At 66.0% G+C, this 224165-nt stretch carries 221 protein-coding genes, 1 tRNA gene, 1 other RNA gene and 2 pseudogenes (2 of these 225 cut by a window edge); 102 read left to right on the forward strand and 123 right to left on the reverse strand.

From position 1 onward, the window contains the following. The 3 genes from AC07NY_RS21725 to AC07NY_RS21735 all read left to right on the forward strand — a co-directional run. On the forward strand, positions 1-82 hold the final stretch of the coding sequence (locus tag AC07NY_RS21725) for a YHS domain-containing (seleno)protein (protein ID WP_494585541.1). The gene continues 431 nt to the left of window position 1, outside the view; only the last 82 of its 513 coding nucleotides appear in the window; its start codon lies off the left edge, out of view; the stop codon is at positions 80-82. Positions 83-206: 124 nt separating this feature from the next. Next, complete coding sequence (locus AC07NY_RS21730; protein WP_494585542.1) at positions 207-608, forward strand: c-type cytochrome; 402 nt, start codon at positions 207-209, stop codon at positions 606-608. A 48-nt stretch (positions 609-656) separates the two neighbouring features. Next, the gene (locus AC07NY_RS21735) at positions 657-1409 is read left to right on the forward strand and encodes a YiiX/YebB-like N1pC/P60 family cysteine hydrolase (protein ID WP_494585543.1); all 753 of its coding nucleotides are present in this window, start codon (positions 657-659) and stop codon (positions 1407-1409) included. Positions 1410-1513: 104 nt separating this feature from the next. On the opposite strand, the gene AC07NY_RS21740 is transcribed toward AC07NY_RS21735, so the two are convergent. The 5 genes from AC07NY_RS21740 to AC07NY_RS21760 are packed head-to-tail and all read right to left on the reverse strand — an operon-like array spanning position 1514 to position 4573. Further along, entirely contained in the window at positions 1514-2011 is a 498-nt protein-coding gene (locus AC07NY_RS21740) for a DUF302 domain-containing protein (RefSeq protein WP_494585544.1), read from the reverse strand. A 26-nt stretch (positions 2012-2037) separates the two neighbouring features. Then, positions 2038-2571: a DoxX family protein gene (locus AC07NY_RS21745; protein ID WP_494585545.1), complete on the reverse strand. Its 534-nt coding sequence runs from the start codon at positions 2569-2571 to the stop codon at positions 2038-2040. After that, positions 2540-3334, reverse strand: a complete 795-nt coding sequence (locus AC07NY_RS21750; protein WP_494585546.1) for an HvfC/BufC N-terminal domain-containing protein — start codon at positions 3332-3334, stop codon at positions 2540-2542. Before AC07NY_RS21750 ends, AC07NY_RS21745 begins: the two co-directional genes overlap by 32 nt. Positions 3335-3336: 2 nt before the next feature. Further along, positions 3337-4236 carry an MNIO family bufferin maturase gene (bufB, locus tag AC07NY_RS21755; RefSeq protein WP_494585547.1) on the reverse strand — a complete coding sequence of 300 codons (900 nt, stop codon included), beginning with the start codon at positions 4234-4236 and terminating at the stop codon, positions 3337-3339. A 40-nt stretch (positions 4237-4276) separates the two neighbouring features. Beyond that, positions 4277-4573 (reverse strand): BufA1 family periplasmic bufferin-type metallophore, encoded by a 297-nt coding sequence (locus AC07NY_RS21760; protein ID WP_494585548.1) that lies wholly within the window; start codon positions 4571-4573, stop codon positions 4277-4279. A gap of 206 nt (positions 4574-4779) precedes the next feature. On the opposite strand from AC07NY_RS21760, the gene AC07NY_RS21765 reads away from it, so the two are divergent. From AC07NY_RS21765 to AC07NY_RS21795, 7 genes are all read left to right on the forward strand, one after another. Further along, positions 4780-5307: a sigma-70 family RNA polymerase sigma factor gene (locus tag AC07NY_RS21765; protein ID WP_494585549.1), complete on the forward strand. Its 528-nt coding sequence runs from the start codon at positions 4780-4782 to the stop codon at positions 5305-5307. Further along, on the forward strand, positions 5304-5942 hold the full coding sequence (locus AC07NY_RS21770; RefSeq protein WP_494585550.1) for an NrsF family protein: 639 nt from the start codon (positions 5304-5306) through the stop codon (positions 5940-5942). The genes AC07NY_RS21765 and AC07NY_RS21770 overlap by 4 nt, the downstream gene beginning before the upstream one ends. A 152-nt stretch (positions 5943-6094) precedes the next feature. Beyond that, positions 6095-7138 carry a YeeE/YedE family protein gene (locus AC07NY_RS21775; protein ID WP_494585551.1) on the forward strand — a complete coding sequence of 348 codons (1044 nt, stop codon included), beginning with the start codon at positions 6095-6097 and terminating at the stop codon, positions 7136-7138. Positions 7139-7204: 66 nt separating this feature from the next. Beyond that, positions 7205-7639, forward strand: a complete 435-nt coding sequence (locus tag AC07NY_RS21780; RefSeq protein WP_494585552.1) for a DUF6789 family protein — start codon at positions 7205-7207, stop codon at positions 7637-7639. A 388-nt stretch (positions 7640-8027) separates the two neighbouring features. Further along, positions 8028-9680 carry a thiamine pyrophosphate-binding protein gene (locus AC07NY_RS21785; RefSeq protein WP_494585553.1) on the forward strand — a complete coding sequence of 551 codons (1653 nt, stop codon included), beginning with the start codon at positions 8028-8030 and terminating at the stop codon, positions 9678-9680. Continuing rightward, on the forward strand, positions 9680-10882 hold the full coding sequence (locus tag AC07NY_RS21790) for an OpgC family protein (RefSeq protein ID WP_494585554.1): 1203 nt from the start codon (positions 9680-9682) through the stop codon (positions 10880-10882). Before AC07NY_RS21785 ends, AC07NY_RS21790 begins: the two co-directional genes overlap by 1 nt. A 57-nt stretch (positions 10883-10939) precedes the next feature. Then, a complete protein-coding gene (locus AC07NY_RS21795; RefSeq protein ID WP_494585555.1) occupies positions 10940-12325 on the forward strand; it encodes a tetratricopeptide repeat protein in 1386 nt (461 codons plus the stop codon). Positions 12326-12452: 127 nt separating this feature from the next. On the opposite strand, the pseudogene AC07NY_RS21800 reads toward AC07NY_RS21795, so the two are convergent. From AC07NY_RS21800 to AC07NY_RS21830, 7 genes and pseudogenes are all read right to left on the reverse strand, one after another. Next, positions 12453-12566, reverse strand: a pseudogene (locus AC07NY_RS21800) (transposase domain-containing protein); the annotation flags it as partial. 130 nt (positions 12567-12696) lie between these two features. After that, complete coding sequence (locus tag AC07NY_RS21805; protein WP_494585556.1) at positions 12697-13068, reverse strand: antitoxin Xre/MbcA/ParS toxin-binding domain-containing protein; 372 nt, start codon at positions 13066-13068, stop codon at positions 12697-12699. A gap of 76 nt (positions 13069-13144) precedes the next feature. After that, positions 13145-13498, reverse strand: coding sequence for a DUF6634 family protein (locus AC07NY_RS21810; protein WP_494585557.1), 354 nt, complete (start codon positions 13496-13498; stop codon positions 13145-13147). Between the two features lie 91 nt (positions 13499-13589). Then, entirely contained in the window at positions 13590-14396 is an 807-nt protein-coding gene (locus AC07NY_RS21815; protein ID WP_494585558.1) for a metallophosphoesterase, read from the reverse strand. 56 nt (positions 14397-14452) lie between these two features. Further along, positions 14453-14671, reverse strand: coding sequence for a hypothetical protein (locus AC07NY_RS21820; protein ID WP_494585559.1), 219 nt, complete (start codon positions 14669-14671; stop codon positions 14453-14455). Beyond that, the gene (locus AC07NY_RS21825; RefSeq protein WP_494585560.1) at positions 14668-16791 is read right to left on the reverse strand and encodes an AAA family ATPase; all 2124 of its coding nucleotides are present in this window, start codon (positions 16789-16791) and stop codon (positions 14668-14670) included. Before AC07NY_RS21825 ends, AC07NY_RS21820 begins: the two co-directional genes overlap by 4 nt. A gap of 573 nt (positions 16792-17364) precedes the next feature. Beyond that, positions 17365-17817, reverse strand: a complete 453-nt coding sequence (locus AC07NY_RS21830) for a helix-turn-helix domain-containing protein (protein ID WP_494585561.1) — start codon at positions 17815-17817, stop codon at positions 17365-17367. Between the two features lie 628 nt (positions 17818-18445). Here AC07NY_RS21830 and AC07NY_RS21835 point away from each other — a divergent pair. The 4 genes from AC07NY_RS21835 to AC07NY_RS21850 are packed head-to-tail and all read left to right on the forward strand — an operon-like array spanning position 18446 to position 25345. Further along, positions 18446-19213 carry a TnsA endonuclease N-terminal domain-containing protein gene (locus tag AC07NY_RS21835; protein ID WP_494585562.1) on the forward strand — a complete coding sequence of 256 codons (768 nt, stop codon included), beginning with the start codon at positions 18446-18448 and terminating at the stop codon, positions 19211-19213. Between the two features lie 12 nt (positions 19214-19225). Then, positions 19226-21388: a Mu transposase C-terminal domain-containing protein gene (locus AC07NY_RS21840; protein ID WP_494585563.1), complete on the forward strand. Its 2163-nt coding sequence runs from the start codon at positions 19226-19228 to the stop codon at positions 21386-21388. Positions 21389-21410: 22 nt separating this feature from the next. Beyond that, complete coding sequence (locus tag AC07NY_RS21845; RefSeq protein ID WP_494585564.1) at positions 21411-22385, forward strand: TniB family NTP-binding protein; 975 nt, start codon at positions 21411-21413, stop codon at positions 22383-22385. A 2-nt stretch (positions 22386-22387) separates the two neighbouring features. Further along, positions 22388-25345 (forward strand): TniQ family protein, encoded by a 2958-nt coding sequence (locus AC07NY_RS21850; protein ID WP_494585565.1) that lies wholly within the window; start codon positions 22388-22390, stop codon positions 25343-25345. Between the two features lie 110 nt (positions 25346-25455). On the opposite strand, the gene AC07NY_RS21855 is transcribed toward AC07NY_RS21850, so the two are convergent. From AC07NY_RS21855 to AC07NY_RS21870, 4 genes are all read right to left on the reverse strand, one after another. Then, on the reverse strand, positions 25456-25860 hold the full coding sequence (locus tag AC07NY_RS21855; RefSeq protein WP_494585566.1) for a hypothetical protein: 405 nt from the start codon (positions 25858-25860) through the stop codon (positions 25456-25458). Then, positions 25860-26123, reverse strand: a complete 264-nt coding sequence (locus AC07NY_RS21860; protein WP_494585567.1) for a prevent-host-death protein — start codon at positions 26121-26123, stop codon at positions 25860-25862. The genes AC07NY_RS21855 and AC07NY_RS21860 overlap by 1 nt, the downstream gene beginning before the upstream one ends. 718 nt (positions 26124-26841) lie before the next feature. Next, positions 26842-28023, reverse strand: a complete 1182-nt coding sequence (locus AC07NY_RS21865; protein ID WP_494585568.1) for a nickel/cobalt efflux transporter — start codon at positions 28021-28023, stop codon at positions 26842-26844. Between the two features lie 5 nt (positions 28024-28028). Next, positions 28029-28307, reverse strand: a complete 279-nt coding sequence (locus AC07NY_RS21870) for a metal/formaldehyde-sensitive transcriptional repressor (RefSeq protein ID WP_441514033.1) — start codon at positions 28305-28307, stop codon at positions 28029-28031. Positions 28308-28461: 154 nt separating this feature from the next. On the opposite strand from AC07NY_RS21870, the gene AC07NY_RS21875 reads away from it, so the two are divergent. The 11 genes from AC07NY_RS21875 to AC07NY_RS21925 all read left to right on the forward strand — a co-directional run bounded on the left by AC07NY_RS21875 (position 28462) and on the right by AC07NY_RS21925 (position 40442). Next, a complete protein-coding gene (locus tag AC07NY_RS21875) occupies positions 28462-29004 on the forward strand; it encodes a Chromate resistance protein ChrB (protein WP_494585569.1) in 543 nt (180 codons plus the stop codon). Between the two features lies 1 nt (position 29005). Next, positions 29006-30247: an MFS transporter gene (locus AC07NY_RS21880; protein ID WP_494585570.1), complete on the forward strand. Its 1242-nt coding sequence runs from the start codon at positions 29006-29008 to the stop codon at positions 30245-30247. Positions 30248-30298: 51 nt separating this feature from the next. After that, the gene (locus tag AC07NY_RS21885; protein WP_494585571.1) at positions 30299-30853 is read left to right on the forward strand and encodes a phosphatase PAP2 family protein; all 555 of its coding nucleotides are present in this window, start codon (positions 30299-30301) and stop codon (positions 30851-30853) included. A 512-nt stretch (positions 30854-31365) separates the two neighbouring features. Beyond that, positions 31366-32193 carry a C1 family peptidase gene (locus AC07NY_RS21890; protein ID WP_494585572.1) on the forward strand — a complete coding sequence of 276 codons (828 nt, stop codon included), beginning with the start codon at positions 31366-31368 and terminating at the stop codon, positions 32191-32193. 20 nt (positions 32194-32213) lie between these two features. Further along, positions 32214-32504, forward strand: coding sequence for a protease inhibitor I42 family protein (locus AC07NY_RS21895; protein WP_494585750.1), 291 nt, complete (start codon positions 32214-32216; stop codon positions 32502-32504). A 32-nt stretch (positions 32505-32536) separates the two neighbouring features. Further along, entirely contained in the window at positions 32537-32872 is a 336-nt protein-coding gene (locus AC07NY_RS21900) for a hypothetical protein (RefSeq protein ID WP_494585573.1), read from the forward strand. Continuing rightward, positions 32869-33876: an AAA family ATPase gene (locus AC07NY_RS21905; protein ID WP_494585574.1), complete on the forward strand. Its 1008-nt coding sequence runs from the start codon at positions 32869-32871 to the stop codon at positions 33874-33876. The genes AC07NY_RS21900 and AC07NY_RS21905 overlap by 4 nt, the downstream gene beginning before the upstream one ends. A gap of 37 nt (positions 33877-33913) precedes the next feature. After that, a complete protein-coding gene (locus tag AC07NY_RS21910; protein ID WP_494585575.1) occupies positions 33914-36352 on the forward strand; it encodes a S8 family peptidase in 2439 nt (812 codons plus the stop codon). 70 nt (positions 36353-36422) lie between these two features. Further along, positions 36423-37790 carry an FRG domain-containing protein gene (locus AC07NY_RS21915; RefSeq protein WP_494585576.1) on the forward strand — a complete coding sequence of 456 codons (1368 nt, stop codon included), beginning with the start codon at positions 36423-36425 and terminating at the stop codon, positions 37788-37790. Between the two features lie 322 nt (positions 37791-38112). Next, positions 38113-38586 carry a Cys-tRNA(Pro) deacylase gene (gene ybaK, locus AC07NY_RS21920; RefSeq protein ID WP_494585577.1) on the forward strand — a complete coding sequence of 158 codons (474 nt, stop codon included), beginning with the start codon at positions 38113-38115 and terminating at the stop codon, positions 38584-38586. Between the two features lie 233 nt (positions 38587-38819). Further along, entirely contained in the window at positions 38820-40442 is a 1623-nt protein-coding gene (locus AC07NY_RS21925; protein ID WP_494585578.1) for an ABC-F family ATP-binding cassette domain-containing protein, read from the forward strand. Positions 40443-40558: 116 nt separating this feature from the next. Here the strand turns inward: AC07NY_RS21925 and AC07NY_RS21930 are convergent, their stop codons facing one another. Beyond that, on the reverse strand, positions 40559-41488 hold the full coding sequence (locus AC07NY_RS21930; RefSeq protein ID WP_494585579.1) for a glutaminase: 930 nt from the start codon (positions 41486-41488) through the stop codon (positions 40559-40561). Between the two features lie 138 nt (positions 41489-41626). Between AC07NY_RS21930 and AC07NY_RS21935 the strand changes: the two genes are divergently transcribed. Next, positions 41627-42142, forward strand: coding sequence for a hypothetical protein (locus AC07NY_RS21935; RefSeq protein WP_494585580.1), 516 nt, complete (start codon positions 41627-41629; stop codon positions 42140-42142). A gap of 3 nt (positions 42143-42145) precedes the next feature. On the opposite strand, the gene AC07NY_RS21940 is transcribed toward AC07NY_RS21935, so the two are convergent. The 3 genes from AC07NY_RS21940 to AC07NY_RS21950 all read right to left on the reverse strand — a co-directional run bounded on the left by AC07NY_RS21940 (position 42146) and on the right by AC07NY_RS21950 (position 45156). After that, complete coding sequence (locus AC07NY_RS21940) at positions 42146-43339, reverse strand: GGDEF domain-containing protein (RefSeq protein WP_494585581.1); 1194 nt, start codon at positions 43337-43339, stop codon at positions 42146-42148. A gap of 144 nt (positions 43340-43483) precedes the next feature. Next, a complete protein-coding gene (locus AC07NY_RS21945) occupies positions 43484-44278 on the reverse strand; it encodes a class I SAM-dependent methyltransferase (RefSeq protein WP_494585582.1) in 795 nt (264 codons plus the stop codon). A gap of 122 nt (positions 44279-44400) precedes the next feature. After that, the gene (locus tag AC07NY_RS21950; RefSeq protein ID WP_494585583.1) at positions 44401-45156 is read right to left on the reverse strand and encodes a Crp/Fnr family transcriptional regulator; all 756 of its coding nucleotides are present in this window, start codon (positions 45154-45156) and stop codon (positions 44401-44403) included. Positions 45157-45339: 183 nt separating this feature from the next. Between AC07NY_RS21950 and AC07NY_RS21955 the strand changes: the two genes are divergently transcribed. Further along, positions 45340-45627, forward strand: a complete 288-nt coding sequence (locus tag AC07NY_RS21955; RefSeq protein WP_257733232.1) for a hypothetical protein — start codon at positions 45340-45342, stop codon at positions 45625-45627. 72 nt (positions 45628-45699) lie between these two features. On the opposite strand, the gene AC07NY_RS21960 is transcribed toward AC07NY_RS21955, so the two are convergent. Genes AC07NY_RS21960 through AC07NY_RS21970 form a run of 3 tightly spaced genes read right to left on the reverse strand, consistent with a single transcriptional unit; the run spans position 45700 to position 48153 of the window. After that, on the reverse strand, positions 45700-47298 hold the full coding sequence (locus tag AC07NY_RS21960; protein ID WP_494585584.1) for a histidine kinase dimerization/phosphoacceptor domain -containing protein: 1599 nt from the start codon (positions 47296-47298) through the stop codon (positions 45700-45702). A 53-nt stretch (positions 47299-47351) separates the two neighbouring features. Next, positions 47352-47966, reverse strand: coding sequence for a sigma-70 family RNA polymerase sigma factor (locus tag AC07NY_RS21965; protein ID WP_494585585.1), 615 nt, complete (start codon positions 47964-47966; stop codon positions 47352-47354). Next, positions 47953-48153 carry a NepR family anti-sigma factor gene (locus AC07NY_RS21970; protein ID WP_494585586.1) on the reverse strand — a complete coding sequence of 67 codons (201 nt, stop codon included), beginning with the start codon at positions 48151-48153 and terminating at the stop codon, positions 47953-47955. The genes AC07NY_RS21965 and AC07NY_RS21970 overlap by 14 nt, the downstream gene beginning before the upstream one ends. 258 nt (positions 48154-48411) lie before the next feature. Between AC07NY_RS21970 and AC07NY_RS21975 the strand changes: the two genes are divergently transcribed. From AC07NY_RS21975 to AC07NY_RS21985, 3 genes are all read left to right on the forward strand, one after another. Beyond that, positions 48412-49206, forward strand: a complete 795-nt coding sequence (locus AC07NY_RS21975; RefSeq protein WP_494585587.1) for a response regulator — start codon at positions 48412-48414, stop codon at positions 49204-49206. A gap of 140 nt (positions 49207-49346) precedes the next feature. Beyond that, positions 49347-49511, forward strand: coding sequence for a hypothetical protein (locus tag AC07NY_RS21980; RefSeq protein WP_257733228.1), 165 nt, complete (start codon positions 49347-49349; stop codon positions 49509-49511). Positions 49512-49711: 200 nt separating this feature from the next. Continuing rightward, entirely contained in the window at positions 49712-50374 is a 663-nt protein-coding gene (locus AC07NY_RS21985; protein WP_494585751.1) for an extensin-like domain-containing protein, read from the forward strand. Positions 50375-50464: 90 nt separating this feature from the next. On the opposite strand, the gene AC07NY_RS21990 is transcribed toward AC07NY_RS21985, so the two are convergent. Then, complete coding sequence (locus tag AC07NY_RS21990) at positions 50465-50731, reverse strand: hypothetical protein (RefSeq protein WP_494585588.1); 267 nt, start codon at positions 50729-50731, stop codon at positions 50465-50467. A gap of 145 nt (positions 50732-50876) precedes the next feature. On the opposite strand from AC07NY_RS21990, the gene AC07NY_RS21995 reads away from it, so the two are divergent. Together AC07NY_RS21995 and AC07NY_RS22000 are read left to right on the forward strand one after the other, a co-directional pair. After that, complete coding sequence (locus tag AC07NY_RS21995; RefSeq protein WP_494585589.1) at positions 50877-51311, forward strand: DUF992 domain-containing protein; 435 nt, start codon at positions 50877-50879, stop codon at positions 51309-51311. Positions 51312-51477: 166 nt separating this feature from the next. Beyond that, positions 51478-51858 (forward strand): response regulator, encoded by a 381-nt coding sequence (locus tag AC07NY_RS22000; RefSeq protein ID WP_492286937.1) that lies wholly within the window; start codon positions 51478-51480, stop codon positions 51856-51858. A gap of 10 nt (positions 51859-51868) precedes the next feature. Here AC07NY_RS22000 and AC07NY_RS22005 read toward each other — a convergent pair whose 3' ends face one another. The 5 genes from AC07NY_RS22005 to polA all read right to left on the reverse strand — a co-directional run bounded on the left by AC07NY_RS22005 (position 51869) and on the right by polA (position 58521). After that, positions 51869-53260, reverse strand: a complete 1392-nt coding sequence (locus tag AC07NY_RS22005; RefSeq protein ID WP_494585590.1) for a sensor histidine kinase — start codon at positions 53258-53260, stop codon at positions 51869-51871. Between the two features lie 80 nt (positions 53261-53340). Continuing rightward, on the reverse strand, positions 53341-53766 hold the full coding sequence (locus tag AC07NY_RS22010) for a hypothetical protein (protein ID WP_492286939.1): 426 nt from the start codon (positions 53764-53766) through the stop codon (positions 53341-53343). A gap of 2 nt (positions 53767-53768) precedes the next feature. Further along, entirely contained in the window at positions 53769-54128 is a 360-nt protein-coding gene (locus AC07NY_RS22015; protein WP_492286940.1) for a glycine zipper domain-containing protein, read from the reverse strand. A 118-nt stretch (positions 54129-54246) separates the two neighbouring features. After that, positions 54247-55323 carry an AI-2E family transporter gene (locus AC07NY_RS22020; protein ID WP_494585591.1) on the reverse strand — a complete coding sequence of 359 codons (1077 nt, stop codon included), beginning with the start codon at positions 55321-55323 and terminating at the stop codon, positions 54247-54249. 153 nt (positions 55324-55476) lie between these two features. Then, the gene (gene polA / locus AC07NY_RS22025) at positions 55477-58521 is read right to left on the reverse strand and encodes a DNA polymerase I (protein WP_494585592.1); all 3045 of its coding nucleotides are present in this window, start codon (positions 58519-58521) and stop codon (positions 55477-55479) included. Between the two features lie 95 nt (positions 58522-58616). On the opposite strand from polA, the gene AC07NY_RS22030 reads away from it, so the two are divergent. Continuing rightward, positions 58617-59282, forward strand: coding sequence for a nitroreductase family protein (locus AC07NY_RS22030; protein WP_494585593.1), 666 nt, complete (start codon positions 58617-58619; stop codon positions 59280-59282). A 9-nt stretch (positions 59283-59291) separates the two neighbouring features. Here AC07NY_RS22030 and AC07NY_RS22035 read toward each other — a convergent pair whose 3' ends face one another. The 4 genes from AC07NY_RS22035 to AC07NY_RS22050 form a co-directional block, all read right to left on the reverse strand. Continuing rightward, positions 59292-60230 carry an aldo/keto reductase gene (locus AC07NY_RS22035; RefSeq protein WP_494585594.1) on the reverse strand — a complete coding sequence of 313 codons (939 nt, stop codon included), beginning with the start codon at positions 60228-60230 and terminating at the stop codon, positions 59292-59294. Between the two features lie 169 nt (positions 60231-60399). Next, positions 60400-60960 carry an AAA family ATPase gene (locus AC07NY_RS22040; protein WP_494585595.1) on the reverse strand — a complete coding sequence of 187 codons (561 nt, stop codon included), beginning with the start codon at positions 60958-60960 and terminating at the stop codon, positions 60400-60402. Positions 60961-60965: 5 nt separating this feature from the next. Continuing rightward, positions 60966-62789, reverse strand: coding sequence for a translational GTPase TypA (gene typA / locus AC07NY_RS22045; protein WP_492286945.1), 1824 nt, complete (start codon positions 62787-62789; stop codon positions 60966-60968). 154 nt (positions 62790-62943) lie between these two features. Then, positions 62944-64290: a TAXI family TRAP transporter solute-binding subunit gene (locus tag AC07NY_RS22050; RefSeq protein ID WP_494585596.1), complete on the reverse strand. Its 1347-nt coding sequence runs from the start codon at positions 64288-64290 to the stop codon at positions 62944-62946. 53 nt (positions 64291-64343) lie between these two features. On the opposite strand from AC07NY_RS22050, the gene AC07NY_RS22055 reads away from it, so the two are divergent. The 3 genes from AC07NY_RS22055 (at position 64344) to AC07NY_RS22065 (ending at position 68282) form a co-directional block, all read left to right on the forward strand. Then, on the forward strand, positions 64344-65027 hold the full coding sequence (locus AC07NY_RS22055; RefSeq protein WP_494585597.1) for a phosphoribosylanthranilate isomerase: 684 nt from the start codon (positions 64344-64346) through the stop codon (positions 65025-65027). After that, the gene (gene trpB, locus AC07NY_RS22060; protein ID WP_494585598.1) at positions 65024-66241 is read left to right on the forward strand and encodes a tryptophan synthase subunit beta; all 1218 of its coding nucleotides are present in this window, start codon (positions 65024-65026) and stop codon (positions 66239-66241) included. The genes AC07NY_RS22055 and trpB overlap by 4 nt, the downstream gene beginning before the upstream one ends. Positions 66242-66365: 124 nt before the next feature. Then, positions 66366-68282: a glycosyltransferase family 2 protein gene (locus AC07NY_RS22065; protein ID WP_494585599.1), complete on the forward strand. Its 1917-nt coding sequence runs from the start codon at positions 66366-66368 to the stop codon at positions 68280-68282. Here AC07NY_RS22065 and AC07NY_RS22070 read toward each other — a convergent pair. From AC07NY_RS22070 to AC07NY_RS22100, 7 genes are all read right to left on the reverse strand, one after another. Continuing rightward, positions 68227-68826 (reverse strand): SCO family protein, encoded by a 600-nt coding sequence (locus tag AC07NY_RS22070; RefSeq protein ID WP_494585600.1) that lies wholly within the window; start codon positions 68824-68826, stop codon positions 68227-68229. The genes AC07NY_RS22065 and AC07NY_RS22070 overlap by 56 nt on opposite strands. Positions 68827-68921: 95 nt before the next feature. Next, positions 68922-69098 carry a hypothetical protein gene (locus AC07NY_RS22075; protein WP_156367053.1) on the reverse strand — a complete coding sequence of 59 codons (177 nt, stop codon included), beginning with the start codon at positions 69096-69098 and terminating at the stop codon, positions 68922-68924. A gap of 119 nt (positions 69099-69217) precedes the next feature. Next, positions 69218-70651 carry an amidohydrolase family protein gene (locus AC07NY_RS22080; RefSeq protein WP_494585601.1) on the reverse strand — a complete coding sequence of 478 codons (1434 nt, stop codon included), beginning with the start codon at positions 70649-70651 and terminating at the stop codon, positions 69218-69220. Between the two features lie 160 nt (positions 70652-70811). Next, complete coding sequence (locus AC07NY_RS22085) at positions 70812-72401, reverse strand: ABC transporter substrate-binding protein (RefSeq protein WP_492286952.1); 1590 nt, start codon at positions 72399-72401, stop codon at positions 70812-70814. 42 nt (positions 72402-72443) lie between these two features. After that, entirely contained in the window at positions 72444-73355 is a 912-nt protein-coding gene (locus AC07NY_RS22090; RefSeq protein WP_494585602.1) for an ABC transporter permease, read from the reverse strand. 11 nt (positions 73356-73366) lie between these two features. Then, the gene (locus tag AC07NY_RS22095) at positions 73367-74308 is read right to left on the reverse strand and encodes an ABC transporter permease (protein WP_492286954.1); all 942 of its coding nucleotides are present in this window, start codon (positions 74306-74308) and stop codon (positions 73367-73369) included. A 15-nt stretch (positions 74309-74323) separates the two neighbouring features. Continuing rightward, positions 74324-75970, reverse strand: a complete 1647-nt coding sequence (locus tag AC07NY_RS22100; RefSeq protein WP_494585603.1) for an amidohydrolase — start codon at positions 75968-75970, stop codon at positions 74324-74326. A gap of 324 nt (positions 75971-76294) precedes the next feature. Between AC07NY_RS22100 and AC07NY_RS22105 the strand changes: the two genes are divergently transcribed. From AC07NY_RS22105 to AC07NY_RS22130, 6 genes are all read left to right on the forward strand, one after another. Further along, on the forward strand, positions 76295-76873 hold the full coding sequence (locus tag AC07NY_RS22105; RefSeq protein ID WP_257733203.1) for a cupin domain-containing protein: 579 nt from the start codon (positions 76295-76297) through the stop codon (positions 76871-76873). Between the two features lie 111 nt (positions 76874-76984). Then, positions 76985-77848: a helix-turn-helix transcriptional regulator gene (locus AC07NY_RS22110; protein WP_494585604.1), complete on the forward strand. Its 864-nt coding sequence runs from the start codon at positions 76985-76987 to the stop codon at positions 77846-77848. A 164-nt stretch (positions 77849-78012) separates the two neighbouring features. After that, positions 78013-80205, forward strand: coding sequence for a TonB-dependent siderophore receptor (locus AC07NY_RS22115; protein ID WP_494585605.1), 2193 nt, complete (start codon positions 78013-78015; stop codon positions 80203-80205). Between the two features lie 8 nt (positions 80206-80213). Further along, positions 80214-81053, forward strand: coding sequence for an alpha/beta hydrolase (locus tag AC07NY_RS22120; RefSeq protein ID WP_494585606.1), 840 nt, complete (start codon positions 80214-80216; stop codon positions 81051-81053). Then, positions 81050-82162 (forward strand): ABC transporter substrate-binding protein, encoded by a 1113-nt coding sequence (locus tag AC07NY_RS22125; RefSeq protein WP_494585607.1) that lies wholly within the window; start codon positions 81050-81052, stop codon positions 82160-82162. Before AC07NY_RS22120 ends, AC07NY_RS22125 begins: the two co-directional genes overlap by 4 nt. A gap of 11 nt (positions 82163-82173) precedes the next feature. Next, complete coding sequence (locus tag AC07NY_RS22130; RefSeq protein ID WP_494585608.1) at positions 82174-83280, forward strand: DUF2218 domain-containing protein; 1107 nt, start codon at positions 82174-82176, stop codon at positions 83278-83280. Here AC07NY_RS22130 and tam read toward each other — a convergent pair whose 3' ends face one another. The 8 genes from tam to AC07NY_RS22170 all read right to left on the reverse strand — a co-directional run bounded on the left by tam (position 83281) and on the right by AC07NY_RS22170 (position 91035). Beyond that, entirely contained in the window at positions 83281-84066 is a 786-nt protein-coding gene (gene tam, locus AC07NY_RS22135) for a trans-aconitate 2-methyltransferase (RefSeq protein ID WP_494585609.1), read from the reverse strand. Then, positions 84063-84842 (reverse strand): class I SAM-dependent methyltransferase, encoded by a 780-nt coding sequence (locus AC07NY_RS22140; RefSeq protein ID WP_494585610.1) that lies wholly within the window; start codon positions 84840-84842, stop codon positions 84063-84065. The genes tam and AC07NY_RS22140 overlap by 4 nt, the downstream gene beginning before the upstream one ends. A gap of 3 nt (positions 84843-84845) precedes the next feature. Beyond that, a complete protein-coding gene (locus AC07NY_RS22145; RefSeq protein ID WP_494585611.1) occupies positions 84846-85628 on the reverse strand; it encodes an ABC transporter ATP-binding protein in 783 nt (260 codons plus the stop codon). A 3-nt stretch (positions 85629-85631) separates the two neighbouring features. Beyond that, positions 85632-86693 (reverse strand): FecCD family ABC transporter permease, encoded by a 1062-nt coding sequence (locus AC07NY_RS22150; protein ID WP_494585612.1) that lies wholly within the window; start codon positions 86691-86693, stop codon positions 85632-85634. Positions 86694-86710: 17 nt separating this feature from the next. Then, positions 86711-87847 (reverse strand): ABC transporter substrate-binding protein, encoded by a 1137-nt coding sequence (locus AC07NY_RS22155; RefSeq protein ID WP_494585613.1) that lies wholly within the window; start codon positions 87845-87847, stop codon positions 86711-86713. A gap of 173 nt (positions 87848-88020) precedes the next feature. Further along, positions 88021-89058: a phosphotransferase family protein gene (locus AC07NY_RS22160; RefSeq protein ID WP_494585614.1), complete on the reverse strand. Its 1038-nt coding sequence runs from the start codon at positions 89056-89058 to the stop codon at positions 88021-88023. A 4-nt stretch (positions 89059-89062) separates the two neighbouring features. Further along, positions 89063-90280 (reverse strand): acyl-CoA dehydrogenase family protein, encoded by a 1218-nt coding sequence (locus AC07NY_RS22165; protein ID WP_494585615.1) that lies wholly within the window; start codon positions 90278-90280, stop codon positions 89063-89065. An 8-nt stretch (positions 90281-90288) separates the two neighbouring features. Beyond that, complete coding sequence (locus AC07NY_RS22170) at positions 90289-91035, reverse strand: SDR family NAD(P)-dependent oxidoreductase (protein ID WP_494585616.1); 747 nt, start codon at positions 91033-91035, stop codon at positions 90289-90291. Positions 91036-91150: 115 nt separating this feature from the next. Here AC07NY_RS22170 and AC07NY_RS22175 point away from each other — a divergent pair, with 115 nt between their 5' ends. Beyond that, positions 91151-91858, forward strand: a complete 708-nt coding sequence (locus AC07NY_RS22175; protein ID WP_494585617.1) for a TetR/AcrR family transcriptional regulator — start codon at positions 91151-91153, stop codon at positions 91856-91858. 75 nt (positions 91859-91933) lie between these two features. After that, complete coding sequence (locus AC07NY_RS22180) at positions 91934-92269, forward strand: GIY-YIG nuclease family protein (RefSeq protein WP_494585618.1); 336 nt, start codon at positions 91934-91936, stop codon at positions 92267-92269. A gap of 21 nt (positions 92270-92290) precedes the next feature. On the opposite strand, the gene lepA is transcribed toward AC07NY_RS22180, so the two are convergent. Continuing rightward, entirely contained in the window at positions 92291-94096 is a 1806-nt protein-coding gene (gene lepA, locus AC07NY_RS22185) for a translation elongation factor 4 (protein WP_494585619.1), read from the reverse strand. Positions 94097-94159: 63 nt separating this feature from the next. Beyond that, on the reverse strand, positions 94160-94924 hold the full coding sequence (locus AC07NY_RS22190) for a YiiX/YebB-like N1pC/P60 family cysteine hydrolase (protein ID WP_494585620.1): 765 nt from the start codon (positions 94922-94924) through the stop codon (positions 94160-94162). Between the two features lie 234 nt (positions 94925-95158). On the opposite strand from AC07NY_RS22190, the gene AC07NY_RS22195 reads away from it, so the two are divergent. Next, on the forward strand, positions 95159-95758 hold the full coding sequence (locus AC07NY_RS22195; RefSeq protein WP_494585621.1) for a helix-turn-helix domain-containing protein: 600 nt from the start codon (positions 95159-95161) through the stop codon (positions 95756-95758). Then, entirely contained in the window at positions 95755-96291 is a 537-nt protein-coding gene (locus AC07NY_RS22200; protein ID WP_494585622.1) for a GNAT family N-acetyltransferase, read from the forward strand. Before AC07NY_RS22195 ends, AC07NY_RS22200 begins: the two co-directional genes overlap by 4 nt. A gap of 146 nt (positions 96292-96437) precedes the next feature. On the opposite strand, the gene AC07NY_RS22205 is transcribed toward AC07NY_RS22200, so the two are convergent. Together AC07NY_RS22205 and hrcA are read right to left on the reverse strand one after the other, a co-directional pair. Continuing rightward, complete coding sequence (locus tag AC07NY_RS22205) at positions 96438-96686, reverse strand: DUF3297 family protein (RefSeq protein ID WP_492286976.1); 249 nt, start codon at positions 96684-96686, stop codon at positions 96438-96440. Between the two features lie 88 nt (positions 96687-96774). Then, positions 96775-97860 carry a heat-inducible transcriptional repressor HrcA gene (gene hrcA / locus AC07NY_RS22210; protein ID WP_494585623.1) on the reverse strand — a complete coding sequence of 362 codons (1086 nt, stop codon included), beginning with the start codon at positions 97858-97860 and terminating at the stop codon, positions 96775-96777. A 144-nt stretch (positions 97861-98004) separates the two neighbouring features. Here hrcA and rph point away from each other — a divergent pair, with 144 nt between their 5' ends. The 3 genes from rph to hemW all read left to right on the forward strand — a co-directional run bounded on the left by rph (position 98005) and on the right by hemW (position 100699). After that, complete coding sequence (gene rph, locus AC07NY_RS22215; RefSeq protein ID WP_494585624.1) at positions 98005-98721, forward strand: ribonuclease PH; 717 nt, start codon at positions 98005-98007, stop codon at positions 98719-98721. A gap of 134 nt (positions 98722-98855) precedes the next feature. Continuing rightward, positions 98856-99503 (forward strand): RdgB/HAM1 family non-canonical purine NTP pyrophosphatase, encoded by a 648-nt coding sequence (gene rdgB / locus AC07NY_RS22220; RefSeq protein ID WP_494585625.1) that lies wholly within the window; start codon positions 98856-98858, stop codon positions 99501-99503. Next, a complete protein-coding gene (hemW, locus tag AC07NY_RS22225) occupies positions 99500-100699 on the forward strand; it encodes a radical SAM family heme chaperone HemW (RefSeq protein WP_494585626.1) in 1200 nt (399 codons plus the stop codon). The genes rdgB and hemW overlap by 4 nt, the downstream gene beginning before the upstream one ends. Before the next feature lie 125 nt (positions 100700-100824). On the opposite strand, the gene AC07NY_RS22230 is transcribed toward hemW, so the two are convergent. The 6 genes from AC07NY_RS22230 to ugpB all read right to left on the reverse strand — a co-directional run bounded on the left by AC07NY_RS22230 (position 100825) and on the right by ugpB (position 106328). Then, positions 100825-101904 (reverse strand): sn-glycerol-3-phosphate import ATP-binding protein UgpC, encoded by a 1080-nt coding sequence (locus AC07NY_RS22230; RefSeq protein ID WP_494585627.1) that lies wholly within the window; start codon positions 101902-101904, stop codon positions 100825-100827. 7 nt (positions 101905-101911) lie between these two features. Continuing rightward, complete coding sequence (ugpE, locus tag AC07NY_RS22235; RefSeq protein ID WP_494585628.1) at positions 101912-102760, reverse strand: sn-glycerol-3-phosphate ABC transporter permease UgpE; 849 nt, start codon at positions 102758-102760, stop codon at positions 101912-101914. After that, positions 102760-103518 (reverse strand): creatininase family protein, encoded by a 759-nt coding sequence (locus tag AC07NY_RS22240; protein ID WP_494585629.1) that lies wholly within the window; start codon positions 103516-103518, stop codon positions 102760-102762. The genes ugpE and AC07NY_RS22240 overlap by 1 nt, the downstream gene beginning before the upstream one ends. Continuing rightward, the gene (locus tag AC07NY_RS22245; protein ID WP_494585630.1) at positions 103515-104045 is read right to left on the reverse strand and encodes a hypothetical protein; all 531 of its coding nucleotides are present in this window, start codon (positions 104043-104045) and stop codon (positions 103515-103517) included. The genes AC07NY_RS22240 and AC07NY_RS22245 overlap by 4 nt, the downstream gene beginning before the upstream one ends. Next, complete coding sequence (ugpA, locus tag AC07NY_RS22250) at positions 104045-104926, reverse strand: sn-glycerol-3-phosphate ABC transporter permease UgpA (protein WP_492286985.1); 882 nt, start codon at positions 104924-104926, stop codon at positions 104045-104047. The genes AC07NY_RS22245 and ugpA overlap by 1 nt, the downstream gene beginning before the upstream one ends. Positions 104927-105002: 76 nt before the next feature. Further along, on the reverse strand, positions 105003-106328 hold the full coding sequence (gene ugpB / locus AC07NY_RS22255) for a sn-glycerol-3-phosphate ABC transporter substrate-binding protein UgpB (RefSeq protein ID WP_492286986.1): 1326 nt from the start codon (positions 106326-106328) through the stop codon (positions 105003-105005). Positions 106329-106555: 227 nt separating this feature from the next. Between ugpB and AC07NY_RS22260 the strand changes: the two genes are divergently transcribed. Continuing rightward, positions 106556-107734, forward strand: a complete 1179-nt coding sequence (locus AC07NY_RS22260; protein ID WP_494585631.1) for a fumarylacetoacetate hydrolase family protein — start codon at positions 106556-106558, stop codon at positions 107732-107734. A gap of 139 nt (positions 107735-107873) precedes the next feature. Further along, the gene (locus tag AC07NY_RS22265) at positions 107874-109589 is read left to right on the forward strand and encodes a hypothetical protein (protein WP_494585632.1); all 1716 of its coding nucleotides are present in this window, start codon (positions 107874-107876) and stop codon (positions 109587-109589) included. A gap of 133 nt (positions 109590-109722) precedes the next feature. Here the strand turns inward: AC07NY_RS22265 and AC07NY_RS22270 are convergent, their stop codons facing one another. Next, entirely contained in the window at positions 109723-110619 is an 897-nt protein-coding gene (locus AC07NY_RS22270; protein WP_494585752.1) for a methylated-DNA--[protein]-cysteine S-methyltransferase, read from the reverse strand. A 197-nt stretch (positions 110620-110816) separates the two neighbouring features. On the opposite strand from AC07NY_RS22270, the gene AC07NY_RS22275 reads away from it, so the two are divergent. Continuing rightward, positions 110817-111437 (forward strand): methyltransferase domain-containing protein, encoded by a 621-nt coding sequence (locus AC07NY_RS22275; RefSeq protein ID WP_494585633.1) that lies wholly within the window; start codon positions 110817-110819, stop codon positions 111435-111437. Here the strand turns inward: AC07NY_RS22275 and AC07NY_RS22280 are convergent. Beyond that, positions 111422-111949, reverse strand: coding sequence for a DUF2244 domain-containing protein (locus tag AC07NY_RS22280; protein ID WP_494585634.1), 528 nt, complete (start codon positions 111947-111949; stop codon positions 111422-111424). The genes AC07NY_RS22275 and AC07NY_RS22280 overlap by 16 nt on opposite strands. A gap of 20 nt (positions 111950-111969) precedes the next feature. On the opposite strand from AC07NY_RS22280, the gene nth reads away from it, so the two are divergent. The 4 genes from nth (at position 111970) to AC07NY_RS22300 (ending at position 115986) form a co-directional block, all read left to right on the forward strand. Beyond that, a complete protein-coding gene (gene nth, locus AC07NY_RS22285; RefSeq protein ID WP_494585635.1) occupies positions 111970-112671 on the forward strand; it encodes an endonuclease III in 702 nt (233 codons plus the stop codon). A 143-nt stretch (positions 112672-112814) separates the two neighbouring features. Next, the gene (xylF, locus tag AC07NY_RS22290) at positions 112815-113861 is read left to right on the forward strand and encodes a D-xylose ABC transporter substrate-binding protein (protein ID WP_494585636.1); all 1047 of its coding nucleotides are present in this window, start codon (positions 112815-112817) and stop codon (positions 113859-113861) included. Then, positions 113854-115158 (forward strand): sugar ABC transporter permease, encoded by a 1305-nt coding sequence (locus AC07NY_RS22295; protein ID WP_494585637.1) that lies wholly within the window; start codon positions 113854-113856, stop codon positions 115156-115158. Before xylF ends, AC07NY_RS22295 begins: the two co-directional genes overlap by 8 nt. A 9-nt stretch (positions 115159-115167) precedes the next feature. Further along, entirely contained in the window at positions 115168-115986 is an 819-nt protein-coding gene (locus tag AC07NY_RS22300) for an ATP-binding cassette domain-containing protein (protein WP_494585638.1), read from the forward strand. A 16-nt stretch (positions 115987-116002) separates the two neighbouring features. On the opposite strand, the gene AC07NY_RS22305 is transcribed toward AC07NY_RS22300, so the two are convergent. The 10 genes from AC07NY_RS22305 to AC07NY_RS22350 all read right to left on the reverse strand — a co-directional run bounded on the left by AC07NY_RS22305 (position 116003) and on the right by AC07NY_RS22350 (position 126376). Further along, positions 116003-117364 (reverse strand): esterase-like activity of phytase family protein, encoded by a 1362-nt coding sequence (locus AC07NY_RS22305; protein WP_494585639.1) that lies wholly within the window; start codon positions 117362-117364, stop codon positions 116003-116005. A 99-nt stretch (positions 117365-117463) separates the two neighbouring features. Continuing rightward, a complete protein-coding gene (locus tag AC07NY_RS22310; RefSeq protein WP_494585640.1) occupies positions 117464-118408 on the reverse strand; it encodes a 2-hydroxyacid dehydrogenase in 945 nt (314 codons plus the stop codon). Beyond that, the gene (deoA, locus tag AC07NY_RS22315; protein WP_494585641.1) at positions 118405-119730 is read right to left on the reverse strand and encodes a thymidine phosphorylase; all 1326 of its coding nucleotides are present in this window, start codon (positions 119728-119730) and stop codon (positions 118405-118407) included. Before deoA ends, AC07NY_RS22310 begins: the two co-directional genes overlap by 4 nt. Next, the gene (gene deoC / locus AC07NY_RS22320; protein ID WP_494585642.1) at positions 119730-120491 is read right to left on the reverse strand and encodes a deoxyribose-phosphate aldolase; all 762 of its coding nucleotides are present in this window, start codon (positions 120489-120491) and stop codon (positions 119730-119732) included. Before deoC ends, deoA begins: the two co-directional genes overlap by 1 nt. A gap of 2 nt (positions 120492-120493) precedes the next feature. Continuing rightward, positions 120494-121303 carry a purine-nucleoside phosphorylase gene (locus AC07NY_RS22325; protein ID WP_492286999.1) on the reverse strand — a complete coding sequence of 270 codons (810 nt, stop codon included), beginning with the start codon at positions 121301-121303 and terminating at the stop codon, positions 120494-120496. Positions 121304-121339: 36 nt separating this feature from the next. Then, a complete protein-coding gene (locus AC07NY_RS22330; protein ID WP_492287000.1) occupies positions 121340-121750 on the reverse strand; it encodes a cytidine deaminase in 411 nt (136 codons plus the stop codon). A gap of 1 nt (position 121751) precedes the next feature. Beyond that, a complete protein-coding gene (locus AC07NY_RS22335; protein WP_494585643.1) occupies positions 121752-122726 on the reverse strand; it encodes an ABC transporter permease in 975 nt (324 codons plus the stop codon). Next, positions 122726-123829, reverse strand: a complete 1104-nt coding sequence (locus tag AC07NY_RS22340) for an ABC transporter permease (RefSeq protein WP_494585644.1) — start codon at positions 123827-123829, stop codon at positions 122726-122728. Before AC07NY_RS22340 ends, AC07NY_RS22335 begins: the two co-directional genes overlap by 1 nt. Next, positions 123826-125355, reverse strand: coding sequence for an ABC transporter ATP-binding protein (locus AC07NY_RS22345; protein ID WP_494585645.1), 1530 nt, complete (start codon positions 125353-125355; stop codon positions 123826-123828). The genes AC07NY_RS22340 and AC07NY_RS22345 overlap by 4 nt, the downstream gene beginning before the upstream one ends. 16 nt (positions 125356-125371) lie before the next feature. Further along, positions 125372-126376 carry a BMP family lipoprotein gene (locus AC07NY_RS22350; protein WP_494585646.1) on the reverse strand — a complete coding sequence of 335 codons (1005 nt, stop codon included), beginning with the start codon at positions 126374-126376 and terminating at the stop codon, positions 125372-125374. 171 nt (positions 126377-126547) lie between these two features. Here AC07NY_RS22350 and AC07NY_RS22355 point away from each other — a divergent pair, with 171 nt between their 5' ends. Next, positions 126548-127339 (forward strand): HesA/MoeB/ThiF family protein, encoded by a 792-nt coding sequence (locus AC07NY_RS22355; RefSeq protein ID WP_494585647.1) that lies wholly within the window; start codon positions 126548-126550, stop codon positions 127337-127339. Positions 127340-127388: 49 nt separating this feature from the next. Beyond that, positions 127389-129104, forward strand: coding sequence for a hypothetical protein (locus tag AC07NY_RS22360; protein WP_494585648.1), 1716 nt, complete (start codon positions 127389-127391; stop codon positions 129102-129104). A gap of 60 nt (positions 129105-129164) precedes the next feature. Here the strand turns inward: AC07NY_RS22360 and gshB are convergent, their stop codons facing one another. The 3 genes from gshB to rsmI form a co-directional block, all read right to left on the reverse strand. After that, positions 129165-130109 carry a glutathione synthase gene (gene gshB, locus AC07NY_RS22365; RefSeq protein ID WP_492287007.1) on the reverse strand — a complete coding sequence of 315 codons (945 nt, stop codon included), beginning with the start codon at positions 130107-130109 and terminating at the stop codon, positions 129165-129167. Positions 130110-130179: 70 nt separating this feature from the next. Then, positions 130180-130575, reverse strand: coding sequence for a YraN family protein (locus AC07NY_RS22370; protein ID WP_494585649.1), 396 nt, complete (start codon positions 130573-130575; stop codon positions 130180-130182). After that, complete coding sequence (gene rsmI / locus AC07NY_RS22375) at positions 130572-131480, reverse strand: 16S rRNA (cytidine(1402)-2'-O)-methyltransferase (RefSeq protein WP_494585650.1); 909 nt, start codon at positions 131478-131480, stop codon at positions 130572-130574. The genes AC07NY_RS22370 and rsmI overlap by 4 nt, the downstream gene beginning before the upstream one ends. A 185-nt stretch (positions 131481-131665) precedes the next feature. On the opposite strand from rsmI, the gene AC07NY_RS22380 reads away from it, so the two are divergent. After that, positions 131666-132874 carry a penicillin-binding protein activator gene (locus AC07NY_RS22380; protein ID WP_494585651.1) on the forward strand — a complete coding sequence of 403 codons (1209 nt, stop codon included), beginning with the start codon at positions 131666-131668 and terminating at the stop codon, positions 132872-132874. A 143-nt stretch (positions 132875-133017) separates the two neighbouring features. Here AC07NY_RS22380 and AC07NY_RS22385 read toward each other — a convergent pair whose 3' ends face one another. From AC07NY_RS22385 to AC07NY_RS22405, 5 genes are all read right to left on the reverse strand, one after another. After that, positions 133018-133653: a thioredoxin family protein gene (locus tag AC07NY_RS22385; protein WP_494585652.1), complete on the reverse strand. Its 636-nt coding sequence runs from the start codon at positions 133651-133653 to the stop codon at positions 133018-133020. 29 nt (positions 133654-133682) lie between these two features. Further along, positions 133683-135848: a protein-disulfide reductase DsbD family protein gene (locus AC07NY_RS22390; RefSeq protein ID WP_494585653.1), complete on the reverse strand. Its 2166-nt coding sequence runs from the start codon at positions 135846-135848 to the stop codon at positions 133683-133685. Positions 135849-136131: 283 nt separating this feature from the next. After that, the gene (locus tag AC07NY_RS22395; RefSeq protein WP_494585654.1) at positions 136132-136908 is read right to left on the reverse strand and encodes an ABC transporter ATP-binding protein; all 777 of its coding nucleotides are present in this window, start codon (positions 136906-136908) and stop codon (positions 136132-136134) included. Further along, positions 136884-137567: an ABC transporter permease gene (locus AC07NY_RS22400; RefSeq protein WP_494585753.1), complete on the reverse strand. Its 684-nt coding sequence runs from the start codon at positions 137565-137567 to the stop codon at positions 136884-136886. Before AC07NY_RS22400 ends, AC07NY_RS22395 begins: the two co-directional genes overlap by 25 nt. A gap of 73 nt (positions 137568-137640) precedes the next feature. Next, positions 137641-138666, reverse strand: coding sequence for an ABC transporter substrate-binding protein (locus AC07NY_RS22405; RefSeq protein ID WP_494585655.1), 1026 nt, complete (start codon positions 138664-138666; stop codon positions 137641-137643). 159 nt (positions 138667-138825) lie between these two features. On the opposite strand from AC07NY_RS22405, the gene AC07NY_RS22410 reads away from it, so the two are divergent. The 6 genes from AC07NY_RS22410 (at position 138826) to AC07NY_RS22435 (ending at position 143090) form a co-directional block, all read left to right on the forward strand. Then, the gene (locus tag AC07NY_RS22410) at positions 138826-139293 is read left to right on the forward strand and encodes an Lrp/AsnC family transcriptional regulator (RefSeq protein ID WP_052232492.1); all 468 of its coding nucleotides are present in this window, start codon (positions 138826-138828) and stop codon (positions 139291-139293) included. 92 nt (positions 139294-139385) lie between these two features. Continuing rightward, positions 139386-140660, forward strand: coding sequence for a phosphopantothenoylcysteine decarboxylase domain-containing protein (locus tag AC07NY_RS22415; RefSeq protein ID WP_494585656.1), 1275 nt, complete (start codon positions 139386-139388; stop codon positions 140658-140660). A gap of 2 nt (positions 140661-140662) precedes the next feature. After that, entirely contained in the window at positions 140663-141133 is a 471-nt protein-coding gene (dut, locus tag AC07NY_RS22420) for a dUTP diphosphatase (protein WP_494585657.1), read from the forward strand. Then, positions 141130-141582, forward strand: a complete 453-nt coding sequence (locus tag AC07NY_RS22425) for an RrF2 family transcriptional regulator (protein WP_494585658.1) — start codon at positions 141130-141132, stop codon at positions 141580-141582. Before dut ends, AC07NY_RS22425 begins: the two co-directional genes overlap by 4 nt. Positions 141583-141669: 87 nt before the next feature. Next, entirely contained in the window at positions 141670-142641 is a 972-nt protein-coding gene (gene cysK, locus AC07NY_RS22430; RefSeq protein WP_494585659.1) for a cysteine synthase A, read from the forward strand. Beyond that, positions 142638-143090: a GNAT family N-acetyltransferase gene (locus AC07NY_RS22435; RefSeq protein ID WP_494585660.1), complete on the forward strand. Its 453-nt coding sequence runs from the start codon at positions 142638-142640 to the stop codon at positions 143088-143090. Before cysK ends, AC07NY_RS22435 begins: the two co-directional genes overlap by 4 nt. Positions 143091-143097: 7 nt before the next feature. Here AC07NY_RS22435 and AC07NY_RS22440 read toward each other — a convergent pair whose 3' ends face one another. From AC07NY_RS22440 to AC07NY_RS22450, 3 genes are all read right to left on the reverse strand, one after another. After that, on the reverse strand, positions 143098-143967 hold the full coding sequence (locus tag AC07NY_RS22440; protein ID WP_494585661.1) for a VOC family protein: 870 nt from the start codon (positions 143965-143967) through the stop codon (positions 143098-143100). A gap of 117 nt (positions 143968-144084) precedes the next feature. Beyond that, complete coding sequence (locus AC07NY_RS22445; protein ID WP_494585662.1) at positions 144085-145320, reverse strand: NAD(P)/FAD-dependent oxidoreductase; 1236 nt, start codon at positions 145318-145320, stop codon at positions 144085-144087. After that, positions 145320-146369: a YihY/virulence factor BrkB family protein gene (locus AC07NY_RS22450; RefSeq protein WP_494585663.1), complete on the reverse strand. Its 1050-nt coding sequence runs from the start codon at positions 146367-146369 to the stop codon at positions 145320-145322. The genes AC07NY_RS22445 and AC07NY_RS22450 overlap by 1 nt, the downstream gene beginning before the upstream one ends. 184 nt (positions 146370-146553) lie before the next feature. Between AC07NY_RS22450 and AC07NY_RS22455 the strand changes: the two genes are divergently transcribed. Then, positions 146554-147258 carry an outer membrane protein gene (locus AC07NY_RS22455; protein ID WP_494585664.1) on the forward strand — a complete coding sequence of 235 codons (705 nt, stop codon included), beginning with the start codon at positions 146554-146556 and terminating at the stop codon, positions 147256-147258. A 128-nt stretch (positions 147259-147386) separates the two neighbouring features. On the opposite strand, the gene recR is transcribed toward AC07NY_RS22455, so the two are convergent. The 4 genes from recR to ffs all read right to left on the reverse strand — a co-directional run bounded on the left by recR (position 147387) and on the right by ffs (position 150503). Continuing rightward, positions 147387-147992 (reverse strand): recombination mediator RecR, encoded by a 606-nt coding sequence (gene recR / locus AC07NY_RS22460; RefSeq protein ID WP_494585665.1) that lies wholly within the window; start codon positions 147990-147992, stop codon positions 147387-147389. Positions 147993-148102: 110 nt separating this feature from the next. After that, positions 148103-148423, reverse strand: a complete 321-nt coding sequence (locus tag AC07NY_RS22465; RefSeq protein ID WP_047572605.1) for a YbaB/EbfC family nucleoid-associated protein — start codon at positions 148421-148423, stop codon at positions 148103-148105. A 21-nt stretch (positions 148424-148444) separates the two neighbouring features. Beyond that, positions 148445-150319 (reverse strand): DNA polymerase III subunit gamma/tau, encoded by a 1875-nt coding sequence (locus tag AC07NY_RS22470; RefSeq protein ID WP_494585666.1) that lies wholly within the window; start codon positions 150317-150319, stop codon positions 148445-148447. An 87-nt stretch (positions 150320-150406) separates the two neighbouring features. Continuing rightward, positions 150407-150503, reverse strand: an RNA gene (gene ffs / locus AC07NY_RS22475) — signal recognition particle sRNA small type. 242 nt (positions 150504-150745) lie between these two features. Here ffs and rpmH point away from each other — a divergent pair. From rpmH to hisA, 13 genes are all read left to right on the forward strand, one after another. Further along, a complete protein-coding gene (gene rpmH, locus AC07NY_RS22480) occupies positions 150746-150880 on the forward strand; it encodes a 50S ribosomal protein L34 (protein WP_038364779.1) in 135 nt (44 codons plus the stop codon). Positions 150881-150934: 54 nt separating this feature from the next. Further along, positions 150935-151351: a ribonuclease P protein component gene (gene rnpA / locus AC07NY_RS22485; protein WP_492287025.1), complete on the forward strand. Its 417-nt coding sequence runs from the start codon at positions 150935-150937 to the stop codon at positions 151349-151351. 47 nt (positions 151352-151398) lie between these two features. Beyond that, entirely contained in the window at positions 151399-153258 is a 1860-nt protein-coding gene (yidC, locus tag AC07NY_RS22490; protein ID WP_494585754.1) for a membrane protein insertase YidC, read from the forward strand. A 48-nt stretch (positions 153259-153306) separates the two neighbouring features. Beyond that, a complete protein-coding gene (locus AC07NY_RS22495; protein WP_494585755.1) occupies positions 153307-153948 on the forward strand; it encodes a CatB-related O-acetyltransferase in 642 nt (213 codons plus the stop codon). Positions 153949-153958: 10 nt separating this feature from the next. Continuing rightward, a complete protein-coding gene (locus tag AC07NY_RS22500) occupies positions 153959-154693 on the forward strand; it encodes a GTP-binding protein (protein ID WP_494585667.1) in 735 nt (244 codons plus the stop codon). 6 nt (positions 154694-154699) lie between these two features. Further along, positions 154700-155068, forward strand: coding sequence for a DUF423 domain-containing protein (locus tag AC07NY_RS22505; protein ID WP_492287027.1), 369 nt, complete (start codon positions 154700-154702; stop codon positions 155066-155068). 86 nt (positions 155069-155154) lie between these two features. Further along, positions 155155-156051 (forward strand): acetylglutamate kinase, encoded by an 897-nt coding sequence (gene argB / locus AC07NY_RS22510; protein WP_494585668.1) that lies wholly within the window; start codon positions 155155-155157, stop codon positions 156049-156051. A gap of 177 nt (positions 156052-156228) precedes the next feature. Further along, positions 156229-156969, forward strand: coding sequence for a pyrimidine 5'-nucleotidase (locus AC07NY_RS22515; protein WP_494585669.1), 741 nt, complete (start codon positions 156229-156231; stop codon positions 156967-156969). 117 nt (positions 156970-157086) lie between these two features. Next, positions 157087-158283 (forward strand): O-succinylhomoserine sulfhydrylase, encoded by a 1197-nt coding sequence (gene metZ / locus AC07NY_RS22520; RefSeq protein ID WP_494585670.1) that lies wholly within the window; start codon positions 157087-157089, stop codon positions 158281-158283. Positions 158284-158482: 199 nt separating this feature from the next. Beyond that, positions 158483-159070 carry an imidazoleglycerol-phosphate dehydratase HisB gene (gene hisB, locus AC07NY_RS22525; RefSeq protein WP_336813923.1) on the forward strand — a complete coding sequence of 196 codons (588 nt, stop codon included), beginning with the start codon at positions 158483-158485 and terminating at the stop codon, positions 159068-159070. A 9-nt stretch (positions 159071-159079) separates the two neighbouring features. Continuing rightward, complete coding sequence (locus AC07NY_RS22530; RefSeq protein ID WP_494585671.1) at positions 159080-159565, forward strand: DUF2628 domain-containing protein; 486 nt, start codon at positions 159080-159082, stop codon at positions 159563-159565. After that, a complete protein-coding gene (hisH, locus tag AC07NY_RS22535) occupies positions 159562-160218 on the forward strand; it encodes an imidazole glycerol phosphate synthase subunit HisH (protein ID WP_494585672.1) in 657 nt (218 codons plus the stop codon). The genes AC07NY_RS22530 and hisH overlap by 4 nt, the downstream gene beginning before the upstream one ends. Beyond that, complete coding sequence (hisA, locus tag AC07NY_RS22540) at positions 160206-160940, forward strand: 1-(5-phosphoribosyl)-5-[(5-phosphoribosylamino)methylideneamino]imidazole-4-carboxamide isomerase (RefSeq protein ID WP_494585756.1); 735 nt, start codon at positions 160206-160208, stop codon at positions 160938-160940. The genes hisH and hisA overlap by 13 nt, the downstream gene beginning before the upstream one ends. Before the next feature lie 116 nt (positions 160941-161056). On the opposite strand, the gene AC07NY_RS22545 is transcribed toward hisA, so the two are convergent. Next, the gene (locus AC07NY_RS22545; protein ID WP_492287032.1) at positions 161057-161845 is read right to left on the reverse strand and encodes a transporter substrate-binding domain-containing protein; all 789 of its coding nucleotides are present in this window, start codon (positions 161843-161845) and stop codon (positions 161057-161059) included. 99 nt (positions 161846-161944) lie between these two features. Between AC07NY_RS22545 and hisF the strand changes: the two genes are divergently transcribed. From hisF to AC07NY_RS22580, 7 genes are all read left to right on the forward strand, one after another. Next, positions 161945-162709: an imidazole glycerol phosphate synthase subunit HisF gene (gene hisF, locus AC07NY_RS22550; RefSeq protein WP_494585673.1), complete on the forward strand. Its 765-nt coding sequence runs from the start codon at positions 161945-161947 to the stop codon at positions 162707-162709. A 1-nt stretch (position 162710) separates the two neighbouring features. Then, positions 162711-163031 carry a phosphoribosyl-ATP diphosphatase gene (locus AC07NY_RS22555; protein WP_492287034.1) on the forward strand — a complete coding sequence of 107 codons (321 nt, stop codon included), beginning with the start codon at positions 162711-162713 and terminating at the stop codon, positions 163029-163031. A gap of 72 nt (positions 163032-163103) precedes the next feature. After that, on the forward strand, positions 163104-164078 hold the full coding sequence (gene coaA, locus AC07NY_RS22560; protein ID WP_494585757.1) for a type I pantothenate kinase: 975 nt from the start codon (positions 163104-163106) through the stop codon (positions 164076-164078). 14 nt (positions 164079-164092) lie between these two features. Beyond that, positions 164093-164620 carry a DUF1697 domain-containing protein gene (locus tag AC07NY_RS22565; protein ID WP_494585674.1) on the forward strand — a complete coding sequence of 176 codons (528 nt, stop codon included), beginning with the start codon at positions 164093-164095 and terminating at the stop codon, positions 164618-164620. Then, positions 164620-165066: a YqaA family protein gene (locus AC07NY_RS22570; protein ID WP_494585675.1), complete on the forward strand. Its 447-nt coding sequence runs from the start codon at positions 164620-164622 to the stop codon at positions 165064-165066. Before AC07NY_RS22565 ends, AC07NY_RS22570 begins: the two co-directional genes overlap by 1 nt. Positions 165067-165183: 117 nt before the next feature. After that, positions 165184-165534, forward strand: coding sequence for a RidA family protein (locus tag AC07NY_RS22575; protein ID WP_454654278.1), 351 nt, complete (start codon positions 165184-165186; stop codon positions 165532-165534). 159 nt (positions 165535-165693) lie between these two features. Then, the gene (locus AC07NY_RS22580; RefSeq protein ID WP_494585676.1) at positions 165694-167001 is read left to right on the forward strand and encodes a hypothetical protein; all 1308 of its coding nucleotides are present in this window, start codon (positions 165694-165696) and stop codon (positions 166999-167001) included. 18 nt (positions 167002-167019) lie between these two features. Here the strand turns inward: AC07NY_RS22580 and AC07NY_RS22585 are convergent, their stop codons facing one another. After that, the gene (locus AC07NY_RS22585; RefSeq protein ID WP_494585677.1) at positions 167020-168168 is read right to left on the reverse strand and encodes an aminotransferase; all 1149 of its coding nucleotides are present in this window, start codon (positions 168166-168168) and stop codon (positions 167020-167022) included. A gap of 348 nt (positions 168169-168516) precedes the next feature. On the opposite strand from AC07NY_RS22585, the gene AC07NY_RS22590 reads away from it, so the two are divergent. From AC07NY_RS22590 to AC07NY_RS22600, 3 genes are all read left to right on the forward strand, one after another. Beyond that, complete coding sequence (locus tag AC07NY_RS22590) at positions 168517-170001, forward strand: cobyric acid synthase (RefSeq protein ID WP_494585678.1); 1485 nt, start codon at positions 168517-168519, stop codon at positions 169999-170001. 174 nt (positions 170002-170175) lie between these two features. Further along, complete coding sequence (locus AC07NY_RS22595) at positions 170176-170772, forward strand: TetR/AcrR family transcriptional regulator (RefSeq protein WP_494585679.1); 597 nt, start codon at positions 170176-170178, stop codon at positions 170770-170772. A gap of 115 nt (positions 170773-170887) precedes the next feature. Beyond that, positions 170888-172843 carry an SDR family NAD(P)-dependent oxidoreductase gene (locus tag AC07NY_RS22600; RefSeq protein WP_494585758.1) on the forward strand — a complete coding sequence of 652 codons (1956 nt, stop codon included), beginning with the start codon at positions 170888-170890 and terminating at the stop codon, positions 172841-172843. On the opposite strand, the gene AC07NY_RS22605 is transcribed toward AC07NY_RS22600, so the two are convergent. The 4 genes from AC07NY_RS22605 to AC07NY_RS22620 form a co-directional block, all read right to left on the reverse strand. Continuing rightward, positions 172767-173696 (reverse strand): NAD-dependent epimerase/dehydratase family protein, encoded by a 930-nt coding sequence (locus tag AC07NY_RS22605; RefSeq protein ID WP_494585680.1) that lies wholly within the window; start codon positions 173694-173696, stop codon positions 172767-172769. The genes AC07NY_RS22600 and AC07NY_RS22605 overlap by 77 nt on opposite strands. Beyond that, the gene (locus AC07NY_RS22610; RefSeq protein ID WP_494585759.1) at positions 173689-174687 is read right to left on the reverse strand and encodes an MraY family glycosyltransferase; all 999 of its coding nucleotides are present in this window, start codon (positions 174685-174687) and stop codon (positions 173689-173691) included. Before AC07NY_RS22610 ends, AC07NY_RS22605 begins: the two co-directional genes overlap by 8 nt. A gap of 201 nt (positions 174688-174888) precedes the next feature. Further along, the gene (locus AC07NY_RS22615; RefSeq protein ID WP_492287042.1) at positions 174889-175338 is read right to left on the reverse strand and encodes a hypothetical protein; all 450 of its coding nucleotides are present in this window, start codon (positions 175336-175338) and stop codon (positions 174889-174891) included. Positions 175339-175468: 130 nt separating this feature from the next. After that, on the reverse strand, positions 175469-176731 hold the full coding sequence (locus tag AC07NY_RS22620; protein ID WP_494585681.1) for a GGDEF domain-containing protein: 1263 nt from the start codon (positions 176729-176731) through the stop codon (positions 175469-175471). A gap of 428 nt (positions 176732-177159) precedes the next feature. Between AC07NY_RS22620 and AC07NY_RS22625 the strand changes: the two genes are divergently transcribed. The 3 genes from AC07NY_RS22625 to AC07NY_RS22635 all read left to right on the forward strand — a co-directional run bounded on the left by AC07NY_RS22625 (position 177160) and on the right by AC07NY_RS22635 (position 179402). After that, complete coding sequence (locus AC07NY_RS22625; protein ID WP_494585682.1) at positions 177160-178296, forward strand: PAS domain-containing protein; 1137 nt, start codon at positions 177160-177162, stop codon at positions 178294-178296. Positions 178297-178300: 4 nt separating this feature from the next. Then, positions 178301-178975 (forward strand): methyl-accepting chemotaxis protein, encoded by a 675-nt coding sequence (locus tag AC07NY_RS22630; RefSeq protein WP_494585683.1) that lies wholly within the window; start codon positions 178301-178303, stop codon positions 178973-178975. A 94-nt stretch (positions 178976-179069) separates the two neighbouring features. Continuing rightward, entirely contained in the window at positions 179070-179402 is a 333-nt protein-coding gene (locus tag AC07NY_RS22635; protein WP_494585684.1) for a hypothetical protein, read from the forward strand. Between the two features lie 15 nt (positions 179403-179417). Here the strand turns inward: AC07NY_RS22635 and AC07NY_RS22640 are convergent. Beyond that, positions 179418-179492: transfer RNA gene (locus tag AC07NY_RS22640), tRNA-Gly, on the reverse strand. 114 nt (positions 179493-179606) lie between these two features. Further along, on the reverse strand, positions 179607-180695 hold the full coding sequence (locus tag AC07NY_RS22645) for a 2'-deoxycytidine 5'-triphosphate deaminase (RefSeq protein WP_492287046.1): 1089 nt from the start codon (positions 180693-180695) through the stop codon (positions 179607-179609). 195 nt (positions 180696-180890) lie between these two features. Here AC07NY_RS22645 and apaG point away from each other — a divergent pair, with 195 nt between their 5' ends. Both apaG and argE read left to right on the forward strand, forming a co-directional pair. Then, positions 180891-181283 carry a Co2+/Mg2+ efflux facilitator ApaG/CorD gene (gene apaG / locus AC07NY_RS22650; RefSeq protein ID WP_257733099.1) on the forward strand — a complete coding sequence of 131 codons (393 nt, stop codon included), beginning with the start codon at positions 180891-180893 and terminating at the stop codon, positions 181281-181283. Beyond that, positions 181280-182458, forward strand: a complete 1179-nt coding sequence (argE, locus tag AC07NY_RS22655; protein ID WP_494585685.1) for an acetylornithine deacetylase — start codon at positions 181280-181282, stop codon at positions 182456-182458. The genes apaG and argE overlap by 4 nt, the downstream gene beginning before the upstream one ends. A gap of 114 nt (positions 182459-182572) precedes the next feature. Here argE and AC07NY_RS22660 read toward each other — a convergent pair whose 3' ends face one another. From AC07NY_RS22660 to AC07NY_RS22670, 3 genes are read right to left on the reverse strand one after another with little or no spacing between them, the layout of a single operon-like run. Next, positions 182573-183580 (reverse strand): Hsp33 family molecular chaperone, encoded by a 1008-nt coding sequence (locus tag AC07NY_RS22660; RefSeq protein ID WP_494585686.1) that lies wholly within the window; start codon positions 183578-183580, stop codon positions 182573-182575. After that, complete coding sequence (gene argF / locus AC07NY_RS22665) at positions 183580-184503, reverse strand: ornithine carbamoyltransferase (RefSeq protein ID WP_492287049.1); 924 nt, start codon at positions 184501-184503, stop codon at positions 183580-183582. The genes AC07NY_RS22660 and argF overlap by 1 nt, the downstream gene beginning before the upstream one ends. 41 nt (positions 184504-184544) lie before the next feature. Next, positions 184545-185765, reverse strand: coding sequence for an aspartate aminotransferase family protein (locus AC07NY_RS22670; RefSeq protein WP_494585687.1), 1221 nt, complete (start codon positions 185763-185765; stop codon positions 184545-184547). Between the two features lie 545 nt (positions 185766-186310). Here AC07NY_RS22670 and AC07NY_RS22675 point away from each other — a divergent pair. After that, entirely contained in the window at positions 186311-186859 is a 549-nt protein-coding gene (locus AC07NY_RS22675) for a GcrA family cell cycle regulator (protein WP_494585688.1), read from the forward strand. A 7-nt stretch (positions 186860-186866) separates the two neighbouring features. Here the strand turns inward: AC07NY_RS22675 and AC07NY_RS22680 are convergent, their stop codons facing one another. From AC07NY_RS22680 to AC07NY_RS22710, 7 genes are all read right to left on the reverse strand, one after another. Next, positions 186867-187157: a type II toxin-antitoxin system RelE/ParE family toxin gene (locus AC07NY_RS22680; RefSeq protein WP_494585689.1), complete on the reverse strand. Its 291-nt coding sequence runs from the start codon at positions 187155-187157 to the stop codon at positions 186867-186869. Then, positions 187145-187423 carry a CopG family ribbon-helix-helix protein gene (locus AC07NY_RS22685; protein ID WP_494585690.1) on the reverse strand — a complete coding sequence of 93 codons (279 nt, stop codon included), beginning with the start codon at positions 187421-187423 and terminating at the stop codon, positions 187145-187147. Before AC07NY_RS22685 ends, AC07NY_RS22680 begins: the two co-directional genes overlap by 13 nt. A 68-nt stretch (positions 187424-187491) precedes the next feature. Further along, entirely contained in the window at positions 187492-188535 is a 1044-nt protein-coding gene (locus AC07NY_RS22690) for an amino acid ABC transporter permease (RefSeq protein ID WP_494585691.1), read from the reverse strand. Further along, the gene (locus tag AC07NY_RS22695) at positions 188532-189695 is read right to left on the reverse strand and encodes an amino acid ABC transporter permease (RefSeq protein WP_494585692.1); all 1164 of its coding nucleotides are present in this window, start codon (positions 189693-189695) and stop codon (positions 188532-188534) included. Before AC07NY_RS22695 ends, AC07NY_RS22690 begins: the two co-directional genes overlap by 4 nt. A 120-nt stretch (positions 189696-189815) precedes the next feature. Beyond that, positions 189816-190847, reverse strand: coding sequence for an amino acid ABC transporter substrate-binding protein (locus tag AC07NY_RS22700; RefSeq protein ID WP_494585693.1), 1032 nt, complete (start codon positions 190845-190847; stop codon positions 189816-189818). 154 nt (positions 190848-191001) lie between these two features. Then, positions 191002-192045, reverse strand: coding sequence for a GMP reductase (locus AC07NY_RS22705; protein WP_494585694.1), 1044 nt, complete (start codon positions 192043-192045; stop codon positions 191002-191004). A gap of 113 nt (positions 192046-192158) precedes the next feature. Further along, positions 192159-193235 carry a DMT family transporter gene (locus AC07NY_RS22710; protein ID WP_494585695.1) on the reverse strand — a complete coding sequence of 359 codons (1077 nt, stop codon included), beginning with the start codon at positions 193233-193235 and terminating at the stop codon, positions 192159-192161. A 301-nt stretch (positions 193236-193536) separates the two neighbouring features. Here AC07NY_RS22710 and AC07NY_RS22715 point away from each other — a divergent pair, with 301 nt between their 5' ends. After that, complete coding sequence (locus tag AC07NY_RS22715) at positions 193537-194646, forward strand: AbrB family transcriptional regulator (RefSeq protein ID WP_492287057.1); 1110 nt, start codon at positions 193537-193539, stop codon at positions 194644-194646. 3 nt (positions 194647-194649) lie between these two features. Here the strand turns inward: AC07NY_RS22715 and AC07NY_RS22720 are convergent, their stop codons facing one another. Continuing rightward, positions 194650-195819, reverse strand: coding sequence for a glycosyltransferase (locus AC07NY_RS22720; protein WP_494585696.1), 1170 nt, complete (start codon positions 195817-195819; stop codon positions 194650-194652). Between the two features lie 166 nt (positions 195820-195985). On the opposite strand from AC07NY_RS22720, the gene AC07NY_RS22725 reads away from it, so the two are divergent. Next, positions 195986-197035 (forward strand): glycosyltransferase family 2 protein, encoded by a 1050-nt coding sequence (locus AC07NY_RS22725; protein WP_494585697.1) that lies wholly within the window; start codon positions 195986-195988, stop codon positions 197033-197035. 10 nt (positions 197036-197045) lie between these two features. On the opposite strand, the gene AC07NY_RS22730 is transcribed toward AC07NY_RS22725, so the two are convergent. Continuing rightward, entirely contained in the window at positions 197046-199493 is a 2448-nt protein-coding gene (locus tag AC07NY_RS22730; protein ID WP_494585698.1) for an exopolysaccharide transport family protein, read from the reverse strand. Between the two features lie 24 nt (positions 199494-199517). Beyond that, complete coding sequence (locus AC07NY_RS22735) at positions 199518-200612, reverse strand: endo-1,4-beta-xylanase (protein WP_494585699.1); 1095 nt, start codon at positions 200610-200612, stop codon at positions 199518-199520. Positions 200613-200723: 111 nt separating this feature from the next. On the opposite strand from AC07NY_RS22735, the gene AC07NY_RS22740 reads away from it, so the two are divergent. After that, a complete protein-coding gene (locus AC07NY_RS22740) occupies positions 200724-201956 on the forward strand; it encodes a lipopolysaccharide biosynthesis protein (protein ID WP_494585700.1) in 1233 nt (410 codons plus the stop codon). On the opposite strand, the gene AC07NY_RS22745 is transcribed toward AC07NY_RS22740, so the two are convergent. Together AC07NY_RS22745 and AC07NY_RS22750 are read right to left on the reverse strand one after the other, a co-directional pair. Further along, the gene (locus tag AC07NY_RS22745) at positions 201948-202850 is read right to left on the reverse strand and encodes a DUF6492 family protein (RefSeq protein WP_494585701.1); all 903 of its coding nucleotides are present in this window, start codon (positions 202848-202850) and stop codon (positions 201948-201950) included. The genes AC07NY_RS22740 and AC07NY_RS22745 overlap by 9 nt on opposite strands. Positions 202851-202860: 10 nt before the next feature. Further along, a complete protein-coding gene (locus AC07NY_RS22750) occupies positions 202861-203712 on the reverse strand; it encodes a WecB/TagA/CpsF family glycosyltransferase (RefSeq protein WP_494585702.1) in 852 nt (283 codons plus the stop codon). Positions 203713-204076: 364 nt separating this feature from the next. Between AC07NY_RS22750 and AC07NY_RS22755 the strand changes: the two genes are divergently transcribed. From AC07NY_RS22755 to hemA, 3 genes are all read left to right on the forward strand, one after another. Beyond that, positions 204077-204823: an SDR family NAD(P)-dependent oxidoreductase gene (locus AC07NY_RS22755; protein ID WP_494585703.1), complete on the forward strand. Its 747-nt coding sequence runs from the start codon at positions 204077-204079 to the stop codon at positions 204821-204823. A gap of 263 nt (positions 204824-205086) precedes the next feature. Then, the gene (locus AC07NY_RS22760; RefSeq protein WP_494585704.1) at positions 205087-206346 is read left to right on the forward strand and encodes an allantoate amidohydrolase; all 1260 of its coding nucleotides are present in this window, start codon (positions 205087-205089) and stop codon (positions 206344-206346) included. An 80-nt stretch (positions 206347-206426) separates the two neighbouring features. Then, positions 206427-207638, forward strand: coding sequence for a 5-aminolevulinate synthase (hemA, locus tag AC07NY_RS22765; RefSeq protein WP_494585705.1), 1212 nt, complete (start codon positions 206427-206429; stop codon positions 207636-207638). 118 nt (positions 207639-207756) lie between these two features. Here the strand turns inward: hemA and truB are convergent, their stop codons facing one another. From truB to rimP, 7 genes and pseudogenes are all read right to left on the reverse strand, one after another. Continuing rightward, positions 207757-208704: a tRNA pseudouridine(55) synthase TruB gene (gene truB / locus AC07NY_RS22770; protein WP_494585760.1), complete on the reverse strand. Its 948-nt coding sequence runs from the start codon at positions 208702-208704 to the stop codon at positions 207757-207759. Then, positions 208694-209152: a 30S ribosome-binding factor RbfA gene (gene rbfA / locus AC07NY_RS22775; protein ID WP_492287068.1), complete on the reverse strand. Its 459-nt coding sequence runs from the start codon at positions 209150-209152 to the stop codon at positions 208694-208696. The genes truB and rbfA overlap by 11 nt, the downstream gene beginning before the upstream one ends. A 3-nt stretch (positions 209153-209155) precedes the next feature. Then, the gene (locus tag AC07NY_RS22780) at positions 209156-209590 is read right to left on the reverse strand and encodes a hypothetical protein (protein WP_494585706.1); all 435 of its coding nucleotides are present in this window, start codon (positions 209588-209590) and stop codon (positions 209156-209158) included. Positions 209591-209727: 137 nt separating this feature from the next. Beyond that, entirely contained in the window at positions 209728-212553 is a 2826-nt protein-coding gene (infB, locus tag AC07NY_RS22785; protein WP_494585707.1) for a translation initiation factor IF-2, read from the reverse strand. Further along, positions 212550-213239, reverse strand: coding sequence for an RNA-binding protein (locus AC07NY_RS22790; protein WP_494585708.1), 690 nt, complete (start codon positions 213237-213239; stop codon positions 212550-212552). The genes infB and AC07NY_RS22790 overlap by 4 nt, the downstream gene beginning before the upstream one ends. 14 nt (positions 213240-213253) lie before the next feature. Further along, the gene (nusA, locus tag AC07NY_RS22795) at positions 213254-214846 is read right to left on the reverse strand and encodes a transcription termination factor NusA (protein WP_492287072.1); all 1593 of its coding nucleotides are present in this window, start codon (positions 214844-214846) and stop codon (positions 213254-213256) included. Beyond that, positions 214794-215547 (reverse strand): annotated as a pseudogene (gene rimP, locus AC07NY_RS22800) (ribosome maturation factor RimP); the annotation flags it as partial. The pseudogene rimP and the gene nusA, both read right to left, overlap by 53 nt. A gap of 220 nt (positions 215548-215767) precedes the next feature. Between rimP and AC07NY_RS22805 the strand changes: the two are divergent. Then, positions 215768-216856 carry a DUF2336 domain-containing protein gene (locus AC07NY_RS22805; protein ID WP_494585709.1) on the forward strand — a complete coding sequence of 363 codons (1089 nt, stop codon included), beginning with the start codon at positions 215768-215770 and terminating at the stop codon, positions 216854-216856. Here AC07NY_RS22805 and trmB read toward each other — a convergent pair. The 8 genes from trmB to miaB form a co-directional block, all read right to left on the reverse strand. Continuing rightward, entirely contained in the window at positions 216831-217520 is a 690-nt protein-coding gene (gene trmB, locus AC07NY_RS22810; RefSeq protein ID WP_494585710.1) for a tRNA (guanine(46)-N(7))-methyltransferase TrmB, read from the reverse strand. The genes AC07NY_RS22805 and trmB overlap by 26 nt on opposite strands. A 109-nt stretch (positions 217521-217629) precedes the next feature. Further along, on the reverse strand, positions 217630-218835 hold the full coding sequence (metK, locus tag AC07NY_RS22815; protein WP_492287076.1) for a methionine adenosyltransferase: 1206 nt from the start codon (positions 218833-218835) through the stop codon (positions 217630-217632). A 152-nt stretch (positions 218836-218987) separates the two neighbouring features. Next, the gene (locus tag AC07NY_RS22820; RefSeq protein ID WP_293801976.1) at positions 218988-219401 is read right to left on the reverse strand and encodes a helix-turn-helix domain-containing protein; all 414 of its coding nucleotides are present in this window, start codon (positions 219399-219401) and stop codon (positions 218988-218990) included. A 125-nt stretch (positions 219402-219526) separates the two neighbouring features. Next, the gene (lnt, locus tag AC07NY_RS22825) at positions 219527-221122 is read right to left on the reverse strand and encodes an apolipoprotein N-acyltransferase (RefSeq protein WP_494585711.1); all 1596 of its coding nucleotides are present in this window, start codon (positions 221120-221122) and stop codon (positions 219527-219529) included. Further along, complete coding sequence (locus tag AC07NY_RS22830; RefSeq protein ID WP_494585712.1) at positions 221122-222111, reverse strand: hemolysin family protein; 990 nt, start codon at positions 222109-222111, stop codon at positions 221122-221124. Before AC07NY_RS22830 ends, lnt begins: the two co-directional genes overlap by 1 nt. A gap of 12 nt (positions 222112-222123) precedes the next feature. Further along, entirely contained in the window at positions 222124-222696 is a 573-nt protein-coding gene (gene ybeY / locus AC07NY_RS22835; RefSeq protein WP_494585713.1) for an rRNA maturation RNase YbeY, read from the reverse strand. After that, positions 222693-223799 (reverse strand): PhoH family protein, encoded by a 1107-nt coding sequence (locus tag AC07NY_RS22840; protein WP_492287111.1) that lies wholly within the window; start codon positions 223797-223799, stop codon positions 222693-222695. Before AC07NY_RS22840 ends, ybeY begins: the two co-directional genes overlap by 4 nt. Before the next feature lie 249 nt (positions 223800-224048). Continuing rightward, positions 224049-224165, reverse strand: the 3' portion of a protein-coding gene (gene miaB, locus AC07NY_RS22845) for a tRNA (N6-isopentenyl adenosine(37)-C2)-methylthiotransferase MiaB (protein WP_494585714.1). The gene runs 1254 nt beyond the window's last position; 117 of the gene's 1371 nt are visible here — the last part of the coding sequence; the start codon falls outside the window, past its right edge; the stop codon is at positions 224049-224051.

The raw sequence follows: 224165 nt of genomic DNA on the forward strand, positions 1-224165 counted from the left end.
GCTCGAGGATGTGCCCGGCAACATCAAGAAGGCCGAGTCCAACTGGCCCAAGATCAAGGATAAGGCGCCCAAGGATCTCTGAAGGCGTCGGCTCGCGAGACTGCTTCGTCCGGTCCGAGATGGAAGGCTGGCCGGAGCAGTCTCCTGGCTGGCTTCGCTGTTTAGGGGGAATCATGAAACACGCTTTCAATCCGGCTTTGCTCGTCATGACCGTGCTGGCCGGCGTCACGGTCGCGCTGGCGCAGGACATCAAACCCAATCAGGTCATTCGGCCCTCCGGCGTTTCGCCCGCGCTACTCCCCACTACCGAGGCCTTGCGGCGAGGCGAGGCCCTTTTCTCGGACAAACGGCTCAGTACCAACGACATGTCGTGCATCACCTGTCACGCGGACCTTCAATCCTTCAACGACAGCTTCGGGCGCCCCTATCCGCACAAGGTCCAGATGGCACAGGACATGGCCGGCCTCGACGAGGTGAACGCCGAGACCATGGTGCAGTTCTGCATGCTCGTTCCGATGGCGGCTCAGCCGTTCGCCTGGAGTTCGCCGGATCTGGCTGCGCTCACCGCTTATGTCACGAAGCTGCAGGTCGACTTCACGCGAAAATGAGTTCGATTCTGCCGTCGCCGTAGCGACCGTTCAGCGGTGGATTTAGGGATGAGGAGGTTGTCGATCGCTCTCGGCCAAAAGCTCGCAGCGTTCCTTTCAACGCGGCGATCCATTAGCGGCCAGTCGCCCCCGACGCCGACGGAACGCTTGAGGGAATGTCTTTTGCCCGGCGACGTCCTTCTCGTGGAAGGCGATACGCGGGTCAGCGTCGCGATTAAATATCTGACCCAGTCGACCTGGTCCCATGCCGCACTCTTTGTCGGAGATAACGGGGAGGGCCGGCTGCAGTCGGGCGATCATTGTTTCGTGGAGGCGGACCTAGTCGACGGCGTGCGCAGCGTCGGGTTCGAGGCCTTCGAGGACGTCCACACTAGGATTTGTCGTCCGGTCTCCCTGACGGAACAGGACAGAAAACAACTGACGGACTTCGCCATCGGCCGCATCGGCCACCAATACGATCTGAGGAACGTGGTCGACCTAGCCCGCTACCTGCTGCCGACACCGCCCATCCCGACGCGCTGGCGGCGGCGGATGATAGCACTCGGGAGCGGCGATCCCACACGGGCGATCTGCTCCACGCTGATCGCCCAAGCCTTCCAATCAATCGGCTATCCAATCCTCCCGATCATCGAGTCAAAGGCCATGACCAGGGATGATTGCTCGGATTGTTTCGAAGAGATCTTCCACATCCGGCATCATAGCCTGTTTGCGCCCCGTGACTTCGACGTGTCGCCCTATTTCCAGATCATCAAGCCGACCATCGAAAGCGGCTTCGATCATCGATCAATCCGATGGGGCTGATGGCCCGAACGGAGAACGCTCGCGCCGCCCGCTGATCGGGCGAGGCGATACCTGAAACGAGGGAGCCCAGATCGAGGAAGTCGGGCCGAGCGGCCCAATGGTCCTCACCTGCCGGCAGCGTCCGCAGCGATGCGGCCGAAAATGGCATCGAGCTCGGTCGCCAGCGATTTCAGGTCGGATGTCGCCCGGTTGAAATAGGGCGCGAAGACCGAGCTGGGTTTTCGATATGACAATGTGGCCGTGCTGTCGGTGTTTTCGGTCAGGTAGAAGCGGATCGGCGCCTCGATTCCAGCCGGCACGCTGGCGGCAAGCATTCGCCTGGCAAAATCGTTTCGAAAGACGCCTACGACCCGGTTGCCCGGGATCGTGAAGCCGTGGGCCTTCGCGCCCTCCGATGCGCTGGCCATTGTGACGACCGCCATCTTGTTCGCCTTGACCGCATCATCGAGACGCGCGACCAGGATGGGAAAGCTGTGCGCCGTCGGCAGCACCTCCCAGCCTTCGGCCGCCTCCAGCAGAGCGGCCGTGCCTTGTCCAAGCGCTGGGACTGCCATACTTCCAAGCACGATGGGCAGCAAGAATGCGGTCCGACGATCGATCATGGCTGCGGTGCTCCTCTCTGCCGGCTTCAAGGCGACAATCGCTTCGTGACGAGATGGTCGAGGGAGAACACGCCTCCACCCCTGGCCATCAGATAAAGTAAGACTGTGGCCCATAGGCCGTGGGTCGGGTAGGCGCCTGGGTAAACGAAGATCTGGATGACGAGCGTCATCCCAAGCAGCGCGGAGGCCGATAACCGGGTAGCCAGTCCCAGGAGTAGGAGGATGGGGAAAGTGTGCTCGGCCACTGTTGCCATCAGCGCGGCAAGCTCCGGGGGAATGAAGGGTAACCTGTACTCCTCCTTGAAAAGATCGATGGTGCTGTCCGCAAAGTGCGGAATACCAAGCTCGAACCTGCCTTCGAGAATGTCGATGGCGAAGCCTTGCACCTTCGTCTGTCCCGACTTCCAGAAGACCGCCGCAATCGAAAACCGTCCGAGGAAGGCGATCAGGGAATGGGGGATGCGCGATAGGACGGCCGCGACCATGTCGTCGGCCTGCGACAGGGCGGGTTCGCCGGCCCCCGAGGGCTCAGCTTGTTGGTTTCGGTCGATGCTCGCCATGGCATGCTCCTGGATGGCTCAGTGACGTTGCGGCGCCGGACGCGATCAGCGTTTCCAACGCGCTCGTGATGTCGAACTCTGCCGTGCAGTCGAGCGCGTGGACGATGGCGTCCATGATCGTTGCGCCAGCTGCGAGGGCGCCGAGAAAGGTCGCGACGCCCGGGGCCAGCCGCAGGACCTCGACATCGAGATCCGGGCGAAGCACGAGAACGTCCTCGGCTCGATACGGATCGACGGTCTCGATCTGCCCTCCTTCCTGATGGGCGGCCCAGATTGAGCCGACGGCGAAGCGCGACCTCAGAATGGTCACGCTCGCATGCAGGTGCATGGTGAGCAGCCCCCGGTCGTTCGGCGCGATCCCGGCATAGGCGCTTTGGGTGAGCGAGGGTTCGTCGGCAGCGTGGTAGGCCTGCCGACGCGCCAGCTCCAGGCGTGCAACATCGGCGAGATAGCGCACCCCGGTCGCGGGCTCGAAGGCCTCGATGAATTCCGGAAATGTCTCAGCAAAGCCCAGCAGAATGGCGCTGCGTGGAGGATTGCCCCGGACATAGACGCGGGCCATCTCGCGAAAGAAGGCCTCGCCGACAAGCTGCCTGACGACCGGATAGGTTGCGCCGAGCGCCTCGATCAGCGAAACGGTGACATTGTTGCGATAGATTGCGAAACGCTGCCGCGGATCCGAGCCGTTCCAGGTCAAGAGCCCAGCTGGTGGCGGAGCGTCTGGATTAAGCAGGGCCGCCGCGAACCTTCGTTGGCTCGACATAGCTAGCGGGCCGCGCTGTTGCGCCGCCGCGCCTCGGCATCAAGCACAGCATCGGCCTTGGCAGCCTCCTGCAGCAAAGTCGCCAGCGGAGGCACGTCGTTGTCCCATTCGATCAGGGTGGGCATCGGGCCTGTCCGCTGCAGGGCGTGGCGGAAGAGCGTCCAAACATCGTCGGCGACCGGGGTGCCGTGGGCGTCGATCAGCAGAGGAGCCCCGAGGGAATCGGCATCGACTGCGTATCCAGCGAGGTGAATCTCCCCGACGGCCTCAACCGGAAGCGCATCGAGATAGGCGATCGGGTCGCTCGCGTGATTAGTGCAGGTGACCTGCACGTTATTGACGTCGAGAAGCAGCCCACAGCCGGTTCGACGGACGACTTCCTTAAGAAAATCGGCCTCGCTCCAGGTGCTGGCGGTGAATCCGACATAGGTCGATGGGTTTTCTAGCAGCATCGCGCATCCCAGACGCTCCTGAACCTCGTCAATGTGATCCGCCACACGCTGCAAGGTTTGATCCGTGTAGGCGATGGGCAGCAGATCGTTCAGATAGGCGTCGTCATGGCTCGACCATGCCAGATGCTCCGAGAAGCTCTGCGGTTCATAACGAGCGATGAGGCCCGCGAGTCGGTCGAGATGGCGGGAGTCGAGAGGCCCCTCGGCGCCGATCGACAGACCGACGCCGTGAAGCGAGAGCGGGTATCGTTCGCGCAAAATTGCGAGTAACGCGTGCGGCGCGCCGCCGGCACCCATGTAGTTCTCAGCATGAACCTCGAGGAAGCCGATAGGCGCATCCTGGCTGAGGAGGTCGCGCATGTGCTCAGGCTTCAGGCCGATACCGGCCTTGTTCGGGAGCGTCTCGAAATCCGGGAACTTGACCGGTGAGGCCAATCGGCAAGCACGCATTATCGCCTCCTTCTTCACGCGGAGTTGGGCCGCGGGACCATCAGGCCCGCTTTTCTTTAAATTCCTTCAGTTGCCCGAAGCCGGTGGGGGACTTCAACGAGGCGGTTTTTTCGCAAGTCCCTTTCGGAACTAGCTTCCAGGCATTGCCTTGGAAGTCGACCTTCGATGTACCGGCGCAGGTCGTTCCGGGCCCGGCGGCGCAATCATTCTGCCCCTTGAGGGAAACGCCGAAGCATTTTTCTTTTGCGCCTTCTTGGGCGGCCGCAGGCAGCGTGCTCGCCGCGAGCGCGGAAGCAAACGAGGCTGCGAAAGCGAGGGTAAGGGTACGACGATCCATCGGTCTTGCTCCTAATGCAAAGGGAGAACATCACCCCTTCGACCAACATACGGAGGTAGGAAGGCCGCCGTTACAGGAACAATTCTTTGTGATCCGTGACCGCCTTTATGATGCTATTGAGCCTGGGTCGATCGGCCTGTAACGGACTGCGTCCGAGCGTCGAATAAGGGGATGTCAGCGTGACGGCTGGGCCGAGACAGGATCCGTTGGCAGAGAAGATGCGCTTGGCATTGGCCGGTGACGATTCCGCCTATCGGGAGGTCCTCGAACAACTCGCCATGACGCTGCGGCGGCTCGTGTCAGCCCGCCTGAGTAAGGCAGGCAAGGGGAACTCGGAGGTCGAAGACATCGTGCAGGACGTCCTGCTCGCCATTCACCTGAAGCGGCATACATGGGACCAGTCGCTACCGTTTCTGCCCTGGGCCCATGCAGTGGCTCGGCACAAGCTGATCGATTCCCTGCGAAAACAGGGAAGTCGACATTTTTTGCCTCTGGATGACTTTTCGGAATTGCTCCAAGCCCCGGCCGATAGCCAACAGGACCTGGGTGATGCCGAGAAGCTGATCGCGATGCTGAGCCCCCACCAGCAACGCATCGTGCGCGGGGTCGCTATTGACGGGCGTTCCCACGCCGAAATGGGACGGGAATTGAATATGCAGGAAGGAGCGGTGAGGGTCGCCCTCCATAGGGCGTTGAAGGAGCTGGCACGGCTCTATCAAGGACTGAACAAATGAAGACGGACCATCTGATTGCAGCGTTGGTGGCTGACTCCTCAGTGAAGGAGCGCCCCCTCTTTAAGGCGACGATGACATCGCTCGCCGCAGCCTTGGTCTTGGTTTCGATCGGCTTCGTGATTTGGCTTCCCATCAGGTCGGATCTTGGGACGCCATGGGCAACGCTCGCCATCGCGGTGAAATTCATGGCATCCATGATTCTGGCGGTCTGCGGCACTCGGCTGGCCATGGCCTTGTCAGAGCCGGGTCGCAAGATTCGGCCCGAATGCCTGGCCATCCTCGCCGCGCCCGGTCTTGTCCTTCTCGCCCTCAGCATCGAGCTGATGGTGGAAGGTTTCGGGGATTGGCAACACCGACTTGTTGGCATGAAACAGATCGCGTGTCTTATCCTAGTGCCGGCCTTGTCACTGATGCCTCTGACCGCACTACTGCTGGCTATGCGGACCGGCGCAACCACCCGCCCTATCGTCACCGGGACGGTCTGCGGTCTAGCTGCGGCCGGTATGGGCGCGATGTTCTATTCGCTGGTCTGCACTGACGACAGCATGCTTTTCGTTATGACTTGGTATGGGCTGGCAGCAATCATCGTGGCGGCAATAGGCGCTATCGGTGGCAAGATGCTCCTGAAATGGTGAACGGCGGAGCCGCGCTCTTCGCTGGCTCCGCCTGCGGGCCAGCGTCAGGCCTCTCGGGCCGAAGGCAGTGCATTGTCGCTGTCGCGGCTGCAACCGCAGTGTGTATCCTCGCGTACCTGTCGTCCCGACATTCATCGTCCTGGCGCCTGCCAATGCAGGCACTGGTGGGGGGCGGATTGGGTTTTGTCCTCTTTCAGTCGAATTTCGGCTTCGCTGGGAGCTTTCGCACGGCGATCGAGCTGCGTCAGTTCGATGGCTTCCGGGCACAGGCGCTGTCACTTGCGCTGACCAGCATCGTCTTTTTTCCGCTGCTGGCCCACGGTCAACTGTTCGGGCAACAGTTGACCGGCTTTGTTACGCCTATCGGTGTTTCCTTCGTCCTAGGCGCGTTGCTGTTTGGGATCGGCATGCAGATCGGCGGCGGTTGTGCTTCAGGCACTCTATTCGCGCTGGGCGGCGGCAATCTGAGGCTCCTGATCACGCTCACCTTCTTCGTAGCCGGCTCCGCGATTGGTGCGGCGCATATCGGCTTCTGGAGAAGCTTGCCTGTGCTTCAAACCGGCACGTCCCAAAGTCTCTTTGGATGGCCGGCCGCGCTGGCCGTCCATCTCGCGATCTTTACGGCCGCTATCCGGCTCCTTCCTGGTTCGACAGTCAGCGGGAAGTCGGCGTCGCAAACCTACGAGCGCGCCTGGACGCTGACCCAGGGCGCTTTTGGACTGGCTGCTCTCAATATCGCGACGCTGCTACTTTCCGGGCAGCCTTGGGGTGAAACTGCTGGGTTCACGCTGTGGGGTTCAAAGTTCGCGCAGATGATAGGCTTCGAGCCGCGGACATGGCCATATTGGCTGGGCAACGAAGTGCCCCTCGACGAGAGCGTCTTCTCAGATGCGACCTCTGTGATGGATCTTGCGATCGTCGCAGGCGCGACCTTGGCTGCCGGCCGCCGGAGTCGCTTTGTGCTTCGCTTAGAGGGGCGTTGGACTGCCTGGACAGGAGCGGCCATCGGCGGCCTGCTGATGGGCTACGGAGCCAGGCTTTCTGACGGTTGCAACATCGGCGCGTATTTCTCCGCTGTGGCGTCCGGAAGCCTATCGGGCTGGATATGGATCGTCGGTGCGCTCGCGGGTAGTGCAATAGGGCTGCGGCTGCGGCGAACTCTAGATCCTATTCTGATCGGTCACAAGGCACTGTAACGACCCCAGCACCGAACGCGAATACTCTCTGAGAGCCCAGACTGCTTTCGTTCTTGGAGAGAAATTATGAACGCAATCGCAAAAGGCATTCTTGCAGGCTTAACCGCGACAGCCGTCTTATCTGTGCTGATGATCATCAAGTCTATGATGGGAATCATGCCGGAGCTCGACATCATGCAGATGCTAAGCAGCATGATGGGAGCGTCGAGCTCGATCCCGGGCTGGATGGCGCATTTCGCCATCGGCGCACTCGGCTATGGCGTCGCCTTTGTCCTCCTGTTCGACAAGCTCCCGGGAGCCTCCTTGATCGTGCGCGGTATCGCGCTCGGCGTCGCTGGTTGGTTGCTAATGATGGTGGCGGTCATGCCGATGGCTGGCGCAGGCCTGTTCGGTCTCCGACTGGGTATGCCTGCGCCCGTGCTGACACTGGTACTGCACGTCATTTTCGGTGCGGCACTTGGCGCGACCTACGCGAAATTGGTCCAGCCGAGCCTTGCTTGATCAGGACCTTGAGTGCTCGCTATGCCCCCGCCGGCGGGATTCGACCGCCGGCCCGGCGGCGAATTAGGCACCCAGGAAAGGTTTGGGTCTGAACTCAATTGCCCGGGCGGGAGGCACAGCGGCGATGCTGATATCTGCCATGCATCCCTCGCTCGGACTTGTCCGAATGTGTCGCGATCACTCGGGCGCTCTCGAAACCTCGGAGGCGCACGACAACGCAAGCAAGCCTCTGGATCCACGCGGCAACGCCTTACAACTACCGTTATCCACGCTCGCTTGTATGCACGGCGACCTGCGATACGCGATTGTCCACGGCGTGAATCCGTAACGTTCGCCCCCTCCGAAACGTCTATTTGACGAGCCCTCAGGGCATTGGAGATTGGACGGAATGAACAAGCGTACGGAGATCCCGCAAGCTGCATCGCCCCTGGAAAGAAGCATGGCGGCCACTGGGGCTGGGGTGGTTGCACGCTGCTTGAAGGAGGCGCATGTGAGTCACGCCTTCGGCATTCCGGGAGGAGAGGTGCTGGCGCTCCTCGATGCGCTGCATCAACATGACATCCGCTTCGTCCTCGCCCGACATGAGAACGCTGCCGGCTTCATGGCAGAAGGCCTCTGGCACGCAACGGGCGCGCCGCCGGTTCTCGTGACGACCCTTGGTCCCGGCGTCACCAACGCGGTCACCGCTATCGCACATGCGCAGCAGGATCGGGTGCCTCTTATCGTGCTGACCGGCTGCGTCGACCAGGCCCTGGCCGAAAGCTACACGCATCAGATTCTCGATCATCAGGCGTTGCTGCGGCCGCTCGTCAAAGCGAGCTTCCGCGTCGCGCCAGGCACGGAGGCACTGGTTGTCGCCAAAGCCATCGCAATCGCCCTGGACGGGCGTCCCGGCCCTGTTCACATCGATCTGCCAATCAGCGTGGCCGAAACCGAGAGCCCCGCGCCGGCGGCAGTTCCTGCGGCCGGCAGGCCGCGTGCCGCGATACCCGCCGATCTGACGGCGGCGCGCAGCTTGGTGGCCGCAGCATGCAGGCCGCTGGTCATCGCTGGCCTCGATCTTGTCAATGAAGGAGCAGCCAACTCCCTCGCCCGATTTCTGACGGCAACCGGCGCTCCGCTCCTGACCACCTACAAGGGCAAGGGTTTGCTTCCGGAGGATGATCCGCGCGTCATCAGCAGCGTCGGTCTTTCGCCCAAGGCCGACGCGCTCGTTCGTCCGCTTGTCGATGCCGCCGACCTGATCGTCCTCGCAGGTTACGATCCGATCGAAATGCGCCAGGGCTGGCGGAATCCTTGGCCCGCCGAAAAGCCGGTTATCGATATCGTTGCGCAAGCGCTACCGCACGGCATGCATCACTCAACGTTGGTGCTCGAAGGCCATGTCGGCATGACATTGGATCGTCTCGTCGACGACCTCGTTCCGCGGGCCGCCTGGCCGCACGGTGAGGTCTCTCGCATACGCTCGTCCCTTCGATCAGCCTTTGTCGCTCCGCGCCCTTGGGGACCGCATGCGGTGTTCGACGCCATACGATCGGCTGCTCCCACAGGCACGGTCGCGACCGCTGACTCCGGGGCTCACCGCATCCTGCTCAGTCAGCTCTGGCGTTGCGACGAACCCCGCGGTCTCCTTCAATCAACGGGACTGTGCACCATGGGCTGCGCACTGCCCTTGGCAACGGGCGCGGCGCTAGGCTCAGGGCGCCACACACTCTGTTTCGTTGGCGATGCCGGGCTGGACATGGTGCTCGGTGAGTTGGGGACACTGCGGGATCTCACTTTGCCGGTGGTCGTCGTCGTTCTCGTCGATGCCGCTCTTGGACTCATCGCCCTGAAACAGAAGCAGATGGGTCTCGCACGTTTCGGCGTGGATTTCTGCGCGAGCGATTTCGCCGCTGTCGCGCGCGCCCTCGGAGGCCATGGTGTCATGGTCTCCGATCGGACAGCCCTTGCGCATGAAGCCGTGGAAGCCTTCGCGAGGCCCGGGTTCAGCCTCATCGCCTGCCGGATCGATGCGGCCGACTACGAAGGGGCGTTCTGATGGTTATGCTAGCTCCCGGAGCGAAACGGCTGCGCGACGAGCGGCTCGACCTGTTTCGTGGTATTGCGATGCTGATCATCTTCATCGCGCATGTTCCGGGCAATAGCTGGAACGACTGGATCCCGGCGCGCTTTGGCTTCTCTTCAGCCGCGGAGCTTTTTGTTTTCTGCTCCGGTTTTGCTAGCGCCCTCGCATTCGGCTCAGTCTTTATCAGGCGCGGCTGGCAGATCGGCACTGCGCGCATCCTGTATCGCGTCTGGCAGATCTACTGGGCGCAGATCGGGCTGGTGGTTGCTTTGATCACGCTCCCCGCAGCCCTCGATTTTGCCTTTGGCCGTGCAGATCTGGCTGCGCAGTTCGGGCCTCTCCTCGCAGACCCGACACGTGCAATCCTCGGATTGGCGACACTGACATGGCAGCCAGACTATCTCGACATCCTGCCCATGTATCTCGTCATCCTGGCTCTCGTGCCGGTCGTGATGGGGCTGAGGACCTTGCATCCATGCCTGCCATTCGCCGCGGTGGGGCTGCTCTACGTGCTCACCCGGGTCGAAGGCTTCAATCTACCCGGCAGTCCCTGGGCGGATACAGGTTGGTTTCTGAATCCCTTCGCCTGGCAGGCGATCTTCTTCATCGGCTTCTTCGTTGCGATGAAGTGGCTACCGGTGCCCAGACTGCGCAAGCCCTGGCTGGTGCGGGCCTGCGTGGCTTTCCTTGTCCTTTCAGTCCCGCTGTCCTTCTGGGGAATTCTCGATCACTGGCCGTCCGCGCAGGCGTTGCGCGATTTTCTTCTCTCCCCGGGAAGCGAGAAGACAAATCTGCACCCGTTGCGGATCCTGCATCTCCTGGCGCTCGCATACGTGGCGCTTAGCCTGATCGAACCAATCAGGGCGAGGCTCGACGTCGGTCCCGGCCATCTGATTATTGTGATCGGCCGACAATCGCTTGCCTGCTTTCTGGCCAGTCTGGTGTTGGGCCGTCTCGCTGCAACCCTGATCGACATGACGGGAGCCAACGAACTGGTTGTGGCCGCTGCAAACATCACAGGTTTCGCTGCGCTTCTGGCAACCGCGCAGATCGTCGGATGGTTTAAGTCGGCCCCTTGGCAAGGCGGGCGCGAGGCACCGCCGACGGTGCCGCACCGCCTGGAATCCGTGACGGCATCGATCAGCTATTCGGCACGGTTGCGCGAAGCAGACTGACTGCCTGTTCGATCGGGCGGCTGGTCCACCCGTAACGCCAATATGGAGCTAGATTTCATGTTCTACGATCTTTCCGGCGATCGCATTACCGTCGCCAACGAGGCTACCGTGCTTGCCTGGAACGATCTGCTTGAAGCCGTGATGGCACACGCCGCTTTAGCCCCGAACCATCTCGCCAGAGCGCTGTCAGCCGATCCGGACTTCGCGCTGGCCCATGCAACCCAAGGTCTGATGCTCCTGTCGCTGGCGAAAGCAGAGTTGGTGGCGCCAGCGCAGACGTGCCTCGATGCGGCAGGAGCTGCCATCTTGCGAAGAGCCGTTACGCGACGGGAAGTGGGCTACGTTGACGCCCTCGCGCTTTGGCTCGCGCATGAGCCGCGCCGCGCCGCACAGAGGCTGGAGCAGATATTGGCGGATCATCCGCGTGACGCTCTAGCACTCAAGCTCTCGCATGGCTTGCGTTTCATGCTCGGAGATCAGAGGGAAATGCTGGTGACGCTTGAAGGGGCCACGCCCCATTTCGAGGAAGGTCACCCGCTCGCCGGGTATGTTGCGGGCTGCCACGCATTCGCCCTCGAGGAACTCGGCTTCTATTCCCGGGCCGAACACAGCGGGCGGCGTGCTGTCGCGCTGGCGCCGCGCGACGCCTGGGGACGGCACGCCGTCGCCCATGTGCTGGAGATGACGGGCCGTGTCGACGAGGGCATCGCTTGGCTAGGCGAGAGCCGCAACTGGTTACACGCTAACAACTTCCGCTTCCATATGCTGTGGCATCTCGCACTGTTCCGGCTTGAACGCGGCGAAGTGCGCGAGGTGCTTGCACTCTACGACACTGGAATTCGCGCCGAGCGCACAGACGATTTCCGCGACATCGCCAATGGCGCGGCCTTGCTCGCGCGCCTGAGTTACGCCGGTGCCGATGTCGGCGCGCGCTGGGAGGAACTCGCCGAGCTCGCCGGCAGGCGCATCGCGGATAGGCAACTCGTCTTCGCCGATTTACATTATACGATGGCCCTGCTGGGCGCTGGCCGCGCTAAAGACGCCGTCACGATCGCTGGCAATCTCGCGAAAGACAGCTACACGCACCCGAGCTCGGAACGACGCGATGCGGCTCGCATCGGAATGCTGGCAGCGTCGGGGCTCATTGCCTTTCAAGAGGGGGACTATCCCGAGGCAGCCAAGCTGCTGGGAGCCGCCCGCGACAGCCTGGCGACGATCGGCGGCAGCAACGCTCAGCGCGACGTGTTTGAACAGGCCTATATCGAAAGCCTGATCAGGTCGGACTCCCATGATCGCGCTTCACGCGTCTTAAGAGAGAGGCTCGCTCAGCGCGGCGGGAACAACCTGTTCGCCGCCCGCCGGTTGGCGCGACTCGCGTCAACTGAGGTTGGACGTATCGCAGCCTTGGCCGTTTCTGCGAACACCATGGCCAGCACACACTAGCGTCGCCTGACCAACTTGGCCGATTCCACTTGTTGATAGATCGACGGCGCCCACTTGTCGTGTGGCTGCATCATCGGAACCTGGCCCGCAAGCTCGCTAAAGGAAGCCAGCAGGGTAAGCGTCGTCGTCAGGCCACGCCCCTGAGAGCGGCCTGAGCCGGATAGGCCCATGGTAGCAGTTCATCGATGCGACTGTTTGGATGTCCGCTGACGATCCTAGCGATGACGTCGGCGAGATAGGCGTCGTAGATGCCGTCCCATTGATAAATGCTCCGATACCGGCGCCGCTCAAGGGATGCCGCCAGCGCTTCCTCATTTCGGACGAACGCCGGAAGCGAGGGTTCTCGATGACGAGCGCTGCCGCGGGGCGATTTACCAAGGCGAAAAGTCGGCGCTCAGATACGCCAGAAGCCGCTCAATCGAGATCAGCTCGCCGTCGGCGATCACCGCAAGTGGGCGCAGTCCTGAAAATGTGTCATTCGGCCGGTTCATCCATCCCGCTGCACGCCCTGCGTTGGTAAAGCGCATCCTGAGCGCCGCATGGATCTGCAAAAGCAAGGTTAGCCGATAAACCCGCTCCGGGGAGACGTCGCTGACGTTGTTCAGCCTCCATTCGGCATATGTGGCCACCGGCAAGTTCAGGACTGCTCGCGCTTCGTCGTCGCTGGCAGACCAGTTTTTGAGCAAGGAGAATACTGTGCGAACGAGCACGAGCTTCTCGGACCTGGTTAACGCTTCAGCCATCGATCCGCGCCGTTTAGCTAGGTTGTTTCGACGATTATGCGGTCGCGGATCTGCAAAGCGCCGAGGGCTTGGCAGGTCAGCCACGAGGCGGTCCTAGGTCTTCTAGGTCCGAGCGATCTGCGGAAGGCTCGCGCACTGTCACCGGTGCAGTTGGTTTCCCAAGGCTATACCAACGGCTCAGTGTTCGAGCGATTGTACGATCCTCGCTGATCCATAACACGGGGCTTGTTGTGATCAGCCGGGTCCCAAGGATCGGGTGGTTTACCGACTGTCCCCAGAGAACGTGCTGATTGGTTTGGCTTTCGATCCCCTCCAGCCAATCATTCAGCACGACTGCATTCGCGAGATCGTCTTTTGAAGGGTACCAGCCCCCCTCAAGCCGCCGAAGGTCGGCAGCAGCCGATCTGATTTTCTCGGCGAGTTCTTTCATGGCGTGACTCCGCAAGAGGCGAGCTAGTTGATGCCAGCGCAAAGGCAATCTGCGACATCGAGGGTCGGCCAGGAGGAATTAGGCCTTGAGGTCAGTCGCTCGTTTGGTGAGCGTGCACCTCGATGATCAGTCGAGGATCGAAGCATTTGTTCTCACGGTTTCCACCTCGACGCGGATAGCCGGCTTGGTTCGTCAGTACGCGCGTCTTGCCGACGAGATAGTCGTGCGACCCATGGTCGTGACCATGGATCCAAAGTTCGGGTTGAAAGCGTTCAATCAGTCCGGAAAGGTTCGAGGAAAACGCGGGAGCCAACGGGTCGTTGCGGAATATCGGCTGCACCGAATTTGGATGAGGACTGTGGTGGGTTACGATGATGGTCGGGCCCGCAAACGGCGTCGCGAGTTGCCTCGTGATCTCACTCAAGTCGTGTCGATGTAGCGCAACGGCGTGATCGGGGGTGAATAGACGCCGGTCTCCACCGTCGGCAATCGAGATCAGCTTGTGGTCATTCATAGCGCGGCTAGCGACATTCATCGCGCCGCGCGGATTTCCAAAGAGGCAGTAGTCCGTCCACAAAGTTGCGCCTATGAAGCGCATACCGGACAGGACAACAGATCCTGGCGCCAGCATGTGGATCCCATAGCGTTGAGCTAGCGCGGCGCCGCTTTCGAGGGCGCTGCGCAATTCATCGCCATAGAACTCATGGTTCCCCGGGACGAAGATGGCTGGCCGATCCTTCAGAGGACCGTGCCGCTGTGCCGCTATCCATTCCAACGACGCTGCTATCGGTCGCCCGATGTCGCCCGCGAAAACGGCCGCATCAAAGTCGGCCAAATCGTCGGTGAGCGAGAACGAAGCGAACTCCAAATGGAGATCTGACATGACGAGCAGGCGCATTGAACGCTCCTCGTGCTAAGGAATCGGGATGCGGGGACTGTCCAGGGGCGTGAGATTCAGCGGCGGGTTCGGTTCGCAGCCATCTCGGGTGCGATTTTCAGACTTTCGAAGTCGGCGCGCCTGCGAATGACGATCGCCAGGGCCTTGAGCACCCTCAGAGGCTCCACGCCAAGCGCTCTGGCCAATTCATGGGTCGCCTTGAGGAGAAGTGCCTCCGTCTCCGCCAAGGACTGGGGTTGCTCCTTCACATGAGGAATTTCGTCGAGGCGAATCATGCTGACCTCGCAAGGTGTGCGGGGAGTGAGAGGTCTGCGTCTTCCAGCGCCACCTGGTTTTGGCCGATGATTCCTTCGATTTCGGCACCTGACAGATAGCCCTGACGGTCGAGCGCCGTCGCCAGGGCCAACAGTGTGGTCTGTCTTGGCTCAAGGACTTCCGCGGCCTTCGTTTCCGCATCTTTGATCTGCGCATTGACCGCGAGGTGCAGGGCTGGGGCTTGCACGAGTTCCTTGACCTCCCCCAGATAGGCGCCTCCGGAGGTGCCCATCCCACACTGCGTCTCGATCAACAACGCGAATGCTGTCGCGCGCCCCAGATCGGAGGCAGGGAGCATCCCCGCCCCAGCACTCACGTCGCCCAGGATCAGTCGCTCTGCCGCCCGGCCGGCCAGGAGAACGGTCATTTCCCGCTGAAGGCGATGGAACGTGGCTGAGCCTGAGAGATTGCTTTCGAATTCGAAGAATCCGCCACGCGTATGAATCGAGATCCCGCAGACGGTGCCGGTCTCTAGCGCGTAGGCGGCCAACGCATGGCCACTCTCATGTACGGCAATACGCCACCGCGCTTGTAGCGGAAGAGATGGCGCATCGGCCGCTATAGCCGACATTAGATCTTCAAGAGTCAATGCGCGTCGAGCACGTCTGGCGGTACCTTTCGCGCGCCTGACGATTGCCTCAACGTCCGCTCCGGTGGCCCCTCGCGACGCCAGCGCCAGAGGAAGAAGATCGATCCTGGGCAGAAGCTCCGCACCGATGTGGAAGCGGAAGATTTCAGCGAGCGTCGGCGTGTCCGGCTTCTCGATTTCGATCTCCCGATCGAGTCTGCCCGCGCGTTTGACCGCAGCGTCGATTCGATCGGAGTGGTTTGTGGCAGCGACGACCACAACGCCCGGGCGCTCCTCGATGCCAGCAAGCTGTTCGAGAAGCAGGTTCACGATCTGGGTCCAATACTCGATATAGTCACCACGAAGCTTCGAACGATCCGAGATGCCGTCCATCTCGTCGATAAATAAGATGCAGGGCGCCTGACGCCGGGCTTGAGAGAATGCGTCCCGAATAGCTTGGAGCGTGCCGGAGAGGTAAGAGGCCGCATTCCACTGGGCGACAGAGGTCGAAACCAATGGGACGCGAGCAGTTTTAGCCAGTGCGCGCGCGAACTGGGTTTTCCCGGTCCCAGGAGCCCCCGAGACGAGCAAACCCTTATGGTCGACGTCAGCCCAGCTAAGCCGGCCCGCCTTGTACTCCGCCAAGTCATCCGCCAACTGCAGACCCCACTCCTTGGCTGCGCCATAGCCGGGCAGCTGTTCCAGCGAGGGCCCGCTGATCAGGTAGTCTCCCTTTTTTTGCACCACCCCTTCGATGGCGCTAATGCAATCGTTGCCTGAGCGGCCAGATCGAAATGCCAGCGGAAGATCGTCGATATCGATCAATCGGATCAAATCCGGATCGATATCACGCGTCGGTGAAACACCGGTTACGGCTTCGATGACCAAGGCAATCGCGCTCTGGTCGAACGACGGAAGCGTGAGCTTATACTCCGCGGTCCGCATCATCGCCTGGGGCAGATGGCGAACAGGATCCGGCGCGATTCCCATCAGGGGAATTCGACGCTGAAGTGCAGCCGTAACCTCGCGATTGCCTCTTTCGGGACGATCGTCTTTCGCGGTACCATCGCGGGCTACAAGCACCGCTTTCGTATGCGGCCCCACATTAACGCCGCCGACCTCTAGAACCCGCGAATTGACTGGGAAGACGCAAGTCTGAGCGACCTCCTTCGCCATGTCGACGAAGTTCGGGCTATGAGTGGTCAACACTACGATTGGAGCTTCGCGGCGCATTCGGCGCGCGAGGCCAGGTTCCGCTTCGATTGCGCGAGCCATCAAGATCGCGACAGCTGCTAGGTCTGGGCGGAGTGGAGTGATGTCCGGATCGCCCGGGTCGCCGTCGAGGTCGTCGATCAGGCGCTCCAATGCATCATCGGAATACTCACCACGAAGCATAGGTTTGATTCTCGCGCCTGCCTCCTTTGCCAGTATTTCGAGGTAGGCACGCGCAAGGAGATCAGTGCGGACCGAGTGATGATCCTTTGCAGCCGAATTGGATTTGCCGCGATGCATATGGCCTCCTTGTTGCGTCGACGCACTGGGAGTTCTGAATCGGGGGATATGATTTCGGGATGCCGGAACTTGAGCGCGCCGTGAATCCTTCAGCGTTGGTTGGCGAGTTGTAGGAGGATTCTCGGCTCGCAGGGGAGATCGTCGAAGTCTTCGTCCAGCAGGACGTCCAGTTCCTGGCCGCTCCCGTCCCAATTGGCGATTGGCGTCCTCGAGGCTGAGCGCTGGATTTTTTTCCTACCGGAGATGCTGTCAAGGCGTCGAATGGCCGTGGATGCCCGAGATCGCGGGTAGGCCAGCTTGAAGCGCCGTTGTGCTCTCATTGGGGACTCCATTGCTGCGGCCGAGGGAGGGGCGGCTAGCCGCGCTTCAGTGAGAAGCGTGGTCTGTCGGATCCGGATCGTCACAGATGTCGAGAAGCAGGCCGGTATAATGGGAGGCGGCTAGGCGGCGGCGCTGCCGGTGAGATCGATCGACGTCAAGACGGTTCAGCGCACCGTTCGGATTATAATATACCAGTGATACAAAAATTTCGTTAGAATTTTAAGTAAACATGGTTAACGACGACCGCGACCATCAAACGCGCAGCTTGCCTGACCGCGACCTTTGAACTGCAGCAGTCGAAGACGAATAGACGACGACGCCTACCACCTGATCACCCGAGACAAACTGAGCGCCCGCCTCTTCGAGCGCCTGTCGAATACGGGCAACTAAGGCCGGTTTGGGCTGAGAAAACCCGTTCTCAAAGTCATTGATCGTTTTCCGGGAAACCCTCGCACGCTGCCAAAGCCAAGCTTGCGAGACGTTCAATAAGCTCCTTGCGGCTTGGCAAAGGTAGCCCGCGATCAAAGCCTCGCGGCGCATCGGAAGGAGCGGGATTCCCGTTAAAGGGACCGGCTGCGAATTTTCTAAGTGAAAAATTTTCATAGCACTGCTATAATGCCATGGCTCAACCAAGCCTTGCTGAGCTTCAAGGCTCGCTTTCGCATTCTCCTGTGTCGCCGCGCTATTCAAGCTGATAGCCTTCATTCGAGCATCATGATTGGCCGTTGCAGGAGATCGACATAGCGGCGCTAGGTTCGCCTATCGTCAAGGCCGTGTCCTTCTGATCAGGGTCCGCTTCAGCCCCACCCGTCGAACAATCCTTCATCAGCTGAAGATCGCAAAGCTGGATTCTTCCGTCGAGAGCTCTTGAGTCTGAGTTGAGGCGACTCCTCGGCCCGCTGCGCGCCGGGCTCAGCGTCTGGACACGAGATAGCGCTTTCTCTGGAAGCATGGACTCGGAGTGAAATCCTTGAGGGGAATGCCCACGCATAAGGATTGCGAAACGATACCCGCGCTTCTCGTCAGGCGAGCGGCCCTCAGGGCGGCGACGTTAACATTCTGGGCAGAATCGAGATGCTAGCTCCTCAATAAATAATCGCGCAGGAACGCAAAATCATGCTTGCAGTTAAATGCCGTTCGCGCGCTGGTCGCTGCGCGATTTTACGAACTGATTGTGCTTCCAAGATTTAGGCACGCATCCCTCTAAGCAAAAATCATATCCTATAGGCAATACTATTCACTCTCTGGGCAATAATTCTAAATTCGCCTGAAAAATCAACTTCGACTGTCAAGCCAACGGAGAGCGCGCAAGGCGCTGCCGAAGAGGATTCCCATGTTTATGAATGACAGGGATGCCAAACAGCGCCTCGACGATCTGCTTTCACAGGCAGACGCGATCATCGAACAGCGGGATGACGGTTCTCCGGTTCGCAAGATCTTCAATGGCCGACGTCACATGCCAGTCGGGTTGGTCCCGAGCGTCAAATCCAGGCGGATGATTGCCTGGGAATCGCGCCTTGAGCGGAAGGCAATCCGATGGTTCGAAGTCGACGACACCGTCGTGAGCTATAGAGAGCAGCCGCACACACTGTCCTTCAAGCTCGCTGGCCGAAAGGTTCGGTACACTCCCGACTTCGAGGTCGAGCAGGAGGACGGCGTAACGCGTATCGTCGAATGCAAATACCGGGACGATATGCGTAAGCTCGACCCTGCCTACCGTGCGAAGCTCCACCAGGCGCGGCACCTTTATCGATCCGTTGGGATCAACTTCCAGATCGTTTCCGACATGCGCTTTCGTATGTTTCCGGTCTGGCACAACAATGCGCGGTTGGTCGAGCAGGCCCGGCGCCTTTGCCCGGCACCGTTCGAGCTCGCAGCGCTCATCTACCATCTCGAGGCTCGTTCAGAGTCCACGATGCGCGAATGCGGGCTGGTGCTCGCCGGCCTGGATCAGGCGGAAGCTCGCGTCCTCGCTCTCATCGCCCGCAGGATCATCTCGGTGGATCTGTCCGGGCCCTTGAACGGCCAGACGAGAGTTCAGCTCAAGGCCGGCTACCAGACCCGGCTGAGCTCAGTGCCATCAGTCCAAGAAGCGGCTTGAGGGAGACAAACCTTGAACGCGAACCTGCGGCTCAAAGTCGACACGACCGTGATGATCGACCAGCGGGCATTTCAATTCGCCCGGCTGCTCCAAGATGGCCGAATGGCCTTCGACGACGAAGAAAATGGACGCCGCCGTGTGCTGGACGAGGACGGCTTCATCGAGCTCTATCTCGCCGATCGCATCGCGGTGCCTTCTTGGTCGCGCTTGCCCGAAAAATATCAGGTCGCGGCGGAACGCGCCCTCGACGCTCTCCCCGCAAAGTTTCCCCAGGAAGCACTCTGGCGTCACAGCTATTGCGTCGCATTTGATCAAGCCGACCCGCGGCCGCGGAAAAATGAGGAGGATCTGTCCGCACTCATCGATGCGGTCGCCGCCCGAGAAGGCCACACCCGCAAGCCCGACTGGAGGACTCTCTGCCGTTGGCTGAGGACCCGAGGGGTTTCTGGTCGGCGCAACCTGCGGGCGATGCGCTCTTTCCATGACAAGAAGGGGCGCAAAAAAGGGATCGATGCTGACGTCGAACTGATTATCAGCGAAAGCATCGCATCTGTGTATCAGAACCGAGGCAATCTCCCGCCGAGCGCAGTCTACGAACACGTCATTGGCCAGATTGCCAAACGGAACGCCGGCCTTCTTGAAGATGGCAGCGGCGAGCCCGCGCCTGCCGGGCAGGAATTGCCGGAGCCCAGCCAGGCCACGGTTTTTCGGCGCGTCCGTGACAGCGACTACTATCGGACGATGCGGCTACGGCTCGGACGCGAAGCCGATCGGCTTTTGCGCCCGCTGAAAGCTGCCCCGCAGCATGATGCCCCGCTGGAAGCGATCATCATCGATCACACCAAGATCGACAGTTGGCTCTTTTTCGACGATGCGACCGGCTTGCCCTGTGGTGGCCGCCCGTGGCTGACCATGGCTCTGGATGCCTATTCGCGCTATCCGCTCGGCTATTACATCGGCTTTGAGCCGCCGAGCGTCTACTCGGTGATGATGTGCCTGCGCCAGGCGATCGCGCCCAAGCTCGACCTTGCTCGCAGGAAGGCCGGCGTTGCCGATGATTGGCTCGCCATGGGCGTGCCGTTCAAGCTGATCGCCGACAATGGGAAGGAAATGGTCGGCTATTCCTTGCCGAACGCCTGTGCGGAGCTCGGCATCGAGCTCGAAACATCGCCCGTCCGAACGCCTCACTATAAGGGCATCATCGAGCGCTTCTTCGGCACGATGAATACGCGTTTCATCCATCGGCTGCCGGGAACCACCTTTGGCAATCCACGGAAGCTGAAGACCCTCGAACTGGACCCAAAAGCGGAGATGCAGATCTCGTTCCACACCTTCGAACGCATGTTTTTGCGTTGGCTGGTGAAGGACTACGCTCGTTCTCGCAATCGCTCCATGGGAACCACGCCGGAAAAGCGCTGGATCGAGGGAACGCAGCGCCATCGTGTGGAACTGCCGTCGCGGATGGGAGACCTCGCCCATTCGCTATCGCGATATGCCCGCCGCTCCATTTCCCGTGAAGGCATCAGGTTTAAGGGCCTGACCTATCGAAACGACAACGTTGTTCGAACGATCCTTGCCTCTGTTCGCGCCCCTCGCGTTGATGTCGACTTCCGCTTCGACCCCACCGATCTCGGGTGCATCTACGTACGCGAACCGCAGAGTGGGCAGTATCTGGGTCCGATGCGTTGCGATGAATTCGATTATGCCAAGGGGCTGTCGCTCTGGCAGCATCAGCTTATTCGTGACGAGAATCGCCGCAGAGAGCGGGATTCCAGGGATTTCCGCGATCTGATGATCACCAGAGCGGAATTGATCGAGGAGACGGCACAAGCCATCCGCGAAGGCCGCGGAAAGGCAGTTGATGCCCGCTTCCAAGGTATTGGATCGCAGAAGCCCACGACCATCGCCGTGGTTCAAAGCGAAAACGGCTCGACGACGCGACAGGTCTCGGTGGGCAACATGGCGATGCAGGCCATTTCGCCTCAGAGACCTGACAATGAATCGCGTGAAGGAGATCCCTCGGCGCAGGGCGTAGGAACTGCGACACCACTGACTGAAGTGGTGTCGATGACCAATGAATCGACCTCACCGGCGCACTCTTCAGAAGTCGGCACCGAGGACGACACCGACGCCCTGTTGGCGAAGTACTCATTCAATACCACACACAAGGCGTAAGCGTATGTTGCAGACGGTTCTCATGAGCTCCGACCATATGGAGCTATCAGATCGCCACGCATCTCGAATCAACGCGGTAAAAGGCATCCGGATAGAGAACGATCGTACAGTTGATCTGGTAAAGAAGATCCAGTTGTTTAAGGACACGGCCCTTGGCGGAGGGGAGTCGGCTTCGGCATCGCTGACCGCGCCAACCCGCGGCGGAAAGACGACGATCATCGACACTTTCATGTCGAAGCATCCACCCGTCCGAGAGGGTGCGGCCGATCGCGTCCCCGTGGTCTATGTCGAGGTTCCTTCAGGTGCCACGACCAAAACGCTGGGGCGCGCTGCCCTGACGGCCCTGAATCATCTGAACCCCGAAAAGGGGGATGGCGACTTCAAGCGGGTCGAGCTCGTCGCGACTCTCCGTCGGCGCGGCACCACCCTCATTATTTTCGACGAGCTTCAGCGTCTGGTCGAGAAGGACCGAGGGAAAGTGTCCAAGAACGTTTCGGACTGGATACAGAATCTGATCAACAATTGTCGCGGGATGTGCGCTGTCCTCCTGGTCGGCACGACGCGTGCTCGCTCGGTCTTCGCGAAGAACGGTCACCTGATCGGCCGCAACGACTTCCATTGGGAGGTCGAGCCCTATCAACGAAACCCGCAGCAGAAAGAGGATTGGGAGCGTTACAGGGCGTATCTCGCCAATTTTGACCACCAGTTCGTGACGGTCGCGGATTTCTCACGAAGCAACTTCGCCAATTCGGATATTGCGGCTCGCATTCACTCGGCTTCGCTGGGCTACCCCGGCGCCACCGCAAAGCTCCTGCAGATTGCCGCGACCGATGCGATCATGCAGGGCAGCAATGTCATCGACAGCGCGATCCTGGCCTCCGCGTTCGATCGCCTGTGGAAGTTCTCAAACGCCGTGGCGCTGAATCCCTTCACCTCGGACAGGCCGCTCCTGCCGCAGCAGGTCTGGAAGGGCCCTTGGGAAGAAATGCTGGATTGAACATGTCGGACGATCAGCCGGATTTCTGCTTCGAGATCAGCGGCGCGACCGCGCCGGACCGTGTGGCCCCTCATCCAAGTGAAAGCTTACGGGGACTTCTGGCACGCTTCGCTGCCACCAATGGGGCCACTGAACATGTGGTCCTGAAGGCCACCGGCGCAACAAAACTACTGGCTCCCGGGGCCAAAGACCAAGACGACGCGATAACCTCGCTTGCCGACCTGTGTGGACTTCCGCGCGCGGAAATCGCGAGACGCGCATACACGAGCTTGCCCGGTGACGGAGAGCACGAGTTTTGCAACTTCAGAGGTCTCCCGTTTCGCACGAGGATGCTGACATCGCACGTTCGAGCTGTTGCGCCCGCTGCGTTGCGGATATCGCCGATCCATCGTGCCGAGTGGGATATCGTCGCGGTCAACGCCTCGGCCGAGACGGGAGAGGTTCTCCTCACCGAATGCCCGAACTGCCAATCGGCGCTCGGTTGGAATTATCCGTCGATCGTCCATTGCGCCGAATGCCAGATCGACCTGCGTGATGCCAAAGCATCCGCCGTCATCCGCGACGGGACCGTTCTCTCCGACGTGAGACTGGCGGCCTCGCTTGTCGATGCGGATCCCTCGGTACGTGAGCGGGCGATCCAGCGTTTCGCGCCGGATCTAGCAAACTTCGGTGCAGGAGAAATCATCAGCCTCGGGGCGCTCTTTGGCGCGGTGTCCATGGAGTCTGCCGGGACCGACTCTTTGCGCCGGGAACTATCGCACCGCAAACGAGAATCGTGGACCCCGGAGTTTCTGTCTTCGGGAATGAGCACGCTCTTGGATTGGCCAAACGGCTTCTTTCAGCTTGTCGAGGAAATGCGAGCTCGGCCCGTCACGTCGACATATTCGGACAAGACGCGGGAGATGCTAGGACCGCTCGCCGACCTGATCGAACCTTGGCGCGTCGGGGAAACTCGCGCTGCTTATTTCCAGTCGCTGCTGCGGAGGCATCTCGATGCCGTCCCGAACGAGGAGGTCGCAAGATACCCACTCGCCGTCATCCAGCGTTGGTCTACACGCATCTGTAGTCTCCAGACCGTGCTGAAGCTGCGGAAAACAGCCTATGATCGCTTCAAGAGGATCATCGATCACCCTGGGATTGTCGTGGCCGGTGGCGGTGGAACGGGCGAACTGTCGCTCGTCAACAAGGAGCTCGCCCTTCAGGTCATCGACGAGTCTCGCGACCTGCTGACGCTCACCTCGCTTAAAAGCCAGGAGAGGGTTAGCGATGCCACAATCGACGCGTTGGAGCAGGCCGGTTTCCTCGTTGCAGCCACAGACGTCGCACGCCGGTTGGCCGGCATTGAAGAACTCGCCTGGAGGCAAAGTGCCTGGGATACCACCAAGCGTGACTTGGAGGCGCGTCTTGCCCCGGCCCCCGACCGGAAGTCGATCAGGTTGTGCGATGCTCTTTCTATAGCGGGCCGTCGACGTCTGACATCGCTCGCCGACATATTTTCCGGCATCCAAGCGGGCTCTATTCGGCTGAGAGCCGTAGAGCTTGATGCCGCCAGCATCGGCGCGCGCCTGGTCATCGACTACGAGGACGCGAAGGAGCTCATAAAAAATCTCGCGAGTACCACCCCTAATTCCGAAATCGGCGCGGAGGCCGTCGCTATTGAATTACGGATATCGTTTGAGCATCTGCGCGAGCTGGTCAGGGCAGGCATTATTAATGCACAAAAGCGGCCGGACGATCCGGACGTTAGGTATTCGCGAAAATATATCATCCAACGTGGTGATATCGACCGATTTCACTCCGAGTACGTCTTCGTCAAATTTCTTGCCACCAAGCTGGGTATGGCGACCCGCACGTTGAAGGGATTGCTGACCGACATCGGCGTGGAGCTCATCGAGATCGGCTACGCCCCGCTGTTCGCTAAAAGACAGGAGCTGAATGAGAAGCTCGGGCCCCGAGGCCTGATAATCGACGGCGAGCGGGATCCCGGCATTGCTTTGCTAAACCGCCCCTTCGCCAAGTCCGATCGAGAGGAGATTCTGCGAATTCTGAACGCCAAGGTCGTTCGGCTTGGCCCTGCAGCGGATGCCGAGCCGCTGCGCAAGCACGCAGCCTCCAGCCGACAAGCCCGCGAGAGACGGCGCCTTCTAGCTGTCGCCGACCTCATCGAGGGCGTGCCGATCGACGAAGCCGCGAACAAGCATGGCGTTGCGGCAGGTAGTCTGTACATCTTTTCCCTCCGCTATCGGCGAGGCGGCTTGGCTGCGCTGGTCGCTGCAAAGCGTCCCCCGAGAGAGAGCGCCGTCATCACCGATGAGCAGCGAGCCGCGATCGTACGACGCGCTCATGAGATGGTCGAGGACGTCTCATCCAAAAAGGAGGGGTGGCGGGTTGATGATCTTCAGGTGTTCGCGAAAAGCGTCTGCGGCCACAGAGTCGGTCAGCCAAAGTTAAGGGTCATTCTCTCCGAGGCGGGACTTAAATGGAAGTCAGCAAGCGGAACGATCATCAGAGATTCCTATAACAAAGAGTTTCCTCGCATACGCACTGACATTTCTCCCGAGACGCTGTCAAAATACAAAACGGCCCGCTCTCTGGAACGTAAGCGCTTCGATATCGCAGCGAAGTTGATTCAGGGCATTCCGCTAGACGATGTTTTGGCTAAAATGAAAACGACCCGCAAAGCGGTAAAATTACTGATTCATGACTTCAATCAAGATGGGATCGAAGGACTCAGATTATATACCAGCAAGGCGGGCTTGAACCCAAGGCAACGCCAATCTGTTCGCGATTTCGCTCAGACATTGATTACGGCGAACGCAAGCGGGTCCGGGACTTTCAATCAAACGGACGTGGTCAATTATATTTCCGAGAAATTCGGCGCCAACTACAGCGTTCACTCGATCGGAACGATGCTAAAGGGTTTAGGCCTCAAATGGGTCGAGGGCGCCAATCGGAAATAGTGGACGCCAAAGCGTTGATGGGTTGGGCGCCCCACCGCGTAGCAAGCCCAGGCCTTCGCCCAGGCGAGGCGCAATCCATGATGCTGAGAAATTCTCAGCCTGTCGTCGGATCAAGGCCGGGTGAGGCCGAGGATGGGGCGCTTATCCCGTACCGCCGCTTGGAACATAAGGCCGATGTGCTCCATGAACCGAAGACTCAGGGTACCTGTGGGCGTCAGGCTCTCGAAGTCGTAAAGGCGATCCGAGCGCACGCGGTTATAGTCGTCGAGAACCAGGAAGCTCCGCTTCTCAAGGCTTAACTGGACACGACGCTTCTCAATCTCGGGAACCTCGACGTAGAGGCGATCACGCCCGTTTTCAGGCTGAGGTTCCAGGCTCGTGATGGGAAACAGATACAAATACTCCCCGATCTGCATTGCCAAGCAGACACGCCGGACTTTCCGGCTGCCTGTCCGCCCCTTCTGGGCCTCATGGCCCCAAAGATAGTTGAAGCGATAAATCTCGCCGGGGACCATCAGCGGCCCTCTCGATCCGCCTGATCGATGATCTCCTGAAAGCCAGCCATGAGGTTCTCGATATCCTCATCCGGAGCCGTATCGAGCGTAAAGGCGGCCTGCTCATTCGGCCGGGCCGCATCCCTCATCCGCTCGTACTGCTCCTGCGGCAGCATTATGATCTTCGCCTTGCCCCTCTTCATCAACTTCACCGGCTCCGCCAGGGCCGCGTCCAAAACGTCGCCGGAACGACGGTTGAGGTCCGAAAACGAGAATTCCTTCATGGAAGCCTCCCACTGCATAATATACGTATATAACGTAAGATCTGCAGCTAGCAACCCGCCCTATTCAAATCGAGGCTGCGGCGGGCGGCTCCCGAGGACGGCACGGCCGCAGCGAAGGGCTGACGACGGGGCCTCTTATTGCGACGTCGTTCTTCCTCACGACCTCCGATGCGCGCTGCAGCTCCTCGTTGGTCATCTCTCAGGAAAGCGGGACCGTGCCGGCGGCGTGGCCTTCAGATTACAAGATCCGCAGAATTATTACCTCGTCCGGGCCAATGCCCTCAAAGATGCTGTCCGCCTCTATCGCGTGAGGAACGGCAGGCGTGAGGAGTTGGCGGGGTCTAATGTCAAAGTCCCGACGGGGTGCATGGCTGTCCTCTGCGAGATCAACGTCAGCTCGGTCTTCACCATTCCGGATGAGGCGCCGGCAGCCATTGCGGAACTTGTCGCCGCGCGATTGGAGGCCGCCACCGGTGAGCGAGCCGGGTGGCGTGACGGGGAACGACGCTATTGGTCATGCGTGGATAGAGATTTCATTTGGCATCGCCGTCGCCGTAACCACCGTGCGCTGGTATGCGGAATATTGCACGGCCGAAAGCAGATCGATTGTCGCAGATCGTAGAACTGAGCACGAGGCGATATCGGCAGGCCGGTCGCGCGTGGGGCAGAGATCAGACATGACGACCAACTATCGACCTGGCTGCGCCGGCAGCGAAGTCTAAGCGGAAAGCCCCATCCAGCCGTGGATTCCGACATAGAGTCCGACGCCGATCAGCAGTATCCCGGAGAAATAGGGAGCGCGGCGAGCGAAGGTCGAGAACCAGGACCAACGCTGCGTCGCGTGGCGGACACTCAGCGCTGCGGCCGCGCCGACCGAGACGAGCGTGATCGCAAGGCCGATCGAGAAGCACAGCACCAGCGTGAAGCCGAGCGTGAACTGCTTGAGCTGAAGGCACAGCAGCAAGACGGTGATCGCCGCAGGGCAAGGGATAAGGCCGCCGGTCAGGCCGAACAGGACGATCTGCCAGGTCGTGACGTTGCGGTCGGCGAAGCGGCGCCGGATATCGTTGGCATGCGCCAATTCATGTGCGTCTTGGTAGCCATCCGTCGCGACATCGAGCCCACGCAGTTCCTCATGCATGTGGTCATGGCCATGGCCATGATCCTCGACGAAGGACAGGTCGTAGTCATGGCTGTGGCCGCCATGGCCGAGGCTGACGCGGACCATGAACTCGTGTGGCTCGGGAATCTCCTGCACCGATTCCAGGAAGCCGGACTTCTTCTCGAAGGTGAAGGTCTGGCGTATCCCATCCGGGCGTTCGGTTTCGATCCGGACGTCCTTTGCCGCCCAGTCATGGCCACGCTCGTTGCGGATGCGCCAGTGCGGCGGCGTGCCCTGTTCGAAGATTTCGATCGAGATCACGCCATGGCCGGTGTCGATCCGGCGCGCATCGTCGGCGTGCTCGTCCCCATGGTGTCCGTGCCCTCCGTGACCTCCATGGCTGTGACCTCCATGGCCACCATGGCTATGGCCGGAAGCCAGCTTGGCGCGCTGCTGGTCCTCCCGGGTGCGCCAGAGCATCCAGAGTGCCATCCCGACAATGACCACGGCGGAGACGATCTGGAGATAGGGTTCGAAGGTCTCCGGGGCGGTGCCCTGCCAGAGGTACATGCCCCCGATTGCGATGCCCCAGACCACGATCGTATGGGACACCGTAGCCGCCAGACCAAGGAGCACGGCCTGCGTTACGGTTCCGCGCACCGCAATGATGAACGCAGCCATCATGGTCTTGGAGTGCCCGGGTTCGAGCCCGTGAAGTGCCCCCAGCAAGATCGCGCTCGGGATGAACAGCCAGGCGTGAGCGGAGCTCTGCTGGAGCAGATCGGCAAAGGAGGGCATGAGGGTCACTTCATGTAGGTACGGACGAGATCGAGCAATTGCTCGGCCGCGTCTTGATTGAGAGCGCCGGGGTGCTTCTCGGGATCCACGAGATGATGCCAGACGTGGTCTTCGACCACCTCGGACATCAGCCCGGCCGTGGCGCCTCGAACGGACGCGATGAGCTGCATGACTCGGTCGCAGCCCGCCTCAGTCTCAAGAGCTCGCTCGATGGCTTCAACCTGGCCTTTGATGCGCCGCACCCGGCCAAGCAGTTTCTGCTTGTGATGAATGGTATGTGTCATACCTCCATATAGGATAGGGGGCTATATCATACAACCGGGGCGATGGCCGACACCCAGGCACCGGGCCGCTGCTCCGAGGCGAGGTCCAATTCCTCGGCATACTACGAAGAACATCTCATTTGATTTGTAACCATCGTTTCATTAAACGGGGTTTATGGTTGCTCCATCGTGGCTTCTGCTGACCTATAAGGTGCCGCCCGAACCGGCCACGAAACGGGTCGCCTTGTGGCGGCGGCTCAAGGGCATGGGCGCCATCTATTTGCAGAACGGCGTCTGCCTGCTGCCGAAGGCTGACGATCACGCCCGGCGGTTGAAGATGATCGAGAACGACATCGCGGAGATGGGCGGCGAGGCCGTGCTGCTGGAGACCGTCGCGCTCGACCGCGCCCAGGAGGAGAAGGTCGTCGCCCGCTTCCGGGCCGACCGCGACGAGCAGTATCGCGAATTCCTCGGGCGCTGCGCCGATTTCGAGAACGAGATCGCCAAGGAAATCGCGATCAACAAATTCACCTATGCCGAGCTTGAGGAGGAAGACACCGACCTCAAGAAGCTCCAGGGCTGGCTCGAACGGATCAGGAAGCTCGACTTCTATGGGGCGACGCTCGCGGAAGAGGCGGCCGCTCGCCTCCAAGCCTGCGAGGCGCTGCTCGACAGCTACGCACAGCGCGTCTTCGACGCCAATGACGAGAACCACTGAGATGAGCGATCGAGCCAAGCGCCCGCCCGCCGCGGAAGCCGCACCGTCATCGGCCGCCCGGCAGGGCATCCCCCTCGGAATTTGGGCGCTCGGCTTCGTCTCGATGCTGATGGACATCTCCTCCGAGATGATCCACGCCCTGCTGCCGGTCTACATGGTGACGGTGCTCGGCACCTCGACGCTGGCCGTGGGCCTCATCGAAGGCATCGCCGAGGCGACCGCCTCGATCACCAAGGTGTTTTCCGGCGCGCTCAGCGACTGGCTCGGAAAGCGCAAGTTCCTCGCAGCCTTGGGCTATGGCCTCGCGGCTTGCACGAAGCCGATCTTTCCGCTGGCGCCCTCGCTCGACTGGCTCGTCGCGGCCCGGTTCGTCGACCGTATCGGCAAGGGCATACGCGGTGCGCCGCGCGACGCTCTCGTCGCCGATATCGCGCCGCCCGAATTGCGCGGGGCGAGCTTCGGCCTGCGCCAGTCGCTCGATACGATCGGCGCCTTCATCGGCCCGCTCCTGGCCATCGGCCTGATGTGGCTGACGATGAACCACTTCCAGACGGTGTTCTGGATCGCCGTCATCCCGGCCTTCCTGTCCGTCGGCGTGCTCCTTTTCGCTGTGAAGGAGCCTGAACGATCGGGGGAGATCCGGCGCGTCCGGATGCCGCTCAGACGAGAGGAGCTCGGCCGTCTCGGCGCGAATTACTGGTGGGTGGTGGCGATCGCGACGATGTTCACGCTCGCCCGGTTCAGCGAGGCCTTCCTGATCCTGCGCGCGCAGTCGATCGGCCTGCCGCTGGCGCTGACGCCGATCGTGCTGGTGATCATGAGCCTCGTCTATTCGCTGTCCGCCTATCCGATCGGGATTCTCTCCGACCGGATGGACCGGGTGACGATCCTGATCCTCGGCCTGCTTCTGCTCATCCTCGCCGATCTCGCACTGGCCTTCGCTTCCGGCATCACGAGTGTCGGCATCGGCGTAGCTCTCTGGGGCCTCCATATGGGCTTCACCCAGGGGCTGCTCTCGACCCTGATCGCGGAAACCGCGCCGGCCGAGCTGCGCGGCACCGCCTTCGGCATGTTCAACCTGGTGACCGGAGTGGCCCTGCTCGCGGCCAGCGTGATTGCCGGGGCGCTCTGGGACGCGAGCGGACCGCAGGCGACCTTCCTCGTCGGTGCAGGCTTCGCTCTGGTGACCGCAGTCGCCTTGGTGCCGGTTCGTGAGCGGTTCAGGAAACAGCGCCGAGCTTAACACCGTGACTGCCGATCCCGATGGGATCAGAACTGAATCGAGGGTTCTCACATGCAGCTATATGGCCTCGACGCCGCAATAACCCACGTCATCAACGGTCTGTCCGGTTCAGCCGCCGGCGATTTCCTGATGATCTGGATCTCGGCCATCGGCGTCCCCTTGCTGGTGCTTGCCGTGGCCGGGCAATGGTGGCGCGGAGGCGGCAGGCCGCACGAGCGGCATGTACTCGTCGCCGTGGGACTCTCCTTCCTGCTCGGCCTCGTCATCAACCAGATCGTCCTGCTGTTCGTTCATCGGGTCCGACCTTATGATGGCGGCGTAACCCATCTGCTGATCGAGCGCAGCTCCGACCCGTCCTTCCCCTCCGATCACGCGACCGCGACCTTTGCCATCGCCGCAGCGTTCCTGGTCCACGGGATGCGCCGAACGGGGCTGTGGTTCCTCGCCGCGGCGGCTCTGGTGTCGCTCTCGCGGGTCTATGTCGGAACACATTATGTCGGCGACGTTCTCGGGGGAGCCGTGACCGGCATCGTCGCTGCTGCTCTGGTCAGGGTATTCTACCGCGAAGGGACGCGACTGGACCGGTTCGTCACCGCGATCCTGTAGGAGGCCAGTCGTGGTGGCGTCCCTTTTTGCGGCAGTCACCGATCTCGTCGCGGCTCACCCTTATCTAGCCTATGGGGTGGTGCTACTGCTGGCGCTGTCGGAATCCCTTCCGGTGATCGGGGCCTTCATCCCGGGAACGGGGCGATCCTGGCGGTGAGCGCCCTGGTTCCGAGTGGGATCGTCAAATTATGGCCGCTGCTGGGCGCGGCGACCATTGGCGCTATCCTCGGCGACGGCTTCTCGCGGCAAGGCCCCTGTAGTGAGCCACCAGAAGCGCCAACGCGCATCGGCCTCGCCGGACCGCTCGCGGGTATTCACTTCGACACTTAATTTTGGGCTCGTTTTCCGCCTACCACTCATGTCAAGAGGAATTCGGAGAGGTAGCGGCTGCCAGGTCTGCCTACGTCTCCGGTCCCAGCGGACGCTGACCGTGACGACTGCCGATCAGCTCCATCCTAGGCATTTTGGACCGACAGAAGTTCTAAGCCCACCCTCTCCAATCGGAGATACAGATGATTGACCTGAAATCCGTCGAGCAAAGCATCCAATCGCGTAAGGTTGCCTGGCAGGCGGAAGAAAATGAGCTGTCGCAGCTGCCCGATTCCGTGTTCGCAGCGATGCTCGGCAGCACGCCCAGCAGCGGAAATATGGCCGAGATTGCCGCCGCCAGCACACGGGCATGGGGATTGCCCGCGCCGAACCTTCCCACCTCTCACGATTGGCGAAGCGTTGATGGCACCTGCTGGCCCACGGAGGTCCGCAACCAAGGACCTTGCGGGAGCTGCGTGTCCTTTGCCGTGCTCGGCGCCATGGAGGCCGCGGCCCGGATCACGGAAGACCGCAGGGAAGATATTGATCTTTCAGAAGCCGACCTATTCTTCGGCAGCGCCGCGACCTGTCAATCGGGCATGCTGATTGAAGACGCCCTACGCCGAGCTCAGACCAATGGTGTCGGTTGGGAGAAAGACCTTCCGTACGATCCGCGGATGACCTCGCATAGGGCGGTTCCGCCCGCTTATCGCGTCCAGAGCTGGCATCATTTGGTTTCTCAATCTCAGCGAAAGCAAGCGATCTACGAGGACGGGCCGATCGTCGCTCAGATGCAGGTCTTTGAGGATCTCCGCGTCTACAAGTCAGGGGTCTACGAACATGTTCAGGGGCAATTGGTCGGCCACCATGCAGTCTGCGTCGTCGGCTACGACGATGCTGAGGGATGCTGGATCGTTAAAAACAGCTGGGGCGCGAAGTGGGGAGAAATGGGCTATCTTCGTATCAGGTATGGACAGTGCTGCATTGACGACGCCTTTCCGTCATACGGGCTGCATGTCGAAGCACTCTGATGAGTGAAGCCTCGCCCGCTATGTTTCGGCCGGGAGATAGCGTCAGCGCCGCCGTGGGAGAGGAGTTCTTGATTTCTCTCCAAGAGCCGGGCGCCTCGGGGTACTTGTTCGAACCAGTGCTCCCGACGGGGTTGGTTTCTCTGGTCTGCGCCACGCGGCAGGGCTCTACGACACCAGGCGCCAGCGGCACCGTGCTCTTTCGGTTCAGGGCAGAGAAAGCCGGCGAGGGAGAGCTGGCGTTCGAATTGCGTGCTCCTTGGGAGGATGACGCTGCCTCGCGCATTTCGCTTCCCATTTCTGTTCGGCCCTAGACAGAATCCATAAAATCCATACAACCGTCATCATGCTCGATGACGGCTTTCTAATCGTTGCCTTGAAGGGACACATGTCTCAGGCGCGCCTGACGCAGTCGCGGCTCGCGCGCGAGTTGAGAATGGACCAGGGCCACCTAAGCAAGATTCTAAGCAAAGAAGTGCACCTTGCCCCCAAAAGCCGCCAAAAAATCCATGATTACATGGTTCAGGTCAGCCCGACTCGCGCTGGCCAGCTGGGCACAATCGAGCCTGCGGCAGAACTGCTGCGACAAGGCAAAATCATTATGGAAAATATGCAAAAATGGTTGACGAATATGGAACTTCTCTGCAATAAACTCGATGAGGATATCGGACGCAGCAAATGACCGGATCGGCGGGAAAAAATGGGCCGGTAGGCAATGCGCAGCAGATCTTGTCTCTGCTGCGGAGCCATAATGCGCGCGACGAGCGGCGATTCCTGTCAGTGGCGACGCAGCTGGCCGAGGAGGCTGTCAAAAAGGGCCATGTCCGCGTCGCCCAGGAAATGCACGATCTTATCGCCGAGGCACGTTCCCATTTTGGAGCGTTGGAGCTTTCCCGCGATCCGGTCCCGCTGGCGAAGCCGAGGGGCGAGCTGGCTGGTATATTGTCGGCGTCTTTCCCGCGCCTGAAACTCAACGACCTGGTGCTGCCGGCGAGGCTGGCTTCCCGTCTCGCCAAGCTCGTCAGGGAGCAGCTCGAACGAGCGCGCCTTGGAGATTTTGGATTGTCTCCGCGCCGAAAGATCCTCCTCTCTGGGCCACCGGGTACGGGGAAGACGATGACGGCGGCGGCCATCGCAGGCGAATTGAACTACCCGTTGTTCACGATCCAGCTGGACGGACTGATCACGAAGTTCATGGGCGAAACCGCAGCGAAGCTGCGCCTGGTTTTCGACGCCATGACATCGACGCGCGGCGTGTACTTCTTTGATGAAGTTGATGCCTTGGCGACGTCACGTGTCGTGGGAAATGACGTCGGCGAAGCCCGTCGCGTTTTGAATTCCCTGCTTCAATTTCTCGACGAAGATAAGAGTTCCAGCTTAATTCTCGCGGCAACCAATCATCCTGAGCTGCTGGATCGGGCTGTTTTCCGCCGGTTTGACACGCAGCTCAAATTTGAACTGCCCGAGCGAGAACTCATTCAGCCGCTGTTCGAAATGCACCTACTGGCTTTTGAACTTGATGGCCTCGACTGGCCCGAGATCCTCCAAGCGGCAGAAGGAATGAGCCCGGCAGATATTGCATCCGCCGCTCAAGACGCGGCCAGAGATGCCGTTCTGGAGCACGGCGGCGTCATGTCCTCAGAATTAATCCTTGGGGCAATTGCGGAACGACGCCACGATCATTGATAAAGTTCACTTCTTCGCTTGGGTGGGGGAGTGATTCTTGGCGCAGCACCTGATCGTTCGCAAGAAGATTGGCCTAGATCGGGCTTTCTCCCCTGTCACTGCACCGCTCGAACCAGTGCCGACGCCGCCTGTGCACAATCGGCCCGCGCATGCTTCAAAGCTGACCGAGAACGTTACAGGCGTCGTCACCGCATACGCAGAACGGCGTGCGGGAATCAGGAATGAGCTGAGAAAAGACGAGCGTGGCGCACTAATGCGATTCGACGCCCGGACGGAGGTCGGCATTGATCTTCAATTCTTTCAAGCCACGCACGGGATAACGCTGCTCAAATCGGTCGGAAAGGGGCTGAATCAAAAGGTTCACGCCTACGCCTCCGAGAGCTCTCTCAAAAAACTTGCGACTGCGGTCGAGCGCTATGGCGATTGGAACGAGGAAGGTAACCGGCCCCGGCACTTTTTCTTTTTTGAGCAGATTAAGTCCGTCGCTCCGACAGGCATCGAGCCGCTCTGGGCCGGACCGCCTGGGATGAGTCTTCGTGCCAAAGCTACCGGTCAGCAGGATTGGGAGATTTGGCTCAGGCCCGAGGCTTTCGAGACTGTCAGCAGGCTCGCTCGTGAATTCTCGCTGCAACAGAATAGCGAGCCAATCAGCTTCCCCAACGCAGTAGTCGTTATCCTCACAGGCACGTTCAACAATCTCAAAGAGCTCCTCGAGGCAACCGCTGCGGCCGTCGAAATTCGCCCTGCTTCGACAATCGGAATTCCGCCAACCTCGTTGACACCCCGAGAACGGGTCGACCTCACGCGTTCGCTGCAAGGGCGCCTGGAGCTTGCCGGGTCAAATGCTCCTCGCACAGCGATCATAGACACTGGCGTCCGCCACAGTCATCCGTTGCTTGCGGGCTCCCTCCCAGAAAGTCGCGCGCACGCGATTGCCACAGGACTTCAAGCCGAAGACGCACACGGTCACGGCACACAAATGGCTGGCGCGGCCCTGTTCGGCGACCTTACGCGCTGGATTAACGGATCAACGGGGCCGATAAAATTGACGACTGCCCTGGAGTCTGTGGCGATATTCAATAGCCACGGCGCTCCCTTCAAAAGCGCCGCAGAGGCACTCATTGCTGCGTTCAGGCTGAACGAGAAGGAGCATTCGAACCGCGTCTACTCGCTCTCATTCAGCCTTCCCGCAGATCCCTGCAACGGATCTCCCGGCGCTCTCTCATCCTTGATCGACAGGCTAAGCTTCGGCCGCGACAACCCGAAGAGACTGTTCTGCATCGCCGCCGGCAATATCGACACTCTTCCCGCCGAGGTAGTAGGCTACACCACGGCAAATGACGAATCCGGCATCCAATCGCCCGGGCAATCGGTCAATGCACTGACGGTGGGAGCGTACACGGCCATCAGCGGACAGAAGCCAACGTTAGGTCACGCGCCCGCTGGGGATCTGTGTCCCACCGCCCGAACGAGCATCAGCTGGGAACACCGCTTGGGTCAGAAGCCCGATATCGTGATGGAGGGCGGCAATCTATTTGCTGACGTTGAAGGTCTGACCCTGGGAAAAGCAGACAGGTTGTCTGTCCTCACAACGCACCACGAGCTGCCCAATCGGCCCTTTGCCGCCGGCACGGACACGAGCATTGCGACGGCAGCGGCCGCCGGTCTCTGCACGCGGGTGATGGCCGCATATCCCGAGTTCTGGCCGGAGACGGTTCGCGGGCTTGTCGTCCACGCCGCGCGTTGGACGCCGGCGATGGAAGCTCGCGCTGGTCGCGTGAGTCGGTCCACCGTGGATAATTTGCTCCACCGCTTCGGCTGGGGCGTGCCCAATGAAAAGCGCGTCTTTGAGAGTGCGAACAATGCGCTCACGATGATTATCCAGGACGAACTTCAGCTCTTGCAAAATAAAAACAAAAAGTGGCAGCACGCCTTTATGCGATATTACCGCCTTCCGTGGCCGATCGATGCGCTTGAGGCGCTCGGGACAGCGGACGTTAGTTTAAGGATCACACTTTCTTATTTTACCGACCCTGCCCCTCTCGCGCTCAATGCTCAAAGGGCCCAAAACTATCATTCTCATCATCTCAAATTCGATATCAAAGATCCCGACGACCACGACGAGCTTGCAATTGCCAGAGTCAACAAGCTGGCCCGAGAGCCAGGCAAGAAGCTTCCGACGAGGCAGCCGGTGGGAACGTGGCTCCTTGGCGACAAGAAGCGCTCCAACGGATCGATCCGGCAGGACATTTGGACAGGCCGCGCAAGCGATCTGAGCCAAATGGGCGCCATCGCCGTTTATCCTCAATATGGGTGGTGGCGGAACAACAGCGGCGCGGGAGACCCGTTGGAAACCGTACGATTTTCCCTAATCGCCTCGATTGAGACCGCGCGGATTGACGTCGACCTCGCCACTGAGACCGAAGCGTCGATTGCTACCCTGAAGACCCGAGTGCCGCTGACGATTGAGACGTGAGGGAACGAGGGCCGTGAGCTGCAACCTTTCCAAATTGTGTTGCGAAAGACGTCACTAGCCGCTTCGAGGAATGATGCTCGAAAACTTCAACTACATCTCGTTTGGCAACCGCTCCTGGCTTGCCGAGGACGATACGTTGATCGAGATGGGCCGGGGCCGCATGTTCGAGCATACCCCGACGGACACAGAACAGCGACTGGTCGGTTTGGACGGGCCGGCGTTGGCCTTCCTGGAAAAGTTGCCGACCTTTCTCTGCAGCGAGATCGACACGGGCCCTGACCAGCCGACGATGCTCGTCCGGTTCGGACACCTGCGGCAAATCCGCGCCGACAAGAAGGTGGTCGCTGCGCAATTCAGCACCGCAGTCAATTTTGGCGAAGTCCAGTTTCCAAGCGTCGAGGCGGCTCGCAAGGCGTTCGGAATCGTCAACTTCCAGCTTTATCGAACGCATTGGGCGGTGCGGCCTGGCAATTACCGGGATGTATTGACGAACCTTGCTGACTTCAGTGCCGGTGGGCGGGAAGCCATCGCGCGCTACGGCGACGGACGAACCGGAGTGGCGGCTGAGCCGCCCGAGCGCCGAAAGAATGAGATTGGCGAGGCCGACAGCGTCGAGAGCTTTCTCAAGGTGCTCTTCGACGTCGAAAAGGACCCGACAGCGGAAAGCTTTTACCGCGGCCATGAGGATGGCACGTTCGAACTAACGCCGTCGCTGCTCAGAAAGTGGCCGAACGGATCGTGGAAATACATGCCGGACGAGGACCGGCTCTGCAAGGAAGTGCTGATCGCTCACTACGACGAATTCCAAGGCGACCAGTACTGCTTCGATCGCTTGGTGAGAATGCAGCATTATGGCCTTCCCACCCGCTTGCTCGATATCTCAGGCAACCCCCTCGTCGCCTTGTTCTTCGCCTGTCACTGCAAGCCGGAGCTCATGGAGACGAAAGGGGAGGTGATTGTCTTTCGCATTGCGCGCGACAAGGTGAAGTACTTCGACTCCGATACGGTCAGCTGCCTAGCGAACCTCTCGAACCTGCCTCATTCCCAGAAGAGCCTGATCGACCTTCGGCTGGACGCAGTGCAGTTCAACGAGACCGATGTCGCTCGTAAGCTGCTCCATCACATCAAGTCGGAAAAGAGCTATTTTGAAGGGCGGATCAAGCCTGACGACCTCGGCTCTGTCGTGTGCGTCAAGGCAAAAAGGACCAATAGCCGGATCAAGTCCCAATCGGGTGCCTTCCTTCTCTTCGGTCATGAGGCAACGTTGCCGGAGTGGGGCAACGACGGGATCGAGGTTTCGCGGGTGACCGTGGATAACAAGGAGCATATTCTGGCACAGCTGGACGCCATCAACATCAACGCGACCACTGTCTATCCAAGCATCGATCAAACCACGGTCCACCTGCGCGATCAGCATTTGCGACCAGCCACAGAGTGAATGCGCAATCGGCCTGGAGCTGACACCAAAATCTTAGCGGGCCCAATTCAAAGCCGAGCATTGGTTAGTGACGTGGTGCTTGGTCCAAATTGCCCGCTCCCCTGTCCGCTCCAAGATAGTAAACAAAGTGTTGCGCCGCTGCTTGCGCTCCGATATTCCTAATCTGAAAGTATGCCAGACTCGCTATTTTGGAGAATGACGGTTTTTACGGCTACTTTTCTGAATTTAGATTCTTAATTTCAGAAATCTGCTCTTAGAAAAATCAACGGGTTAGAGCTAGGCTGGATTCAACTTTATTGAGACGCTACACCAAGACGCGACGATGGCCCAGACGACCCCCGCCACGCTGGCGCTGAAGCAGCTCGGAATCCGTTTCGAGCTACACAGCTATGCCTATGACCCGAATGCCGAGCGCGTCGGGTTGCAGGCGGCGGAGGCGCTGGGCGAGCCGCCCCACCGCGTGCTCAAGACATTGATCGCGCAGGTCGACGGCAAGCCGGTCTGCATCGTGCTTGCCTCCGACCGCGAGGCCAGCATGAAGAAGGTCGCGGCGGCCTTCTGCGGCAAGGCGGCGGCAATGATGCCGGTGCCCGATGCCGAGCGCTTGACCGGCTACAAGGTCGGCGGGGTCAGTCCCTTCGGCCAGAAGCGCAAATTGCCGACGATCGTGGACCAGCCGGCCTCTGCCGAGGCGCTGGTCTATGTCAATGGCGGCCAGCGCGGCCTGCAGATCGCGCTCGCGCCTGCCGATCTCCTGAGCGCGGCCAATGCCCGCAGCGCCGTCATCTCGGCCTGATAGCGGCCAATAGCCTTCCCCTGACCGCCTTCATCGCGTAGAGCGCTCTCCAATCAATTCATCCACCCCCGTCATCCCGGACAAGCCGCGAAGCGGCGCCGATCCGGGATCCATCGTAGAGCTCCGGCGCCCTTCGATGGATCCCGGGTCAAGCCCGGGATGACGGCGCGGTTCCGCCTATCGCCGCCCCACGGCGGCAATTGGCGCCGCTCCTGCCAAGGTTCCCCATTTCCATGATCCGCCTCGAGAACATCAGCAAGCAAAACGGAAAGCAGATCGTCTTCATCGAGGCCTCGGCTGGGCTTCTGAAGGGCGAGAAGGTCGGGCTGGTCGGGCCGAATGGCGCCGGCAAGACCACGCTGTTCCGGATGATCACCGGTGAGGAGGCGCCCGACGAGGGCGTGGTCTCGACCGATCGCGGCATCACCATCGGCTATTTCAGCCAGGATGTCGGCGAGATGGCCGGGCGCAGCGCCGTTGCCGAGGTGATGGACGGGGCCGGCCCTGTCAGCACGGTCGCGGCCGAGCTTGCCGAACTCGAAGCCGCCATGGTCGATCCCGACAGGGCCGACGAGATGGAGGCGATCATCACCCGCTATGGCGAGGTGCAGGGCCGGTTCGAGGAACTCGACGGCTATGCGCTCGACGGCCGCGCGCGGGAGGTGCTCGCAGGCCTCGGCTTCAGCGAGGAGATGATGGAGGGCGATGTCGGCGGCCTCTCCGGCGGCTGGAAGATGCGCGTCGCGCTCGCCCGCATCCTCTTGATGCGCCCGGATGCGATGCTGCTCGACGAGCCGTCGAACCATCTCGACCTCGAAAGCCTGATCTGGCTGGAATCCTTCCTCAAGAACTACGACGGCGCCGTGCTGATGACCTCGCATGATCGCGAGTTCATGAACCGCATCGTCGGCAAGATCATCGAGATCGATGGCGGCGCGCTGACCAGCTATTCCGGCGATTACGAGTTCTACCAGCAGCAGCGCGCGCTGGCCGAGAAGCAGATGCAGGCGCAGTTCGAGCGTCAGCAGGCGATGCTCGCCAAGGAGATCGCCTTCATCGAGCGCTTCAAGGCGCGCGCCTCCCACGCCGCGCAGGTGCAGAGCCGGGTCAAGAAGCTCGACAAGATCGAGCGTGTCGAGCCGCCGCGGCGGCGCCAGAGCGTCGCCTTCGAGTTTCAGCCGGCGCCGCGCTCCGGCGACGACGTCGTCAGCATCAAGAACGTGAACAAGGCCTATGGCAGCCGCAGCATCTATGACGGGCTGAACTTCCAGATCCAGCGCAAGGAGCGCTGGTGCGTGCTCGGCGTCAACGGCGCCGGCAAATCGACGCTGCTGAAGCTCGTCACCGGCACGACCGAGGCCGATAGCGGCACGGTCAATATCGGCGCCAGCGTCAAGCTCGGCTATTTCGCCCAGCACGCCATGGAGGTTCTCGACGGCGAGCGCACCGTGTTCGAGGCGCTGGAAGATCGCTTTCCGCAGGCCGGGCAGGGTTCGCTCCGCTCGCTCGCCGGCTGCTTCGGCTTCTCGGGCGACGATGTCGAGAAGCGTTGCCGCGTGCTGTCAGGCGGCGAGAAGGCGCGGCTCGTCATGGCGATGATGCTCTACGATCCGCCGAATTTCCTGGTGCTGGACGAGCCGACCAACCACTTGGACATCGCCACCAAGGAAATGCTGATCACCGCGCTTTCGAACTACGAGGGCACGATGCTCTTCGTCAGCCACGACCGGCATTTCCTCGCCGCGCTGTCGAACCGCCTGCTGGAGCTGACCCCGGACGGCGTCCACGCCTATGGCGGCGGCTATACCGAATACGTCGCCCGCACCGGGCAGGAAGCGCCGGGTCTGCGCAGCTAAACCTCCCCGTCACTCTCGGGCGAAGCGAAGCGCAGACCCGAGAATCTCCGGCAGGAAAAGGCGCCCTTCTCGGCACGAGATGCTCGGGTCAAGCCCGAGCATGACGAGCCCTCCCTCTACCGCGCGAAAACCGACCAGCCCGTCGCCTCGGTCAGGCGCTCCAGCGCCAGCGTGCCGAGCAGGGAATTGCCGTTGGCGTTGAGGCCGGGCGACCAGACCGCGATCGCGGCCTTGCCCGGCGCGATCGCCAAAATGCCGCCGCCGACGCCGGACTTGCCGGGCAGGCCGACCCTGAAGGCAAAATCGCCCGAGGCGTCGTAATGGCCGCAGGTCAGCATCAGCGCGTTGATGCGCCGCGCCCGCTGACCTGAGACGACGCGCGGCCCGCCGGGCTCGTAATAGCCGCCATGCATCAGGAAGCGCCCGGCCATGGCGAGCTGGCGGCAGGTCATCGCGATGGCGCATTGATGGAAATAGACGCCGAGCGTCAGTTCGGGCGCATGGGTGATGTTGCCGAAGGCCTTCATGTAATTGGCAAGCGCGATGTTGCGGAAGCCGGTCACCTGCTCGGCCCGCGCCACCGCTTCGTCGATGATGATCGTGTCGTCATCAGCAAGATAGCGCATGAAGCGCAGCAACTCACCGATGGCGACGCGCGGCTCGTGGCCGGCGAGATTGATATCGGCGACGACGAGGGCGCCGGCATTGATGAAGGGATTGCGCGGCACGCCCTGCTCGCGCTCGAGCTGGACGATCGAATTGAAGGGCGTGCCCGAAGGCTCGCGCCCGACCCGGCGCCAGAGCGTGTCGCCGACCTTGCCGAGCGCCTGCGTTAGCGCGAAGACCTTGGAGACGCTCTGGATCGAAAACGGCTCCTCGCTGTCGCCCGAGGCATGGACCTCGCCATCGGCCGTGACGACGCAGAGCCCGAACTGCCGGGGATCGATGCGGGCGAGCGGCGGGATATAGGTCGCGACCTCGCCGCGCTCCTGCGCGCCGCGCATCTCGTCGGTGATGTCGCGGACCAGCCGCCCGATATCCGTCACGCTTCCCGCCCCGGCTGTTCCGTCCCGGCGCGACAGCCAAGCCCTAGCGCGCGCCTGCGGTCAAGCGTTGAGCGAAAGCCGTTGCAGGCCAAGCAAAACTGCGGTGACCTTGAGTCTCCGAAGCCCGGAGCCATTACAATGCGCCGCGCCGCCGTCGTTCTCACCCTGATCTTCGCCGCTGCACCGGCCATGGCCCGCCCGCTCGAAAGCGAGCTGCCCCCGAAGCGGGATGCCTGCTGGGAGCGCGCCTATGACGAGGCCCATCTCAAGGCGCATCCGCAGCAGAAGGTCACCAAGATCCGCCTCGTCCACAAGCCCGGAAACTGGCAGGCCGAGCCGCATGCGGCGCTCTATGTCGCTGTTTATTTCAACCTGCGCCAGCGCACGACCACCAGCCGCTTCGACTACCAGCTCAGCGGTTTCTGCAAGCCGCAGGGCAAGGGCCTGCGCTGCGTGCCGGAATGGGATGCCGGAAGCTGGCGGCTGGAAAGCGGGCCGCAAGGCGCGCTCGATATCCGCAATGGCGGGATCACCGCCAATCCCAATCCCTATGATGCCGAGGAGATCGCCGACAACGCGGTGAAGATCCCCGCCAAGCCCGATGACGGGCTCTGGCGGCTGATGCCTGCGACGGAGCCTTGCGAGATCGAGTAGGTCTTACTGCAAGCGCGGATGGCGCCCGGCCGCGGCACGCGCGTCCAGGACGGAGCGCTGCCCGGCGATGACGCAGAGCGACTTGCCGCGCGACTTCGCCTGATAGAGTGCGGCATCGGCTGCGGCCATCAGGCTGGTCATGTCGCGGCCATGCTCCGGTGCCAACGCGATCCCGACGGAGGCGCCGATATTGAGCTGGTGGCCGCCGTCGAGTTCGTAGGGCTCAGAGATCTCGCGGACGATGCGCTCGCCGAAGCGCTGGAGCTGCACCCGCTCGGTCTGCTCGGAGAGCACGACGAACTCGTCACCGCCGATGCGCGCCGCGATATCGGTGCTGCGGACGAGACCGCGCAGGCGTTCGGCGACAAGCTGGAGAAGGGCATCGCCGGCCATATGCCCGTAATTGTCGTTGACCGCCTTGAAGCCGTCGAGATCGAGATAAACCAACGCCACACCGCGCGGCGCGGCCTCGTTCTCGAAGCGCGTTGCGAAGGCCTTGGCCAGGCCGGTCCGGTTCGACAGGCCGGTGAGCATGTCGTGTCGGGCGTGGAAGGCGTTCTCGCGCTCGGCCTGCATGGTCGAGATCAGCATGGCGTTCAGCTTGAAGGCGGCGACCGTCATGCTGAACAGGTAGAGGGGGATCTGCATGAAGGTGATCAGCAGCATCGGCTCGGAGATGAAGGGCGTCGCGAGCACGCAAGGCCCAAGGGTCAGGCCGATCATCACGCCGGCCATGCGCGGCGCGGCGAAGTTGCGGAAGCAGATGCCGCCGACCATCGCGGCAGCCGAGAGGCAGGCCAGCGTCGCGGCCACCCAATCCCCACTCGTCAGGCAGAGGAAGGTGCCGGCGCCGATGCCGGCCGCCCAGGCGACGCCGAGCAGCAGATAGAGATCGGTCGGGGTCGAGGCGCCGCGTGCAGCCCGGCGGCGGGCATGGATCAGCACGACGAGACGGATGCTGCAGCACACAAGCTCGAAGGCGCACCACAGCATGAAAGGCAGGGTCGGGATGCGCCAGGCGATCAGGAAGGAGACCGCGAGCGAATTGATCACGCCGCCGGCGAAAATCGGCAGCGTGCCGTAAAGGCTGCCGATCAGCGCGACCCGGATTTCCGGTGGCACGTCCGGCCCGGCATCCGCCAGCCAACGCGTCAGACGCCAACGCGGCAAACTGTAACGGAGGACTGCGCCACTCATCGGCTGTTTAGGCTCCTCACTGGCAGGCCGGCCAGCAAGCAGCGGGCCGCGCGTGCTGCCTAACAGCGAGGTCTTACGATTCCGTGTGGAAACGGCGACAATTCGCAGGAAACGCCAATGACGCAGCGTCAACCCGGTCAGAAATCAACGAATTTGGCGATAAACCCAAACCCGCGCCGGCGGGATGTTGCGCAGCACCCAGTCGGACACGGAGGCCTTGAGCCCCGAACCCTTGCGCGGAATCGGCGAGATCACCGAATAGGTGAACTGGATGAAGGGTGCGCCGTCCACGAGCAACGGAAACACCTCGCGCGCCAGCGCAGAGCGCGCAGCCGGCGGGCGGTTGAACAATGGCAGGCTGGAGACCAGCGCGATCGCCTTCTCCTGGAGATGGCCGGCGAGCGTCGTCGCCAGGGCATAGGCATCGCCCTGCACCACGGTCGCCCGCGGGAAGCGCTTGCGCAGCAATTCGCAGAATTCGGGGCTGTACTCGACGAGGATCAGGCGGCTTTCGTCGATACCGCGCTCGATCAGCGCCTCGGTGACCGGGCCGGTGCCAGGGCCGATCTCAATGACCGGGCCAGGCTGCTCTGGATCGACATAGGACGCCATCCGCTTGGCCAGCGCCGGGCTCGACGGCGTGACCGAGCCGGTCCGGCGGGGATCGTCGATCCAGGACTTGATGAAGCGCGCCTCGTCGCCGAGCTTCGCCTTGGCTTCGCTGACGCGATTCTTGAGCTTCTCGGCCTTGCTGCGAACCTCGCCCTCGACCTTGTAGCGGACGGCCGCGACCTTCAGCTTCGCCTCGGCCACGCAATCGACGAGATCAGCGGCGGTGACACGCATCTCGCCCTCGATCCGCGTCGCGACACGCGACTGCCCGAGACGGGCGGCCAGCGATGCGGCACGCGGTGGGCGATGGCGGATCGTCGAAGACATGACACCCCTTGAACGCCGCGGAGACGACGCGTCTGACGCAAATCACGTTACCTGCGCGGCATATGGGGTCAAGAGCGGGCTGCCGCCAAGCTTTTATTCCATGTCGAAACCGCCCGGCGCCGTCAGATCAGCGGCCTTGGGGCCATGGTTCGTTCGTAGACTGCCGCCATCCGCGCCGTCAGGTGCGGGTTCAGCAGGGTCAGCCGCCCCTGGGAGAGCGAGAACAGGCCTTCCTTGCGCAGCCGCGACCAGGTCTTGCTGGTGTGGACGAGCGAGAGGCCGAGCGCATCGGCGATCTGCTGCTGCGAAAGCGGAAAGGCGAAGCTGTCATTGGTCACGAGGCCTAGCGCATCGGCCCGGTGATGAAGCGAGATGATCAGGGCGGCGAGGCGCTCGGCCGCGTTGCGCTGCCCGACCGAGGTCAGGTTGTCGTCCACCATGCTTTCCTCGCGCGAGCCGAGCCAGGCGATCTCATAGGACAGCGTCGGCATGCGCTCGAACAAGTCCCACAGGCGCTTGCGCGGGAAGACGCAAAGCTCGACATCGGTCAGCGCCTCGATGCCATGCTCCGCAGCACTGAGCAGCGAGGCCTGCAATCCCACGAGATCGCCCGGCAGCAGGAAGTTGAGGATCTGGCGGCGCCCGTCCGGCAGCGATTTGTAGCGGAAGGCCCAGCCCGCATAGAGCGTGTAGAGTTCCGCGTCCTCCTGACCGGGATGGATGATGTCGAGGCCGGCACGCACGGTCCGGTGATCGACCTTCATCGTCTGGATGAAGCGGATCTCGTCATCGGTCTTGTCCCGGAAGGCCGGTTTCAGCCGCAAGGGACAGGCAAGGCACGGTGTGCCGAGGCGGGCCGGCCGGTTGGCGATGTTCATGGTCGAATGCGATCCCCCGATCACCGGCAGGGAGCCGGTTTCGGGACAACGCAGCGACGCGGCCCAGCGTTCCGCAAGGACATCACAACCGGCATTCTCTGCGTCTCAGGGAACCAAAGCGCCAATTCGGACGTTTTCCCTACCGAAAGCCGGTCAATCGACCGGCCAGCCCTGGAGACATACATGCCGAAGTCCAGCCTCGCGCCGGCCATGCGCGCCATCGTCTTCTTCGGCCTCATGGGGACGGCCGTGACCGGCCTGACGCTGGGTGCCGGGCTCCAGATGCCCGAAGACCAGAGTTCAACGACGGTGGCGTTGGCCAAGGGCGCGAGCGAGCGCGGCTATGCCGATAGCTTGCAGGTCGCCGCCGTGGACCATGCCGACCGCTCGCGCAGCACCGCCAAGCGCGCGATCGCCTCGCCGTCGCAGCAGGCGATGGCCGGTGGGCCGGTCACGCATATCGTGCGCTGACGCGCCAACCAGTTTCCTAGCAAACGCGCTGCCAGACTGGTCTGGCGGCGCGTTTTCGTTTGAGCCAGTGCCTCAGGAGCCGTGGCCGATCCGCCAGCGGCCCAGGCTCCGGCCATGAGGCTCCTGCGTCTGCACCGCCTCGATCTGGGTGAGCAGGCCGGCGAAAAGCCGCGGCGGCGCTCTGTGCTCGATATCGCGATCGACTTCGAGGCCGACCTCGATCGCGGAGGCGTCGACATCCAGCACCTCGACGGCGATCCGGACTCCAGGCGTACCCCGCAAGGCGCGGGACGCGACATCGGCTACGAGAAAGCCGAGCGGGATGATCCGGTCGACGGAGAGGGTCGCCGCGGTCTCGATCCGGCTCGTCACCCACTGGTCGCGGCTGCGGATCAGGTTCGAGATCATCGTGACGACATCGTCCAGGAAGAGATCGATCCGGACCGGCTGCATCTCGCCGTCGGCAAGCGTGAAGCGATAGGCTGCCGACAGCACATGCACGCGGCATTCGGCATCGGCCAGCGCCAGCCGCGCCTCGTCGCGATGATCGCGCTTGCTCAGCCCGATATAGCTCTGCACGACCTGAAGGCTGTTCTTGACCCGGTGATGCAGCTCGCGGACGAGGAAGCGGTTGTCGTCGAGCGCCGTCTGGAGCCGGCGCTGGCGAACCTCCTGCTCCTCGACCATGCCGTTGAAGGCCTCGGCGACGCTGCGGATGTCGCTCGGCATGTCCTCGGCCACAGCGGCCCGAACCCGGTTATTGGTGGTCCGCGACCGGGCCGCGACCTCGATGCCGCGCAGCCAGCGCAGGCAATGTTTCTCGATCGCCCGCATGCAGACGAGGCAGAGCAGGGCGAGCGTCAGGAGCGGCGCGAGCAGCAGCACGACGAATTGCAGCCGCGCCGCCTCGGCCGGGCGGTCATCGAAGCTCGCGACGATGTAGAAATCCGGCTCCGCGACCATCCGGGCAGCATAGACGCTCTCCTCCCCCGCACGGCTCGGGCCGGTCCAGCGGGCATGCTTCTCGGGAATCAGGTCGGTGCGCGGCAGCCAGGACATATCCCGGTTCTCACCCCGGCTGGCGACGAGGCCGGCATCGCGGCCAACCAACGCGACGTTCAGGACCTGGCCGTCCTCGCCGAGGTCGAAGACATTCTCGAGCAGTTCCGGGGAGACCAGCAGGAGCGCTTGCTGCAAGCCGCCGCTCCCGCCCGGAAGATCCGAAGCGAGGATCGCGAGATAGCGCCGCCCGCCGGCCGTGACCTGATCGTAGCGCATCCGGCCGAGATTGGCGCCGTTCCACATCCCGATGGCCGACCGGCCGGCGAGCTTGCCGGCTATGCCGTCCAGCGTTTCAGCAGAAATGTCGGGGTCGAGCGCCCCGGTGCAGAGCCGCCCGTCAGCCTGCCGCAACAGGAAGGCGCGGAACCCTCCGGCACGTTCCATCGCCTTGACGCCGGCATCGCGGCACCCGGGCGCGTCGAGGCCGAACTCCCCCGCCGTGGTGCCGAAGGCAAGCAAGGCGCGCGACATCCCGCGATACCAGACGCGGGTGCGCACCGCGAAATCATCGACGGTACGCGATTGCGCCGCCTCGATCGCGACGATCGCAGCCCGATAGGTGGCGTAGGCCGCGAAGGCCGAGGCGCAGGCGATCGGGATGGCGATCATGACCAGCAAAGCCAGCAGACGTGTCCGGACAGTGCTGAAACGCCGCAAACGCATCAGGAGCCAACAGGCTCGGAACCAACTCTCTGCATCGCCGCCGCGTTGGTGCGGCCCGGCCCGAGATCGTCGACGCTGCCGATGGAAAGCAGTTCGGCGAGTTTCGTGCGGGCGCGATTGACCCGGCTCTTGATCGTGCCGATCGCCACGCCGCAGATCTCGGCCGCTTCCTCATAGGACAGCCCGGTCGCGCCGACCATGATCAGCACCTCGCGCTGCTCCTCCGGAAGCTTCGCCAGCGCCTTGCGGAAATCGGCGAGATCGAGATGGCTCTCCTGGTTACCGTGGGTCGCCATGCGCTCGGCATAGGTGCCTTCGCTGTCCTGCACCTCGCGGCCGCGCTTGCGGTAGAGCGAGTAATAGGTGTTGCGCAGGATGGTGAAGAGCCAGGCGCGCAGGCTGGTGCCGGGTTCGAACTTGTCGGAATTGCCCCAGGCCTTCAGCAGCGTGTCCTGCACGAGGTCGTCGGCCAGCTGCATCGAGCCCGAAAGCGAGGCGGCGAAAGCGCGCAGATTGGGAATCTCGCGGATCAACCCGTCCTTGAAATCTTCGGTCCTGCGTTCCCGCGCCAGATTCTCGACCTGGCTGGCGGACGCGATCTCACTGGGACTCATCGCGCGACGCTCCAGCTGCACGCTGCTCGGTCGCCTCAAGCTGCGCCAGCAGCACGAGAAACTTGTCGGGCACGGGTGCGTTCACGATGTCGTCGTAATGGGCCTTGAGGGAGCGGCCGATGGATTCCTGCACCTTCGGGTCCAGAACCAGATCGAAACCCTCGTCGGGATCCTCCGGTTCAGTCATCGCTGCATCCAACCTGCTCATATCAGCCCTCGCACCACCACCGGGGCAGCTTTTCCAGCCATCCCCGCATCTCTACGTCCCGTCATACCTGGTCTTGCCACTTCCTGCCGGCGACGCCGAAGCGAGGTCGCGATGGCGACACCAATGCGCCTTAATAACCGGCCTCCCACCTTAAGGTTCCATGCTCCCGCGAAAATAAATTCCTTGTTTCCGACGCATCCTAAGCCATTATTCCAGCACGTTAAAAGGGACGCGTTCATGTCGATTGCAAAAGAAATTGCGCCTCATCTTCCGTATCTGCGCCGCTTCGCGCGGGCGCTCTGCGGCAGCCAGCCGAGCGGCGACGCCTATGTCGTCGCCATGCTGGAAGCATTGGTCGCGGACCCCTCCGGGTTCCCGCGCGACATCGATCCGCGCATCGGCCTGTACAAGACCTTCCTGAAGCTGTGGTCCTCGGCCAGCGTCGATGCCGCAGCCCCGATCGTGGAGCTGTCGCGCGCGCCGGCCGAGCGCAATCTCGAGGCGCTGACCCCGCGCCCGCGCCAGGCCTTCCTGCTGCGCACCGTGGAAGGCTTCCCGCTCGACGATGTCGCCAAGGTGATGGACGTCACGACCGCCGAGGCGTCCGCGCTGATCCAGACCGCCGGGCAGGAAATCGCCGAGCAGGTGGCGACCGAGGTGCTGATCATCGAGGACGAGCCGATCATCGCGCTCGACATCGAGACGATGGTCGAGGAGCTCGGCCATACCGTCACCGGCGTCGCCCGCACCCAGCGCGAGGCGCTCGCGCTCGTCGCCAAGCGGCGGCCGGGCCTGGTGCTTGCCGATATCCAGCTCGCCGATGGCAGCTCGGGCCTCGACGCCGTCAACGAGATCCTGTCCTCTATCGACGTGCCGGTGATCTTCATCACCGCCTATCCCGAGCGGCTCCTGACCGGCGACCGGCCGGAGCCCGCTTTCCTGATCACCAAGCCGTTCCAGCCGGAGGCTGTGAAGGCCGCGATCAGCCAGGCTCTGTTCTTCGACCGCCGCGCCGGCCGCAAGGCCGCCTGACGCCTCGACCATCGTCGAAAGCGATCAAGGCCCGCGGCGCTAATCCGCGGGCCTTTTTTCTTGCCGTCCGGAACCAGAGCGGAAATGATGCGTTCCGCGTTGAATGACAGTTTCGTTTGCAGTTGGGGAGGGCGTGGATCATGGCGACGACCTGCTTCTCGGCCGCGATCGCGGCACTATCGATCGGGACTGCCCTCTTCTCAGGATTCATCCAACCGGGAGCCCCGAGCGCGGAGATTCTCTCCCTCGCGCTCGCCGGCCTGACCGGTCTGGCGATCGCCAGCGCCTCGGCCCTGGACAGCTAGTCAGCCACGACAATCAAGCCGCTGGCAGGCGCAAGGCGTCGTGCGACGCAGGCGCGTGGCCTAGCGGCGGCCGAGGGATCGTCGCGCGTATCGCGGCCATTGGAATCGTGCTCCTGCCGATCGGCGCCGTCGCCGCTCCGGCCACCGCGCCACTGTCCCAGCAGCGCCCCCCGCCGCGCCCGCCAGAACTGCGGCCGTCCATGCCGAGCGCCCCGGCGCCGACCGAAGCGCCTGAGGCCGTACCGCCGCCATCCAGCGCAACAAGCCCAGCACCGCCATCCGAACAGCCATCATGCGTTGCCGCACTCGCCGCCATCCCCGGCAACCGCGTCCTGCCGGCCAGCCCCGATCCCAAAAACACCGACCCGGCCTGTCGCGTCAGCGAACCCGTCCGGGTCGAGGCTCTCGCCATCAGGCGGCCGGGCGGCAGCGCCAGCGTATCCTTCGATCCCCCGCCGGTGCTGAGCTGCGCCATGGCGAAGACCCTGGTCGGCTGGCTCGACGGCAGCGTCCAGCCTTTGGCGCGCGGCCATTTCGAGCGCGACCTCGTGGCCCTGCGCGTCGGCGGCGGGCATGAATGCCGGCGGCGCAACCGGGCCTCGGCCGGCCCTGTCAGCGAACACGCGACAGGCCAGGCACTCGATATCTTCGCTTTCAAGCTGGGGAGCGACGACGGCGCGTCACAAGTCGTGGTGGAGAAGCCGGAAGGTCTGGCGCAGAACCGCTTCCTCGATGCTGTCAGGCAATCGGCCTGCGGTGCCTTCATGACCACGCTGGGGCCGGGCTCGGACGCGGCCCATGCCAATCACCTGCACATCGATATCCAGGAGCGACGTTCTCGCGCCTCCCGCTTCTGCCAATAACGAGGCGAGAGCATTTTCGCGCGAAGTGGGCGCAGGTTCACGTGGAGAACCGAAGGTCGGCGCCAGCGAATATGCGATAAACCAGCGGCCCTAGTGCGGAAACTCGGCCGGGCCAAAGCGCAGAAGGAAGCCTTGCTGGTCGTCGCCCGGAGCGATATCGCCAACCAGCCGCGGGCCGCTGCGGCGCGCGACCATCACCGCCAGCGCGGCCTCCTGATCGAGACCCGTGGCGACGAGATCCTCCAGCTCCCAGAAAGGCGGCAGCGCCGTCAGGGTTTCGGGATCGATTATTGTTGGGGTTTCCCCACGTGGACGACTCACGGACATCGACATTCCCATGCCAAGATGAAACGCCAACGCTACAAACTCTTCCCGGTTCCCTAACCCGGAACTGTGGGTTTCTTGGGGCGTTCGTACCGCCAGTTCACCAGGAGCATTCGAGATGAGCCTTGGGCATTGCCGACCCTGTCTAACCGCCCTTGCCCTCGTCGGCCTCATAGGAATGCACGAGCCTGCCGCCGCGCAGCCCGCCGGCCCGCCGACCGGGCGCCTGTCCTGCACCGTCGGCACCAATTTCGCCGCCATCGCCAAGTCCCAGCGCCCGGCGGAATGCCGCTTCAGGCCGCGCCGCGGGCCGATCCAGCACTATAACGGGATCGTCCGCAGCTTCAGCCTGGACCTCGGCTCGGTACGCACTGCGACCATGGTCTGGCGCGTCTACGGCCCCTATGCGCGCGCGCCGCTCGGCGCGCTCAGCGGCTCGTTCAAGAGCGGCAGCGCGACCGCTCCCTCCGCGCCCGGCAATGCACTGGTCGGTGGCAAGGACAACGAGGCGACCTTGCTGCCATTGCCGCTCCAGGGCAATCGCGGCATCAATGTCGCCATCGGCGTCACGGCTCTCGACCTGACGCTGGTCGAGCCCGGGCGCCGACGCTAACGTCAACGAACTGCGGGCAGGCTTACCCTTTACTAACCTTGACTGGTCAAAATCGACTCAAATCCCAAGCTTTCCGCCAGCGCATGGCGTAAAAGCAGGAACATCGCCAATCCTGTCACGTTGAGACGGCGTAACAGGATTGCAGTGTGAGTGAGAGAGCCGGTCAATGGCTGATATCCGCGTACTCATCGTCGAAGACGACCCGTTCATCGCGATGGACATCGAAAGCGCCGTGGCCGAACAGCTCGGCGACGGTGTCGAGCTGATCATCGTCGAATCCGTGGCCGAGGCGCGGCGGATGACGGCGCAGCAACTGGCGTGCGCCCTGCTCGACATCGATGTCGTCGGTGGCAAGACTTTCGACGTGGCGAGCACGCTTCAGGAAAGCGGGACGCCCTTTGCCTTCGTCTCGGGTTCGGCGCCGCATGAGGTGCCGGCGACGCTGCGCGGCGCCCGTTTCCTGCGCAAGCCGTTCTCGACGCGCGAGGTCGCGGCCTTCGTGAAAAGCGCGGTGGGTATGCCTCGCCTCAAGGCGGTGCAAGGCTGACGCCGCACCATCAGGCCTGAGCCTGGAGGCTTTCCCGCTTCGGAAAGACGATCGTCACCTGCGTGCCCGGACGCTCGGCCTGTTCCGGGTGCACCGGCTCCGAGGTCATCGTCGCCCGCATGCTGCGCAGCAGGCTCGCGATCACCGTCTGGCCAAGGCCCTTGCTCGCCGTCTCCGGTGGCATGCCGACGCCGTCATCCTCGATCGACAGCGCAAGCGCCGGCTCCCCGTCATGCTCCGTCGGCGCGAAGCGGATGACGATCCGGCCCGACATGCCCTCGGGAAAGGCATGCTTGATGGCGTTGGTGACGAGCTCGTTGACGATGACGACGAAGGACACCGCGTCGCGGCCCGGCAGGCGGATCGATTCCATGTCGAGATCGATCCGGATCGGCCGGCCTTCCGCCGATTTTCCGATCTCGGCGAGCAGATCTTCCATATAGGGCCGCGCATCGATCTCGTCGGTCTCGATGTCGAGACGCAGGCGCCGCTGCCCGGCCGCGATCGCCTGGATGCGCGACTGCGCCTGTCCCAGCGCGGCCTTGACCGCCGGCTCGCGCGTCTGCCGGCTCTGCACGTTGAGCAGCGCCGAGACCATGGCGAGGTTGTTGCCGACCCGGTGGTTGACGTCGCGCAGCAGCGCCTCGATGCGCAGGCGCTCGCTTTCGAGCTGCCGCGTGCGCTCGCCAACGATGCGCTCCAGCTCGGCGTTGCTGACGGCGAGCGCGGTGCTGCGACGCTGGCGGCTGCGCAATTGCTGCCAGGCGGCGAAGGCGAGCCCGGCGAGCGCGATGACGATGCCCGTGCTGCCCCAGAGGCGGCGGCGCTCCTCCCGGCTGTAGAGCGACCTCAAACGGATGTTCTCGCTCTGCTGGATCTCCTGGACGGTATCGCGCAGCCCTTCCATGGCGGCGGTGCCGGCGTCGCTGCGGACCAGCGCCAGCGCCTCCGTCCGGCGGCCCGCGCGTTCCAGCGAGATTGTCCGGTCGAGCTCCGCGAATTTGACGCCCATGTTCTCGCGCAAGATTCTGACCCGCTCCTTCTGGGCCGGGTCGGCATCGACCAGCGCCGTCAGGATATCGAGTTCGGGTCCCGCGGCGGCCCGGCCCTCGGTGAAGGGTTCGAGATAAGCGGCCTGCCCGGTCAGCAGGAAGCCGCGCTGCCCGGTCTCGGCATCGCGCATCCGGCCGAGGAAGCGCTCGGCCCGCTCACGGATCTCGATCGCATGGGAGACGCGGTCCGCCGTCTGCCGCGCCTGCCAGTTGATCCAGGCGGCCAGCACCACCGCGAGCGCCACCACCGCGATCGCGATGATCGTGGTCGTGGCCGAACGGACGCGCGCGCCGAAGACCGGAAAAACCGGCAGCGGAAAGCGGTTGCGGGGCCTCACCTGAGCAGACATGCAAGTCTTGTTAAGGGACGCATGCCGACATCCCTATGTAAAAAGACATGCTTCGTCCATGCCTGCCGATTCACACGGAATCAGGCTTCCGCATCGTCATCATCGCCGCCCGCGACGATCTGGCGGCCCAGAATCGCACCGAGCACGACGATGCCGCCGGCAAGCGCCATGCGCCAGCTGAGCCGCGAGCCGATCAGCTTGGCGGCGATAGGCGCCGCCGCAAGGGCCGCCGTCGCGGCCGGGCGCGGCGGCCGGCGCCGCCCCTTGACGACAAGCGCGATGCAGATGGCGAAAAGCCCGGCCAGGAACAGGCCGCCGGCGACCCAGAGGCTCGCGGCGATCGCGCCATAGCGCTGCTCCAGCACGGTATGCAGGGCATTCAGCGCATAGCCGCCAGCGCAGAGCATGAGCAGGACGGCAAGGCCGAACAGGCCGTAGACGGTGACATTACGCCTCACCACCCCGGAGACCTCCGAGGCGATGAAGGAACCGATCCCCCCGAACATGGTCAGCGTGCCGACAGGAAGCCGACGAACAGGCCGACCGCCGCCGCGATGCCGAGCGCACGCAGCGGCCGCTCGCGGATCTCGTCCTCGATCAACTGCTGCAACTCGGTCGCCTGTTCCTTGGCGACATCGACCATCTTGTCGGTATCGACGCCGACGGCGCGCAGACGCTCGCTGACGGTGGCGGCGATGTCCTCGGCGCTGCGGGTCAGGGTGTCCTCAAGCGCGCTCGCCTGGCGCTTGGCGCGGGCTCCGGCCTGGCGCGCCTCGGCCGCGACATCCTCGGCGCCGGCCTCGACCTCGGCCTTCGCGCGTTTGGCAGCGGCGGCAGCCTGACGTTTCGCGGATGTCGTGGTGGCCATGGCGGTGTCGTCCTGTCGCTGTTGGAAGTTTCGATGGTGGCGGGGAGATGCGGCTGCCGCAAGGGCTTCCGCCTGTTTTGGCAACGCATAGGCGTGACTTCAGTTCCGGAAGCCGCGATCAGGCGGCCTTCGCCTCACCGGCCTCCTCGGCATCCGCCTTCACCTTGTCGCGGCGATAACGCGCGAACTCCTCCTGCGCGACCATGGCGACGATGACGATCGGCGTCGAGAGCACCGCGCCGACCGGCCCCCAGAGCCAGAGCCAGAAGATGAAGGCGATGAAGACGAGGAAGGGCGAGATCGTCAGGCGGTTGCCGACGAAGACGGGCGTGACTGCATTCCCCTCGATCAGGTGCAGGACGTAATATGCGGTCGCCGGCCAGAGCGCCGCAAGGATCGAGGGCGCATCGAGCAGAGCGCCCGCGAGCAGCAGGATCGCGACGATGATCGGGCCGATGAAAGCGAGATAGTTGAGCAGGAAGGCGAGCGCCCCCCAGAACACCGGGAAAGGCAGCCCGGCAATCCAGGCGATCGCCATGGTGAGGACGCCCATGCCGAGATTGATCGTCGTCACCAGCGCGAAATAGCGGGCGACGCGGGCCTCGATCTCCTCGAAGAACGAGCCGGCCGAGCGGCGTGCGCCGCGGCCGAGACAGAGCCTCAGCACCCGCGCCTTGAGATGGCGGCGGGTCGCCAGCCAGAAATAGATCGTCGCGACGAAGATCAGCATGCCGCCGGCCGCCGTCGAGGAGGACATGGCGATGTCGAAGAGCGGATTGCCCTGGGAGACGCTGAGCTCGGCACCCTTGCCGGTGATCGAGGCGATGCCGCGCTTGAACTCGTCCATGAAGACGAAGACGCCCGCGAGCTTGGTCTTGAGCGCCGCCATCATGGCCGGGGCTTGATCGCTCCAGCCGGCGACCGGCACGGCGAGGATCGCGATGGCGGCGAGCAACAGGCCGATGAAGAGCAGCACGACCAAGGCGGCGGCCGCATGCTGCGGCACACGATGGCGCGCCAGCACATCGACGAGCGGGCCGAGCACGAGCCCGAAGATCACCCCCGCCACGACCGGCATGGCGATGACCTTGGTCAGTGCCAGCGAGGCCGTCGCGAGAATGACGAAGATGCCGACGATGGCGTAGCGCACGATGAGATCATGCTCTGAGGGCGTGACCTCCGCGGTTTCCTCCACCACCGGTTCCGGTTCCGCCATGTACCGCGGAAACGGCCGCCAGGCCGATGAGCTGAGCATGTCTTCGATTCCAACGCGCGACCCGCGCCCCCCTGGCGCGTCGGAGGGATCAACGCCGGAAGGATCGGCCGGGTTCCGGCTGGTCGGAGGCTCTCAGTGCGCCTCGTCCCAGTTGTCGGCGGCGCGGGCCTCGACCGCGAGCGGCACGCGCAATTGCACGGCCGGGTGCGGCGCCTCGATCATGACCTTCTCGATGATCGGCAGGGTCTTCTCGACCTCGGCCTCCGGCACCTCGAAGACGAGTTCGTCATGGACCTGCAGGAGCATGCGGGCATTCAGCCGGTTGGCGGCGAGCGCCGAGTCCATGCGGGTCATCGCGCGGCGGATGATGTCGGCGGCCGAGCCCTGGATCGGGGCGTTGATCGCCTGACGCTCGACGAAGGCGCGCTCGGACGGATTCTTCGAGGCGACCGCCGGGAAATGGCAGACGCGGCCGAAGATCGTGGTGACCTGGCCATGGGCGCGGACATGGGTCTTGGTCTGGTCCATGTAGTCGCGGATGCCGGGGAAACGCTCGAAATACTTGCGGATATAGGCGCTGGCCTCCTCGCGACCGATGCCGAGCTGGTTCGCAAGGCCGAAGGCCGAGATGCCGTAGATGATGCCGAAATTGATCGCCTTGGCGCGGCGGCGCACCTCGCTCGGCATGCCCTGGACCGGCACGCTGAACATCTCGGAGGCCGTCATCGCGTGAATGTCGATACCATCCGCGAAGGCCTGCCGGAGCTGCGGGATCTCCGCGATATGGGCGAGCAGGCGCAATTCGATCTGGCTGTAATCGGCCGAGACCAGCTTGTAGCCCTTTTCGGGCACGAAGGCGGTCCTGATCTTGCGGCCGGCCTCGGTGCGGATCGGGATGTTCTGCAGATTCGGCTCAGAGGAAGAGAGCCGGCCCGTGGTGGTTGCCGCCAGCGCATAGGAGGTGTGGACCCGGTTGGTCTCGGGGTTCACATAGCCCGGCAGCGAATCCGTATAAGTCGACTTGAGCTTGGCGAGCTGGCGCCATTCGAGAATCTTGGAGGGCAGCGCGTGGCCCTGCTCGGCGAGGTCTTCGAGCACGCCGGCACCCGTCGCCCATTGACCGGTCGCGGTCTTCTTGGCGCCTTCCAGCCCCATCTTGCCGAACAGGATGTCGCCGAGCTGCTTCGGGCTGCCGATCGTGAACTTCTCGCCGGCGAGTTCGTAGATCTCGTCCTCAAGCCGCGCCAAGCCCTGCGCGAAATCGCCGGAGAGCCGGGAGAGGATCTGCCGGTCGATCGCAATGCCGCGGCGCTCCATCTTGGCGAGGACCTCGACCATCGGCCGTTCCAGCACCTCGTAGACCGCCGTCTTCTTCTCGGCGACGAGGCGCGGCTTCAGCGCGAGCCAGAGCCGGAGCGTGACGTCGGCATCCTCGGCGGCGTAGTCGGTCGCCTTGTCGAGTGGGACCTTGTCGAAGGTGACCTGATTCTTGCCGGTTCCCGCAACCTGGGAATACGGAATCGTCTCGTGGCCGAGATGCAGCTCCGCGAGACGGTCCATGCCGTGCGTGTTGCTGCCGGCATCGAGCGCATAGGAGATCAGCATCGTGTCCTCGATCGGGGACACACTGAGGCCATGGCGTTCCAGAACCAGCAGGTCGTATTTCAGGTTCTGGCCGATCTTGAGCACGCCGGCATCGGCGAGCAGCGGCTTCAGCGCGGCGACGGCCTGCGCCATCGGGATCTGGCCGGCCAACAGGCCCTCGTCGAAGAGGCCGCCATCGCCGCCACGATGCTGGAGCGGGATGTAGCAGGCCCGGCCCGGCGCGACCGCGAGCGAGATGCCGGCGAGGTCGGCCTGCATCGCGTCGAGCGAGGTGGTCTCGGTGTCGAGCGCGACGTAGCCCACCTCATAGGCCCAGCCGATCCAGCGTTCGAGATCGGCGAGCGTGCGCACGCATTCGTATTTCGAGCGGTCGATCTTGCCGGCGATCGCCTCGTTCTTGCGCGAAGCTGCGAGATCGCCCGGCTTCAGCCAGCCGTCTTCGCCAGCAGGAGTGCCTGAGGTAGCGGCGGCGGGCGCAGGAGTGGCGGCCGGGGTAGCACCGAACGCGCCGTCCTCGGCGGCATCGGCGCCGGCATAGAGCGCCTTGAGCTCGGCGGCGCGCGCGCCGCCCGGAGCCAGAGCCGGATCGGCATCGACGGCGCCGACATCCGCCTCATAGGCCTCGGCGACGCGCTTGGTGATGGTGGTGAACTCCATCGCCTTGAGGAAGGCGATGAGCTTGGCCGGATCGGGCTGCTCCAGCGTCAGGTTCTCCAGCGGCGTCTCGACCTTCACGTCGTCGACGAGGCTGACGAGCTTGTGGGAGATGCGGACCTTCTCGATTACCTCGGGATTGGTCAGCGTCTCCCGGCGCTTCGGCTGCTTGATCTCGCCGGCACGCGCGAGCAGGGTTTCGAGATCGCCGTATTCGCCAATGAGCTGGGCCGCCGTCTTGATGCCGATGCCGGGCGCGCCCGGCACGTTGTCGGTGGCGTCACCCGCCAGCGCCTGCACGTCGGTGACCTTGTCCGGCATGACGCCGAAATACTCGACGACCTCGGGCTCGCCGATGCGACGCTCGGCGCGGAAGCCGGCGCCCTTCTTCTGGTCGCCGGAGGCCGGGTCGTACATGGCGACGCCCGGCTTCACGAGCTGCATCAGGTCCTTGTCGGCGGAGACGATCAGGACATCGGCACCGGCCTCGCGAGCCTGTTTCGCATAGGTCGCGATCAGGTCGTCGGCCTCGTAGACATCCTGCTCCACGGGAATCAGGCCGAAGGCCCGCACCGCCTCGCGCATCAGCGGGAATTGCGGAATGAGATCGGGCGGCGGGTCGGAGCGATTGCCCTTGTAGGCCGGGTAGATCGCCTTGCGGAACGAATTCTCAGACTTGTCGAAGACGATGGCGAGATGGGTCGGCCGCACGCCGAGAACGCCCTCGCGCACGAACTGGAAGAGCTTCGTCGCGAAGAGCCGGACCGCGCCGGAGGGCAGGCCGTCCGAGCGGGCATTGTATTTCCGGTCCTGGTTGATCGACTGGAAATAGGCTCGGAAAATGAAGTTCGAACCGTCGACCAGGAAGAGATGGTCGCCGGGCTTCAGGGCGGGGGCGGTGGTGGCTTTCTCGCTCATGGCGCGGACCATAAGCGGGCCGGCGCAACGGGTCCATTGCATCCGGCCCGCGATTCGCAGCAAGCTGACCAAATTGCGTCAGGAGCGAAGCGCCCGTGAGTCCCTATGTCACCATGCCCCTCGTGTTCGAGGGCGTCCCGGAAGCGGAGATGCAGGGGCGGGCCGACGCCTTCCTCGCCCGCATGCGCAAGCGCCGCACGGTGCGTGACTTCTCGGACAGGTCGGTGCCGCGGGAGCTGATCGAGACGGCGGTGCGCGTCGCCGGAACCGCCCCGTCCGGTGCCAACCAGCAGCCCTGGAGCTTCGTCTGCATTGCCGACCCCCGGCACAAGAAGCTGATCCGCGAGGGCGCGGAAGAGGAGGAGCGCGCCTTTTATGCCGGCCGCGCCGGCGAGGAATGGCTGGATGCGCTCGCCCATCTCGGCACGGACGACCAGAAGCCCTTCCTGGAGACCGCGCCCTGGCTGATCGCGATCTTCGCGCAGCGCTGGGGCCATGATGCCGAGGGCAACAGGATCAAGCACTATTACGTGCCGGAATCGGTCGGCATCGCCACCGGCTTCCTGATCGCGGCGCTACATGATGCGGGGCTTGCGACGCTGACGCATACGCCGGCGCCGATGAACTTCCTCAACGAGCTCTGCGGACGGCCCGACAACGAGAAGGCGCTGATCCTGCTCGTCGTCGGCTATCCCAAGGAGGATTGCCTCGTCCCCGCCATCGGCAAGAAGCCGCTGGAGGAGATCGCGACCTTCCTCTGAAGGCGCTTCTTACGCGGTGATCTTGTCGATCTCGGCGAGGTCTTCCGCGCTCAGCGCCCAGTCGGCCGCCTTGACGTTGGCGGCGACCTGCTCCGGCCGGGTCGCGCCGGCGATCACGCTGGAAACGACCGGCTGGGCTGCCAGCCAGGAGAAGGCCAGTTCGACCAGGCTATGGCCGCGCTGCTCGGCGAAGGCGGTCAGACCCTCGATGCGGCGCCAGTTATCCGCGCTGAAGATTTCGTCGGCGCGCTGCGGCAGCTTGGTCAGGCGCGCGCCTTCCGGCATCGCCGCACCGCGCTTGTATTTGCCGGTCAGCGCGCCGTTGGCGAGCGGAAAATAGGGCAGGAGCCCCATGCCGTAATGGGCAATGGCCGGGATCAGGTCCTTCTCGGCGCCGCGCTTCAGCAGGCTGTACTCGTCCTGCGCCGAGGCGAAGCCGGGAATGCCGAGATCGCGTGCCGTCCACTGGGCATCGGCGACCTGCCAGGCGACGACATTGGAGCAGCCGATATAGCGGACCTTGCCCTGGCGGACGAGATCGTCCATGGCGCGCAGCGTCTCCTCGATCGGGGTCAGCGGATCGGGCCGGTGGAGCTGATAGAGATCGAGCCAATCGGTCTTGAGGCGCCGGAGCGAATCCTCGACGGCGTTCATGATGTAGCGGCGCGAACCGCCCTTCTTCACGCCCTCGGCATCCATATCCATGCCGAACTTGCTGGCGAGCACGATCTGCTTGCGGCGCGCACCCAAGACCTCTCCGAGCGCCGTCTCGGAGCCACCGCGCTCGCCATAGATGTCGGCGGTGTCGAACAGGGTGATGCCATGCTCGATCGCGGCATCGACGACCTTGCGCGTCGCGTCGAGATCGATGCGGCCGCCGAAATTGTTGCAGCCCAGCCCGACGAGCGAGACGCGCAGGCCCGAGCGGCCGAGATTGCGGAATTGCATGGTGGTGATCCTTCCCCTTTCGCATCGGACCGAGAAGTGGGCACCACTTTTCGGAAAAATCCGACGCGACAACACGATGATCGAGAGGGCGGCAGAGGATCAGAGCCGGCGCGGCGAGACAATGGCGCCCGGCGCAAGGCGGACACGCGGCAGCCGAACGGCCGCCGGCTCAGGCGGGTGTCAGCCAACCTGTTCGGGTGAGGACGAGGCGGGCCAATTCAACCGGCGACTGCCCATCCGTGTCGATAACGAGGTAATCTTCGGCGGCTTCGCTCGCCATGCGCCGGGACTGGCGCAGGCTGCGCTCGATCTGTGCGTCGCGGCCGGCACTCTGCTCGCGCCGGTCGAGGCGTGCGAGCAAGGCCTCGTCACCGGCGCGCAAGCGTACGATGGTGATGCGAGCCTCTGGAATGGCTGCGAGAATCCAGCGCCGGTCGAAAGCGGGATGGAGGATGACGCCGGACATCAGCAGGCGCCGGTGCCCGAGTGCGCGATAGGTCGCCCAGAGCGCCGCCAGATTGAGCTGGCTGACATCGCGTGCGCCGGGTGCGAGCGGAGCGAGCTCCTCGGCGCCGGGCTTGGGGAAGACGCGATCGAGCTCGTCGCTTTCGATCGCCGCATGCGGGATGCCGGCCTCGGCCAGCAACCCGCTCGCTTCCCAGCACAAAGTCGACTTGCCGACCCCTGCGGGGCCGGTGATCAGGAGGATCTCGACGTCTGTGCCGGACAAGTCGCTCAGGCCACTTCGGCCTTCTGCTTCTGCGAGCGCTTGCGCTCGTTCGGGTCGAGGATGCCCTTGCGCAGGCGGATCGACTTCGGCGTGACCTCGACGAGCTCGTCATCGTCGATCCAGGCCAGCGAACGCTCCAGCGTCATCCGGATCGGCGGCGTCAGACGAACGGCTTCGTCCTTCGAGGTCGTGCGGATGTTGGTGAGCTTCTTGCCCTTGAGCACGTTCACCTCGAGATCGTTCTCGCGGGTGTGCTCGCCGACGATCATGCCCTGATAGACCTTCCAGCCGGGCTCGATCATCATCGGGCCGCGGTCCTCAAGGTTCCACAGCGCATAGGCGACGGCCTCGCCGGTCTCCATCGCGATCAGCACGCCGTTGCGGCGGCCGCCGATCTCGCCCTTGTAGGGCAGGTAGTCATGGAACAGCCGGTTCATGATCGCGGTGCCGCGCGTGTCGGTCAGCAATTCGCCCTGATAGCCGATCAGGCCGCGGGTCGGGGCGTGGAAGACGAGACGCAGGCGGTTGCCGCCGGAGGGGCGCATCTCCAGCATGTCGGCCTTGCGCTCAGACATCTTCTGCACGACGACGCCGGAATGCTCCTCGTCGACGTCGATCACAACCTCTTCGATCGGCTCCAGCAGCTGGCCGTCCTCGCCGCGCTTCAGCACGACGCGCGGGCGGGAGACGCCAAGCTCGAAGCCCTCGCGGCGCATGGTCTCGATCAGGATCGCGAGCTGCAATTCGCCGCGGCCGGAGACGATGTAGCTGTCCTTGTCGCTAGCCTCTTCGATCTTCAACGCGACATTGCCCTCGGCCTCCTTGAACAGGCGGTCGCGGATGACGCGGGTCGTGACCTTGTCGCCCTCGGTGCCGGCAAGCGGGGAATCGTTGACCATGAAGGTCATCGACACCGTCGGCGGATCGATCGGCTGCGCCTTGATCGGGGTGTCGACCGACGGGTCGCAGAAGGTGTCGGCGACGGAGCCCTTCACCAGGCCCGCGATCGAGACGATATCGCCCGCGACGGCTTCCTCGATCGGCTGGCGCTCAAGGCCACGGAAGGCGAGGATCTTCGAGATGCGGCCGGTCTCGACGGTCGAGCCGTCGCCGGAGAGCACCTTGACGGTCTGGTTCGGCTTGGCCGTGCCCGAGGTGACGCGGCCGGTGATGATGCGGCCGAGATAGGGGTTGGCCTCCAGCAGCGTGCCGATCATGCGGAAGGGGCCTTCCTCGACGGTCGGCTCCGGCACATGCGAGAGGATGAGGTCGTACATCGGCGCGAGGCCGTTATCCTGCGGACCTTCCGGCGAATGGGCCATCCAGCCCTGCTTGCCCGAACCGTAGAGGATCGGGAAGTCGAGCTGCTCGTCGGTGGCATCGAGCGCGGCGAAGAGGTCGAAGACCTCGTTGATGACTTCGGTGGTGCGGGCGTCGGGCTTGTCGACCTTGTTGATCGCCACGATCGGGCGAAGGCCGAGCTTCAGCGCCTTGGAGACCACGAACTTGGTCTGCGGCATCGGGCCCTCGGCGGCATCGACCAGCACGATGGCCGAGTCGACCATGTTCAGGATGCGCTCGACCTCGCCGCCGAAATCGGCGTGGCCGGGGGTGTCGACGATGTTGATGCGCGTGTCCTTCCAGACGACCGAGGTCGCCTTGGCCAGGATGGTGATGCCGCGCTCCTTCTCGAGGTCGTTCGAATCCATCACGCGCTCGATGACGCGCTGGTTGTCGCGGTAGGTGCCGGACTGCTGCAGCAGCTTGTCGACGAGGGTCGTCTTGCCATGGTCGACGTGCGCGATGATGGCGATGTTGCGCATGGACATGCGGGTCTGGGCCTTGCTTTCAAGGCCACGAGCCGGTCTGGAGCGCTGCCCCGCCGGCGTAGCCTGTTTCACGTGAATCTGGAATTCGTTGCGCTGCACATAAACGCTGGCGGGCTTTTCGGCAACCGCCGAGCCTGCCGAAAAGTAAATGCGTTCAGGTCTCCGCCAGTGCGCGCTGCCGTTCGGCCACGGCCCGGCCGACCTGATCGATGGCCAGGCGATAGGCCGCGAGCGCCGCCGTGTCGAGATCGCCCTTGGCGTAGTCGGCGAGCACGCGCGTCAGAATCTGGTCGGCGTCGCGGCCGAGCCGCATCAGTTCGGCTTCGTCCTCGCAGGCGCGGATCAGGGCGAGCAGCCCGAGCAATTCGTCCAGGCCGGCCATGGCACGCCGGCGCCTATTGGCACTCTCGCGGCCGAGCAAGGCTGCACCGCCCGTGCCAACAGCCGAAAGCGCCATGGCGCCGATATAGAACCAGTCGCCATAGCGATCGAAGAAGGTTTCCTGCTCGCCATCGATATAGGCGGCCGCGCCCGAATGGACCGGCAGGGGGGCGTCCTTGTCGGTCGAGGGCGTCTCCAGCGCCTGCACGGCCGGCAGCTCCGACACCAGCGTCAGGCGCAGGCCGAGGATATCCTTGGTCAATTCGCCGACGAGGTTGTCGTCAAGGCTCTGCGCCGCGACGAGGCGCGAGGTGATCGAGATGGTCTGCAGGCTTTCGGCCGGGCGAGGCGGATCGCCGCCCAGCGCGCCACGAACGATCTCGCCCGACTCGATCGCCCGGTAATGCGCCGCCAGCGCATCGGCCTCGCGGACCGGGATCAGCACGGGATCGTTGCCCCAGGCCTCGCGCAGGCGGCGCAGGCCGTCATTGTTGGTGTGGGAGCCGACGGCATTGATCGAGAAGAAGACGTCGATGCGCTTCTCCTTGGCGGCCGCCACGATCTCCTCCTGGCTCAAGCCGATGATCTCGACCTCTTCGGGCCGGACCTCGTATTGCGCCAGCACCCGCTTCAGCAGGGTGATGTTTCCGGCCGGATTGCGGGACACGCCGATCCTGCGGCCGCGCAACTCGGCGATGCGGCCGATCGCGGTCTCGGTCGTCGTGATGAAGAACGGAAAGGTCCGCCGGGTGATCAGAACGGTGTCGGCCGTCGAGGGCATGGCAATGTCGGCGCGCAGCATGGCGAGATCGGCCTGGCCTGCATCGATCTTCTTGGCACTGTCCTCGGAGCCTTCCGTCAGGACGAGGCGCAGGCGGATGGAAGCCTTGTCGCGATTGAGCCCTTGGACGAAAGCCGCCGCCATGCGGGCGTCGTCCGAGCCGAGCGGCCCGACCGCGAGACGCAGGGTCCGCGGCTGGCCGATATAGTAGAACACCGCCACGACGAGGCCGGAGACGGCGAGCAGGCCCGCCATCATCGTCAGCCCGCGCCTGCCCATGCCCAGCCGGATCAACCCGTCCCCCTCTTCGCCCTGTCCGAACATGGCTTCCTTCGTCATCATGTCGCAAGTACGGCATGCGCCCGCGAACGGACCGTGCTAAACGCCGGGCCATGTCCACCAGTTCGCCCTTCCTGATCAAGATCTGCGGCCTCTCGACCCCCGAGACGCTGGAGGCCGCGCTCGCGGCCGGCGCTGACATGATCGGGCTCAATTTCCACCCGAAGAGCCCGCGCTACGTGACGCTGGAGCGCGCCAAGCAATTGGCCAAGATCGCTCGGGGCAAGACGCAGATCGTCGCGCTCGTCGTCGACTGGAGCGAACAAAAGGCGGGGGAGCTCGCCGCAGATCTCAAGCCAGACTGGTTCCAGTTCCATGGCAAAGAGACGCCTGAGGAAACCAAGGCCCTTCGCCGAGCGGTGAAGCGGCCGGTGATGAAGGCGCTCGGCATCGCAACGGCGGAAGACCTGAAAACAGTCTCAGGCTATCGCGATGCGGCCGATCTCATCCTGCTCGACGCCAAGCCGCCGAAGGATGCAGCCTTCCCCGGCGGGCACGGCAAGCCCTTCGACTGGGGCCTGCTCGCCAGCCTCGACCCTTCGCAGCGCTTCATGCTATCGGGCGGGCTCGATCCGGCGAATGTCACGGATGCCATCGGCATCACCAGGCCGGCGGGCGTCGATGTCTCCTCGGGTGTCGAAAGCGCGCCGGGGGTCAAGGACCCCGCGCGGATCGCGAAATTCATCGCATCGGCCCGCAAGGCCGCGGCGGCACTGCAAGAAGGTTTGACGGCATGAACGCCCCCTCGACCCCGAACAGCTATCGCAACGGCCCCGACGAGAACGGCCGCTTCGGCCTGTTCGGCGGCCGCTTCGTCGCCGAGACGCTGATGCCGCTGATCCTCGAGCTGGAAGAGGCTTACAAAGCCGCCAAGGCCGACCCGGCCTATCACGCCGAGATGACCAGCGGCCTGAAGCATTATGTCGGCCGGCCCTCGCCGCTCTATCTCGCCGAGCGGCTGACCGAGCATTTCGGCGGCGCCAAGGTCTATCTGAAGCGCGAGGAGCTGAACCATACCGGCTCGCACAAGGTGAACAACGTGCTCGGCCAGATCTTGCTGGCGCGGCGCATGGGCAAGAAGCGCATCATCGCCGAGACCGGCGCCGGCCAGCATGGCGTCGCGACCGCGACGCTCTGCGCGCGCTACGGCCTGGAATGCATCGTCTACATGGGCGCTGTCGACGTCGCCCGTCAGGCGCCCAACGTCTTCCGCATGCAGATGCTGGGCGCGACCGTCGTGCCGGTCGAATCCGGCACCAAGACGCTGAAGGACGCGATGAACGAGGCGCTGCGCGACTGGGTGACCAATGTCGCGACGACCTTCTACTGCATCGGCACGGTCGCAGGCCCGCATCCCTATCCGGCGATGGTGCGCGACTTCCAGTCGATCATCGGCAAGGAGACCCGCGAGCAGATGCAGGAGGCCGAGGGCCGCCTGCCGGATTCGCTGATCGCCTGCATCGGCGGCGGCTCGAACGCGATGGGGCTGTTCCACCCCTTCCTCGACGATCCCTCGGTCGAGATCTACGGCGTCGAGGCGGCCGGCCACGGCATCCCGAGCGGGCTGCATGCGGCTTCGCTCACCGGCGGACGCCCCGGCGTGCTGCACGGCAACCGCACCTTCCTGCTGATGGACGATGACGGGCAGATCAAGGACGCCCACTCGATCTCGGCCGGGCTCGACTATCCCGGCATCGGCCCGGAGCATTCCTGGCTGCACGATGTCGGCCGGGCGAAGTACCTTTCCGCCACCGACGAGGAGGCGCTGGAGGCGTTCCAGCTGATCTCAAGGTTGGAGGGTATTATTCCAGCGCTGGAGTCCGCGCATGCGCTCGCCCGCGTCGCCGATCTCGCCCCGCAGAAGCCGAAGGATCACCTGATGGTGGTCAATCTCTCCGGCCGCGGCGATAAGGACATCCCGCAGGTCGCGGAGATTCTCGCGGCACGCTGACGCTCGAAAGGCCCCGCCCAAAGTTCTAGGCGTGGCCTCTCGACTCTCGCACCGGCAACGACAAGCATAGGTTGTTTCCGGCGCACCCGCGCCGGGCATGTCGCGTGGAGCGGGACCGGGGCCAGTGGGGGGCAGCGGTAACGACGACCGTCCGAGCGAGGTCGGGCCCGGCTCAGCCGGCCTGCCAGTCGAACTCGCCTTCCTGACGCGGCATGGCCTGCCGCCTTCCTTCCTCGCAGGCATAGCCGAGACATCCCGGCGCAACCGCACCGAACCGGTCCGCGAAGCGATCGCACGCGGCCTGATCGACGAGACCCGCTTCTACCGCGCGCTTGCCGCCGAGATGGGCCTGGCCTTCGTGGCACAGCCTCCGCCACTCCGGCCCGGTGGCGGGCACGACGCCATCCTGCGCCAGGGCATCGCGCCGGCCGAGGGCGACGCGCGCTTCCGCTTCATCCTCGCGCCGGAGGGACCGGCACTGCGGCGGATGATCGAAGCCGGACCGCGCAACCGCGACGACATCGCGGTGACGACCCCGCGCCGCTTCGGCGACGCCCTGCGCCGCGGCAATGCCGCGCTATTGGCCGAGCACGCGGCCGGGCTCGATCCCGCCGGCCTCGCCCGCGACAGCGCGCGTACCGGCGCCAGCCGAGGCCAGGTGATTGCTGCCGGCTGCGGCGTCTCCGCTGCCGCGATCGGCGGGGTCTTCGCGCCGCTCGAAACCTTCTTCGGGCTCGCGCTGCTGCTCGGCCCACTTTTCCTCGGCCTGATCCTGCTGCGGCTTGCGGCTTCGATCGAGCGTTCCGCGCCCGATCTCTGGCGCAGCCATCGCTGGCGGATCGATGATGCCCGCCTGCCCGTCTACACGGTCGCGGTGCCGCTCTACCGGGAGCTTGCCGTGCTCCGGCAATTGACGGATGCGCTCGGCGCGCTCGACTACCCCGCAGCCAAGCTCGATATCCGCCTGCTGATCGAAGCCGACGACACGGCCATGCGCGGCACGCTGGCGCAGATGGCACTGCCATCGCATTTTTCCGTGACCATCGTCCCGCCCGGCCTTCCACGCACCAAGCCCCGCGCGCTGAACCTCGCCCTGCTCGAAGCGCGCGGGACGCTCTTCACGATCTATGACGCCGAGGACATTCCCGATCCGCAGCAATTGCGCATGGCAGCGGCGCGCTTCCTCGGCGGCCCGAAGGAGCTCGGCTGCCTGCAGGCGAGACTCGTGATCGACCATGCGGAGGAGGGCCTTCTGCCCGGCCTGTTCGCGCTCGAATATGCCGGGCTGTTCGAGGTGCTCAATCCCGGCCTGCTGCAGTTCCAGCTGCCGATCATGCTGGGCGGGACCTCGAACCATTTTCGCACCGAGGCGCTGCGCGCAGTCGGCGGCTGGGACGCCTGGAACGTGACAGAGGATGCCGATCTCGGCTTCAGGCTGGTGCGCGCCGGCTATCGCATCGGCGACCTACCCTCCGACACCCGCGAGGAGGCCCCGGTCTCCATCCCTGCCTGGCTCAAGCAGCGCTCGCGCTGGATCAAGGGCTATATCCAGACGCTGGTGACGCATTCGCGCGCGCCCTTGCGGCTGATGCGCGAGGCCGGGATCGCCGCGACCTTCGCCTTCCTGTCGCTGGTCTTCGGCACCGTTGCGACGGCATTGGGCTATCCGGCCTTCGCCGTCGCTGCGCTGATCGCCTATTGGGACGGCTCGCTCTTCGCACCGGTCGGCACCGCGGCGACCCTGACCTCGACCATCGCGCTCGGCGTCTGGCTTCTCGGCAGCGTCGCCCTGTTCGTGCCGCCCGTCGTCGGCGCGCTGCGCCGGGGGGCCCCGGGACTGCTGCTGCTCGTGCCGCTGCTGCCGCTCTACTACGCGCTGGTCTCGGTCGCCGCCTGGATGGCGTTCTACGAGTATTTCAACCGCCGCTTCGCCTGGAACAAGACGGAGCACGGGCTGGCGCGCCGGCGCGCGCCGATCGAACCGGCTACGAGTGCCGCAGCCATTCCGCCGCGGCCTGCGCCGGAGGCTGTTCGATATTGAAGGCGCCGACGAATTTGCCGTCCTTGCCCATCAGATAGACCAGCGCGGTGTGGTCCATCGTGTAGTCGCCATCCTTCAGCGGCACCTTCTTGGCATAGGCACGATAAGCCTTGACCACAGCGTCGATGGCCGGCCGGTCGCCGCTCAGGCCGACGATGCGGGGGTCGAAGGAGCCGAGATAGCTCTTCATCGCTTCCGGCGTATCGCGCTCGGGGTCGACCGTGATGAAGAGCGCTTTAAGCCCCTTCGCCTTGGCGCCCTCGCCGGCCGCGCGCAGAGCCTCCGATATCTCGAAGAGCTTGGTCGGGCAGATGTCGGGGCAATGGGTGAAACCGAAGAAGACCAGGAAGGGCGAGCCCTTCAGGTCGGTGTCGGAGAGCGGCTTGCCCTCTTGCGTCGTCAGCGTGAACGGGCCGCCGACGCTGGCCGTGCCGCTGCCACTGCCTCCCTGGCGGCTAGGCGAGAAGGTCAGGATCGCGGCTGCGGCGAGCGCGAGCGCCCCGGCCAGGAAGACGACGAGGGGCAGGACGAGACGGCGGTTCACGGAGACATTCCCGGGCAGGCGGCGGCAGCCGCTAGACAGCGTCTTTCATGCATCGGCTGGGTCCGAAAACCGGTTCCCACTTTTCGGGCCGATGCCTAGAAGCATGCGACGATGGCGGCGATAAGCCCGTCGGTGAAGAGCCGGTCGCCTTCGCGCCACCAGAGCAGCAGGCCGGTGAGGAACAGGGCGAAGAAGCCTCCGCCGATCAGCATGAGGCCAAGACGGCTCGAAGAGCCGGCCTCCGTCTGGGTTGTCTCGTCTGCCTGCGACATAGGCACAACCTAGCGCCGGATCGCGCCGTCCGAAAGCGGGCGGCGTGACGCAGGGGGCTCACGATACGGCGATGCGCCCTGAAGAGGGCGCATCGCAGGGTCTACCGGTATCTGCCCGCTCACTTCACCGGGAAGGTCAGCGGCGAATAATCCGTCACCGGGCGCTTGATCCAGTCGTTGCCGGGCGCGGCCGCTTCCGTCCGCTTCTGGCCTTCATGCAGGCGCAGGGCCGCAGCCGGATAATCCATGGTCAGGACGGTGCCATCGCGGACGACGAGCTTGCCGTCGACATAGACGCGATCGACGGCGCGCTCGGCGGCGGCATAGACCATGCTGCGCACGGGATCGCGGCGCGGCTGCATCATCGGATGCTTGAGGTCGACCATCACGAGGTCGGCCTTGCAGCCGGCTTCCAGGCGGCCGATATCGTCGCGGCCGAGCGCGGCGGCGCCCGCCGTGGTCGCGGCCTCGAAGATGTCGGTGGTGGTGAGCGTGCGCGGGTTCTCCGCCATCATGCGGGCGACATAGCCGACATGGCGCATCTCCTCGATCATGTTGTGCGGATAGGTGTCGGTGCCCATGCCGATGCGGATACCGGCGCGGCGATAGCGCCCGAAATCATCGAGCGCGATGCCGCGGCGCATGAAGACCGTCGGGCAATGGGCGACCATCGTATCGGTCTCGGCCAGCAGCGCGAGATCGCGGCGGCTGTGCCAGCCGACACGCGGGTAGTCGTCGAGGAAGATGCCGTGGCCGACGATGCTGGTTGAGCCGAGCACGCCGAGCTTCTCCAGCCACTGGATCGGCGTCACGCCATGGCGGCGGGTGATCTCGTGGAACTCGACCGTCGACTGGGCCGCGTGGATCTGCCAGGGCAGGTTGCGGCGCTTGGCTTCCGCATGGCTGTCCTTGATCAGGCCCTCGCTGCAGGTGTCGATCTGCGCCGGGCAGACCATGCCGAAGAGCCGACCTGACGGGTGCTTCTGCGCCTGCTCGATGACGTCGAAGGCGGTCTCCATGGCCGCCTGGCCAGCCTTCTCGTCCCACTCGTATTCGACGACATGGCCGTTCTTCGTGTACCAGCGGGCAGAGCGGAACATTGGCGAGACGCAGACGCGCAGCCCGCTATTCGCGGCAAGATCGATCCAGCCGGGATGGGCGACCGAAAGATCGGCGAGCGTGGTGACGCCGGAGAGCAGGAGCTCGGAATAGGCGACCTGCACGCAATCCGGCACCGTCTCGGCATCGGGCCGCAGGATCGGCATGAACTCGTAAAGCGAGGAATTGTAGAGCGCGGGCGAGCCCAGTTCGTCGAGGAAGCCCTTGTTCAGCGCCTCGCTCGACGGATGCGAATGGATGTTGACGAGGCCGGGCATGACCATGCGCCCGCTGCCGTCGACGGTCTCGTCGGCCTGACCTTCGTAGCGCGGCCCGACATAAAGCAGCGTGCCGTCCTCGAAGGCGACATCGGCTCCGTGCAGATAGACGTGCCGGGAGGCTTCCGCATCCCAGGCGACAACGACTTCGGCGTTCTTGATGACCGTGATCGTCATGATCTTTGTTTCCTCCTCCTTGGTGGTCTTTCTCGGAACCACGGCGTCATCCCGGGTCAAGCCCGGGATGACGCCGTGGTTCCGAGAAAAATCAACAGGCTGGAGCAATCAGGCATAGAAAAAGCGCCGCGCGGTTCTCACCGCGCGGCGCCGAAGACGCTCAGCGCTTCAGCTTGAGGTCGAGCCCCTTGTAGAGGCCGGCACCGTAGATGCCGTGGGCCCGCACGCCTTCCAGCCGGTCGCCGGCAACGACCCAGAGCGGCTGCGAAGCCAAGGGAACCCAGACATTCGCCTCGGTGAGCTGGGTCTGGACCGCGCCGATCGCCTGCTTGCGCTTGTCGGCATCGACGGCGGTGGCCGCGGCCTTCAGGAGCTCGTCGGTCTTCGGGTCCTTCCAGTTCATCCGGTTCGGCGTCGGGGCCTGGCGGCTGGCGAAATAGAGGTTCAGCGCCTCGGTGGCCGTCACATAGGGATAGGCCATGTAGAAGGCGTCGAATTCCTGCGTCGCGAGCTTGCCCCAGGCGACGGTGGCGTCCCAGAGCTGGATCTTGAGGTCGATGCCGACCTTGCGCAGGTCGGCCTGCATCGCCTCGGAGATGCGCGGGTTCACGTCGTTGCGGATGCCGTAGACCGTGAAGGTCGCCTTCTGGCCGTCCTTCTCGCGGATGCCGTCGGCGCCCGGCTTCCAGCCCGCCTCGTCCAGCAGCTTGATGGCGCCGGCCGGGTTATGCTTCGGCATCTTGCTGGCCGAATCCTTGTCGTAGTCGAGCACGGCCGGATTCAAGAGCGAGGGCAGAACCTGGCCCTTGCCGAAGAAGATCGCCTTGGCGATGGCCTGCTTGTCGGTCGCCATGTTGACGGCCTCGCGGATCACCGCGTCCTTCGAGACCGGCTTGTCGATCTTGAAGCCCATGAAGATGTCGTAGATGTAGTTTTCCTGCCGCTGCACCGTCATGCCGGGGATGCGCTGCATGGTGTCGAGCGCGATATAGGGCATGTAATAGGTCACGTCGGCCTGCTTGGCCTGGATCGCGGCCATCAGCGTGTTCGACTCGGGGATGACCTTCCAGACGATCTCGTCGATCTGCGGCTTCGGGTCCTTGTAGATCGGCGGGCCCCAGCTGTAGTGCGGGTTCTTCTTGAGCACGAGCTCCTGGCGCGGGGTCCAGCGCGACCAGCAATAGGGGCCGGTGGCGTTGAAGCCCTGGACACCGAAATTCGGCCCGAGCTTCTCGACGGTCGCCTTGTCGACCACCGAGGCGAAGGACAGGGCGAGCTGGAACATCAGGTCGCTATAGGGCTCCTTCAGCTCGTAGATCAGCGTGGAATCACCGTCGGCGCGGATGTCCTTGACCGGGCCGCCGCGGAAGGAGACCGGCGACTTGTTGGCCGGGTCGGTCCAGCGCTTCAGCGAATAGACGACGTCGTCGATCGTCATCGGCCGGCCGTCGCAGAACTTCACGTCCTTCCGGATCTTGAAGGTGTAGGTCAGTCCATCCGGCGAGATCGTCCAGCTATCGGCGAGGCCGGGCTTGATCGTCTTCATGTCGAAATCGACCGTCACCAGCGTGTCGGCCAGCATGTACATGACCTCGGCCGCCGCCGTCGCGGTGGTGCGGATCGGGTCGTAATTGTCGGCATCGATGACGCGCAGGATCGAGAGCGGCGCCTTCTGCTGGGCGACCGCGGGCACGACCGCAAAACTTGCGGCGGCGGCGCCGGCGAGAAGCAGAGTTGAGAGTTTGAACATCGAGCAAGTCCCCTTTTTGACGCTTCTTGGTTGATATCGCTGCTATTTGCGCAGCTTGGGATCGAGGGCGTCCCGCAGGGAGTCGCCAAGCACGTTGAAAGCCAGCACGACCGCGAAGATCACCAGGCTCGGCAGGACCGAGACATGCGGCGCGAAGAACAGGAAGTTGCGGCCGTCCGCCGCCATGGCGCCGAGCTCGGCCGTTGGCGGCTGGGCGCCGAGGCCCAGGAACGACAGCGCTGCGCCGAGCAGGATGACCTGGCCGAAACGCAAGGTGACGAAGACGAAGATGGCCGAGAGGCAGTTCGGCAGGACATAGCGCAGGATGATACGCAGATCGCTCAGGCCCAGCGAGCGCGCCGCCTCGATATAGCCCTGCTGCAGCACGACCAGCGCCGAGCCACGCACGACGCGCGCCATCAAGGGCACTGTCGCGATCGAGAGTGCGATGATGACAGCGAGCAGGCCCGGCCCGAAGATCGCGGCGATGGCGAGGCCGAACAGGATCGCGGGGAAGGACAGGAGGACGTCCATGAACCGCATCAGCACGCCGGACAGCTTCGGATAGTAGGCGGCGGCGAAGCCGATGATGCCGCCGATCACGCAGCCGAAGGCGACCGAGGCCGAGCCCATCAGCAGGGTCGTGCGCAAGCCGTAGAGCAGGCGCGTGATCATGTTGCGGCCCTGCCCGTCCGTGCCGAGCAGACCGGCCTCGCCCGGCGGCTTCAGCGTGTTGGCGAGATCGTTGCCGAAGGGATCGGTCGGTGCGAGCCAGGGCGCGAAGACCGCGCAGAGGATGGCGAGGACGACGAGCGCCAGCGCGATGCAGGAGCCGACATCGGAGATCAGCATCCGGAGCACGGTCTTGCGGCGCACGGGCGTGGCGGCGGCGACGCTGACGGCCGCTTCGACCGTCTTGGCGCCGGGCTGGAACGCATTGCGATCGAGCTTCATGGGGGAGCTCATCAGGTGCCCCTCACGCGTGGGTCGAGCACGGCATAGAGGACGTCCACCGCGAGATTGACCAGGATGAAGCCGAGCGAGAGCATGATGATCGTGCCCTGCGCCATCGGCAGGTCGCTCGACAGGATGGCGCCGACCGCGAGCCGGCCGATGCCCGGCCAGGAGAACACGGTCTCGGTGACGACGGCGCCGCCGAGCAGGAAGCCGATCTGCAGGCCGATCAGCGTGACGACCGGAACGAGCGCGTTGCGGAGCGTGTGGCGCAGCACGACCGTGCCCTCGCCGAGCCCCTTGGCACGGGCAGTGCGGACATGGTCGGCACCGAGCTCGTCCAGCACCGAGGTGCGGGTCATCCGGGCGACCGGGCCGACGAAGACGCCGCCCAAAGTGATCGCCGGCAGGATGATCCCCTGGATGCCCTCCCAGGTCCAGAGCGGGCCGGTGCGGCCGGTGAAGGGCAGGATCGGGTAATAGAAGCCGAAGAGCCAGATCAGCCCGAGGCCGAGGAAGAAGACCGGTAGCGAGACGCCGGCGACCGAGAAAGCCATGATCGCGCGGTCGATCAGCGAGCCCCGGTAATAGGCGCCGACGGTGCCGAGGAACATGCCGAGCGGAATCGCCCAGATCAGCGAGGCGAACATCAGCTCCAGCGTCGGGCCGATGGTGTTGCCGAGTTCCTGCGTCACCGGGACGTTGTTGATGATGGAGACGCCGAGATCGCCCTGGAGCAGCCGCCCGATATAGATCGCGAACTGCTTCCACAGGGGCTGGTTCAACCCGAGTTCCTGGCGGATCGCCTCCACCACGTCCTGCGTCGCGGTCGGCCCGGCGCGGACCTGGGCCGGATCGGTCGGCACGACCTGCATCAGCAGGAAACCGATCAGCAGGACGCCGAGCATCACCGGCAGGACCAGCAGCAGCCTTTGCAGCGTATGTTTGAGCATTGCTGAGGTCCCGGCCTATTGCGCCGCAGCCGCAAGCTGGCCGTGCCGGTCGAAGACCACCTCGCCACCGAGCAGCGTCAGGTCGCAGCGCACCTCGTTCTCGACCTCGCCGACGGGGATCGCGAAAATGTCGTGCGAGAGCACGGCGATATCGGCGAGCTGGCCCGGCACCAGCCGGCCGAGCTTGTCCTCGGCGAACTGGGTATAGGCGCCGAGCAAGGTATAGGCGTGAACCGCCTCCTCCATGCTCAGCTTCTCGGCGCCGCCGATCTCGGTGTGGCGCTTGGTCTGGCGGGTGACCATGGTGAAGAGGTTCTTGAACGGGTCGGTGGCGCAGACCGGGGCATCCGAGCTTGCCGCGGCATGCAGGCCGCCATCGAGCCATTTGCGCATCGGGTAGGAGGCGCCGGCGCGCTCTTCGCCCAGATTGATCACATAGAGATCGCCGAATTCGTAGATGAAGGCCGGCTGCGGCACCGGATCGATGCCGGCAGCGGCCATGCGGGCGAGTTGGCCATCGGTCAGGAAGCCGCAATGCTCGATGCGATGGCGGCGGCCCTTGATCGGATGCGCCGGACTGTCGGCCTTTTCCATGCCGGAGAGAACCTGCTCGATCGCGGCGTCGCCGATCGCGTGGATCGCGAGCTGGTAGCCGAGCTCGTGGTAGTGCCGGAGATAGCCATGCATGGCGGCATCGGAATAGATGAAGATGCCGCGATTATCGGGGTCGCCAACGAGGTAGGGCTCGCTCATCGCGGCGGTCAGACCGCCGGCACTACCGTCGCCGAAGACCTTCATCGCGCCGTAGCGCAAGAGGCCGGTCTCGCGGCCGAAGCGGTAACCCGCCGCATAGGCTTCGTCGCCGATGCCGTCGGCATTGCCGTAAATGCAGACCCAGGTGCGGACCGGCAGAGTGCCGGCGCGCGCGACCTCCTCATAGGCCTCGATCTCGGCCATACCGGCGCCCATGCCGACGCCGGCATCCATCACGCTGGTGAAGCCCTGCGCGAGCATGTAGTGCCCGGCCTTCTCGATCGCGGCTTTCAGCTCCGCCAGGCTCGGCTTCGGCATCGCCTCGACGATCAGGCGCATGGCGCTCTCGGCCAGCAGGCCCGTCAGCTTGTTGTCGCGGCGCTCGATCAGGCCGCCATCGGGGCTCGGCGTGTTGTGGCCGATACCGGCCGCCGCCATGGCGCGGCCATTGACGACGCCGACATGGCCGCAGGTGCGCTTGATATAGACGGGATTGTCGGGCGCGACGCGGTCGAGCTCCTCGGCGGTCGGATGGCGGGCCTCGGCCAGCTCGTTATGATCATAGCCGCGGCCGGTGACCCATTCGCCGGGCTTCTTGCCCTTCACGGCGGCAGCGATGCGGCGCAGGATCTCGTCGATGCTATTCACGCCCTCCTCGGGGCGCAGGTTGACCTCGCTCATGGCGAGGCCGAGCGGCAGCAGGTGCATATGCGCGTCGTTCAGGCCGGGAATGGCGACGCGGCCGGCGAGGTCGACGACCCTGGTGGCCGGACCCTGCAAGGCGGCGATCTCGGCAGCCGAGCCGGCAGCCAGAACCTTCCCTCCGCCGATCGCCAGGGCTTCCACGAAGCCTTCCGCCAAGCCGCAGAAGATGCGGCCATTCAACAAAACGGTCTCGGCTTGCGTCATCGGCCCGGATTACCCTGCTTTCCCTGTTGAATTCTCGCCGCGAGGCATTGGCGAGGCGATAGTCTTCGGCAAGCATCTCCCGTGCCATGCACGCGGCTATGCGCGTCCATGCGGCCCTATCGCAGCGAATGGGGATTTAGTCTGGACGGTGTGCTTTGAACGCGAAAACTATGCCACTCCGCCGGTTCCCCATGACACTATTTTCTTATTGGCTTTCCGGCAGCATCGCTCAGAATATTGAACATGGCAAGGACCGCCGAGCAGGCGGGCCCTGCATGACGCGCAGGAACGACAAGGCGCGCAGAAGAGGGAAACGGAACGGCCATGAGCTTTGACGTCGGCGGTAGGCTAAAGGAAATCAGGTTGGCAGCCGGGCTTTCTCAGCGCGAGCTCGCGGCGCGCTCGGGCGTGACCCATAGCCTGATCTCGCTGATCGAGCAGAACCGGAACAGCCCGTCGGTCGCGTCGCTGCGCAAGATCCTCGACGGCATCCCGATGACGATGGTGAATTTTTTTGACGAGGCGAAGGCGCCACGGGACAAGGTGTTCTTCGAGGCCTCCGACCTGCTCGACCTGACTTCGCGCCTGCACCAGGTCAATGGCGGCGAGAGCCGCGGCCAGATGTCCTTCCGCCAGGTCGGGGATGCCCAGGCCCATAACCTGCAGATCCTGCACGAATCCTACGATCCCGGCGCCGATACCGGCGCCGCCATGCTCAAGCACGAATCCCACGAGGGCGGGGTGGTGCTGGCCGGCGAGCTCGAAATCACGGTCGGCGACCAGATCAAGGTGCTGAAGCCCGGCGACGCCTATCTCTTCGACAGCCGCATCCCGCACCGCTACCGCAATATCGGGACGGAGCGCTGCATCGTCGTGAGCGCCTGCACGCCGCCCTACCTTTGAGACAACGCCGGCAGGACTACACCGGCGAACCTTAGAACACATTTAAACTATTGATATTATTTGATTTTTACTCCAGCATCGGATAAGCGTCACCTCCTCACAGAGGTCGCGATGCCCGCCAGCTCCAGCCCCGTACAGAAATCTGCCACGAGCCTGGAGCTGTTCTCGCGCAATCTCTCGCTCTCCGCCGGCACGTTCCTGATCCAGGAAGGCGAGCGGATCGTCGGCCCGATGCGGCCGGGCCTCAAGGTCGCGGTCATGCTGGAGGGCAGGCAGGCGCTGGAACTCGATGACCGCCCGGCCGTCCTGCTCGATGGGCCTACCGTCCTCGTCGCAGCCAATGGCGGCGAGCATACGCAGCAGCGGACGGGCCTCGCCGACGGCGCGCTGCGCTGCGCGCTGATGCAGTTCGATTTCGATTTCGTCGCCCGCGAGTTCGGGCCGGATGTCGCCAAGGCCGCCCGCCTCGCCTGCTCCGACGATGCCGGCTTCTGGGTGCGCCCAGCCGATGCGCCGATCCGCTCGCTCGCCTTGCAGATGGCCGAATGTCCGGTCGGTGAAGCGCTGCGCCCGCTCTATCTCGCCGGCAAGGCGCTCGAACTCGGCGCGCTGGTGCTGGACCGGATGCTCGGCGAGCGCCCCGCCCGCCCGGCACGGCTCACCCCGCGCCTGCGCGAGCAGGTTCATGCGGCCCGCGACCGCCTGCTCGAAACCTTGCAGGAGCCCCTCAGCCTGGCGGAGCTGGCGCGCGAAAGCGGGCTCAACCCGACCAAGCTCACCTCCGCCTTCCGAACCGAGTTCGGTGCCAGCGTCTTCGAGTACCTGCAGGAGCAGCGCCTGCAGCAGGCCTATGCGCTGATCGCGAACGGAGAAGCCAGCGTCGCCGTCGCGGCCTTCCAGGTCGGCTACAGCCCGGCGCATTTCTCCGGGCTGTTCCGCAAGCGTTTCGGCGTCGCGCCCAGCGCCCTGCGCTGATTCAGGCCATGTCTGCGCCCTCCCGTTCTTGCTTGGACGCGTTCGAAACGCGACCGAAAGAAATACTGCCGCGATCGAAAGCCAAGCGCGTTGCCGGCTGTGCGGCCTTCCTGAAAGAACCCCGGGGACGAGGGCGCGCAGGCGCCAGGGGCAGGAATGCAGGCATGACCGGGATCAACAGCAGCAATCGCGCGATGGGACGGGCCGGCGTGGCACTGGCCGCGCTTCTCGTCGGTGGCGCCGGCACGGCGCTGGCGCAGGGCGCCCAGCCGCAGCCGGCCGGCACAGCGATCGGCCTCGATACGATCGACGTCCAGGGCGAGCGCGCCGGCGGCCCGGTCAACGGCTATGTCGCGCGCCGCAGTGACACCGCGACCAAGACCGACACGTCGATCATGGAGACGCCGCAGTCGATCACAGTCGTCACGCGCGACCAGATGGACGCCCAGGGCGCCCAGAATGTCAGCCAGGCGCTGCGCTATACCGCTGGCGTGCTCGGCGAGACCCGCCTCTCAATGGGCCGTTATGACAGCGTCTTCATCCGCGGCTTCGGTGGCTCCGGCGGCACGGCCGGCTTCGTCAACAATCTCGACGGCCTGCGCTACCAGCGCGGCATCAACTTCCTCGTCCCGACCTATGAATCCTGGGGGCTGGAGCGGGTCGAGGTGCTGCGCGGCCCGTCCTCGGTAGTGTTCGGGCAGGTGAAGCCCGGCGGCATCGTCAACATGGTCAGCAAGCGCCCGCGGGAAGAGCGGCACGGCGAGGTCCAGCTCCAGTTCGGCAGCCATGATCGCGCGCAGATGGCCTTCGATTTCGGCGGGCCGATCGATCAGCAGAAGACCTGGCTCTACCGCGTCGTCGGCCTCGGCCGGGCGGCGGACACGCAGGTCGACTATACCCGCGAGGAGCGCATCTTCATCGCGCCCTCCGTCACCTACCGGCCGAACGCGGCGACAAGCCTCACGGTGCTGGCCTCGTTCCAGCGCGATCCCGAAACCGGCTTCTACGGCTTCATTCCGGCGGTCGGCACCGTTCTGCCGAGCCGCGCCGGCCGTATCCGCAGCAATTTCTTCCCGGGCGAGCCGAATTTCGAGGGCTATAGCCGCAACCAGGCCAATCTCGGCTATGCCTTCGAGCATCGCTTCAACGACGTCTTCACCTTCCGCCAGAACGTCCGCATCTCGGATCTCGAATCGCGCAACCGCACCGTCGCGGTCGGCGGCATCGCAGCCGACCAGAAGACGCTGACGCGCCGCGCCACGATCTCGAACGAGCGCGCCCGCACCGCCGGCATCGACAACCAGCTCCAGGCCGATTTCCGCACGGGGCCGCTGACGCACAAGGTGCTGTTCGGCGTCGACGGCTACTGGACCGATGCCAAGGCCGCCACTGGCGCCGGCGGCACGGTGCAGTCGCTCGACTTCACCAACCCGATCTACGGGCGCCTGCCCTTCGTCCTGCCGACCGTGCCGAGCACCACGCAGACGACGGCCCAGTACGGCATCTACCTGCAGGACCAGATCAAGCTCGACCGGCTCTCGCTGCTCGTCGGCGGCCGCTTCGACCGGGCCGAGGCCCGCACCCGCGCGCTGTCCACGGGCGTGCTGACCAAGCAGGACGATACGGCACGGACCGGCCGCGTCGCGCTGATGTACAATTTCGACAACGGCTTCGCGCCCTATGTCAGCTACTCGACCTCGTTCGAGCCGGTCGCGGGCACGGCCTTCGGCGGCACGCCGTTCAAGCCGACCGAAGGCGAGCAGTACGAGGCCGGCTTCAAATACGAGCTGCCGGGGACCAACGCCTTCCTGCAGGCTTCGGTCTATCAGCTGACCCAAACCAACGTCACAACGACCGACCTCGCCCATCCGACCTTCCAGATCCAGACCGGCGAGATCCGCGCCCGCGGCGTCGAGGTCGAGGCGCGCGCCAGCGTCTATGAGAATCTCGATCTCGTCGCGGCCTATACCTATACCGATGCCGAGGTGACCAAGAGCAACGGCGTCGACCTCGGCAAGCGCCCGCCGGTCGTGCCGCGCCACACCGCGGCGCTCTGGGCGCATTACACCTTCCGGACGGGCATGCTTTCCGGCCTCGGGCTCGGTGCCGGCGTGCGCTATGTCGGCGGTGGCGCGGGCGACCCCGGCAACACCTTCTCGACCTCCGACTACACGCTGGTCGATGCCGCGATCAGCTACGACCTCGCCGCCGCCAGCCCGGCGCTGAAGGGCTGGAGGCTGCAGGTCAATGCCCAGAACCTGTTCGACAAGGAGTATATCTCCGGCTGCTACGGCACGACACAGTGCTCCTTCGGCCTGCGCCGCACGGTGCTCGCGACCTTGTCCTACCGCTGGTGAGAGCGCCGATGCAGCCAGGCAGCCCTGCCGATCCCGCATTCGCTCCCGTCACGCTGCCGCAGGCCTGGCAGCGTGATTTCGAGGCGCGGGACGGCGCGCGCTACCGGCTGCTGGTCTCCGTGCCGGAAGGCCCCGCTCCGGCAGGCGGCTTCCCGAGCCTCGTGCTGGTCGACGGCCACGCGCTGTTTCCGGTCGCTGCCACCGCCGCCCGCCTGCAAGCGCAGCGCCCCGAAGCGACCAGCGTCGGCCCAGCCGTCGTGATCGGAATCGGTTATCCCGGTGAGCGGCCCTTCGATGCCGAGCGGCGCCAGCGCGACCTCCTGCCCGTGCCTGACGGAGCCGACCGCTTCCTCGACATGATCGTCGACGAGATCCTGCCGGCCGTCGCGCGGATCGCTCCACTCGACCCGGCAAGGCGCGCGCTCGCCGGCCATTCCTATGGCGGGCTGTTCGTGCTGCATGCGCTGTTCACCCGGCCCGGCCTGTTCAAGTCCCTTGTCGCCGGCAGCCCGTCGATCTGGTGGCAGGACCGCGCCATCCTCGCGAGCGAGGAAGCCTTCCGGCGCGCTGGCGCCGCTCCCGCCGGGCGATTGCTGATCACGGTCGGCGGCCATGAGCAGGACCCGCTGCTCGCCGTTACCCAACAACGGGCCGAGCGGCTGGCACGGGCGCGGATGTGCGACAACGCCGCCGAGATGGCGGAGCGCCTGAGCGCCTCCGGCCGCGTCGATTGCAGCTTCACCGAATTCCCCGGCGAGAACCATGTCTCGGTGATCCTGCCGATGCTCGCGCGCACTGTCGCCTTCACGCTCGCCGGCACGGCGCAGGACAAGGCGGCAGCGGCATGATGCTCGACAGGCGTTCGCTGATCCTGGGCGGCTTGAGCCTGCCTGTGCTGCCCGCCATGGCCGCCGACCCGGTCGTCGCGACCGATGTGCTCGGCCGTACCGTCAGACTCGCGGCTCCGGCGAAGCGCATCGTGCTGGCGCAGGGCCGGCAGCTCAACGCGCTCGGCCTGATCCACCCCGATCCGGTCAGCATCCTCGCCGGCTGGGGCAGCGACCTCGAACGCCAGAACCCGGACGGGCTCGCGCGATACCGGACGCGCTTCCCGGCAATCGATGCGCTTCCCCTCGTCGGCGACGGCGGCACCGCCACCGGCTTCTCGCTGGAACGGGCGATCGCGCTCGGCCCCGATCTCGTCGTGCTCAGCAAATCGCTCGCCGGCACGCGCCGCGGTCCCGGCGATCTCGTCGAGAAGCTTGAAGCCGCCGGTATTCCCGTCGCGGTCGTCGATTTCTTCCTGGAGCCGCTGCGCGACACCGTGCCGAGCCTCAGAGCGCTCGGCATCCTCACCGGCCAGCAGGACCAGGCCGGGCGATTGATCGCCTTCTATGAGGAGCGGATGAAGCGGATCGCGAGCCGGGTCGCGGACGCGAAGCGCCCCTCCGTCTTCATCCATGCTCATGCCGGCGGCTATGATTGCTGCATGACGGCCGGGCAGGGCACGTTCAACGAGTTCATCCAGGCCGCCGGCGGGCACAACATCGCCGCCGCGATGCTGCCGGGCGCGACCGGGCAGATCGGGCTGGAGCAATTGATCGGCGCCGATCCGGATGTCTATATCGCGACCGGCGGCACGCATCTGACCAAGCTCGGAGGGCTCGTGCTCGGCCTCGGCGTCAGCGAGACGGATGCCGCCGCGAGCTTTGCCAAGCTTTTAGCGACGCCCTCGCTCAAGATGCTCAGCGCCATCGAGAAGCGCCGCGCCTTCGGCTTCTGGCACCTGTTCAACGACACCCCGCTGCATGTCGTCGCGATCGAGGCGCTGGCGAAATGGCTCCACCCGGAGCGTTTCGCCGATATCGACCCGGCCGCGACGCTTGCCGAGGGCGCGAGCTTCTCGGCGATCCCGCTCGACGGGACGCTCTGGATCGCGGCGCCGCCGAAAGCCTAACGGAGACCCTCATGCTGGCCACCTCGACCCGGATCGCACTCGCCAACCCGGCTGATGTCCTGAAGCCGCTCTGCGAGCATCTCGTCGAGCACGAGGCCGTCGTCACCGAGCAGGGCGGCACGACGCTCATCGCGCTCGACGGCAGCCTGGCGCGCATCGACCTTTCGGCCAGCGCCCTCGACGTTACCGTCGAGGCGCCGGATGTGGCCGCGCTGCTCGGCATGAAACGCGCCATCGCCAGCCATGTCATCGAGTTCGCCCCGAAGGACGCAGCGCCCGAGATGCGCTGGACCGGCGACGGCACCGGCCCCGCCCTGCCCGCGGAATTCCGCATCCTGACCGTGACTGGCGTCGAGCGGATCACGCCGCATATGGCCCGCATCCGCTTCGAGGGCGACGATCTCGCGCGCTACGACCATATCGACGCGCTGCATGTGCGCCTGTTCATCCCGCCCGAGGGTGTGAGCGAGCCGAGCTGGCCGATGGTCGGCGATGACGGGCTCCTGCTGCCCTCGCCGGCGGAAACCAGGCCGCTGGTGCGCAAATACACGATCCGCGAGATCGACGTTGCAGCCGGCACGCTCGCGCTCGATTTCGTGCTGCACGAGGATGCCGGGCCGGGCTCGGCCTTCGCCTTCCGGGCCAAGGCCGGCGACAGGATCGGCATGGCAGGCCCCGGCGGGCGCGGACTCAAGCCGGCCGAGCGCTATGTCTTCCTCGCCGACGAGACCGGGTTGCCGGCCGTGGCGCGGATGCTGGAGAACCTGCCGGCCGAAGCCGTGGGCCAAATCTTCATCGAGGTCGCCGACGCCGGCGAGGAACAGCCCCTGCGCCACCCGGCCGGCATGGCGCTGACCTGGCTGCATCGCGGGGACGCGGCACCGGGCAGCCTGCCTCTGCTGCAGGAGGCCTTCGCGACGGTCGACTGGCCGGAGGACGGACCTTCAACCTATCTCTGGTCGGCGTCGGAGCATGCCGCGTTCAAGGCGATCCGGGCGGCTTCGCGCGGCAAGCTCAGGCCGGAGCGCGACCAGAACCTCGTCGTCAGCTACTGGCGCGCCGGTGCCTCCGACGAGGAGCATGTCGCCGCCAAGAAGGCGGAAGCCGCGAAGGCTTGATCAGCCCTCGCGCACCGCGACGATGAACAGACGCGGGAAGCGCAGCAGCACCTTGCCGTCGCTCTCGACCGGGTAATGCGGCGCGATGCGCTCGAGATAGCGGGCGAGGAAGTCCTTCTGTTCCTCGGCCGTCAAACGGTCGAGATAAGGCTTCAGACCGGTGCTCTTGAACCATTCGGCGATGGCTTCGAGATTGGCCAGCGCGTGAACGTAGGTGGTCTGCCAGAGATCGACGCGGCAGCCGGCCTCGATCAGCCAGCGGCGGTAATCGCCGAAGGAACCGATCGCCGAGCGCTCCGCCTTCGCGGTGGCAAGCTTTTCAGCCCAGGGGCCTTCCGCCGCAACCTCACGCATCGCGACATGCGAAGGCTCGTTGAGATTGTTCGGCATCTGCACGGCAAGGCAGCCGCCTGGCGTCAACGAACGCGCCAGACGCGGAAACAGGCCCTCGTGATCCGGCAGCCATTGCAGCACGGCATTGGCGAAGATCAGGTCGTAACCGGCCGCATCCGACCAGCTGTTCACGTCGCCGAGGACGAAGGAGAGGTTCGGCAGGCGCTTCCTGGCCTTCTCCAGCATGTCCGGCGAGGAATCGAGGCCCTCGTTCACGGCGTCGGGGAAACGGGCCGCGACCAGTTCCGTGCTGTTGCCGGGGCCGCAGCCGAGGTCGATGCAGCGCTTCGGGTCGCTCAGCGGCACGCGGGCGAGGAGATCGGCAGGCGGGCGCGTGCGCTCATCTTCGAAGCGCAGATATTGCGCGGCGTCCCAGTCCGGCTTGGCGATCATGCCGCGGGCTTCCGCGCCAGAAGGGCGAAGCGGGTCGAGGCCCCCAGCCGGATCGCGTCATGCAGGGGCGCGGCGCGCTGCTGCTCGCGCACCACCTGAATGTAATCGGCCGGGACGATGTCGACGAAGCCGGCGGCGGTCAGCATGCCTTCAAGACGCTGCCGGCTGAGCCCGTCCTTGAAATAGAAGCGGCTGGTGATCGAGGCATGGGTGTCGGCATCGATCTGGTGGACAGCCGCGCCGCGCTTCTCGCGCAGCCAGTTGCCGAAGCGATTGACCAGCGCCTGCCAGCGCGTGCGGTTGATCCAGTCGCCGTCGATGATCAGCATGCGCCCGCCGGGACGCAGGACGCGGAACCACTCGCTCAGAGCCGCTTCCGGATCGGTCAGGGTCCAGACGAGATGGCGAGTGATCGCCGCATCATAGCTCGCGTCCTCGTCGAGCAGATGCTCGGCATCGCCAAGCCGAAAGCGGGCAGCCTTGCCATGCTTGGCACGGGCGCGCTCCAGCATCGCCTCGGAGAAGTCGAGCGCGGTGACGCGGTGGTTTAGCGACAGCAGGGCGCGGGTGATCTCGCCGGTGCCGCAAGCGAGGTCGAGCACGTCGAGCGGCTGCGAGCCGAAGGAATCGCCGATCAGGCGCTGGAAGGCCTTCAATTCGCGATCGGACTTGATCGCGTGGCCGAAGGAGAGATCGAAGCTCTCGGCCCGCGCCGACCAATAGGCGCGGATCTCTTCTTTCAAGGTGAAATTGTCATGCGAGGCGGGCGCGGACATCGCTCAGACCTGAATGTAAGGCTCGACCAGAAGCGTGCCCCGGGCCGAACGCTCCAGATGCACGCCGACCGCATATGTCTCCGATACCGCCTGATGTGCAAGCACATCCGCAGGGGGGCCCGCCTGCGCGATGCGCCCCGAATTCATCACCAGCACCCGGTCGGCGAAGCGGGCCGCGAGCGAGAGATCATGGATCGCCACCACGGTGACGATGTCGCGCCGACGCGTCGCCTCGCGGATCGTCGCCATGACGTCGAGCTGGCGGCGCACGTCGAGCGCACTGGTCGGCTCGTCGAGCAGGAGGACGTCGGGCTCGCGCACCAGCGCCTGGCCGATCGCGGCAAGCTGGCGCTGGCCGCCGGAGAGCGTCGCGATATCGCGCGAGGCGAAGGGTGCGAGGCCGAGTTCCTCGATCACCGCCTCGACGGCGCGGGTATCCTCGGGCGAGGCCGCGAGCGCATAGCCGCGATGCAGGCTCTTGCGGGCGAGCAGGATGATGTCGAAGACCGAGAGTGCGACGCGCGCGCCGGTATCCTGCGCGAGATAGAACACCTTGCGCGCCCGTTCGCGCTGCGAGAGCGCCGAGAGGTCGTGGCCGTCGAGCGCGACCGTGCCGCGCTCGGGGCGCAGCAGGCCGGCGGCGCAGCGGAACAGGGTCGACTTGCCGGAGCCGTTGGGGCCGACCAGAGCGGCGAGCTCGCCGCGCGGCAAGGCCTCGGTGCCGAGCCCCTGCAGGACCGGCGTCGTGCCATAGCGGAAGTCGAGATCGCGGATCAGCAGCGCCATCGCTCAGACTCCCCGCCCACGGATCGACATGACCAGGCTGATGAAGAAGGGCACGCCGATCAGCGCCGTGATGATGCCGATCGGATAGATCACGCCGGGCGTGATGACCTTCGAGACGGTGGAAGCGAGCGAGAGCAGCACCGCGCTGGCGATCGTCGCGGTCGGCAGGAAGAAGCGCTGGTCCTCGCCGACCAGAAGCCGCGCGATATGCGGACCGACGAGGCCGATGAAGCCGATGCCGCCGACGAAGGAGACTGAGACCGCGGCAAGCAGCGAGGTCGCGACGAGGATTTCCAGGCGCAGGCGATCGACGCGGACGCCGAGGCTCTCGGCCCGCTCGTCGCCGAGGCGTAGCGCCGTCAGCGCCCAGCCCCGCATCAGGAAGAACGGCAGGGCGAGCGCGATCAGCAGCGCGGCGACGCCTACTTTCTCCCAGCTGGCGCGGGCGAGGCTGCCAAGCGTCCAGAACACGATCTGGGTGAGCTGCACCTCGTTCGAACGGTATTGCAGCAGCGCGGTGATGGCGTTGCAGGTGAAGAGCAGGGCGATGCCGACGAGGATCATCGTCTCGGGGCTGACGCCGCGCAGCTTGGTCATGAAGAACAGGACGAGCGAGGCCGACAGCGCGAAGACGAAGGCATTGGCCGTGACGATATAGGGGCCGGCGCCGGGAATGACGCTCCAGCCGAAGACGATCGCGACGGAGGCGCCGACCGTCGCCGCGGCCGAGACGCCGAGCGTGAAGGGGTCGGCCAGCGGGTTGGCGAGGATGGTCTGCATGCCCGCCCCACTCAGGCCCAGCATGGCGCCGACGGCCATCGCCATCAGCGCGATCGGCAGGCGCAGGTCCCAGACGATGACGGAGAGCCGCGGCGTCGCCGATTGCGGATCGACCAGCGTGCGCAGGACGTCGGCGAGCGGCAGGTTGCCGGGACCGATCGAGACATCGAGCGCCAGCGCGACGGCAAGCGCGACGAGGCCGAGCAGGACGAGCTTCAGCCGGCGCGCATTGCGCCGGCGATAGTCCCCGGTGGCATTTGCCGTCATGGGCAGGGTCGCGGCCATGGTCGCTCGGGCCATTCTTACTGGAGCTTGGCCCAGAACACGCCGGAATAGGGGATCGGCAGGAACTTCTCGTGGAATTCCTTGAAGACCGCCTCCGGGTCGATGTCCTTGAAGCGGTCCGGATAGAACTCCTTCGCCATGGCGAGCTCGGCGATGAAGTAATAGGGCGCGTCGTAGAACTGGTGGTAGAAGGCCATGACCTTCTTGGCCTGCACCGCCTTGAGCTGCTGGAAGCCCGGGCGCTGCATCAGCGCCGCCATTTCCTTCTGCACCTTCTCGGGCGTCGCGTCATAGCCGAGGCTGACCGCGCTGCTGCCGGGATTGCTGCCGTACCAGTTGGCGCCGGTGAGGAAATAAACGTCCGGGTTGTCGGCGAGCACCTTCTCCTGCGCGGCCTGCGCCTGGAAGGCGGAGAAGAACTGGCTGCCCCAGTTGCGCCCACCCGACTCCTCGATGAAGCGGCCGAAATTGAACGGACCGAAGGTGGCGCAGCAAGGCAGGAGACCCGCGGCGCGCTCGACGAAGACCAGCGGCTTCTGCTTGTCGGGGATCGCGCCGACGCGGGCATAGATGCTGCGGGTCTGGCGCATGTAATAGTCGGAGAAGGCGTTCGCCTCCTTCTCGCGACCGAGGATGCGGCCGAGAAGCTGCACGCTCGGCAGCACGTTCTGGGTCGGGTCCTGGCGGAAATCGACGAAGACGGTGGTGATGCCGGCCTTCTCGAGCTTGGCGAGCAGGCCCGTCTCCTGCGCCTTGAAATAGTTGGAGAGGTCGAGGATGTAGACCTCGGTGCCGAGCGAGGCGATCTTCTCCATGCTGACATCGGCGGCATAGGGGTTGCCCATGTTCGCGACGTCCTTGGCCTTCGGGAACTTGGCCAGGTATTTCTGCCAGGCGCCCGGATCGTTCTCGATCAGGTCGTTGCCCCAGCCGACGACGCGCTTGAACGGGTCATCGCGGTCGAGCATCGCCAGCGTATAGAGCTGGCGGCCTTCGCTGAGCACGATCTTCTGGGGGTCGCGCGTGACGTTGACGACGCGGCCGGCGAGGTCGGTGACCTCGATCGTCTCGGCGCTGGCGGCTCCCGCCATCAACACGGAAGCGCCGAACAGAACGGCGGAAGACAGACGGGAAAGCCAACGGGGAGCGGGCATCGGACAACATCCTGCCGGGGAAAGATGCCCTCGCGCTAACACAGCCCGTCTCAGGTCGGCAAAGCAATTCTATCTGTTTTGAATTGATCTAAATTAGATCTATTCTGGAATCTTGCCAGACTACGTCAGTCTTCGAAAACAACCGGCAATCGAATCCTATCGTCGTCTTGCGATCAGCCCAGCCTCTCGGGCCCCTGCATCGCCTCCCGCGCCCGTATGGCGAAGCGCCGGGCGAGCGGCGCGACCTCGGCCGCGTTGGCGGCCGCAGCCGTGCCGGCGCGGACCCGGTCGGCGATGCCGACGAAGATCACGGCGAAGCGGAACAGCGCGAAGACGAGATGGAAGCGCAGGAGCGGCGCCGTTGGCACGGCATGGGCATAATAATGCGCGAGGAACGCGGCCTCGGTGGGAATGCCGAGCGCGGCCCGGTCGAGCCCGAGAATACCGCCATATTCGTCGGGCGCCGTATGCCAGGGCATGGCGCAATAGCCTAGATCGGCCAAGGGATGACCGAGCGTCGACAACTCCCAGTCGAGGATGCCGATCACCTCGGGCTTCTCGGGGTGGAAGAGCAGATTGCCGAGCCGGAAATCGCCATGAGCGATCGAGATCTGGCCGTCATCATCAGGCAGATGCGCCGGCAGCCAATCGGCGACGGCCTCCAGTTCGGGGATCGGCTCGCCGGGCGATTCACGCAATTGCTTGGTCCAGCGCGCGATCTGGCGCTCGAAATAATTGCCCGGCCGGCCGAAATCACCGAGACCGACCTCGTCGGGCTTCACCGCATGCAGCTTTGCCAGAGCCTCCGCCATGCCGAGATAGAGGCCGTGTCGCTCTTCTGGCGCGAGACCGGGCAAGGCAGCGTCATGAAAGACCCGGCCTTCCAGCCGCTCCATCAGGTAGAAGGGCGTGCCGAGCGGATTGGAATCGGCGTGGAACAGCAGTGCGCGCGGGACCGGCACGTTTGTCCGCGACAACGCTTCGAGCACGCAGAACTCGCGGTCGATCGCGTGGGCGCCGCGCAGGATCGGGCCTGACGGCTGCTTGCGCAGCACGAGGCGGCGCGTGCCCCAATCGACGAAATAGGTCGGGTTGGACTGGCCGCCGCCGATGCGTTCGAGCTTGAGATCGCCGGCGCCGAAGCGTGCCTGCAGGATGTCAGCCAAGGCGGCCGGATCGAAATCGATGCTGGACGGCACTGGGGCTGCCATCGCCTCAGCCCTGCGCCTCGCCGGCCACGGGCCAGCGCCAGAAATCCCGGCCTTCCTGCGTGAGGAAGCGGTTCAGCACCATCTTGTGGACCTCATCGGCGCCATCCACCAATCGCGCCTGACGGGCATAGCGGTAGATCCACTCCAGCACGGTATCCTTGGAGTAGCCGCGCGCGCCATTGACCTGGATCGCGACATCGGCGGCATCGTGCAGGACGTTGGCGACCTGGACCTTGGCCATTGAGACCTCCTTGCGGGCGAAGCCGCCGCGGTCGAGCTCCCAGGCCGCCTTCATAACCAGCAGGCGGCCGATCTCGATGCGCATGGCGAGATCACCGAGCTTGAGCTGGATGCTCTCGCGATCAGCGAGGCGCTGGCCGAAGCCATGGCGCTCGGCGGCATAGGCCTGCGCGATCTCGATGCAGCGCTTGGAGAGGCCGAGCCAGCGCATGCAATGGGTCAGGCGGGCCGGGCCGAGGCGAACCTGCGTCACCTTCATGCCCTGGCCTTCGCCGGCCAGCACGTTCTCGATGGGGATTTCGAGGCCGTCGAACTCCAGCTCGCAATGGCCGCCATGCTCCTCCGGCCCCATGATCTCGATGCGGCGCAGGATGCGCCAGCCCGGCTGGTCGGCATGGAAGAGGAAGGCGGTGAGGCCGTTGCGCGGATCGTCCGAGGTGCGGGCGACGAGGATGAAGTGTTTCGCCTCCTCCGCGCCCGTGATGAACCATTTGCGACCGCTGACGACATACTTGTCGCCACGCCGCTCAGCCCTGGTCTGGATCATCGAGGGATCGGAACCGCCACCCGGATGCGGCTCGGTCATGGCGAAGGCGGAGCGGAGCTTGCCCGCGACGATCGGCTTCAGCCAGCGCTCTTTCTGCTCGGGCGTGCCGAGCGCCTCCAGCACCATCATGTTGCCGTCGTCGGGCGCAGCCGAGTTGAAGATGACCGGGCCGAAGATCGAGCGATTCATCTCCTCGTAGCAAACCGCCATACCCATCTTGCCCAGGCCTACCCCGCCGGTCTCGGGCTTGAGCTGCAGGCACCAGAGCCCCTCGGCGCGCGCCTTGGTCCGCATCGTGTCGAGCAAGGGCAAGGCGATGTTGCCATGCGCGTCATAGGACGCCCGGTCGGCTTCGAGCGGCAGGATCTCGCGCTCGACGAAGGCGGCGATCCGCGTGCGGTAGTCTTCGATCCGGGGAGAAATCTCGAAATCCATGGCCATGCTCACAGGGACGAAACGAGATGGCCGCCATCGACCTCGATGGTTGAGCCGGTGATGTAGCTGCCGGCAGCGGAAGCAAGCAGCAGCAAGGCGCCGTCGAGCTCCTCCGGCTGGCCCAGCCTTCGCTGCGGGATGCGCTTGATCAGGTTCAAGCCGGCTTCAGTCACGAAGAAATCGCGGTTGATGTCGGTCTCGATATAGCCGGGGCAAAGCGCGTTGACGCGGATGCCGTCACGGGCCCATTCGAGCGCCAGTGCCTTGGTGAGCTGGATCACGCCCGCCTTCGAAGCGGCATAGGCGCTGACGCCGCCAGCAACACGATGGCCGAGGATCGAGGCGATATTGACGATGGCGCCGCCCTTGCCGGCCTCGCGCATGCCGCGCGCCACGGCCTGGGCAACGAGGAAGACCCCCTTCAGGTTGGTATCGAGAACCGCATCCCACACAGCCTCGGAGAGTTCGGCTGCAGGACTCGCGCCGCTGACGCCGGCGTTATTGACCAGGATGTCGAAATGCCTGCCGGCGAGCGCATCGGTGATCGAGGTGGCATCGCCGACATCCAGCAGAATGCTTTTCGAGGTGCCGCCCGTTTCAGCGATCTCCGCACGCGCCTGATCCAGCGCGGATTGCCGGCGCGCTGCGAGCGTGACCTCGACGCCATGGCGCGCGAGCAGCTTGGCGAAATGCAGCCCCAGCCCGCCGGACGCACCCGTCACCAAAGCCGTCCGGCCTGAAAGGTCCTCGAACATCGCGGCACTTCCTCCACCAAAAATCGAGCGAGCGCTCGCTATTTTTATGGCGATGCGCCTGCTCTTGCAATAGGCTTGTTTAGACAGTGGGATATTCGGGCGAGGCGGGGACAGGGTGCAGCCGGCGAATCACAAGGACGACGCCAGCACTGTCTCGATGGAGGCGCTGTGCCAGCGCATCTTCGAGCGCCATCACGACGCCATCCGCGTGCGCAAGCCGCATGTCGCCGTCGCCAATCTCGCGCGCATCGTCGAGGCCACGCTCAAGCTCTCGAACCGGCAGGGCTTTCACGCCACCAGCCTGCGTGACCTTGCCGAGGCCTCCGGCCTCAGCATGGGCGGGCTCTATGCCTATTTCCCCAACAAGGCGACGCTGCTGGCGATGATCCTCGGCGAGGTCGCGCGCGCGGCGCAGGAGGCGCTCAGCGCGGCCCCTGCCGCCATCGCCGGCGATCCGCAGCGCCATCTCGCCTGGCTGATTGAGCGCCATATCCGCCTGACCGAGGCGATGCAGCCCTGGTTCGTCTTCGCCTTCATGGAAGCGAAGTCGTTTCCCGCGGCCGAGCGAAAGCAGGCCGTCGACAGCGAGGCTGCGACCGAGGCGATCATCGCCGATGTGCTACGGCGCGGCGTGGCGGAAGGCACCTTCGCCATTGCCGATATCGACCTCGCCGCCGCGCTGATCAAGCCGCTGCTGCAGGAATGGTATGTGAAACGGGCCAAGTACCGGAAGCGCGGCACCTCAATCGAGGCCTATATCGCAGCCTCGACCGATTTCATCATGGCAGCGGTGCGGGCGCAGGCTCAGAGCCGTCCAAGTTAAATTACCCGGATAAAAACTTGCCTTATTAAAATCCGGGTATTACTGAGCGTCCATCGAACAGGATGGATCGCACCGATGCAGAGCGCGGACAGGAAGGCGGCAACGGCCGCCTACAAGGAACGGAAGACGGTCGCGGGCATCTTCGCCTTCCATTGCGAGGCGGCCGGGCTGACATGGGCCGGCCGCGCGCCCGATCTTTCAACGATCGAGAACCGCCTGCGCTTCACGCTGCGCCATGGCAGCCACCGCCAGCGCTCCCTGCAGGCGGCGTGGAACGCGCATGGCCCCGAGGCCTTCCGCTTCGAGGCGCTGGAACGGCTGGAGGACGAGGATATCGCCTATGTGCTGGATCGCGTGCTGAAAGAACGCCTCGCCCATTGGCAGGCGAGGCTCGGCGCCGAGGCGCTTTAGGCAGCAGCGCTGGCGCGCCGCTCAATCGTCCATCTTGAGGGCGGCGATGAAGGCTTCCTGCGGGATTTCGACCTTGCCGAACTGCCGCATCTTCTTCTTGCCTTCCTTCTGCTTCTCCAGAAGCTTGCGCTTGCGGGTGGCGTCGCCACCGTAGCACTTGGCGGTGACGTCCTTGCGCAGGGCGCGGATGGTCTCGCGGGCGATGATCTTGCCGCCGATCGCCGCCTGGACCGGGATCTGGAACATGTGCGGCGGGATCAATTCCTTGAGCTTCTCGCACATGGCGCGGCCGCGGGCATCGGCGCGCGAGCGGTGGACCAGCATCGAGAGCGCATCGACCGGCTCGGCATTGACCAGGATCGACATGCGCACGAGGTCGCCCTCGCGATAGTCGGTGATCGCGTAGTCGAAGGAGGCATAGCCCTTCGAGATCGACTTCAGCCGATCGTAGAAGTCGAAGACGACCTCGTTCAGCGGCAGATCGTAGACGACCTTGGCGCGCGAGCCGACATAGGACAGGTCGGTCTGGATGCCGCGCCGGTCCTGGCAGAGCTTCAGGACGGAACCGAGATATTCGTCCGGCGTGAAGATCGTCGCCTTGATCCAGGGCTCCTCGATGAATTCGATCTTCATCACGTCCGGCATGTCGGCCGGGTTATGCAGTTCCAGCGTCGTGCCGTCGCGCAGCTTGAGGTGGTAGACCACCGACGGCGCGGTCGAGATCAGGTTGAGGTTGAACTCGCGCTCCAGCCGCTCCTGGATGATCTCCAAATGCAGCAGGCCGAGGAAGCCGCAGCGGAAGCCGAAGCCGAGCGCAGCCGAGGTCTCCATTTCATAGGAGAACGAGGCGTCGTTCAGCCGCAGCCGGCTCATCGCGGCGCGCAGCACCTCGAAATCGGCGGCATCGACCGGGAAGATGCCGCAGAACACCACCGGCTGCACCGGTTTGAAGCCCGGCAGCGGTTCCGCGATCGGCTTCTTCTCATCGGTGATGGTGTCGCCGACGGCGGTATCCGCGACTTCCTTGATCGAGGCGGTGAAAAAGCCGACCTCGCCGGGCCCGAGCTGCTTGACCTCGGTCATCTTGGGCTTGAACACGCCGACGCGATCGACGCCATAGGAGGCGTTGGCCCGCATCATCCGGATGGTCATGCCCTTCTTCAGCACGCCGTCGATGACGCGCACGAGCACGACGACGCCGAGATAGGCGTCATACCATGAGTCGACCAGCAGGCACTTGAGCGACGCATCGGGATCGCCCTTCGGCGCCGGAAGCTTCTCGACGATGGCCTCCAGCACGCCCTCGATATTGAGGCCGGTCTTGGCCGAGATCGGCACGGCCTCGGAGGCATCGAGCCCGATCACGTCCTCGATCTGCTGCTTGATGCGCTCCGGCTCCGCGGCGGGCAGATCGATCTTGTTGAGGACGGTGACGATCTCGTGGTTGGCGTCGAGCGCCTGATAGACGTTGGCGAGCGTCTGCGCCTCGACGCCCTGCGAGGCATCGACCACCAGCAGCGAACCTTCGCAGGCCGCGAGCGAGCGCGAGACCTCATAGGCGAAGTCGACATGGCCGGGGGTGTCCATCAGGTTCAGGACATAGTCCTTGCCGTCCTTGGCCCGGTAGTCGAGCCGCACCGTCTGCGCCTTGATGGTGATGCCGCGCTCCTTCTCGATATCCATCGAGTCGAGGATCTGGTCGCTCATGTCGCGGGCAGCGACGGTGCCGGTCTGCTGGATCAGACGGTCGGCCAGCGTCGACTTGCCGTGGTCGATATGGGCAACGATCGAGAAGTTGCGGATATTGTCGATGGTGCGGGTGCTCATCGGGCGCAGATAGCAGCGTTGCCTCATTGCGCCAAGGCTTTGCAGTGGGATATCGCCGCCGCGCTACGCCGCGACCAGGCGATCCTGCGCCCAGTTCAGGGCGCGATAGTCGAAGCCGGCCTCCAGCGTTGGCTTGACCACCGAAAAATACGGCGAGATGTCGAAATCGCGCGGCATGTAAAGCGAGTGATGCCGGATGTGCAGAATTTCCTCGAAATCCTCATCGCTCATCGCCCGCGCGTATTCCACCGTCGGCAAGACCGGGTAGCGCGCTGCCTCGAAAGCCTGGGCGATCAGCGTCGAGCAGATCGCCCGTGTCGGATCGCCGGAACCGATCGCGATCATGCGCCGCCGCCAGCGCTGCGGCACCCAGGGCAGCGGCACGAGCCAGCGCAACAGGTCGATGATGTTCTTGAGGTCGTATTGCGTGCCGAGACGGGAGAGAGCGAAGGCTATGACAGTGCCGCGGCCCTGCGCGTCCAGCCCCTGCGGCCGGCAGATGCGCGTGCCGAAAGCGCCGTATTTCGAGAGCGGCGAGAGTACGCAGCCGACATCCATCTCGACCTCGGCCAGCACCAGCGGTTCGCCATGCTCGTCGAACTGCCCGGTCTCGCCGACATACAACGCTGCGTGCGACCAGGTCGACTGGGTGAGGTATTTGATCGCGGTCGAGACCTTCATGCCGCCCTCGACCAGCAGCACATCGCCGGGCTGAAGCGCCGCCTTCAGCCGGTGCAGGGCCTTCGAGTCCGCCGACGCCGCAACCTGCTTGTTGCGGGTGATGAATCGGACGACCGAGCGTCCCAACCATTCGAGACCGCGATTCATGACCGCTGCTTCCTTGTCGCTTCCCCTGCGATGCGCCATCGAACTGGCGTCGTTTGACCGAGATCAGAGCATGAAAGCCTGATTTTTCCTGAAATGCGGGGCGCAACGGCAGAGCTGCCCTCGCGATAATTCGAAATGTGATGAAAGCGAGGTTGATGGGCGATCGCAGCCGCAAGCGCGGCAGTTCGGTCTTGCTGTATTGCTTTTCTATTTTAGTAGAAATAATCCTATTTCATGGACCACTTGGACGACACCGATCTCGACCGCAAACTTGGGCTCAAGCTCAAGGCCGCGAGAGTGCATCACGGCTGGACGCTCGACGATCTCTCAGGGCGTTCCGGGGTCAGCCGCGCCATGATCTCGCGAATCGAGCGCGGCGAATCGAGCCCGACTGCCGCCCTGCTGGTCCGGCTCGGGTCCGGGCTCGGCCTGTCGCTTTCGGCCTTGCTGGAAGAGGATGCAGGCAGCGGGCCGCTGGCGCGCCGCGACGCCCAGCCGCTCTGGCGCGATCCGGCGAGCGGCTATCTGCGCCGCAACGTCTCGCCGCGCGGGACGGGCTCGGGCTTCGAGATCGTCGAGGTCGAGCTTCCGGCCGGCGCCGAAGTGAGGCTGGACAATGCGACCGGCGCCGCGGCGCTCGATCAGCAGATCTGGGTGCTGCGCGGCCGGCTCGACCTGACCGTCGAAGGCGTTCGCCATGAATTGGCCGAGGGCGACTGCCTGCAAATGCACCTGCGCGGCCCGATCATCTACCGCAATCCGGGCGATGCGCCCGTCCGCTACTCCGTCATCCTCGCCGCCAGGAGCGGGGCCTTTCCGGGACATATCGCATGAATGCGACCAGCCTCGCCGTCGCCATCGAAACGCTCGACGCCAGCGCTGCCGAGACAGCCGTTCCGGCGCTGGCGGAGATCCTGCGTGACAGCGTCGCCAACGGCGCCTCGGTCGGCTTCATGAACTGGAACACGGCCGCCGATTACGAGCGCTTCTGGCGCGATGTCGTGGCGGGTGTCGCGAGCGGGCAGGCCATCCTGTTGGCCGCACGGAACGAGAACGGCATCGTCGGCACGGCCCAGCTTCACCTGATCGGCAAACCGAACCAGCCGCACCGGGCCGAAATCGCCAAGGTACTGGTGCATTCGCGCGCGCGTCGGCAGGGCATCGGCGAAGCGTTGATGCAGCGGGCCGAGGCGATCGCGCGGGAGAAGGGCCGCGACCTGCTGGTGCTCGACACGGACGAGCACGGCGCGGCGCGGCGGCTCTATAACCGGCTCGGCTGGACCGAAGCCGGTACCATCCCGCGCTATGCACTGATGCCGGATGGCGCCGATTGCGGCTCGACATTTTTCTACAAGAGCCTGGCCTGAGCCACCGCTGTCATTCCGGGGCACGCCGCAGGCGTGAACCCGGAAACCACGACTGGGTGGGGCATTTGATATCCACCGACTGGTCACTCGCCCGGTCGTGGGTTCCGGGTTCTTCGCTGCGCGAAGCCCCGGAATGACAAGGGGGCTCAGCCCTCGACGTTGCCGCGGATATAGGGCTCGACCGGGCCCTTGAGCGTGATCGTCATCGGGCGGCCGAAGCGGTCCTTGGCGGTGCCGGCGGCGACCTTCACCCAGCCTTCGGAGACGCAATATTCTTCGACATTGGTCTTCTCGACGCCCTTGAAGCGGATGCCGATATCGCGCGCCAGCACCTCTTCATTGTAGAAGGGGCTCTCCGGATTGACGGACAGACGGTCGGGAAGCTGCTCGGACATGGCTCGCACCTGAATTGCGGAAACGGTTGCTTTGCCCGCTCGATAACCGCTTCCGCCGGCAAAGCCAACTCAGGGCCTTGGCCAACGCCTAGCGGCTGCCGTCCAGCAGGCGGCCGACGACCTTGGCGGTGTAGTCGACCATCGGGACGATACGAGCATAGTTCAGGCGCGTTGGGCCGATGATGCCGACGACGCCGACGATGCGCTGCTCGGCGTCGCGGAAGGGCGCGGCCACCATCGAGGAGCCGGACATCGAGAACAGCTTGTTCTCCGAGCCGATGAAGATGCGCACGCCGTCGCCATCCTCGGCGCGCGTCAGCAGGTCGATGACGTCGGTCTGTGTCTCCAGATCGCCGAACAGCATGCGGATGCGCTCGAGATCCTCCTGTGCCCGGAGATCGTCGAGCAGATTGGCCTGGCCGCGCACGATGAGATGGCGGTCGCTGCCCGGGCCGGCCTGGGTCGCGATGCCGCTTTCGACGAGGCGGGCCGTCAGCACGTCGAGCTCGCGCTCCATCAGGGCGCGCTGCCCGCCGATCTCGCCGCGCAGTTCGGCCAGCGTCTTGCCGAGGATGCGGGCGTTCAGGAAATTCGCGGCCTCGCTCAGCGCCGAGGCCGGCAGGCCGGCCGGCAAAGCCAGCAGACGGTTCTCCACCGCGCCGTCCTCCGAGACCAGCACGACCAGCGCGCGCAGCGGATCAAGCCGGACGAACTCGATATGCTTCAGCCGGACATCGGCCTTGGTGGTGACGACGACGCCGGCGCCGCGCGACAGGCCGGAAAGCAGGGCCGAGGCTTCGGTCAAGGTCTGGTCGAGATTGCGGTTGCTGGCGGCGACCCTGATCTGCGCCTCGATTCGGGCGCGTTCGTCGGCCGTGAGATTGCCGACCTCCATCATCGCATCGACGAAGAAGCGCAGGCCCCGCTCGGTCGGAAGGCGCCCCGCGGAGGTATGCGGCGCATAGATCAGCCCGGCCATTTCGAGATCGGTCATGACATTGCGCACCGTCGCCGGCGACAGCGCCATCGGCAGCAGGCGGGCGATGTTGCGCGAGCCGACGGGCTCCCCCGTCGTCAGGTAGCCGTCGACGATCTGGCGAAAAATCTCGCGCGAGCGCTGGTCGGTCTCGACCAGGCCGCTCATCGTCTCGGGGCGGGGCGTATGGGCGCTCATGAACCTTTTTCAGGCGAACCGTCGGTCTCGTCCTATTGTCGTCATGCAAAGCGCAGGGATCAAGGGGCAGAACTGCCCCGCGCCTTGCCGCGCGCGGCGCAAACGCCTACAAGCCGCCACTTCCCCGCAAGACAGGAATATTTCATGCGACCCTCCAAACGCGCCGCCGACGAGATGCGCAAGGTCACGCTCGAACGCGGCGTGGTGCGCTATGCCGAGGGTTCCTGCATGGTGACGTTCGGCGAGACGAAGGTGCTTTGCGCCGCGACCGTCGAGGAAAAGGGGCCGCCGTGGCTGCGCGGCACCGGCAAGGGCTGGGTCACCGCCGAATATTCGATGCTGCCGCGCGCCACGCATGAGCGCACGCGCCGCGAGGTCACCTCCGGCAAGCCCTCCGGCCGCACGCAGGAAATCCAGCGCCTGATCGGGCGCAGCTTGCGCGCCGTCGTCGATCTCACCGCGATCGGCGAGCGCCAGATCGTCGTCGATTGCGACGTGCTCCAGGCCGATGGCGGCACCCGCACGGCCTCGATCACCGGCGCCTGGGTCGCGCTGCACGACGCGCTGAAATGGATGGAAGGGCGCGGCCTGCTCAAGGGCACGAGCCCGCTGAAGGACCATGTCGCCGCGATCTCCTGCGGCATCGTCGCCGGCAACCCGGTGATCGATCTCGACTATGTCGAGGATTCCGGCGCGCAGACCGACGCGAATTTCGTCATCACCGGCTCGGGCGGCATCGTCGAGGTGCAGGGCACGGCCGAGGGGGCGCCCTTCTCCGAGGAGGAGCTCCTGTCGCTGCTGAAGCTCGCCAAGGGCGGCGTTTCCAAGCTCGTCACGCTGCAGAAGGCGGCGGTGGCGTAGTCATCGTCATAGAACACGGCGTCATCCCGGACGCAGCGAAGCGGAGATCCGGGATCCATCGTAGAGTGCGACGCCCTTCGATGGATCCCGGGTCAAGCCCGGGATGACGGCGTGGTTCCAGAGGATAAGAAGAGATGTCGGAGCATCGCCTCCTCACCGGCAAGGTCGTGATCGCGACCCATAACCAGGGCAAGTTGCGCGAGATGCGTGACTTGCTGGCGCCCTATGGCATCGAGCTCGTCTCGGCCGGGGAACTCGGGCTGCCAGAGCCGGTCGAGGATGGCTACATGTTCTCGGAGAACGCGGCGATCAAGGCGGTCGCCGCGGCCTCGGCCAGCGGTTTGCCGGCGCTTTCCGACGATTCCGGCATCTGCATCGATGCGCTCGACGGCGCGCCGGGCCTGTTCTCGGCCAACTGGGCCGGACAGGCTAAGGATTTCGCCTTCGCGATCGGACGCGTGCAGATGGAACTCGCCAAGCGCGGCGCCATCACGCCCGAGACGCGCAAGGCGCATTTCGTCTCGGCACTGGTGATCGCCTGGCCGGACGGACACCAAGAGCTGTTCGAAGGCCGCGTCTTCGGCACGGTGACCGAGCAGGCCCGTGGCCTGGGCGGTTTCGGCTACGATCCAATCTTCCTGCCCGAGGGCCATGACAAGACCTTCGGCGAGATGACGGCCGAAGAGAAGCACGGCATTCCGGCCGACGGCTCGCCCGGCCTGTCGCATCGCGCGCGCGCCTTCCATGTGCTGGCCGCCGCCTGCCTGAGGAAGTCCGCGTGAGCGACCCGGCCGCCTTGTCCGAGCGGCCATCGCTCCTGCATCCGACCGCGGATGCGGGCTTCGCCGTCTATGTGCATTGGCCGTTCTGCCTGGCCAAATGCCCCTATTGCGACTTCAACAGCCACGTGCGGCTGCAGCCGCCCGACCAGCAGCGCTATATCGCTGCCTTCCGCCGCGAGATCGCGCATCGGGCGGCGCTGGTGCCGGGCCGCACGGTCTCCTCGATCTTCTTCGGCGGCGGCACGCCCTCGCTGATGGAGGGCCGCACGGTCGGCGCGATCCTCGATGCGATCGGTGAATACTGGGCGGTCGATCCCAATTGCGAGGTCTCGCTGGAGGCCAACCCGACCAGCGTCGAGGCCGGGCGCTTCCGCGATTTCCGGGCTGCCGGCGTCAACCGCGTCTCGCTCGGTGTGCAGGCGCTGAACGACGCCGATCTCAAGGCGCTCGGACGGATGCATTCGGCCGAGGAGGCGCTCGCCGCCGTCGCGATCGCGCGCCAGTATTTCGAGCGCTATTCCTTCGACCTGATCTATGCCCGCTCGCCCTTGCAGACGCCGGCCTTGTGGCGCGCCGAGCTGGAGCTGGCGATCAGCCACGCAGCCGAGCATCTCTCGCTCTACCAGCTGACGATCGAGCCGGGCACCGCCTTCGAGCGACTGTTCCGCGCCGGCAAGCTCGCCATTCCCGATCACGATGCCGGCGCCGCGCTCTACGAGACGACGCAGGAGATCACGGCGAAGCACGGCCTGCCGGTCTACGAGATTTCGAACCATGCCCGGCCCGGCGCCGAGTGCCGGCACAACCTCGTCTACTGGCACTATGGCGAATATGCTGGAATCGGCCCCGGCGCCCATGGACGGCTCGTAACAACGCAGGGCCGTATGGCGCATTCGACCGAGAAGCGGCCGGAGGTCTGGCTGGAACGCGTCGAGGCCGAGGGTCATGCTCTGGTCGAGGACGAGCGTCTCAGCGAAGAAGCGCAAGGCGATGAGTATCTGCTGATGGGGCTTCGCCTCGTCGAGGGCATCGATCCCCAGGTGTTCAAGGCGCTGGCGGGACGCGCGCTCAATGCCCAGCGCGTGACCAGCCTGATCGACGAGAAGCTGCTGATGGAACGCGCGGGCGGCCGGCTCGCGGCGACGCCGGACGGCGCCTTGTTGCTCGACGCGCTGGTGGCCGATCTGGCGGCTTGAAGCCTGCCGTCATTCTCGGGCGGAGCGAAGCGCAGACCCGAGAATCTCCTTCAGGAAGAGGCGCTGGAGCCTCCGCGTCACGAGATGCTCGGGTCAAGCCCGAGCATGACGGCAATTCTCGGGCGTCAGCCCTTCCCCAGCCGCACGCCGGTCTTCGGGTCGAAGACATGGACCTTGTCGGGATCGACGGTGATCCAGAGCCGGCCTTCCTGCGCCGCAATCTCGCCGGTCGCCGCCTGCATCACGAAGGGCTGGCCGGCGAGCTTGCCGTGGAAGAGCTGGGTCGCGCCCAGTTCCTCGATGAACTCGACGTCGAAGGGCAGCGAACCCGCCTGCCCTTCCGAGGCGATCTCGACATCCTCGGGCCGCAGGCCGACCTCGACCGGTGCCTGCACAGCCAGATCCTCGCGCAGGTCGCGGACCTCGATGATGGCGTCGCCCAGCGCGACGATGCCGGGGCCATCGACCGCGCCGGGCAGGATGTTCATCGGCGGCGAGCCGATGAAGGTCGCGACGAACTTGCTCGCCGGCTTGCGGTAGACCTCTGCGGGCAGGCCGATCTGCTCGACCTGGCCGGCATTCATCACCACGAGCTTGTCGGAGAGCGTCATCGCCTCGACTTGATCGTGGGTGACGTAGATCGCGGTGACGCCGAGCGCGCGCTGCAGCTTCTTGATCTCGACGCGCATCTGGACGCGCAGCTTGGCGTCGAGGTTCGAGAGCGGCTCGTCGAAGAGGAAGACCTGCGGCTTGCGCACGATGGCGCGGCCCATGGCGACGCGCTGGCGCTGGCCGCCGGAGAGCTGGCGCGGCCGGCGTTCCAGGAAGGGCTCGATCGCGAGGATGCGCGCGGCTTCCTTCACGCGCTTGTCGATCTCGTCCTTCGGCGTGCCGCGGTTGCGCAGGCCATAGGCCATGTTGTCGTAGATGTTCATATGCGGGTAGAGCGCATAGTTCTGGAACACCATGGCGATGTCGCGGTCGGCCGGCTCGATCTGGTTGACGACACGGTCGCCGATCGCGACCTCGCCGGACGAGATCGTCTCCAGCCCGGCGACCATGCGCAGGAGCGTGGACTTGCCGCAGCCGGAGGGGCCGACGAGGACGCAGAAGCCGCCATCGGGGATGTCGAAGGAGACGCCTTTGACGGCCTCGACGCCGCCGGCATAGACCTTCTTGACGTTGCTGAGAGTGACCTGGGCCATTCGCGGATTACTTCTCGGTTTCGACCAGGCCCTTCACGAAGAGCCTCTGCATGGCAATGACGACGAAGACGGGCGGCAGCATCGCCAGCATGGCGGTGGCCATGGCGAGCTGCCATTCCGTCAGGGCGTCGGCGGTGACGATCATCTTCTTGATGGCGATGACGATGGTCTGCATCGAGTCCTTCGTCGTCACCAGAAGCGGCCAGAGATACTGGTTCCAGCCATAGATGAACTGGATGACGAAGAGCGCGGCGATCGTCGTCATCGAGAGCGGGATCAGCGTGTCCTTGAAGAACTTGAACGGGCCGGCGCCGTCGATCTTCGAGGCTTCGAGCAGCTCGTCCGGGATCGTCATGAAGAACTGCCGGAAGAGCAACGTGCCCGTCGCCGAGGCGATCAGCGGCACGGCGAGGCCCTGATAGGTGTCGAGCATGTTGAGATCGGAGACGATCTTAAAGGTCGGGAAGATGCGGACCTCGACCGGGAGCATCAGCGTGATGAAGATGATCCAGAACGCCGCCATGCGGAACGGGAAGCGGTAATAGACCACCGCATAGGCCGAGAGCACGGAGATGAAGATCTTTCCGAGCGCGATCGTGATCGCCATGATGAAGGAGTTCACCATCATCCCGATCACCGGCTCGCGCGTCGTGCTCGACGTGCCAACGAAGAGGATGCGGTTGTAGTTCTCCAGGAAATACGGGCCGGGATAGAGCGGCATCTGGCCGTTGATCACGGTCGCGGCGTCCCAGGTCGAGGCGACGAAGGTCAGCCAGACCGGGAAGGCGACGATCAGCACGCCGATCGTCAGGATGACATAGGCGATCGCGTCGCCCAGGCGGCGGTCCTCGACCATCAGGCGGCCCTTCCCATCTCGCGCAGCAATCCGGCCAGCGCATCCGCGCAGGCATCGAGGCAGGCCTGCCCCTTCTCAGGCGTGGCACGGCGCGCATCGCCGACCACGCCGGTCTCGGTCATCTCCCGGAAGGAGCGATGGCGCGAGACGGTCGGCCGCCCCGGCAGGCCGTCGCGGGCGCCGAAGGCTTCCGAGAGGCGCGGCTCGCGGACCGAACCCGGCGCCAGCACCATCATCATCGAGGTCTCGACCTCGCAGGCATGCTGGACGCCCTTCTGGTCCTGGAGCAGCGGCGGGAAGGCGTCCTGCGCCAGCATGAAATAGGTGGTCGCCTCGACATGCAGCCGGGTCTCGCGAGCGAAATCGGGCAGGAAGGCGGTGAGCGCGGCGATGTTGCCGCCGTGGCCGTTGACGATCAGCACGCGGTGGAAGCCGTGGCGCTCGATGCTCTTCAGGAAGGAGAGCAGCACGGCGCGATAGGTCGGGATGTCGAAGGTGAAGGTGCCGCCGAAGGCCATGTGATGCTCGGCCATGCCGCACCAGAGCGTCGGCGCCACGACGACGTCGATATCAGCTGCACGCTCGGCCGCCGCCTTGCAGACGCCGCTGCACAGGATGGTATCGACGCCAACGGGCAGATGCGGGCCGTGCTGCTCGATCGAGGCCACCGGCAGGACGACGATCGCGTCCGCCGCCGCCTTGGCGCGCAATTCCTCGGCGGTGAGGTCCATCCAGAGCACGGAGGGGGATCGGGTCACGGCGCGGGCCTCAGCAGCGGAAAGAAGAAGGCTTCGGTCAGCGTCTTCGCCAGGAAGGGCGCACGCCTCGCCGCCTCGCCCTCGTTGACGATGATCATCGGCGTGTGGTTGAGCACCTTGTAGAGACCGTCCTTGCGGCGCTCGGCGAGCGAACCCTCGGTCAACGAGCGCAGCACGAGCGTGAGATCACGGCTCTTCAGGCTGCCGGTCGGCGGCGAGATGTCGAAGCGGACATGCAGGAGCCGGAACATGTCCAGCCCCTCGTCCGAGGCCCGCCGATCCAGCGCCGCGTCGTCGGCGAAGACGGGGACGGCGACGAAGGGGACCTTGGCCTGCTCGGCCTGCCTGCGCATTTCACCGATCAGCTGGCTGCAGATGCGCTCGGCCCAAGCCAGCGTCGTGGCCGGCCCGCAATTCAGCACGATGCCGGACCAGGCGTCGATCCGGCGCCCCTGCGCGGCAGCCGTCGTCGGCAGCAGCAGGAGGCCGAGAAGCGCAACGACGATGGCACCGGCCGGCCACGCCATCAGTAGCTGACCTTGCGCTCGATGAAGCGGAACTGCACCGCGGTGAGCCCGATCACCATGATCAGCAGCAGCACCGACTGCGCCGCCGAACCGCCGAGATTGGAGCCGCCCTTGCCGTCGGAGAAGACCTTGTAGACCAGCGTCTCGGTCGCGCCCGAGGGGCCGCCGCCGGTGACGGTGTCGATGATGCCGAAGGTGTCGAAGAAGACATAGACGATGTTGACGACGAGCAGGAAGAAGGTCGTCGGCGAGAGCAGCGGGAAGACGATGGTCCAGAAGCGGCGCATCGGCCGGGCGCCGTCGATCACCGCCGCCTCGATCACGCTCTTGGGGATCGATTGCAGGCCGGCGAGGAAGAACAGGAAGTTGTAGCTGATCTGCTTCCAGGTCGCAGCCAGGATGACCAGCAGCATGGCGTGGTTGCCGTTGAGGCGCGGGTTCCACGGGATGCCCAGCGACTGGAGGCCGCGCGCGAGCATGCCGAGCGAGGGATCGAACATGAAGATCCAGAGCACGCCGGCGATGGCGGGGGCCACCGCATAAGGCCAGATCAGCAGGGTCTTGTAGATTTCGCCGCCGCGAAGCTGCCGGTCCGCCATCACCGCGAAGAGCAGCGCGATCGAGAGCGAGAACACGCAGACGAAGGTCGAGAAGATGATCGTGTTGATGAAGGCCTTGAGATAGCCGGGGTCGGCGAAGAGCATCTGGTAGTTCTCGAACCAGACGAATTCCGTCGAGGTGCCGAAGGCATCCTCCAGCAGGAAGCTCTGCCAGACCGCCTGGGTCGCCGGCCAGTAGAAGAACACGACGGTGATGGCGAGCTGCGGCAGAAGCAGCAGGAAGGGGATCGTGAGCCCCTTGAAGTATGCGTTCTTCTGCATCGGCTTCCCTGGAACGAGACGGCCATCCCGGACGGAGAGTGTCCGGGATGGCCTTAGGTTTGCAAGAGCTAAGCGCTTAGCGGGCCGCGGTGCGCTCGAACTGGCGCAGCATCTGGTTGCCGCGATCGGCCGCCGCGTCCAGCGCCGCCTGCGGCGACTTCTGGCCGTTCAGCGCCGCTTCCAGCTCCTCCGACCAGATGTCGCGGATCTGGACGAGGCTGCCGTAACGCAGGCCCTTCGAGTTGTCGGTCGGAGCCTTGTTGGTCAGCTCCAGGATCGGGGTCTCGAGATAGGGCTTGTCCTTGTAGAAGCCGGACGCCTTGACCTTCTCATAGGCCGCCTTGGTGATCGGCAGGTAGCCCGACTCGGTGTGCAGCTTCACCTGACGATCGACATTCGAGAGGAAGGTGAAGAACTTGGCGACGCCCTTGTACTCGTCGGCCTTCTTGCCGCCCATGACCCAGAGCGAAGCGCCGCCGATGATCGAGTTCTGCGGGGCGCCCTGCACGTCGGGATAATACGGCATCGCGGCATTGCCCCAGTCGAACTTGGCGTTCGCCTTGACGTTGCCGAAGAAGCCCGACGAGGTCAGGAAGATCGGGCATTCACCCGAGGTGAAGCGGCCTTCGCCATTGTTGGTGCGGCCCGAGTAATCATAGGTCTTGTCCTTCTGCAGCTCGACCAGATTGGTCCAGTGTTTCAGGAAGGCCGGGCTCTTGTTGAAGTTCAGCACGGCGTCGAAACCGGCCATGCCGTTGACCTTGGTCGAGAGCGGCACGTTATGCCAGGCGCCGAACTGCTCGATATTGGCCCAGGTCGCCCAGGCGTTCGAGACGCCGCACTTGTCGTAGCCGGCAGCCTTCAGCTTCTTGGCCGCGGCAAAGGTCTCGGGCCAGGTCTTCGGCGGCTTCTCGGGGTCGAGGCCCGCCTTCTTGAAGGCGTCCTTGTTGTACCACATCACCATCGACGAGGAGTTGAACGGCATCGAGAGCATGTCGCCCTTGGCCGTCGAATAGTAGCCGGTGATCGCGGGCAGATAGGCGGTCGGGTCGAACTTCTCGCCGGCTTCCTTCATGACCTCGTGGACCGGCTTGATCGCGCCCTTGGCCGACATCATCGTGCCGGTGCCAACCTCGAAGACCTGCAGAATATGCGGCGCCTGGCCAGCGCGGAAAGCGGCGATGCCGGCGTTCAGCGTGTCGGGATAGGAGCCCTTGTAGACGGGTACGACCTTGTAGTCCTTCTGCGAGGCGTTGAAGTCCTCGGACAGCTTGACGACGACGTCGTTGTTGGCGCCGGTCAGCGCGTGCCACCACTGGATCTCGGTCTGCGCCAGGGCCGGCGAGGCGCCGACGAGTGCAAAGGCGGCGACCGACATCAGGATGCGCGATTTGATGCTCATGGAATATCTCCCTTCCGCGGGCGAGCGCCGCCGCGGTTCTTGTCGTTGGTGCGCAAGCTAGCATGAAGCGCAGGCGACATTTCAATGACAAATCGATGACGGTCAGTGCAATCCGCCTATCGTCGCGGTCAAGCGGCTACGCTGGCGCATGACGGCTCCTCGCTTGCGCAATTGTGCATAACCGGCTGATCTGGGCTCCCGATCCGAATCCGTCCGTGGATGCCGCCATGCCCAGCCTCGATCTTGCCGTGACCGCGACCTTGCCGGGGGATGCCGATGCCGCAGCACTGGCCGGCCGCGTCTGGCGGCCCGATCTCGGCGGGCCGGCCGTGGTGACGCTGCGCGACGGGCAGGTCATCGACGTGACCCGGAGCTTCCCGACCAGCCGCGACCTCTGCGAAAGCGCCGACCCGGCCGCCGCGCTAGGCGCAGCTCAGGGCGAGGCGATCGGCTCACTCGCGGAGGTCCTCGCCAACACGCCTGTGGATGGCCGCGATCCGAAGCGGCCCTGGCTGCTCTCGCCGCTCGACCTGCAGGCGGTGAAGGCGGCCGGCGTCACCTTCGCGGTCTCGATGCTGGAGCGCGTGATCGAGGAGAAGGCGCGGGGCAACCCGGCCGCCGCCGCGACGATCCGCGAGGAAATCGGCAAGCTCATCGGCGACGACCTCTCCAAGCTGAAGCCCGGCTCACCCGAGGCGATGCATCTCAAGGACGTGCTAATCAAACAGGGCGCCTGGAGCCAGTATCTGGAGGTCGGGATCGGGCCGGACGCCGAAATCTTCACCAAGGCCCCGCCGATGTCGACGGTCGGTACCGGGGCGGATGCCGGGCTGCATCCGGCCTCGAGCTGGAACAATCCCGAGCCCGAGATCGTGCTGATCGTCGCCTCCGACGGACGCATCGTCGGCGCCACGCTCGGCAACGACGTCAATCTGCGCGATGTCGAGGGCCGCTCGGCCCTGCTGCTCGGCAAGGCCAAGGACAACAATGCCTCCGCGGCCGTCGGCCCCTTCATCCGCCTGTTCGATGCCGGCTTCACGCTCGACCATGTCCGCCGGACCACGGTGACGCTGACTGTCGAGGGGGAGGATGGCTTCCGGCTGGAAGGCTCGTCCTCGATCGCGAAGATCAGCCGCGACCCGGCCGATCTCGCCGCGCAGATGATCGGCCCGCATCACCAGTATCCGGACGGGGCCGCGCTCTATCTCGGCACCATGTTCGCGCCGATTAAGGATCGCGACGCACCGGGCGGCGGCTTCACCCATAAATACGGGGACATCGTCACCATCGCCGCGCCCGAGCTCGGCAGCCTCGTCAACCGGATGAAGCGCACCGACGCCTGCGCGCCCTGGACCTATGGCGCCTCGCATCTGATGCGCCATCTCGCCAGGCACGGGCTGCTGTGAGGCGATAGCCAACGCTGAACGCCGCGCGGTTCCTGCCGGCTTTCTTGACCGAAAACCGCAAGAAGCAGCGGTTTTGTCAGGCGGATGGTAAGAATTTTCTGCCAGAGAGCGGGCTGGACCAGGAGGGTTCGGCGTGGCGATGAGCGAGATCGGGAGGCAGAACTCCCAGGTCGGCACCAAGAGTGTGAGCGGCAAGGGCGCGATGGCAAGGATAGCCGGTTCACCCCTCGCCTGGATCGTGGCGTTCGCGCTGGTAGCCATCGCCGGCCTGATCTTGCCGCTGCGCCTGCCGCTGGGCCCGAACGCCTGGGACACCGTCGTCTATCTCGACGCGATCCAGCGCATCGAGCTCGGCCAGGTCCCGACCATCGATTTCTTCGCGCCGATCGGCCCGCTCGGCTTCTATATGGCCGCGGCTCTCGACATCATCTTCACCAACGCCCAGCCGATGCTGCTGATCAACTGGGCGCTGCTGCCGATCATGCTGCCGGTGCTCGCCCTGCTCGCAGGCGAGGTCTCGCGGCGCTCGCGCCCGCAGGCCCTGGCGCTCGTCCTGCCCTTCCTGCTGTTCGCAACCTTCCCGATCAACCTGCATGCGCTCTATCCGTCGCCCGGCTTCGACGGCTACGGCTTCTACAACCGCCATGTCGCGCTGCTGCTCTATCTGCTGATCGCGACCCTGATCTTCGCCGAGCGGCGCGGCTTCAGGATCGCGCTCGTCGCCGTGCTGATGCTGGCGCTGTTCCTGACCAAGATCACCGGCGCGGTCTCCGGCACGCTGCTCGTCGGCTATGCCACGCTCAGCGGCCGGATGCGCTTCCGCGACGCGGTCATCGCCGCCGGTTTCGTGATCCTCGCGCTCGGCGTGCTGCAAATCGCGACCGGGCTGAGCTCGGCCTACATCATCGATATCCTGACCCTGCTCAGTCTCAACACCGATACGCTGCTGCCGCGCTTCCTGACCGTGGCCTCGGTCAAGTTCAACGTGATCGGGCCATCGCTGATCCTGCTCGCCACGCTCGCCTACGCGTCTTGGCGCGACGGTTTGCCGGCGACGCTCGCCGGCTGGCGGGCGCTGATCGACGCGCCGATCGGCTGGTTCGCTGCCGGTCTGTTCGCGCTCGCGCTGTTCGAGACCCAGAACACGGGCTCGCTCGAATTCATCGGCCTGTGGCCGATCCTGCTGCCGCTCGTAGCCGACTGGTGGCAGCGGCGCGACGACCGGCTGCGCCCCGTGGTTCTCGTGCTCGTGCTCACGGTCACGCTGCCGAGCGCCATCATCTGCATCGAGCGCAGCATGCGCGCTGTGATGAGCGCGCCGACCTATGTCGCCCTCGACCTGCCCGATCTCGGTCCGCTCGGCCGCATCAGCGTGAAGCGCGACATCGCCGCGCGCGCCGCCGCGATGCTCGACCATTACGCGACACAGCCCGAGGGGTATCGCGACCTGATCCGGCGCGACATCCTGCCATCCTACACCCTCTATTCGGAGATCGACTATCAGGCGACCTGGATGCTCGAGATCCAGCAGGCGATCACCGCGATCAAGGCCTGGGAAGCCGCCAACAAGCGCGAGCTCAACGGCTTCTTCACCTTCGATTTTGTCGATCCGCTGAATCGCCTGCTGGAGCGTTCGCCGCCGCGTGTGGTCCCCGTCGGTGTGGACCCCGGCCGCAGCACGCCGGACCTGCAGCCAGGCACCATCGAGGCGCTCAGGCAGACGGACGCGATGCTGATGCCGAAATGCCCGGTGACGACGCCGCGCGAGATGATCCGCAGCCATTTCGCCGCCGCGCTCGAAGGGCGCGAACGGATCGCGCTCGCGCCCTGCTGGGACATGTACCTGCGAAAATAGGTGCCAGAGCATTTTCGAGCGAAGTGGATACCGGTTCGCGTGAAGAACCCGAGGTCCGCGTCAGCGAAAATGCGATAAAACAAAGAATTAGAGCGTGCCTGGGTTTCGAAGAAACACGGGCACGCTCTATGGATCAGCCAGTCGCCGTCTGCCCGGCCTCCCAGCCGAGGATGGCGCGCTTGCGCGTCAGGCCCCAGTGATAACCGGTCAGCGCGCCGGACTTGCCGATGACGCGGTGGCAGGGCACCACGAAGGAGATCGGGTTCTTGCCGACCGCCGTGCCGACGGCGCGCGCCGCGCTCGGCTTGCCGATATGGTTGGCGACCTCGCCATAGGTGGTGGCGCAGCCGACCGGGATGCGCAGCAGCGTCTCCCAGACCCGGACCTCGAAATCGGTGCCGATCAACACGACACGCAAAGGCGTCTCCGGCGACCAGGCCTTGGGCTCGAAGATGCGGCCGGCATAGGGCGCGGTCTGGACGGGATCGTAATGGTAGTCGGCATGGGGCCAGCGCCGCATCATGTCGGCCAGCGCCTCGGCCCGACCGCCGACGACCTTGCCGCCATCGGCGCTGTTCGAGACCCAGCCGAGCCCGGCGAGGCCACGCTCCGTGATCACCACGAGCGCCTCGCCGAAGGGCGATGCATGAAAGCCGTAGGAGAGCTTCAGGCCTTCGCCACCGGTCTTCCATTCGCCGGGCGACATCGCCTCATGCGTCACGAAGAGATCGTGCAGCCGGCCGGGGCCGGAAAGGCCGACTTCGAGCGCCGTGTCGAGGATGCTGGCCGAAGCCGAGAGCAAGCCCTTGGCATGGTCGAGCGTGATCGCCTGCAGGAAGGCCTTCGGCGTCAGCCCGCACCAGCGCCGGAAGAGATGGTGGACATCGGTCGGGGTCGCGCCGGCGGCCTCCGCGATCGCCTCGATCGTCGGCTGCTCGCGCCAGTTATGGGTGATGAAGGAGAGGATGCGCCGGACGGTATCGTAGTCCGAGCCGGGCGCGACGGCCGGGAAATCGGCCTCGCTCGGCATGGCATCGGTGGCGCGCGCCAGCACCGCATTGGAGAAGCGCGTCGGGGTCATCGCCGTTTTCATGGAAGCATGAGCGTTCATGGGAGCCTCGCATCATTCGTCATGATGCGAATCTAGGGTCTCCACCATGCCGTTCCCACCCGAAAGCTGGCAAGGGCAGGGTTGCGCAGCGCCCCGGCGAAGCCTCTAACAGCACGATGACCTCCCCCGCCGACGCCATCATCGATCTCTACCAGCGCCATGCCGCGACCTATGACGGCTTGCGCGGCAAGCTGCTGATGGAAGGCTCATGGCTCGCGCGTTTCCGGGCCTTGCTCGCGCCCGGCGCCACGATCCTCGATATCGGCTGCGGCACCGGCCAGCCGATCGCCCGCTATTTCAGCGAACAGGGTCATGCGGTCACAGGCGTCGATTCCGCCCCGGCGATGATCGCCTTGTGCCGGGCGCGCTTTCCCGAGGGCGACTGGCAGGTCGCCGACATGCGCAAGCTCGCGCTCGGCCGACGCTTCGGCGGATTGATCGCCTGGGATTCGTTCTTCCACCTGACGCCGGAGGACCAGCGCGGGATGTTCGCGGTCTTCGCCGCGCATGCCGCACCGGGCGCCGCCCTGCTCTTCACCAGCGGACCGGCCCAGGGCGAGGCGATCGGCACGTTCGAGGGCGAGGCGCTCTACCATGGCAGCCTCGGTTCCGCTGAATACCGGGCGCAGCTAACGGAGAACGGGTTTTCGGTCATCGACCATGTCGTCGAGGACCCAAGCTGCGGCGGGCATACGATCTGGCTCGCGCAGGCTGCGCCTGCTCAGGGCGCGCCGTAATCCGGCCCGCGGCGGGCGCTCGACAGCGCCGAGCCCAGCGCATCGGCGAAACCGGAGCGCTCATGCGGCGAAAGCGCGGAAGCGATCGCGACGCTCTGCCCGCGCGAGACCAGCTTCAGGCCGAGCAGGCCGTAATCCTCGTCCGTCTGGCGTTCGAGCCTTGTCCAGATCGGGTTGAAGCGCCAGATCGTCTCGCGGCCGTGATGCGAGACCTTGCGCAGGAAGACCTCCAGCGGCGTCACGACGATGCGTTCGAAGGCACGCGCATGCCGGAAATTGACGTGGAAGGCGATGAAGAGCGCGATGACGTCTATCCCGAAGAAGCCGGCGACCGGCCAGGCGCCGAGCACGACGAAAGGAATCGAGGAGACGACGCTCGCCAAGCAGACCAGCGTCATCACGATGCGGAAGCCGTTCTGGCCGAGCGAGCGATGCGGCGTGATCGTCGCGTCGAAGACCGGCCGCTGCGACGCGTCCGCGATCTCGCTGCCAAGGCTATTGCCGGTGGTCATCCCGCGATTATAACGCCGTCATGGATCAGCGGAACAGGCCCCCTCGCGCCGCGGCGCCGGCAAAGCGCATCACGTTGCCGCGCGCCCGCAAGCCGGCCGAGATCCGCGAGATCTTCAGCCGCTTCCAGGCCGCCAATCCCGAGCCCAAGGGCGAACTGGACCACACCAACGCCTTCACGCTGCTGGTCGCCGTCGTCCTGTCGGCGCAGGCGACCGATGCCGGCGTCAACAAGGCCACCCGCGCGCTCTTCGCCATCGCCGACACGCCCGCAAAGATGCTCGCGCTCGGCGAGGAGACCGTGCGCGAGCACGTCAGGACGATCGGGCTCTACCGCACCAAGGCGAAGAACGTGATCGCGCTCTGCGAGAAGCTGATCGCGGAGTTCGGCGGCGAGGTGCCGGCGACGCGCGAGGCGCTGGAGAGCCTGCCCGGCGTCGGCCGCAAGACCGCGAATGTCGTGCTCAACATCGCCTTCGGCGAGATCACCCATGCGGTCGACACCCATGTCTTCCGCATCGCCAACCGCCTGCGCATCGCGCCGGGCAAGAACGTGCTGCAGGTCGAGCTCGGACTGGAAAAGGCGGTGCCGCCCGAATTCGGCCGGCACGCCCATCACTGGCTCATCCTGCACGGGCGCTATACCTGCAAGGCGCTGCGGCCCGAATGCCTGCGCTGCATCCAGAACGACCTGTGCGATTCCGCCGACAAGCGCATCGCCTGAGCTTGTGGCCTGACGCTGCGAGAGCCCTCCCTTCGTCTGCTTGACAGTCCTTGGCGGCTGAGATGAGCTTCGCGCGCCGGTCGCCTTGGAGGCTCGGAGAAGCCTGAGAGCCAGCGGCAGAGGAAGCTCAGGAGGTCATCGAGATGAAGCGTTTCGTCCTCGCGGCGAGCATCGCCGTTGCCGCCCTATCCGTTCATGCCGGCGCCTTCGCCCAGTCCAAGGGACCGGTCGTCGGGGTCAGCTGGTCCAACTTCCAGGAAGAGCGCTGGAAGACCGACGAGGCCGCGATCAAGGCAGCGGTCGAAAAGGCCGGTGGGACCTATCTCTCGGCCGATGCGCAATCCTCACCGGCCAAGCAGCTCACCGATGTCGAGAGCCTGATCGCGCGCGGCGCCAAGGCGATCATCGTGCTGGCGCAGGATGCGCAGGCGATCCGCCCCGCCGTCGAGAAGGCGGTGAACGAGGGCATCGCCGTCGTCGGCTATGACCGATTGATCGAGATCCCGCAGGCCTTCTACCTGACCTTCGACAATATCGAGGTCGGCCGGATGATGGCGCGCGAAATCCAGAAGGCGAAGCCGGAAGGCAACTACGTCTTCATCAAGGGTTCGAGCCAGGACCCCAATGCCGGCTTCCTCTATCAGGGCTCAATCGAGGTGCTGAAACCCGCGATCGACGGCGGCAAGATCAAGAATGCCGGCGAAGCCTTCACCGACCAATGGCTGCCCGCCAATGCCCAGCGCAACATGGAGCAGATCCTGACGCGCAACCAGAACAAGGTCGATGCCGTGATCGCCGCCAATGACGGCACGGCCGGCGGCGCCATCGCGGCACTGGCCGCGCAGGGGCTTTCCGGCTCGGTGCCGGTCTCGGGCCAGGATGCGGACCGCGCGGCGCTCAACCGCGTCGCATTGGGCACCCAGACCGTGACGATCTGGAAAGACGCGCGCGAGCTCGGACGCAACGCCGCCGAGATCGCGCTCAAGCTGGCCGGCGGCGCCAAGCTCAACGAGATCCCGAAATCGGTGAGCTGGGATCAGGGTCCGTCGAAGCAGAAGATGACCGCCTTGTTCCTGACGCCGGTGCCGGTGACCAAGGAGAACCTCAATGTCGTGATCGATGCCGGCTGGGCGCCGAAAGCGGCGGTCTGCCAGGGCGTCGCGGCCGACAAGGTCAAGGCCTGTGACTGAAGCCACGCCAGCACCGGCTAGCCCGGTGCAGGAGGCGCGCGGTCTTGCCGATCGTCTGCGCGAGATCGAGTTCGATCCACGCATGATCGGCATGGTCGCCGCGCTCGCGGTGATCTGGCTCGGCTTCAACTGGCTGTCGGACGGCGCCTTCCTGACGCCGCGCAACCTGTGGAACCTGCTGGTCCAGACCGCCTCGATCGCGATCATGGCCTGCGGCATGGTGCTGGTCATCGTCACCCGCAATATCGATCTCTCGGTCGGTTCCATGCTCGGCTTCGTCGGCATGGTGGTCGGGCTGGTGCAGGTCCGGCTGCTGCCGGAGCTCTGGGGCCTGGAGCATCCGCTGACCTGGATCGTCAGCCTGCTGCTCGCGATGACGCTGGGTGGGTTCGTCGGGCTGCTGCAGGGCGCGCTGATCGCCTATCTCGCCATCCCCTCCTTCATCGTCACGCTGGGCGGGCTTCTGGTCTGGCGCGGGGCGGCCTGGTGGGTCACGCAGGGCCAGACGATCGCGCCGATGGATTCGCGTTTCCGGCCGCTCGGCGGCGGCGTCGAGGGTGCGATCGGCACCAGCGCCTCCTGGGCGATCGGCCTCGGCCTTTGTGTCGTGATCTGCCTGGGCGCGGCGCTGATCCGGCGCCGGCGCAAGCGCTTCGGCTTCGTGCTGCGCCCGCTCTGGGCCGAGATCGCCATTGCCGGGCTCGGCTGCGCGGCCGTGCTCGCCATGGTGATGGTCGCGAACGCCTATGCGCTGCCGGCCGGCATCGCGCGGCGCCTCACCGAGGCGAAGGGCGGCACCTGGCCGGAAGGCGGGCTCATCATCGGCCATGGCTTGGCCGTGCCGGTGCTGATGGCGCTGGGCGTCGGCGTGGTCATCACCTTCCTCGCCAACCGCCTGCGCTTCGGCCGCTATGTCTTCGCCATCGGCGGCAATCCTGAAGCCGCGCAGCTCTCCGGCGTGAACACGCGCAAGGTGCTGATGCTGGTCTTCGGGCTGATGGGCGTGCTCGTCGGCATCTCCGCCTGCATCTCGACGGCCCGCCTCAACGCGGCGACCAATGCAGCGGGTACGCTGGACGAGCTCTATGTCATCGCGGCGGCGGTGATCGGCGGCACCTCGCTTGCCGGCGGCGTCGGCACCATCGCCGGCGCCATGCTGGGGGCCCTGGTGATGCAGTCGCTGCAATCCGGGATGGTGCTGATCGGCGTCGATGCGCCCTTGCAGAACATCGTGGTCGGCATCGTCCTCGTCCTCGCGGTCTGGCTCGACGGGCTCTACCGCAAACGGCTGAGCTGAGGAGGTTCCATGAGCATCGCGGAGCCGGCAGACATCGCCGCAACCCACCCCGGCCAGGGCACGCCCCTGATCGAGATGCGCGACATCTCGATCGCCTTCGGCGGCATCAAGGCGGTGGACGGCGCCAGCGTCGACCTGATGCCGGGCGAGGTCGTCGGCCTGCTCGGCCATAACGGCGCCGGCAAGTCGACGCTGATCAAGATCCTGTCGGGCGCCTACAAGGCCGATGCCGGCACGATCCGGGTCGATGGCGAGGAGGTCGCGGTCTCAAGCCCGCGCGACGCCAAGCGCCACGGCATCGAGACGATCTACCAGACGCTGGCGCTGGCCGACAATGTCGACGCCGCCGCCAACATCTTCCTCGGCCGCGAACTCCTGACCGGCTGGGGCACGCTCGACGATGCGACGATGGAGGCCGAGACCCGCAAGGTGATGGGCCGGCTCAACCCGCATTTCCGCCGCTTCAAGGAGCCGGTGAAGGCGCTCTCCGGCGGCCAGCGCCAATCGGTCGCGATCGCGCGGGCGATCTATTTCAACGCCCGCGTGCTGATCATGGACGAGCCGACGGCGGCACTCGGCCCGGCGGAGACCAAGCAGGTCGCCGAGCTGATCCTGCAGCTCAAGAAGCAGGGCATCGGCATCTTCCTGATCAGCCACGACCTGCACGACGTCTTCGACCTCGCCGACCGGGTCACGGTGATGAAGAACGGCAAGGTCGTCGGCACGGCCCGCACGGCGCAAGTCACGCAGGACGAGGTGCTGGGCATGATCATCTCGGGCAAATGCCCGCCGGCCGCGGTGGCGGGGCCGGGGGCTTTGCGGGGATAGAAGCGGGCGCCGCGCCTCACTTCGCGTCGAGCAGGTCCTTCACCGACAGGAGCACCAGCTCGTTGTCGTCGGCCTTCTTCGGGTCGCGCGAGGAGGAGAAGGGCAGGTTGTTGTCGTTGCCGACGACGATGATGCCGGCCGCGCGATCGACGACGTCGACATTCTCGATGGTGAAGAACGGGAAGGGCAGCACGCCGTCGATGGCGCCCTGCTTCGCCTTGCCGTCGGGGTCGGCGATCTTCAGGAGGTCGATGAAGCCGACCTTGCGGACCGGCTTGCCGATATTGGCCTCGGTCATCTCGACCTTCACGACGCGCTTGAATTTGGCGAGGTCGTGGAAGCAGTCCGGGCCCTTCTGACCGGCGGCGCAGGCCTTGTCGGCCGTGCCTTCGCCGTTATCGCGCTCGATGATCAGCGCGGTCGTGGCGTCGATCATGTTGAAGTCGCCGATGGCATTGCCCTTCTGCTCAAGGGGATAGAACCAGGAGCGGCCGGTCCATTTTTCATTGGCGACGTCGAACTCAAGGATGCGCAGGACTTCCTTGCCGTCGACTTCCTCGTTGCCCTTGGTCTCGGCGTTCCAGAGCGGGCCTTCGAGCAGCGGATAGAGGAAGCGGCCGTCCGGCGACTGCGCCATGCCCTCGTAGCCCTTGGAGCGGCGCACGTTGAAGGCCGGCATCGGCGCATCGGGCGCGCCGGGCGTGGTGATGCCGTAGTGGTCCGGCGAGCGGGCCGGTTTGCCGTCGACCAGCGTCTCGAACACGGCCTCGATCTTGCCGCTGGCGTCGACGCGGATGAGATAGGGGCCGAATTCCTCGCCGATCCAGAACTTGCCGCCGATCGGCTGAATCGATTCGGGATCGAAATCCGCACCGGTCAGGTAGCGCTTTTCCGTGCCTTCCTGGACGATGCGGAACGGCACCTTCTTTTCGGGATCGTGCAGGAAGGTGGTCGAGAGACGCTCGACCGCGCCCTTGCCGAAATCGGCCTTGAGGCGATGGAAGAACAGCATCGCGTCGGGCGAATTCGCCTTGGCGCCGAAGCCGTTATCGGTCAGCACGAGGAACTCGCCATTCCCCAGCGAGCGGATGCCGGAGAAGCCCTGCACGGGCTGGCCGGCGAAGGGGGTGGAGAGCCCGGTCGGACGCCCGCCCGAGGTGCCCATGACGGTGCCGACCGCCTCGACGCGCTTGCCCGGCGTCACGAACTTGCCGGAGACCTTGAGATCGGCCGGCGCATCGGCCGGCGCCGGGATGATGGTGTTCGCCGGCAGCAGGGCATGGCCGACGAGCTTCGCGGGGAATTCCTTTTGAGGCGCCTCGGCTCCGGCGAGCATGGTCGAGGACAGCAACAGGGCGGCGATGAGCGGCAGGCGCATGGAATGGCTCCGGGATGAGGCGAAGCCTTCGCTTCGCCCGGCCGGATTGCGCCGCGACGACAGCGCCGCGACCGTTCCGTGACAGCCCGCCGGGTAGGCTCAATACCCTCGTGCGGGATCGACCACGTTGAGCAGCGGCTCGCCCGCTTCCAGCCGCCCGATCTGCTGGGCAACCGCCGTGGCGATCGCCTCCGGCTCCGACATCGCCGAGTTATGCGGCGTCACCGTCACGCCCGGATGGCTCCAGAGCCGTGAATCGGCCGGCAGGGGCTCGACCTCGAAGACGTCGAGCGTCGCGCCCTTGAGCGTGCCGGCATCAAGCGCGGCAAGGATATCGTCCGCGACCTGCAGGCCGCCGCGCCCGGCATTGATCAGGAACGGCCCGCCGAGGCGCCCGCCCTGCGCAAGGCCGGCAAGCAACTCGGCATTGATGATGCCGCGCGTGTCCGGGGTCAGGGGCAGGAGGCTGACGAGGATATCGGTACGGCCGAGGAAGGCCTTCATGCCGTCCTCGCCGGAGAAGGTCTGGAGACCTTCGATGGTCTTGGGTGAGCGGCTCCAGCCGGCGACGTCGAAGCCCATCACCGCGAGCTTGCGGGCGGCATCCTGGCCGAGCTCGCCCAGCCCCATGATACCGACGCGGACCGAGCGCGCGGCCGGCTGGTTGCGGTCGTCGTCCCAGGATTTTTCGCGCTGCTGGCTGTCATAGCGGCGCTGCTGGCGCAGATAGCTCAGGCAGTGCAGGACGATATATTCGCTCATCCGCGTCGTCAGGTCGGGATCGACGATGCGCGCGATCGGCGCCGCCGGCAATTTGTCATCGGCGAAGAGGAAGTCGACACCGGCGCCCAGCGAGAAGATCGCAGCGAGATTGGGCAGGCCGGTCAGGCTGCCGGGCGGGTGCTTCCAGCTCGCGACATAGTGGACGGCGCGACGGTCGAAGGGTTCGCCGAGGACGACGATCGGCATATCCGGCAGCAGCGCCTGGAAGCGCGCGCGCCAATCCTCGACATGCCAGCCCGTCATGGCCAGAAGCAGACTCATCCCGTAACCCTCTCCGTAACCCGTTCCGCGACCAGCGGGCCGCGCGCCGCACCCTCCCCGATCCGGTAAGCCTTGCGCAAGCGCTCGCTTGCCGCTTGGTAACCGGCCTCATTGCGGGCATGGACGATGCCGAGCGGCCGGTCAGGCCCGACCGCATCGCCGATCCCGGCCAGAGAGACGATGCCGACGGCATGGTCGATCGGGTCCTGCGGACGCACGCGGCCGCCGCCGAGCGCGACGACGGCGAGTCCGACGGCGCGGGTATCGACCGAAGCGACCAGGCCGGCCGTTTCGGGATGGACCGGCTTCACGACCGGCGCGGCGGCAAGATGCTTCTGCGGGGCTTCCAGCAGATCGGCCGGGCCACCGAGTGCCACGATCATGCGGGCGAAGCGCTCGGCCGCGGCACCGGAGGCGAAGGCCTGCTCGATCTTCGCACGGGCGGACTCGAGATCCGGGGCAAGCTTGCCGAGCAGCAGCATCTCGGCGGCCAGCGCGACCGTGACCTCGTGGAAGCGCGGCTCGCGGCGTCGTCCGGTCAGGTGATCGAGCGCATAGGCGACCTCGAGCGCATTGCCGGCGGCCGAAGCGAGCGGCTCGCTCATGTCGGTCAGCAGGGCCGTGGTCGGCATGCCCGCACCGTTGGCGACGCCGACCAGCGCCTGCGCCAAAGCCTGCGCCTTGCCGTAATCCGGCAGGAAGGCGCCGGAGCCGAACTTCACGTCCATGGCGAGGCCGTGCAGGCCGGCCGCGAGCTTCTTCGACAGGATCGAGGCCGTGATCAGCGGCAGCGACTCCACCGTCGCGGTGACGTCGCGGATGGCATAGAGGCGCTTGTCGGCCGGAGCGAGATCGGCGGTCTGGCCGATGATGGCGCAGCCGGCCTCGCGCACCACCTTGCGGAAGAGCTCGATGCCGGGCTGGGTGACATAGCCCGGCACGGCGTCGAGCTTGTCGAGCGTGCCGCCGGTATGGCCGAGGCCGCGGCCGGAAATCATCGGGACATGGCCGCCGCAGGCCGCAACCGCTGCCGCCAAGGGCAGGCTGACCGTGTCGCCGACGCCGCCGGTGGAATGCTTGTCGAGGGCAGGGCCCGGCAGATCGTCCCAGCGCAGCACCGTGCCGGAATCGCGCATGGCCAGCGTCAGCGCCACGCGCTCGCGCTCGTTCATGCCGTTGAAATAGACCGCCATCGCGAAGGCAGCGGCCTGGCCCTCGCTGACCGAGCCGTCAGGCAAGCCGGCGATGAGCTGGCGGATATCGGCCTCAGACAGCTCCGCACCGTCGCGCTTGGCGGCGATGATCTCCTGGGTCAGGCGCATCAATAGCTCCCACGCGGCGCGGCATCGGGCGCGGCGCCATCAATAGCGGTGACGAGCGCGCCATAAAGGCCACTGGCGCCGAAGCGGAAACTCGTCGGCGAGACCCAATCGGGCCCCATGATCGCGTCGGCAAGGTCGAGATAGCCCTTGGCATCGGCCAGCGTCCGGATGCCGCCCGACGGCTTCAATCCGACGGGGCGACCCGTCTCCGCGATGACGCTGAGCATCACGCGGGCGGCCGGAATGCTGGCAGAATTCGCGGTCTTGCCGGTCGAGGTCTTGATGAAATCGGCGCCGGCCGCGATGGCAAGCTCTGCCGTCGTCCTGACCTTGTCGAGATTGGGGTATTCGCCGGTCTCCAGGATGACCTTCAGGCGCCGCTCGTCGCAGAGCATCTTGACGTTGCGGACCATCGCCGCCGCCGCTGTGGTATGGCCGGCGAGAACGGTCCGCCAGGGCAGGACGAGATCGATCTCGTCGGCGCCGGCGGCAAGCGCCTCTTCCGTCTCGCGCATCGCCGGAGCGATCGGCGTGTCGCCATCGGGAAAGTTGACGACCGTCGCGATGCGGACCGGGCCGTCGCCGAGTTCGGCCCGCGCCGTCGCGACGAAGCGCGGCCACAGGCAGACCGCCGCGACCGGCACGGGGCCGGAGACGGCGCGTCGGCAGAGGTCGCGGGCGCCTTCTTCCGTGGCGTCGTCGGCGAGATCGGTGAGGTCGAGCAGCGCAAGCGCGCGCCGGGCGAGATCGGCATCGGACATGGTCACAGCTCCGACAGGAAGGCGCGCATCAGGCGCTTGAGCGCGCCCGCCGCGAGGCCCGCGACATCGCGCGTCTCGGTATGGTGCGGCGTGCCGCCATGGAGCCCTGCGCCCATATTGGTGACGATGGACAGGCCGGCGACGCGCAGGCCGTGGCGACGCGCCAGGATCACCTCCGGCACGGTCGACATGCCCACGAGATCGGCGCCCAGGATTTTCGCCATGCGGATCTCGGCCGGCGTCTCGAAGCTCGGCCCGGTGAACCACATGTAAACGCCCTCGCCGAGCGGGATCGCCGCCCGCTGGGCCGCGCGCTTGAAGCGGCCGCGCAGATGCGGGTCATAGGCATCGACCATCGGCACGAAGCGGCCATCGCCCTTGTCGCCGACGAGCGGGTTGGGGCCGTTCAGGTTGATATGGTCGGTGATCAGGGCAAGGCTGCCCGGGCGCATCTCCGCCGAGAGCGAGCCCGCCGCATTGGTGAGGATCAGCGGCGGCGAGCCGAAGGCGGTGAGCACGCCGAGGGGCACACGCATCACCGCGGAATCGCCGCCCTCGTAGTAGTGGGCGCGGCCTTCGTAGATCAGCACCTTGCGGCCATGCAGCGTGCCATAGCAGAGCTGGCGGGCGTGGCCGGAAACCTCGCCGCGCGGGAAACCCGGCAGATCGGCATAGGGAATGCGCACGGCATTCTCGATCTCCTCGGCGACGGCGCCGAGGCCTGTACCGAGCACGATCGCGCAATCGATCGCATCGACGCCGCGTTCCGCCAGGATCGACGCCACCTTGTCGAAGGCCGGATCAGCCGCCATCGCACACTCCCTCCCAGCCGCCGAAGCAGCCCCACATCAACGCGGCAAATTGGCCGGTCCGAAGGAGGCTGGCAACAGCTCCTCCAGGGTGAAGCGCGCGCGGATGCCCTCGGGCCCGGCGATCGCGACCGGCGTCTCCGGCGCAGCGAATTCGCGGATGCGCTGGCGGCAGGCGCCGCAGGGCGTGACCAGCTCGGCGCCCTCGCCGAAGACAAGCACGGCACGGATCGCCTTCCCGCCAGCCGCGATCATCGCCGCGATCGCCCCGGCCTCGGCGCAGGAGCCGACGGGATAGGCGGCATTCTCGACATTGCAGCCGGCATGGACCGCGCCATCATCGGCCAGAAGCGCGGCGCCGACCTTGAAGCGCGAATAGGGCGCATAGGCGCGCGGCTGGATAGCGGCAGCGGCAGCGAACAGGGCCTCGAAATCAGGTTCGGCCGGCACATCAGCGTTCCTTGACATAGGGCAGGCCGGAGGCCTTGGGCGGCGTCGCCTTGCCGATGAAGCCGGCGAGCAGGACAATGGTCATCAGATAGGGCAAGGCCTGGATCGCTTCCACCGGCACGAGGCCGATGCCGGGCAGCGTGACGCCCTGAAGCCGGATCGCGACCGCATCGAGCAGGCCGAAGAGCAGGCAGGCGCCGAGCGCGGGCCAGGGCCGCCAATTGGCGAAGATCACCGCCGCGAGCGCGATGAAGCCGCGCCCCGCCGTCATGTGCGGCAGGAACCCGGCCGATTGCGCCACGGCGAGATAGGTGCCGCCGATGCCGCAGAGCACGCCGCAGATCGCGACGGCGCCGTAGCGCAAGCCCGCGACCGAGATGCCGGCCGTGTCGACGGCCGCCGGGTTCTCGCCGACGGCGCGGATGCGCAGGCCGAAGCGGGTGCGCTTCAGGACGAAGGCCGTGACGAGCACGCAGAGCAAGGCTAGGTAGGCGGGCGCCCCATGGCCCGAGACGACCTCGTCATAGATCAGCCCGAGCCCGGGCACGTTTTCGCGGGCCCAGCGGGCGAAGGGCAAGGTGATCTCGCCGAAGCGAGCCGCGCCCTCCAGCGAAGGCGTGCGCCCGCCCTGCGCATACCAGGCATTGCCGAGGATCACGGTGAGCCCAGCCGCCAGCATGTTGATGGCGACGCCGGAGACGATCTGGTTGCCGCGCCAGGTGATGGCGGCGAAGCCATGGACCAGCGCCAGCGCCAAAGCGGCGAGGATGCCGGCGCCGAGCCCGATCCAGGCCGAGCCGGTGACGAAGGCCGCGACCGCCGAGGCGAAGGCTGCGATCAGCATCTTGCCCTCAAGGCCGATATCGACGACGCCGGCCCGCTCCGACCACAAGCCCGCCATCGCCGCGCAGATCAGCGGGATCGAAAGCCGGATGGTCGAATCGAGGACGACGGCGATGAGCTGGAGCAAGTCCATCAGGCCGCTCCCCGACCTATGCCAAGCACGCCCGCCACCAGCCGGCGGAACAGCCCGTCCAGCGCTCCGGCGAAGAGCACGAGCACGCCGCCGATGACCACGACCATGTCGCGGGTGATGGCCGGCTTGTCGAAGGACAGCTCGGCCCCACCCTGGTAGAGCACGCCGAAGAGCAGCGCGGCGAGGCCAACGCCGGCCGGGTGGCCGCGGCCCATCAGAGCGACGGCGATGCCGACGAAGCCGTAGCCGGCGGTGAAATCGAGCACCAGCCGGTGCTGGACGCCGAGCGCCTCGTTGACCGCGAGCCCGCCGGCGAGCGCGCCCGAGATCGCCATCGCGATCATGGTCACTGCAGCGGGCGAGATGCCGGCATAGGCGGCGGCGCGCGGATTGGCGCCGACGGTGCGGATCGCATAGCCCAATCGCGTCCGCCAAATCAGCAGCCAGACTGCAACGAGCGCCATCAGGGCGAGGAAGAAGGCGCTGTTCAATGGCGTCGAGGGCAGATTCAGACCGAGCGGCGCGAGCAATTGATGCATCGGCGTCAGGATGGCGCCGGCCGGGAAATCCGGCGTCTCGGGCTGCATCGAGCCGGGTTTGCCGATGACCTCGCGCAAAAGGTAAACGATCAGCGTCGCGGCGACGAAGTTCAGCATGATCGTGGTGATGACGACATGGCTGCCGCGCTTCGCCTGCAACCAGCCGGGAATGAAGGCCCAGAGCGCGCCGCCCGCTGCCGCTCCGAGGATCGCGAAGGGCGCGGCGAGGAAACCGGGCAGCGTGGGAAGCGCGAGGCAGACGATCGCCATGGCGATGCCGGCAACCGTCGCCTGCCCTTCGCCGCCGATATTGAACAGGCCGGCATGGAAGGCGACGGCGACCGCGAGCCCGGTGAAGATGAAGTTCGTGGCGTAGTAGAGCGTGAAACCGATGCCCTCGGTGCTGCCGAGCGCGCCGCGCAGCAACAGGGCGGTCGCCTCCAGCGGGTTCTCGCCGATTCCAATGACGACGAGCCCGGCGACGAGAAGCGCCGCGATCACCGAGACCAGTGGCACCAGCGCGATATCGGCCCAGCGCGGCAGTTCGACGGGGGCGGCGCTCATGCGGCCTCGTCCGTCACGCCGGCCATCAGCAGACCGAGATCGCGTTCGTCAGCCGCCTCGGCGACGCGCTCGCCGGTGATCCGGCCGCCGCACATCGCGATGATACGGTCGGACAGCGCCATCACCTCCTCAAGTTCGACCGAGACGAGCAGGATCGCGACGCCCTGATCGCGCAAAGCCACCAGCCGGCGATGGATGAATTCGATCGCGCCGATATCGACGCCGCGCGTCGGCTGGCCGACGAGCAGGACTTTTGGGCCGCGCTCGATCTCGCGGGCGAGCACGATCTTCTGCTGGTTGCCGCCGGAGAATTTCGCCGTCTTCAGCGCCGGATCGGGCGGGCGCACGTCATAAGCCGCGAAGGCCTCGCGGGCATGGGCCTCGATGCGGGCCGGCGAGAGCAACGGGCCGGAGCCGAAAGCGGGATCGTGCTGATAGCCAAGAATGGCGTTCTCGGCGGCGGAGAAGGCAGTGACGAGGCCGCTGCGATGGCGATCCTCGGGAATATGCATCAGGCCGAGATCGCGCATTCGCGCCGGGTGGCGATCGGCCGCCGCGAGAATCTGGCCGCCAAGCCGGATCACGCCGCGGCTCGGCTGGATCAGGCCGGCCAGCACTTCCAGCAATTCGCTCTGTCCATTGCCGGCGACACCGGCGATGCCAACGATCTCGCCGGCATGGAGCGTGAGATTGACGTCCTTCAGGGTCTCGGTGCCGCGCCCGTCGCGGCAGGACAGGCCGACCGCCTCCAGCACCGGCGCGCCACGCTCGCGTGGCTCCTTCTCGACGCGCAGCAGCACGCGCCGGCCGACCATCGCCTCGGCCAAAGCCGGCGGCGAGGTTTCGGCTGTCGCGACATGGGCGACCATCTCGCCGCGGCGCATCACCGAGACGCGGTCGGTCACATCCATGATCTCGCGCAGCTTGTGGGTGATCAGGATCACCGTCTTGCCCTGCGCCTTCAGCGCCCGGAGCAGGGCGAAGAGCTGATCGGCCTCGGCCGGGGTCAGCACCGCCGTCGGCTCGTCGAGGATCAGGATCTCGGCGCCGCGATAGAGCGCCTTCAGGATCTCGACGCGCTGCTGCAGGCCGACGGAGAGCTCGCCGACGATGGCATCGGGATCGATCGCGAGGCCGTAATCCTGCGAAAGTTTTGCGAGCGCCGCGCGCGCCTTGTTGACGCCGCCCTTGAGCAGCGCCCCGCCCTCGGCGCCCAGCACGACGTTCTCGACGACGCTCAGCGTCTCCACCAGCATGAAATGCTGGTGGACCATGCCGATGCCTGCCGTGATCGCATCGGCCGAGGAGCGGATGCGGCGCGGCGCGCCGGCGATCCTGATCTCGCCGGCATCGGCCTCGTAGAAGCCGTAGAGGATCGACATCAGCGTCGACTTGCCGGCACCGTTCTCGCCGACGATGCCGTGGATCGAGCCGGCCGCGACCGAGAGGGACACATCCCTGTTGGCGGCGACCGGGCCGAAGCGCTTGGAGATGCCGATCAGCTCGATGGCGGGCGCAGAACTCAAGGGAGCGGCCCGCGCCTCACATCGTGCATTTCTGGTCGGACATGTAGTCATGGACCTTGACCGTGCCGGCGATGATGTCGGCCTTGGCCTTATCGGCAGCGGCCTTCATTTCCGGCGTGATCAGGGCCTTGTTGGCATCGTCCAGTGCCCAGTCGATGCCCTCTTCCTTCAGGCCGAGCACGGAAACGCCCGGCTTCCAGGAGCCATCCTGCGCCGCCTTGAAGGAATTGTAGGCGGCGACGTCGACGCGCTTCAGCATCGAGGTCAGCACCTTGCCGGGATGCAGGGCGTTCTGGTTGGAATCGACGCCGATGCCAAGCTTGCCGGCATCCGCCACGGCGCGGAGCACACCGATGCCGGTGCCGCCGGCGGCGTGATAGACCACGTCCGCGCCGCGATCGATCTGCGACTTGGCGAGCTCGCCGCCCTTGACGGGGTCGTTCCAGGCGGCCGGGGTCGAGCCGGTCATGTTCTGGAAGATCTCGGCACCGGCCTTGCCGGCCTTGACGCCCTGGACATAGCCGCAAGCGAACTTGCGGATCAGCGGGATATCCATGCCGCCGACGAAGCCGACCTTGCCGGATTTCGAGGCCATCGCCGCGAGCAGGCCGACGAGATAGGAGCCCTCATGCTCCTTGAAGACGACCGACTGCACGTTCGGCAGCTCGACCACCATGTCGATGATCGTGAATTTCAGGTTCGGGAACTCGGCCGCGACCTTCTGCAGGGCGGTCGCCTGCGAGAAACCGACGGCGATGATCGGCGAATGGCCGTCGCGAGCGAAGCGGCGCAGGGCCTGCTCGATCTGGGCGTCGTTGGTCGGCTCGAAATCGCGGAAGTCGACATTGGTCTCCTTCTTGAACTTCTCCGCGCCGATGAAGACGCCTTCATTGAAGGATTTGTCGAACTTACCGCCCTTGTCATAGACGATCGCGGGCTTGATCGTTTGCGGCTGCGCCAGAGCGGCCACACTGGAAAGCGTAACGCCGGCAAGCGCCGCCGCGAAAGAACCCAAACGCATCGAACCGATCCCCTGTTGCAGCCGGGCGCCGTTGTCCGGCCCTCGATGGCGGCACGATGGCATGGCCGGAGCGCGCGGCCAAGCTGGCGAAAGGTCATGTCCCGCGCAAAGGCCCGGCAAGACCGGCGCGACGATTGCCGAACGCCCGCCAGCGGCCTTAGGCTGTCGCCCATGATGCTGAACGACGACGAGATCGAGCGCTATGCGCGCCATATCGTCCTGCCCGAGATCGGCGGGCCGGGCCAGCAGCGGCTGAAGAACGCGCGCGTCCTGGTCGTCGGCGCCGGCGGGCTCGGCGCACCCCTGATCCAGTACCTGGCCGCAGCCGGTGTCGGCAAGATCGGCATCGTCGACGACGACATCGTCTCGCTCTCGAACCTGCAGCGCCAGACCATCTTCGCCACCGAGGATATCGGCGCGCACAAGGCTGTGGCCGCGGCCCGCTTCGTGCGCAACCTCAACCCGAATGTCGTGGTCGAGGAGCACGTCACCCGGATCGACCCGCATAATGCCCGCGCGCTGATCGCCTTCTACGACGTCGTGGCCGAAGGCTCGGACAATTTCGCGACGCGCTATGCCGTCTCCGACGCCTGCTTCCACGAGCACAAGCCGGTGGTGATGGGCGCGCTCGGCCGTTTCGACGGCTCGCTCACCACGATCCGCGCCCATGAGGCGGGGCCTGACGGAAAGCCGAATCCGACCTGGCGCTGCCTCTTCCCGGAAGCGCCGCCGCCCGGCGCGATCCCGACTTGCGCGGAGGCCGGGGTGCTCGGCGCCCTGCCCGGCGTGGTCGGTTCGCTGATGGCGCTGGAGGTGGTGCGTGCCGTCACCGGCTTCGGCGAACCGCTCGTCGGCAAGCTCCTGCTGCTCGATTCGCTGGCGATGCGCTTCGAGACACTGCGCTATGGCTGGGACGAGGCCAACCCGCTCAATGGCACGGGGGTAACCGAAGGCCGATCTTAACCGATTCCTGCTAGCCAATCCCCCGCCAACAGGGACGGGGAAGGGCGCCATGCAGGCCGGCAGCACGATTGAGGCGCGCGTTTCGACAAGAGCGGGACGGCTCCCGAACCTGCCCCTCGCCTTGCTCGGCATCGCCATTCTCGCCTGCGCGCTGCTGCTGACGCTGCCCCTGACATTGCCGCTCGGGCCGATGTACTGGGACCTCGTCCTCTATCTCGACGCCGCCAACCGGATCGGCGACGGACAGGTCCCGCTGATCGATTTCATCGCCCCGGTCGGGCCGCTCGGCTACTGGCTCTACGCCGGGTTCGATGCGCTGTTTCCACGCGCGCATCCGCTCCTGCTGGCGCAATGGTGCCTGTTCGCCGTGACGGCCCCGGCCATGGCCGTGGTCCTGCATGCCGTCGGCCGGCAATCGCGCGCCAAGGCGCTGGCGCTGCTGCTGCCCTATCTCGCCTTCCAGATCCTGCCGATCAATGTCGAGCATTACTCCTTCTTCCCGGGCACGGACGGGTTCGGCATCTACAACCGGCATGTCAGCATCGTGCTCTATGTGCTGGTCTCAGGCCTCGCCTTCCTGCGCGGCCCCGCGCTCGGCGCCGTCATCGGCTGGACGCTTTCCGCGCTGTTCCTGATCAAGATCACCGGCTTCCTTGCCGGCGGCCTCGTCACCGCCTTCGCGCTCGCGGCCGGGCGGGTCGGCTGGCGCCAAAGCCTCCTGATCGCCGCCATCACCGGGCTCGGCCTGATCGGACTCGAACTCGCGACCGGGCTCGTCAGCGCCTATCTCGACAGCATCCTCGCGCTGATCGCGATCAATGCCGGCGGCATCCTGCCGCGCTTCGTCCAGGCCGCCTCGCTGCATCTCGACATCGTCGGTGCCGGAACGGCGCTCGGCCTCGCACTGCTCTGGCTGGATCGGCGCGACATCGCGGAGGCTGCCCTTGCTCTGCGCCACCGGCCGTCCACGGCCAACTTCGCCCGCCTGCTCGACCGCGAGGTCGCATGGCTCGCGATCGTCCTCGCCGCCGGGTTGTTCTTCGAGACCCAGAACACCGGCGGGCAAGCCTTCATCTTCATCTGGCCGGTTCTGCTGATGATCCTGTCGCGCTGGCTCGGCAGCGGCCGGCGCGGCGCGCTCGTGGTCTGCGGCCTCGTCGCGGCCACCGCGATCCCACCCGCCGAGACCGTGCTCCAGCGCGGGGCACGCGCCCTGATGGCACAGGCGGGCTATACGGCCCTGCCGAACCAGCATCTCGGCCGGCTCGGTCTGGTCTCGCAGCATGCCAACGTCATGAACCGCGCGAGCGCGATGCTCGACATCTACACCACCCACCCCGATACATTCCGGGAGTTCACCGCCCGCGAGATGCTGCCGAATCCGCAGCTCTATTCGGAGCTCGACTTCCAGGCGTCCTGGCTGCTGGCGGTCGACGAGGGCGTCTCGGCCATCCTGGCGCATGAGCAGGCGAGCGGGCGCCGCTTCGAGACGATCATGAGCCTCAATTTCGTCAACCCGTTCCCGTTCGTGATGGGCCGCAGCGCGCCGCGCGGCATCGCCATCGGCGCCGACCCGTTCCGCGCCGTGCCGAAGCCGGACGACACGGAGATCACGCTCGCCCGCGAGGCCGACCTCGTGCTCTATCCGCTCTGTCCGGTCACGGTCGCGAACGAGGCCCTGCGCCGAATCTACGCACCGGTCCTGACGGGCCGGCGGGAGATCGCGCTCGGGCGCTGCTGGAAGGGCTATGTGAGGGCGGGTTAGCGTATTTGTCTTATCGCATTTTCTTCACGCGAACCGGTACCCACTTCGCTTGAAAATGCTCTAGCGGCCGCGCTTCGCCTCGATCACCTCGAAGAGCTGCGCCGCCAAATCTGGGCCGCCGAGCTTCTTGATGGCGCGCACGCCGGTCGGCGCGGTGACATTGATCTCGGTGAGCTTGCCGTGGATCACGTCGATGCCGACCAGCAGCAGGCCGCGCTCGCGCAAGGTCGGGCCGATCGCCTCGCAGATCGCGAGTTCCTGCTTCGACAGGTCGGTCGGGCGCGCCGCGCCGCCGCGCACCATGTTGGCGCGCAGGTCGCCGACCGCCGGGACGCGATTGACGGCGCCGGCCGCCTTGCCATCGATCAGGATGATGCGCTTGTCGCCCTCGGTGACCTCCTTGATGAAGCCCTGCACCACCCAGGGCTCGCGGAAGAGGTTGCTGAACAGGTCGAAGAGCGAGCCGAAATTCGGATCGCCCTTGCCGGTCTTGAAGACGGTCGCGCCGCCATGGCCGTAAAGCGGCTTCATGACGATCTCGCCATGCTCGTCGCGGAAGGCCTCGATCTCCGCCTTGTCGCGGGTGATCAGCGTCGGCGGCATCAATTCGGGGAAATGGGTGACGAGGATCTTCTCCGGCGCATTGCGCACCGAGGTCGGATCATTGACCACCAGCGTCTTCGGATGGATGCGCTCCAGCATATGGGTCGTGGTGACATAGGCCATGTCGAAGGGCGGGTCCTGCCGGAGCAGCACGACGTCCAGCGTCGACAGGTCGACCTTCTCCTCGGCGCCGGCGGTGAAATAATCGCCATCGACATCGCGCACCTTCACCGGGCGCATCGGCGCGGTGACCTTGCCGTCGCGCATCGAGAGCTTGTCGGGCGTGTAGGTGTAGAGCGAGTGGCCGCGCGCCTGCGCTTCCAGCATCAGCGCGAAGCCGGTATCCCCGGCGATCCGGATGCGCTCGATCGGGTCCATCTGGATGGCGACGTTGAGGCTCATGACAGGCTTCCTGTTGCAGGCCGTTCTTATCGGGCCGCGGGCGGGGTTCCTGCAAGTGGGGCGCCCTGCATCACAGGACAAGCGCGAAGGCGGCGGGCACATGGCGCGGCCGGCGCCAGGGCGCCAGGAACACCGCATCGGCACGCAGATAATGCTCGCCGGCCCAGGAATTCCGCGAAAGCCAGTGCCGGATGCGCCGTTCGACGAGGCGCTGCTTTTCCGCGGTGATCGCGATCATGGCGTCGTCGAGCCGGCCGCGAGCCTTGACCTCGACGAAGGCGATGGTGCGGCCACGCTTCATCACGAGGTCGATCTCGCCGCCCTTGCCGCCAAAGCGCCGCTCCAGCAGGCGATAGCCCTTCGCCGTCAGCCAGAGGATCGCGAGCCATTCGGCGCGGCGTCCGGTCAGGCCGGAGCGACGCGCCTTATGGCTGCGCCCACCCGGATCGGCGCCGGCTCTGCTCACGGATCGTCGCGGGTGAGTTCGAGCGCGCGGGCATAGACCTTGCGGCGCGGCTGGCCGGTTTCGGCCGCGACCTGCGCCACGGCCTCCTTCAGCGAGACCTTCGTCAGCGACGCGCGCAGGCGCTCGTCGATCGCCTCGTCGGTGGGAACGAGATCGGTCGCGCCGGGCGGACCGATGATCACGACGATCTCGCCGCGCGCCTCCTCCTCGCTGTCGTAATGGGCGGCGAGCTCGGGAAGGGTACCGCGCCGGACCGTCTCGTAGAATTTGGTGAGTTCGCGTGCGACGGCGCCCGGCCGCGGGCCGAGCACAGCGGCGGCGTCCGTCAGCATCTCGGCGAGGCGGCGCGGCGATTCGAAGAAGACCAGCGTGCCGGGAATCGCAGCGAGCTCGGTCAGGCGGGTGCGGCGTCCCCCCGATTTCGGCGGCAGGAAGCCCTCGAAGAAGAAGCGGTCGGTCGGCAGCCCGGCCAGCACCAGCGCCGCCAGCACGGCGGAGGGGCCGGGGATGCCGGTAACAGGCAGGCCCTCGGCCACCAGTTCGGCGACAAGCTTGTAGCCGGGATCGGAGACGAGCGGCGTGCCGGCATCCGAGATCAGGGCGAGCTTGCCGCCCTCACGCAGCTTCGTCAGCACCTTCGGCCGCATCTGCGCGGCGTTATGCTCGTGATAGGGCAGGAGCGGCGTCGATATCCCGTAATGCGCCAGCAGCGTCTTCGAGGTGCGGGTGTCCTCAGCCAGGATCGCATCGGCGGCGGCGAGCGTCGCCAGCGCCCGGAACGAAATGTCGCGGAGGTTGCCGATCGGCGTCGCGACGATGTGCAGGCCGGGCGCCAGAGGCTCGGCCTCGGCCTTCAGGCCGAAGGCGGTGTAGCTGGGAGGGCGGGCGGCGGCATCGGTCGACATCCGATCACGCTGCCACAGCGGCCGCGCCCGCGCCATGGCAAGGCGCGTACCGACGCCTGCAACCTATAGTTAACAACTTGAAAATAGGCTTCCGCACTGGCACGAGAGGTCCGGGGGTAGAACTGTTCCGCAGGACCTATCGCCGGGCCGCGTTTCGTCGGCCCGGTCACGACTGGAGATCGCCCGTGTTCCACCATCGGCACCTCGCCCCGATCCTGCGGTTCAAGGCACGGGCCTTCGCCGTCATGCTGCCGCTCGCGCTCGCCGCCTGCGGCGGCGGCACGTCCGGCCTGCCGGGCTTCGATTCGGGCACGCCCTCAGCCGGCGGCGCCGCGCCGACCGGCCAGACCATCGGCACCGGCAAGGTCAAGGTCGGCCTGATTCTGCCGCTCACGGCCGATGGGCAGGGCGCCGTCGTCGGCAATTCCCTGAAGAACGCCGCCGAGATGGCGCTCGCCGAATTCCCGAACGCCGATCTGATGCTGCTGGTCAAGGATGATCGCGGCACGCCGGAGGGCGCCCGCGCCGCGGCGCAGGAAGCCCTGTCGGAAGGGGCCGAACTGATCGTCGGCCCGCTCTTCGCACCCTCGGTCCAGGCGGTCGGGCAAGTGGCACGCGCCGCCAACAAGCCGGTCATCGCCTTCTCCAGCGATTCCAACGTCGCCTCGCGCGGCGTCTACCTGCTCTCCTTTCCGCCCGAGAACGACGTCAACCGCGTGATCGGCTATGCCGCCCAGCAGGGCCGCAAGTCCTTCGCCGCGCTGGTACCGGACACCGCCTATGGCAAGGTCGTCGAGGCCGCCTTCCAGCAGGCTGCCGCCAATCGCGGCGTGCGCGTCGCCGCGATCGAGCGCTTCGGTTCGGATCCGGCCGCGATGAAGGCCTCGATCCAGCGCCTGATGCCCTCGCTCGCGCAGGCCGATGCGCTGTTCGTGCCGGCCGCCGCCGACACGATGCCGACGGTCGGCCAGCTCCTGCAGGAGGCCGGCTACAACCCGGCCAAGGTCAAGCCGCTTGGCACCGGCGTCTGGAACGATGCCAGCATCGCGCGCGTGCCGGCGATCCAGGGCGGCTGGTTCGCCTCCCCCGACACGGCCGGGTTCAACGCTTTCGCCGGGCGCTACCAGCAGCGCTTCAACAGCGCGCCGACCCGCACCGCGACGCTCGCCTATGACGCGGTCTCGCTGGCGGCGGCGCTGGCGCGCACGCAAGGCTCGCAGCGCTTCTCGGAGGCCGTTCTGACCAACGGCTCGGGCTTCGCCGGGGCGGACGGCGTTTTCCGCTTCCGCCCGGACGGGCAGGTCGAGCGCGGCCTTGCCGTGCTGGAGCTGCGCAACGGCCAGATCGTCACGATCAACGCCGCGCCGCGCGATCTCGGCCCGCGCTCGCAGTAGGCGATATAATCCTCTCCGTCATTCCGGGCGACCGAAGGGAGACCCGGAATCCATCATAGAGCGCTGCGCCCTACGATGGATTCCGGATCAGCGCCGCTTCGCGGCTTGTCCGGAATGACAGCGCGTGTGGGTTGCCGCGTGGCTCAGCTCAGCGGGGCGTATTTCACCACGCAGCCATAGGCCTTGGTGCTGGCTTCCGAGACCGGCTTGCCGGCCTTGAGCTCGGCCACGGCCTGGCGGACATAGCTCTTCGCGCCTTCGAGGCTCGACGCCGCCGAGGTCGGCTTGTCGTCGATCGCGCCCATATAGGCGAGCGTGCCCTTGGGATCGATGATGTACATATGCGGGGTGGTCTGCGCGCCATAGGCGCGTGCCACCTTGCTGTTCGGATCGAGCAGGATGCCGGCCGGCGCGGCGTTGCGCTGGACCGTCAATTCCTTGGCCTTGGCGGCGTCGACATGGCCCTGCTCGCCCTGCGGCGAGGAGATCACCGAGAGCCAGACGACGCCTTCCCTGGCCATGTCCTTCTGAAGGTTCTGCATGGTCGCGCTGTTATAGTGCTTCCGGACATAGGGGCAGTCATGGTTGGTCCATTCGAGGATCACCGTCTTGCCGGCAAACTCGGACAGATTGCGGGTCTTGCCCTCGACATCGACCGCCTGGAAGGCGGGGGCGGGCGCGCCGACCTTGGCCGCGCCTTGCGCGAAGGCGGCAGCCGGGAAGGCTAGGGCCGCGAGGGTAAGGCCGGCGATGAAAGTCTGTCTGGTCAGGCTTTGCATGTCTGTCTCCCTTGGTTGATGTCGAAAATCTATGGCAATGCGGCCGTCTTTGCATTGCGCCCGGCCGCACGTTCGGCCGCGGCGATCAGCCCGTCCACGGTCAGGAGCTGCGGCAGGATCTCGGCCTGCGCCTCCTTGCGGGCGGGATAGAACAGGTAGAGCGGCACGCCGGCGCGGCCCTGTTCGGCCAGCGCCTTTGCGATGCGGCTGTCGCGATTGGTCCAGTCGGCCTTGAGATAGACGACGCCGAGCTTGGCGAAGGCGTCCTTCACCTCCTGCCGGGAAAGCGCGACGCGCTCGTTGGCGATGCAGGTGATGCACCAGGCGGCCGTGAAATTGACGAAGACCGGCTTGCCTTGCGCCTGCAAGGCCGTGACCCGCTCGGGCGACCAGGCCTCGATATCGCCGGCGCGCGCCTCGGTCGCGGCGCCCGGAATGGCGTTCTGGACGGTGAACCAGCCGGCGCCGAGCACGACCAGCGCCGCCAGCACCGAACCGAAAGCGCGCCGAGCGAAAGACCCGCGCGTGACGCCGACGAGCCAGACGGCGAAGCCCGCCGCCAGCACGGCCACCAGCGCCGCGAGCACGCCCTGCGGGCCGCTCTGCACGGAAGCCACCCAGATCAGCCAGATCGCGGTCGCGAACATCGGGAAGGCGAAGGCCTGCTTCAGCACGAGCATCCAGCGGCCGGGCTTGGGCAGCAGGCGCAGCAGGCCGGGCGCGAAGGAGAGCGCGACCACCGGAAAGGCGAAGCCGAGCGCCAGCGCCATGAAGACGGAGAGGGCGACGACTGGGGGTTGCGTCACCGCATAGCCCATCGCCGCGCCCATGAAGGGCGCCGTGCAGGGCGTCGCGACCACGACCGCGAGCACGCCGGTCATGAACGCGCCGAGGCGCCCGCCCCGGCTGGCGAGGCCATCGCCGAGGCCGGTCACGGAGGTGCCGATCTCGAAGGCGCCGAGCAGGTTGAGGCCGATCAGGACCATCACCACGGCGAGCCCGATGACGAGCGGCGGGGACTGGAGCTGGAAGCCCCAGCCGACGCTGCTACCGAGGCTACCCAGCGCGATCACCGCGCCGGCCAGCACCATGAAGGTAACGAGCACCCCGCTCATGAAGAGCAGGCCCTGTTCGCGGACTTCGGAGCGATTGCGATGCGCGAGCTGCGCGAAGCCGAGCGCCTTGATGAACAGCACCGGCAGGACGCAAGGCATCAGGTTGAGGATCAGGCCGCCCGCAAAGGCGAAGGCCAGCGCCGCCCAGAGCGTCAGGTCGGCGCCCTCGGCCGGCATGGGAATGCGTACCACGGCCGGGCGGGCTTCCGGCGCAGCGGTCCCGCCGGCCGCCATCAGGGCGGGATCGGCATCGGCCACGATCGTAACGGCCTTGGCAGCACCGCCTTCGGTGAAGGTGAGGACGCCGGTCACCTCCGGCTTCTCCAGCTTGAAGGCGCTTGAACGGATGAGCGTCAGGGCAGGCTTGCCGCCGGCCACGAAGGGCTGGTCGGCCGCATGCTCGATGAGCGTGTCGGAGATCGGAAAGAAGCGCAGATCGGCAGCGCCGGCCGGCAGGCCCGGCAGGTCGAGCACGAGCTTGCCGGCATCGTCTCGGAGCTTGCCACGGAAAGAAGCTGGCTTCGGCAGCGCCGCGATGGCGGCATCGATCCGTGCCTCGGCGGCCGGATCGATCGCGCTTGCAGCGGCGATGGGGAGGTCGAGCGAGAAGGAACCTTCCTCGGGAATGCAGATCTTCTCGCAGACGAGCCAGGTCGCCTCGGCCTTCAGCGCAAAGGTCTCACCGGGCTTGGCATCGGCCGGCACGGTGATCTCGAGCGGCAGCAGGACCATGCCCTCGAAACCGAAATTGACGAGGGGCTCGACCCGGATCGCCTTGGGCGCCGGCCACTGGATCTCGCCAGCGGTCGCGCCGGCCGGCAGGTCCCATTTGATCTGGGTCGGCTCGCCGGAATCGCCGGGGTTCAGCCAATAGGTATGCCAGTGCGGCGCCAGCTTCTGGACGAGCGCAACCTTGAAGCGCTCGCCCGGCGCGACCGCGTCGCGGCTCGACAGCAGGGTCGCGGTGACGCGCGGCGAGGTGACGGCGGCGGATTCGGCGGCGAGCGCGAGCCCCGGAGCCAGCAGCCCCATCGCCAATGCCGCCGCGCGCAGGACACGCTTGCCTGGATATCGCCGCATGATGCCATCGCAATCCCTGATCATCCCGACCCCATGCCCCAATCGAGGTTGATCTGCCAATGACAAGGCAGTGAGGCGGGGTCAGGGCCATTCTGGGCGATCCGGTGCCGGGAGGCAGCGTGCCATGATGTCGCCGAGGCTCGGAACTCCGTTGTCCGAATTGCTCCTGCAGCGCCGTCATGCTCGGGCTTGACCCGAGCATCTCGAAAACCAGCGCGTTCCTGTCCTGAGTTTCTCGGGTCGAAGCTGTGCTTCGCCCGAGAATGACGCCCCGTGACGCCTCTCAGATCGCGGCGCCGTCCGTGACGATGTCGGCGCCGAGGCCCTGGCGGACCGCGCGCACGATCTCGGCCTCCGCCGCCGCGCCGCGCTTGCGCGGACGGCTCGCGTCGATGCGGTGTTCGGCGATGATCTGGCCGGGCGCGCCCGACAGGACGACGACGCGGTCGGCGAGATAGGCGGCCTCGTCGATATCATGGGTAACGAAGAGCACGGTCTTGCCGGTGCGCTGCCAGACGCGGATCAGTTCGTCCTGCAGGTTCTCGCGCGTCAGGGCATCCAGCGCCGAGAAGGGCTCGTCCATCAGCAGGATTTCCGGCTCGACAGCGAGCGCACGCGCCAGCGAGACACGCTGGCGCTGGCCGCCGGAGAGCTGGTGCGGCCAGCGCTGGGCCAGCGGCGCGAGACCGACGAGATCGAGCATCGCGGTTGCCTTGGCGAGGCGCTCCGTGCGGGGCGCGCGACCTTCGAGGCCGAAGCCGACATTGGAGACGACCTTGCGCCAGGGCAGCAGGCGCGAATCCTGGAAGACCAGCGCGACCGGCCGGCGCGTCCGATCCTTCGCTGAGATCACGACCTCGCCGCCGCTGGGCTTCGCCAAGCCAGCGATAACGCGCAGCAGGGTCGATTTGCCGACGCCGGAGGGGCCGACGATCGCCAGGAATTCGCCGCGCCCGACCGAGAGGTCGAGCTTGCGCAGAACTTCCGTCTCTTCGCCGTCGCGGGTGAAGGTCAGCGACAGACCCCTGATATCGATCACGCTTTCCAACGCAGCACCCATTTCTGGAAGGCGACGAAGCCGGTGTCGAGCAGGCCGTAGAGCGCCGCCATCGTCAGCATGTAGACCACGACGATATCGGTCGCGAGCAGGCTCGATGCCTGCATCATGCGCTGGCCGACACCGGCGACGCCGAAGATCTCGGCCGCGACCACCGCCATCCAGGCCTGGCCGAGCGCCGTCCTGATGCCGACGAGGATGCCCGGCAGGGCCGCCGGCAGCAGGATCTTGAACAGCCGCTGCCAGGGGGAACGGAAGCCGAAGGCGTCGGCGACCTCGATGAGGTCACGGTCGACGCCGCGGATCGCGCCTTGCGCCGCGAAGAAGACGATCCAGAACACGCCGACGGCGATGATGAAGACCGCTGCGCCGGGCGTGACGCCGAACCAGATGATGGCGAAGGGCACCCAGGCAAGGCCGGGAATGGGGCGTAATACCCGAACGACCCAGGCCGTCGCCTCCTCGGCGATGCGGGACATACCGATCAGAACGCCGAAGGCGATGCCGAGGCCGGCGCCGACGAAGAGTCCAACGAAGTAGTGCCAGAGCGAACCGAGTATGGCCGCAAGCCAGGCGCCGGAGGAGAGCTCCCGCATGAAGGCTTTCGGCAGGGCGCTCGGACCCGGCAGGAAAGCCGGATTTACCAGTCCGAAGAAGGGCATCGCCTCCCAGAGCAGGAGGAAGGCGACGAGGCCCAGAAGGGCGAGGGCCGGAGCCCGGAGTCTGTTCACAGTATCAGCCGCCCGTCTTGATCGCGCGCTCGTAATACTGCGTCTCGAACAATCCGTCGAAGGGGAGTTCTTTCTCCAGCGAGCCGAGCTTGACCTGGTAGGCCTGCATGGCACGGGACGGCTCGATGATCTTGCGCGGGTCGATCTCGAAGCGGCTCGCCGGCGAGACCAGCGCCTTCTGGATCAGCTCGGGATCGACGATGCCCTTGCCGAGCGCGGCGCCGACATGGGGCGCGGCCTTGTTCGGGTCGGCCTTGATCAGAGCGGCTGCCCGGACGAGTCCGGAGACGAGGTTCTGCACGGCCTGCGGATTCTTGGTGGCGAAGGCGCCGGAGATGGCGACGACCGTGCCGGGCTGCCCCGGGAAGACCTCCTCGCCGCCGGCGATGAGCTTGATCTGCGGATTGCGGGTCTGGATGATCGTCAGTGCCGGCTCGCGCACGGAGCCGCCATCGACCGCCCCGGCCAGGATCGCCTGCTGGGTCGCGTCGATGCCCATCGGCACGATCTCGACATCGGCCTTATCGGCCTTCGCGACCTCCCAGAGCCAGTATTGCAGCGTCGTGTTGGGCACCGAGCCCGCCGGCTGGGTGGCGAGGCGCGCGGCCTTGCCATTGGCGGCACGGAAGGCCTTGAAGGCGGCGGCGGCATTCGTGCCGGGCGTGAAGAACTTGGTCAGCGAGGGCGCGCTGACCACGACGTTCTCGCCGATCGCGGTCGAGGCGACGACGCGGATATCGATGCCGCGCGAGCGGGCGACGGCGAGCGGCGCGACACCGGCGACATAGACGTCGATCGTGCCCGAGGCGAGCGCCTGGATCATGTTCGGGCCGGATTCGAAGACGGTGACCGCGACATCGATGCCGCCCTGCTTCAGCCAGCCCTCGCCATTGGCGACGAAGAACGGCGCCGTGCCGACGACCGGAATGTAGCCGACACGTGCGGCGACGCTCTGGGCGCGGGCCGGAGCGGCGAAGGGCATGGCCGCCGCGAGGCTCGACCCGGCAATGAGGAACTGGCGGCGATCCATCGTTCAAATCCCTTTGGCAGACAGGGCCAAACGCGACCCCATTGACATCTGAGAAAAGGATTTTCTATCTGGATGCAATAGATTGGCTCGAAAAAGATAATTCATCTCTTTCTTGCAAAATCTGCGAAACGAATTTCTCCAGATAGCGAGCTTGAGAGAATGGACGCCATCGACCGCAAGATTCTGACCGTGCTCCAGGCGGACGCGAATATCTCGATCGCGGAGCTCGCCGACCGCGTCGGGCTCTCGCAGACCCCGTGCTGGAAGCGCATCCAGAAGCTCGAACAGGCCGGCGTGATCCTGAAGCGCGTCGCGCTGGTGGCGCCCGAGAAGATCGGGCTCGGCCTCACCGTCTTCGTCCAGATCGAGACGGCGGATCATTCCGGCCCATGGCTGGAGAAATTCGCCCAGATGGTCGCGGCCATGCCGGAGGTGATGGAGTTCTACCGGATGGCCGGCGATGTCGACTACATGCTGCGCGTCGTCGTCGCCGACATGGCCGCCTATGACGGCTTCTACAAGAAGCTGATCGAGACGATTCCGCTCAAGAACGTCACGTCGCGCTTCGCGATGGAGCGGATCAAGGCGACGACAGCCTATAAAGTGCCCGATCTGCCCCGCAACTGAGGAAGGCGGGGCAACGCGCCGCGCATGACAGCGCGGCGTGGCAGATGCTACGTAACGGACAGTTCGCCATTCGCGCTGCCCGAGGAGCCGCCTTGTCCGCTTCCCGCTCCGTTCTCCTGATCATCGGCGGCGGCATCGCCGCCTACAAGATGCTGGAGGTCATCCGCCGGCTGAAGGATCGCGGCATCGCCTCGCGCTGCATCGTGACCAAGGCCGGCGAGCAGTTCGTCACGCCGCTCACCGTCTCGTCGCTGGCGGGCGAGCGCTGCTTCACCGATATGTTCTCGCTGACCGACGAGGCCGATATCGGCCATATCCAGCTCTCGCGCTCGACCGATCTCGTCGTGGTCGCCCCGGCTACCGCCGACCTGATCGCCAAGATGGCGAACGGGCACGCCGACGACCTCGCCTCGACCGCGCTGCTCGCCACCGACAAGCGCGTCCTGATCGCGCCCGCGATGAACCCGCGTATGTGGCAGCATCCGGCGACGCGCCGGAACATGACGCAGCTCGAAAAGGACGGCGTCCTCGTCGTCGGCCCGAATGTCGGCGCGATGGCGGAGCGCGGCGAAAGCGGGCCGGGCCGCATGGCCGAGCCGCCGGAAATCCTCGCCGCAATCGAGCTCGCTCTGGCCGGCGAAAAGCCGAATGCGCAACGCGCCATCGGCTTCCTCGGCCGGCTGCCGGGCGGCGACCATGCGACCGGCTCGCTTGCAGGCCGGCATGTGCTGATCACCTCGGGGCCGACACATGAGCCGATCGACCCCGTGCGCTACATTGCCAACCGCTCGTCTGGAAAGCAGGGCCATGCCATCGCTGCGGCTGCAGCCGCAGCCGGGGCGCGGGTGACGCTGGTCAGCGGGCCGGTGAACCTGCCCGATCCGGCCGGAGTCGAGACCATCCATGTCGAATCGGCGCGCGAGATGCTCGCGGCCGTCGAGACGGCGCTGCCGGCCGATATCGCGATCTTCGCCGCCGCCGTAGCCGACTGGCGCGTGGCGGACGCGGCCTCCGACAAGCTGAAGAAGGACGGCAAGGCGCTGCCGCCGCTCTCGCTGGTCGAGAACCCCGACATCCTCGCAACGATCGCGCACCGCAAGAACGGACGCCCGCCGCTGGTCGTCGGCTTCGCCGCCGAGACGCAGAACGTGATCGACTATGCCCGCGCCAAGCTCGCCAGGAAGGGCTGCGACCTGATCGTCGCGAACGATGTCGGCGGCACCGGCGTGATGGGCGGCGATGCCAATACCGTGCATCTGGTTACGGCATCAGGCGTAGAGACCTGGCCGACGCTGCCGAAGGGCGAGGTCGCGGCGCGCCTGATTGCGCATATCGCCGGGCTCTCGCCGGCCCGGCAGGCGGAGTGACGATGGTCGCGGTTCTGCTGCAACGCCTTCCGCATGGCGCCGACCTGCCCTTGCCGGCCTATGAGACGGAAGGCGCGGCCGGGCTCGACCTGCGTGCCGCCATTGCCGAAAGCTTTTCGCTCGCCCCGGGCGAGCGCGCGCTCGTGCCGACCGGGCTCGCGATGCAATTGCCGGTGGGGTTCGAGGGGCAGGTGCGGCCGCGCTCGGGCCTTGCCGTCAAACATGGCGTGACCGTGCTCAACGCGCCGGGCACCGTCGACAGCGACTATCGCGGCGAGGTCAAGGTGCCGTTGATCAATCTCGGGCAGGAGCCCTTCGCCATCGCCCGTGGCGACCGGATCGCGCAGATGGTGATCGCGCCGGTGACGCGGGCCGTCCTGACCGAAGTCGCAGGGCTCGACGCCACGGCGCGCGGCGCGGGTGGCTTCGGCTCGACCGGCATCGCGGGCGGCAGCGGAGAGAAGCGGCCATGATCCTGCTCTCGCGCCGCAGCCTGCTCGCCATCGCCGCCGTGGTCGATATCGCCCTGCATGCAAGGCCGTCGCCGGTCGCGGCCAAGCTGCTCGCCGCGCGCCATGCGCTGCCGCCGCGCCATCTCGAAACCCTGCTGCAGACGCTGGTGCGCGTCGGCATCCTCAAGGGCGTGCGCGGGCCGCGCGGCGGCTACGAGCTTGCCCGCGAACGCCGCAAGATCACGGCCGGCGACATCGCGCGCGCCGCAATGCAGGAAGCGATCGAGGAAGCGCTCGGGCCCGAGCCGCAATCGCGACTGGTCGATGAGGTCATCGGGCCGGAGGTCGCACACGCTTCGGCCGCCTTCCTCGCGGCGCTGGACACGGTGACGGTCGAGGAACTGTGCCGCAGGGCGCAGGCCAGGGCCGTCTTCGGCGAGCCCGGCACCAAGTCAGATTTCACAATATGACTGTGTTATTTATTTCTTTATTCGACAGATTCTGTGAATTGATCTAGCCTCGCGACCGAACGTTCTCTCGTCCAGAGGAGTCATGTCATGGCCGAAGCACAGAAGACGACGAAGGCGCCCGGACGCGGACGCATCTACAACTCGATCACCGACACGATCGGCGATACCCCGCTGGTCAAGCTGAACCGGCTGCCGGCCGAGCGCGGTGTCAAGGCGACGATCCTCGCCAAGCTCGAGTTCTTCAACCCGATCTCGAGCGTCAAGGACCGCATCGGCGTCAACATGATCGACGCGCTGGAGGCTTCCGGTGCGTTGAAGCCCGGCGGCACGCTGATCGAGCCGACCTCGGGCAATACCGGCATCGCGCTTGCCTTCGTGGCGGCCGCGCGCGGCTATCGCCTGATCCTGGTGATGCCGGAGACGATGTCGCTGGAGCGGCGCAAGATGCTCGCCCTGCTCGGTGCCGAGCTGGTGCTGACGCCCGGCCCCGGTGGCATGCGTGGCGCCGTCGCCAAGGCCGAGGAGCTCAAGGCCGAGATTGCAGGCTCGATCATCCCGCAACAGTTCGAGAACCCGCATAATCCCGAGATCCACCGCAAGACCACGGCGGAGGAGATCTGGAACGATACGAACGGCGCGGTCGACATCGTCATCTCCGGCGTCGGCACCGGCGGCACCATCACCGGCGTCGGTCAGGTCCTGAAGGCGCGCAAGGCCGGCGTGAAGATGGTCGCGGTTGAGCCGGAGGATTCCCCGGTCCTGTCCGGCGGCCAGGCCGGCCCGCACAAGATCCAGGGCATCGGTGCCGGCTTCGTGCCGGGCATCCTCGATCGCGGAATCATCGACGAGGTCGTCACCGTCGGCAACCAGACTGCCTTTGAGACGGCCCGCGCGCTCGCCAGGAGCGAGGGTATCCCGGCCGGCATCTCGTCCGGCGCGGCTGTCGCGGCGGCGCTCGAAGTCGGCGCCCGGCCGGAAAACGCCGGCAAGACCATCGTGGTGATCATCCCCTCCTTCGCCGAGCGCTACATCTCCAGCGCCCTGTTCGAGGGTCTGTGACCGTAACGGCCATCCAGATCGTCCGGCTGGCGGAGAGCCTGCCGGACGATTTCGAGGCCTTGCGCCATGAGGCAAGCGCAGAAAGCTACCGCTTCGTCGAAGGGCTGCGCGAGGAATGGCTCGCCGGCCATTATGGCGGCGGAGACGAACGCTTCGTCACCTTCGCCGCTTTCCATGAGGGCGAACTCGCCGGCATCGGCGCCCTGACACCCGACCCTTACGACCCCGCGCCCGATCTGCTGCGCGTCCGGCATGTCTATGTCCGGCCGCTGCATCGCGGCGCCGGCATCGGGCGCGTACTGGCCGCCGCGCTGATCCAACAGGGGCTCGATCTGGCGCCGCGGCTCTCGTTGCGCGCGGCCGATCCGCGCGCAAGCGCCTTCTGGGAAGCGAACGGCTTTGCTCCCGATACGAGCGGAACGCGCCGCTCGCATCTGCTGGTGCGCTGAGCGCGTCTCAGCGCACCAGAACCAGCCGGTTGTTCCAGGGGTCGGAGACGGTCGGAACACCATCGACCTCAGCACCACCCGCGGCCAGGATGCGCTGGCGCATCACAGCGAAGTCCGCTTCGTCGCGCGCGACGAGCTCGAAGCGATCGAGCCCTGCCTCGCCCGGCTGGCGCGGACCCGCGCCACGGCTGCCCCAGATATTGCCGGCGATATGATGGTGATAGCCGCCGCTGGCGAGGAAGCTCGCGCCGGGATAATGCACCATCAGGTCGAAGCCAAGCAGGTCGCGATAGAAGGCCTCGGCCGCCTTGGTATCGCCGACGCGCAGGTGGATATGACCCATCCCGGTGCCCTCGGGCATGCCGGCATAAGCTACGTCGTCGGCCTCGCTCAGCAGCTTGTCGAGATCGAGCCGCTCGGTCGCCATGGCGATGCCGCCATCGGGTTTGCGCGGCCATTCCTCCCGCTTGCGGTCGCGATAGATCTCGATGCCGTTGCCCTCGGGATCGGAGAGATAGAGAGCCTCGCTGACGAGATGGTCGGAGGCGCCTTCGAGCGGGATGCGTGTCACGGCGGCATGCCTCAGCCAGTTGGCGAGATCGCGCCGTGATGGCAGCAGGATGGCGAGATGGAACAGGCCGGCGGCCGAACTGGGACGGGCCGCGCCGGCTTCCAGACGAACCAGCACGCGCTCACCAACGCCGAGATCGACGCTCGTCGTATCCTGCCGGATGACACGCAGGCCGATCGCGTCACGGTAATAGGCGGTCAGCGCGGTGAGATCATGCGCCCGCAGTGTCACGGCGCCGATGAAGACGGGCGCCTTGTGGGCTTCGAGAGTGGCGGCGGAGGCCGTCTGTTCGGCAGTTGCGACCATAAGGAAATCCTTTCGCGGCAGCCGTTCCGGCCAGCCACCGCTAAAATGGCGCTTCCGCCTGATCTTGTCGCCCACCCGGCCGGCAAGACTGCGATTGCATGGTTGCAATGGCGCCTCTCAGCCAGGACAAGGCCGGTCGATGGCGAAATGGCGGAACCAGCGTTTTTCGCGCCCGCTGACCAGCGCCCCGAGCAGGCGCGAGGCCATGAAGCTGAAGGTTATGCCGTTTCCGCCGTAGCCGTAAGCCGCGAGCAGGCGCGGATGACCGGGCACGCGCCCGATCAATGGCAGGCCGTCTCCGGTCTGGCCGAAGGCGCCGGACCAGGCATGATCGAGGTCGAGGCCGGCCTGCGGGATCAGCGCATGCAGGCGCGCCTGCAGAGCCTTGGCTTTCTCGGGGCCGAGCACCTCGCGCCGGCCGGGATCGTCGAAATCCTCGTCCTCGCCGCCGAAGACGATGCGGCCGTCCGTGGTCGTGCGGCAATAGCAGTAATCCTCCGACGCCTCCCAGACGAGCGCAGGGCCGGGCCAGAGCGCCTGCGGCACTTGTGGCACCGTCGCGATCGCCCAGCTCGAGGCGACGCGATGCAAATCGTCCCTGATGATATCCGGCATGACATAGCCGGTAGCGAGCACGATGCTGTCGGCCTCGACGACCCGGCCGCTGGCAAGCGTAACGGCGGCCGAACGGCCGGCGCCGTCGAAGCCAACCGCCTCGTCGCGGATCAGCCTCGCTCCGCGTTGCACGGATACTCCCAGCAGCCCATGGCAGAGGCTGAGCGGATCGGCCTCGGCCGAACCGGGCGAGACGATGGCCGCCGCCCGATCGAAGCCGAAGGCCTCGCGCAGCGCAGCGTGTTCGATGAAATCTCCGGGAAGTCCCGCCCGCTCGCGTAAGGCGGCCTCCTCCCGAAGTTCGCGCGGGCCGCTTTCGCCCGCCGCGAGATAGACGGTCTGGCGGGCTGAGAACCCGCAGGAGAGCGCGAGTTCACCGACCAGCCCGCGCAAGCCCGCGACTGCCTGGAAGCTCAATCGGTAGATTTCAGCGGCTGCGGCGACCCCGTAGAGCCCAGAGAGTTCCGACAGCCGGAGATCGATTTCCCATTGCAGCATCGCAGTCGAAGCCGCCGTACTGCCGAAGCCTTCGCGCTCGCGGTCGATCAGGACGACGTCGCGGCCCATTGCCGTCAGGTGCTCCGCGACGAGGGCCCCGGTGATGCCGCCGCCGACGATCGCAATGTCGCAACGCGTGTCGGCCTCGATCTCTCGTCCCGAGGGCCGCTCCAAAGCCGGACGCCACGGCCCCTTGCCGGTGCGCAGATCGTCCTGGCGCGTGGCCTGCGGATCCAGCATCACTCCGCCCTGGGCGGGCCGACGCGGTCGGCCATGGTGGCGCCGCGCTGGCCGAGCGGCTTGGGCCGGCCGGTGGTGGTGTCATGCGCCGTCTGGTGCTCCAGCTCGGCATTGAGCTCGGCGCCGGCCAGCACGATCATCGCCGAGAGCCAGAGCCAGGTCATGAACACCACGACGGTCGCGAGCGAGCCATAGGCCGCCGTGTAGTTGCCGAGCGTCGAGACATACCAGGAGAAGCAATAGGAGGCCGCGCCCCAGAGCAGGGCCGCGGCGATGGCGCCGGGCATCACCCAGATGAAGCGCATCCGCTCGCGGCTCGGACCGATCCAGTAGAGGATCGCGATCGAGAAGGTCGCCACGACGAAGAAGGACGGCCAGCGCACCAGCCCGATCAGGCGCTCCAGCTCAAAATGGAAGGGAAACAGCGCGGTCACGACCGGAAGGCTGGCGATGGCGATCAGCGCGGCGGTGAGCAGGACCACGCCGCTGACGGTGGTGAAGAGCGAGATCGCATTGAGCTTGAGGAAGCTGCGCTTCTCGGTCTCGCGATAGATGATGTTGAGCGCATCGAAGATCGCCTTCACCGCCGCGTTCGCCGACCAGGCCGCGACGAGCAGGCTGACATAGAAGGTGGTGGACAGGACGAAGCCGGACTGTGCGGACAGCCTGACCGCCTGCTCGTGAATGAGCTCGCGCGCGGCCTGCGGGAACATCGTCGTCACCGTGTCGAGCTGCTCGGCGATCGTCCCGGGATCGGTGAAGTAGCGATAGAGCGTGACCATCAGCGACAAGGCTGGCACGAGCGAGAGCAGGGTAAAGAAGGCGACCGCGCCCGCCAGCGACGAGAGGCGGTTCTCGGCGACATTGCCGGCAAAGCGCAGCAGCACGTCCTTCCAGCCGAGCCAGGTCATCTGCAGCGGCGTCTTCGCCAGCCGGCCGCGTACCGCTTCCTCCCGATGCCGCCCGAGCTTGTCGGACAGCAATCCCGACAGATAGCCGAGCGCGACCCCGATCCCGGCGGCGCCCGTGATCCGTTTCAGGAAAGCCATGTCGGACCCGTTTCTCCGCAGCCAGTTCACGCCTGCAAGCATGCGAGCAACCGCATCCGGCCGCAATCGTTCCGATGCGGAACCTGCGAGGGCGCCACTTAGCCGATTGTTAACCTTAATGCTTCGTTATGACGGGGCGCGGCCGCGAGCGGCAGGCGCTTGTCTGTCCTTCCGGATACGCCCGATGACGAAGCTGTTCAGAACCGGCCTGACGGGCCTCGCGATCCTGCTGTCGGGCACGGCCGGAGCAGCCGACCTGCGCAAGATCGCCCTGCCGCCAGCCCCGGACCTGCCGGCGCTCTATTCCTGGACGGGCTTCTATGCCGGTTTCCAGGGCGGCTATGCCTGGGGTGACAGCCGGGTGCGGATCAATGTACCGGGCGGCGGCTTCGCCCCCGTCAGCTTCCGTGCCGGCGAGGACACGGCCTTCGGCGGCGCCCATGCCGGCTTCAACTACCAGCTCGGCGGCATCGTGCTGGGTGTCGAGGGTGATGTTGAAGCGCTCGACAACCGCAGCCGCTTCGACGGCATCGGCCTCTCCGCCCGCGTCAGCCAGGACTGGCAGGGCTCGGCCCGCGCCCGCCTCGGCCTCGCCTTCGACCGCTGGATGGTCTACGGCACCGGCGGCGCCTCCTTCACCGAATACGAGCGGCGCGTGTTCACGCCCGGCGCCGGATTCGGCGAGCGGCTGACCAGTGCTCGGACCGGCTGGAATGTCGGTGCCGGCGTCAATTTCGCCTTCACCGACAACCTGATCCTCGGCGCCGAATACCGCTACACCGATTTCGGGCGGAACCGCTTCGCCAGCTCGGGCGCCTTCCCGGGCCTGACCGGCTCGCAGGATCTCTCGAGCCACAGCGCCCGCGCCAGCGTCGCCTACAAGTTCTGAGGCGCCTTCAGCTTGGTCGTCATGCTCGGGCTTGACCCGAGCATCGCGTGACAAGAAGGCTTCCGCGCATCTTTCGGCCTGAGATTCTCGGGTCTGCGCTTCGCTTCGCCCGAGAATGACGTGCGTTCTCAGAAGCCCGTGCGCTGGCGGATCGCGGCGGCCAACGTGCCGTCGTCGAGATAATCGAGCTCGCCTCCAACAGGCACGCCATGGGCGAGCTTCGTCACCTTCACCGGCAGATGCGCCATGAGGTCTGTGATGAAATGCGCCGTGGTCTGGCCGTCGACCGTGGCGTTGAGTGCCAGGATGACCTCCTTCACCAACGGATCGGAGGCGCGCGCCACCAGCGCGTCGAGCGAGAGATGCTCGGGCCTGATACCGTCGAGCGCCGAAAGCACGCCGCCCAGCACATGGTAGCGGCCCGACACCGCGCCCGAGCGTTCCAGCGCCCAGAGGTCCGAGATATCGGCGACGACAACGATCAGCCCGTCGTCGCGACGCGGATCGGTGCAGAGGCCGCAGGGGTCGCTGGTATCGACATTGCCGCAACGGGCGCAGACGACGATGCGCTCGCGCGCCACCGCCATCGCCTCGGACAGCGGGCCGAGCAGTTGCTCGCGCTTCTTGACGAGATGCAGCGCGGCACGCCGGGCCGAGCGCGGCCCGAGCCCCGGCAGCTTGGCCAGGAGCTGGATCAACCTTTCGATCTCGGGACCGGCAATGGCGCGGGACATCTGAACTCGTCGATGGAAGCGTCATGGTCGGGCTTGACCCGACCATCTCTGGCCGGAAAGCCCTCGTGGCATGAGATGCCCGGGTCAAGCCCGGGCATGACGGCGCTTCGTCAAAACAGCTTCATGCCCGGCGGGATCGGCAGGCCCTTGGTGATCTCGGCCATGCGCTCCTGCATGACGCGCTCGCCGCGGGTGCGGGCGTCGTTGGCGGCAGCGACAATCAGATCCTCGAGGATCTCGCGCTCGTCCGGCACCATCAGGCTGGGATCGATCTTGACGCCCTTGAGCGCGCCCTTGGCCGTCATCGTCACCGTGACCATGCCGCCGCCAGCGCCGCCTTCGACCTCGATATTGTCAAGCTCGGCCTGCATATCGGCCATCTTCTGCTGCATCTGCTGCGCCTGCTTCATCAGGCCCATCATGTCGCGCATCGAAAATCCTCCTCGGAATCGTCAGAAGTCGATGCCGTCGAAATCCGGTTCGGAATCGTCGAACAGGGGCTCGGCATCGGGCAGGTATTCGTCTTCGGTCGGCGCAGAGGCCGCCATTTCGGCCGCGGCAATGGCGCGGGGATCGCGGACATCGACGATGCGAGCGCCGGGGAAGCGCTCCAGCACCGCCTTGACCGACGGGTGAGCCGCCGCATCGCTCTCGCGCTGGTCCTTTGCCGCCGCGGCCTGCTCGCGCATGGTGGCGCCGCCCTCGTCATTGACGACGGCGACCATCCAGGTCTGGCCGGTCCATTCCTTGAGGCGACGCGACAGGTCCTGAGCGAGGGTGCGCGAGGCGCCTTCGGCCAGCGAGAATTCGATGCGGCCGGGCTCGAAGCGCACGGGCCGGATATCGCGCTCCAGCGCGATCTTGAGGGTGATGTCGCGGTGCTGCGAGGCGAGCGCGACGACATCCTCCAGCGTGGCGACGATCGCCATCGGCGCCGCAACGGCGCGCGCGACCGGGGTGGGAGCGGGATTGGCGCTGGCGAGGATCGGGCGGGCGGCGAGTGCGGTGTTGCCGCCGCCGGAAGGCGGACGCGGCATGCCCATCCCGTTGCCGCCGCCACCATTGCCCGCAGGGACGGAACCCATGCCGTCGCGGAGCATCTTCAGCGCCTCGTCCGGCGTCGGCAGGTCGGCGGCGTGGGCAAGGCGGACGAGAACCATCTCGGCCGCCATCACCGGCCGGTCGGCCTGCTTCACCTCGGCAAGGCCCTTGAGCAGCATCTGCCAGGTGCGGGCGAGGATGCGGACCGAAAGGCGCTGGGCGAAATCGCCGCCGCGCACGCGCTCGGCCTGGGCGAGGCTGTTATCCTTCACCGCCTCGGGCACGAGCTTGAGACGGGTGACGAGATGGGTGAATTCGGCGAGGTCGTTCAGCACAACCACCGGATCGGCGCCGGCATCGTATTGCGCCCGCAATTCGCCAAGCGCCGAAGCGATGTCGCCCTTCATCACGGCTTCAAAAAGGTCGATGACCCGCGCCCTGTCGGCGAGGCCGAGCATCGAGCGGATATCGTCGAGCGTGATCCGGCCGGCCGCATGGGCAATGGCCTGGTCGAGGATCGAGAGGGAATCGCGCACGGAGCCTTCGGCGGCGCGAGCGACGGCGGCGAGCGCCTCCTGCTCGGCATCGACGCTCTCGGCCCGGCAGATATGGGCGAGATGGTCGACCAGCACATCGGATTCGACGCGGCGCAGGTCGAAGCGCTGGCAGCGCGACAGCACCGTGATCGGCACCTTGCGGATTTCCGTCGTCGCGAAGATGAACTTCGCATGCGGCGGCGGCTCCTCCAGGGTCTTCAGGAAGGCGTTGAAGGCGCCGGTCGAGAGCATGTGCACCTCGTCGACGATATAGACCTTGTAGCGGGCCGAGACCGGCGCATAGCGCACGGCGTCGTTGATCTGGCGGATGTTGTCGACGCTGTTGTTCGAAGCCGCGTCGATCTCCATCACGTCGATATGGCGGCCCTCGATGATCTCGCGGCAATGGATGCCGAAATCCCTGAGGTCCGTGGTCGGCGCGCCCTGCCCGTCCGGCGTCTGGAAGTTCAAGGCGCGCGCCAGGATGCGGGCGGTCGTGGTCTTGCCGACGCCGCGCACGCCGGTCAGCATCCAGGCCTGCGGAATGCGCCCGGCCGCGAAGGCGTTGGTCAGCGTGCGCACCATCGCTTCCTGGCCGATCAGGTCGCCGAAATGCGCCGGGCGGTACTTGCGCGCGAGCACGCGATAGGGCGCGGGCGTCCCCGTGGCGGCGGCTTGCGGCGCGGGCACCGGATCGAAACCGGCGAATCCCGGTTCGTCAGCAGAGGCGGCGTCGATCGGATCGGTCATGGAAACTGGTTTCGCCAATCAGGAGGCGAGGGTCAATGGCGCAGCGCCGGTCCCGTGGTTCGGTCCGGCGCTTTCACACGCGCATGAGGTGGGAGGCTGGACGAAGACCCGTTCGGTCTCGTTAGGGCTGCTTCCTTCCGGACCTGACCCGGTTGGCGAGTGAGACGTCCCTCGCCAACCTCCCGCCCGCTATATCGGGGATGTCCGCGCGAATCGCAAGCCGGCATCGCAGGGCCGCGAAGCTTCGTCGCAGCCGGCGTCACATCTGCCAGTTTGGCGTTGACTTGGTGTCGTCCATCCGTCATAAGCCCGCGACCTGCGCTGCCGAGAGGCGGCGCCGACCCTTATCGCATGACAGGCTCGGTTGGCCATGCTTTCCCCGGAAAGCCGCGGCCGTCGTGCTCATAAAGGCCCCGGAGACGGACCGTGAAGAGAACCTATCAACCCAGCAAGCTGGTTCGCAAGCGCCGCCACGGCTATCGCGCTCGCATGGCGACCAAGGGTGGCCGCAAGGTCATCGCCGCTCGCCGCGCCCACGGCCGCAAGCGCCTGTCGGCCTGACGAGCCCTGGCGCGTCACGATAGCGCGCCGGTTTCGGAAGACAGGCCAATCGCCATGCGCCTCGCCCGTCTGACGCAACGCAAAGAATTCCTGGCGGCGGCCGATCACGGCCGCCGTTTTCGTTCGTCCGCCTTCATGGCGCAAGTGCGCGATGCCGCGCCCGACGAACCCCGCAAGGGCGGCGAACCCGTGGCCTTGAGGCTCGGCCTCACAGCCTCGCGCAAGACCGGCAATGCCGTGAAGCGCAACCGTATCCGCAGGCGCCTGCGCGAAGCGGCCAAGCAGGCGCTCGCCAGCCAGACCGGACGGCCCTGCGACGTCGTGATCGTCGCGCGCTCCGACGTGCTCGGCGCCAAATTTCAGACGCTCGTCGCCGATCTTTCGATTGCCATCGACCGGGCAAAGCCTCACAAGCCGCATGCCGACAGGCGCCGCCCGCATCCCAAGCGCGGCACGCCTTCGCAAGCCTGACCCCGCCGCGCCTTTACCGGACCAAGCGAGATCCGTTTCCGACCATGATGAAAGAAGACAACCGCAATCTGCTTCTCGCGATCGTCATGTCCGTGGTCGTGCTGCTCGGCTGGCAGTTCTTCTACGGCGTGCCGCAGATGGAAAAGCAGAAGCAGATCGCGCAGCAGAACCAGCAGGCCCAGAGCCAGCAGGCGCCCGCGACTCCCGGCTCCGTCCCCGCTCCCGGCCAGCCCGCAGGCTCGGCCGCGCCCGGCACCGCTGCCGCGCAAGCCCTCGGCACCCGCGAGCAGGCGCTGGCGGCGAGCCCGCGCCTCCGGATCGACACGCCCAAGATCTCCGGTTCGATCTCGCTGACCGGGGCGCGCATCGACGACGTCTCGCTCAAGGCCTATCGCGAGACCGTCGATCCGAAGAGCGCGAACATCGTCCTGCTCTCGCCGCTCGGCGGCCCGAACGCCTATTATTCCGATTTCGGCTGGGTCGCGGCGCCGGGCAGCACTGTGGCGCTGCCGAACGCGACGACGGTCTGGACCGCCGACAGCCAGGTGCTGACCCCGGCCAAGCCGGTGACGCTGAGCTGGGACAACGGCCAGGGCCTGACCTTCCGGCGCGTCATCAGCATCGACGACAACGCCATGTTCACGATCCGCGACGAGGTCGAGAACAAGGGCAGCGCCGCCGTGAACCTGTTCCCCTACGGACAGATCGTCCGCCAGGGCAAGCCGCCGACACTCGGCTATTACGTGCTGCACGAGGGCCTCGTCGGCAATCTCGGCGAGCAGGGCCTGCAGGAATACACCTACGACAAGCTCGACAAGGAGCCGCTGCTCTCGCCGGGTACGACCGGCAAGGTCTGGAAGGACGCCGTCGGCGGCTTCGTCGGGATCACCGACAAGTACTGGGCCGCCGCGGTCATCCCCGACCAGCAGCGCAAGTATGACGGCCGCTATTCCGCGGTCCAGACCGGCACCGGCCATACCTACCAGGCCGATTTCCTCGGCGAGAGCGTCGCCGTCGCGCCGGGCGCCACGGCTTCCGCCAATGCCCGGCTCTTCGCCGGCGCCAAGGAAGTCGCGGCCGTCGACGGCTACGAGAAGAATCTCGGCATCAAGCGCTTCGAGCTGCTGATCGACTGGGGCTGGTTCTATTTCATCACCAAGCCGCTCTTCTTCGTGCTCGACTGGATCTACAAGCATGTCGGCAATTTCGGCGTCGCGATCCTGCTGGTCACGGTGCTGCTGAAGATCCTGTTCTTCCCGCTCGCCAACAAGTCCTACGCCTCGATGGCGAAGATGAAGGCGCTGCAGCCGGAAATGACGGCGATCCGCGAACGCTACGCGGACGACAAGATGAAGCAGCAGCAGGCTCTGATGGAGCTGTACAAGACGCAGAAGATCAACCCGGTCGCCGGCTGCTGGCCGGTGCTGCTGCAGATCCCTGTGTTCTTCGCGCTCTACAAGATCCTGTTCATCACCATCGAGATGCGGCACGCGCCGTTCTTCGGCTGGATCCACGATCTCGCGGCGCCGGACCCGACGAACCTGTTCAACCTGTTCGGCCTGCTGCCGTTCACCCCGCCGGCCTTCCTGCATCTGGGCCTGTGGCCGATCATCATGGGCATCACGATGTTCATCCAAATGAAGATGAACCCGGAGCCGCCGGACCCGGTGCAGAAGATGATGTTCACCTGGATGCCGGTGTTCTTCACCTTCCTGCTCGGCTCGTTCCCCGCCGGCCTGGTGATCTACTGGAGCTGGAACAACCTGCTCTCGGTGATCCAGCAGGGCTACATCATGCGCAAGCACGGGGTGAAGATCGAATTGTTCGACAACATCAAGGGCATGTTCGGCAAGAAGCCGGCAGCCGCAGGCGGCGCACCCAACCCCGCCAACAGCAACAAGAAGTGAGTGATCGAAGGGCGGGGTTTCCCGCCCTTCGCTTTTGACGCCAAGGCCATCGAAACGATGCCGCTACCTGATCCGAGCACGCGCCACCCGATCCCCGGCTGGAAAGGCACGGCCTTCCTGAAGGCGGTGGTCGACCATCCGCTCATCGAGATCGGCGACTACAGCTATTACGACGACTCGCGCGGGCCGGAGCATTTCGTCGCCCGCTGCGTGCGCTACCATTTCGACTTCATCGGCGACCGGCTAATCATCGGGAAGTTCGTCGCGATCGCGCAGGCGGCGCAGTTCATCATGAACGGCGCCAACCACCCGATCGGCGGGTTCTCGACCTTCCCCTTCCAGATGTTCGGCCTCGGCGATCCCGAAAGCCTGAAGCGCCCCGGCCCGAACAACCGCGGCGACATGGTGATCGGCAACGATGTCTGGATCGGGCGCGAGGCGGTGATCATGCCGGGCGTGACGATCGGCGACGGCGCGATCATCGGCACGCGGGCGCAGGTGACGAAGGACGTGCCTGCCTATGCGGTGGTCGCCGGCAATCCCGGCCGGGTCGTGAAGATGCGCTTTGCGCCGGAGATCGTGGCCGAATTGCTCGCGATCCGCTGGTGGGACTGGCAGGCCGACAGGATCGCGCGCCATATCGACGCGATCCAGGGCGCCGATATCGACGCATTGCGCACAGCCGTGTAGGCAGGGCTCCATGACCACATCCACGACAAAGCCTTATGACGCCGAGGAGATCGAGGCCGCCCGCAAGCTCTTCGAAGGGCCGTGGGATTTCGTCTGGGCTTCGACCAAGATCGACGACCTGCCTCCGATGGTCGGCCAGGAGATCGCCTTCGCCGGGCGCTCCAATGTCGGCAAATCCAGCCTGATCAACGCGCTGACGCGGCGCAACGCGCTGGCGCGGACCTCGCATACGCCCGGCCGGACGCAGCAACTCAACTTCTTCCGGCAGGTCGAGCACGAGGAGCCCGTCGGGGCGGGATCTCAAGGCGGCAAGCGCTCGCGCGAAAAGCCGGTTCCGGTTTATTCGCCCCATGCGCCGACCATCGTCGACATGCCCGGCTACGGCTATGCCGCCGTCGGCAAGGAGAAGGTCGCGGCCTGGACCCGGCTGATCCACGATTACCTGCGCGGCCGCTCGAACCTGATGCGCGTCTATCTGCTGATCGACGCCCGCCATGGCATCAAGGATGTCGACGGTGCCGTGCTGGAGACGCTCGACAAGGCCGCCGTATCCTACCAGGTCGTGCTGACCAAGGGCGACGCGTTGAAGCCGGCCGACCAGAAATTCATGACCGAGGCCACGTTCGACGAGATCAAGCGCCGCCCGGCCGCCTTCCCCGAAGTGCTGCTGACCTCCAGCGAGACGGGCGCCGGCATGCCGGAATTCCGCGCCGCGATCGGCCGCGTGCTGGCCGAGCACGGCTGAGCCCCGATGACCGCGACGCGCCTGCATCTGGCTCTCGCCGCCCTGATGGGCTTCGCCGGTGTCGCCTTGCTGGCGGCCGCCGCCCACATCACCGGCACGGCCAATGTCCAGACGGCCGGGCAGATGCTGCTGTTCCATGCCTCCGTGATCATCGGCGCCACTGCGGCGCGCAGGGGCGGACATCTCCATGATCTGCTGGCGCGAATCGCGCTCTCGGCGATCATCGTGGGTGCGGCCCTGTTCGCGGCCGATCTCGCCCGGCGCGGCTTCGCCAATGAGGCGCTGTTTCCGCGCGCGGCGCCGATCGGCGGCTGGTTCATGCTCGGCGGCTGGCTTGGACTGGCCGTCGCCGCCGTGACGGCGAAGCGCAGCTGACAGCCGCGCGGCGTTCTTCCGCCGCCGCGCAAGTTCGGGTAGAAGCGCGACCGCACCTTTCCTGCGGCCGCGCGGAGCCTGCCCGAATGACCGACCATCCCCATCTCACGCCGTCGCAATCCGCCGAGCTGCTCGTGCAGGCGCTGCCGCATATGCAGCGCTACGACCAGGAGATCATCGTCATCAAGTATGGCGGCAACGCCATGGGCGATGCGGCCACCGCCGAGGATTTCGCCGAGGACATCGTGCTGCTCGAGCAATCCGGCCTGAAGCCGGTGGTCTGCCATGGCGGCGGGCCGCAGATCGCGGCGATGCTGAAGAAGCTCGGCATCCAGTCCGAGTTCAAGCAGGGCCTGCGCGTCACCGACGAGGCGACCGTCGAGGTCGTCGAGATGGTCCTGGCCGGCTCGGTCAACAAGGAGATCGTCGGCTATATCAGCCGCGAGGGCGGGCGCGCCATCGGGCTCTGCGGCAAGGACGGCAACATGGTCACCGCCCGCAAGGTGACGCGCACCATCGTCGACCCCGATTCCAAGATCGAGGAAATCCTCGATCTCGGCTTCGTCGGCGAGCCCGAGACGGTCAACACCGCCGTGCTCGACGCGGTGCTGAAGGCCGAGCTGATCCCCGTCCTGGCGCCGGTCTGCGCCGCCGCCGATGGCCAGACCTACAATGTCAATGCCGACACCTTCGCCGGCGCCATCGCGGGCGCGCTCAACGCCAAGCGCCTGCTGCTGCTCACCGACGTGCCGGGCGTGCTGAACAAGGACAAGCAGCTCATCCCGGAGCTCACGGTCGAAGAATGCCGCCATCTGATCGCGGATGGCACGATCTCCGGCGGCATGATCCCGAAGATCGAGACCTGCATCTACGCGCTGGAAAAGGGCGTCGAGGCCGTCGTCATCCTCGACGGCAAGGTGCCGCATGCGGCGCTGATCGAGCTCTTCACCGATACCGGCGCCGGCACGATCATCCGGCGTTGATTGGCACGTCATTCTCGGGCGGAGCGACGCTCCGACCCGGGAATCTTATGACACGTAGGCGCTGGTTTCCGAGATGGTCGGGTCAAGCCCGACCATGACGGCGTGAAGCAGCACCCCGATTAAGCCCCCGCCAAGGACTTGCGGCGCAGACTCCGGCTCGCCACATCTCGGAGTCCAATGACAATACTCGCAGACACACCGGCCGCGACCCCGCCCCTGACGGCGGAAGGCTTCGCGCATGTCGACCACTGGATCTTCGATCTCGACAACACGCTCTACTCGCATGAGAGCCGCGTCTGGCCGCAGGTCAACGAGCGCATCACGCTGTTCCTGCAGGAATTGTTCGGGCTCGACGGCCTGTCCTCGCATGCCCTGCGGCAATATTATTATCACCGCTACGGCACGACGCTGAAGGGGCTGATGGAGGAGCACCGGATCGATCCCGACCAGTTCCTCGACTTCGCCCATGACATCGACCTGACGTTTCTGGAACCGAACCCCGAGCTCGGAGCGGCACTCGCGGCCTTGCCCGGTCGCAAGCTGATCCTGACCAACGGCTCGGTCGGGCACGCCAAGAACGTCGCCGGCAAGCTCGGCATCCTCGACCAGTTCGAGGACATCTTCGATATCGTCCATGCCGGCTTCCTGCCGAAGCCCGAGCGCGCGACCTACGAGAATTTCCTCGCCAAGCATTCGGTCGATCCCGGCCGCGCCGCGATGTTCGAGGATATCGAGAAGAACCTGATCGTTCCGAGCGACCTGGGCATGAAGACCGTGCTGATCGTGCCGCAGACGCCCGACCCCTTCCGCGAGGCCTGGGAACAGGTCGCGATCGAGGCCGGTCATGTCCATCACGTCACCGCCGACCTCACCGGCTTCCTGAAGCCGCTCGGGCGCTCGAACGAACAGCATGGCTGAGCAGGAGGCGTTTCCTCCCGCCGGGGTTCCCTAAAAAAGGAAATTCCGTTCTTCTTTACGAACTCCTTGGGAGCTGATACTGCTCCTGTCCGTTATAAAGAACGGATCGAGAGTTCCATGCCGTCACCGGACAAAGCCGCAGCCAAGCTGCATCCCGAGACCCGCCTCGTCCATGACGGCATCCAGCGCTCGCAGTTCGGCGAGACCTCGGAAGCCCTGTATCTGACGCAGGGCCATGTCTACGACAATGCCGCCCAGGCCGAGGGCCGTTTCCTGAACACCGATCCGGGCTTCCAGTACGGCCGGCTCGGCAACCCGACGACGGCGATGCTGGAAGCCCGCATGGCCTCGTTCGAAGGCGCCGAGACCTGCCGCGCCACCGCGACCGGCATGGCCGCCGTCACCGCGGCGATGATGGCGCCGGTGCGCGCGGGCGACCATGTCGTGGCGGCCAGCGCGCTGTTCGGCTCCTGTCGCTACATCATCGAGGACCATCTGCCGCGCTACGGCGTCGAGACGACGCTGGTTGAGGGCACCGATCTCGACGCCTGGCGCAAGGCGGTTCGCCCCAACACCAAGCTGTTCTTCCTGGAATCGCCGTCGAACCCGACGCTTGAGGTGCTCGACATCGCGGCCATCGCCAAGGTGGCGAAGGAAGCCGGCGCCAAGCTCGTCGTCGACAATGTCTTCGCCACGCCGCTCTACCAGCGCCCGCTGGAGCTCGGCGCCGATATCGTCGTCTATTCCGCGACCAAGCATATCGACGGCCAGGGCCGCTGCCTCGGCGGGCTGATCCTCGGTTCGAAGGAGCTGATCGAGGCCGATATCCAGAACTACCTGCGCCAGACCGGCCCGATCCTCTCGCCCTTCAACGCCTGGGTGATGCTGAAGGCGCTGGAGACGCTGCCTTTGCGCGTCGCCAAGCAGGCGCAGAACGCGACGGCAGTCGCCGACTGGCTGGCGGCGCAGAGCAAGCCGACCAAGGTGATCTTCCCCGGCCACAAGAACCACCCGCAGGCCGAGATCATCAAGCGCCAGATGAGCGGCCCCTCGACGATGATCGCCTTCGAGGTTCCCGGCGGCAAGGAAGGCGCCTATCGCCTGCTCGACGCCTGCAAGCTGATCCGCATCTCGAACAATCTCGGCGACGCCAAGAGCCTGATCGTCCACCCGGCGACGACGACGCATCAGCGCTTCACCCCGGAAGTCCGCGCCGCGATGGGCGTCAGCGACGGGCTGGTCCGCCTCTCGATCGGTCTTGAGCACCATGACGACCTGATCGCCGATCTGGAGCAGGCGCTGGCGAAGGTTTGAGGCGGCTCCCGCCGTCATTCTCGGGCGAAGCGTAGCGCAGACCCGAGAATCTCCGGCAAGGGAAGCGCCAGAGTCTCATCCGGCAAGAGATGCTCGGGTCAAGCCCGAGCATGACGGCTGAGGTTTCCACCCCAGTGGCCATCCCCGCCCGCCCCTGCTAAAGCGGGGCCGTTTCCCGCTAAAGGCTTGAGAGGCCAGCATGCGTTCGGGCGAAGTGAAGCGCCGCACCAACGAGACCGACATCGCGGTCTCGCTCCTGATCGACGGCACCGGCAAGGCCGATATCGCCACCGGCGTCGGCTTCTTCGACCATATGCTCGACCTGTTCGCCCGCCATTCGCTGATCGATCTCACGGTCAAGGTGAAGGGCGACACCCATATCGACGACCATCACTCGGTCGAGGATGCCGGCATCGCCATGGGCGAGGCGCTGAAGCAGGCGCTCGGCACCAAGAAGGGCATCCGCCGCTATGCCGACGTGCACCTGCCGATGGACGAGACGCTGACGCGCGTCGCCGTCGACGTCTCCGGCCGGCCGTTCCTGGTCTTCCGCACCGAGTTCAAGGCGCAGAAGATCGGCACCTTCGATACCGAGCTGGTGCGCGAGTTCTTCCAGGCCTTCGCGATCAATGCCGGCATCACGCTCCATGTCGAGACGCTCTATGGCGACAACGCCCACCACATCGCCGAAAGCTGCTTCAAGGGGCTGGCGCGGGCGCTGCGGCAGGCGCTGGACGTGGATCCGCGCGAGGGCGACCGCATCCCCTCGACCAAGGGCGCCTTGTAGGAGGTCTCGATGGCATTCTACACCGTCATGACGCCGCCGCCGGAAGGCGACCGGCGCGAGGAAATCGAGCAGGCGCGGCTGATCCCCGAGAGCTTCGCCACGGGGGCCTTCCTGCTGACCGGCCTGTGGCTGCTCGGCAAGCGGCTTTGGCTGGCGACGCTGCTCTTCGTGCTGTTCTGGGGCGCGCTGATCTGGCTGAACAGCCGCTTCGGCCTGCATGCCAGCGCGCTCTCGCTGATCTATTGGGCGGTCGCGCTGTTCCTCGGCGTCGAGGGCAACAACCTCGTTATGCGCAAGCTCACCCGCCAGGGCTGGCGGCTCGCCGATGTCGTCGAGGCCCGCAACCTCGCCGAGGCCGAGCGCCGTTATTTCGAGCGGGCGCTGGCCGGTGAAGCCGTGCCGCCGCGCGTGGAAGCGTCGCCGGCCGCGCCCGCAGCGCGGCCGAGCGGGCCGCTGCCGATCATCGGGCTGTTTCCGGAGGCCCAGGGACGATGAGCCAGAGCGTCGCGATCATCGATTACGGCTCGGGCAACCTGCACTCGGCCGCGAAGGCCTTCGAGCGGGCGGCGGCCGAGGCCGGCATCCCCTCGACCATCCATGTCACCAGCGACACCGACGTGGTGCGCGCAGCCGATCGCATCGTGCTGCCGGGTGTGGGCGCCTTCGCCGATTGCCGGCGCGGGCTCGATGCCGTGCCGGGCATGGTCGAGACGCTGGAAGAGGTCGTGCGCCAGAAGGGCCGGCCCTTCCTCGGCATCTGCGTCGGCATGCAGCTGCTCGCCTCGCGCGGGCTGGAATACAGGGTGACGCAGGGCCTCGGCTGGATTCCCGGCGACGTCACGCTGATCCAGCCGAAGGACGACGCCCTCAAGATTCCGCATATGGGCTGGAACACCCTGCACAAGCAGGACGAGCACCCGCTGCTCGACGGCATCGAGACCGGTCCGCAGGGGCTGCATGCCTATTTCGTGCATTCCTATGCGCTGGCGGCGTCTCGCCCGCAGGACGTGCTGGCGCTCACCGAGCATGGCGGGCCGGTGACCGCGATGGTCGCGCATGGCAACGTCGCCGGCACGCAATTCCACCCCGAGAAGAGCCAGAAGCTGGGGCTGAAGCTCATCACGAATTTCCTGAGCTGGGCACCATGATCCTCTTTCCCGCGATCGACCTGAAGGAAGGCCGCTGCGTCCGCCTGAAGCAGGGCGACATGGCGCAGGCCACGATCTTCAACGACGATCCGGCCGCGCAGGCCGCCGATTTCGAGAGCCAGGGCTTCAACTGGCTGCATGTCGTCGATCTCGACGGCGCCTTCGCCGGCAAGCCGATGAACGCCGCTGCGGTCGAGGCGATCCTGAAGCGCGTGGCCTTCCCGGTGCAGCTCGGCGGCGGCATTCGTGACATGAAGACGGTCGCCGGCTGGCTGGAGAAGGGTATCCGCCGCGTCATCATCGGCACGGCTGCGGTGCGCGATCCCGGCTTCGTGCGCGAGGCGGCCAAGGAATTTCCGGGCCAGGTCGCGGTCGGCATCGACGCGCGCGACGGCTTCGTGGCCGTTGAAGGCTGGGCCGAGACCTCCTCGCTGGCGGCGGCCGATCTCGGCAAGCGCTTCGAAGATGCCGGCGTCGCCGCGATCATCTACACCGATATCGCCCGCGACGGCATGCTGGAGGGTATCAACTGGGAGGGCACAATCGCGCTGGCGAAAGCCGTCTCGATCCCGGTCATCGCCTCGGGCGGGCTCGCCTCGATGGCCGATATCGAGCGGCTCTGCGCCGATGACGCCGCGATCCTCGAAGGCGCGATCACCGGCCGGGCGCTCTATGACGGGCGGATCGACCCGGCTGCTGCGCTGAAGCGGCTGGCGGCCTGAACCACCGCCGTCATGCTCGGGCTCGACCCGAGCATCTCAGGACGGAAGGGTGCCTCATCCTGCACGAGATTCCCGGATCGCCGCTCTGCGGCGCCCGAGAATGACGGCAGCCGCGCTCAACGCACGAACTGGTCGTAGATCTTCGCGAATTCGCCGGTCGCCTTGGCGAGATGCAGCCACTGGTCGACGAAGGCCTTGAAGGTCGCGTCGCCGCGCGGGAGCATGTAGCCCATCTCGCCATATTGCAGCGGCTCGTCGGGATTGACCGCGCAGAGGCCGGGCTTGGCCTTTTCCTGCACCTTCACCTCGATCGACTCGGCGACCATGATGTCGGCCTTGCCGGCGAGGATCTGGTCGAAGATCGTGACGTTGTCGGGATAGACCTCGATCTTGGCCTGTTTGAAGTTGGCGCGCACGAAGCGCTCGTTGGTGCCGCCGGGATTGACGATGACGCGCGTCTCCGGCTTGTCGATATCGGCCACCGTCTGGAACTTCGCCTTGTCGGCGCAACGCACGATCGGCGCCTTGCCGTTGACGAGATAGGGCGAGGAGAAGAACACCTTCTTCTGCCGGTCGAGCGTCACCGAGATGCCGCCCATCGCGACATCGCATTTGCCCGAGCCCATGTCGGTCAGCAGGTCGGCCCATTTCGTCTGGACGAACTTCGCCTCGACGCCGAGCGCCTTGGCGAGCGATTTCGCCAATTCGATGTCGATGCCCTCGAAGGAGCCGTCCTTCGCCAGGGTGAAGGGTTTGTAGTCGCCGGTGGTGCAGATCTGCAGCGCGCCGCGGCTCTGGATGGTGTCGAGCAGGCTCGGCGCCGTTTGCGCTAGGACGGTCGTCGTTGCCGCAAAAGCCAGGCCGGCCGCGATTCCGGCCCGCCGAATCATCGATGCAATAGCCATGGAACTCCCCTCATTGGACTGCTATCAGTCCCCGCCAGCAGAGCAGGGTTGCCGTTTGCGATCAATCCGCCCTGCGCCCGCAGGACCGTGTTGCCGACGATGACCCTGAAGACCCGCATCATCCCCTGCCTCGACGTCAAGGACGGCCGCGTCGTCAAGGGCGTGCAATTCCTCGACCTCGTCGATGCCGGCGATCCCGTCGAGGCCGCCAAGGCCTATGACGCGGCCGGCGCGGACGAGCTCTGCTTCCTCGACATCACCGCGAGCCACGAGGATCGCGGCATCCTGTTCGACGTGGTCACCCGCACGGCCGAAGCCTGCTTCATGCCGCTCACCGTCGGCGGCGGCGTGCGCAAGGTCGAGGACATCCGCGCGCTGCTGCTCGCGGGCGCCGACAAGGTCTCGATCAACACCGCCGCCGTGACCAACCGCCAGTTCGTCAGGGAAGCCGCCGAGAAATTCGGCGCGCAGTGCATCACCGTCGCCATCGACGCCAAACAGGTCACGCCCGGCCGCTGGGAGATCTTCACCCATGGCGGGCGCAACGCCACTGGCATCGAAGCCGTCGCCTTCGCCCGCGAGGTCGTCTCGCTCGGTGCGGGCGAATTGCTGGTCACCTCGATGGACCGCGACGGCACCAAGGTCGGCTATGATCTCGGCCTGACGCGGGCGATCGCGGATGCGGTCTCGGTCCCGGTCATCGCCTCCGGCGGCGTCGGCGATCTCGACGATCTCGTCGCCGGCGTCGCGCAAGGCCATGCCTCGGCCGTGCTCGCCGCCTCGATCTTCCATTTCGGCACCTACACGATCGGGCAGGCCAAGGCGCATATGGCGGAAGCCGGCCTCAGGATGAGGCTGGACTGAGATGGCAGGCTTCACTCTCTCCGACCTCGAAGCCCGCATCGCCGAGCGCGCCGCCGCCTCGCCCGAGGAATCCTGGACGGCGAAGCTCCTCGCCGCCGGCCCCGAGCGCGCAGCCAAGAAATTCGGCGAGGAGGCGGTCGAGGCCGTCATCGCCGCCGTGAAGGGCGACCGGGCCGAGCTGATCGCCGAAAGTGCCGACGTGCTCTATCATCTTTTGGTTGTGCTTCGGGCCCGCGATGTTGCATTGCAGGACGTCTTGAGCCAGCTTGAGGCTCGCACGGCCCGCTCCGGACTGGCGGAAAAGGCGGCAAGGCCCGGGTAGCTTGCCCGTTGAGTTGAGTACGGCGAGGATGGACCCGCGTTGAACCTCGAAGCCTGGATTGCGGGTCGCGTCATGGACCAGCGCCTGACCACCACTCCCCCGGAACGCGACCTCGTCTCGCCCTACCGCGCCTTTTCGCGGGACGAATGGGCGCATTTGCGCGCCGATGCGCCGCTGACGCTCTCGGTCGACGACCTCGTCAAGCTGCAATCGCTCAACGACCCGATCTCGCTCGACGAGATCGTCGCGATCTATCTGCCGTTGTCACGCCTGCTCTCGCTCTATGTCGCGGCGACGCAGGGGCTGTTCAAGGCGACGCAGCGCTTCCTGCTGGCCGAATCCGAACCCAAGGTGCCCTATGTCATCGGGGTCGCGGGCTCGGTCGCGGTCGGCAAGTCGACCACGGCGCGCGTGCTGAAGGCCCTGCTCTCGCGCTGGCCGAACACGCCGAAGGTCGAGCTCGTCACCACCGACGGTTTCCTCCTGCCCAATGCCGAACTGGAGCGGCGCGGGCTGATGGGGCGCAAGGGCTTCCCGGAAAGCTATGACGGCAGCGCGATCCTGCGCTTCCTCTCCGACGTCAAGGCCGGCAAGCCGCAGGTGACGGCGCCGGTCTATTCGCATCTCGTCTATGACGTGGTGCCCGGCGAGACCGTGACCGTCGAGCGGCCGGACATCCTGATCCTCGAAGGGCTCAACGTCCTGCAGCCGAGCCGGATGCCGAGGGACGGCACGGCCATCCCCTTCGTGTCCGATTATTTCGACTTCTCGGTCTATCTCGACGCCGACGAGCACGACCTGCACCGCTGGTACGTCAACCGCTTCATGACATTGCGCCAGACGGCCTTCCGCGATCCGCGCTCGTTCTTCCGCAAATATGCGGAGATCGGCGAGGAGGAGGCGCTCGCCATCGCCGAGAAGCTCTGGACCGGGATCAACCTGCCGAACCTGCAGGAGAACATCCTGCCGACGCGCCAGCGCGCCAGCCTGATCCTGACCAAGGGCGCGAGCCACCGCATCCAGCAGGTCGCGCTGCGGCGGCTGTAGCGCGGGTTCCGGGGATGACGACCTATGTCGCCCTGCTGCACTCGATCGTGCTCGGCCCCGGCAAGCGATTGGTCATGGCGGACCTGAAGGCGATGGCGGCGGAGCTCGGCTTCGCCCATCCGCGCACCTGGGTCGCCACCGGCAACCTGATCTTCGAGAGCGAGGATGCCCCGCTCGCCGAAATCGAAACCCGGCTGGAGACGGGTTTCCATGCCCGCTTCGGCAAGCCCGTCGACATCATCCTGCGCACGGCGCCGGGCTGGCTACGACTCGCTGCGCAAAACCCATTTCCGGATGGACATAGCGCCCATGTCGGTATCCGCGTCATGCGGGCGCCACTCGGCCCGGATACCCTCGCCAAACTGGAGGCGATCGCGACGCCGGATATGCGTCTCGCCCTCAGGGATGGCGATCTCTGGATCGATTTCGCGGGCGAGCCGAGCGAGGCGAGGCTGCTTTCGCATCTGACGACCAGAAAGCTCGGCATCGGGACGCTGCGCAACGCGAATACGGTCAAGGCGCTGGCGGCCATGCTCGCGTGATGGCCGGCCTGTCCTCGCTGGGCGCGATGGCGCTCGCGGCCTTCGTCGCCGCCACCCTGCTGCCGGCACAGTCGGAAGCTGTCTTCGTCGGGCTGCTCGCGGCGAAGAGCGTCGATCCGCTCGCGCTGTTCCTGACCGCGAGCGTGGCGAACACCGCCGGCTCGATTCTCAACTGGTGGCTCGGCCTGATGATCGCCCGGCACGGCGTCGACACGCTGCCGGCCCGCCTGCGGCCCGATCCGAAGCGATTTGTCCAGGCACAGGGCCTGTTCGCCCGCTTCGGCTGGCCGTCCCTGCTGCTGGCCTGGGTGCCGATCGTCGGGGATCCCCTGACCTTTGCGGCGGGCACGCTGAACTACCCGTTCTGGCGATTCACGATCCTCGTCCTGATCGGCAAGGCCGGGCGCTATGCGGCGCTCTGGGCAGGCTGGGCGAGTTTCGCCTGAGCCTCTGCGGCTCGCTGATGATTTTCGGCGATCTCTTCCCTTGGGGTAGCCGCATATCGTTTGCGAAAGCGGCCGGGCCGGGCTACCAGCGAAGCGTCCGTTCAAGGAGATCAGATTATGAGCATTCAGCGTATCGGCGTGGGCCCGCGCATGTCCAAGGCCGTCGTGCACGGCAACACCGTCTATCTGGCCGGCCAGGTCGCGGACAAGGCTGCCGGCAAGAGCGTCGGCGAGCAGACCGCCGACATCCTCGGCATCATCGACGGCCTGCTGGCCGAGGCCGGGACCGACAAGTCGAAGCTGCTGATGGTCAACATCTGGCTCACCGATATCTCGACCTTCGCCGAGATGAACGCCGTCTGGGACAAGTGGGTCGTCGCTGGCGCCACGCCGGGCCGCGCCACGGTCGAGGCCAAGCTGGCCGCGCCGCAGTTCACGGTCGAGATCGCGGTCATCGCCGCGAAGTAAGTCCATTTCGATTGCCGCGCGCCCGGACGGGTGCGCGGCAATCCCTGTAGTCCAACCGGACCGGAGCGGGAGGCCATCATCAGCCAAGCCGACCAGATCGCTCCGCTCCTGGCACGCGTCGCCGGACGCCGCGGCCTTTCGCCGATGGCGATGGCGGCGATGATGGCGGATTGGCTGCGGCGCGCCGGCTCCGGCCTGCCGAGCGAGCACCTGCTGGACCGCAAGGCCAACGATTTTCTCGCGCTGTCGAACCGCCTTGCCGTGCCTCTCGGGGATGCCGAGATCAAGCGCCTGCGTGATGAAGCGGCGACGGCGATCGGCGAAGGTCGCTTCGCCGAGGCCGACAAGAGCCTCGCCCAGGCCGAATTGCATGCCATCGGCGGCTCCCCCGACCTGTCCGCATTGCCGCTCGAACGCCGCCTGTTGATCGGCGAGAACCGCGCGGATCGCGCTGCGCTCAGCTTCCTGCGCACGACCTCCGAGGCCTATCGCGAATCTGCCGCCCGTTATGGCGAGGCCTCCGCTCTGATCGGCCTCGCCGCGATCGACCGCAGCCGCGAGGCAGCGCTCGAACAGGCGAAGGTGCTGGCGCGGATCAGCGAGGATTTCGGCGGCCGCGAAGGCTATGACGGCTCGATCGCCGCCCTGCGCCGTTTGCTCGAAGGGCTCGACAGCCTCGCCGATACCATCGCCTTCGCCGGAGCCCAGGAAGCACTGGCTTCGGCGCTCGACAAACTGGCCGTGCTGACCGGCGACGCCAAGCTGCTCGACGAGGCCCTCATTCATTGCCGGGCCGGCATCGAGGACCTGCGCCACGATGAGGCGCCTGCGCTCTGGCGCGCCCTGAAGCTGCGGCTGGGCAAGCTCGCGGTCAATCTCGGTGTCTCGCAGAAGGACGACAACCTGCTCGAAGAAGCGGTCGCGACCTATGCCACGGCGCTCGCCGTCTGGAAGCGCAGCGACGACGAGGCCCGCTGGCTCGAGGCCGAGTACATGATCTCCCGCGCCCGCGCCACACTCGGCCGGCGCCGCAGCGACCTCTCCCTGCTGGAGCGCGCTTTCAACGGCCTCAACCGCGTCTCGCAGGCGACCGACCGCAGCCGCACGCCGATGCGCTGGGCCGAACTCCAGGACCAGATGGGCGGCGTCCTCGCCGCCATGGGCGAGCGCTACAGCGAGCCCGTCGTGATCGAGGAGGCGATCGCCGCCTTCGCCGCAGCACTGGAGGAATATCGCCAGGAGCGCGCCCCGCTGCTCTGGGCCCAGACGCGGGCCAACCAGGCCGAGGCGATGCTTCAGCTCGCGCGGCGCAGCAAGGACAAGACGCTGGCGCAGCAGGCGCTCGCCCAGTTGATGGCGGCAACCGAAGCCGCCAAGCAGGCGCCGAATGGCAGCGGCGTCGCCACCGATCTGCAGAAACGCCTCGGGGCGGCCGGCGCGACGGCCGCCAAGCTGATCGCCGGCTGAAACAGCCGGCTCGGAGCGTCAGCGCGGGCGACGTGCCGCCAGCCGTTCCAAGGCCGCATCCAGCGTCGCGTCGCGCTTGGCGAAACAGAAGCGGACAACGTTCCTGACCGCGCCCTCGGCATAGAAGGCGCTGACCGGAATCGCGGCGACGCCGTTCTCGGTCACCAGCCTGCGGCAGAAATCGACATCGTCGCTCTCGCCGAGCGGGGCGATGTCGACATTGAGAAAGTAAGTGCCGGCGCTCGGCAGCACCGCGAAGCCGAGATCATGCAAACCGGCCGCGAAGCGATCGCGCGAGCGCTGGAAATCGGCGCGCATGCCTTCGTAATAGCCGTCCTCCTTGCCGAGCCCGTAGGCGACCGCAGCCTGCAGGTTCGGCGGCGTGGTGAAGGTGAGAAACTGATGCGCCTTGGATAGCACGCGCATGATCGCGGGTGCCGCCATGACGAGCCCGACCTTCCAGCCGGTCAGAGAGAAGATCTTGCCAGCGGATGAGATCTTGACGGTGCGCTCGCGCATGTCGGGCCGCCCAAGCACCGAGGCATGGCGGTGGCCGTCGAAGACGACATGCTCCCAGACCTCGTCGCAGATCGCGATCGCGTCGTGGCGTACGCAGAAATCGGCGAGCAGGTCGAGATCGGCCTTCCCGAAGATCGTCGCCGTCGGGTTCAGTGGATTGTTGAACAGCACGACCTTCGTCTTCGGCGAGAAGGCCTTGGCCAGCGCCTCTTCGGTCAAGCCGAAATGCGGCGGGGTCAGCGTCACGAATTTCGGAATGCCGCCGGCACGCCGCACGAGCGGCAGATAGGCGTCGTACATCGGCTCGAACAGCACAACCTCGTCGCCGGGCGTGATCAGGGCCATCAGCGCGCCTGCGATCGCCTCCGTCGCGCCCGAGGTCACCATGATCTCCGTCGTCGGATCGAGATCGAGCCCCTGCCAGTGCCTGTAATGCTTCGCCGCCGCCTCGCGCAGCTCGGGCAGGCCCATCATCGGCGGATACTGGTTCCAGCCATCGACCACCGCCTCGGCCGCCTTCCGGCGGACATCGAGCGGGCCGGGATCATCCGGAAAACCCTGCCCGAGATTGACGGCGCCGGTCTCGCGGGCGAGCTGCGACATCACTTCGAAAACGGTGGTGGGGAGGGCGGAGAGGATCGGATTCATCGCGGTCGGATCAGCTCGGCAAAGGCGGGAGCCGTGGCTTTAGCATGCCGGACCGGCCGGCGCACGCGATGGAAAAACGATCTGGCTGAGGGGCAGAAAATAGCGAATGATGAATGTTGACATTCGTCAGCGTTCAGTGTTTATTCAGTTCAGCCGGCCTTCGGCGGACGCCTGTTGCGACTTCGCCCCTTTGGCGCAGCAGGATGCCGCAGAAGGCCGGCGAACCTTGTCAGGATGGTGCAAACCATCTCGGGGCGCGCGAAATCCGCGCCAGACTCTCCCAGCGCCCTTGCCTGAAGATTGCCGCGACCGGTTTCCGCACTCGCGGAAACCGCGCTAAGCAGGCGCATGGCCCGCTCCCCCGTCCCCGCGATCATGATCCTCGGCACCGGCTCCAATGTCGGGAAATCGCTGATCGTCGCCGGACTGTGCCGGCTCTTCGCGAATCGCGGCCTGAAGGTGCGCCCGTTCAAGCCGCAGAACATGTCGAACAATGCCGCGGCGACCGGGGCCGGTGAGATCGGCCGGGCGCAGGCGCTTCAGGCCCGCGCCGCCCGCATCGAACCGCATCCCGACATGAATCCGGTGCTGCTCAAGCCCGAGGGCGAGCAGGGCAGCCAGATCATCCTGCAGGGCCGCGTCGCCGGGCGTCTCGCCTCGCGCGACTTCGCGCGGCGCGGGGATTTCATGCCGCAGGTGCTCGACAGCTTCACGCGCCTGAGCGAGGGCGCCGATCTCGTCATCGTCGAGGGCGCTGGATCGCCGGCCGAGACCAATCTGCGCGCGCGCGACATCGCCAATCTCGGCTTCGCCCGCGCGGCGAACGTGCCGGCCGTGCTGGTCGGCGACATCGACCGCGGCGGCGTGATCGCGAGCCTGGTTGGCACCCATGCGGTGCTCGATGCCGAAGACAGGACGATGATTCGCGCCTTCGCGATCAACCGCTTCCGAGGCGCTGTCGAACTGTTCGCGCCCGGCGTCACGACGATCACCGAGGCGACCGGCTGGCCCTGCCTCGGCGTCGTGCCCTGGTTTGCCGATGCGGTCAGGCTGCCGGCCGAGGATGGACTCGACATCCGATCGGGGCGGAAAGCGGGTGCGCGCCTCAAGGTCGCCGTGCCTGTGCTGCCGGGCATCGCCAATTTCGACGATCTCGATCCGCTGAAGCTGGAACCGGATGTCGACCTTGCCATGATCGGGCCGGGGCAGCCGCTGCCGGGTGATGCCGACCTCATCATCCTGCCGGGCTCCAAGACGACGCTGCGCGACCTCGCGGCGCTGCGGCGGGAAGGCTGGGATATCGATATCCTCGCCCATCGCCGCAGGGGCGGGCGCGTGCTCGGTCTTTGCGGCGGCTACCAGATGCTCGGGCGGGTGGTGCGCGATCCGCTGGGACTGGAAGGCCCGCCCGGAGAGGCGCCGGGCCTCGGCCTGCTCGATATCGAGACCACGCTCGACGCCGAGAAGACCGTTCGCGAGGTCGATTTCATCGATGCCGGCTGCGCGGCCGCAGGCCGGGCCTATGAGATCCATCTCGGCCGGACGGACGGTGCCGATACGATCCGCGCGCCGTTCCGCGTCGAAGGCCGGCTGGAAGGCGCCGCAAGCCCGGACGGCCGGGTCGCCGGCAGCTATCTGCATGGTATCTTTGCTTCGGACGCGGTGCGCGGCGCCTGGCTCGCCGCGATCGATGGCCAGCGCCGAAAGCCGTCAGGCCTGCATTATGACGATGCGATCGAGGCGACCCTGGATCGGCTCGCCATGCATTTGAATGATCATTTCGATACGGAAACCCTGTTCAATCTCGCGAAGAACCGCGATTCCGCAGCCTGAGCCGGTCGGGAACATCGAGCGCCCTGATCTATTCCTTCAGCAGGGTCCCATCGAAAGATTGATGCACATCAAGGCAAAAGTCTTTATTCGCCATTATGTTGACGAATGACGAAATTCGTCATAACGATCAATTCTTCACCGCTTTCGTTTAAAACAAACCCAGCCAACGGCGCCGTGAGCAATCCCGAACGCGATACCAGGCAGATCATCGTCGACACCGCCGAGCGCTTCTTCCGCGACATCGGGTATCAGAAGACGACTGTGGCGGACATCGCCAAATCCCTGCGGATGAGCCCCGCCAACGTCTATCGCTTCTTCGATTCGAAGAAGTCGATCAACGAGGCCGTGCTGGAGCGCTACAAGCGCGAGCAGGAAGAGGCGATCGCCACAATCGCCGATGAGGACCGGCCTGCGGCCGAGCGCCTGCGCGACATCCTCGCCACCTCCTACCGGTTGAACGCCGCCCGCTTTGCCGGCCATGCCCGCATGCAGGAAATGGTCTGCGCCGCGATGGAGGAGAGCTGGGACGCGATCATCGCCCATATCGAGCGCTTCGATGTCGTGCTGCGCCGCGTCGTCGCCGACGGCATCGCGCGCGGCGAGTTCCGGCCGATGGAGCCGGCGCACGCCACCGGCTGCATCCGCACGGCGATGATCCGCTTCATGCATCCGCTGCTGATCACGCAATGCGAATGCATTCCCGGTCCGACGCCGGACGAGATGATCGCCTTCGTGCTCGGCGCACTCGAAGCCAGACCCCAGGCCCGCTGAGCGGCCCGGCGCCGCGTATCGGCTGCGCCGAAAACCGCGCTTCCCCTTTCGGGCCGATGCTCCAGCGCGTTGACAAGCCGCCGAGGGAGCGGGATACCGCGCGGACATGGCCATCCTGCCCAAACAGAATCTCAAGAAGCTCGCCGTCATCCTGCATGACCTCGCGGTCACGGCGCTGGCGATCTGGCTCGTCTTCGTCGTCCGCTTCGAGGGCGCCCAGCTCGTCGAGCATCTGCGCTACCTGCCGCGCTTCCTGCCCTTCTTCGTGGCCTATGCCGGGCTGATCTACTGGCTGTTCTCGCTCTACCGCTCGAAATGGCGCTTCGCCTCGCTGCCCGACCTCTCGAACATCGTGAAGGCGGTCTCCGTCCTGACGGTATCGCTGCTCGCAGTCGACTATGTGCTGGTTGCGCCGAATTTCTACGGCGCCTTCTATTTTGGCAAGATCTCGATCGCGCTCTACTGGCTCGTGCAGGTCGCCCTGCTCGGCGGGCCGCGGCTGGCCTATCGATACTTCAAATATGCACGCTCGCGCACCAGCGCGGTCCGCGAGGCGAACCTGCCGGCGCTGCTGCTCGGGCGCGGCGTCGAGATCGAGATGGTGATCCGCGCCATGGAAGCCGGCACGATGCGGCGGCTCAGGCCCGCCGGCATCCTGTCGCCGCGCCCTGACGATCTCGGCCAGTCGATCCGCGGCGTGCCGGTGCTCGGCCTGCTCGGGGACATCGAGCGGATCGCCGGCGAGGCGATCGAGCGCGGAGAGGCCTTCCGCCGCATCGTCGCCACCCCATCGGCCCTGCTGCCGGAGGCGCAGCCGGAGAAATGGCTGGCGCGCACGCGCAAGCTCGCCTTGCCGATCTCGCGCATCGACAGCCTCGGCGAGGGCGTGCGCGACACCGAAGTCGCGCCGCTCGAAATCGAGGACCTGCTGGTGCGCTCGACCGTCGCGATCGATCGCGAGCGACTCGGTTCCTTCCTGAAGGGCAAGCGCGTCATCGTCACCGGCGGCGGCGGCTCGATCGGCTCCGAGATCTGCCTGCGCTGCGCAGCCTTCGGCGCGGCCGAGCTGCTCGTCGTCGAGAGCTCGGAACCGGCCCTGTTCCAGATCAGCGAGCAGCTCTCCGTTCAGGCGCCGGACACCGCCGTCTCCGGCGTGCTGGCCGATGTGCGCGACCGCGAGCGGATCATGCCGCTCTTCGCCGGTTTCAAGCCCGACATCGTCGTCCATGCCGCGGCGCTGAAGCATGTGCCTTACCTGGAGGCCGACTGGAGCGAGGGCATCAAGACCAATATCTTCGGCTCGGTGAACGTCATCGACGCCGCCGTCGCGGCCGGCGCCCGAACCTTTGTGATGATCTCGACCGACAAGGCGATCGAGCCCGTCTCGATGCTGGGCGCGACCAAGCGCTTCGCCGAAATCTATGCGCAGTCGCGCGATGCCGAACTCGTCGCCGCCGATTCCGGCATTCGCCTCGTCGCGGTGCGCTTCGGCAATGTGCTGGGCTCGGCCGGCTCGGTGGTACCGAAGTTCAAGGCGCAGATCGCCCGTGGCGGGCCGGTCACGGTGACCAGCCCGGAGATGATCCGCTATTTCATGACGATCCGCGAGGCCTGCGACCTCGTGCTGACCGCGGCCTCCCATGCTCGCGCAAGCGATGCGGAGGCCGAGCGGGCGGCCGTCTATGTGCTCAAGATGGGCCAGCCGATGCGGATCATGGACCTGGCCGAGCGGATGATCCGCCTCGCCGGCTTCGAGCCGGGCGAGGATATCGAAATCGTCGTCTCCGGCGTCCGGCCAGGCGAGCGCCTGAACGAGATCCTGTTCGCGCGCGACGAGCCGATGGCGGAAACCGGGCTCGACGGCATCATGGCCGCCAAGCCGATCTTCGCCGGCCGTGACCGGATCGAGGCCTGGCTGACGCAGCTCCAGGCCGCCGTGAAGGCCAATGACCAGGGTGCGGCCAATGCCGTGCTCGACGAAGCGATCCCGGATTTCAGCCGGCGCGACTCGCAGCAGCCAGCTGTGCCAGCGCCGTCTTCGTCTCTGCCTGCGGCTGCCAGCCAGCACTGAGCAGGCGCTCCGGCCGGGCGACGACACTTCCCGCCAGCTTCAGGAATGTCTCCTCGCGGCCTGCGAGGCGCGACAGCCGGCGCAGCCAGAGTTCAGGGACGGGCAACAGACCGGGACCGCGGCCCAGCCCCGCGCGCATCGCCACGAGCATGTCGGCGACGCTGATGGGCTCCGGGTCGGCCAACGCATAGCTTTGCCGTACCGGGCAGGCCGGCGTCAGCGCGAACAGGATGGCGCTGGCCAGATTCCCGACGGCCAGCAGCGAGCGCGGCGCCTGCAACCCACCCAAAGGCAGCGGCACAGGCAAGCGCGCCAGCTTGAGCAAGGCCGCCATATTGGCTTTCACGCCGGGCCCGTAGATCAGGACAGGGCGCAGCGCGACCCAATCGAGATCGAGGGCGGCAAGGCCTTGTTCCGCCGCGAGCTTGGAGCGGCCATAGGCGTCGCCGGGCGCGGGCTGCCCATCCTCCCGCAAAGGCGGGCCGTCGAAGGCGTCGGTCAGCGCCTTGATCGATGAGAGATAGACGAAGCGGCGAACGCCGGCCGCTTCGGCAGCCCGGGCGAGCTCCAGCGTCGCCTCGGTGTTGATGCGGCGATAGAGCGCCTCGTCGAGCCCCGGTCCGGCATGGGCGAGGCCAGCCATGTGCACGACATGGTCGACGCCCTCCAGCGCGGCGCGCCAGTCGACGGGCGCCGAGAGATCGCCGGTCACGACCGCCTCCGCGCCGGCCGGGACAGGCCCTGGGCTGCGCTGGGCGAGGCGCGGGCGATAGCCGGCCTGGATCAACGCCGCGACGACATGCGGCCCGACAAAGCCGCTCGCGCCAGTGACGAGGATGCGTTCCTCAGCCATGGCGCGGACCGGTCGCGAAGCGGCGCAGCAGCAGGCCGGTGAGCAAGGCGGCCGCTGCCAGGCAAGCGAACTGGACCGGGAGCGCCGGCCAGGCCAATGAAACACCGGCGATCACGGCCAGCGCGAGATTGAGCAGGGCGACGCGGCCGACCACCGCGATCACGCTGAAGCCGTTCGTCGTCGCCTGCTGGTAGAAATGCGAGCGATGCGCCTCCCAGACCTTCTCACCGCGCGCGAGGCGGCGCAGCAGCGTGATCGTCGCGTCACTGATGTGATAGAGCGGCAGGATCAGGGCGGCGGCGAAGGCACCTTCCCCAGCCAGGCGATAGAGCAGATAGGCGGTGGCGAGCCCGATCGGCAGCGAGCCGACATCGCCGAGGAAGAGGCGCGCCACCGGCCGGTTGAAGGGCGCAAAGCCGAGGAGGCCACCGCAGAGCGCGGCGGCAAGCCAGCCCGTTACCGGATCGATCGCACCGGCCATGCCGGCGAGCGCCAGCGCGGCCGTCAATGGCACGATGCCGGCGACGGTTATCCAGTCGAGCCCGTCCATGAAATTGACGAGGTTGACGAACCACACGCCCGCCAGAAGCGCGATGGCGCGCTCGACCGCCAAGGGCAGGAATTCGGGAAAGAGGCGCAGCTCCGGCGCGGCACGAAACAGCACGAAGCCGACGCAAGCCGCCTGCAGCACGAGCCGGATGCCCGCCGGCAACGGCCGGATGTCGTCCCAGGCGCCGACGATGCCGAGCCCCGTCACGGCCAGCACCAGCACCAGCACGGCACGGGTCGCCTCGCCCTCGACCGGCGCGAGCCAGAGCGCCGCGCCCAGCGCGATGAAAGCTCCGGCCAGCACGGCGATGCCGCCGCCCTGCGGGGTCGGGACCTTGTGGCTGGACCGGGCATTCGGCCGCGCCAGGGCATAGCGCAGGAGAAGCGGGCGCAAGGCCACGCAGAGCACCGCCGCCAGAACGGCGGCGGCGGCACAGATCATCAGGGGGTGGAGCACGTTTTCCAAAGTGCCCGCACCATAGTCGAGGCGATGCAAAAGCCTAGAGGCTAGCCTGGCTTATCCGCGCGAAGCGGCTCCGGGCTAGAGCAATTCCGCAATTCTCCGAATAGTGGAATTGCTCCAGGTCTTTGTTTTAACACGTTTTCTTTCCGCGAGCCGGTGTCCGCTTCGCTCGAAAATGCTCTAGTTACGGAAGCCGATCAGCACGCCATCGGCGCCGAGCTGGAGCTGGAGCCCCTGGCGGCGGGTGGCGAGCTTGAGCGTCACACCCTTGTCGTTGCGCAGCCATGTCGTGCCGCGGCCGGCCGCGCCCACGGCCCAGCCTTCCTTGAGCTGGACATAAGGTCCGGCAAAGTCGGAGACGCGGCGCAGGCCATAGACCGTGCCCGAGGCGACCGAGCGCGAGGCGCCGATCGAGCCGATGCCGAGGCCGCCGACCGTGATCGGGTAGGAGCGGCCCTGGTAGCGCAAGGTCCCGCCACCCGCCTCGCCGGAGGCGATGAAGCCGGCCTGGACCTGCTCGAGGCGCACGGTCCCCGTCGAGGGGCCGAGCGAGCGCTGTTGCGCCATGGCCGGCGAAGCCAGCATCAGAACGGCGGCGATGGTGGTGGCTGTCTGCCTGATCGTGATCATATCCTGCTCCTTGCGCCGAATTGGCGGCGTCGCGGCATCAACCCGCGAAACGCGGATTCGATCCCGCGGCATGAGCGGGATCGCAGGATTGCCATATCCCCGCCGGTCGCGAGGCGCGGCAGAGGGCCGGTCAGCTGCCGCCCTTCTCGTTGCGCAGGGCGTTGGCAACCTGGTCGACGAGACGGCGCGGGTCGGGGTGGCCGTCATATTCGATGACGCCGACATTCAGGCTGTTCTGAAGCACCGTCTGGCCGTCGATCGAGAAATGAGTCGCCGCGTAGCTCTCGACGATGCTGCGGGCAAACACCGCCGCCTCCCTTGCATCGGTCCCGACGCGAATGATCAGGAAGGTCTCCCGGCCCATGCTGAAAACCGTATCGCTCGACCGCGCCGCGTTGAGCAGCATGGCCGCCGTCTGCTGGACGACCGTGTCGGCACCGCCTTCGCCGAGGCGCGCCCGCAGGCCGTCGAACTGCGAGATCTCGAGCATGATCATCGAGAAGGGCCGGCTCGTCCGCCGCCGCAAGGCGACCTCGCGGGAGATCGCGGCCCGGAGATAGCGCCGGTTCAGCAGGCGCGACAGCGGGTCCCGGGCGCTGCCCACGTCGAAGGAATGGCTGAACAGGACGCTCAGGAGATTGTTGATCTGGCTGACGATCTGCCTGATCTCCCGGAGATGGCCCTGGCTGCGGGCCGCCTCACCACTGTCACGCAATTGCCGGGCATGCTCGTCGGCCTCGGCGACGAGAAGGGCGATCGACGCATATTCGGCGGAGCGGCCGAACAGCAGGTTCGCCCGGTGGGAGAACCACAGGCCGAACTCGGACCGGCTCAACGGCAACGAGCCATCGGCTTCGCCAACGATATGCGAGCCGAAGAAGACGGCCTGCGCCCATTCGGCGAGCGAGGCCTTCTGCTTCTCCCGCTCGGCGCGGAAGTCGTGATCGATCGAGACCTGGCGCAGCGCTTCCTCTGCCCGCAGGTTGCGGTCGAGCCCGCTGATATGGGCGGCGGCGATTGCGGCAGCTGCGACATCGATGACCCCGGAGACGTAAAGCGCCGCCTGGACGAACTCGTCGCGGGACAGCCGCGTGTGCTTGAGGCTGTTGTAGATGCCGCGCTTGAGCACCCGCGCCGCGAGCATGCTCAGCGCCGTCGGAATCTGGATGCGGGCATGGGTCGATCCGATTTCGGACTGGCGCATGAGGAAGGCCGTCGCGTCGATCGCATCCTTCGGAAAGACATCGACGAGCCATTGCGACAGGGCCCCCCGAAACCGACCGGCGATGGCATCGTCGTCGAACAGGGCCTGGACCCGCGCATGGCGAGCGAGATCCAGCCAGAGATCGTCCACCAACTCCACCGCGAAGTGCTTGACGGTACTTGCCACCATAGCGCGCACTAACGGCGGAACATTACCGCTCAAAGTTGAAATCTCAACCTTCAGTTGCGTGAAATCTTCGTCTTCCCAGAGCGCTGCGCTCAGCATTTCACCTTATCCGGCAGAATAGATGCTCCTGATGACGACGATCGATAGTATCTTATAGTTATCAAACGACAACAAAACTATGTCCAGCGCGTTAATATGGCGTTTACACCTCTTAACACGTTAACTCGCCGCTGCCGCCATCTCCCAGAAAGCGCTCATGGTTCCCAGAATAACGGCCTCAAATCCGCAAAAATCCTCGATGATTCGTTAATCTCAACCCGGGTGTTCACCTTGGTTAAGAAACCGTTGATCACCTGATTTGACGCGCCGGCTCGTTATTTAACTTGGCCAGAGCTTTTCTGCCCTACGTCGCATCGCGTCAGGGACGAACAATGGCCTTCAACCTCTTCAGCAGTGACAACGCTTCCGCACAGATCGATGCGATCCATCGGTCTCAGGCGGTGATCGAGTTCGACACCCAAGGCAAGATCCTCTTCGCCAATGCCAATTTCCTTGCGGCAACCGGTTACCAGCTGGCGGAGATCACCGGGCGCCAGCATGCGATCTTCCTGCCTCGGAACCTGGCGGAAGCGCCCGACTACAAGGCCTTCTGGAACGCGCTGCGCCAGGGAGAGCCGCAGGAGGGCCAGTTCCTGCGCATCGGCAAGGACGGCGCGCCGCTCTGGTTGCAGGCGATCTATGCGCCGGTGCTGGGGCGCGGCGGCAAGCCGGTCAAGATCGTGAAATTCGCGACCGACATCACGGCGCAGAAGGCCGAGATCGCCAATTCCGAGGCGCAGATCGCTGCGATCCGCAAATCGCAGGCCGTCATCGAGTTCGCCCTCGACGGCACCATCCTCGACGCCAACGAGAACTTCCTGGCCGCCGTCGGCTATCGCCTCGACGAGATCAAGGGCCAGCATCACCGACTGTTCGTCGCCGCGGAACAGAACGGCTCGGAGGATTACAAGCGCTTCTGGGCGAAGCTCGGCCGCGGCGAATACGATGAAGGCCAGTATCTGCGGATCGGCAAGGACGGGCGCCGGATCTGGATCCAGGCCACCTACAATCCGATCCTCGACTCGGCCGGGCAGCCGTTCAAGGTGGTGAAATTCGCGTCCGACATCACGGACCGCCGCCGCGAGCAGGAAGCCCTCCAGCGCGCGGTCGCGGAAACGCAGCAGGTCGTCGCGGCAGCCAAGCAGAAGAACCTCAATCCGCGCATCGAGATGACCGGCAAGGCCGGAGACCTGCGCAATCTCTGCGAGGGCGTGAACGCGCTGATCGAAACGCTGTGCGAGGTCGTCACCACGACGGCCGACATCTCGGACACGCTCGCCAGGGGCTCATCCGCGATCAACCGGGACAGCCGCAACCTCGCGCAGCGGACCGAGGAGCAGGCAAGCAGCCTTGAGGAGACGGCAGCGACGACCGAGGAGCTCGCCGCATCGGTGAAGCAGAGCGCGGCACGGGCGCAGGATGCGACCGTCCTCGGCGAGACGGCCAATGCCATCGCCAATCGGCGGTGACATCGTGACCGCGGCCATCGCCGCGATGGAGCGCATCGAGCGCGCCTCCGCCAATATCGCCGAGATCATCAACGTCATCGACACGATCGCCTTCCAGACCAATCTGCTGGCGCTCAACGCAGCCGTCGAGGCGGCGCGAGCCGGTGAGGCGGGCCGCGGCTTCGCCGTCGTGGCCTCGGAGGTGCGGGCCCTGGCGCAGCGCTCCAGCGATTCGGCCAACGACATCAAGAAGCTGATCACGGACTCGGCCGAGGAGGTCTCGGCCGGCGTGAAGCTGGTCCAGGAAGCCGGCACCGCGCTGACCGAGATCGTGCAGTCGTCGCGACAGGTCTCCGACGCGCTGGCGGATATCTCGACCGCCTCGCACGAGCAGGCGAACGGGATCGAGGAGGTCGCCAAGGTCGTCGCCCATCTCGACGAGATGACGCAGCAGAACGCCACGATGGTCGAGCAGAGTCACGGGATCGCCGGCACGCTGGAGGATTCGGCCAAGCGCCTCCAGACGCTCGTCACCTCGTTCCAGATCCCGCTGGACCGGCTGAGCGACAGGGCCGGTGCGGTCGCCTTCACGCGGCCGGCCCCGGAGGATGCCGAACCGGCCCCCACCGCTCCCGCCCGGCTGCAGCGCAAGGTTCTGCGCGCGATGAACGGCGGCCACGGCGACTGGTCGGAGTTCTGACCTCCGCCGCCGAGCCCTATTCCCTTCGATCAAGGAGCATGCCGCGACGCCACGATAGCGACGGCATGCCCCCGGCCATGACGAGACCCATGCCATGAAGCAAGATGACCTCAGCACCTGCATCGCCGGGCTGGCCAGCGCCCAAATCAGCCTGTTCGGCATCCTGTTCAAGCATCTGGAGAACCGACTCGGCAGCGAGATCAGGCGCGACTTCGTCGATGAACTCGGCCGGATCATCGACATTGCCGAGCAGAGCGGCCAGCCGATCCAGCCCTTCCAGCGCATCATCTTCGAGCATATCGCCGACTGGCTGAAATCACCGGAGCGCGGCTGGACGCCGATCGTGATCGACGGCGCGAAAGCCGCGCAGGCCATGGCGAGTGCGGCCGCGCCCTCGCCCGCAGGCCACGGCACGACAACAAGCTGAATTTTCGAAGAGGTTTGGAGCGGGCGATCGGGATCGAACCGACGACATTCAGCTTGGGAAGCTGACGTTCTACCACTGAACTACGCCCGCATGCCCTTCACGCTGGCGAAGCAACGCGCGGCAGGCCCGCGTTCATAGCGGGTCCGGGCCCAGGTGTCATCCGGGAATCGCAGGCGATCGCGGGAAGACGGAGCGGGTATCCGCTCAGCCCTTGAAGTGCTTGGAGAGCTTCAGGGCCTGGCCCTGATAGTTCGACTTGAGATCGGCGCCGTAGAGCGCTTCCGGCCTCGCCGCCATCGTCTCATAAACCAGGCGCCCGACGATCTGACCGTCCTCGATGATGAAGGGCACGTCGCGGGAGCGGACCTCGAGCACGGCCCGGGCGCCCTGGCCACCGGCGGCGCGATGGCCGAAGCCGGGATCGAAGAAGCCGGCATAATGGACGCGGAACTCACCGACCAGCGCGTCGAAGGGCGTCATCTCGGCAGCATAGTCCGGCGGGACATGCACCGCTTCCTTCGAAGCGAGAATGTAGAACTGGCCGGGATCGAGGATCATGCTGCCCGAGCCGTCATTGTGGATCGGCTCCCAGAAATCAGCGGGCCGGTAGGCGCCGACGCGGTCGACATCGATCAGCGCCGTGTGATGCTTGCCGCGATAGCCGAGCAGGCCGTCGAAGCCGGAGAGATCGACGCTGACGGCAACACCGCCCTGGAAGGAGGGCTCGGCCGCGCTGACCAGCGTCTCGCGCTGATGGATCTCGCCGAGCGCGCGGTCATCGAGGCGGGTCTCACCCGCGCGGAAGCGGATCTGCGAGAGGCGCGAGCCGGAGCGGACCAGCACCGGGAAGGTGCGCGGCGAGATCTCGATGAAGAGCGGGCCTTCATAGCCGTCCTCGACCAGATCGAACTCGCGGGCGCGGTCGGTGATGACGCGGGTGAAAACGTCGAGCCGGCCGGTCGAGCTCTTCGGATTGGCGGCGGCGCGCAGGCCCTTGGGCAGGCGCAAGCCTTCCATCAGTTCGGCGATATAGACGCAGTCCGTCTCCAGAACCGCGCCCTGCGTCAGGTCGATCTCATGGAGCGAGAGATCGTCGATCCGGCTGCGAACGGTGCGCTCCGGACCGGGCAGGAACGAGGCGCGGACGCGGTAGGCCCGCGCACCCAGGCGCAGATCGAGGCTCGCCGGCTGGATCTGCCCTTCGGCCGGCGGCCGGGCGAGCGTGATCGCACCGGCCTCGATGAAGGCGCGGATGGAGCTGTCGGGCTGGATGCCAGGCTTGAAGGTCAGCATGCGCGTTCCGCAGGGGACAATCGGTCATAGCTAACGAACGAGGCCTCCAAGGCCAAGCATGGCGAATGCCGGGCATGCGCGGCCCATAGGGTTGTCCACGCCAGAATCGCCGCACCGCCGCATTGACGCTGGCGCCGGCCGGCCGGTAACACATCAGCAGCGGCGAAGCCGCGACCGGCCAAGGCGGAGCCTTCGATGTATCAGGCCCAGACGCATGGCGTGCGTGTGACCGCGGCGCCGAGTTTCATGGATGCGGAATCCTCGCATGCGCAGGGCCGCTACTTCTGGGCCTATGCGATCGAGATCGTGAACCTCTCGACGCAGACCGTGCAATTGATGACCCGTCACTGGTTCATCACCGACGGGCGCGGCGAGGTGCATGAAGTCCGCGGCGAGGGCGTGGTCGGCAAGCAGCCGGTGCTGCGGCCGGGCGAGAGCTTCAACTACACCTCGGGCTGCCCGCTGACGACGCCTGACGGCTCGATGCACGGTTTCTACGCCATGCAGGACGAGAACGGCACGATCTTCGATGTCGAAGTGCCGCTCTTCCCGCTCGATTCCCCCTATGTGAAGAAGGTTCTGCATTGACCGCCTCCGCTCAAGCCGGGCAGCGCTATACGCCGCTCGAGATGCTCGCCCGCCTCGTCGCCTTCGATACGGTGAGCGACAAGTCCAACCTGGCCCTGCTCGATTTCGTCGAGGATTACCTCACCGGCTGGGGCGTCTCCTCCGTCCGTTTCCCGAATGAGACCGGCGACAAGGCCGCCCTGTTCGCGACCGTCGGCCCGCAGGATCGCGGCGGCATCGTGCTCTCCGGCCATACCGATGTCGTGCCGGTGGCGGGACAGGCCTGGAGCCGCGACCCGTTCACGCTGCATGTCGAGGATGGCAAGGCCTATGGCCGCGGTGCCGTCGACATGAAGGCTTTTCTGGCACTCGGACTGGCGCTTGTGCCGGATTTTCTGGCGGCGAACCTGAAGACGCCGATCCATCTCTTCCTGTCCTATGACGAGGAAGTCACCTGCCTCGGCGTCGTCGACGGCATCGCTGCCATGGGCAAGACCCTGCCGCGGCCGCGCGCCGTCATCGTCGGCGAGCCGACCATGCTCGACATCTGCGACGCCCATAAGGGCGTGCGGACCTTCCAGACCGTGGTGAAGGGCTTCGCGGCGCATTCCTCCAAGCCGCAGCTCGGCGCCAGCGCCGTCCATGCCGGGGCTCTGCTCGCCGCAGAGCTCGACCATATGGCGGAGGATGCCAAGCAGCGGCCGGACAAGAGCGGCCGCTTCGACCCGCCCTATGACACCGTCCATATCGGCACCTTCCATGGCGGCATCGCCCGCAACATCCTGGCCGATCGCAGCGAGATCCTCTGGGAAATCCGGACGGTGCCGAGCTCCGATCCGGAGGCCGGCCCGGCCCGCTTCGCGAAGGTGGCCGACAAGGTGCTGGCGCGGATGCGCTCGACCGCGCCGAGTTCGGCCATAGAGACGCAGATGACCTCGGACGTGCCGGGACTGGCGCCCGATCCGGGCTCGGAGGCCGAGCGGCTCGCCATGCGGCTCTCCGGCCGCAACCATACGATCGCCGTCGCCTTTGCGACCGAAGCCGGGCATTTCCAGCAGGCGGGACTTCCGACCGTGGTCTGCGGCCCCGGCTCGATCGATCAGGCGCACCAGCCGGACGAATACATCACGCTGGAGCAACTGGCGGCCGGCGAGGCCTTCATGCGCAAGCTGATGGCGGAGTGCCAGGCGGGGTAAAGCGCGTCATGCTCGGGCTTGACCCGAGCATCTCGTGACGAGGAAGCTTCCCGCGCTTTTCCTGCATGAGATTCTCGGGTCGCCGGTTCGCGGCGCCCGAGAATGACGAAGGCTCTATTCCGAATCCGCCGAGAGCCCGTCCTCGACCTCGGCCGGATCGAACGAGTAGCGCCGCGAGCAGAACTCGCAGGTGACGCCGAGCTTGCCGTCATCGGCGATCATCGCCTTGCGATCCTCGGGCGCGAAGCCGCGCAGCATCGAGAGCACGCGCTCGCGTGAGCAGCGGCAGGCCTCGTGCACGGTGACCGGCTCGAAGACGCGGGCGCCGCGCTCGTGGAACAGGCGATAGAGCAACCGCTCGCTCTCCAGCGTCGGATCGAGCAGCTCATGGTCCTCGACCGTCTCGACCAGCGAGCGCGCCTCCGCCCAGGCATCGTCGGCGATGCCGTCCGGATCGGCATTGGCGAGAATCTCGTGGCCTTCCGGCACGTCGCCGGGATGGATGTCGGCGGCGCGCAGGCGATCCGGCGAATGCGGCATGAACTGCACGAGGATGCCGCCGGCACGCCATTGCGGCCGCCCGCCTGTCGTGACGGTGCCGACGCCGAGGCGGACCCGCGTCGGGATCTGCTCGGACTGGCGGAAATACTGGTGCGCGACCTCTTCCAGGCTCTGGCGCTTCAGCGGCACGATGCCCTGGTAGCGCGTCGTGGCCGAGCCCTGATCGACGGTCATGGCGAGATGGCCCTCGCCGAGCAATTCACCCGTCGAGACCTTGTCGAGCGCGATCGCCTCGACGAGCTTGGCCTCGTCGATATGGGCAACGGCGCGGAAATTATCCGGCGCGTTGAAGTCGACGACCATCATCGGTATGGCGCCGTCGCTCTTGGTCTGGAGCTGGAAACGGCCCTCGAATTTCAGCGCCGTGCCGAGCAGGACGGTGAGCGCAGCGGCTTCGCCGAGCACCCGCGAGACGGGCTCGGGATAGCCGTGGCGATCGAGGATCGTGTCGATCGACGCGCCCAGCCGCACGACGCGGCCGCGCACGTCGAGATCGGGCACGGCGAAGGGGATGACCCGATCGTCGAGCCCGGCGGTGCCGATGCTGTCGTCCACGGCCATCAGGCCGCCACTCCGCCGAAGCACCAGGCCAGGATGCCCTTCTGCGCATGCAGGCGGTTCTCGGCCTCGTCGAAGACGGCCGATTGCGGACCGTCCATGATCGCGTCCGTGACCTCTTCGCCGCGCGAGGCCGGCAGGCAGTGCATGAAGATCGCGTCCTTCTCGGCGCGCTCCATCAGCCGGTCGTCGACCTGATAAGGCCGCAGCAGGTTGTGACGGGTGCCTTCATCGTCGTCGCCCATCGAGACCCAGCAATCGGTGATGACGCAATCGGCACCCTCGACCGCTTCCTCGGGACGGTGGGTCAGCTTGATCCGGGCGCCCTGCTTCTTGGCCCAGGCGATCAGGGCCGGCGGCGGCGCGAGCTCCTCGGGTGTCGCGACGGACAACTCGAAATCGAGCCGGCCGGCAGCGTGGACCCAGGAGGTCAGCACGTTGTTGGTATCGCCGGTCCAGGCGATGCGCTTGCCCTCGATCGCGCCCTTGCGCTGCTCGAAGGTCATGACATCGGCCATGACCTGGCAGGGATGCTGGCGCTTGGTCAGGCCGTTGATCACCGGGACGGTGGCGTGTTTCGCCATCTCCACCAGCGAGTCGTGGTCAAGGATGCGGATCATGATCGCGTCGACATAGCGCGAGAGCACGCGGGCGGTGTCCGCGATAGTCTCGCGCTCGCCGAGCTCGATCTCATGGCCGGCGACCATCATCGGCGATCCCCCGAGTTCGCGGATGCCGACATCGAAGGAAACGCGCGTGCGCAGGCTCGGCTGCTCGAAGATGGTCGCGACGACCTTGCCCTCGAGCAGGCGGTCACCCACGGCTGCGGGAGTGCGGCGTCGCGCCTTGATCTCCTCGCCCGTGCGCAGGATCGCGCGCAGCTCGCTGCCGGAGAAATCGGAGAGATCGAGGAAATGGCGCGTCACGGGCGCTTCCTTCGCTTCGCTGGTGGGGTCTGAGGGTGAACTTATTCAGCAGCCGGGCGCTTCAGCGCGGCTTCGATCGCGCCCGCCGTCTTGTCGAGGCGCGAAACGGCCTCCGCCACATCGGCCTCGGTGATGATCAGCGGCGGCAGCAGGCGCACGACATTGTCGCCGGCGCCGACGACGAGCAGGCCGTGAGCCCGCGCCTCGTTGACGAAGTCGGTGTTGAGCGTGTGCAGCTTGAGGCCGAGCATCAGGCCCTCGCCGCGAATCTCGGCGATGACCTCCGGGTGCTTGTCCTTGAGCTCGGCCAGCGACTGCTTGAGCCGGAGCGCGATCTGGTTGACGCGATCGATGAAGCCGGGCGCCAGCACGACGTCGAGCACGGCATTGCCGACCGCCATGGCGAGCGGATTGCCGCCGAAGGTCGTGCCATGGGTGCCGAGCGTCATGCCGGAAGCGGCCTCTTCGGTCGCGAGGCAGGCGCCCATCGGGAAGCCGCCGCCGATGCCCTTGGCGATCGACATGATGTCGGGCGCAACGCCGTATTGCTCATGGGCGAAGAACTTGCCGGTACGGCCGACGCCGGTCTGGATCTCGTCGAAGATCAGCATCAGGCCCTGCTCGTCGCAGAGCTCACGCAGCAGCTTGAGGAAGCGGGCCGGCACGGAGCGCAGGCCGCCCTCGCCCTGGATCGGCTCGATCATCAGCGCGGCGGTTTCAGGCGTGATCGCGGCGCGCAGCGCCTTCTCGTCGTCGAAGGGCACCTGGTCGAAGCCGTCGACCTTGGGGCCGAAGCCGTCGATATATTTCTGCTGGCCGCCGGCGGCGATGGTCGCCAGCGTCCGGCCGTGGAAGGCACCCTCGAAGGTGATGATGCGGTAGCGCTCGGGATGGCCCTTCGCGGCATGGTACTTCCGCGCCATCTTGATGGCGCACTCGTTCGCCTCGGCGCCCGAATTGGTGAAGAAGACGCGCTCGGCGAAGGTCGCCTCGCAGAGGCGGCGGGCCAGCCGCTCGCCATCCGGCGCGCCATAGAGGTTCGAGGTGTGCCAGATCTTGCCGGCCTGCTCGGTCAGCGTCTTGACGAGATGCGGATGGGCGTGGCCGAGCGCATTGACCGCGATGCCGGCGCCGAAATCGAGATAGCGCGTGCCGTCGACCGTGATCGCCCAAGGGCCTTCGCCGCGCTCGAAGGCGACGGGCGCACGGGCATAGGTCGGGACAAGCACGGACTGGCTGGCGGAAACAGGGGCGGGAGCCATGAGACGAAGATCCTCGCGAGGGGGGACGGGTGAGAAACGGATTGGCGCTGAACGGAGAACGACGATCCGGGATGGATGCTGCAGGCATGCAGCCACGATAAGACCCGGTGACGACGTTATCGTCGCACCCAGCTCCTGATCTCTCGTCGCGCCGTCATCCGCATCGTCGGGACCTTGATCCGTCAAACATAAGCGCCGCCCGATCGGGGGCGGCGTCACCTTGTGGATAAATATGCTTAAGGCGGTCGCGGCTGTCAATTCAATGCCGCAGGGACAGTGTTGCCGAAAGGATTCGCTTGACCGCTCAATCGCGAATCGTCTGGGGAAAAGCCGAATTGGGATTCGCCGACTCTTGTTCGCGAGTCACCGCAGCTTGTATGGTCGGCTTCGTCAGATACGACATTTCGTGCGGCGCCTCCTGTACCGTCTGTTGCGGCAGCAACGGCCTTGTCCCTGCGACAAAGCCGCCGGTCCCGGATTCCGTCACGAAGCGCCCTTAAAGGCGGGACCCGCGAGGGGCCGGCCGGACAAGACAGGTGATGCGGATGAACGAAGCCGGAGCATGGACGGAAGAGCGCGTCGAGCAGCTCAAGAAGCTCTGGAGCGACGGGCTGAGCGCCAGCCAGATCGCCGCCGAGCTGGGCAATGTCACGCGCAACGCGGTGATCGGCAAGGTCCACCGCCTCGGCCTTTCGGGCCGGGCCAAGAGCGCGGCGCAGCCCGTCGCGCCGCGTAACAACGCCCCGCGCAAGGCGCCGGCCCGCTCGCCGAGCCACCCGATGGCCGGAGCAGCCTCCACCCTGACGCGCGGCGCCCATGCGCTGGCGCCCGAATTCGCCCCCGAGGCGGAGATCGAGGTGGAAGCCGCCCCACTGCCGTCCGAGGACGTGGTGATCCCGTTCTCGGAACGCGTCACCATCATGGACCTGCGCGAGTATATGTGCCGCTGGCCGATGGGCGACCCGACGACCCCCGAGTTCCGCTTCTGCGGCGCGCGCTCGCAGACCGGCCTGCCCTATTGCAGCCACCACGCCCGCATCGCCTACCAGCCCGCCGCCGATCGCCGGCGCGACCGGAGCAAGGTCCGGGCCTGAGAACAGGTCAGTATCCGGCTTCCTTCTGATGCCGGACGGCAAGGATGGTCACGACATCCCCCTCAAAGCGATAGCGGGCGATATAGCCGCTATCGCCAAAGTCGATCAGCCATTCGCGGTATAGTTCAGGCAGATCCTCGACCAGACGGCCCATCTGAGGATGTGCGCCCAACGCACGTAAGCCCGAAACGATTGATTCACCTGCGCGTCTGGCCGCCGAGGAGCTCTTGGGCCGCAGGAAGGCGCGGAGCCGTTCGAGATCGCGGATCGCCGCCGGCGAGAAGATCACCCGCGGCATGCAGGCGCTGGCAGCTCGTCTTCAGTTCCCCAGCTCGACAGCCATTTTTCGACATCTTCGGCCGAGGCATGCAAGCCGGTCGCCTGGAATTCTTCCCACGCCTTGAGCGTGTCCTGCCGCAAAGCCTCGCGCTTTTCCTCGCGCTCGACATATTCCACGATCGCCTCGCGCATGATCCAATGCGAGGTGCGACGACGCGCCGTGGCCAGGTTCTGCACGCGGCCTTTCAACTCGTCGTCGAGCTTGATGGAGGTGACCGCCGCCATGTCAGCGCTCTCCTAAGAGGTAATACCTGACACTACCATAGCGCTTTTGCCTGCAGGCGTCACGCTCCTCACAATCTCCGCTTCTTCTCCAGCGAGCGGCTCCAGCGCGAGAGCGCGAAGCAGATCAGCCAGTAGATCGCACCCGAGAAGACATAGGCCTCCATGTTCATGCCGACCCAGTTGGGATCGGCGAGCGAAGCCTGGGCGATGCCGAGCAGGTCGAGGATCGAGACGACCAGCACCAGCGTCGTGTTCTTGATCAGCGCGATGAACTCGTTGGTCATCGCCGGCAGCGAGATGCGCAGCGCCTGCGGCAGGACGATCAGGCCGGTCGCCTTCCAGTAGGTGAGGCCGAGCGCGGTCGCCGCTTCGCGCTGGCCCTTGGGCAGGGCCTGCAGGCCGCCGCGCACCGCTTCCGCCATGTAGGCGGCGATGACGAAGCCGAGACCTATGACGGCGCGCGCCAGACGGTCGATGCCGATGCCGCCGGGCAGGATCAGCGGCAGCAGCAGAGACGCCAGGAAGATCACCGCGATGATCGGCACGCCGCGCCAGAACTCGATGAAGATGACGCTGATCAGACGAATGATCCTGAGTTCCGACTGCCGGCCGAGCGCGAAGAGGATGCCGAGTGGGATCGCGATCAGGCTCGAATAGATCGAGATGAACAGGGTCAGCGTCAGCCCGCCCCATTCGCGCGTCTCGACATGACGCAAGCCGAAACCGCCGGAGAGCAGCCAGATGCCGAGCGGCGGCAGGACGACCAATAGTGCCAGCGCGAGCTTCAGCTTGAAGCGCTGCGGCGCGAAAACCACCGAAAGCACGCCGGCCAGGACGAGAAGCCCGGCGATATCGACGCGCCAGCGCTGGTCGACCGGATAGAGCCCGTACATGAACTGGCCGAAACGGGCGCGGATGAAGACCCAGCAGGCCCCGCCGGGGGCGCAATCGGCGCGCGTCGAGCCGATCCAGGTCGCATCGATCACGGCCCAGCGGATCAGCGGTATCGCGATCCAGGCGATCAGCGCGACCAGCACCACCGAGGTGAAGCCGGTGAAGGGCGTGCCGAACAGGCGCTCGCGCCAGATCGAGAGGGAGGAGGTGCGGGTCATCGCGTCACCAGGGCGATGCGGGCGTTGTACCAGTTCATCAGCGCCGAAACGGCAAGACCGATGACGAGGTAGACCGCGAGTGTCATGGCGATGATCTCGATCGCCTGGCCGGTATTGTTGAGCGCCGAGCCCATGAACAGGCTGACCACATCGGGATAGGCGATGGCCGCACCGAAGGACGAGTTCTTGAGCACGTTGAGATACTGGTTGGTCAGCGGCGGGGTCATGACGCGCAAGGCTTGCGGAATGACGACGAGGCTTAAGGTTCGGCCGGGACGCAGGCCCAGCGCCGATGCGGCCTCGCTCTGGCCCTTCGCCACGGATTCGATGCCGCCGCGCACGATCTCGGCGATGAAGCCTGCGGTATAGGTGACGAGCGCCGCGAGCAGCGCGACGAATTCAGGAATGACGACGAAGCCGCCGCGATAATTGAAGCCGCGCAGCACGGGGATGTCCCAGCGCGTGGCGAGGCTCGCCCAGGCGATGGCGAGCGCCGGGACGACCACGATCAGGCCGATGCCGATGGCGAGCAATGGCGCATCCTGGCCGGTGCGGTCCTTGCGGCGGCGCGCCCAGGCGCTGGCCAGCCAGTAGCCGAGCCAGGAGACGAGGATCGCCAGCGCCGCCCAGCGGAAATTGCCGGGCGCATCCGGCAGCGGGATGGTGAGGCCGCGATTGTTGAGGAAGGCGACGCCGAACAGGCCGATGCTCTGGCGCGGCTGCGGCAGGGCGGCGATGACGCCGAAATACCAGAACAGCACGAAGAACAGCAGCGGGATGTTCCGGACGAACTCGATATAGGCACCGGCGATGGTCGACAGCAGCCAATGCGAGGACAGGCGTGCGATGCCCAGTGCGAAGCCGAGCAGCGTCGCCAGCGCGATCGCGATCACCGTCACCAGCATGGTGTCGGCGACGCCGACCCAGAACAGGGCGAAGATGTCGTCGGACTGCGTGTAGCCGGTCAGGACGAAGGGCACCTCGATGCCCGATGTCCGCCAGAGGAAGTCGAAGCCCGAGGCGATGCCGGCCTTGACCATGTTCTCCGAGGCATTCCGCACGAAGAACACGGTGAGGCCGACAAGCAGCAGGATCAGGGCGATCTGGTAGAACCAGTCGCGGACGCGCTTGTCGTTGATGACGGATAGGAAGCTGCTCACGACCACCTCGATCGAGGTTCGCGGACGTCATTCCCGGGCTTGACCCGGGAATCTCGTGACGCTTGGGCTGGATTCCGAGATGGCCGGGTCAAGCCCGGCCATGACGAGCCTTCGCTGCTCTCACTGGAAGGGCGGGGTGAAGAGCAGGCCGCCCTTGGTCCAGAGCTGGTTCTGGCCGCGCTCCATCTTCAGGCTCGAGCCCATGCCGACGGTGCGCTCGAAGCTCTCGCCGTAATTCCCGACCTGCTTGATGGCGTTGTACATCCAGTCGTTGGAGAGCCCCATCATCGCGCCGAAGCCGCCCTCGGCACCGAGCAGGCGGCGGACTTCCGAGTTCTTGGAGTTCGCCTTCATGTCGTCGACGTTCTTGGAGGTGACGCCCAGCGCCTCGGCGGCAATCATGCCGTTCAGCACCCAGCGCACGATCAGCTGCCAGCGCTCGTCGCCCCAGCGCGTCACCGGGCCCTGCGGATCGTTCGAGATCGGCTGGGTCAGGATGACATGATCCTCGGGGGTCTTGAGCTTGGCACGCTGGCCGGCGAGCGCGCCGACGCCGGCCGTGTAGGCGTCGCAGCGGCCGGCATCATAGGCGGCGATGGCGTCGTCGTTCTTCTGGAAATTGGTGATGGTCGTCTTGAGGTTGCGCTCGCGGAACCAGTCGGCGGCGTTCTTCTCCTCGGTCGAGCCGGCGGCGACGCAGACCGAGGCGCCGTCGAGATCGGCCGCCGTCTTGGCATTGGCCGACTTGCGGACGATGAAGGTCTGGCCCTCGTAGAAATTGATGCCCTGGAAATTCAGCCCGAGCGTCGCGTTGCGCGAGAAGGTGATGGTCGAATTGCGCGAGAGCACGTCGACCTGGCCCGATTGCAGGATCGGCCAGCGCTGCTGCACCGAGGTCGGAGTGTATTTCACCTTGTTGGCATCGCCGAGCACCGCGGCGGCAAGCGCCTTGCAGTAATCGACATCGAGCCCGCTCCACTCGCCCTTGTCATTGGCGAAGGAGAAGCCGGGCAGGCCGAGATGCACGCCGCATTCGAGATTGCCGCGCGCCTTGACGGCGTCCAGCGTCGGGCTCGGCGCCAGCTGCTGCGCCTGCGCCACCGAAGCCCCCGCAGCGAGCAGAGCCGCCGCACCCAAAATCCTGAAAGTCATATCCGTCTCCCCGAAGCCGTCGGGCGGCTTTCTGTGTTGCGGGGGCGACTATGCAACAGGCGCGGGGAAAGCGATAGCGCATCGAAAGGCGTGTGGAGGGCCAGCCCGATTGCCCCTGCCGGCTCCTGTCAGGGGCCGGCAGATCGGACCATCCTCAATTGCCGAAGATGGTGTTGAGCTGGCTGCCGACCATGATGAAGGTGGTGCGCTTCGGCATCTCCTTCAGGCGGACGGCGCCGATATAGGTCATGGCCGAGCGGACGCCGCCCATCAGTTCCTGCATCGTGCCCTCGACCGGGCCGCGATAGGGCACCTCGACGGTCTTGCCCTCGGAAGCCCGGTACTTGGCGACGCCGCCGGAATACTTGTTCATCGCCGTGTCCGAGGACATGCCGTAGAAGGTCATCGCAACCGGCACCTTCTCGCCGTTGCGCTCCTCGTAGCGGATCTCGCCCTCGCATTCGTCATGGCCGGCGAGCATGCCGCCCATCATCACGAAATCGGCGCCGCCGCCATAGGCCTTGGCGACGTCGCCCGGCACGGTGAGCCCGCCATCGCCGCAGACGAAGCCCTTCAGGCCATGGGCGGCATCGGCGCATTCGATGATGGCGGAGAGCTGCGGGTAGCCGACGCCGGTCATCTTGCGGGTGGTGCAGACCGAGCCCGGCCCGATGCCAACCTTGACGATATCGGCGCCGGCGAGGATCAGCGCCTCGGTCATGTCGCCGGTCACGACATTGCCGGCCATGATCGCCGCATCCGGAAAGGCGGCGCGTGTCGCCTTGACCGTGTCGACGAATTTCTCGGTATAGCCGTTGGCGACGTCGAGGCAGATCTTGGTGATCGGCGAGCGGGCGTGGACGGCCTTTAGCTTGTCATGGTCGGAATCGGTCGTGCCCAGCGAATAGAAGGCGTTGGCCGAGCCGGGCTCGCGGAAGAAGGCGATCAGTTCATCGGCGCTGTAATGCTTGTGCAGGGCGACCATGGCGCCGTGCTTCAAGAGCGCGCGGGCCATCCCCATCGTGCCGACCACATCCATATTGGCGGCGATCAGCGGGAAGCCCTTCCACTCCTTGCCGGTATGGGCGAAGCGGAAGCCGCGCTCGACATCGACCTCGGCGCGGCTGCCCAGCGTCGAGCGCTTCGGACGAATCAGCACGTCACGGAAGTCGAGCTTCGGGTCGTTTTCGATGCGCATGATCCGGCCTCTGGCTGTCGATGTCGCCGGGCGAGGGCCCGGCGGCACGCATGCGGAGAGGCGTGCGCCGATTCATAGCGCCCGCGATGGGGCCGGCGCAATCCCGGGCGCGATCAGGCGGTTGCGGGCGGCGGGGCCGCCGTGCGGGCGTTCTTGCGGATCGTGTAGAGCGTCGCGCCAATCACGATGGCCGCTCCCGCCCAGGTAGTGAGCGCCGGAATCTCGGCGAAGAAGACGAAGCCGGTGAAGCTCGCCAGCAGCAGGCGGCTGAAATCGAGCGGCGCCAGCGCCGCCGCCTCGCCGACCTGATAGGCACGGGTGATCAGCCATTGCCCGGCCGTGCCGAACAGGCTGAGCGTGATCAGCCAGAACCACTGGTTGGGGGTCGGCGTCTGCCACCAGAGCAAGGTCGGCACGGCCAGAAGCACGATCAGCACCATGCCCTGGTAGAGCAGGATCGTATCGGTGCGCTCGCTCGCCGCGAGCTTGCGGACGCTGACCGTGATCGCGGCGCCGCAGACCGCACCGGCGACCGCGAGCAGGGCGTAGATGTCCAGCCCCTCCGAGCTTGGGCGCAGCATGATCAGCACGCCGACGAAGCCGATCACCGTCGCGGCCCAGCGCCGGCCGTCGACGACTTCCTTGAGGACGAGCACCGCCGCGATGGTGACAAAGAGCACCTGGCTGAAGCCGATCGCCGTCGCCTGGGCGAGCGGGATTTTGACGACCGCCGTGAAGCCGCAAAGCATGGAGAGCAATGTGACCACGCTGCGGAAGATCTGCAGGCCGAGCCGATCGGTATGCAGCGCCTGCCGCAGACTGCCGGCGGCGAAGAGCAGCAGGATCGCGGTCATGATCACCTGCCGGATCAGCAGGATCTGCACCAGCGGGATACCCTGCCCGACATGCTTGATGCCGGCGACCATCACCGCATAGACGAGCATGGAGGCGAACATGAAGACCGAACCGCGCAGGTTCGGGCTCGCGCCGCGCCACCAATAGCGCAAGCGACCGCGGCGGTTCGCGATCCAGCCCTCGCTCGACCCGGCTGGCGGCGCGGTCTCGACGATCGGAACGGGACGGGGCGATCCGGACTCGGGAGGCGCGGAAGCGGCCGGCTCCTGCCATGCAGGAGCCTCGCCCTCGAAACCCGGCCGCTCCTGACGGCCGGACTGCCGATCCTCGCTCATCACCCTCAACCAGTGGTCGCGGCCGATGACCGGCCCGGCATTTCATTCCCTGATGCAAATCATTGAGGAAACGCGGCAATTCGGCCAATGACAAAGTCACATGGCCGTATTGTCCCGGCCGCGCGACGCGCAGGGGCGGCATACCCGGCGCGGGCTGTGCAAGGACGCGAACAGATTCTAGGACGAGCCCGAGAGGGACCTGCCGCTTGACGCTTCAAGACCGCCCATATCCCTGCCGCCGCGCTGCGGAAGCCAACCCGACCGGCGCATGCGGCCGAACCGGGCGCGGCGGAACGATCCGATGAAGGTCCTGCTCGACGATTTCATCGGTGGCCTGAAGGCGCTGGCTCCCAGCCGCTTCCCGTACCGGCGCTTTGCGCTGGCCTTGGCGCTCGGCGGGCTCGGCGGCTGGCTTTTCGTGCAGGCCAGGCTGCCTTTGCCCTGGATGCTGGGCTCGATGGTGTTCTGCACCTTCGCCGCCCTGATCAGCCTGCCGGTCGCCGCGCCAGCCGTGATCCGCCCGCCGATGACGGCCGTGATCGGGGTGATGCTCGGCGCCTCCTTCAAGCCGGAGGTCGTCGCGCAACTGCCGAACTGGCTGCCGACTCTGGCCGGGCTCATCCTGTTCATGGTCGCCTGCGGGCTGTGCTGCGTCAGCTATTTCCGCCGCGTCGCCGGGTTCGATCCCGTCACCGCCTTCTTCTCGGGCATGCCGGGCGGGCTGATCGAGATGGTCACGGTCGGCGAGGAAAAGGGCGGCGACGCCCGCATCATCGCGCTGATCCATTCGGCCCGCATCCTGCTCGTCGTGATGACGCTGCCCTTCATCGTGCAGTGGATCGGCGGCGTCAGCTTAAGCGGCGGGCGCGTCGCTGGCCCGTCGATCACGCAGACGCCACTCGGCTCCGAGCTCTGGCTGATCGGCTGCGGCATCGTGGGCGTGATCGTCGGCCACTGGCTGCGGATGCCGGCGAAATACCTGCTCGGCCCGATGCTGGTCAGCGCGATCGTGCATGTCACGGGCCTGAGCTCCGCGATGCCGCCCTCGGAGATCGTCAATGCAGCGCAGCTCGTGCTCGGCGTGACGATCGGCTGCCGCTTCGTCGGCACGGCGCCGCGCATCATCCTGCGCGTGCTCCTGCTCTCGGTCGGCTCCACCGTGATCCTGCTCGCGCTGACGCTGGGCTTCGCCTGGCTCGTCGCGCTGGTTTCCGTGCACGGCCATATCCCGCTGATCCTGGCCTATTCGCCAGGTGGCCTTGCCGAGATGAGCCTGATCGCGCTGGCGCTCCATACCGAGGTCGCCTTCGTGGCGGCCCACCACATCATCCGCGTCTTCCTCGTGATGGTGTCGGCCGGGCCGATCTTCGGCCTGATCGGCCGCCACAACCGCAAAGCGGCGGCGGAATAACCCTCATGCCAGCGCGGCGGCAAGCCCCCGCGCGAGCCCTTCCGCAAGCGCGATGCGCTGCTCCGCCATGAAGGCGGCGCCATCGATGCGCTCCCAGTCGCCCCCGCGGATCGCCGCGACCCGCTCCATCACGGCCCGGGCGAAATCGGCCGCCGTATCGGCCAGCGTGAAATTCGCGGGCACGGCCGTGAACCCCCGACAGGACAGCGTCGTCGCCACCGCCGGCAGGCCGAACTGCATCGCCTCGATCGTCTTGAGCTGCACCCCGGTGCCGGCCCGGCTCGACAGCGCCACGAGGCGGCAGGAGCGCAGGAAGTGCTCGGCCGACGGCACGCGCCCGACCAGCGTCACGCTGAGCGGCGGCCGCAGCTCCGGCGGCACGCGGCCAGCGACCGCGATGCGGATATCATCGGGCAACAGCGGGCAGATTTCGCGCAGGAACCATTCGAGGCCGATCAGATTGGGGCCCCAGGTCCAGGTCCCGATCATCCCGACATCGAAGGCTGGAACCTCGTCGCGATCATCGGGCATGGAAGCGGCAGTCTCGCCGGAGACCAGCGGCAGGGCGCAGGACTTCTCCCAATAGGAAGCCCCGAGTGCCTGGCGATCCTCCTCGGCGAGCGTCCAGATGAAGCGCGCCTCGTGCCAGAGCCCGCGCTCCAGCCGTTCCAGCAATCGCGCCTCACGCCGGTAGAGCCAGCGCAGCATCGGGTTCCCGGCATGGTCGGCGTTCTGATCGGCCGAGACATGCTCGATATTATGCTCGACCAGGATGCAGGGGGCGATCCGCATGAGCTCCGGGAAGGCACCGGGCAGCAATACCGAGTTCAGGACCAGCGCATCGAAAGGTCCATGCGCCATCACGGTTTCGACGAGGCGCTCTTCCCCGATCAGCCGGAGCTTCGCGCAGGCGACCGGCATTCCCAGCCGCAGGGCCGCCGAGAGCCAGCGCAGTTTCTCTCCGGCGGTCACGACCGCATTTTCGATATCGGCCTCGGCGACGACGACGGCCTGATCGGGATCGGCCGGAACCTCGCCGGGACGCAGGAAACCGATCGCGGTGACGTCATGCCCGGCATCGCGCAACGCCTTCAGGATCGCCGCGTTGGCGATCTCGAAACCGGTATCCGGCCGGGCGACCGGGATCAGCGAGGTCAGGAAAGCGAGACGCAAGGAGGACAGCTCGTCGGCAGGTGATATTCCACTCCTCCCATTGGCCGGGCAGGTCAAGCGGCGTCCTTGACTATGATCAACGGGGGCTGGCCGGACCCGCCCTTGTTTCGACAGCGGCAAACACGGAACCTTAAGCTGCCGCGGCCTAGCTTTCCGGGTGATGACGATGGCCAGCCAGACCAGAGACGATGCGCCGGGGGGCGAACGAGGCCGCTCTGCCCTCCCGGTCTTCGCCGTTCCCGAAAGCTTCGAGATCGTGGCCGGCTCGGCGCCGGAGGCACTGGCCGGAATCACGAGCGTCGTCTGCGTCCCGACCTTCAAACGCCCGGACATGCTGGAAGCGACGCTGCGCTCGCTCGCCGGCCAGCGGGGCGGGCATGATTTCGCGGTGATCGTTGTCGAGAACGAGGGAATAGAGCGGGCCGGCGCCGCCCGCGCCAGCGCCCTGCACGCAGCCGGGCTGTTCAAGGGCTTCGTCATCGTCGAACCGCGACAAGGCAACTGCAAGGCCTATAACGCGGCCTGGCGCTGCGCACTGACGCGCTTTCCGGCGCTGGAGCATGTCCTCGGCATCGACGACGACGAGGAGGCCGAGCCCGGCTGGCTCGACGCCTTCGTCACGGCCGCCCGCATGGCGCCGGCCGACCTGTTCGGCGGCTCGGTCACGGCCGTCTTCTCGGATACCTCGCGCGCCTGGCTTTCGGCGCATCCGGTGTTCCGCTCGCATTACGGCGTGAGCGGCCCGGTGCCGATGCTCTATTCCAGCGCGAATTACCTGATCCGGCGCAGCGTGCTCGACAAGCTGGGCTTTCCCTTCCTCGACGAAAGCTTCGATTTCACCGGTGGCGGCGACACGGATTTCTTCACCCGCGCCAAGGCGGCCGGCTTCCGCTTCTGGTGGGTGCAGGAGGCCGCGCAGCGCGAGACCATGCCGGAACGGCGCAGCGAATTCGACTGGATCCATGCGCGCGGCCTGCGCAATGGCGCGATCTCGGCGGCGATCGAAAGGCGGCAGAAGCCGGGACCGGGCGGGAGGCTTCGCGTGCTCGCGAAATCGCTCGCCCTGCTTGCCGCGTCGGTCCCGCGCGGGTTTGCCCTGGGGCTCCGCACCCGCTCCGGGCTGATCGGGCTTTACCATGCCCAGGTCGCGATCGGCCGGCTGATGTCCGAATTCGGTGTCGCCAACGAGCAGTATCGCAAGCCCGAGAAGAACTGACCGGGGCTGCTCAGGCCACGTTGACCACGATGCCGCGCAGCTTGCCCGCATGCGTCCCGAGCTGCGCCTTCAGGCGTTCGGCTCCAGCCTTGGCGGATTTGCCGTCACGCACAACCAGCACGATGTCGTCCACCACCTCGGCGAAGCGCCCGAGCAGGCTCTCCGCCGCCAGATGGCCGCCATCCACGATGATCGGCCCGAAGCGATGCGTCGCGGCGAAAGCGCCCGTCCGCAGCGAGCCCGCACCGGCCGGCGGAATCGCCCCCGCACAGGGCATGAAGGTCAGGCCGGTGCCCTCGTCCTTCATGATCGCGCGGCCCAGTGCCGCCTCGCCGGACATGACATCGCCGAGGCCGACCGACGCATCCGCCGCGAAGACCGGCGTCAGACCATGAGCACCTTCAGCGGCATCGACAAGCAGCGCCGGCAGGCCGGACTGGGCCGCATCGAGCGCCAGATTGAGCGCGAGCGTCGTCGCGCCCGCCTGTGGCGCCAGGCCGACGACCAGGATACGGCGACGCTGCTCGCCACCTGCGGCCCTGGCCAGCTCGCTGCGGGTCGCGGCGACGGCGGTGGCGAAACCGGATTGCGGCTTGTCGATGACATCGACGAGATGGGCCTGGCCCTGGAAGACCGAGCGTGCCTCGGCCACATCGCGCCGCCAACGGCGGTTGCGCACCTGCGGGATGGTGCCGAGCATCGCCAGGGGCGCCGGTTCGGACACAGGTTCGGACGTGGCCTCGGGAATGGGCGCGGCCTCCGGAGGACTTGCAGCGCGCTTCGCGGAGCCGCCCGGGATCGCCATCAGACGCCGCCAGTTCGCCGGCCTTGCACCTGTCTGAGCGGGTTGCTCCGGCGGAGGCGGCTCTGCGGGCGCGGCCGCTGGCGTCACCGGCCTGGGCGGAGGCGGCGTAACCGCAACGGCCGGCGCCGGGGCTTGGGCAGGGCGCTCGTTCTCGACCGGTTCGGTCGCGACCGGGCGCGGCGCGCGGCGCCAGAACGGCTTGCGCTTCGGAGCCGGCGGCGGCTCCGGTGGACGCGGCACGGCGAAGACGGCGAGACCCAGCGCCAGCAGGACGCCCGCGCCGCCGCCGCCGAAAGCGCCGAGCAGCGCCAGCGTCCGGCGACTCATGCCGCTCTTCTCCAGCGGCGGCATGGCCGGGCTGATGACACGGGCATTGGTGGTGTCGATGCCGCCGAGCTCGCCGGTCTCGCGGGCGCGCCTCAGGAAGGCATCATAGATGGCACGGGAGGATTCGACCTCGCGCTCGAGCTCGCGCAATTGCACGGAGGCCCGGCCGGCGGCGTATTGCCCGGTCGTGAGCTGGTCGACGCGGCGGGCCAGCTGACGCTCGGCCTCGACCGCGCGGTCATATTCGACCTTGGCGGCGCGCCCGATGCGGGCGAGTTCCTCATTAATCTGGCGCCTGGCATCGCGCACCTGCGACTGCGCCGAGGCAAGCGCCGGATGCCGCGCACCGAGCGAAGAGACGAGATCGGCCTCGCGCGCCAGCGCGGCACCCAGCTGCGCGCGCAGCGCCGTCATGGTGTTGGAGGCGACCGCTTCCGGAATGGCCCCGGCCTCGATGCTGGAGGTGCGGGTACCGGCGATCTGGTCGTATTTCGCCTTGGCTTCGGTCGCGCGGGTCCGGGCCGCGACGAGCTGCGTGCTGTTCAGCGACAGCTGCTGCTCGCCGAGCGAGCGGTCGCCCACACCGACGATATTGTTGGCTTCCTTGTATTTCTCGGCCTTTTCCTCGGCGATGCGCAGGCGGTTGCGCAATTCCTCGAGGCGGCTGGTCAGCGCGGCAGTCGCCTTTTGCGCGGCTTCGGCGCGCACCGCCGTCTGGTCCTCCAGATAGCCCTCGGCCAGCGCATTGGCGATCTTCGCGGCCTTGTCCGGGTCCTGCGCCGTCGCCGAGATGTCGATGACGAAGGTGCGCTCGCCGCGGCGCACCGTGACCGTGCGGTCGAGCGCCGCCAGCGCGTAGAGCGTCGCCTTCGGCGAGGGGCCGGTATCGGTCCCCAGCAGACGGGAGAGGAAGCCGCTCGAAGGGCCACCGAAATCCGGATCGCGATCGAGGCCGAGACGCTCGACGACCCGCGACTTGATGCTGTCGGAGGCGATCACGCGCGCCTGGCTTTCGAGATAACCGGTGATCGAGGTCGGATCGCTGCCGACATTGTTGGGGGAGACATCGTTCTGGAGCACGCGCAGGTCGCGTGGGTCGATGAAAAGCTGCGCGGTCGAGACGTATTTCGGCGTCATCAGCAGGCCGCCGAGAATCGCCAAGGCCAGGCCGAGCACGGCCATGAGCACGATCAGCCAGCGCCGCGCCCAGAGCGTCCCGATGATCCAGACGGGATCGGCCAGCCGCGCGAGCTGGGCAGGCAGGGCCGAGGCCGGCCGCTCCGGCTTGTCCTGTGCTTCGCTCGCGGCGGGCCCGGTGGTGAACATGACGCTACGCTTCACTGTCCCGCATCACGCGACCCCGCGCCGATAGCGTTCGAGCACGGCCATCATCGGCTTGGGCCGGTAGTCGGCATCAAGCGGCAGGGGCCGGGCCCGGGCGCTGTCCTTGCGCGGGAAGGTTTCATGAACCCAGGAATAGCGGTCGGTCAGCCCCCAGGCGATGATCGCCTTGGGACGCTTGGCCGATACGACCGCTTCGAGGAAGGTCGAGACCAGGGCAGCGGCGGTCTTGTCGCGCTGCGCCGCATCGGCCGGCAACTTCCAGTCGATGACGTCGAGCTCGGTGATCTCGACATCGAGGCCGAGCGTGTCGAGATCGCGCATGAAGCGCTGCACGCCCTCCACATCGATGCCCTTGTCGGCATAGAGATGGGCCTGCATGCCGACGCCATGGATCGGGATGCCCTTGTCCTTGAGGCGGCGGCAGATATCGAGCGCGACCTTGCGGCGGGCTGCGGCGCCGGGAACCGGCTCCTCGAAATGGAAATCATTGAGCACGAGCCTGGCCTTGGGATCGACCCGCGCCGCCGTGCGGAAGGCGATGTCGACATGCTCAGGCCCGAGCAGGCGCTGCCAGATGGTATCGCGCCACGGCCCGCCCTCCAGCGGGTCGTATTTAATGACCTCGTTGACGACGTCCCAGGTCGCGATCCGGCCCTTGTAGCGGCCGACAACGGTCTCGATGTGCTGGACAAGTTCGCGCTCGGCCTCGGCCCGCGTCGTCATTTCCCGTGCCCAATTGGGCAGCGCCTCGCCCCAGAGCAGCGTGTGGCCGCGGAGCGTCTTCTTGTTCGCCTCCGCGAAAGCCACGAGTTCGTCGGCGCCTGAAAAGTCGAAGCGCGGCTGGTCGTGCCGCAGCGCCTCCCATTTCAGGTCGTTCATGGGGACGATGACATCGCAATAGCGCTTCAGCGCGTCGCGATAGCGCACATCATCGCGGAAGGCGCCGATCTCCGCCGCGGAGCCGAACGGAATCGGCCGCACAGCGGCGGCAGCGGTCCCGGCCATGGCGCCGGTCATCAGGCAGGCGGACGCGCCACGCAGCACGCCGCGGCGCGTCGGCGCTGCCTCATTCCGGTCCGTTTCAGCTTTCCGTTTGGTCAATCGATACGCTTCCGTGTCGTTTAGGGTCGTTCAACGCCTCTGGTCTAAGAGGTGATCGTCATGCTGCAACGCTTAAGGCACGCGCCGGGCCAGCCGCCGCGGAAACGGGTCATGCTGCCGGATCGCGCCACCATCTTCGCCTACCTCACCATCCTGAGCGGCTCCGCCGGCCGGCTCGTGATCTCCCTTGTCTACTTCCTCATCGTTGCGAATACGTTGACCCTCGGTGAATTCGGTCTGTTCGCCACGGCGTCCTCGACCGGGCTCATCCTGTCGCGCCTGCTGGCCTTCGGCTTCATCTCGCCGCTCTACCGGGTCGCCACCGTCAAGCCGCGCCTGCTCGGCGCCTATCTCTCCGGTTTCGCGGGCCTCTCCGCCCTGTCGCTGCCATTGATCGTCGCGGCGGCCGGCGGCGCCTATCTGCTGCTCTTCGCGGAGCGCCTCGCGCTCCTGCCCTTCGCGGTGATCATCGTCGCGGAGGTGCTGGGCTGGCGGCTCGTCGAGGTCGTCGCCATCGTCAATAACGGTTTGAGGCGCTTCCGGCAGGCGGCGCTGCTCGTCATCATCGGCTCTGGCCTGCGGACGATAGCGGCGCTGCTCTTCGCCGGTTTCGGCCAGGCAAATCTCGAGATTTGGGCCTTCGCCTATTGCGGCGCCACGATGGCGAGCGCCGTGATCGCGCTCATGGCCTTCCTGCCGAGGGCGCGCTGGCGCTTCGTGCGCAGCCTCTATCCGCGCCGCATGGCGGATGCGGTCTTCGCCGGCGCGGCCGATATCGTGTTCTATGTCCAGTCGGAACTCGACAAGCTCTTGGTGCTCGGGCTTGCCGGCGAGCGCACCGCCGGCCTCTATGCCATCGCGCTCCGGGTGATCGACCTCACCGCCATGCCGGTGCGCAGCTTCAACCAGATGCTTGTCCAGAAGATCATGAAGGATCGCGGCGTCGGCGGCTTCAGGCGGCTTGCGGCCTACGAGGCCGGCATCGCGCTGGTTTCGGTCGGCGGGCTCGTCGCCGTGATCGTCGCGCTCATGCCCTTCCCGAACCTGCTCGGGCGCAATGTCTCGGAAGCGGCCTATCTGTTCGCGCCGATGCTGCTGGTCCCGGCCTTCCGCAATCTCGTCGAGTATCACGCCGAGCTGCTCTATGCGCGTGAGCGCACGGGCTCGCGCATCGCGCTCCTGTGCCTGCTCACGGCAATCAAGGCCGGGCTGATCTCGGTGGTGATGACGCGCTTCCCGGAGGCCGGCAGCTGGGCCGCCTGGATGAACGTCGTCTTCGGCGCGGTCTACCTTGCCTCGGCCGGCTTCACCTACGGCCTGCTGGCGCGACAGCCGTCACGCTGAGGCCTGCTGCTCGAACAGGGCGCGGATGCGGTCGAGCGGCTGGCCGATGAAGGACTGGACGCCGACGGCGACCTGCCAGGGCTCCAGCACCTCCTCGAAGGAAGCGAGCCGCTCCATGCCGGCGACATCCTCGCTGAACCAGTAGACCTTGCAGAGCTCGCGCTCATCGGGCCAGTGGCCGGCTGCCTCGAGCCCGAGCACGCGTTCGACGAAATAGCCGTAGATCATGTATTCCGAGAACTGGCGATCACGGGCGATGGCCGAGACCCAGTCACGCCCGCTCACGCTCTCGACATGGTCGAGCAGGGCCAGCACATGGTCGCGCCGCCAGCTCACCAGATTGTTGATGTAGTCCGGGCTCGGGAAGGCCGGCGCCTCCAGCCCGAGCAAGGCCGAGGCATGCGTGCACCACGGGACATGCCGCGCCATGTCGGCCGTGATCGCGTCCGGCTTGCGATAGAGCCTGATAGCCCCGTCACCCGACAGGCTGGTCACGTCGAAAGGGCGCAGGAACAGCATGTCAGAATCGGCGAAGAGGATGACATCCTCGGCGCAGACCTTGGCCACGGCGAATTTCCGGAGCTGCTGGGCATGCCAGCCGCGCAGCGGCGGGATGCCGCGCGCCAAGGCCCGCAATCCCGTCCAGAGGCGCCGCTTGCCCAGGCTCAGCGGATCGGGGCGCGGCTTCAGCCAGCCCGGCAGCAATTGCGATTCCGTCAGGATGCGCCGGCGCGGCCCTTCAAGGTCCCGGAAGAGCGCCGCATCGCGATCCTCGACGAGAAGATAATGGACCGCGTGGCCGGTGACGAAGCGATCGATGCTGGCGCAGAGCAACCGGCAACGCTCGATGTCGCCCCTGTAGCTCGGCGTCGCCAGGGCAAAAGTTTCGTTCAATTGGTTGGACTCACCCGCTCCGTCGACCGCCCACGGCATATTGCCGCGCGATGCGCAGGAGGAAAGCGGGATTTCCGAGCACATAGCGCCGCCAGAGCCGGCGCGGTTCGAGCCAAAGGCGGAATATCCATTCGAGCCGTGCCTTGCGCACGAACTCGGGGGCACGCTGCACCTCATCGGCGAAGAAATCGAACAGCGCGCCGACGCCGGCCGCGACCGAGCAATGCTGCGGGCCGAGCTTGTCGGCGATGAAGCGCTCCTGCAGCGGATTGCCCATCGCCACCAGCAGCAGGTCGGGGCGCTCCGCCTTCAGACCGTCGAGAAGGCGGGGTTCCTCTTCGGCCGTGAAATAGCCGTGCGAGACCACGCTGAAACGATGCGCGGGATAGCGTTGCGTCAGGTTCGCCGCGGCGCGATCCGCGACACCCGGGCGGCCACCGAGCAAGGCGACGCGCATCGGCCGCCGGGCCCCGGCAAAGAGCGACGGGAAGAAATCCGTGCCGTTGAGGTTCGCGGGGAAAGCCTTGCCGTAGAGAATCCAGCTGCCGACATCGACGCCGATGCCGTCGGCGAGCACGAGGAAGGTCGAAAGGCTGCGCAGCAGGGCGGCGTTCCCGGCGGCGACGTTCACCAGGTTGGCGTTGCAGAAAGCCATCTTCATATGGCTTCCCGTCGACACTGCGTCGACCACCTCCGCGATCGCTACGTCGCGCTCCATCACCGCGATGCCGATGCCGCCGATATCGCGCTTGGCATAGCCCGGCCGCTTCCGGCTTCCGGCTTCGCTGGCGATCGTGATGGAGGCGGTTGCGGGCACGGCGATCTCGATGAGGGGCACAAGGCCCATTCCGGATGCCGCCATTCCTTGGTCGATCCGGGCCCGGGGTCAAGGCAAAGCCGGCTGAAAGGTGAATGGCTTATTCCCGTGATCCGCGAAGGCGCGTTAATGGCAATCCTCTTGCAGCAACAAGGCCTTGTACCGAACCGGAACGAAAGCGCCGGTGATCGCGCCACCCCCTCCCGAGCGCCGCTCCATCCCGGCACAGACCCCTCCCAAACCGCCCCGATCCGGCACAGGAACGCGGCCATCCCTCGCCGATTTTTTTGTCATCATCCTTAACGAAATGCATGGCGGCCCTGCGCCTTGCACCGAAACGACCATGCCCCCTTGGCCGGCGCCGATCCGCCCGGCTAGGGTGGCCCGCATAAAATTCGGGAGGGCTGGCATGAACCAAATCGATTTAAAGAAGCGCGTCGCCATCGTGACCGGCGGGGCGCAAGGCATCGGCCGCGCCGTCGCGGAGCGTTTCGCCCAGAGCGGGGCGACCGTTGCGATCTGGGATGTGGACGCGGCGCTGGCCGCCAAGGCTGCCAGCGAGATCGGCCATGGCGCGATCGGCGTCGGTGTCGACGTGACCGATGCCGAGGCCGTCCAGAAGGCGAGCGATGCGCTGGAAGCCCAGCATGGCAGCGTCGATATCCTCGTCACCAGCGCCGGCATTGCCGGCCCCAACCACAAGACCTGGGAATATCCGCTGGAGGACTGGGCCCGCGTCATGAAGCTCAATGTCGACGGCACGCTGCATTGCTGCCGCTCGGTGATCCCCGGCATGGTCAAGCGCAATTACGGCCGCATCGTCCTGGTCGCCTCGATCGCCGGCAAGGAGGGCAACCCCAATGCCTCCGCCTATTCCGCCTCGAAGGCCGCGGTGATCGCGCTGACCAAGTCGCTCGGCAAGGAACTCGCCGACAAGGACATCGCGGTGAACTGCATCACGCCGGCGGCGGCGCGCACCCGCATCTTCGACCAGATGAGCGAGGAGCATATCGGCTACATGCTGGCGAAGATCCCGCGCGGGCGCTTCCTGCTGCCCGACGAGGTCGCCGCGATGGTGGCTTTCCTGGCCTCGGCCGAGAACAGCTTCACCACGGCCGGCGTGTTCGACCTGTCGGGTGGCCGCGCGACCTACTGAAGGCAACTGCCGGCGCGCATCTCGCCGTCATGCCGGGCAAACCCAGTGCCTAGGCGCGTCATTCTCGGGCGAAGCGAAGCGCAGACCCGAGAATCTCTTGCAGGATGAGGAGCTCTTTTCGGTCAGAGATGCTCGGGTCAAGCCCGAGCATGACGGCTGAGCGCTTGCGGCGCATTCCGAGCCTGCCACCAATGCTGCCAAGGAGAAGCTGCTTGGCGAAATTGCCCGTCGCAGTTTTCGAAACCCTGATCTAGCTTGATGGCATGACGCAGACGCTTCCCTCCGCCGCCGTCCTCGGCGCCCGCGCCTTCGCCGCGCTGGCCGGCCTCAATCGCTTCAGCGACGAGCCCGGCAAGCTGACGCGGCTTTATCTCTCACCGGCGCACAGGCAGGCGGCGGAATGGGTCAAGGGCGCGATGGAGGTCGCGGGGCTGACCGCCTTCATCGACGCCGCCGGCTCGGTGCAGGGCCGGCGCGAAGGCACCGTGCCGGGGGCGCCTGCCGTGCTGATCGGCTCGCATATCGACACCGTCAAGGATGGCGGGCGCTTCGACGGCAATCTCGGCGTCGTCGCCGGCATCCTGGCCGTGCAGGCCCTGCGCGATGCCGGGATCAGCCTGCCCTTTCCGCTGGAGGTGATCGGCTTCGGCGACGAGGAGAATGTCCGCTTTCCCACGCATCTCTCGACCTCCGAGGCGCTGGCCGGCGCCTATGATCCGGCCTGGCTGGAGGCGCGCGACAGCGAGGGCGTGAAGCTCGGCGAGGCCCTCGCCGCCTTCGGCGGCAATCCGGCCGGCATCGCGGCGCTCGCCCGCAAGCCCGGCTCGATCCAGGCCTATCTCGAGATCCATATCGAGCAAGGGCCAGTGCTGGAGGCGGAGAACGAGCCGGTCGGCATCGTCACTGCCATCAATGCCCAGAGTCGCGCACGGGTGCGTGTCACGGGCGAGGCCGGTCATGCCGGCACCGTGCCGATGGCGCTGCGCAAGGACGCCCTGACCGCCGCGGCCGAGATGGCGCTGGCGCTGGAGCAGATCGCGGGCGCGCATGAACTCGCGGTCGGCACGGTCGGCGTGCTCCGGCCGGAGCCCGGCGCGACCAATGTCGTCCCCGGCGCAGCCGAGTTCACCATTGATTACCGCGCGCCGAAGGACGCGACGCTCGCTTCGATGGAGGCGCAGATTCAGAGCCGCTTCGGCGAGATCGCGGCGCGGCGCGGCGTGGCGCTGGAGATCATCCCCTATGCCCGTGCCGCGGCCGTGCCGATGGAACCGAAGCTGCAGGATGCCTTCGCCGCCGGTATCGCCCGCAGCGGCAGCAATCTCGCTGGCCGGCGCCTGCCCTCCGGCGCCGGGCATGACGCCATGGCGATCGCGCAGGTCGCGCCCGTCGCCATGCTCTTCGTGCGCAACGAGAAGGGCATCAGCCACTCGCCGCTGGAAAACATGACCGAGGCCGATGCCGGCATCGCCATTCGCGTCCTCATCGAAACGATTCTGGAACTGGCCGGGCACTCACAGTAGAACGATTCCAGCCGCGACACCGCGCACCATTCCACCAGGGGCCCGAAAGGCCTAGGAGAGGCGCGCCCCAGGAGGCTGGAATGGATTTCGAGAACTTCTTCCGCCGGGAACTCGACGGATTGCGCCGCGAAGGCCGCTATCGTGTCTTCGCCGATCTGGAACGCCAGGCTGGCCGCTTTCCGCTCGCGACCTATCATGGCGAGAGCGGCCCGCGCGACGTCACCGTCTGGTGCTCGAACGACTATCTCGGCATGGGCCAGCATCCGAAGGTGCTCGCCGCGATGCACGAGGCGCTCGACGGCAGCGGCGCCGGCGCCGGCGGCACCCGCAATATCGGCGGCACCAACCATTACCATGTCCTGCTGGAGCGCGAGCTTGCCGACCTGCACGGCAAGGAAGCCGCGCTGATCTTCAATTCCGGCTATGTCTCGAACTGGGCCTCGCTCTCGACGCTGGCCGCGCGCATTCCCGGCTGCATCGTGCTGACCGACGGGCTGAACCATGCCTCGATGATCGAGGGCATCCGCCATTCGCGCGTCGAAAAGCATATCTTCGCCCATAACGACCCGGCCGACCTGCGCCGCAAGCTCGCGGCGCTCGATCCCGCCCGGCCGAAGCTGATCGCCTTCGAGTCGGTCTATTCGATGGACGGCGACATCGCGCCGATCAAGGAATTCTGCGACATCGCCGATGAATTCGGCGCGATGACCTATATCGACGAGGTCCATGCCGTCGGGCTCTACGGCCCGCGCGGGGGCGGCATCTCGGAGCGCGAGGGCCTGGCCGACCGGCTCACCCTGATCCAGGGCACGCTGGCGAAATCCTATGGCGTGATCGGCGGCTATATCACCGGCTCGGCCGCGCTCTGCGACTTCATCCGTAGCTTCGCCTCCGGCTTCATCTTCTCCAGCTCGCTGCCGCCGGCCGTGGCGGCCGGCGCGATCGCCGCGATCCGGCATCTCAAGGACAGCTCGGCCGAGCGCGAGCGCCAGCAGGACCGCGTCGCAGCGTTGCGGGCCAAGCTCGATGCCGCCGGCATCCCGCATCTCGCCAATCCCAGCCATATCGTGCCGGTGATGGTCGGCGAGGCGAAGGCCTGCAAGGCGATCAGCGACGAATTGCTGGCGCGCTTCGACATCTATGTCCAGCCGATCAACTATCCGACCGTGCCGCGCGGCACGGAGCGGCTGCGGATCACGCCCTCGCCCTTCCATTCCGACGCCGATATCGACGCGCTGGTGGCGGCGCTCAGTGCGATCTGGGCGCGGGACGGGCTGAAGCGGGCGGCCTGACGGTCGTCCAAGGCGTCATTCTCGGGCTTGACCCGAGAATCTCCGGACGAGAAAGCGCCGGTTGCCCCTTCCGGCACGAGATGCTCGGGTCAAGCCCGAGCATGACGGCGCCTGTGAATCAGAGATTGAAGACGCGGTGGGGGACGAACTCGCCGTTCTGGACCGAACCCGTCGAGACCAGCGTGCCCGCGCAGGTGGCGTAGGCGGCCTCCAGCTCGATCGGGGCGCCGGCCCCGCGCAGCAGGGCGCTCTGGCCGCGCTTGAGGCGGGCGGCGGCGTCGCGGTGCAGCACGATCTCCGGGATCAGCGTCAGCGCCGCCTTGACCGGCTGCAGGGCCGACAAGGCGCTTTCCGGGCTCTCACGCAAGGTCTCGACGCTTGCGGCGTCCGCCACCGTGAACGGCCCGACGCGGGTGCGGCGCAGATGCGCGACATGGCCGAGACAGCCGAGCGCGAGGCCGAGATCGCGGGCGATGGCGCGGACATAGGTGCCCTTGCCGCATTCAGCCTCGAAGGTCGTGGTGGCGCCGTCATGGCTGACGATGCGGAGCGCGTCGATCTCGACGGGCCGCGCCTCCAGCTCGACCTCCTCGCCGTCGCGGGCGAGGTCATAGGCGCGCTCGCCCGCGATCTTGATCGCGGAGAACTTGGGCGGCGTCTGCAGGATCGTGCCGGTGAAGCGCGGCAGCAGGGCGATGATCGCCGCTTCGTCGGGGCGATCATCCGAGGTCGCGATGACGTTGCCCTCGGTATCGTCGGTATTGGTCTGAGAGCCCCAGGCGACGGTGAACTGATAGGCCTTGCGGCCGTCCATGACGAAGGGAACCGTCTTGGTCGCCTCGCCGAGCGCGATCGGCAGCAGGCCGGAGGCGAGCGGGTCGAGCGTGCCGGCATGACCGGCCTTCTTGGCGCCGAAGGCACGCTTCACGACGCTGACCGCATGGGTCGAGGTCATGCCGATCGGCTTGTCGAGGATGACCCAGCCATGGACGTCGCGCTTCTTCGGGCGCGGCGCCCGCGCGGCATCCTGGTTCGGGGCGGTTTCGGCGGAATTCTCAGCGGTCATCGTCACGGCGGTCGTCTTCAGGGGCTTCGTCTTCGTGGTCCTGGTCGATCCTGAGGCGCTGGACCTGCGTGTCGCGGCGCACGGCGTCGGTATCGAGCAAAGCGTCGATACGCTCGGCCTCGGCAAAGCTCTCATCGGCACGGAAGCGGATATCCGGCGCGTATTTCAGGTTCACGCGATGGGCGATTTCGCCGCGCATATAGCGCTTGTTGGCCTCGAGCGCCTTGAGCACAGGCTTAATATCCTGCCCGCCGAGCGGCATGATATAGGCGGTCGCGAGCTTGAGATCCGGCGAGAGGCGCACCTCCGGCACGGTGATCACATGCTTCGCCAGCACGTCGTCATGAATGTCGCCGCGCGCCAGCATCTCGGCGAGCGCATGGCGGATCAATTCGCCGACGCGCAATTGCCGCTGGGACGGGCCGGAAGGTTTTGCAGGTTTTGCCATATCTCAGGTTTTCGACTTGATATCGGTTGATATGTTTTGGCGCAGCGCGATCCAGCCAAAGGCGACCATGGCCAGAGCTGGCACAATAAAATCCGTTCCCTTTGCCGGGCGCAAACAGCCCTCTAGGATCGCCGCGCGCGCTATTGGATCGTCATACCCCTCGATCACAGCCAACGCGACGAGGAGACCGGTTCCACCGAAAAGCGCCCAGGAAAGCCACCAACGGTTTGCCTTGTATGCAAAACCGATCAAAGCAAGAAAAAGCAGGACTCGGGAGGTGAACGAGAGTCCGATCGGCCCACTCTCTCTGGTCCATCCTTCGCCTGCGATCTTATCGCAGACCTCCGCTAACGCCGCGGATGCCGTCAACACACTGACAAGCAACGCACCGGCGACAAGCGCTCCCGTAAGGGGCGGACGTGGGGAATATACCAACATTCGTTCTCGTTCTCCGGGATCGGACCGGATGGACGGTTAACGTCATTGGCCGGGCACGAAGCCCGGCCATTTCTCTGGAAGAGCCGATAAACAGAAGTAGACTGCCCGGGTCAAGCCCGGGCGGCCCCACCCCGTTCTCAGAGGCTGCGCTTGATCTCTTCGACGCGATAGCACTCGATCACGTCGCCGGCACGCATGTCCTGGTAGTTCTCGAAGGACATGCCGCATTCCTGGCCGGCCACGACTTCCTTGGCATCGTCCTTGAAGCGCTTGAGCTGGCCGAGCTTGCCCTCGTGGACCACGACGTTGTCGCGGATCAGGCGGACATTGGCACCGCGCTCGATCGTGCCGTCGGTGACGCGGCAGCCGGCGATCTTGCCGACCTTCGAGACGTTGAAAATCTCGAGGATCGTCGCGTTGCCGAGCATGGTCTCGCGCAGGGTCGGCGCCAGCAGGCCCGACATCGCATCCTTCACGTCATCCATGAGGTTATAGATGATGTTGTAGTAGCGGATCTCGACGCCGGCCCGGTCGGCCGCCTCGCGCGCTTCCTTGTGGGCGCGCACGTTGAAGCCGACGACGACCGCGCCCGAAGCCTGGGCGAGCGTGACGTCCGACTCGGTGATGGCGCCGACACCCGACGACAGCACGCGGGCACGAACCTCTTCGTTGCCGACCTTCTCGAGCGCGCCGACGATGGCCTCGACCGAGCCCTGCACGTCGCCCTTGACGACGAGCGGGAACTCCTTGCGGCCGGCGCCTTCCTTAAGCTCGCGCATCATCTCGGCAAGCGAACGGCCGGCACCCGAAGCCGCGCCGCGGGCGGCGAGGCGGTCGCGACGCTGACGCTCGCGGTAATCGGTGATCTCGCGGGCGCGGGCCTCGGACTCGACGACCGCGACGCGGTCACCGGCCTCGGGCGTGCCGTTGAAGCCGAGCACCTCGACCGGCATGGAAGGAGAAGCCTCCTTCACCTGCGCGCCGGTATCGGCGATCAGAGCGCGGACGCGGCCCCATTCGGCGCCGGCCACGATGATGTCTCCGGTACGCAGCGTGCCACGCTGGACGAGCACGGTCGCAACCGGGCCGCGGCCGCGATCGAGCTTGGCCTCGATGACCGTGCCTTCGGCGGGGCGATGCGGGTTGGCCTTGAGGTCGAGCAGTTCGGCCTGAAGCGAGATCGCCTCAAGCAGCTTGTCGAGGTTGTGGCCGGTCTTGGCGGACACCTCGACTTCGAGCGTCTCGCCGCCCAGCGTCTCGACCTGGATCTCGTACTGGAGCAGCTCGGCGCGGACACGATCCGGGTTGGCGTCGGACTTGTCGACCTTGTTGATCGCGACGATCAGCGGAACGCCGGCGGCCTTGGCGTGATGGATCGCCTCGGCCGTCTGCGGCATGACACCGTCATCGGCTGCCACGACCAGCACGACGACGTCCGTCACCTTGGCGCCGCGGGCGCGCATGGCGGTGAAGGCGGCGTGGCCGGGGGTGTCGATGAAGGTCACCTGGCTGCCCAGCGGCGTCGTCACCTGATAGGCGCCGATATGCTGGGTGATGCCGCCGGCTTCGCCGGTGACGACCTTGGTCTTGCGGATCGCGTCGAGCAGCGAGGTCTTGCCGTGGTCGACATGGCCCATGATGGTCACGACGGCCGGCCGCGACTCCAGGGTCTCGTCGGTGTCCGGCGTGTCGAACAGACCTTCCTCGACGTCGGATTCGGCGACGCGCTTGACGGTATGGCCCATTTCCTCGGCGATGAGCTGGGCGGTGTCGGCATCGATCACGTCGGTGATCTTGTGCATCGCGCCCTGCTTCATCAGCAGGCGGATGACGTCGACGCCGCGCTCCGTCATGCGGTTCGCGAGTTCCTGGATGGTGATCGTCTCGGGAATGATCACCTCGCGCATCACGCGCTCTTTCTGCGCGTCCGAAGCCCGGTGGCCGGTCATGCGCTGCACGCGCCGGCGGAACGAGGCGACCGAACGTGTCCGCTCGTCGTCGCTCCCTGTCGCCGTCGAGAGCGTCAGGCGGCCGCGCGGCTTGTCGTTGGTGGTCTTCGGCGTCTTGGGCGCGGCGGGAGCCGGGCCACGGCCGGGGCCGGCGCTGACGCCGGGACGGCGGAAGGCGGCCTTCACATCGACATCGTCCGAGCGATTCCGCGGGGCGCCGCTTGAAGACGGGGCCTGACGGGCCGGGCGCACGACGGCCGGCTCGGACGGAGCCGTGGTGTCGAGACGCGGCGGGCGCGGGGAATCGGAGCGCGGCGGGCGGCCGTCGAGACGCGGCGGGCGGGCGCCGGTGTCACGCATCGGCGGACGCGAGGTGAACTCGCGCGGGCCGGACGGGGCCGGGCGGCCATAATACTGGGTCGGCTGCGGCGCCGGGGCCTGGGGCGCAGGCGCGGCCTCGCGGGCCTGCGGCGGCGGGGCGGCCGGGCGGGCCGGCTGCTCGTCCCGCGAGCGGGCGGCCATCTCGACGCGGCGCTTCTGGTCGTCTTCCTGACGGCGGCGCTCTTCCTCCTGCCGCTGACGGGCGGCGGCGGCCTCACGCTCCTGGCGCTCGCGCTCGATGGCGGCGTTGCGCTGGCGCGCCTCGTCCTCGGCGATACGGCGGGCTTCGGCCTCGCTGCTGCGGGCTTCCGAAAGGGCGCGCTGACGGGCGTCCTTCTCCTCGTCGGAGAGGGTGCGCAGCAGCATGCTGCCGGCGGGGCGCTGGGGCGGCTGCGGAGCGGCGGGGCGCGGCGGGGTCGCCTGTGGAGCCGGGGCCTGCGGCGCACGCGGCGCGACGGGCTCCTTGACCTCATGCCCGGCGGCGCGGCGCTTGACCTCGACGACGACCTGCTTCGTACGCCCATGCGAGAAGCTCTGGCGAACAGTGCTCTGCTCGACAGGCCGCTTCAGCGACAGGGTCTTGGGCGGGTTGACGGAGAGTGTCTTGTCGCCCGGGTTCTTGGTATCGGTCATTCCGCGTTCGGTCCTGCCGGTTCGGTCGTGTCTTCGGTGTCGTTCTGGTCGGATGCGGCGGTATCGTCCGTCCGATACCGGACGAGCCGACGCCAGCGGGAGAGCACACCCTCGGCCGCCGGTCCCGGAGCAAGCGCGGCATGTATCACATGTGCCCGCCCCAACGCCAATTCCAAATCCGTCGCCGCGAAAATCGTGACGACGGGCAGTTCGCGGGCCTTGAGCCCTTCGGCTTCGCGCGCGGCGCCAAGCCGCCTGACGGCCTGGCCGATCTTGCGCTTGCCATCCTCGGCGCCGTCGCTGGCGGCGATGACGCCGACGCAGCGGCCCGAGCCGATCAGGGCCTCGACCTTGGCGAAGCCAGCGATCACGAGCCCCGCCTTGTTGGCCATCGACAGTGCCTGCAGCGCATCGCGCAGCATCAACGCGTCGATCATCTCCGGAAGGTCGGCGGGAACCGCGACCTTCGCCTTGAGCGAACGCTCGAAGGCCTTGCGCTTGATCGCCTCAGTCACCGTCTTGCGGCTGAGGCTCGCCCAGACGCCGCGTCCGGGCAGCTTGCGCCTGAGATCCGGCACCAGCATGCCGTCGGGCCCGGCGACGAAGCGGATCAGATCGTCGGGCGCCTTCACGGTCCGCGTCACGACGCAGCTCCGCTCCGGTCCTTCCTTCTGAGCCGCCTTCATCGCGACGATCCCGCTCAGGCCTCGGCCGCCTCGTCGGCTTCCGCCTCAGGCTCCTCGGCCGGCGCCTCGACCCAGCCGGCATGGATGCGGGCGGCCATGATGATCGCTTCCGCGTCCTGGCGCGACAGGTCGAACCCGTCGAGATAGCCGGAGTGACGGGTGCTCTCGCCGTCCTTGCGCTCGGTCCAGCCGACAAGGTCGTCCGTGGCGCAGCCCGCGAGGTCCTCGACGCTCTTCACATCGTTCTCGCCGAGCGCGACCATCATGGAAGTGGTGACGCCATCGACTTCGCGCAAGGCGTCCTCGACGCCAAGCGCACGACGCTTCTCGTCCAGCTCCGCCTCGACGGCGGCGAGATGCTCCAGAGCGCGGCTCTGGATCTCGCCGGCGGTGTCCTCGTCGAAGCCCTCGATCGAGGCGAGCTCCGAGAGCTCGACATAGGCAAGCTCCTCGACATTGCGGAAGCCTTCCGAAGCCAGGAGCTGGCCGACCGTCTCGTCGACGTTCAGCGCATTCATGAACAGGTCCGTGCGCTGCACGAATTCCTTCTGGCGGCGCTCCGACTCCTCGGCCTCGGTCAGGATATCGATATCCCAGCCGGTGAGCTGCGAGGCAAGGCGGACGTTCTGGCCGCGGCGGCCGATGGCGAGCGAGAGCTGCTCGTCGGGAACCACGACCTCGATCTTGTCGGCTTCCTCGTCGAGCACAACCTTGGCGACCTCGGCCGGCTGCAGCGCGTTGACGACGAAGGTCGCGACGTCCGGCGACCACGGGATGATGTCGATCTTCTCGCCCTGGAGCTCGCCGACGACGGCCTGAACGCGCGAGCCGCGCATGCCGACGCAGGCGCCGACGGGATCGATCGAGGAATCGCGCGAGATCACGGCGATCTTGGCGCGCGAACCGGGGTCGCGGGCAACCGCTTTGACTTCGACAATCCCGTCATAGATCTCGGGCACTTCCTGGCCGAAGAGCTTGGCCATGAACTGCGGATGAGTGCGGGACAGGAAGATCTGCGGGCCGCGCGGCTCGCGGCGCACGTCGTAGACATAGGCGCGGGCGCGGTCGCCGACCTTGAAGGTCTCGCGCGGGATCATCTCGTCGCGGCGGATGATGGCTTCGCCACGGCCGAGATCGACGAAGACGTTGCCGTATTCGACGCGCTTGACCGCGCCGTTGACGATCTCGCCGATGCGATCCTTGTACTCGTCGTACTGACGGTCGCGCTCGGCTTCGCGCACCTTCTGGACGATGACCTGCTTGGCCGACTGGGCGGCGATGCGGCCGAAATCGAAGGGCGGCAGCGGATCGGCGATGACGTCACCGGCCTGGGCGGCAGGGTTGTGGCGCTTCGCCTCGTCGACGGTGATCTCGATCGCCGGATTCTCGACGGTATCGACGACCTGGAGATGGCGGGCGAGACGCAGTTCGCCGGTCTTGGTGTTGATCTCGGCATGGACGTCGGTCTCGATGCCGTAGCGCGAGCGGGCGGCCTTGGCGATGGCGTCCTGCATGGCGTCGACGACGATCTGGCGATCGATCGACTTCTCGCGGGCGACCGCGTCGGCGATCTGCAGCAGTTCGAGCCGGTTGGCGCTGACGACCATGACGCTCACTCCTCTTCGTTGTCTTCTTGCGGGGCCTGCGTGTCGGCCTTTTTCGGCCGCGGTCCCAGCGATTTCCCTCGGCCCTTCTTCGGGCCGGCGATGTCATCGGCCGGCGGCATTTCCGGCGGCAGGCCGGATTTGCCGCGGCGCAGCGCCTCGGTGATGAGCGCGTCGGTCAGCACGAGGCGGGCCTCGGCGATCGCCCGCATCGGAATCGCGACGTCGCGCTCTTCCTCGCTCTTGGCGTCGTCGCGCGTCAGCAGCGCATCCTGGCCGGCCGCGCCGCGCAGGATACCACGGAAACGCTTGCGGCCGGCGACCGGCTCGCTGGTGTCGATCTTGGTGAGGTGGCCGGCCCAGCGCTCGAAATCGCTGGCGCGCACCAGCGGCCGGTCGATGCCCGGCGACGACACTTCGAGGTGATAGGCGGTCTGGACGGGATCGTCGACGTCGAGCGCCGGCGAGACCGCCTGGCTGATCTCCTCGCAACCCTCGACATTCATCGTGCCATCCGGCCGCTCGGCCATGATCTGCACGGTGCAGCCGTTCTGGCCGGTGACGCGCACGCGCACCAGCCGGTAGCCGAGATCGACGATCGCAGGCTCGATGATCACGGCGACGCGCGCCGCAACGCCGCTTTCGACGACGAGGCGGGGTTCATGATCGGGTGCCGCTGTCGGCTCGTGGGTGGGTTCGCTCATGGCCTGAGACCGTTCCGTCTGCCTCCGGCGGGTCGCGGCCAATAAAAAAGAGCGGGCCGGTGGGCCCGCTCTTGATCATCGGCGTTAACCGATACCAGAGCTGTTGGCCGCTATTTAGTCCGCATCGCCCCGATATGCAAGCTCGGTTGCGGCGGCGCTAACCCGATGGTCATCCTTCGCGTGCCAGATTACGCAACGGGATACCGGTTGAGGACTTGGTATGAGTGCGGTCGGCTCGCTGCTGCGAGATCTCGAATCCACGATGCTGCGCGGCTCGAGCGACGAGCGCGCCGACATCCTGTCGCGGCTGACGGATCTGTTCCTGGCCACCGCCGTCCATATGGACGAGGAGCAGGTCGGCGTCTTCGACGTGGTGATCGGGCGCCTGTCGCGTGCCATCGAGTTGCGCGCACGCGTCGAATTGTCGGAGCGGATCGCGCCGGTGCCGAACGCGCCGAGCGGCGTCGTCCGCCAGCTCGCGCTGGACGAGATCGCCGTGGCGCGCGCCGTGCTGGTGCAGTCGCCGCGCCTGAACGACCAAGACCTCGTCGCCGTCTCCGCCGCCAAGGGGCGCGACCATATGCTGGCCATCACCGAGCGGCCCGAGCTCGGCGAACCCGTCACCGATTTCCTGATCCTGCGCGGCGGGCGCGTCGTCACCCACGCCGTCGCCGCCAACCAGACCGCACGCTTCTCCCGTCACGGCATGGGCGTGCTGGTGATGCGGGCGGCGCAGGACGATGCTCTGCAGGCCACGCTGGGCCTACGCCGCGACATCCCGGCCGAGCTCGTCGCCCAGCTGATGGCCGCCGCCAAGAATTCCGCGCGGCGCCGTCTCAGCGAAAGCCTCGAACCGACGCTTGCCGGCGATGTCGACAGCGCGGTCGAGCGTGGAGCCGACGCCATCGCGGCCGGCGGCCAGATGCCGGGCGAGCTCGGCGCGATCAGCGCGGCGCTCGTCGAAATCCGCGAGCTCAACGAAGCCGGCCTGCTCGATGAGGACAAGGTCCGCACCTACGCCCGCGAGGGCGCAAGCGAACATGCGATCTGCGGCGTCGCCGTGCTGGCACAGCTCGGCCTGCCGGCGAGCGAGCAGATCATCCTCGGCAGCGACCGCGAGGCCGTGCTGCTGGTGGCGCGCGCGCTCGGCTGGTCGTGGGAGACCACGGCGGCGCTGATTTCGCTGCGCAAGGATTTCGGCAAGTCGCAGGCGGCGGTCGACCGCGCCCGCGAGAGCTTCCGCAACCTCGCCCAGGGCACCGCCCAGCGTGTGCTCGGCTTCCTCAGGATGCGCGACGCAAAGCCGTGAGATAGCTGGAGATGCGCCCTTCGCGGACCGCCTTCGCCTCGTAGCGGGTGCGGATCCAGCCGGGATAGGGCGTGCGCCAGTCGTCCGGCCGCTCGTCGGTCCAGTCGAAATCGGACGAGGCCATCAGGCGCGACAGCGTCCAGCCGATGTAATCGTCGATATCGCTGGCGAAGCGGAAGCGCCCGCCGGCTCTCAGCGCACGGGCGAACAGGCCCAGCGTATGCTCGGAGACGAAGCGACGCTTGCGCTGGCGGCGCTTCGGCCAGGGATCGGGATAGAGCAGGTCGATGGCGTCGAGGCTGCCGGCCGGAAAGCGCGGCAGCAGAAGCGCGGCATCGTCGTCCCAGACCCGGATATTGGTCAGTCCCTCGCGCTCGGCCACCGCCAGGAACTTCGCCATGCCGTTGATGAAGGGCTCGACGCCGATGAAGCCGATCTGCGGGCTCTCGCGCATCCGCATCAGCAGATGCTCGCCGCCGCCGAAGCCGATCTCCAGCCTGACCGCCTCGACAGGCTGCGGAAACAGCGCCTTGAGATCGGCGATATCGCCCTCCGGCAGGCGCAGGCGCGGCAGCGTGTGCTCCATCAGATGGCTCTGGCCGTCGCGCAGAGCCTTGCCCTTGCGGCGGCCATAGAAGGCGCGGTCGTTGTCGTGCTCGGTCATGGCCCCGCCTTGGCTGCTCGGCACGCGGACATCAAGCCCCTCCATGCCACAGCCCAAACAAAAACCGGGGCTCGCGCCCCGGTTCGGTGGTCCGGCTGTGCCTGAAGGATCAGGCGACGGCCTTCTTCAGCGCGTCGACGAGATCGGTCTTCTCCCAGGAGAAAGAGCCGTCACGGCCGGCCTTGCGGCCGAAGTGGCCGTAAGCCGAGGTCTTGGCATAGATCGGCTTGTTGAGGCCGAGATGGTTGCGGATGCCGTTCGGCGAGAGATCGATCAGCTTGCCGAGGACGTCCTCGAGCTTGGCCTCGTCGACCTTGCCGGTGCCGTGCAGATCGACATAGATCGAGAGCGGCTTGGCGACGCCGATGGCGTAGGAAAGCTGGATCGTGGCGCGGTCGGCGAGCTTGGCCGCGACGACGTTCTTGGCGAGATAGCGCGCCGCATAGGCCGCCGAACGGTCGACCTTGGTCGGGTCCTTGCCGGAGAAGGCGCCGCCACCGTGGGGAGCCGCACCGCCATAGGTGTCGACGATGATCTTGCGGCCGGTGAGGCCGGCGTCGCCGTCCGGGCCGCCGATCACGAACTTGCCGGTCGGGTTGATGTGCCAGACCGTGTCCTTGGAGATCCAGCCATCCGGCAGCGCCTGGCGGATATAGGGCTCGACGATCTTGCGGACATCGGCCGAGGTCAGCGTCTCGTCGAGATGCTGGGTCGAGAGCACGATCTGGGTGACGCCGACCGGCTTGCCGTTCTCGTACTTGACGGTGACCTGGCTCTTGGCGTCCGGGCCGAGCTTGGCGGCATCGCCCTCGCCCTTCTTGCGGGCGAGCGTCAGGGTCTCGAGGATCTTGTGGGCGTAGTAGATCGGGGCGGGCAGCAGCTCGGGCGTCTCGCGGCTGGCATAGCCGAACATGATGCCCTGGTCGCCGGCGCCGACGTCCTTGTTGCCGGACTCATCCACGCCCTGCGCGATGTCGGCCGACTGCGGATGCAGCAGCACGTCGATCTTGCACTTCTTCCAGTGGAAGCCGTCCTGCTCGTAGCCGATGTTGCGGATCGCCTTGCGGGCGACCGACTTCACCTTCGACTTGATCTGCTTCTCGTCGAGATGGGTGCGGACCTCGCCGGCGATGACGACGCGGTTGGTGGTCGCCAGCGTCTCGGCGGCGACGCGGACCTTGGCGGGCTCATAGCCGGCCTTGACCGCTTCCTTGAAGAACAGATCGACGATCTCGTCGGAGATGCGATCGCAGACCTTGTCGGGATGCCCCTCCGAGACGGACTCGCTGGTGAACAGGTAATTCTGGCGTGACACGGTCGGGGTTTCCCTGAATCGGCACATGGAAAGGCCGGCGCGAAACGCCGGCCAATGGACACACGGTCATCGCAGCGGACGCGTTCGCCGTCAAGCGCAAAATCCGCTTATCGGGAAGATCGTTCGTCACATCGAACGAAACGAGCGCGATATCACGCCGTTCCGGCGTCTTCCTCCGCCAGCGCCTCGACGAGATCGATGATCCGGCGGCGCACGCGGCCGCTCTTGATCCGCGTGAACGCCTTGGTCAGCTGCACGCCTTCGCTGGTGGCGAGGAACTCGGAGATATAGGTCGTCGCGGCCGAATCGGCGAAGCCGGGTTCCGGCATGTCGCCGGTCGGAGCGCCATCGAAGAAGAAGGAGACCGGCACGTCGAGCATCTTGGCGATCTGCTGCAGACGGCTCGCGCTGATGCGGTTCGAGCCCTTCTCGTATTTCTGGACCTGCTGGAAGGTCAGCCCCAGCGCCTCACCCAGCTTCTCCTGGCTGACGCCAGCCAGCATACGACGCATACGAACGCGGCTACCGACATGCTTATCGATCGGATTCGGGACCTTCTTGATCATGATTCACCCTGCTTAGGCATCAGTGTCATGACCAGGAGCCGCCATCCTGGTCGGCGCGGTATCGTCCCTTTATTATAGCCGCCGCAGCTAATCCACCCTCCAGCGCGAAAAAGTTCCAATTGGGATCATTCCCGAACTCGAAACCGGGAAAGTGCAAGGAAAAGAAGCACAAGCCCAAGAAAGAGGCTGTCTCCGGCACGCGCATAGAGTGTATCGGGGCCGGCACGCGGCAGTCCCGAATCGAGGACTCCTTCGACGCCGAGCGGCAGGCTCGCGATCGTCCGCCCATAGGCGTCGACCACGGCTGAAATGCCGGTATTGGCGACGCGCACCAGCGGCAGGCCTTCCTCGATGCTGCGCAGCCGCGACTGGGCGAAATGCTGATAAGGGCCGCTGGTCTGGCCGAACCAGCCGTCATTGGTCAGGTTCAGGAAGAAGCCGGCGCGTGGGCCGCGCGCGGCGACCTCACCCGGAAACACCGCCTCGTAGCAGATCAGCGGCGCCGCCGCCGGCAAGCCCTTGATCGCGAGCGGCGTCCGCGCGCTTCCCGCAGAAAAGCCCCCGGGGATCGCGACGAACTGGGACAGGCCGACACCACGGATCAGCGTGTCCAGGAACGGCGGGAGGTACTCACCGAAGGGGACGAGATGGACCTTGTCGTAGCTGGCGAGGATGACGCCCTCGTCGTTGACCACCTGGATCGCGTTGTAGATCGGCGGCCGGCTCTCGCCGGGCAGCGTCTCGCCGGCCCGCGCCGCGCCGGTGATCAGCGTCACGTCGGGCGGCAGCACCGCCCCGATGCGCGACAGGGCGCCGGGCGTGCGGCCGAGCAGGAAGGGAAAGGCCGATTCCGGCCAGATCAGATGCGTGACGTTCTGCAGACCGGGCGTGGTCGGGCTGGTCGCCCGATCGCTCAAGGCGAGATAGCTGTTGAGGATCGCCTCGCCGTTGCGGCCGTTGAACTTGGCATCCTGCGGCAGATTGGGCTGCATCAACCGAAGCTTCACCCCGGCGACGAGCGGCGCGGGAGCGGCCGGCACGCGCCAGTAACCGAAGGCGAAGAGACCGGCCAATGCCGCGAGAGCCAGGAGCGGCGGCAGGCGGCGCCCGGCCGGCGTCTGCGCGGTTCCAAGCACGGCCGGAGCCGCGCCGATCGCCACCGCGAACAGCGTCAGGCCGTAGAGCCCCACCAGTGAGGCGGCCTGGGCGAGATGGATCTCGCCCGCCAGCATCATGCCGTAGACGTTCCAGGGGAAGCCGGTGAGGACATGGCCGCGCAGCCATTCGCTAAGCGCCAGCATCGCGGCGAGCACGAGGATGCGTCCGGCGCCCCTGGGCCAGGCCAGACGCGCGAGGCCGAAGGCAAAGGCCGGAAAGATGGCGAGAAAGGCCGGCAGGGCAACGACGCCAAGCGGCATCGCCCAGGCGAATTTGTCGGCCTCGACGAGGAAGGCGGCTCCAAGCCACCACAAGCCGGCAAGGAAGAAGCCGAAGCCCCACCACCAGCCGACGGCGAAAGCCGCCCGGAACCGGCGCCAGAGGCTGGTGCCGACAGCGCCATCGATCAGCCAGACCGCGACGGTCATCGGCACGACGACGAGCGGCCAGAGATCGAGCGGCGGCAAGGCGAGGGCGCCGCTCGCACCGGCGAGAAGCGCGATCAGGCGCTTCCGCCAGCCCCAACCCAGGATGACGGCTTCCGCGCCGCCGGAGAGCCCCATCAGCCCGGCTCCATCGCCGGTTCTTCGGCCGCGGGCTCGCTGCGGCAATGGATGGTCAGGCGCTTCACGCGGCGCTGATCGGAATCGAGGATCTCGAAGCTGAGCCCGTCCGGGCCCTTCACCGTCTCTCCCAAAGCCGGCACGCGGCCGGCGAGCGTGACGATCAGCCCGCCCAGCGTATCGATGTCGTCGGCGACCTCGTTGCCGGAGAGATCGACGCCGGTCGCGGTCTTCAGTTCAGCCAGCGTTGCACGGGCATCCGCGGTAAAACGGTTCTCGCCGGCCGGAACGATAGGCGTCTCCTCAAGGTCATGCTCGTCCTCGATATCGCCGACGACGATCTCGATCAGGTCCTCGATCGAGACGAGCCCGTCCGTCCCGCCATATTCGTCGATGACGAGCGCGATATGGGTGCGGGTCGACTGCATGCGGACGAGCAGATCGACCGCCGGCATCGAGGGCGGCACATAGAGGACGGGGCGCAGCAGCTTGGTTTCGGACAGGCGCGTCGAAAGCTCGACGGCGGACAGCGTGTGCGGAATCGCGAGCTTGCCGTTCTCGTCCGGCGGCCCATTCTCCCCGGGCCGAGCCTTCTCGGCGATATATTCGAGGAAGTCGCGGATATGGACCATGCCGCGGGGATCATCGAGCGTATCGTCGAAGACCGGCAGGCGCGAATGGCCGGCGGTGCGGAAATGCGCGAGCAGTTCGTCCAGCGTCGCTTCGGCCGGGACGGCGACGATATCGGCGCGCGGGATCATCACGTCGGCGACGCGGCGCTCGCGCAGGCTCAGCACATTGGTGAGCATCGCGCGTTCCTGGGCGGAGAGGTCGGCAAGCTCACCGTTCTCCTCGGCCAGAGCCTCGACGATTTCCTCGCGGGCCGTGCCGCCGCCACGCAAGCCGAGCCGGTCAAGGAATTGGCCGAGCCAATGGCCAAGGCCACGGCCGGCAGTTTCGTTCTGGGATTGTCGACTGTCGTCGCTCATGATCGTGGGGGCTTATGCGGAAGAAGGAACGGGAGCCGTGACGAGCTCGGCACCGGCATAGGGATCGGCGACGCCGAGGCGGGCAAGCGCAGCGACTTCGAGCGCTTCCATGCGGCGCGCCTCGGCCTCGGTCTCATGATCCTCGCCGAGGAGATGGAGCAGGCCGTGGATTGCGAGATGGCGCAGATGATCCGTCACGCTCTTGGATTCGGCCTCGGCCTCGCGCAGCACGGTCTCATAGGCGATGACGATGTCGCCGAGCAGCGGGCTTTGGGCGATGCGTTCCGGCGGCGCGGCCGGGAAGGAGAGCACGTTCGTCGCCTTGTCGAAGCCGCGCCAGTCGCGGTTGACGATGCGGATGCGCTTGTCGTCGGTGAGCAGGAGGCTCAGCTCGGCGCCGGGCATGGGCTTGCGCGGGGCCACAGCGATCCCCGCTTCCAGCGCCTCGTTCAGCAAGGCGCGCAGGCCCGGCAGCTTGTCGAGCTCATGCCAGCGGCGGGACTGCGCCCTGACGTCGAGATTGATCTCCGGAGACGTCTTCTCGGGTGGCGGCGCCAAGCGCCGCCCGCGAGGTCGATCGTTCATCGCGGCCGCTCCCGCGCCAACATCCGCTTCAGCCCTTCGCTGTCGCCTTCCCGGTTGGGATCCGGGGGCGTTTCGGGATTGCGCAAGCGCTCTTCCCGTTCCGCACGCTCATGGCGCGCAGCGCTCTCATAGGCCATGACGATGCGTCGCACCAGATCATGCCGAACGACGTCGCCCTCCTCGAAGCGCGCATAGCCGACGCCCTCGACATCCTTGAGCAGCTTGACGGCCTCGATCAGGCCCGAGCGCTGGCCCGGCGGCAGATCGATCTGCGAGGGATCGCCGGTGATGATCATGCGCGAGCCCTCGCCCAGGCGGGTGAGGAACATCTTCATCTGCATCGACGTGGTGTTCTGGGCCTCGTCGAGCAGCACCACGGCATTGGTCAGGGTGCGCCCGCGCATGAAGGCCAGCGGCGCGATCTCGATCATGCCGGTCTGCAGGCCGCGCTCGACATGGCGCGCTTCCATGAAATCGTTCAGCGCGTCGTAGATCGGGCGCAGATAGGGATCGACCTTCTCGCGCATGTCGCCAGGCAGGAAGCCGAGGCGCTCGCCGGCCTCGACAGCCGGGCGCGACAGGATCATGCGCTCGACCACGCCCTGCTCGATCAGCGAGACGGCGTGCCCGACCGCGAGCCAGGTCTTGCCGGTGCCGGCCGGGCCTTCGGCCAGCACGAGCTCGTGGCGCTTGAGCTGGCGCAGATAGGCATCCTGCGCCGCGTTGCGCGCCCGGACCGGCCCGCGCTTGCGGGTCACGACCGCGTCGAAGGAGGTCTTGCCGGCATCGGCGGTCGGGAAGAGCGAGCGCTGCACGTTGCTTTCCTCGATCGCGCCGTCGACTTCGCCCAGCGTGACCGGCGCGCCGGCCTTGGCGCGGGCATAGAGCGTCTTCAGCACGCGCCCGGCCTGCTCGGCCGTCTCACGGGCGCCCTTAACGGTGACATGGTTGCCGTTGGGGCTGACCACGACGCCGAGCCGGCGCTCAAGATGGGCGAGGTTCTGGTCGTACTGGCCGAAAACCAGGCTGGCGAGGCGGTTATCGTCGAAAGAGAGCACGACCTCCGTCGCCGAAAGCCCTTCACGGACCGCGCTTTCGCGCACGCCGCCCTCGGGGCGGGTGGGCGCGAGGTCGCGCCGCGGGTTCCGGTCGGGTCTTTGCGTCGAATCAGCCTGTGCCAAATGCGTCGCCTCGCTTCAGGCCGGGATGGCGGATGGTCCGCCCCCGGCACCTGTTCCACCCGGGCAGGAGCGCCCGGCCGGGTCGTCTCGCAGCATAACCGGACGCAACGATATCAGCCTGATGACAGGCCGGCGCCCGTCCCTGGCAAATGGTGATGAGCCTGGACGCGCTCAAGCGGCCAGCCCCTTTCCATCGGTCTCGCCGGCTTCCACCAGCCGGCCGAACAGCGAATTCGTGCTCGTCTTCTCGATCACCACCCGCACGATGTCGCCGATCTGATTCGCGTC

The sequence above is a fragment of the Allobosea sp. GW821-FHT09G06 genome (assembly GCF_059416005.1).

Coding starts and splice junctions, on each gene's coding strand:
- AC07NY_RS22605 (WP_494585680.1), bottom strand. CDS start 173,696: ATGGCTGAGGAACGCATCCTCGTCACTGGCGCGAGCGGCTTTGTCGGG.
- AC07NY_RS21830 (WP_494585561.1), bottom strand. CDS start 17,817: ATGAAGGCTATCAGCTTGAATAGCGCGGCGACACAGGAGAATGCGAAA.
- AC07NY_RS21885 (WP_494585571.1), top strand. CDS start 30,299: ATGCAGCTATATGGCCTCGACGCCGCAATAACCCACGTCATCAACGGT.
- AC07NY_RS22005 (WP_494585590.1), bottom strand. CDS start 53,260: ATGTCTGCTCAGGTGAGGCCCCGCAACCGCTTTCCGCTGCCGGTTTTT.
- AC07NY_RS22110 (WP_494585604.1), top strand. CDS start 76,985: ATGCCCGCCAGCTCCAGCCCCGTACAGAAATCTGCCACGAGCCTGGAG.
- AC07NY_RS22660 (WP_494585686.1), bottom strand. CDS start 183,580: ATGGCCGTGGACGACAGCATCGGCACCGCCGGGCTCGACGATCGGGTC.
- AC07NY_RS21770 (WP_494585550.1), top strand. CDS start 5,304: ATGAAGACGGACCATCTGATTGCAGCGTTGGTGGCTGACTCCTCAGTG.
- AC07NY_RS21980 (WP_257733228.1), top strand. CDS start 49,347: ATGGCGACGACCTGCTTCTCGGCCGCGATCGCGGCACTATCGATCGGG.
- AC07NY_RS22000 (WP_492286937.1), top strand. CDS start 51,478: ATGGCTGATATCCGCGTACTCATCGTCGAAGACGACCCGTTCATCGCG.
- AC07NY_RS22270 (WP_494585752.1), bottom strand. CDS start 110,619: ATGCCGAGCGAGGCCGATTTCCCGGCCGTCGCGCCCGGCTCGGACTAC.
- AC07NY_RS21820 (WP_494585559.1), bottom strand. CDS start 14,671: ATGATTCGCCTCGACGAAATTCCTCATGTGAAGGAGCAACCCCAGTCC.
- AC07NY_RS21955 (WP_257733232.1), top strand. CDS start 45,340: ATGCCGAAGTCCAGCCTCGCGCCGGCCATGCGCGCCATCGTCTTCTTC.
- AC07NY_RS22100 (WP_494585603.1), bottom strand. CDS start 75,970: ATGACGCAAGCCGAGACCGTTTTGTTGAATGGCCGCATCTTCTGCGGC.
- AC07NY_RS22230 (WP_494585627.1), bottom strand. CDS start 101,904: ATGGCCCAGGTCACTCTCAGCAACGTCAAGAAGGTCTATGCCGGCGGC.
- nth (WP_494585635.1), top strand. CDS start 111,970: ATGGATCAGCGGAACAGGCCCCCTCGCGCCGCGGCGCCGGCAAAGCGC.
- AC07NY_RS22125 (WP_494585607.1), top strand. CDS start 81,050: ATGATGCTCGACAGGCGTTCGCTGATCCTGGGCGGCTTGAGCCTGCCT.
- AC07NY_RS21965 (WP_494585585.1), bottom strand. CDS start 47,966: ATGAGTCCCAGTGAGATCGCGTCCGCCAGCCAGGTCGAGAATCTGGCG.
- AC07NY_RS21925 (WP_494585578.1), top strand. CDS start 38,820: ATGATCCGCCTCGAGAACATCAGCAAGCAAAACGGAAAGCAGATCGTC.
- rsmI (WP_494585650.1), bottom strand. CDS start 131,480: ATGTCGACCGATGCCGCCGCCCGCCCTCCCAGCTACACCGCCTTCGGC.
- AC07NY_RS21795 (WP_494585555.1), top strand. CDS start 10,940: ATGTTCTACGATCTTTCCGGCGATCGCATTACCGTCGCCAACGAGGCT.
- AC07NY_RS22575 (WP_454654278.1), top strand. CDS start 165,184: ATGAGCATTCAGCGTATCGGCGTGGGCCCGCGCATGTCCAAGGCCGTC.
- AC07NY_RS22180 (WP_494585618.1), top strand. CDS start 91,934: ATGCAGAGCGCGGACAGGAAGGCGGCAACGGCCGCCTACAAGGAACGG.
- AC07NY_RS21745 (WP_494585545.1), bottom strand. CDS start 2,571: ATGGCGAGCATCGACCGAAACCAACAAGCTGAGCCCTCGGGGGCCGGC.
- AC07NY_RS22465 (WP_047572605.1), bottom strand. CDS start 148,423: ATGCGCGACATGATGGGCCTGATGAAGCAGGCGCAGCAGATGCAGCAG.
- polA (WP_494585592.1), bottom strand. CDS start 58,521: ATGAGCGAGAAAGCCACCACCGCCCCCGCCCTGAAGCCCGGCGACCAT.
- AC07NY_RS22200 (WP_494585622.1), top strand. CDS start 95,755: ATGAATGCGACCAGCCTCGCCGTCGCCATCGAAACGCTCGACGCCAGC.
- AC07NY_RS22725 (WP_494585697.1), top strand. CDS start 195,986: ATGGCCAGCCAGACCAGAGACGATGCGCCGGGGGGCGAACGAGGCCGC.
- typA (WP_492286945.1), bottom strand. CDS start 62,789: ATGTCCATGCGCAACATCGCCATCATCGCGCACGTCGACCATGGCAAG.
- AC07NY_RS22310 (WP_494585640.1), bottom strand. CDS start 118,408: ATGAGTCTGCTTCTGGCCATGACGGGCTGGCATGTCGAGGATTGGCGC.
- AC07NY_RS22715 (WP_492287057.1), top strand. CDS start 193,537: ATGAAGGTCCTGCTCGACGATTTCATCGGTGGCCTGAAGGCGCTGGCT.
- AC07NY_RS22010 (WP_492286939.1), bottom strand. CDS start 53,766: ATGTTCGGGGGGATCGGTTCCTTCATCGCCTCGGAGGTCTCCGGGGTG.
- AC07NY_RS22075 (WP_156367053.1), bottom strand. CDS start 69,098: ATGTCGCAGGCAGACGAGACAACCCAGACGGAGGCCGGCTCTTCGAGC.
- recR (WP_494585665.1), bottom strand. CDS start 147,992: ATGTCCCGCGCCATTGCCGGTCCCGAGATCGAAAGGTTGATCCAGCTC.
- ybaK (WP_494585577.1), top strand. CDS start 38,113: ATGGCCCAGACGACCCCCGCCACGCTGGCGCTGAAGCAGCTCGGAATC.
- AC07NY_RS22440 (WP_494585661.1), bottom strand. CDS start 143,967: ATGGTCGCAACTGCCGAACAGACGGCCTCCGCCGCCACTCTCGAAGCC.
- AC07NY_RS22445 (WP_494585662.1), bottom strand. CDS start 145,320: ATGCTGGATCCGCAGGCCACGCGCCAGGACGATCTGCGCACCGGCAAG.
- AC07NY_RS21940 (WP_494585581.1), bottom strand. CDS start 43,339: ATGAGTGGCGCAGTCCTCCGTTACAGTTTGCCGCGTTGGCGTCTGACG.
- AC07NY_RS22530 (WP_494585671.1), top strand. CDS start 159,080: ATGGCATTCTACACCGTCATGACGCCGCCGCCGGAAGGCGACCGGCGC.
- AC07NY_RS22570 (WP_494585675.1), top strand. CDS start 164,620: ATGGCCGGCCTGTCCTCGCTGGGCGCGATGGCGCTCGCGGCCTTCGTC.
- AC07NY_RS22830 (WP_494585712.1), bottom strand. CDS start 222,111: ATGAGCGACGACAGTCGACAATCCCAGAACGAAACTGCCGGCCGTGGC.
- AC07NY_RS22080 (WP_494585601.1), bottom strand. CDS start 70,651: ATGACGATCACGGTCATCAAGAACGCCGAAGTCGTTGTCGCCTGGGAT.
- AC07NY_RS22645 (WP_492287046.1), bottom strand. CDS start 180,695: ATGCTGACCTTCAAGCCTGGCATCCAGCCCGACAGCTCCATCCGCGCC.
- AC07NY_RS22400 (WP_494585753.1), bottom strand. CDS start 137,567: ATGCCCTTCTTCGGACTGGTAAATCCGGCTTTCCTGCCGGGTCCGAGC.
- AC07NY_RS21855 (WP_494585566.1), bottom strand. CDS start 25,860: ATGGTCCCCGGCGAGATTTATCGCTTCAACTATCTTTGGGGCCATGAG.
- AC07NY_RS22635 (WP_494585684.1), top strand. CDS start 179,070: ATGAAGCAAGATGACCTCAGCACCTGCATCGCCGGGCTGGCCAGCGCC.
- AC07NY_RS22245 (WP_494585630.1), bottom strand. CDS start 104,045: ATGGCGTGGCCGGCCGGTGCCATCGTCGTTGCGCTTCTCGGCCTCCTG.
- AC07NY_RS22470 (WP_494585666.1), bottom strand. CDS start 150,319: ATGACCGATCCGATCGACGCCGCCTCTGCTGACGAACCGGGATTCGCC.
- AC07NY_RS21950 (WP_494585583.1), bottom strand. CDS start 45,156: ATGAACATCGCCAACCGGCCGGCCCGCCTCGGCACACCGTGCCTTGCC.
- AC07NY_RS21985 (WP_494585751.1), top strand. CDS start 49,712: ATGCCGAGCGCCCCGGCGCCGACCGAAGCGCCTGAGGCCGTACCGCCG.
- argB (WP_494585668.1), top strand. CDS start 155,155: ATGACCGACCATCCCCATCTCACGCCGTCGCAATCCGCCGAGCTGCTC.
- AC07NY_RS22730 (WP_494585698.1), bottom strand. CDS start 199,493: ATGTTCACCACCGGGCCCGCCGCGAGCGAAGCACAGGACAAGCCGGAG.
- AC07NY_RS21815 (WP_494585558.1), bottom strand. CDS start 14,396: ATGCGCCTGCTCGTCATGTCAGATCTCCATTTGGAGTTCGCTTCGTTC.
- lepA (WP_494585619.1), bottom strand. CDS start 94,096: ATGAGCACCCGCACCATCGACAATATCCGCAACTTCTCGATCGTTGCC.
- trpB (WP_494585598.1), top strand. CDS start 65,024: ATGAACGCCCCCTCGACCCCGAACAGCTATCGCAACGGCCCCGACGAG.
- xylF (WP_494585636.1), top strand. CDS start 112,815: ATGAAGCGTTTCGTCCTCGCGGCGAGCATCGCCGTTGCCGCCCTATCC.
- AC07NY_RS22165 (WP_494585615.1), bottom strand. CDS start 90,280: ATGGATTTCGAGATTTCTCCCCGGATCGAAGACTACCGCACGCGGATC.
- AC07NY_RS21780 (WP_494585552.1), top strand. CDS start 7,205: ATGAACGCAATCGCAAAAGGCATTCTTGCAGGCTTAACCGCGACAGCC.
- AC07NY_RS22340 (WP_494585644.1), bottom strand. CDS start 123,829: ATGAGCGCCGCCCCCGTCGAACTGCCGCGCTGGGCCGATATCGCGCTG.
- AC07NY_RS22450 (WP_494585663.1), bottom strand. CDS start 146,369: ATGGCTTTCCTGAAACGGATCACGGGCGCCGCCGGGATCGGGGTCGCG.
- AC07NY_RS21900 (WP_494585573.1), top strand. CDS start 32,537: ATGCTCGATGACGGCTTTCTAATCGTTGCCTTGAAGGGACACATGTCT.
- AC07NY_RS22625 (WP_494585682.1), top strand. CDS start 177,160: ATGGCCTTCAACCTCTTCAGCAGTGACAACGCTTCCGCACAGATCGAT.
- AC07NY_RS22675 (WP_494585688.1), top strand. CDS start 186,311: ATGAACGAAGCCGGAGCATGGACGGAAGAGCGCGTCGAGCAGCTCAAG.
- deoC (WP_494585642.1), bottom strand. CDS start 120,491: ATGTCCGATGCCGATCTCGCCCGGCGCGCGCTTGCGCTGCTCGACCTC.
- AC07NY_RS21905 (WP_494585574.1), top strand. CDS start 32,869: ATGACCGGATCGGCGGGAAAAAATGGGCCGGTAGGCAATGCGCAGCAG.
- AC07NY_RS22555 (WP_492287034.1), top strand. CDS start 162,711: ATGGCAGGCTTCACTCTCTCCGACCTCGAAGCCCGCATCGCCGAGCGC.
- AC07NY_RS21805 (WP_494585556.1), bottom strand. CDS start 13,068: ATGGCTGAAGCGTTAACCAGGTCCGAGAAGCTCGTGCTCGTTCGCACA.
- ybeY (WP_494585713.1), bottom strand. CDS start 222,696: ATGAACGATCGACCTCGCGGGCGGCGCTTGGCGCCGCCACCCGAGAAG.
- AC07NY_RS22565 (WP_494585674.1), top strand. CDS start 164,093: ATGACGACCTATGTCGCCCTGCTGCACTCGATCGTGCTCGGCCCCGGC.
- AC07NY_RS22740 (WP_494585700.1), top strand. CDS start 200,724: ATGCTGCCGGATCGCGCCACCATCTTCGCCTACCTCACCATCCTGAGC.
- tam (WP_494585609.1), bottom strand. CDS start 84,066: ATGATCGCCAAGCCGGACTGGGACGCCGCGCAATATCTGCGCTTCGAA.
- AC07NY_RS22755 (WP_494585703.1), top strand. CDS start 204,077: ATGAACCAAATCGATTTAAAGAAGCGCGTCGCCATCGTGACCGGCGGG.
- AC07NY_RS21970 (WP_494585586.1), bottom strand. CDS start 48,153: ATGACTGAACCGGAGGATCCCGACGAGGGTTTCGATCTGGTTCTGGAC.
- AC07NY_RS22090 (WP_494585602.1), bottom strand. CDS start 73,355: ATGAAGCTCGATCGCAATGCGTTCCAGCCCGGCGCCAAGACGGTCGAA.
- AC07NY_RS21790 (WP_494585554.1), top strand. CDS start 9,680: ATGGTTATGCTAGCTCCCGGAGCGAAACGGCTGCGCGACGAGCGGCTC.
- AC07NY_RS22690 (WP_494585691.1), bottom strand. CDS start 188,535: ATGACCCGCACCTCCTCCCTCTCGATCTGGCGCGAGCGCCTGTTCGGC.
- AC07NY_RS22015 (WP_492286940.1), bottom strand. CDS start 54,128: ATGGCCACCACGACATCCGCGAAACGTCAGGCTGCCGCCGCTGCCAAA.
- AC07NY_RS21875 (WP_494585569.1), top strand. CDS start 28,462: ATGGTTGCTCCATCGTGGCTTCTGCTGACCTATAAGGTGCCGCCCGAA.
- AC07NY_RS22620 (WP_494585681.1), bottom strand. CDS start 176,731: ATGGTGGCAAGTACCGTCAAGCACTTCGCGGTGGAGTTGGTGGACGAT.
- rph (WP_494585624.1), top strand. CDS start 98,005: ATGCGACCCTCCAAACGCGCCGCCGACGAGATGCGCAAGGTCACGCTC.
- AC07NY_RS22700 (WP_494585693.1), bottom strand. CDS start 190,847: ATGACTTTCAGGATTTTGGGTGCGGCGGCTCTGCTCGCTGCGGGGGCT.
- trmB (WP_494585710.1), bottom strand. CDS start 217,520: ATGACCGAGCACGACAACGACCGCGCCTTCTATGGCCGCCGCAAGGGC.
- AC07NY_RS22055 (WP_494585597.1), top strand. CDS start 64,344: ATGTCCACCAGTTCGCCCTTCCTGATCAAGATCTGCGGCCTCTCGACC.
- AC07NY_RS22170 (WP_494585616.1), bottom strand. CDS start 91,035: ATGTTCGAGGACCTTTCAGGCCGGACGGCTTTGGTGACGGGTGCGTCC.
- AC07NY_RS22780 (WP_494585706.1), bottom strand. CDS start 209,590: ATGTTGGTATATTCCCCACGTCCGCCCCTTACGGGAGCGCTTGTCGCC.
- AC07NY_RS21880 (WP_494585570.1), top strand. CDS start 29,006: ATGAGCGATCGAGCCAAGCGCCCGCCCGCCGCGGAAGCCGCACCGTCA.
- AC07NY_RS21865 (WP_494585568.1), bottom strand. CDS start 28,023: ATGCCCTCCTTTGCCGATCTGCTCCAGCAGAGCTCCGCTCACGCCTGG.
- AC07NY_RS22395 (WP_494585654.1), bottom strand. CDS start 136,908: ATGGGTGCTGCGTTGGAAAGCGTGATCGATATCAGGGGTCTGTCGCTG.
- gshB (WP_492287007.1), bottom strand. CDS start 130,109: ATGAGCCTCAACGTCGCCATCCAGATGGACCCGATCGAGCGCATCCGG.
- AC07NY_RS22140 (WP_494585610.1), bottom strand. CDS start 84,842: ATGTCCGCGCCCGCCTCGCATGACAATTTCACCTTGAAAGAAGAGATC.
- AC07NY_RS22145 (WP_494585611.1), bottom strand. CDS start 85,628: ATGGCGCTGCTGATCCGCGATCTCGACTTCCGCTATGGCACGACGCCG.
- hrcA (WP_494585623.1), bottom strand. CDS start 97,860: ATGAGCGCCCATACGCCCCGCCCCGAGACGATGAGCGGCCTGGTCGAG.
- AC07NY_RS22405 (WP_494585655.1), bottom strand. CDS start 138,666: ATGGATCGCCGCCAGTTCCTCATTGCCGGGTCGAGCCTCGCGGCGGCC.
- AC07NY_RS21890 (WP_494585572.1), top strand. CDS start 31,366: ATGATTGACCTGAAATCCGTCGAGCAAAGCATCCAATCGCGTAAGGTT.
- metZ (WP_494585670.1), top strand. CDS start 157,087: ATGCCGTCACCGGACAAAGCCGCAGCCAAGCTGCATCCCGAGACCCGC.
- AC07NY_RS22160 (WP_494585614.1), bottom strand. CDS start 89,058: ATGGCAGCCCCAGTGCCGTCCAGCATCGATTTCGATCCGGCCGCCTTG.
- AC07NY_RS22385 (WP_494585652.1), bottom strand. CDS start 133,653: ATGCAAAGCCTGACCAGACAGACTTTCATCGCCGGCCTTACCCTCGCG.
- AC07NY_RS22305 (WP_494585639.1), bottom strand. CDS start 117,364: ATGCGCCTGCCGCTCATCGCCGCCCTGTTGCTGTCCTCGACCATGCTC.
- AC07NY_RS22335 (WP_494585643.1), bottom strand. CDS start 122,726: ATGGACTTGCTCCAGCTCATCGCCGTCGTCCTCGATTCGACCATCCGG.
- ugpB (WP_492286986.1), bottom strand. CDS start 106,328: ATGAGCATCAAATCGCGCATCCTGATGTCGGTCGCCGCCTTTGCACTC.
- AC07NY_RS21935 (WP_494585580.1), top strand. CDS start 41,627: ATGCGCCGCGCCGCCGTCGTTCTCACCCTGATCTTCGCCGCTGCACCG.
- AC07NY_RS22105 (WP_257733203.1), top strand. CDS start 76,295: ATGAGCTTTGACGTCGGCGGTAGGCTAAAGGAAATCAGGTTGGCAGCC.
- AC07NY_RS22035 (WP_494585594.1), bottom strand. CDS start 60,230: ATGCAATTCCGCAATCTCGGCCGCTCGGGCCTGCGCGTCTCGCTCGTC.
- AC07NY_RS22190 (WP_494585620.1), bottom strand. CDS start 94,924: ATGAATCGCGGTCTCGAATGGTTGGGACGCTCGGTCGTCCGATTCATC.
- AC07NY_RS21845 (WP_494585564.1), top strand. CDS start 21,411: ATGAGCTCCGACCATATGGAGCTATCAGATCGCCACGCATCTCGAATC.
- AC07NY_RS22505 (WP_492287027.1), top strand. CDS start 154,700: ATGACCGCGACGCGCCTGCATCTGGCTCTCGCCGCCCTGATGGGCTTC.
- deoA (WP_494585641.1), bottom strand. CDS start 119,730: ATGCGCCTGACCCAGGAGATCATCGCCGCCAAGCGCGACGGTGCGGAG.
- AC07NY_RS21760 (WP_494585548.1), bottom strand. CDS start 4,573: ATGGATCGTCGTACCCTTACCCTCGCTTTCGCAGCCTCGTTTGCTTCC.
- AC07NY_RS22085 (WP_492286952.1), bottom strand. CDS start 72,401: ATGTTCAAACTCTCAACTCTGCTTCTCGCCGGCGCCGCCGCCGCAAGT.
- truB (WP_494585760.1), bottom strand. CDS start 208,704: ATGACCGCTGAGAATTCCGCCGAAACCGCCCCGAACCAGGATGCCGCG.
- AC07NY_RS22670 (WP_494585687.1), bottom strand. CDS start 185,765: ATGGCTCCCGCCCCTGTTTCCGCCAGCCAGTCCGTGCTTGTCCCGACC.
- AC07NY_RS22705 (WP_494585694.1), bottom strand. CDS start 192,045: ATGCGCATCGAAAACGACCCGAAGCTCGACTTCCGTGACGTGCTGATT.
- hisB (WP_336813923.1), top strand. CDS start 158,483: ATGCGTTCGGGCGAAGTGAAGCGCCGCACCAACGAGACCGACATCGCG.
- rbfA (WP_492287068.1), bottom strand. CDS start 209,152: ATGGCAAAACCTGCAAAACCTTCCGGCCCGTCCCAGCGGCAATTGCGC.
- AC07NY_RS21850 (WP_494585565.1), top strand. CDS start 22,388: ATGTCGGACGATCAGCCGGATTTCTGCTTCGAGATCAGCGGCGCGACC.
- AC07NY_RS22545 (WP_492287032.1), bottom strand. CDS start 161,845: ATGGCTATTGCATCGATGATTCGGCGGGCCGGAATCGCGGCCGGCCTG.
- AC07NY_RS21730 (WP_494585542.1), top strand. CDS start 207: ATGACCGTGCTGGCCGGCGTCACGGTCGCGCTGGCGCAGGACATCAAA.
- dut (WP_494585657.1), top strand. CDS start 140,663: ATGGTCGCGGTTCTGCTGCAACGCCTTCCGCATGGCGCCGACCTGCCC.
- AC07NY_RS22585 (WP_494585677.1), bottom strand. CDS start 168,168: ATGAATCCGATCCTCTCCGCCCTCCCCACCACCGTTTTCGAAGTGATG.
- AC07NY_RS21825 (WP_494585560.1), bottom strand. CDS start 16,791: ATGCATCGCGGCAAATCCAATTCGGCTGCAAAGGATCATCACTCGGTC.
- hemA (WP_494585705.1), top strand. CDS start 206,427: ATGGATTTCGAGAACTTCTTCCGCCGGGAACTCGACGGATTGCGCCGC.
- nusA (WP_492287072.1), bottom strand. CDS start 214,846: ATGGTCGTCAGCGCCAACCGGCTCGAACTGCTGCAGATCGCCGACGCG.
- lnt (WP_494585711.1), bottom strand. CDS start 221,122: ATGGGGCTCTCCGGCGGCGCGGAAGCCGTCATCCTGGGTTGGGGCTGG.
- apaG (WP_257733099.1), top strand. CDS start 180,891: ATGTATCAGGCCCAGACGCATGGCGTGCGTGTGACCGCGGCGCCGAGT.
- AC07NY_RS22760 (WP_494585704.1), top strand. CDS start 205,087: ATGACGCAGACGCTTCCCTCCGCCGCCGTCCTCGGCGCCCGCGCCTTC.
- AC07NY_RS22790 (WP_494585708.1), bottom strand. CDS start 213,239: ATGAAGGCGGCTCAGAAGGAAGGACCGGAGCGGAGCTGCGTCGTGACG.
- yidC (WP_494585754.1), top strand. CDS start 151,399: ATGAAAGAAGACAACCGCAATCTGCTTCTCGCGATCGTCATGTCCGTG.
- bufB (WP_494585547.1), bottom strand. CDS start 4,236: ATGCGTGCTTGCCGATTGGCCTCACCGGTCAAGTTCCCGGATTTCGAG.
- AC07NY_RS21835 (WP_494585562.1), top strand. CDS start 18,446: ATGTTTATGAATGACAGGGATGCCAAACAGCGCCTCGACGATCTGCTT.
- cysK (WP_494585659.1), top strand. CDS start 141,670: ATGGCCGAAGCACAGAAGACGACGAAGGCGCCCGGACGCGGACGCATC.
- AC07NY_RS21870 (WP_441514033.1), bottom strand. CDS start 28,307: ATGACACATACCATTCATCACAAGCAGAAACTGCTTGGCCGGGTGCGG.
- AC07NY_RS21740 (WP_494585544.1), bottom strand. CDS start 2,011: ATGATCGATCGTCGGACCGCATTCTTGCTGCCCATCGTGCTTGGAAGT.
- AC07NY_RS21945 (WP_494585582.1), bottom strand. CDS start 44,278: ATGTCTTCGACGATCCGCCATCGCCCACCGCGTGCCGCATCGCTGGCC.
- AC07NY_RS22750 (WP_494585702.1), bottom strand. CDS start 203,712: ATGGCGGCATCCGGAATGGGCCTTGTGCCCCTCATCGAGATCGCCGTG.
- AC07NY_RS22155 (WP_494585613.1), bottom strand. CDS start 87,847: ATGCCCGCTCCCCGTTGGCTTTCCCGTCTGTCTTCCGCCGTTCTGTTC.
- hisH (WP_494585672.1), top strand. CDS start 159,562: ATGAGCCAGAGCGTCGCGATCATCGATTACGGCTCGGGCAACCTGCAC.
- AC07NY_RS22300 (WP_494585638.1), top strand. CDS start 115,168: ATGAGCATCGCGGAGCCGGCAGACATCGCCGCAACCCACCCCGGCCAG.
- AC07NY_RS22355 (WP_494585647.1), top strand. CDS start 126,548: ATGATGCTGAACGACGACGAGATCGAGCGCTATGCGCGCCATATCGTC.
- AC07NY_RS22455 (WP_494585664.1), top strand. CDS start 146,554: ATGACGAAGCTGTTCAGAACCGGCCTGACGGGCCTCGCGATCCTGCTG.
- ugpE (WP_494585628.1), bottom strand. CDS start 102,760: ATGGTCGAGGACCGCCGCCTGGGCGACGCGATCGCCTATGTCATCCTG.
- AC07NY_RS22115 (WP_494585605.1), top strand. CDS start 78,013: ATGACCGGGATCAACAGCAGCAATCGCGCGATGGGACGGGCCGGCGTG.
- AC07NY_RS22590 (WP_494585678.1), top strand. CDS start 168,517: ATGGCCCGCTCCCCCGTCCCCGCGATCATGATCCTCGGCACCGGCTCC.
- AC07NY_RS21995 (WP_494585589.1), top strand. CDS start 50,877: ATGCACGAGCCTGCCGCCGCGCAGCCCGCCGGCCCGCCGACCGGGCGC.
- AC07NY_RS22260 (WP_494585631.1), top strand. CDS start 106,556: ATGCCCAGCCTCGATCTTGCCGTGACCGCGACCTTGCCGGGGGATGCC.
- AC07NY_RS21915 (WP_494585576.1), top strand. CDS start 36,423: ATGATGCTCGAAAACTTCAACTACATCTCGTTTGGCAACCGCTCCTGG.
- AC07NY_RS22350 (WP_494585646.1), bottom strand. CDS start 126,376: ATGCGTTTGGGTTCTTTCGCGGCGGCGCTTGCCGGCGTTACGCTTTCC.
- AC07NY_RS21860 (WP_494585567.1), bottom strand. CDS start 26,123: ATGAAGGAATTCTCGTTTTCGGACCTCAACCGTCGTTCCGGCGACGTT.
- AC07NY_RS22425 (WP_494585658.1), top strand. CDS start 141,130: ATGATCCTGCTCTCGCGCCGCAGCCTGCTCGCCATCGCCGCCGTGGTC.
- AC07NY_RS22130 (WP_494585608.1), top strand. CDS start 82,174: ATGCTGGCCACCTCGACCCGGATCGCACTCGCCAACCCGGCTGATGTC.
- AC07NY_RS21895 (WP_494585750.1), top strand. CDS start 32,214: ATGTTTCGGCCGGGAGATAGCGTCAGCGCCGCCGTGGGAGAGGAGTTC.
- AC07NY_RS22820 (WP_293801976.1), bottom strand. CDS start 219,401: ATGATCAAGAAGGTCCCGAATCCGATCGATAAGCATGTCGGTAGCCGC.
- AC07NY_RS22710 (WP_494585695.1), bottom strand. CDS start 193,235: ATGAGCGAGGATCGGCAGTCCGGCCGTCAGGAGCGGCCGGGTTTCGAG.
- AC07NY_RS22325 (WP_492286999.1), bottom strand. CDS start 121,303: ATGGCGGCTGATCCGGCCTTCGACAAGGTGGCGTCGATCCTGGCGGAA.
- AC07NY_RS21775 (WP_494585551.1), top strand. CDS start 6,095: ATGCAGGCACTGGTGGGGGGCGGATTGGGTTTTGTCCTCTTTCAGTCG.
- AC07NY_RS22275 (WP_494585633.1), top strand. CDS start 110,817: ATGACCTCCCCCGCCGACGCCATCATCGATCTCTACCAGCGCCATGCC.
- AC07NY_RS22410 (WP_052232492.1), top strand. CDS start 138,826: ATGGACGCCATCGACCGCAAGATTCTGACCGTGCTCCAGGCGGACGCG.
- AC07NY_RS22580 (WP_494585676.1), top strand. CDS start 165,694: ATGATGGCGGATTGGCTGCGGCGCGCCGGCTCCGGCCTGCCGAGCGAG.
- AC07NY_RS22150 (WP_494585612.1), bottom strand. CDS start 86,693: ATGGCCGCGACCCTGCCCATGACGGCAAATGCCACCGGGGACTATCGC.
- AC07NY_RS22805 (WP_494585709.1), top strand. CDS start 215,768: ATGAGTGCGGTCGGCTCGCTGCTGCGAGATCTCGAATCCACGATGCTG.
- AC07NY_RS22050 (WP_494585596.1), bottom strand. CDS start 64,290: ATGACGAAGGAAGCCATGTTCGGACAGGGCGAAGAGGGGGACGGGTTG.
- infB (WP_494585707.1), bottom strand. CDS start 212,553: ATGACCGATACCAAGAACCCGGGCGACAAGACACTCTCCGTCAACCCG.
- AC07NY_RS22685 (WP_494585690.1), bottom strand. CDS start 187,423: ATGGCGGCGGTCACCTCCATCAAGCTCGACGACGAGTTGAAAGGCCGC.
- AC07NY_RS22280 (WP_494585634.1), bottom strand. CDS start 111,949: ATGACCACCGGCAATAGCCTTGGCAGCGAGATCGCGGACGCGTCGCAG.
- AC07NY_RS21750 (WP_494585546.1), bottom strand. CDS start 3,334: ATGTCGAGCCAACGAAGGTTCGCGGCGGCCCTGCTTAATCCAGACGCT.
- AC07NY_RS22195 (WP_494585621.1), top strand. CDS start 95,159: ATGGACCACTTGGACGACACCGATCTCGACCGCAAACTTGGGCTCAAG.
- AC07NY_RS22265 (WP_494585632.1), top strand. CDS start 107,874: ATGAGCGAGATCGGGAGGCAGAACTCCCAGGTCGGCACCAAGAGTGTG.
- AC07NY_RS22515 (WP_494585669.1), top strand. CDS start 156,229: ATGACAATACTCGCAGACACACCGGCCGCGACCCCGCCCCTGACGGCG.
- coaA (WP_494585757.1), top strand. CDS start 163,104: ATGGACCAGCGCCTGACCACCACTCCCCCGGAACGCGACCTCGTCTCG.
- AC07NY_RS21810 (WP_494585557.1), bottom strand. CDS start 13,498: ATGAAAGAACTCGCCGAGAAAATCAGATCGGCTGCTGCCGACCTTCGG.
- AC07NY_RS22615 (WP_492287042.1), bottom strand. CDS start 175,338: ATGATCACGATCAGGCAGACAGCCACCACCATCGCCGCCGTTCTGATG.
- AC07NY_RS22390 (WP_494585653.1), bottom strand. CDS start 135,848: ATGCGGCGATATCCAGGCAAGCGTGTCCTGCGCGCGGCGGCATTGGCG.
- AC07NY_RS21975 (WP_494585587.1), top strand. CDS start 48,412: ATGTCGATTGCAAAAGAAATTGCGCCTCATCTTCCGTATCTGCGCCGC.
- AC07NY_RS21960 (WP_494585584.1), bottom strand. CDS start 47,298: ATGATCGCCATCCCGATCGCCTGCGCCTCGGCCTTCGCGGCCTACGCC.
- AC07NY_RS22360 (WP_494585648.1), top strand. CDS start 127,389: ATGCAGGCCGGCAGCACGATTGAGGCGCGCGTTTCGACAAGAGCGGGA.
- AC07NY_RS22680 (WP_494585689.1), bottom strand. CDS start 187,157: ATGCCGCGGGTGATCTTCTCGCCGGCGGCGATCCGCGATCTCGAACGG.
- AC07NY_RS22500 (WP_494585667.1), top strand. CDS start 153,959: ATGACCACATCCACGACAAAGCCTTATGACGCCGAGGAGATCGAGGCC.
- hisF (WP_494585673.1), top strand. CDS start 161,945: ATGACCCTGAAGACCCGCATCATCCCCTGCCTCGACGTCAAGGACGGC.
- rdgB (WP_494585625.1), top strand. CDS start 98,856: ATGTCGGAGCATCGCCTCCTCACCGGCAAGGTCGTGATCGCGACCCAT.
- AC07NY_RS22120 (WP_494585606.1), top strand. CDS start 80,214: ATGCAGCCAGGCAGCCCTGCCGATCCCGCATTCGCTCCCGTCACGCTG.
- AC07NY_RS22205 (WP_492286976.1), bottom strand. CDS start 96,686: ATGTCCGAGCAGCTTCCCGACCGTCTGTCCGTCAATCCGGAGAGCCCC.
- rnpA (WP_492287025.1), top strand. CDS start 150,935: ATGCGCCTCGCCCGTCTGACGCAACGCAAAGAATTCCTGGCGGCGGCC.
- AC07NY_RS22095 (WP_492286954.1), bottom strand. CDS start 74,308: ATGCTCAAACATACGCTGCAAAGGCTGCTGCTGGTCCTGCCGGTGATG.
- AC07NY_RS22610 (WP_494585759.1), bottom strand. CDS start 174,687: ATGATCTGTGCCGCCGCCGCCGTTCTGGCGGCGGTGCTCTGCGTGGCC.
- AC07NY_RS21735 (WP_494585543.1), top strand. CDS start 657: ATGAGGAGGTTGTCGATCGCTCTCGGCCAAAAGCTCGCAGCGTTCCTT.
- ugpA (WP_492286985.1), bottom strand. CDS start 104,926: ATGCAGAAGAACGCATACTTCAAGGGGCTCACGATCCCCTTCCTGCTG.
- AC07NY_RS21785 (WP_494585553.1), top strand. CDS start 8,028: ATGAACAAGCGTACGGAGATCCCGCAAGCTGCATCGCCCCTGGAAAGA.